Origin of the sequence: Pseudomonas congelans, assembly GCF_900103225.1 — a bacterium.
GTDB lineage: Bacteria > Pseudomonadota > Gammaproteobacteria > Pseudomonadales > Pseudomonadaceae > Aquipseudomonas > Aquipseudomonas congelans.
Map to the genome: position 1 here is coordinate 614,651 of NZ_FNJH01000001.1, position 230,686 is coordinate 845,336.

General features: G+C 59.0%; 201 protein-coding genes, 2 tRNA genes and 1 pseudogene (2 of these 204 cut by a window edge). 106 read left to right on the forward strand and 98 right to left on the reverse strand.

The window, feature by feature from the left end:
* The 5 genes in view from BLR20_RS02655 to BLR20_RS02675 are tightly spaced (at most 17 nt apart) and all read right to left on the reverse strand, a layout consistent with a single transcriptional unit that may run on beyond the window.
* Positions 1-291, reverse strand: the start of a protein-coding gene (locus BLR20_RS02655) for an FAD/NAD(P)-dependent oxidoreductase (RefSeq protein ID WP_054992897.1). It extends 1,101 nt beyond the left edge of the window; 291 of the gene's 1,392 nt are visible here — the first part of the coding sequence; its start codon is at positions 289-291; its stop codon lies off the left edge, out of view.
* Entirely contained in the window at positions 288-578 is a 291-nt protein-coding gene (locus BLR20_RS02660) for a (2Fe-2S)-binding protein (RefSeq protein ID WP_054992896.1), read from the reverse strand. Before BLR20_RS02660 ends, BLR20_RS02655 begins: the two co-directional genes overlap by 4 nt.
* A 17-nt stretch (positions 579-595) precedes the next feature.
* The gene (locus BLR20_RS02665) at positions 596-1,390 is read right to left on the reverse strand and encodes an ABC transporter permease (RefSeq protein WP_003348289.1); all 795 of its coding nucleotides are present in this window, start codon (positions 1,388-1,390) and stop codon (positions 596-598) included.
* A 3-nt stretch (positions 1,391-1,393) separates the two neighbouring features.
* Positions 1,394-2,266 (reverse strand): ABC transporter permease, encoded by an 873-nt coding sequence (locus tag BLR20_RS02670; RefSeq protein ID WP_003317898.1) that lies wholly within the window; start codon positions 2,264-2,266, stop codon positions 1,394-1,396.
* On the reverse strand, positions 2,263-3,291 hold the full coding sequence (locus BLR20_RS02675; protein WP_054992895.1) for an ABC transporter ATP-binding protein: 1,029 nt from the start codon (positions 3,289-3,291) through the stop codon (positions 2,263-2,265). The genes BLR20_RS02670 and BLR20_RS02675 overlap by 4 nt, the downstream gene beginning before the upstream one ends.
* 241 nt (positions 3,292-3,532) lie before the next feature.
* Here BLR20_RS02675 and BLR20_RS02680 point away from each other — a divergent pair, with 241 nt between their 5' ends.
* Positions 3,533-4,372 carry an IclR family transcriptional regulator gene (locus BLR20_RS02680; RefSeq protein ID WP_010432634.1) on the forward strand — a complete coding sequence of 280 codons (840 nt, stop codon included), beginning with the start codon at positions 3,533-3,535 and terminating at the stop codon, positions 4,370-4,372.
* 45 nt (positions 4,373-4,417) lie between these two features.
* Here BLR20_RS02680 and BLR20_RS02685 read toward each other — a convergent pair whose 3' ends face one another.
* The 5 genes from BLR20_RS02685 to BLR20_RS02705 all read right to left on the reverse strand — a co-directional run bounded on the left by BLR20_RS02685 (position 4,418) and on the right by BLR20_RS02705 (position 7,340).
* Entirely contained in the window at positions 4,418-5,380 is a 963-nt protein-coding gene (locus BLR20_RS02685) for a class I SAM-dependent methyltransferase (protein ID WP_054992894.1), read from the reverse strand.
* A gap of 65 nt (positions 5,381-5,445) precedes the next feature.
* The gene (locus BLR20_RS02690; RefSeq protein WP_010432628.1) at positions 5,446-6,150 is read right to left on the reverse strand and encodes a YoaK family protein; all 705 of its coding nucleotides are present in this window, start codon (positions 6,148-6,150) and stop codon (positions 5,446-5,448) included.
* 56 nt (positions 6,151-6,206) lie between these two features.
* Complete coding sequence (locus BLR20_RS02695) at positions 6,207-6,434, reverse strand: hypothetical protein (protein ID WP_003317903.1); 228 nt, start codon at positions 6,432-6,434, stop codon at positions 6,207-6,209.
* Between the two features lie 129 nt (positions 6,435-6,563).
* Positions 6,564-6,905, reverse strand: a complete 342-nt coding sequence (locus BLR20_RS02700) for an FKBP-type peptidyl-prolyl cis-trans isomerase (protein WP_010432624.1) — start codon at positions 6,903-6,905, stop codon at positions 6,564-6,566.
* A gap of 153 nt (positions 6,906-7,058) precedes the next feature.
* A complete protein-coding gene (locus tag BLR20_RS02705; protein ID WP_002553776.1) occupies positions 7,059-7,340 on the reverse strand; it encodes a hypothetical protein in 282 nt (93 codons plus the stop codon).
* A gap of 643 nt (positions 7,341-7,983) precedes the next feature.
* Here BLR20_RS02705 and BLR20_RS02710 point away from each other — a divergent pair.
* Positions 7,984-9,552: a TerC family protein gene (locus tag BLR20_RS02710; protein WP_003367323.1), complete on the forward strand. Its 1,569-nt coding sequence runs from the start codon at positions 7,984-7,986 to the stop codon at positions 9,550-9,552.
* A gap of 70 nt (positions 9,553-9,622) precedes the next feature.
* Here the strand turns inward: BLR20_RS02710 and BLR20_RS02715 are convergent, their stop codons facing one another.
* Positions 9,623-10,198, reverse strand: a complete 576-nt coding sequence (locus BLR20_RS02715; RefSeq protein ID WP_054992893.1) for a GNAT family N-acetyltransferase — start codon at positions 10,196-10,198, stop codon at positions 9,623-9,625.
* Between the two features lie 416 nt (positions 10,199-10,614).
* Here BLR20_RS02715 and BLR20_RS27950 point away from each other — a divergent pair, with 416 nt between their 5' ends.
* Entirely contained in the window at positions 10,615-11,952 is a 1,338-nt protein-coding gene (locus BLR20_RS27950; RefSeq protein ID WP_192871900.1) for an ATP-binding protein, read from the forward strand.
* The gene (locus tag BLR20_RS26785; protein ID WP_143009968.1) at positions 11,952-12,674 is read left to right on the forward strand and encodes an HNH endonuclease; all 723 of its coding nucleotides are present in this window, start codon (positions 11,952-11,954) and stop codon (positions 12,672-12,674) included. Before BLR20_RS27950 ends, BLR20_RS26785 begins: the two co-directional genes overlap by 1 nt.
* A 265-nt stretch (positions 12,675-12,939) precedes the next feature.
* On the opposite strand, the gene BLR20_RS02725 is transcribed toward BLR20_RS26785, so the two are convergent.
* Positions 12,940-13,953: a YiiX/YebB-like N1pC/P60 family cysteine hydrolase gene (locus tag BLR20_RS02725; RefSeq protein ID WP_054992892.1), complete on the reverse strand. Its 1,014-nt coding sequence runs from the start codon at positions 13,951-13,953 to the stop codon at positions 12,940-12,942.
* Between the two features lie 555 nt (positions 13,954-14,508).
* Here BLR20_RS02725 and BLR20_RS02730 point away from each other — a divergent pair.
* The 5 genes from BLR20_RS02730 (at position 14,509) to BLR20_RS02750 (ending at position 19,345) form a co-directional block, all read left to right on the forward strand.
* Positions 14,509-16,350 (forward strand): type VI secretion system Vgr family protein, encoded by a 1,842-nt coding sequence (locus BLR20_RS02730; protein WP_054992891.1) that lies wholly within the window; start codon positions 14,509-14,511, stop codon positions 16,348-16,350.
* 35 nt (positions 16,351-16,385) lie between these two features.
* Positions 16,386-16,973, forward strand: coding sequence for a DcrB-related protein (locus BLR20_RS02735; RefSeq protein WP_054992890.1), 588 nt, complete (start codon positions 16,386-16,388; stop codon positions 16,971-16,973).
* Positions 16,970-18,133, forward strand: a complete 1,164-nt coding sequence (locus tag BLR20_RS02740; RefSeq protein ID WP_235809992.1) for a PAAR domain-containing protein — start codon at positions 16,970-16,972, stop codon at positions 18,131-18,133. Before BLR20_RS02735 ends, BLR20_RS02740 begins: the two co-directional genes overlap by 4 nt.
* A gap of 64 nt (positions 18,134-18,197) precedes the next feature.
* Positions 18,198-18,779 carry an Imm5 family immunity protein gene (locus BLR20_RS02745; protein ID WP_054992889.1) on the forward strand — a complete coding sequence of 194 codons (582 nt, stop codon included), beginning with the start codon at positions 18,198-18,200 and terminating at the stop codon, positions 18,777-18,779.
* A 107-nt stretch (positions 18,780-18,886) separates the two neighbouring features.
* Positions 18,887-19,345, forward strand: coding sequence for a GNAT family N-acetyltransferase (locus BLR20_RS02750; RefSeq protein ID WP_054992888.1), 459 nt, complete (start codon positions 18,887-18,889; stop codon positions 19,343-19,345).
* A 171-nt stretch (positions 19,346-19,516) separates the two neighbouring features.
* Here BLR20_RS02750 and BLR20_RS02755 read toward each other — a convergent pair whose 3' ends face one another.
* The 4 genes from BLR20_RS02755 to BLR20_RS02770 form a co-directional block, all read right to left on the reverse strand.
* Entirely contained in the window at positions 19,517-19,975 is a 459-nt protein-coding gene (locus tag BLR20_RS02755; protein WP_010429846.1) for a metallophosphoesterase family protein, read from the reverse strand.
* 78 nt (positions 19,976-20,053) lie between these two features.
* Positions 20,054-20,635: an ATP phosphoribosyltransferase regulatory subunit gene (locus BLR20_RS02760; protein ID WP_054992887.1), complete on the reverse strand. Its 582-nt coding sequence runs from the start codon at positions 20,633-20,635 to the stop codon at positions 20,054-20,056.
* 289 nt (positions 20,636-20,924) lie between these two features.
* A complete protein-coding gene (locus BLR20_RS02765; RefSeq protein WP_054992920.1) occupies positions 20,925-21,428 on the reverse strand; it encodes a GNAT family N-acetyltransferase in 504 nt (167 codons plus the stop codon).
* Between the two features lie 82 nt (positions 21,429-21,510).
* The gene (locus BLR20_RS02770) at positions 21,511-21,960 is read right to left on the reverse strand and encodes a DUF7832 domain-containing protein (RefSeq protein ID WP_010429863.1); all 450 of its coding nucleotides are present in this window, start codon (positions 21,958-21,960) and stop codon (positions 21,511-21,513) included.
* 323 nt (positions 21,961-22,283) lie between these two features.
* On the opposite strand from BLR20_RS02770, the gene BLR20_RS02775 reads away from it, so the two are divergent.
* Entirely contained in the window at positions 22,284-23,123 is an 840-nt protein-coding gene (locus BLR20_RS02775; RefSeq protein ID WP_010429865.1) for a TauD/TfdA dioxygenase family protein, read from the forward strand.
* A gap of 92 nt (positions 23,124-23,215) precedes the next feature.
* The gene (locus BLR20_RS02780; RefSeq protein WP_010429868.1) at positions 23,216-23,467 is read left to right on the forward strand and encodes a hypothetical protein; all 252 of its coding nucleotides are present in this window, start codon (positions 23,216-23,218) and stop codon (positions 23,465-23,467) included.
* A gap of 7 nt (positions 23,468-23,474) precedes the next feature.
* Here BLR20_RS02780 and BLR20_RS02785 read toward each other — a convergent pair whose 3' ends face one another.
* Positions 23,475-23,981, reverse strand: a complete 507-nt coding sequence (locus BLR20_RS02785; protein ID WP_003318374.1) for a GAF domain-containing protein — start codon at positions 23,979-23,981, stop codon at positions 23,475-23,477.
* A gap of 299 nt (positions 23,982-24,280) precedes the next feature.
* On the opposite strand from BLR20_RS02785, the pseudogene BLR20_RS28335 reads away from it, so the two are divergent.
* Together BLR20_RS28335 and BLR20_RS28340 are read left to right on the forward strand one after the other, a co-directional pair.
* Positions 24,281-25,252, forward strand: a pseudogene (locus BLR20_RS28335) (methyl-accepting chemotaxis protein); the annotation flags it as partial.
* 141 nt (positions 25,253-25,393) lie between these two features.
* Positions 25,394-26,107 carry a methyl-accepting chemotaxis protein gene (locus BLR20_RS28340; protein WP_372436450.1) on the forward strand — a complete coding sequence of 238 codons (714 nt, stop codon included), beginning with the start codon at positions 25,394-25,396 and terminating at the stop codon, positions 26,105-26,107.
* A gap of 81 nt (positions 26,108-26,188) precedes the next feature.
* Here BLR20_RS28340 and BLR20_RS02795 read toward each other — a convergent pair whose 3' ends face one another.
* On the reverse strand, positions 26,189-27,094 hold the full coding sequence (locus BLR20_RS02795) for a LysR family transcriptional regulator (protein WP_010429879.1): 906 nt from the start codon (positions 27,092-27,094) through the stop codon (positions 26,189-26,191).
* Positions 27,095-27,197: 103 nt separating this feature from the next.
* On the opposite strand from BLR20_RS02795, the gene BLR20_RS02800 reads away from it, so the two are divergent.
* Both BLR20_RS02800 and BLR20_RS02805 read left to right on the forward strand, forming a co-directional pair.
* Entirely contained in the window at positions 27,198-28,400 is a 1,203-nt protein-coding gene (locus tag BLR20_RS02800; RefSeq protein ID WP_054992886.1) for an aspartate aminotransferase family protein, read from the forward strand.
* 124 nt (positions 28,401-28,524) lie between these two features.
* Positions 28,525-29,070, forward strand: coding sequence for a DUF4174 domain-containing protein (locus BLR20_RS02805; RefSeq protein WP_010429882.1), 546 nt, complete (start codon positions 28,525-28,527; stop codon positions 29,068-29,070).
* A gap of 53 nt (positions 29,071-29,123) precedes the next feature.
* Here BLR20_RS02805 and BLR20_RS02810 read toward each other — a convergent pair whose 3' ends face one another.
* Positions 29,124-29,564, reverse strand: a complete 441-nt coding sequence (locus BLR20_RS02810; protein ID WP_010429884.1) for a CBS domain-containing protein — start codon at positions 29,562-29,564, stop codon at positions 29,124-29,126.
* Positions 29,565-29,786: 222 nt separating this feature from the next.
* Between BLR20_RS02810 and BLR20_RS02815 the strand changes: the two genes are divergently transcribed.
* Complete coding sequence (locus tag BLR20_RS02815; RefSeq protein WP_054992885.1) at positions 29,787-32,150, forward strand: DNA polymerase II; 2,364 nt, start codon at positions 29,787-29,789, stop codon at positions 32,148-32,150.
* On the opposite strand, the gene BLR20_RS02820 is transcribed toward BLR20_RS02815, so the two are convergent.
* The gene (locus BLR20_RS02820) at positions 32,147-32,992 is read right to left on the reverse strand and encodes an NAD-dependent protein deacetylase (RefSeq protein ID WP_054992884.1); all 846 of its coding nucleotides are present in this window, start codon (positions 32,990-32,992) and stop codon (positions 32,147-32,149) included. The two genes, BLR20_RS02815 and BLR20_RS02820, sit on opposite strands and share 4 nt — an antisense overlap.
* A 175-nt stretch (positions 32,993-33,167) precedes the next feature.
* Between BLR20_RS02820 and BLR20_RS02825 the strand changes: the two genes are divergently transcribed.
* On the forward strand, positions 33,168-34,010 hold the full coding sequence (locus tag BLR20_RS02825) for a PhzF family phenazine biosynthesis protein (protein WP_054992883.1): 843 nt from the start codon (positions 33,168-33,170) through the stop codon (positions 34,008-34,010).
* Between the two features lie 53 nt (positions 34,011-34,063).
* On the opposite strand, the gene BLR20_RS02830 is transcribed toward BLR20_RS02825, so the two are convergent.
* A complete protein-coding gene (locus BLR20_RS02830; RefSeq protein WP_054992882.1) occupies positions 34,064-34,903 on the reverse strand; it encodes a TIGR03915 family putative DNA repair protein in 840 nt (279 codons plus the stop codon).
* The gene (locus BLR20_RS02835; protein ID WP_003405604.1) at positions 34,900-36,120 is read right to left on the reverse strand and encodes a putative DNA modification/repair radical SAM protein; all 1,221 of its coding nucleotides are present in this window, start codon (positions 36,118-36,120) and stop codon (positions 34,900-34,902) included. Before BLR20_RS02835 ends, BLR20_RS02830 begins: the two co-directional genes overlap by 4 nt.
* 213 nt (positions 36,121-36,333) lie before the next feature.
* Between BLR20_RS02835 and BLR20_RS27705 the strand changes: the two genes are divergently transcribed.
* From BLR20_RS27705 to BLR20_RS02850, 4 genes are read left to right on the forward strand one after another with little or no spacing between them, the layout of a single operon-like run.
* Positions 36,334-36,480, forward strand: a complete 147-nt coding sequence (locus BLR20_RS27705) for a hypothetical protein (protein ID WP_156357947.1) — start codon at positions 36,334-36,336, stop codon at positions 36,478-36,480.
* Complete coding sequence (aztA, locus tag BLR20_RS02840) at positions 36,477-37,226, forward strand: zinc ABC transporter ATP-binding protein AztA (protein ID WP_010429896.1); 750 nt, start codon at positions 36,477-36,479, stop codon at positions 37,224-37,226. Before BLR20_RS27705 ends, aztA begins: the two co-directional genes overlap by 4 nt.
* A complete protein-coding gene (locus tag BLR20_RS02845) occupies positions 37,223-38,092 on the forward strand; it encodes a metal ABC transporter permease (RefSeq protein ID WP_010429897.1) in 870 nt (289 codons plus the stop codon). Before aztA ends, BLR20_RS02845 begins: the two co-directional genes overlap by 4 nt.
* 11 nt (positions 38,093-38,103) lie before the next feature.
* Positions 38,104-39,000 (forward strand): metal ABC transporter substrate-binding protein, encoded by an 897-nt coding sequence (locus BLR20_RS02850; RefSeq protein WP_054992881.1) that lies wholly within the window; start codon positions 38,104-38,106, stop codon positions 38,998-39,000.
* Positions 39,001-39,050: 50 nt separating this feature from the next.
* Here BLR20_RS02850 and BLR20_RS02855 read toward each other — a convergent pair whose 3' ends face one another.
* Positions 39,051-40,199: an aldose epimerase family protein gene (locus tag BLR20_RS02855; protein WP_054992880.1), complete on the reverse strand. Its 1,149-nt coding sequence runs from the start codon at positions 40,197-40,199 to the stop codon at positions 39,051-39,053.
* A gap of 280 nt (positions 40,200-40,479) precedes the next feature.
* On the opposite strand from BLR20_RS02855, the gene BLR20_RS02860 reads away from it, so the two are divergent.
* From BLR20_RS02860 to araH, 4 genes are all read left to right on the forward strand, one after another.
* Positions 40,480-41,352: an SMP-30/gluconolactonase/LRE family protein gene (locus BLR20_RS02860; protein WP_054992879.1), complete on the forward strand. Its 873-nt coding sequence runs from the start codon at positions 40,480-40,482 to the stop codon at positions 41,350-41,352.
* A gap of 193 nt (positions 41,353-41,545) precedes the next feature.
* A complete protein-coding gene (locus tag BLR20_RS02865; RefSeq protein ID WP_032613931.1) occupies positions 41,546-42,559 on the forward strand; it encodes a substrate-binding domain-containing protein in 1,014 nt (337 codons plus the stop codon).
* Positions 42,560-42,613: 54 nt separating this feature from the next.
* On the forward strand, positions 42,614-44,137 hold the full coding sequence (araG, locus tag BLR20_RS02870) for an L-arabinose ABC transporter ATP-binding protein AraG (RefSeq protein WP_054992878.1): 1,524 nt from the start codon (positions 42,614-42,616) through the stop codon (positions 44,135-44,137).
* Between the two features lie 40 nt (positions 44,138-44,177).
* The gene (gene araH, locus BLR20_RS02875; protein WP_003405587.1) at positions 44,178-45,143 is read left to right on the forward strand and encodes an L-arabinose ABC transporter permease AraH; all 966 of its coding nucleotides are present in this window, start codon (positions 44,178-44,180) and stop codon (positions 45,141-45,143) included.
* A gap of 156 nt (positions 45,144-45,299) precedes the next feature.
* Here the strand turns inward: araH and BLR20_RS02880 are convergent, their stop codons facing one another.
* Positions 45,300-46,613, reverse strand: coding sequence for an APC family permease (locus BLR20_RS02880; RefSeq protein ID WP_054992877.1), 1,314 nt, complete (start codon positions 46,611-46,613; stop codon positions 45,300-45,302).
* A gap of 205 nt (positions 46,614-46,818) precedes the next feature.
* Between BLR20_RS02880 and BLR20_RS02885 the strand changes: the two genes are divergently transcribed.
* From BLR20_RS02885 to BLR20_RS02900, 4 genes are all read left to right on the forward strand, one after another.
* Complete coding sequence (locus tag BLR20_RS02885; RefSeq protein ID WP_054992876.1) at positions 46,819-47,061, forward strand: hypothetical protein; 243 nt, start codon at positions 46,819-46,821, stop codon at positions 47,059-47,061.
* Between the two features lie 110 nt (positions 47,062-47,171).
* On the forward strand, positions 47,172-48,032 hold the full coding sequence (locus BLR20_RS02890; protein WP_054992919.1) for a CAP domain-containing protein: 861 nt from the start codon (positions 47,172-47,174) through the stop codon (positions 48,030-48,032).
* A 174-nt stretch (positions 48,033-48,206) separates the two neighbouring features.
* Positions 48,207-48,638: a DNA methylase gene (locus tag BLR20_RS02895; RefSeq protein ID WP_010429916.1), complete on the forward strand. Its 432-nt coding sequence runs from the start codon at positions 48,207-48,209 to the stop codon at positions 48,636-48,638.
* A complete protein-coding gene (locus tag BLR20_RS02900) occupies positions 48,638-49,375 on the forward strand; it encodes a DUF72 domain-containing protein (protein WP_054992875.1) in 738 nt (245 codons plus the stop codon). The genes BLR20_RS02895 and BLR20_RS02900 overlap by 1 nt, the downstream gene beginning before the upstream one ends.
* Before the next feature lie 22 nt (positions 49,376-49,397).
* Here the strand turns inward: BLR20_RS02900 and BLR20_RS02905 are convergent, their stop codons facing one another.
* The 4 genes from BLR20_RS02905 to mqo form a co-directional block, all read right to left on the reverse strand.
* Positions 49,398-49,775, reverse strand: a complete 378-nt coding sequence (locus tag BLR20_RS02905; RefSeq protein WP_010429923.1) for a response regulator — start codon at positions 49,773-49,775, stop codon at positions 49,398-49,400.
* The gene (locus BLR20_RS02910) at positions 49,772-52,756 is read right to left on the reverse strand and encodes an ATP-binding protein (protein ID WP_054992918.1); all 2,985 of its coding nucleotides are present in this window, start codon (positions 52,754-52,756) and stop codon (positions 49,772-49,774) included. Before BLR20_RS02910 ends, BLR20_RS02905 begins: the two co-directional genes overlap by 4 nt.
* Positions 52,757-53,153: 397 nt before the next feature.
* Positions 53,154-53,390 carry a hypothetical protein gene (locus tag BLR20_RS02915; RefSeq protein WP_032613938.1) on the reverse strand — a complete coding sequence of 79 codons (237 nt, stop codon included), beginning with the start codon at positions 53,388-53,390 and terminating at the stop codon, positions 53,154-53,156.
* A gap of 156 nt (positions 53,391-53,546) precedes the next feature.
* Positions 53,547-55,190, reverse strand: coding sequence for a malate dehydrogenase (quinone) (mqo, locus tag BLR20_RS02920; protein ID WP_054992917.1), 1,644 nt, complete (start codon positions 55,188-55,190; stop codon positions 53,547-53,549).
* A gap of 890 nt (positions 55,191-56,080) precedes the next feature.
* Between mqo and BLR20_RS02925 the strand changes: the two genes are divergently transcribed.
* Genes BLR20_RS02925 through BLR20_RS02940 form a run of 4 tightly spaced genes read left to right on the forward strand, consistent with a single transcriptional unit; the run spans position 56,081 to position 60,941 of the window.
* Positions 56,081-56,761: a (2Fe-2S)-binding protein gene (locus BLR20_RS02925; protein ID WP_054992874.1), complete on the forward strand. Its 681-nt coding sequence runs from the start codon at positions 56,081-56,083 to the stop codon at positions 56,759-56,761.
* Complete coding sequence (locus tag BLR20_RS02930; RefSeq protein ID WP_032613940.1) at positions 56,761-57,744, forward strand: FAD binding domain-containing protein; 984 nt, start codon at positions 56,761-56,763, stop codon at positions 57,742-57,744. Before BLR20_RS02925 ends, BLR20_RS02930 begins: the two co-directional genes overlap by 1 nt.
* Positions 57,745-57,753: 9 nt before the next feature.
* Entirely contained in the window at positions 57,754-59,970 is a 2,217-nt protein-coding gene (locus BLR20_RS02935) for a xanthine dehydrogenase family protein molybdopterin-binding subunit (RefSeq protein WP_054992873.1), read from the forward strand.
* A gap of 2 nt (positions 59,971-59,972) precedes the next feature.
* Positions 59,973-60,941, forward strand: a complete 969-nt coding sequence (locus BLR20_RS02940; protein WP_010429938.1) for an XdhC family protein — start codon at positions 59,973-59,975, stop codon at positions 60,939-60,941.
* Here BLR20_RS02940 and BLR20_RS02945 read toward each other — a convergent pair.
* Complete coding sequence (locus BLR20_RS02945) at positions 60,922-61,545, reverse strand: nucleotidyltransferase family protein (protein WP_054992872.1); 624 nt, start codon at positions 61,543-61,545, stop codon at positions 60,922-60,924. The genes BLR20_RS02940 and BLR20_RS02945 overlap by 20 nt on opposite strands.
* A gap of 140 nt (positions 61,546-61,685) precedes the next feature.
* Here BLR20_RS02945 and BLR20_RS02950 point away from each other — a divergent pair, with 140 nt between their 5' ends.
* The gene (locus tag BLR20_RS02950) at positions 61,686-62,270 is read left to right on the forward strand and encodes a flavin reductase family protein (RefSeq protein WP_003410134.1); all 585 of its coding nucleotides are present in this window, start codon (positions 61,686-61,688) and stop codon (positions 62,268-62,270) included.
* A 471-nt stretch (positions 62,271-62,741) separates the two neighbouring features.
* On the opposite strand, the gene BLR20_RS02955 is transcribed toward BLR20_RS02950, so the two are convergent.
* Positions 62,742-64,133 carry an aldehyde dehydrogenase family protein gene (locus tag BLR20_RS02955; RefSeq protein ID WP_054992871.1) on the reverse strand — a complete coding sequence of 464 codons (1,392 nt, stop codon included), beginning with the start codon at positions 64,131-64,133 and terminating at the stop codon, positions 62,742-62,744.
* A 101-nt stretch (positions 64,134-64,234) separates the two neighbouring features.
* On the opposite strand from BLR20_RS02955, the gene ptrR reads away from it, so the two are divergent.
* Positions 64,235-65,113: a putrescine utilization regulator PtrR gene (ptrR, locus tag BLR20_RS02960; protein ID WP_032613950.1), complete on the forward strand. Its 879-nt coding sequence runs from the start codon at positions 64,235-64,237 to the stop codon at positions 65,111-65,113.
* A 5-nt stretch (positions 65,114-65,118) separates the two neighbouring features.
* Here ptrR and BLR20_RS02965 read toward each other — a convergent pair whose 3' ends face one another.
* Positions 65,119-66,213, reverse strand: a complete 1,095-nt coding sequence (locus BLR20_RS02965) for a tartrate dehydrogenase (RefSeq protein WP_054992870.1) — start codon at positions 66,211-66,213, stop codon at positions 65,119-65,121.
* A gap of 124 nt (positions 66,214-66,337) precedes the next feature.
* Between BLR20_RS02965 and BLR20_RS02970 the strand changes: the two genes are divergently transcribed.
* The gene (locus BLR20_RS02970) at positions 66,338-67,252 is read left to right on the forward strand and encodes a LysR substrate-binding domain-containing protein (RefSeq protein WP_054992869.1); all 915 of its coding nucleotides are present in this window, start codon (positions 66,338-66,340) and stop codon (positions 67,250-67,252) included.
* 16 nt (positions 67,253-67,268) lie between these two features.
* On the opposite strand, the gene BLR20_RS02975 is transcribed toward BLR20_RS02970, so the two are convergent.
* The 5 genes from BLR20_RS02975 to ribBA form a co-directional block, all read right to left on the reverse strand.
* Positions 67,269-68,423, reverse strand: coding sequence for an ABC transporter ATP-binding protein (locus BLR20_RS02975; RefSeq protein ID WP_054992868.1), 1,155 nt, complete (start codon positions 68,421-68,423; stop codon positions 67,269-67,271).
* Positions 68,420-69,235 (reverse strand): ABC transporter permease, encoded by an 816-nt coding sequence (locus tag BLR20_RS02980; RefSeq protein WP_003405538.1) that lies wholly within the window; start codon positions 69,233-69,235, stop codon positions 68,420-68,422. The genes BLR20_RS02975 and BLR20_RS02980 overlap by 4 nt, the downstream gene beginning before the upstream one ends.
* A 6-nt stretch (positions 69,236-69,241) precedes the next feature.
* Positions 69,242-70,198, reverse strand: coding sequence for an ABC transporter permease (locus tag BLR20_RS02985; protein WP_074594376.1), 957 nt, complete (start codon positions 70,196-70,198; stop codon positions 69,242-69,244).
* Entirely contained in the window at positions 70,183-71,208 is a 1,026-nt protein-coding gene (locus BLR20_RS02990; RefSeq protein WP_003317999.1) for an ABC transporter substrate-binding protein, read from the reverse strand. The genes BLR20_RS02985 and BLR20_RS02990 overlap by 16 nt, the downstream gene beginning before the upstream one ends.
* A gap of 290 nt (positions 71,209-71,498) precedes the next feature.
* Positions 71,499-72,608, reverse strand: coding sequence for a bifunctional 3,4-dihydroxy-2-butanone-4-phosphate synthase/GTP cyclohydrolase II (gene ribBA, locus BLR20_RS02995; protein WP_054992866.1), 1,110 nt, complete (start codon positions 72,606-72,608; stop codon positions 71,499-71,501).
* 93 nt (positions 72,609-72,701) lie between these two features.
* On the opposite strand from ribBA, the gene BLR20_RS03000 reads away from it, so the two are divergent.
* The gene (locus tag BLR20_RS03000) at positions 72,702-72,992 is read left to right on the forward strand and encodes a DUF1330 domain-containing protein (RefSeq protein WP_054992865.1); all 291 of its coding nucleotides are present in this window, start codon (positions 72,702-72,704) and stop codon (positions 72,990-72,992) included.
* 74 nt (positions 72,993-73,066) lie between these two features.
* On the opposite strand, the gene BLR20_RS03005 is transcribed toward BLR20_RS03000, so the two are convergent.
* From BLR20_RS03005 to BLR20_RS03030, 6 genes are all read right to left on the reverse strand, one after another.
* Positions 73,067-73,630 (reverse strand): NUDIX hydrolase, encoded by a 564-nt coding sequence (locus BLR20_RS03005; RefSeq protein WP_010429958.1) that lies wholly within the window; start codon positions 73,628-73,630, stop codon positions 73,067-73,069.
* A gap of 1 nt (position 73,631) precedes the next feature.
* Entirely contained in the window at positions 73,632-74,384 is a 753-nt protein-coding gene (locus tag BLR20_RS03010; RefSeq protein WP_003410157.1) for a GntR family transcriptional regulator, read from the reverse strand.
* Positions 74,385-74,559: 175 nt separating this feature from the next.
* Positions 74,560-75,045 carry a flavin reductase family protein gene (locus BLR20_RS03015; protein WP_010429960.1) on the reverse strand — a complete coding sequence of 162 codons (486 nt, stop codon included), beginning with the start codon at positions 75,043-75,045 and terminating at the stop codon, positions 74,560-74,562.
* Positions 75,046-75,058: 13 nt separating this feature from the next.
* Positions 75,059-76,540 (reverse strand): aldehyde dehydrogenase, encoded by a 1,482-nt coding sequence (locus BLR20_RS03020; RefSeq protein ID WP_054992864.1) that lies wholly within the window; start codon positions 76,538-76,540, stop codon positions 75,059-75,061.
* Positions 76,537-77,385 (reverse strand): alpha/beta fold hydrolase, encoded by an 849-nt coding sequence (locus BLR20_RS03025; protein WP_054992863.1) that lies wholly within the window; start codon positions 77,383-77,385, stop codon positions 76,537-76,539. Before BLR20_RS03025 ends, BLR20_RS03020 begins: the two co-directional genes overlap by 4 nt.
* A 53-nt stretch (positions 77,386-77,438) precedes the next feature.
* A complete protein-coding gene (locus BLR20_RS03030; RefSeq protein ID WP_032613966.1) occupies positions 77,439-78,029 on the reverse strand; it encodes an amino acid synthesis family protein in 591 nt (196 codons plus the stop codon).
* A gap of 270 nt (positions 78,030-78,299) precedes the next feature.
* On the opposite strand from BLR20_RS03030, the gene BLR20_RS03035 reads away from it, so the two are divergent.
* The 4 genes from BLR20_RS03035 (at position 78,300) to BLR20_RS03050 (ending at position 82,468) form a co-directional block, all read left to right on the forward strand.
* Complete coding sequence (locus BLR20_RS03035) at positions 78,300-79,439, forward strand: glutathione-independent formaldehyde dehydrogenase (RefSeq protein WP_003405501.1); 1,140 nt, start codon at positions 78,300-78,302, stop codon at positions 79,437-79,439.
* A gap of 114 nt (positions 79,440-79,553) precedes the next feature.
* On the forward strand, positions 79,554-80,414 hold the full coding sequence (locus BLR20_RS03040) for an SDR family oxidoreductase (protein ID WP_010429971.1): 861 nt from the start codon (positions 79,554-79,556) through the stop codon (positions 80,412-80,414).
* Positions 80,415-80,594: 180 nt separating this feature from the next.
* Positions 80,595-80,990, forward strand: a complete 396-nt coding sequence (locus BLR20_RS03045) for a low affinity iron permease family protein (RefSeq protein WP_010429972.1) — start codon at positions 80,595-80,597, stop codon at positions 80,988-80,990.
* 47 nt (positions 80,991-81,037) lie between these two features.
* Positions 81,038-82,468, forward strand: a complete 1,431-nt coding sequence (locus BLR20_RS03050; protein ID WP_032613968.1) for an NAD-dependent succinate-semialdehyde dehydrogenase — start codon at positions 81,038-81,040, stop codon at positions 82,466-82,468.
* Positions 82,469-82,538: 70 nt separating this feature from the next.
* On the opposite strand, the gene pbpG is transcribed toward BLR20_RS03050, so the two are convergent.
* Positions 82,539-83,474, reverse strand: coding sequence for a D-alanyl-D-alanine endopeptidase (pbpG, locus tag BLR20_RS03055; RefSeq protein WP_010429974.1), 936 nt, complete (start codon positions 83,472-83,474; stop codon positions 82,539-82,541).
* Positions 83,475-83,742: 268 nt separating this feature from the next.
* Between pbpG and BLR20_RS03060 the strand changes: the two genes are divergently transcribed.
* Complete coding sequence (locus tag BLR20_RS03060) at positions 83,743-84,303, forward strand: hypothetical protein (protein WP_010429975.1); 561 nt, start codon at positions 83,743-83,745, stop codon at positions 84,301-84,303.
* A 95-nt stretch (positions 84,304-84,398) separates the two neighbouring features.
* Here the strand turns inward: BLR20_RS03060 and BLR20_RS03065 are convergent, their stop codons facing one another.
* Together BLR20_RS03065 and BLR20_RS03070 are read right to left on the reverse strand one after the other, a co-directional pair.
* Positions 84,399-84,581, reverse strand: coding sequence for a hypothetical protein (locus BLR20_RS03065; RefSeq protein WP_016982074.1), 183 nt, complete (start codon positions 84,579-84,581; stop codon positions 84,399-84,401).
* Positions 84,582-84,753: 172 nt separating this feature from the next.
* A complete protein-coding gene (locus BLR20_RS03070; protein ID WP_003318019.1) occupies positions 84,754-85,113 on the reverse strand; it encodes a hypothetical protein in 360 nt (119 codons plus the stop codon).
* Positions 85,114-85,323: 210 nt separating this feature from the next.
* Here BLR20_RS03070 and BLR20_RS03075 point away from each other — a divergent pair, with 210 nt between their 5' ends.
* Positions 85,324-86,139 (forward strand): shikimate 5-dehydrogenase, encoded by an 816-nt coding sequence (locus BLR20_RS03075; RefSeq protein ID WP_010429978.1) that lies wholly within the window; start codon positions 85,324-85,326, stop codon positions 86,137-86,139.
* A 23-nt stretch (positions 86,140-86,162) separates the two neighbouring features.
* On the opposite strand, the gene BLR20_RS03080 is transcribed toward BLR20_RS03075, so the two are convergent.
* Entirely contained in the window at positions 86,163-86,837 is a 675-nt protein-coding gene (locus tag BLR20_RS03080) for a YceH family protein (protein ID WP_010429980.1), read from the reverse strand.
* A gap of 154 nt (positions 86,838-86,991) precedes the next feature.
* Here BLR20_RS03080 and BLR20_RS03085 point away from each other — a divergent pair, with 154 nt between their 5' ends.
* Together BLR20_RS03085 and BLR20_RS03090 are read left to right on the forward strand one after the other, a co-directional pair.
* Positions 86,992-87,501 (forward strand): DUF1993 domain-containing protein, encoded by a 510-nt coding sequence (locus tag BLR20_RS03085; RefSeq protein ID WP_003369297.1) that lies wholly within the window; start codon positions 86,992-86,994, stop codon positions 87,499-87,501.
* Between the two features lie 583 nt (positions 87,502-88,084).
* The gene (locus BLR20_RS03090) at positions 88,085-89,239 is read left to right on the forward strand and encodes an MFS transporter (RefSeq protein ID WP_054992862.1); all 1,155 of its coding nucleotides are present in this window, start codon (positions 88,085-88,087) and stop codon (positions 89,237-89,239) included.
* Here the strand turns inward: BLR20_RS03090 and nhaR are convergent.
* A complete protein-coding gene (nhaR, locus tag BLR20_RS03095) occupies positions 89,236-90,138 on the reverse strand; it encodes a transcriptional activator NhaR (protein WP_032613976.1) in 903 nt (300 codons plus the stop codon). The genes BLR20_RS03090 and nhaR overlap by 4 nt on opposite strands.
* Positions 90,139-90,269: 131 nt before the next feature.
* Here nhaR and BLR20_RS03100 point away from each other — a divergent pair, with 131 nt between their 5' ends.
* Entirely contained in the window at positions 90,270-90,512 is a 243-nt protein-coding gene (locus tag BLR20_RS03100; RefSeq protein ID WP_054992861.1) for a hypothetical protein, read from the forward strand.
* A gap of 34 nt (positions 90,513-90,546) precedes the next feature.
* On the forward strand, positions 90,547-91,305 hold the full coding sequence (locus tag BLR20_RS03105; protein WP_010429990.1) for a TerC family protein: 759 nt from the start codon (positions 90,547-90,549) through the stop codon (positions 91,303-91,305).
* 120 nt (positions 91,306-91,425) lie between these two features.
* Here the strand turns inward: BLR20_RS03105 and BLR20_RS03110 are convergent, their stop codons facing one another.
* Entirely contained in the window at positions 91,426-91,608 is a 183-nt protein-coding gene (locus tag BLR20_RS03110) for a hypothetical protein (RefSeq protein WP_010429991.1), read from the reverse strand.
* 217 nt (positions 91,609-91,825) lie between these two features.
* Between BLR20_RS03110 and BLR20_RS03115 the strand changes: the two genes are divergently transcribed.
* A complete protein-coding gene (locus BLR20_RS03115) occupies positions 91,826-92,521 on the forward strand; it encodes a hypothetical protein (RefSeq protein ID WP_054992860.1) in 696 nt (231 codons plus the stop codon).
* Between the two features lie 60 nt (positions 92,522-92,581).
* Here BLR20_RS03115 and BLR20_RS03120 read toward each other — a convergent pair whose 3' ends face one another.
* Complete coding sequence (locus BLR20_RS03120; RefSeq protein ID WP_054992859.1) at positions 92,582-93,865, reverse strand: NAD(P)/FAD-dependent oxidoreductase; 1,284 nt, start codon at positions 93,863-93,865, stop codon at positions 92,582-92,584.
* 182 nt (positions 93,866-94,047) lie between these two features.
* On the opposite strand from BLR20_RS03120, the gene BLR20_RS03125 reads away from it, so the two are divergent.
* Both BLR20_RS03125 and BLR20_RS03130 read left to right on the forward strand, forming a co-directional pair.
* Positions 94,048-94,124 (forward strand) — tRNA-Val (locus BLR20_RS03125).
* A gap of 164 nt (positions 94,125-94,288) precedes the next feature.
* Positions 94,289-94,365 (forward strand) — tRNA-Val (locus BLR20_RS03130).
* 135 nt (positions 94,366-94,500) lie between these two features.
* On the opposite strand, the gene BLR20_RS03135 is transcribed toward BLR20_RS03130, so the two are convergent.
* From BLR20_RS03135 to BLR20_RS03145, 3 genes are all read right to left on the reverse strand, one after another.
* Positions 94,501-95,562, reverse strand: coding sequence for an SDR family oxidoreductase (locus tag BLR20_RS03135; protein ID WP_010433763.1), 1,062 nt, complete (start codon positions 95,560-95,562; stop codon positions 94,501-94,503).
* A gap of 89 nt (positions 95,563-95,651) precedes the next feature.
* Positions 95,652-96,050: an NUDIX hydrolase gene (locus BLR20_RS03140; protein WP_010433765.1), complete on the reverse strand. Its 399-nt coding sequence runs from the start codon at positions 96,048-96,050 to the stop codon at positions 95,652-95,654.
* Positions 96,051-96,354: 304 nt separating this feature from the next.
* Positions 96,355-97,431 (reverse strand): NAD(P)-dependent alcohol dehydrogenase, encoded by a 1,077-nt coding sequence (locus BLR20_RS03145; protein WP_054992858.1) that lies wholly within the window; start codon positions 97,429-97,431, stop codon positions 96,355-96,357.
* A gap of 245 nt (positions 97,432-97,676) precedes the next feature.
* Here BLR20_RS03145 and BLR20_RS03150 point away from each other — a divergent pair, with 245 nt between their 5' ends.
* Both BLR20_RS03150 and BLR20_RS03155 read left to right on the forward strand, forming a co-directional pair.
* Positions 97,677-100,586, forward strand: coding sequence for a bifunctional diguanylate cyclase/phosphodiesterase (locus BLR20_RS03150; RefSeq protein ID WP_074594378.1), 2,910 nt, complete (start codon positions 97,677-97,679; stop codon positions 100,584-100,586).
* A 168-nt stretch (positions 100,587-100,754) separates the two neighbouring features.
* Positions 100,755-101,309 carry a hypothetical protein gene (locus BLR20_RS03155; protein WP_010433772.1) on the forward strand — a complete coding sequence of 185 codons (555 nt, stop codon included), beginning with the start codon at positions 100,755-100,757 and terminating at the stop codon, positions 101,307-101,309.
* 142 nt (positions 101,310-101,451) lie between these two features.
* On the opposite strand, the gene BLR20_RS03160 is transcribed toward BLR20_RS03155, so the two are convergent.
* From BLR20_RS03160 to BLR20_RS03195, 8 genes are all read right to left on the reverse strand, one after another.
* Entirely contained in the window at positions 101,452-102,399 is a 948-nt protein-coding gene (locus BLR20_RS03160; protein WP_010433774.1) for a carbohydrate kinase family protein, read from the reverse strand.
* A 22-nt stretch (positions 102,400-102,421) separates the two neighbouring features.
* On the reverse strand, positions 102,422-103,903 hold the full coding sequence (gene xylB, locus BLR20_RS03165; RefSeq protein ID WP_054992857.1) for a xylulokinase: 1,482 nt from the start codon (positions 103,901-103,903) through the stop codon (positions 102,422-102,424).
* A 10-nt stretch (positions 103,904-103,913) separates the two neighbouring features.
* On the reverse strand, positions 103,914-105,395 hold the full coding sequence (locus tag BLR20_RS03170; protein WP_054992856.1) for a mannitol dehydrogenase family protein: 1,482 nt from the start codon (positions 105,393-105,395) through the stop codon (positions 103,914-103,916).
* Positions 105,396-105,412: 17 nt separating this feature from the next.
* Positions 105,413-106,519, reverse strand: coding sequence for an ABC transporter ATP-binding protein (locus tag BLR20_RS03175; protein WP_010433781.1), 1,107 nt, complete (start codon positions 106,517-106,519; stop codon positions 105,413-105,415).
* Positions 106,520-106,549: 30 nt separating this feature from the next.
* Positions 106,550-107,383, reverse strand: coding sequence for a carbohydrate ABC transporter permease (locus tag BLR20_RS03180; protein ID WP_003369336.1), 834 nt, complete (start codon positions 107,381-107,383; stop codon positions 106,550-106,552).
* 10 nt (positions 107,384-107,393) lie between these two features.
* A complete protein-coding gene (locus BLR20_RS03185) occupies positions 107,394-108,326 on the reverse strand; it encodes a carbohydrate ABC transporter permease (protein WP_010433788.1) in 933 nt (310 codons plus the stop codon).
* A gap of 87 nt (positions 108,327-108,413) precedes the next feature.
* On the reverse strand, positions 108,414-109,736 hold the full coding sequence (locus tag BLR20_RS03190; RefSeq protein ID WP_010433791.1) for an ABC transporter substrate-binding protein: 1,323 nt from the start codon (positions 109,734-109,736) through the stop codon (positions 108,414-108,416).
* A gap of 240 nt (positions 109,737-109,976) precedes the next feature.
* On the reverse strand, positions 109,977-110,882 hold the full coding sequence (locus BLR20_RS03195) for an AraC family transcriptional regulator (protein WP_010433795.1): 906 nt from the start codon (positions 110,880-110,882) through the stop codon (positions 109,977-109,979).
* A 119-nt stretch (positions 110,883-111,001) separates the two neighbouring features.
* Here BLR20_RS03195 and cobF point away from each other — a divergent pair, with 119 nt between their 5' ends.
* Positions 111,002-111,760 (forward strand): precorrin-6A synthase (deacetylating), encoded by a 759-nt coding sequence (cobF, locus tag BLR20_RS03200; protein WP_010433798.1) that lies wholly within the window; start codon positions 111,002-111,004, stop codon positions 111,758-111,760.
* Here the strand turns inward: cobF and BLR20_RS03205 are convergent.
* Together BLR20_RS03205 and BLR20_RS03210 are read right to left on the reverse strand one after the other, a co-directional pair.
* The gene (locus BLR20_RS03205; protein WP_054992855.1) at positions 111,757-113,091 is read right to left on the reverse strand and encodes a glycosyltransferase; all 1,335 of its coding nucleotides are present in this window, start codon (positions 113,089-113,091) and stop codon (positions 111,757-111,759) included. The genes cobF and BLR20_RS03205 overlap by 4 nt on opposite strands.
* Positions 113,084-113,455 carry a response regulator gene (locus tag BLR20_RS03210; protein ID WP_010433803.1) on the reverse strand — a complete coding sequence of 124 codons (372 nt, stop codon included), beginning with the start codon at positions 113,453-113,455 and terminating at the stop codon, positions 113,084-113,086. Before BLR20_RS03210 ends, BLR20_RS03205 begins: the two co-directional genes overlap by 8 nt.
* A 331-nt stretch (positions 113,456-113,786) precedes the next feature.
* Between BLR20_RS03210 and BLR20_RS03215 the strand changes: the two genes are divergently transcribed.
* The 5 genes from BLR20_RS03215 (at position 113,787) to BLR20_RS03235 (ending at position 120,441) form a co-directional block, all read left to right on the forward strand.
* Positions 113,787-117,305, forward strand: a complete 3,519-nt coding sequence (locus BLR20_RS03215) for a response regulator (protein ID WP_054992854.1) — start codon at positions 113,787-113,789, stop codon at positions 117,303-117,305.
* 49 nt (positions 117,306-117,354) lie between these two features.
* Positions 117,355-118,176: a CheR family methyltransferase gene (locus tag BLR20_RS03220; RefSeq protein ID WP_025991008.1), complete on the forward strand. Its 822-nt coding sequence runs from the start codon at positions 117,355-117,357 to the stop codon at positions 118,174-118,176.
* The gene (locus tag BLR20_RS03225) at positions 118,173-118,787 is read left to right on the forward strand and encodes a chemotaxis protein CheB (protein WP_010433811.1); all 615 of its coding nucleotides are present in this window, start codon (positions 118,173-118,175) and stop codon (positions 118,785-118,787) included. The genes BLR20_RS03220 and BLR20_RS03225 overlap by 4 nt, the downstream gene beginning before the upstream one ends.
* Complete coding sequence (locus tag BLR20_RS03230) at positions 118,781-119,962, forward strand: hybrid sensor histidine kinase/response regulator (RefSeq protein WP_010433814.1); 1,182 nt, start codon at positions 118,781-118,783, stop codon at positions 119,960-119,962. Before BLR20_RS03225 ends, BLR20_RS03230 begins: the two co-directional genes overlap by 7 nt.
* A gap of 101 nt (positions 119,963-120,063) precedes the next feature.
* The gene (locus BLR20_RS03235; protein ID WP_003318062.1) at positions 120,064-120,441 is read left to right on the forward strand and encodes a response regulator; all 378 of its coding nucleotides are present in this window, start codon (positions 120,064-120,066) and stop codon (positions 120,439-120,441) included.
* A 69-nt stretch (positions 120,442-120,510) separates the two neighbouring features.
* Here BLR20_RS03235 and BLR20_RS03240 read toward each other — a convergent pair whose 3' ends face one another.
* Complete coding sequence (locus tag BLR20_RS03240) at positions 120,511-122,541, reverse strand: response regulator (RefSeq protein ID WP_054992853.1); 2,031 nt, start codon at positions 122,539-122,541, stop codon at positions 120,511-120,513.
* Complete coding sequence (locus tag BLR20_RS03245; RefSeq protein WP_054992852.1) at positions 122,538-124,022, reverse strand: ATPase domain-containing protein; 1,485 nt, start codon at positions 124,020-124,022, stop codon at positions 122,538-122,540. Before BLR20_RS03245 ends, BLR20_RS03240 begins: the two co-directional genes overlap by 4 nt.
* Positions 124,023-124,242: 220 nt before the next feature.
* Between BLR20_RS03245 and BLR20_RS03250 the strand changes: the two genes are divergently transcribed.
* Together BLR20_RS03250 and nudC are read left to right on the forward strand one after the other, a co-directional pair.
* Positions 124,243-125,055 carry a crotonase/enoyl-CoA hydratase family protein gene (locus BLR20_RS03250; RefSeq protein WP_054992851.1) on the forward strand — a complete coding sequence of 271 codons (813 nt, stop codon included), beginning with the start codon at positions 124,243-124,245 and terminating at the stop codon, positions 125,053-125,055.
* A 38-nt stretch (positions 125,056-125,093) separates the two neighbouring features.
* The gene (gene nudC / locus BLR20_RS03255; protein WP_054992850.1) at positions 125,094-125,930 is read left to right on the forward strand and encodes an NAD(+) diphosphatase; all 837 of its coding nucleotides are present in this window, start codon (positions 125,094-125,096) and stop codon (positions 125,928-125,930) included.
* Here the strand turns inward: nudC and BLR20_RS03260 are convergent.
* The 6 genes from BLR20_RS03260 to BLR20_RS03285 all read right to left on the reverse strand — a co-directional run bounded on the left by BLR20_RS03260 (position 125,898) and on the right by BLR20_RS03285 (position 131,175).
* On the reverse strand, positions 125,898-126,677 hold the full coding sequence (locus BLR20_RS03260; RefSeq protein WP_010433827.1) for a TSUP family transporter: 780 nt from the start codon (positions 126,675-126,677) through the stop codon (positions 125,898-125,900). The two genes, nudC and BLR20_RS03260, sit on opposite strands and share 33 nt — an antisense overlap.
* A gap of 91 nt (positions 126,678-126,768) precedes the next feature.
* Positions 126,769-127,917, reverse strand: a complete 1,149-nt coding sequence (locus BLR20_RS03265; protein WP_010433830.1) for a Gfo/Idh/MocA family protein — start codon at positions 127,915-127,917, stop codon at positions 126,769-126,771.
* Between the two features lie 99 nt (positions 127,918-128,016).
* Positions 128,017-128,784, reverse strand: coding sequence for an SDR family oxidoreductase (locus BLR20_RS03270; protein WP_054992849.1), 768 nt, complete (start codon positions 128,782-128,784; stop codon positions 128,017-128,019).
* A gap of 27 nt (positions 128,785-128,811) precedes the next feature.
* Positions 128,812-129,879 carry a phosphotransferase family protein gene (locus BLR20_RS03275; protein ID WP_054992848.1) on the reverse strand — a complete coding sequence of 356 codons (1,068 nt, stop codon included), beginning with the start codon at positions 129,877-129,879 and terminating at the stop codon, positions 128,812-128,814.
* Between the two features lie 213 nt (positions 129,880-130,092).
* Complete coding sequence (locus BLR20_RS03280; protein WP_010433839.1) at positions 130,093-130,410, reverse strand: SCP2 sterol-binding domain-containing protein; 318 nt, start codon at positions 130,408-130,410, stop codon at positions 130,093-130,095.
* 54 nt (positions 130,411-130,464) lie between these two features.
* Positions 130,465-131,175 (reverse strand): histidine phosphatase family protein, encoded by a 711-nt coding sequence (locus BLR20_RS03285; protein ID WP_054992847.1) that lies wholly within the window; start codon positions 131,173-131,175, stop codon positions 130,465-130,467.
* A 205-nt stretch (positions 131,176-131,380) separates the two neighbouring features.
* Here BLR20_RS03285 and sohB point away from each other — a divergent pair, with 205 nt between their 5' ends.
* Positions 131,381-132,403 (forward strand): protease SohB, encoded by a 1,023-nt coding sequence (gene sohB / locus BLR20_RS03290; RefSeq protein WP_054992846.1) that lies wholly within the window; start codon positions 131,381-131,383, stop codon positions 132,401-132,403.
* 539 nt (positions 132,404-132,942) lie between these two features.
* Here the strand turns inward: sohB and BLR20_RS03300 are convergent.
* Both BLR20_RS03300 and BLR20_RS03305 read right to left on the reverse strand, forming a co-directional pair.
* The gene (locus BLR20_RS03300) at positions 132,943-133,437 is read right to left on the reverse strand and encodes a DUF934 domain-containing protein (RefSeq protein WP_010429422.1); all 495 of its coding nucleotides are present in this window, start codon (positions 133,435-133,437) and stop codon (positions 132,943-132,945) included.
* Positions 133,421-135,079 carry a nitrite/sulfite reductase gene (locus tag BLR20_RS03305; RefSeq protein WP_010429423.1) on the reverse strand — a complete coding sequence of 553 codons (1,659 nt, stop codon included), beginning with the start codon at positions 135,077-135,079 and terminating at the stop codon, positions 133,421-133,423. The genes BLR20_RS03300 and BLR20_RS03305 overlap by 17 nt, the downstream gene beginning before the upstream one ends.
* Positions 135,080-135,632: 553 nt before the next feature.
* Here BLR20_RS03305 and BLR20_RS03310 point away from each other — a divergent pair.
* Positions 135,633-136,787, forward strand: a complete 1,155-nt coding sequence (locus BLR20_RS03310; RefSeq protein ID WP_054993680.1) for an ABC transporter substrate-binding protein — start codon at positions 135,633-135,635, stop codon at positions 136,785-136,787.
* Here BLR20_RS03310 and metH read toward each other — a convergent pair.
* Entirely contained in the window at positions 136,744-140,463 is a 3,720-nt protein-coding gene (gene metH / locus BLR20_RS03315; RefSeq protein WP_010429430.1) for a methionine synthase, read from the reverse strand. The two genes, BLR20_RS03310 and metH, sit on opposite strands and share 44 nt — an antisense overlap.
* 157 nt (positions 140,464-140,620) lie before the next feature.
* Here metH and BLR20_RS03320 point away from each other — a divergent pair, with 157 nt between their 5' ends.
* The 3 genes from BLR20_RS03320 (at position 140,621) to nfuA (ending at position 144,800) form a co-directional block, all read left to right on the forward strand.
* Positions 140,621-142,933: a fatty acid cis/trans isomerase gene (locus tag BLR20_RS03320; protein ID WP_054993679.1), complete on the forward strand. Its 2,313-nt coding sequence runs from the start codon at positions 140,621-140,623 to the stop codon at positions 142,931-142,933.
* A gap of 180 nt (positions 142,934-143,113) precedes the next feature.
* Positions 143,114-144,136: an acyltransferase family protein gene (locus tag BLR20_RS03325; protein WP_010429432.1), complete on the forward strand. Its 1,023-nt coding sequence runs from the start codon at positions 143,114-143,116 to the stop codon at positions 144,134-144,136.
* Positions 144,137-144,206: 70 nt separating this feature from the next.
* Positions 144,207-144,800 (forward strand): Fe-S biogenesis protein NfuA, encoded by a 594-nt coding sequence (gene nfuA, locus BLR20_RS03330; protein ID WP_002553665.1) that lies wholly within the window; start codon positions 144,207-144,209, stop codon positions 144,798-144,800.
* Positions 144,801-144,896: 96 nt separating this feature from the next.
* Here the strand turns inward: nfuA and BLR20_RS03335 are convergent, their stop codons facing one another.
* From BLR20_RS03335 to BLR20_RS03350, 4 genes are read right to left on the reverse strand one after another with little or no spacing between them, the layout of a single operon-like run.
* Positions 144,897-146,846 (reverse strand): acetyl/propionyl/methylcrotonyl-CoA carboxylase subunit alpha, encoded by a 1,950-nt coding sequence (locus BLR20_RS03335; RefSeq protein WP_054993678.1) that lies wholly within the window; start codon positions 146,844-146,846, stop codon positions 144,897-144,899.
* Entirely contained in the window at positions 146,843-147,718 is an 876-nt protein-coding gene (locus tag BLR20_RS03340) for a gamma-carboxygeranoyl-CoA hydratase (RefSeq protein ID WP_032614083.1), read from the reverse strand. The genes BLR20_RS03335 and BLR20_RS03340 overlap by 4 nt, the downstream gene beginning before the upstream one ends.
* Positions 147,719-147,732: 14 nt before the next feature.
* Complete coding sequence (locus BLR20_RS03345) at positions 147,733-149,340, reverse strand: carboxyl transferase domain-containing protein (protein WP_054993677.1); 1,608 nt, start codon at positions 149,338-149,340, stop codon at positions 147,733-147,735.
* A gap of 13 nt (positions 149,341-149,353) precedes the next feature.
* Positions 149,354-150,517 (reverse strand): isovaleryl-CoA dehydrogenase, encoded by a 1,164-nt coding sequence (locus BLR20_RS03350; RefSeq protein WP_054993676.1) that lies wholly within the window; start codon positions 150,515-150,517, stop codon positions 149,354-149,356.
* 236 nt (positions 150,518-150,753) lie between these two features.
* On the opposite strand from BLR20_RS03350, the gene BLR20_RS03355 reads away from it, so the two are divergent.
* Positions 150,754-151,011 (forward strand): hypothetical protein, encoded by a 258-nt coding sequence (locus BLR20_RS03355; protein ID WP_025990875.1) that lies wholly within the window; start codon positions 150,754-150,756, stop codon positions 151,009-151,011.
* Positions 151,012-151,293: 282 nt separating this feature from the next.
* Here BLR20_RS03355 and BLR20_RS03360 read toward each other — a convergent pair whose 3' ends face one another.
* From BLR20_RS03360 to BLR20_RS03370, 3 genes are all read right to left on the reverse strand, one after another.
* Positions 151,294-152,193, reverse strand: coding sequence for a hydroxymethylglutaryl-CoA lyase (locus tag BLR20_RS03360; protein WP_054993675.1), 900 nt, complete (start codon positions 152,191-152,193; stop codon positions 151,294-151,296).
* A 30-nt stretch (positions 152,194-152,223) separates the two neighbouring features.
* A complete protein-coding gene (locus BLR20_RS03365) occupies positions 152,224-152,616 on the reverse strand; it encodes a MerR family transcriptional regulator (RefSeq protein ID WP_054993674.1) in 393 nt (130 codons plus the stop codon).
* A gap of 165 nt (positions 152,617-152,781) precedes the next feature.
* The gene (locus tag BLR20_RS03370; protein ID WP_010429473.1) at positions 152,782-153,711 is read right to left on the reverse strand and encodes a LysR family transcriptional regulator; all 930 of its coding nucleotides are present in this window, start codon (positions 153,709-153,711) and stop codon (positions 152,782-152,784) included.
* A gap of 184 nt (positions 153,712-153,895) precedes the next feature.
* Between BLR20_RS03370 and BLR20_RS03375 the strand changes: the two genes are divergently transcribed.
* On the forward strand, positions 153,896-155,125 hold the full coding sequence (locus BLR20_RS03375) for an acyl-CoA dehydrogenase (RefSeq protein ID WP_054993673.1): 1,230 nt from the start codon (positions 153,896-153,898) through the stop codon (positions 155,123-155,125).
* Positions 155,126-155,136: 11 nt separating this feature from the next.
* On the opposite strand, the gene BLR20_RS03380 is transcribed toward BLR20_RS03375, so the two are convergent.
* Together BLR20_RS03380 and xthA are read right to left on the reverse strand one after the other, a co-directional pair.
* Positions 155,137-156,480, reverse strand: a complete 1,344-nt coding sequence (locus BLR20_RS03380) for a substrate-binding domain-containing protein (protein WP_054993672.1) — start codon at positions 156,478-156,480, stop codon at positions 155,137-155,139.
* A 147-nt stretch (positions 156,481-156,627) separates the two neighbouring features.
* The gene (gene xthA, locus BLR20_RS03385; protein WP_010429481.1) at positions 156,628-157,440 is read right to left on the reverse strand and encodes an exodeoxyribonuclease III; all 813 of its coding nucleotides are present in this window, start codon (positions 157,438-157,440) and stop codon (positions 156,628-156,630) included.
* Between the two features lie 192 nt (positions 157,441-157,632).
* Between xthA and BLR20_RS03390 the strand changes: the two genes are divergently transcribed.
* The 11 genes from BLR20_RS03390 (at position 157,633) to BLR20_RS03440 (ending at position 177,668) form a co-directional block, all read left to right on the forward strand.
* Complete coding sequence (locus tag BLR20_RS03390; protein WP_003345438.1) at positions 157,633-158,304, forward strand: GNAT family N-acetyltransferase; 672 nt, start codon at positions 157,633-157,635, stop codon at positions 158,302-158,304.
* A 59-nt stretch (positions 158,305-158,363) separates the two neighbouring features.
* Complete coding sequence (locus tag BLR20_RS03395; RefSeq protein ID WP_054993671.1) at positions 158,364-160,088, forward strand: autotransporter assembly complex protein TamA; 1,725 nt, start codon at positions 158,364-158,366, stop codon at positions 160,086-160,088.
* A gap of 65 nt (positions 160,089-160,153) precedes the next feature.
* Positions 160,154-163,774, forward strand: a complete 3,621-nt coding sequence (locus tag BLR20_RS03400; protein ID WP_054993685.1) for a translocation/assembly module TamB domain-containing protein — start codon at positions 160,154-160,156, stop codon at positions 163,772-163,774.
* Positions 163,775-163,893: 119 nt separating this feature from the next.
* Positions 163,894-164,811 carry a LysR family transcriptional regulator gene (locus BLR20_RS03405; protein WP_054993670.1) on the forward strand — a complete coding sequence of 306 codons (918 nt, stop codon included), beginning with the start codon at positions 163,894-163,896 and terminating at the stop codon, positions 164,809-164,811.
* Between the two features lie 90 nt (positions 164,812-164,901).
* Positions 164,902-165,402: a thiol peroxidase gene (tpx, locus tag BLR20_RS03410; protein ID WP_054993669.1), complete on the forward strand. Its 501-nt coding sequence runs from the start codon at positions 164,902-164,904 to the stop codon at positions 165,400-165,402.
* A gap of 153 nt (positions 165,403-165,555) precedes the next feature.
* A complete protein-coding gene (locus BLR20_RS03415; protein WP_032614013.1) occupies positions 165,556-166,860 on the forward strand; it encodes an MdtA/MuxA family multidrug efflux RND transporter periplasmic adaptor subunit in 1,305 nt (434 codons plus the stop codon).
* Positions 166,857-169,967, forward strand: a complete 3,111-nt coding sequence (locus tag BLR20_RS03420) for an MdtB/MuxB family multidrug efflux RND transporter permease subunit (RefSeq protein ID WP_054993668.1) — start codon at positions 166,857-166,859, stop codon at positions 169,965-169,967. The genes BLR20_RS03415 and BLR20_RS03420 overlap by 4 nt, the downstream gene beginning before the upstream one ends.
* On the forward strand, positions 169,964-173,071 hold the full coding sequence (locus BLR20_RS03425; protein WP_010429496.1) for an efflux RND transporter permease subunit: 3,108 nt from the start codon (positions 169,964-169,966) through the stop codon (positions 173,069-173,071). The genes BLR20_RS03420 and BLR20_RS03425 overlap by 4 nt, the downstream gene beginning before the upstream one ends.
* Complete coding sequence (locus tag BLR20_RS03430) at positions 173,068-174,531, forward strand: efflux transporter outer membrane subunit (protein ID WP_054993667.1); 1,464 nt, start codon at positions 173,068-173,070, stop codon at positions 174,529-174,531. Before BLR20_RS03425 ends, BLR20_RS03430 begins: the two co-directional genes overlap by 4 nt.
* A 168-nt stretch (positions 174,532-174,699) precedes the next feature.
* Positions 174,700-176,811 carry a putative bifunctional diguanylate cyclase/phosphodiesterase gene (locus tag BLR20_RS03435; RefSeq protein ID WP_054993666.1) on the forward strand — a complete coding sequence of 704 codons (2,112 nt, stop codon included), beginning with the start codon at positions 174,700-174,702 and terminating at the stop codon, positions 176,809-176,811.
* Between the two features lie 110 nt (positions 176,812-176,921).
* Positions 176,922-177,668: an SDR family oxidoreductase gene (locus tag BLR20_RS03440; protein ID WP_054993665.1), complete on the forward strand. Its 747-nt coding sequence runs from the start codon at positions 176,922-176,924 to the stop codon at positions 177,666-177,668.
* Positions 177,669-177,716: 48 nt separating this feature from the next.
* Here the strand turns inward: BLR20_RS03440 and BLR20_RS03445 are convergent, their stop codons facing one another.
* Positions 177,717-177,875, reverse strand: a complete 159-nt coding sequence (locus BLR20_RS03445) for a hypothetical protein (RefSeq protein ID WP_074594387.1) — start codon at positions 177,873-177,875, stop codon at positions 177,717-177,719.
* A 294-nt stretch (positions 177,876-178,169) separates the two neighbouring features.
* Here BLR20_RS03445 and BLR20_RS03450 point away from each other — a divergent pair, with 294 nt between their 5' ends.
* Genes BLR20_RS03450 through glgB form a run of 3 tightly spaced genes read left to right on the forward strand, consistent with a single transcriptional unit; the run spans position 178,170 to position 185,756 of the window.
* Complete coding sequence (locus tag BLR20_RS03450; RefSeq protein ID WP_032614017.1) at positions 178,170-180,188, forward strand: alpha-1,4-glucan--maltose-1-phosphate maltosyltransferase; 2,019 nt, start codon at positions 178,170-178,172, stop codon at positions 180,186-180,188.
* A gap of 19 nt (positions 180,189-180,207) precedes the next feature.
* The gene (gene treS, locus BLR20_RS03455; protein ID WP_054993664.1) at positions 180,208-183,534 is read left to right on the forward strand and encodes a maltose alpha-D-glucosyltransferase; all 3,327 of its coding nucleotides are present in this window, start codon (positions 180,208-180,210) and stop codon (positions 183,532-183,534) included.
* A complete protein-coding gene (gene glgB, locus BLR20_RS03460) occupies positions 183,531-185,756 on the forward strand; it encodes a 1,4-alpha-glucan branching protein GlgB (protein ID WP_054993663.1) in 2,226 nt (741 codons plus the stop codon). Before treS ends, glgB begins: the two co-directional genes overlap by 4 nt.
* Before the next feature lie 30 nt (positions 185,757-185,786).
* On the opposite strand, the gene BLR20_RS03465 is transcribed toward glgB, so the two are convergent.
* Positions 185,787-188,513, reverse strand: a complete 2,727-nt coding sequence (locus BLR20_RS03465; RefSeq protein WP_054993662.1) for an autotransporter family protein — start codon at positions 188,511-188,513, stop codon at positions 185,787-185,789.
* A gap of 257 nt (positions 188,514-188,770) precedes the next feature.
* The gene (locus BLR20_RS03470) at positions 188,771-189,955 is read right to left on the reverse strand and encodes an MFS transporter (protein WP_054993661.1); all 1,185 of its coding nucleotides are present in this window, start codon (positions 189,953-189,955) and stop codon (positions 188,771-188,773) included.
* A 164-nt stretch (positions 189,956-190,119) separates the two neighbouring features.
* Between BLR20_RS03470 and BLR20_RS03475 the strand changes: the two genes are divergently transcribed.
* Entirely contained in the window at positions 190,120-191,253 is a 1,134-nt protein-coding gene (locus BLR20_RS03475; RefSeq protein WP_054993660.1) for a lactonase family protein, read from the forward strand.
* Between the two features lie 63 nt (positions 191,254-191,316).
* Here the strand turns inward: BLR20_RS03475 and BLR20_RS03480 are convergent, their stop codons facing one another.
* Together BLR20_RS03480 and BLR20_RS03485 are read right to left on the reverse strand one after the other, a co-directional pair.
* A complete protein-coding gene (locus BLR20_RS03480; protein WP_025990880.1) occupies positions 191,317-192,906 on the reverse strand; it encodes an ABC-F family ATPase in 1,590 nt (529 codons plus the stop codon).
* Between the two features lie 335 nt (positions 192,907-193,241).
* Positions 193,242-194,078 (reverse strand): LPS biosynthesis protein, encoded by an 837-nt coding sequence (locus tag BLR20_RS03485; protein ID WP_025990881.1) that lies wholly within the window; start codon positions 194,076-194,078, stop codon positions 193,242-193,244.
* Between the two features lie 885 nt (positions 194,079-194,963).
* Between BLR20_RS03485 and BLR20_RS03500 the strand changes: the two genes are divergently transcribed.
* From BLR20_RS03500 to BLR20_RS03570, 15 genes are all read left to right on the forward strand, one after another.
* On the forward strand, positions 194,964-195,665 hold the full coding sequence (locus BLR20_RS03500; RefSeq protein ID WP_010429537.1) for a DUF3053 domain-containing protein: 702 nt from the start codon (positions 194,964-194,966) through the stop codon (positions 195,663-195,665).
* A gap of 108 nt (positions 195,666-195,773) precedes the next feature.
* Entirely contained in the window at positions 195,774-196,319 is a 546-nt protein-coding gene (locus BLR20_RS03505) for a GNAT family N-acetyltransferase (RefSeq protein WP_054993684.1), read from the forward strand.
* A 30-nt stretch (positions 196,320-196,349) separates the two neighbouring features.
* Complete coding sequence (locus BLR20_RS03510; RefSeq protein ID WP_010429543.1) at positions 196,350-196,973, forward strand: glutathione S-transferase family protein; 624 nt, start codon at positions 196,350-196,352, stop codon at positions 196,971-196,973.
* A 70-nt stretch (positions 196,974-197,043) separates the two neighbouring features.
* The gene (locus tag BLR20_RS03515; RefSeq protein ID WP_054993658.1) at positions 197,044-197,469 is read left to right on the forward strand and encodes a DUF3830 family protein; all 426 of its coding nucleotides are present in this window, start codon (positions 197,044-197,046) and stop codon (positions 197,467-197,469) included.
* 115 nt (positions 197,470-197,584) lie between these two features.
* The gene (locus BLR20_RS03520; RefSeq protein ID WP_003369485.1) at positions 197,585-198,028 is read left to right on the forward strand and encodes a hemerythrin domain-containing protein; all 444 of its coding nucleotides are present in this window, start codon (positions 197,585-197,587) and stop codon (positions 198,026-198,028) included.
* A gap of 48 nt (positions 198,029-198,076) precedes the next feature.
* A complete protein-coding gene (locus BLR20_RS28020; RefSeq protein ID WP_010429551.1) occupies positions 198,077-198,436 on the forward strand; it encodes a hypothetical protein in 360 nt (119 codons plus the stop codon).
* Positions 198,437-198,826: 390 nt separating this feature from the next.
* Positions 198,827-199,678, forward strand: a complete 852-nt coding sequence (locus tag BLR20_RS03530; protein WP_003416527.1) for a transporter substrate-binding domain-containing protein — start codon at positions 198,827-198,829, stop codon at positions 199,676-199,678.
* A gap of 63 nt (positions 199,679-199,741) precedes the next feature.
* Positions 199,742-200,404 (forward strand): amino acid ABC transporter permease, encoded by a 663-nt coding sequence (locus BLR20_RS03535; RefSeq protein WP_003345502.1) that lies wholly within the window; start codon positions 199,742-199,744, stop codon positions 200,402-200,404.
* Between the two features lie 9 nt (positions 200,405-200,413).
* Positions 200,414-201,076 (forward strand): amino acid ABC transporter permease, encoded by a 663-nt coding sequence (locus BLR20_RS03540; protein WP_003434088.1) that lies wholly within the window; start codon positions 200,414-200,416, stop codon positions 201,074-201,076.
* Positions 201,073-201,858, forward strand: coding sequence for an amino acid ABC transporter ATP-binding protein (locus BLR20_RS03545; protein WP_010429566.1), 786 nt, complete (start codon positions 201,073-201,075; stop codon positions 201,856-201,858). Before BLR20_RS03540 ends, BLR20_RS03545 begins: the two co-directional genes overlap by 4 nt.
* A gap of 40 nt (positions 201,859-201,898) precedes the next feature.
* Complete coding sequence (locus BLR20_RS03550; protein ID WP_003317642.1) at positions 201,899-202,285, forward strand: RidA family protein; 387 nt, start codon at positions 201,899-201,901, stop codon at positions 202,283-202,285.
* An 82-nt stretch (positions 202,286-202,367) separates the two neighbouring features.
* On the forward strand, positions 202,368-203,132 hold the full coding sequence (locus BLR20_RS03555) for an IclR family transcriptional regulator (RefSeq protein WP_003317643.1): 765 nt from the start codon (positions 202,368-202,370) through the stop codon (positions 203,130-203,132).
* Positions 203,133-203,148: 16 nt separating this feature from the next.
* Positions 203,149-204,354: an amino acid deaminase gene (locus BLR20_RS03560; RefSeq protein ID WP_054993657.1), complete on the forward strand. Its 1,206-nt coding sequence runs from the start codon at positions 203,149-203,151 to the stop codon at positions 204,352-204,354.
* A gap of 26 nt (positions 204,355-204,380) precedes the next feature.
* Positions 204,381-205,304: a 2-dehydro-3-deoxygluconokinase gene (gene kdgK, locus BLR20_RS03565; RefSeq protein ID WP_054993656.1), complete on the forward strand. Its 924-nt coding sequence runs from the start codon at positions 204,381-204,383 to the stop codon at positions 205,302-205,304.
* Between the two features lie 129 nt (positions 205,305-205,433).
* Positions 205,434-207,926, forward strand: a complete 2,493-nt coding sequence (locus BLR20_RS03570; protein WP_054993655.1) for a UvrD-helicase domain-containing protein — start codon at positions 205,434-205,436, stop codon at positions 207,924-207,926.
* Between the two features lie 10 nt (positions 207,927-207,936).
* Here the strand turns inward: BLR20_RS03570 and BLR20_RS03575 are convergent, their stop codons facing one another.
* Entirely contained in the window at positions 207,937-208,203 is a 267-nt protein-coding gene (locus BLR20_RS03575; protein ID WP_003319126.1) for a DUF1652 domain-containing protein, read from the reverse strand.
* Between the two features lie 388 nt (positions 208,204-208,591).
* On the opposite strand from BLR20_RS03575, the gene BLR20_RS03580 reads away from it, so the two are divergent.
* The gene (locus BLR20_RS03580; RefSeq protein ID WP_054993654.1) at positions 208,592-209,671 is read left to right on the forward strand and encodes a polyamine ABC transporter substrate-binding protein; all 1,080 of its coding nucleotides are present in this window, start codon (positions 208,592-208,594) and stop codon (positions 209,669-209,671) included.
* 6 nt (positions 209,672-209,677) lie between these two features.
* Here the strand turns inward: BLR20_RS03580 and BLR20_RS03585 are convergent, their stop codons facing one another.
* From BLR20_RS03585 to BLR20_RS03595, 3 genes are read right to left on the reverse strand one after another with little or no spacing between them, the layout of a single operon-like run.
* The gene (locus BLR20_RS03585; RefSeq protein WP_054993653.1) at positions 209,678-210,391 is read right to left on the reverse strand and encodes an ABC transporter ATP-binding protein; all 714 of its coding nucleotides are present in this window, start codon (positions 210,389-210,391) and stop codon (positions 209,678-209,680) included.
* Between the two features lie 3 nt (positions 210,392-210,394).
* Complete coding sequence (locus BLR20_RS03590; RefSeq protein WP_054993652.1) at positions 210,395-211,243, reverse strand: ABC transporter permease; 849 nt, start codon at positions 211,241-211,243, stop codon at positions 210,395-210,397.
* Positions 211,240-212,250 carry an aliphatic sulfonate ABC transporter substrate-binding protein gene (locus BLR20_RS03595; protein ID WP_054993651.1) on the reverse strand — a complete coding sequence of 337 codons (1,011 nt, stop codon included), beginning with the start codon at positions 212,248-212,250 and terminating at the stop codon, positions 211,240-211,242. The genes BLR20_RS03590 and BLR20_RS03595 overlap by 4 nt, the downstream gene beginning before the upstream one ends.
* Before the next feature lie 476 nt (positions 212,251-212,726).
* On the opposite strand from BLR20_RS03595, the gene BLR20_RS03600 reads away from it, so the two are divergent.
* On the forward strand, positions 212,727-213,413 hold the full coding sequence (locus BLR20_RS03600; protein WP_054993650.1) for a hypothetical protein: 687 nt from the start codon (positions 212,727-212,729) through the stop codon (positions 213,411-213,413).
* Positions 213,414-213,433: 20 nt separating this feature from the next.
* Here the strand turns inward: BLR20_RS03600 and BLR20_RS03605 are convergent, their stop codons facing one another.
* The 3 genes from BLR20_RS03605 to BLR20_RS03620 form a co-directional block, all read right to left on the reverse strand.
* A complete protein-coding gene (locus tag BLR20_RS03605; protein ID WP_054993649.1) occupies positions 213,434-214,429 on the reverse strand; it encodes an aldo/keto reductase in 996 nt (331 codons plus the stop codon).
* Between the two features lie 419 nt (positions 214,430-214,848).
* Complete coding sequence (locus tag BLR20_RS03615) at positions 214,849-215,259, reverse strand: hypothetical protein (protein ID WP_054993648.1); 411 nt, start codon at positions 215,257-215,259, stop codon at positions 214,849-214,851.
* Positions 215,240-216,403: a polymorphic toxin type 44 domain-containing protein gene (locus tag BLR20_RS03620; RefSeq protein ID WP_054993647.1), complete on the reverse strand. Its 1,164-nt coding sequence runs from the start codon at positions 216,401-216,403 to the stop codon at positions 215,240-215,242. The genes BLR20_RS03615 and BLR20_RS03620 overlap by 20 nt, the downstream gene beginning before the upstream one ends.
* Before the next feature lie 467 nt (positions 216,404-216,870).
* Between BLR20_RS03620 and lexA the strand changes: the two genes are divergently transcribed.
* The 5 genes from lexA to BLR20_RS03645 are packed head-to-tail and all read left to right on the forward strand — an operon-like array spanning position 216,871 to position 223,536.
* Positions 216,871-217,488 (forward strand): transcriptional repressor LexA, encoded by a 618-nt coding sequence (gene lexA, locus BLR20_RS03625; RefSeq protein ID WP_054993646.1) that lies wholly within the window; start codon positions 216,871-216,873, stop codon positions 217,486-217,488.
* Complete coding sequence (gene imuA / locus BLR20_RS03630; protein ID WP_054993683.1) at positions 217,488-218,108, forward strand: translesion DNA synthesis-associated protein ImuA; 621 nt, start codon at positions 217,488-217,490, stop codon at positions 218,106-218,108. The genes lexA and imuA overlap by 1 nt, the downstream gene beginning before the upstream one ends.
* A 7-nt stretch (positions 218,109-218,115) precedes the next feature.
* Positions 218,116-219,546 carry a Y-family DNA polymerase gene (locus BLR20_RS03635; protein ID WP_054993645.1) on the forward strand — a complete coding sequence of 477 codons (1,431 nt, stop codon included), beginning with the start codon at positions 218,116-218,118 and terminating at the stop codon, positions 219,544-219,546.
* The gene (locus BLR20_RS03640; protein ID WP_054993644.1) at positions 219,543-222,638 is read left to right on the forward strand and encodes an error-prone DNA polymerase; all 3,096 of its coding nucleotides are present in this window, start codon (positions 219,543-219,545) and stop codon (positions 222,636-222,638) included. The genes BLR20_RS03635 and BLR20_RS03640 overlap by 4 nt, the downstream gene beginning before the upstream one ends.
* Positions 222,639-222,693: 55 nt before the next feature.
* Entirely contained in the window at positions 222,694-223,536 is an 843-nt protein-coding gene (locus BLR20_RS03645) for an urea carboxylase-associated family protein (RefSeq protein ID WP_054993643.1), read from the forward strand.
* A gap of 13 nt (positions 223,537-223,549) precedes the next feature.
* Here the strand turns inward: BLR20_RS03645 and BLR20_RS03650 are convergent, their stop codons facing one another.
* Together BLR20_RS03650 and BLR20_RS03655 are read right to left on the reverse strand one after the other, a co-directional pair.
* Positions 223,550-224,479, reverse strand: coding sequence for a magnesium transporter CorA family protein (locus BLR20_RS03650; RefSeq protein WP_003317664.1), 930 nt, complete (start codon positions 224,477-224,479; stop codon positions 223,550-223,552).
* A gap of 4 nt (positions 224,480-224,483) precedes the next feature.
* Positions 224,484-226,070 carry a RimK family alpha-L-glutamate ligase gene (locus BLR20_RS03655; protein WP_010433988.1) on the reverse strand — a complete coding sequence of 529 codons (1,587 nt, stop codon included), beginning with the start codon at positions 226,068-226,070 and terminating at the stop codon, positions 224,484-224,486.
* A 93-nt stretch (positions 226,071-226,163) separates the two neighbouring features.
* On the opposite strand from BLR20_RS03655, the gene BLR20_RS03660 reads away from it, so the two are divergent.
* Together BLR20_RS03660 and BLR20_RS03665 are read left to right on the forward strand one after the other, a co-directional pair.
* Positions 226,164-227,312: a GNAT family N-acetyltransferase/peptidase C39 family protein gene (locus BLR20_RS03660; protein WP_010433986.1), complete on the forward strand. Its 1,149-nt coding sequence runs from the start codon at positions 226,164-226,166 to the stop codon at positions 227,310-227,312.
* Between the two features lie 29 nt (positions 227,313-227,341).
* Positions 227,342-228,211 carry a polysaccharide deacetylase family protein gene (locus tag BLR20_RS03665; RefSeq protein ID WP_054993682.1) on the forward strand — a complete coding sequence of 290 codons (870 nt, stop codon included), beginning with the start codon at positions 227,342-227,344 and terminating at the stop codon, positions 228,209-228,211.
* A 19-nt stretch (positions 228,212-228,230) separates the two neighbouring features.
* Here the strand turns inward: BLR20_RS03665 and BLR20_RS03670 are convergent, their stop codons facing one another.
* Together BLR20_RS03670 and BLR20_RS03675 are read right to left on the reverse strand one after the other, a co-directional pair.
* On the reverse strand, positions 228,231-229,490 hold the full coding sequence (locus tag BLR20_RS03670; protein ID WP_054993642.1) for a metal-dependent hydrolase family protein: 1,260 nt from the start codon (positions 229,488-229,490) through the stop codon (positions 228,231-228,233).
* Positions 229,487-230,686: the 3' portion of an MFS transporter gene (locus BLR20_RS03675; RefSeq protein WP_054993641.1), read on the reverse strand. It continues 111 nt past the right edge of the window; 1,200 of the gene's 1,311 nt are visible here — the last part of the coding sequence; its start codon lies off the right edge, out of view; its stop codon occupies positions 229,487-229,489. The genes BLR20_RS03670 and BLR20_RS03675 overlap by 4 nt, the downstream gene beginning before the upstream one ends.

The following is a 230,686-nucleotide window of genomic DNA, read 5'->3' on the forward strand; positions in this document are numbered from 1 at the left end:
GGTATCGAGTTGATGATCTTCGGCGTTCCAGACCAGCGTCTGCGGCCGGTAGTCGATCTGCGTTGCCAGCGTGTCGAGCGCCTCGTGCACCGCGACCGCCTTGGCGCTTTCAAAGCCGTAGAGCGCCTTGGCCGAACGCTGGAAGTTGTCCGGCTGGCGACGGTAGATCTGGCCGCCGCCGCGCAGCCCTTCATCGATCAGGCAGGCCTTGATGCCGTGGGCCAGTAGCGTCTGGGCGGCGCGAATGCCGGCCGGTCCTGCGCCGATAATGGCAATGGCCTGATCGCTCATACGCACCGCCCCGGCTCACGAATCACTGCCTGACCGGCCTCCAGCAGCGTCGAACAGGCACGCACGCGCTGACCGTCACCCAGCCTCACCCAGCAGTCCTGGCAGGCGCCCATCATGCAGAAACCGGCACGAGGTTCGGCACTGAAGTCACTGCCGCGCAAGTGGTCGCTGGCGGTCAGTACCGCGGTCAGCAAGGTATCGCCCAACAGACCGCTGGCCGGCTCGCCGTCAAGGGTGAAGGGCACAACCGGGCGATCATGTTCGGTCAGTCGTTTCAGCAATGCCATAACGTGAAAGCTCCGGGTTAGTGTTTGCCGACCAGCACGCGATCCAGCCCATAGACCCGGTCGAGCAGGATCATGGTGGCGGCGGTGAGGGCGATGACCAGTGCCGACACGGCGGCCATCATCGGGTCGATGGATTCGGTGGCGTAGACATACATGCGCACCGGCAGGGTCTGGGTCGCGGGCGAGGTAACGAAGATCGACAGCGTGACTTCATCGAAGCTGTTGATGAACGCCAGCAGCCAGCCGCCCGCCACGCCGGGCAGGATCATTGGCAGGGTGATCTGCCGAAACAGCGTGAAGCGGTCGGCCCCCAGTGACTCGGCGGCGTGTTCGGCGCTGCGGTCGATGCCGATCGCCGCTGCCAGTACCAGGCGCAGCACATAGGGCGTGATGACCAGCACATGGGCGAAGATCAGCCAGGTGAAGCTGCCGTTCACGCCCATCAGCGCAAACAGGCGCAGCATCGCCACCCCCAACACCAGGTGCGGAATGATGATCGGCGACAGAAACAGAGCATTGAAAAAATTGCGACCGGGAAATGTATGACGCGTGATTGCCAGTGCGGCGGGTACCGCGATCAGCGTGGCCAGCGTCGCCGATACGAACGCCAGGATCAGGCTGTTGTAGAACGAATCGATAAAGTCGGCGCGCTCGAAGACTGCCTTGAACCAGCGCAGCGAAAAATGGGTGGTGGGCAGGCTCAGGGTGTTTTCCGGGGTGAACGCCACCAGGCACACCACGACCAGCGGGGCCATCATGAAAATCACTACCAGCGCATGAAACGAGAGGGCCAACGGACCGTTCTTGGACATGGATCATTCCCCCAGAGTTTTTTTGTAGCGGCCTTCGATCATGCGGTTCCAGGACAGCATGACCAGCAGGTTGACCAGCAGCAGCGCCACGGCAAGGGTCGCGCCCATCGGCCAGTTCAGCTCCGAGAGGTACTGGTCGTAGATCACCGTGGCGACCATCTTCAGGCGGCGCCCGCCGAGCAGGCCTGGAATGGCGAACGAACTGGCGGCCAGACCGAACACGATCAGCGACCCGGACAGCACGCCCGGCATGACTTGCGGCAGCACGATCAGGCGCATGACTTTCGCCTGGCTGGCGCCCAGCGACAGCGCGGCCTGTTCGGCGGTGGGGTCAAGCTTCTGCAGCGAGGTCCAGACCGGAATAATCATGAACGGCAACATGACGTGGACCAGCGCGATGACTACGGCAAACGGGGTGTACAGCAGTTTCACCGGGCGACCGCCCATGAACTGGATGACCTGATTGATCAGGCCGTCCGCGCCCAGCAGCAGGCTCCAGCCGAATGCCCGGACCACCACCGAGATCAGCAGCGGCGTGAGAATCAGGATCAGGAAGATCGAGCGCCACGGTGTGCCCATGCGGCTGAGAATGTAGGCTTCCGGCACGCCGATCAGCACGCACAGCAGGGTGACCAGCGCACTGATCCAGAAGGTGCGCAGGAAGATTTCATAGAAATACGAGTCGGTGACCACGGCCATGTAGTTGGCCAGCGTGTAGCTGTCGCTTTTCACCCCGACCTGATAGTCGAACACGTTGAACGACAGCACCAGGGTCAGACCCAGCGGCAACACCAGCAAGCCGATATATAACGCCAGCGCCGGCGCTGACAGCCAATAGCCGCGGCCGCCCTGACGCATTTCGCTCAGCAGGCTCATGCGCGCACCTCGTCGGCATCCAGCACGCGCAGCAATTCGGTGGGCCAGTCCATGTCGACCGCCGCGCCTTGTTCCAGCGGCGCCTGGCCGTCGTTACGGCGTACTACCGTCACTTCGCCAATGCCGGTCTGGATGCGATACAGCCACTGGCTGCCGAGGAAATAGCGCGTGACGATGCGCCCGGACAGTCGCCCGCAGCCAGGCGCCACCAGATCGATCTTTTCGGGACGCAGGCTGAGGGTCAGGCTGCCATCGCCCGACTCCTGACGAATTTGCGGGATGCCGCTGCTGTCCAGATCACCCTGCAACATGTTGGCCTTACCGACGAAGCCCGAGATGAAGCGTGTGCGCGGGTGTTCGTAAAGCTTGTAAGGCTCGTCGATCTGGGTGATACGACCGGCCTGCATCACCACCACCCGATCGCTGATCGACAGGGCTTCGGCCTGATCATGGGTGACCATCAGCGTGGTAATGCCGACTTCGTTCTGAATGCGGCGGATCTCGAACTGCATCTCTTCGCGCAGGTTGGCGTCCAGGTTGGACAGCGGCTCGTCGAGCAGCAGCACTGGCGGCTCGATTACCAACGCGCGGGCCAGTGCGACCCGCTGGCGCTGACCCCCGGACAGCTCGCGCGGGTAGCGCTCGGCATGCTGACCGAGACGCACCAGCTCCAGCACCCGGCTGACACGCGGGTGCAACTCGGCGGCAGGCACCTTGCGCATACGCAGGCCAAACGCAACGTTGTCGGCCACGGTCATGTGCGGAAACAGCGCATAGCTTTGAAACACTACGCCGAGGCCTCGGCTGCTGGGTTTGGCGTGGGTGATGTCGCGCCCGTCGAGCACAATGCGTCCGTCACTGACTTCAACGAAACCGGCGATCATTTGCAGGGTGGTGGTTTTGCCGCAGCCGGAAGGGCCGAGCAGTGAAACGAATTCGCCCTTGTCGACGGCCAGGTTGGTGGCAACGACCGCGTCAATGGAGCCGTAGCGTTTGGAGAGACCTTCGAGCTGCAGAAATGCCATGCCTGCTTCCACCTTTGTGCATGCGCGCCGAAGCACGCGTTTGTCATGGGCAGATGCGAAATGAAGTCATGCAGTTCTGTGGACGTTGGCGCTCGCTCTGAGTCGGCTACCGATGATTGTTCAAATCGCCCCTGTGGACTGAGAGTAGGGCGAAGGCTAGGATGGGCTCAACAAGGAATTTCACTGAATAACATCTTTCTTTGAATTAATTCTTTTAGTGGAAATATAAAGAGATATCGTCATGGATAATTCCACTGATCGGAATAACGCGAAAGCTGAGGTCGGTGTGGGAGCCGTTTCCCGGCTGTTCGCGGTGCTGCGCTGCCTGGGCGATTGTGATGAAGGCGGCGAGCGGGTCACGCAACTCGCCCAGCGTGTCGGGCTGTCGCAACCCACCACGCATCGCTTGCTGCGCAGCCTGATGGATGAGGGCATGGTCGAGCAGGATCTGCTCAGCAAGCGTTATCGGTTGAGCATCGAGTTCTTTGCCCTGGCCGCCAAGGCGGGCAATACCGGCAACCTGCGTGACGTGGTGCGCCCCAGTCTGTTGCGCCTGTCCGCCTCGCTGGGTGATTCGCTGTTTCTGCTGGCACGCAGCGGTTTCGATGCGATCTGCCTGGACCGCAGCGAAGGTCCGTACCCGATCCGCACGTTCACCGGCGACATCGGCGGGCGTGTTGCCCTGGGCGTGGGGCAGGGCAGCCTGGCGATTCTTGCGTTTCTGCCCGAGGACGAGCGGGAAACGGTCATTGCCTACAACCTGCCACGGCTCAAGGACTTTCACCTGTACGACGAGGTGTTTCTGCGTTCGGAGGTGGAAAACGTGCGTCGCCAGGGTTACGCCGGGCGCAACACCGGCGCGTTACCGGGCATGGCCGGGCTGGCAGTGCCGATACTGGACCGCAGCGGTCGTGCAGTGGCTGCGCTCAGCGTGGCGACCATATCCGACCGGCTGGGACCGGATCGCCTGACGACCGTGGTCGAACTGCTCAAGCGCGAAGCCACGGCCATCAGTGCCCGAATCAACCCGTTCGACCCGTCGCTGCGACGGCCCAGTCAGGTGTTCGGGCAGGTTGATTAAGCAGCATGCTTCTTCAGCTTCGAGGCGGCTGTCAGTCCTGGCTCGTTACGCCCAGCCGCTGCTGCTCAAGCCTTCTGCCTTGAACACCAGCGCCTTCAAGCCACCCTCAGCGCGAGCGTCGGGGAACTCCGGCGGGTTTTCCAGACGTTGTTCGAAGCGCAGGCAAGGTGCTTCGATTGCGGTGTGCTGAATCAGAAAGTCCGGTCCCAGCGCGGGGTCGTTCATGCACGCCAGCACCGAACCGTCCTCATCCAGCAACTCCGGCAGGCGACGCAGGACGCGCTGGTAGTCCTTGTCGAGCATGAAACTGCCTTTCTGGAAGGATGGCGGGTCAATGATGATCAGGTCATAAGGGCCGCAACGGGTGACCTTGGCCCAGGATTTGAACAGGTCATGGCCCAGAAAGGTCACGCGGCTGAGGTCCTGATCATTGAGGCGATGATTCTCGCGGCCGCGATTCAACGCAGCACGGGCCATGTCCAGATTCACGACGTGGTCGGCTCCACCGGCAAGGGCGGCGACCGAGAAGCCGCAGGTGTAGGCGAAGAGATTGAGGATGCGCTTGCCCTTGGCCTGAGCCTGCACCCATTCACGGCCGTAGCGCATGTCCAGAAACAGCCCGCTGTTCTGCTTTTTGCCGAAATCGACTTTGTAGCGCAGGCCGTTTTCGGTGATCACCCATTCATCCACGACCTCGCCGGTCAGCCATTGCGTGGTGCTCTGTGGCAGATAGCGGTGTTGCAGCAGCAGCGTGTGAGCCTGGCTCTGCTGCCACTGGGGCGTGTCGGTCAACGCGTGCAACAGCTGAGTCAATGCTGCCAGCTCGGACTCGAGAGGCTCCTTGAACACCGAGACCAGCACCACGCCCTGCATCCAGTCGACGGTGATGTGCTCCAGCCCCGGCCATACACGACCACGGCCGTGAAACAGGCGGCGGGTTTCATTCGGGACGTTGTTCAACGCGTCGATCAGGTGCTGTTGCAGAATCGCGAGTGCTTCAGGGGTCATGGCGCAGGTCGGTCAGGAAAAGCGGCGTATGGTAAACGTATTTCAGCAGATGGGCATCGCAGGGTTCAGCGTGGCATGTATTGACGTTGCCAGCGGTGCGGGATTTTCAGCGAAACCAGCCCCAGCAATGCTGATAGGCTGCCGCTGATCAGCAGGGCGTTGAGACCCAGGCGGTGCTCGAGTACCGCGCCTATCACGGCCCCGATGAACATACCGACCCAAGGGACCAGCTGCACGCGCCAGCCGTCTCGTCGTTCCCCCAGCATCCAGCGACCCAGGCCACGACCGAAACGCGACAGCGCGCCGGTCACGTAAGTCAGGCCGACCGGCAGCCCGTTGACCTGCTCAACGGCGGCGTTGAGCATGCCCATTGCCAGAATGGCCCAGATCAGCGCGAGCATGTTGCTTTCCAGTGGCCATGCGGCAGCCGCACAGAGCAGCGTGGCGATGCCCAGCAGCAAGGGTAGGGCGCGCCGCCCGCCAAGGCGCGCAACCACTACGCCCAGCGCGTTGCCGGCAATGAAAGCCAGGATTGCGAGGGTCAGACGCACCGTCACGCTCAGGTCGCCATCACTGATGGCGACTGCGAGCCGGGTGGTGTTGCCACTCATGAACGAAACGAAATCGCCGGTTGCCATGAAGCCGATGGCGTCGGTCATGCCGGCCAGAACAGACAGGCTTGCAACCAGGCCCATGCCGACCCGGCCACGCCATTTCTGCATGTGCAGGTGCCTGGGGCTGACGCTGGAAGTGGCGGGCTGTGGCAGCATCGAAGGCGCCTCTGGCGCGAAGAACGCGCGACTGAACTCTACTCGGGTGCAGCGATTTACAGCGGCTTGGCGCGCACGATCCGCTTGGCCTTGACCTCATCAGCATAGGCTTTGAGCTGGTCGGCATCGCTATAAAGACGGTTGACCATCTGCAGCACTGCGGTGACATCCACATCGTTCATTTGTGAGGCGAGTTTGAGAATTTCTTCCGCCGTGTTTTCCAGGTTGGTTGCTGTCCCTTTCAGGTGTCGCTTCAGCTCCTGAGTCGACTTATTGAGCGCCATACGTGTTCCTGTGCCAAGACCTTGAATTCCATACCCGGAGCATGGCTTTTTCTGCGATAACAAGCAATCAGGCTTATACCTGTGCGTCAGGGTATCGGCCGATTCAGGCTGATCTGCAAGGCAAGGTGCTCAATCGTCGCGGGTCAGCACTTCCAGCAGTTCTATTTCGAATGTCAGGTCGGCACCGGGCTTGATGTGTGCGCCCATGCTTCTGTCGCCGTACGCCAGATGGGCGGGGACGAACAATTGACGCTTGCCGCCGACTTTCATGCCCATCAGGCCCTGATCCCAGCCCTTGATGACACGTCCTGTGCCGATCACGCACTGAAACGGCTTGCCGCGCTGGTGAGAGGAATCGAACACGGTGCCGTCTTCCAGGGTCCCGGTGTACTGCGTGGTGATCAGCGCACCCTTTACCACTGCCTTGCCCTCGCCGGGGTGCAGGTCGGTAATCTGTAATTCTTTGCTCATTGCGATGCTTCCGGTTGCTGAGCGCTCTGTCATTGGCGCGAGCGGGCTTTCTCGCAGAAAAGCCGCTTCATGACAAGCCGCCTCATGGCAAACCGGTGGAAACGAAAACGGAGGAAGCTTTCGCTTCCCCCGTTCAGTCGAACCCGGTGCCTGTCAGAGATTCTGCGAGCTGACCACCATGGCCTGCGCGATATTCTCTTTCTGCTCCTGAGTGAAGCCGTCCCAGATATTGGTCTTGGCGTAGTAGCCCAGGCCCGCCAGACAATAAAGGCTGAGGGTCAGAACGATGACGATCGAAACAAAGGTCCAGCGGCCTTCGTCATCGTTTTCACGGGTGAAGCTGCGCGAATAGTTGTCCTCTGCGCTACGGAAGAACAGCGCGGACGACAGACGCTTGAGCCACTGGAACAAATGAACAACAACGATGCGCAACATGGGTAAATCACCTCAAAGGTTAAGAAAACGGGTTGCCGGGATGCCCTCAGGGGCATCGGATGCAAAAGCTGAAAACGAAAAAAGCCCGTCTATGACGGGCTTTCTTTTTATGATTCTGTTCAGGCGAGCAGTGAAGGGCGACGTGAAACGGATCGCGAGAGGCACTGCGCATGCATGACGTTATGGAAACATTTTAAAACAAATGAATGGGCGCATCTACCCGCGCCATTCTGTTGTCAGACAACTGGTAGTGCCTGGAGGTGTGACAAAACGTCGCTCTGCGTTTATTTGCCGAGCAGTAAGGAGTCTGATCATTGGTCAAGTCTTGTAATACTTTGCCATCGTACGAAACATCTATGGGTATTGTAGGATCAACGCCCGTATTAATTTTCAGGACTGTATGAATACCCTTCAGGAGCCTCCGAGTTGTCCTCCCATCGCTGATGGCTGGCCGGCGATTTCACCGTTGCCTAGCAGACCGCTTCATTCGCACGTATCTCTACTTGACCTCTTGCACTGCATGGATTCCGGCAGACCCTCGCGTCCTGACGCTGCAACGCCATGCCTGACGTTCAGCCATGGCGTCTGGTCTACAGTGACCAATACCAACCCCTGCCATTTTTATCGTGAGGCTGCATAAACCATGGAATGGATCGCTGATCCCACGGCATGGCTTGGCCTGCTGACCCTTATCGTGCTGGAACTGGTGCTGGGCATCGACAACCTGGTGTTCATCGCCATCCTGGCGGACAAACTGCCTCCTGAACAACGTGACAAGGCGCGCGTCATCGGCCTGTCGCTGGCGTTGATCATGCGCCTTGGCCTGCTGGCGAGCATCTCGTGGATGGTGACCCTGACCGAGCCGTTGTTCGAGGTGTTCGGCAAGACGTTCTCCGGTCGCGACCTGATCATGCTGTTTGGTGGTGTGTTCCTGCTGTTCAAGGCCACCATGGAACTGCACGAGCGGCTGGAAGGCCATGTCGCCCAGCGCGCCGGTAATGCGGGCTACGCGCTGTTCTGGCCTATCGTTGCGCAGATTGTCGTACTGGACGCGGTGTTCTCGCTGGATGCGGTGATTACCGCCGTCGGTATGGTCGAGCACCTGTCGGTGATGATGATCGCGGTGATCTTCTCCATCGGCCTGATGATGATTGCCAGCAAGCCGCTGACCAAATTCGTCAACAGCCGCCCGACGGTGATCATGCTGTGTCTGGGCTTCCTGATGATGATCGGTTTCAGCCTGACTGCCGAAGGCCTGGGGTTCCATATTCCCAAGGGCTATCTGTATGCGGCCATCGGCTTCTCGATCCTCATTGAAGTGTTCAACCAGATCGCCCGCAAGCGCAGCAAGAAGTCGGCCCATGGTCACCTGCCGCGCCGCGAGCGAGCAGCACACGCGGTGATGCGCCTGTTGGGCGGTCGCAAGCTGGAGTCTGGTGACGTCGATGAGGAAATCACCGACATGCTGGATGGTGAAAGCAGCGAACCGGTGTTCGACCGTCGTGAGCGCGTGATGATCAGCGGCGTACTGCAGCTGGCAGAGCGGCCGATTCGCACGGTGATGACGCCGAGGGCGGAAGTCGACTGTATCGACCTGAACGACAGCGCCGAGAAGATCCGTCTGAAACTGATGCACTCGTCCTACTCGCGTCTGCCGCTGATTGGCGAGCGCGGTATCGATGAGCCGCTGGGCTTCGTGCACAAGAAAGAGTTGTTCAAGGAGTTGTTATCCGGCAACGAGCCCGACTTGAAGCTGATGTCGCGCAAGGCAATCAACCTGCTGGAAAGCTTCACCATCCTCAATGCCCTGGAACAGATGCGCAAGGAATCGACGCACATCGCCTTTGTGGTCAACGAGTTTGGTGACTTCATCGGCGTGTTGAGCATGACCGACATTCTCGAGTCCATCGCCGGCCAACTGCCTGACGCCAGCGAAGTGGAAGGCCCGGACATCGTCGAGCAGGGTGAGGACTTCGTGGTATCGGGTGCCTTGAACCTGAGCCTGATTCGCGAGCGCACCGGCTTCCAGGCCAAGGCGACCGAGGATTATCAGACCCTGGCCGGACTGGTCATGAGCCTGCTGGATCGCCTGCCGTCTACCGGCGACAGCCTCAGCTGGCAGGGCTGGAACCTGCACGTCGTCGGCGTGGAAGAGCGCCGCGTGACTCGGGTGTTGCTGCAGAAACAGCCCGACATGGGTTCTGGCAAATAAGCACCGAGCTGTAATGCAACACGGGGCCTGCTCATGGTGAGCAGGCCCCGTTTTCATGCGCGCGTCATGCTTATTTTCGACGCGGACGCGACACCACGGATTCGATATTCTTGCGGCCGATCAGTTTGGGCTGCGCAGGCTCTTTGGCCACCGGCTCATCAGCCAGCCACTTGAACATCACCAGACAATCCACCAAGCCCAATCGGGCGTGACGATAAGCCTTGGGCAACCGCCCGACCGTCTCGAAACCCAGCTTGCTCCACAACCCGACCGCCACCTCATTGCTGGCGACCACCGAATTGAACTGCATCGCCAGGAACCCGCTGTCGCGCGCCAGTTGCTGCGAGTGCTCACACATCAACCGCGCCACACCGCGCCCCCGCGCCGCGTCCGTCACCATATAGCCACAGTTGCAGACATGATTACCCGGGCCTGCCGCATTGGCCTTCAGGTAATAACTGCCCAACAGCTGGCCATCTTCCTCGGCAATCAACGTGTGCAATGGCGCCGTCATCCACAGATCGCGGCCATGCTCTTGAGTGAGGGCAGGGTCGTAGGCATAGGTTTCCTGAGCGATGACGACAGCCTGAAAGGTGGGCCAGAAGCGCTCGAAATCTTCCGGTGTCATGGGGCGGATCTGGATCATGGTGAGGCCTTGGTGAGTTCGAGACTAAATTATCGGTGATTTATAAAATGTGACGATTCTATCACCTCGCTCGCTTAGTCGGGCATGCAGCGCCGTTAAGCCTCCAATGAACGGCGATGAGTTGAAAGATGATGCTATGACCAACGCGCTCCCTCCCCTCAGGTAAACGCTCCATAGCTTTTATTTTTCCTGGACTGCTAAAAGTCTATGCGACTGAATGCTTTATTTGTACGCTCCATGTGGTTTTCTTCTAAGAGGAAATCTGGCATATTTGGTATCTGGTCGAAAGCTAAAGTAATATAATTATTAAAAGAGCTTGTATGTTAAGAATAGTTTTTGTGGGTGAGAGTGGCGGGTAACTAGTTTCATTTTATGAATATATAAATATATATTTATTACTACAAGGATAAGTAGAAATGCCTTTTGTACACAAATTGAGCTTTAGTGATTGGAGTGGCAGATTAAAAGAGGTGGTTTTTTCGTCGCCTCAAGATTCTTTAAAGGAGAAAGGATTTCACACAACTATAATTACCGGGCAAAATGGATCTCATAAGAGTACTATATTAAAAGAGCTTGTTTCAGCGATTGTATTAATTGATGGGGAAGCTAAAATTCAATATGGTGCGCACTCTAATTTCTCTCCCCATGTGATTTGTGTCTCGGGTTCTGTCGCGGACCGGTTTCCACTCAAGGAAAAGCCTGGTGGAGGGAGTACCGAGTTTGATGTGCCGGATTATGTGTATTTAGGGCAGCGAGTTGGTCCAAATCTACTCAGTAAAAAAAGACCTTTAGAAACTCTTCTGATTTCTGCACTTGATAATAGAAAAGGAGATAGATATAAATGGGGCTTTTTCAGGAAGGCTCATCAGTTTGCCGGAATAAAGATGTCAGTAAAGTTTGAGCTAGCTATAGAGCGCGCTTTTTCAGAAGATAGTTTTCACTTAAGGGATGCGATAGTTGAAAGAACTATTGGGAGAGGCAGTGAGCGTGGCGCGCCTATGCGTCGTTTATCTCCAAGCACAGCTAAGTGGCTGTTGAATGAATTTTCGGATAGGGATTTCGAGGATTTTGAAAGGTTTCTTGATAATGGGCGAAAAAGAGTAACGGTTTTACTCAGCGACAATGGTGCTATCTGTGAGTCGATTCCTATTGCAATGCTCCGATTAGGGCTGCTTGCTGATGTAGTTGGCCTCAAGGATGTGTTGGTTAGATCAAGTATAAATAATTCAGAGTTCTCTATATATGAATTGAGCTCTGGAGAATACCATATGTACTCCAGTATTCTTGGAGTGGGATTTGGCGTAGAGGACTCTTCTATAGTATTAATAGATGAGCCCGAAAATAGTTTGCATCCGCAATGGCAACAAGATTTTATGAGTGCTGTTTTTGATATAGGATCGCAGGGGTTGGCGCTGGGGCATATTATAATATGTACACATTCCCCATTAATAGTAGGTGCAGCGCCAGAAGGCGCTACAATAATTGATTTGAAAAATGAAGTTGCGCCTTCAGAGTCCTCCACTTTTGGCGGATCTTCAGATGAAATATTATTGTCGCAGTTTGGTTTAGCGTCTAGTCGTAACCGTGTCGTTGTTGACATCATACAGCGCGCTGTTTCCCTTGTTGAACGGGGGGATTTTGGTGGCGAGGAGTTTGATTTAATGAAGCCAGTATTAGCTTCGTTGAGAGAGAAAATGAGGCCTCATGATCCTATTATGCAAATATTAGATGCACTGTTAGAGGAAGCTGAATAATGAATATTGGTTACGATAGAATTGCGCCTTCACCTAGCTATCCCATAGGGACTACGAAGTTGGATTATCTAGGCTTTGAGTGGGGTGATCAGCATAATATTATTAAGGACTTTAAAAGTGAGCTGAAAAAAAGTTTGAGAGAGGCGCAGAGAGGTAGATGCGCTTATTGTCGAAGAACTCTGTATGATGATATTTCAACTCATATGGAGCATTTTGTAGAGAAAAGACAGTACGTTAGCTATACGTTTGAGATTCTAAATATTTCGCTCTCTTGCGGCACCTGCAATACTCAAAAAAATGCTTACCATAGCTCCTTCAATAGCATGCTTAAGAAAAGAGCTGAACGTCACAAAAAAGCTCCTATTACTCGTTGCCCTACTTTATCACGCGAAATTGCCAGTGGTAATCCTTTTCCAAATACCGCTGATCAGTATCGATGGGTACACCCCCATTTCGATCTCTATTCAGAAAATATTACAATCGACAAAGGATGGATATTTGTAGGCTCAAGTATCAAGGGGGCTCGTACTATTTCAGGTCTTAAGCTAAATGCGTTGGCGGCGATTGAAAAGAGAGCTCTTGACGAGCGTTTAAGTATGAGAGGAGGTTTGCTTTCAACACTGGTTTGCGCACTTTCGGAAATGAGTCATCATCGTGCTGACGAAATTGCCGGCGTGGTTGTTAAAGTATTACGTCGTCGACGTGCCTCTGTTTTACGTTAGCGATGTTAGAGTCAGGCTTGAATGGTATTTAATATCTCCTATCATATTTTCGAGTTTATGATGAGGTGGTAGGGGATAAATATACATTTTAAGCCCTTTTGGAAAAAGTAAATGTGAATTAATGGGTTTGCCTAAAATCATTTCAGGTTGCTACTTCGCGTCTTTTAGATGTCTCGCGCTCAAATACGTTATTGAAATACCTCTTTGTTGAGCTTTGGATTGTTGAAATAAACTTTAGATGCGTTGCGTCTTATGGCGTGAAGAGCTACTCATAATCTTTGTTGCTATAGAGATTAATTAGAGCTACAGCGCTATTTATTCGATTTTGATGCCCGTTGCTGAGATTTATATATAATGTCTTAAGTAGGGAAAATGTTTTTAAGTTAGTATTGATCTCTAACTCTTGATACGTGTGCATGTGTGTGCTCCAGTGTTTGAAATCGCCGTCTGCATCGTGTTGTAGAGTTTCGTTGCAGTAAGATAATATCCTGGGCTTGGTCTCCGTATTGGAATTTTTATAAAGCGCTATCATTTTTTCGGGGCTATATCTCCAAGGGAATCTAGTAGGATCGGTTTTCCAAAAATCAAGATATCCAGAGGTGTGTAGCGCACTAGAGAATCTTAAATCTAGTTCGGGACTTTTGATTAATGCATTATTTATGTCGTTCACGACCCTGATAGTTGGGTCAATTTTTCTTAATTCGACCATAAGTTTTGATGTGATTGCTCTGAATACTATAGTTGTGTCCCCTTGACGTTCGAGAGCCTTTATGTCCTCGGTAGTTACTGGCAGCGTCGCGTTTTCTATCAAATGAACTAATGATGATTTTTGAATTTGTGCCGGTGTGCAAGCATCTGCATTTTTAGTGAACATGATCCCTTCCATTGCATATGCTCTAGAAATAAGTCTAGAGCAATATTGTTTGCCGTTTCCTTTTGCGTTTGGAAGTATTACAGCGTTCAAGGCACCGCTCAACGTATAAGGCGCGCCATTTTCACCTCTGACGTAATTAATTATATTTTGCATTCGGTCTTGCGGTATCTCTTCTTTTAAACGATAAGCGTAAATAGCACAGCTGTCATCATAGAACATTTTATCAATATTTCTGGCTTGGACACCCTCTAATGTCGAGTCCATAACTGAGCTGTTGGCAACATAAATCATTGCGTGAGAAATATCACTTCTTGTAAAGTATTTAATTGCTTTGCTTTGAAGGTGGGTTGACGTAGATAAAATTATGTCGCCTTTTTTTAATTTGGTTTTGTCAATTTTTAACATTTTCTAATTCCATTATTTTGTTTCAGGTTTGCATAAATAATTGAGAAGATGCTTCTCGTGCTCGAGTCCCGTTTTTTTTGGTGAAGAATACCCAACTTAACCTCTTGTTCTCAGTCAACTGATTATAGGCTCACCTCAACCAGCGCCACCGGCAGTTTTACACGCCTCTTTCGATACTGCTCGGTCTAATACAGCGTGTCGCCGCGCCAATCGATGAGGAGGGCAGTGTTGGTATGCGATAACACCCCTTTGCACGTTAACATCAAAAAGGCTTGGAATGCCCGTAATGTCGGGCCACCCCCATTATAGTTCGCCATAGCTAATGGCACGTTTGTTTCTTTGTGGCTTTTGTGTAGAGGTCCTGACAATGTCGACCCTGTCTGTAGTTCGGATCCTACGATTTTTTCAGATTTCTCCCGCTAAGGTTGTCGGCCGCTGGCCTCCTATCAATGTTCAGAATGATTGACACTGTTGCATCAGACCGGATCTGTTCATCGGGTTGCGACTTTATCCGTTGATCGCGACACCGCCTCTCGCTTTTTCAAGGATATTCAAATGTTGATGGACCTCGCAGCAATGTTTTCGCCACAAAATCGGCGTCTGTTCAAATTTAGAAATCTTGCCAATCCTAAGCAGGACCTGTTGCTGGAGTCTTTCAGCGGGACGGAAGAGCTCTCCTACGCCTATAGCTTCGAGCTAGCGCTGCTATGCCAAGATTCTGGGATCAAGCTTAAGTCGATGATGGGGCAACACTCAGTTATTGAGATCGAGCTGGCCGATGGATCTGCACGTCATGTCGCCGGCTACATCACGCGCTTTGCCAGTATTGGCAGCGATGGCGGTATCGCTCGCTACACCGCAACGCTGAACCCTTGGTTTTCAATGCTTGAAAACCGTATCGATAGCAGAATATTTCAGGACAAGACCGTAGAAGAGGTCGTTGCCCAGGTTTTTGCGTCGTGCTCTGCCTATTCGCGCCATGAGTTTCGCCTCAGCAAACCGGCAAAGTGCTATGGCTACATCACTCAGTATCGAGAGTCAGACTTTAACTTTGTCCAGCGCTTACTCGAACAGGAAGGAATGTTCTATTACTTTGAACATACCTCAGAAGATCACACGATGATCATCTGCGATGACTCTACAAGGCTGGAGGCGTTGCTCAAGCAACCAAAGATTCGCTTCCATACCGCGTCAGTTACTGAGACCGCTGACTCAATAACTGACTGGCAGAGTAATCGTCAGCTACAGGCCTCCAGAATATCAGTCCAGACTTTTGACTATTCTCAGCCGCGCAATCGTCTTCCTGTGACAATTAATAGTATGAATATGCAGGGCGATGTAGAAAACTTTGAGATTTACGATTATCCAGGTCAATTTAGTCATAGTACCTATGACGAAGGTGGGGCTTTATTGCGCTTGAGAGTCGAGGCGCTTGAACTCAGAGGTAAAATCTTTCAAGGCTCAAGTAACTGCCGCGTTATGCAGCCTGGCTACACATTTGAACTGTTGCAACATTATAATCACGATTATGGTCCAGCAGAAGATAGGCAATTTCTGCTCATGAGCGTCCGCAGTGAAGGTCATAATAATTACTCAAATGGTCAGCCAGCGAGCTATTTCAATACATTTTCTTGCGTAAGAAGAAAAATTGTTTTTCGCCCTCAATCCGTCACGCCAAGGCCAACTATTTCCGGACCACAGACAGCCATAGTCGTGGGGGCACCGGGAGAAGAGATATTCACCGATCGTCTCGGCCGAATAAAAGTCCAGTTCCACTGGGATCGAGAGGGGAATCAAGACGATAAGAGCTCTTGCTGGGTCCGTGTGGCTCAGTCCGGTGCAAGCAGCGGTTTCGGCAGCATTCAGATTCCTCGGGTTGACGATGAGGTAGTTGTAGTCTTCCTTGATGGAAATCCGGATAGGCCTTTGGTCATGGGAAGCCTATATAACAACCGTAACATACCGCCTTGGTCTTTGCCGGAAAACAAGACGCAAAGCGGATTCCTTACACGTTCAATCAAAGGCCGGGCCTCTAACGCTAATTTTTTTCGCTTCGAGGATAAACCGGGGGCCGAGCAAGTTAGTCTGCATGCTGAGCGCAATTTGGATACTGATGTTGAAGTAGACGAAAGACACACTGTTGGAGGTGATCGGGTAATCACGGTTAGAGGAAAGCACTCAGAAACTATAAAGTTAGAGACAAGTATAGCCGTTGAGGAAGGATCGTACTTTGTTACTGTAGACAAAGGAGAAGTGAAAATAAAGTCTGCTGAGTCGATTACTCTTGAAGTGGGGACTAGTAAATTGGTAATGAACAAGGATGGGGCGATTACCCTCTCGGGCATCACGGTGAACGTGGAAGGCAAGACGAAAATCAATCTCAATAAAGACAATTGAATTTATAAATTAGCTGCCGGACAAGGGATGGCCTAATGCAAAGAAAAAGTATGTACGACCGTATCTCCGAAGCGCGTATTCGTGAGCAGCAGCGTTTGGAGGAGGAGCGTTTGGCGCAAGCGATTATTGATGCTATTCCTGTGCCTGAACGGTTTCATACAAATGAGCTAAGTTTTATTCGTCCTCAGGGTTTTAAAGACAAGACATTTCATGTGTTTACGCTTACAGACATTGGGGCCAGCCCGCTATCTGTGGTGATAGGGCGCACGCCTGTTGAAGGTGATAAAGAATTGGAATACTTATCTCAGCTGCTAATAGCTGATTTAAAAAAAGCGCTTTCGCATCTGGAGTGGATCGAACCTCTTGTTCCCGTGGAAATCGCGGGAGTAGAGGGAAGGCGTGCTGAGTTCAGGTGGAGGCAGCAAGGAACTCCTGTTCATCAGGTTCAATTTATTTTTCTGCATCACGATGAACAACAACATCCAGTTCTTATTCAGGTAACCGGGACTAGTAACGATCCAGGCGGTATGAATATTGAAGAAAAGACCGCCTTTTATCTGTTGGTAGACACTCTGAAGTTGCGTCTTTATCCTGGTTTGGATCAGGCGGTAGATCGGGCATGAGCGGCGCAGCTCGCGTTAATGATCCAATTGAGCATACGGGCTCACTGACAGGACTGCTTGCTGGGCTTGCGATTGGCGCAATTGGTGCGGCGCTGGTTGTGGGGACAGGTGGCTTGGCTGCTGTTGCTATAGTAGGTGCGTCTGCTGCGACCGGGGCTGGTGTAGGCCAGCTGATCGGAAGCCTATCGTTTTGCAATCACCAAACTGGCCAAATTGTAAGTGGCTCGAGTAATGTTTATATCAATGGTGAGCCTGCGGCCAGAGCTCACGCTGATCAGGCAAAATGCGATGAGCATAGTTCCAGGCCGCAAGTTATCGCTCAAGGTAGTAGCAATGTCTACATTAATGGCCATCCTGCTGCCCGAGTCGGAGATCGCACTGCATGTGATGCCAAGATTGTAGTTGGCTCGAGTAACGTATTTATTGGGGGAGGAACTGAGACTACTGATCCTATCAATCCCGAAGTTCCTGAGTTGTTAGAGAGAGGTATATTGCTCGTTGGTCTGGCTAGTGCTTTTGTCCTCGCAAGCCCTGTCATTGTGATCGCTGGTCTAGTCGGAGGTGTTGCTGGAGGCACTGTCGGAAGTTTGGGCGGTGCGCAGTTATTTGGTGAGGGGAGCGACGGACAAAAATTAATGGCATTCAGCGGTGCTTTATTAGGCGGCGGTCTGGGTGCAAAAGGAGGCAAATGGTTTGACACTCGCTATGACATAAAAGTACAAGGTGTGGGGTCGAATTTTGGCAATTTGAAGATCACTCCGAAAGGGGCTGTAAAGGTCTCAAATATTGCGGAGTCCGAAGCTGCACTTGGTCGTGCATCACAGGCCAGAACTGATCTTCCGCAAAGTAAAGAGTTGAAGGTAAAAACTGTCTCATCCAATGATAAGAAAACATTAAGCGGTTGGGGTAATAAAAAGCCCGAAGGTTATGAGAGGATTTCTGCGGAGCAGGTCAAGGCTAAGTCTGAAGAAATTGGGCATGAGGTGAAGTCACACCCATACGACAGAGATTACAAAGGACAGTACTTTTCATCTCATGCAGAGAAACAAATGTCAATCGCAAGTCCAAATCATCCTTTGGGTGTTTCGAAGCCTATGTGTACTGATTGTCAGGGCTACTTTTCTCAGTGGCTAAGTATAGTAAGGTTGAGCAGACAGTAGCAGATCCTAAAGCGATACGTATTTTTAAGACCGATGGTTCTGTTGAGATAATTATGAGGTCGGAATGAATAACAAAAGTAAAGTGTTGATTGAAAAGCTTCTTCTTGAGGTTGCGAAGTCGCCAGAAGGTGAATTGATACTTCCTCTCAGAAAACTTTTGTGGAATACCATTACTGAAGATGAGGCAGCGGCAAATAAGAAAATTATTCTGACTGCTTTAGATGTGATGTGTGTTAGACAGGGTGTAAATTTTTGGATAAAGAAATTCGGAGATAATGAGCCGGTAAATTACATTCTGAATGTCGCTCTTGAAACTGCTGAGGGAAAATTTGATGAGGCGAAAGCACTTGGTCTTAGGGATGAATTCTATGTTTCAATAGTTGAAGATCAAGAGTACGCGGCAGAAGAGTATCCAGCAATGTTTGTTGGGCATGCTGCTGCTAATACAATTGCAACAGCTGTTGATGATTTTCAATTTGAGCCATACGACCATCGTACGGATCGCGACTTGGATCCCGAAGGATTCGAATCTAGCTACCTTGTTGCGTCAGCCTTTGCAGGCGGATTATCTGAGGATGGTGATCCAAAATTACGTCGTACTTTTTGGGAATGGTATTTGTCTATTGCTGTGCCGCAAGTTGTGTGAGGTCATTAATTAATGCTCGGGCTCTGCACCCTCAACCTCTGCATGCTGCGTATGGATATGAAGGTTTGATGGCGCTGACCAACGATTGAAATCCTGAAGGACTGAACATGCTCAACCTGGATTGGCTCAGCAACCACATGCACCACAGCGATACAATGGCGCTGTGGCTTCATCAGCAGTTCGATTACGAGTTTGCATCGCAATCACTCGCTGACTGGCAACTGGACTTTTCTCAAGGACAGGCAAATGGTCATTGGAAGTGCCTGATTGCCATGAAGGATGGTGAGTTGCTGGGCGGTGCCGCGCTGGCCAGCGACGATCTGGCTGAACGTCCGGATCTGGGGCCTTGGCTGGCGTGTGTTCTGGTAAAACCGGAAGTGCGAGGCAGGGGCGTTGCAGGGCAGTTGATCGACGGCATTTGTAGTCATGCAAGGTCTGTCGGTATCACCACGTTGTATCTGCATACCCATGATCAGCACAGCTTCTACGCCAAGCGCGGTTGGCGGGTATTGGAGCGTCTTGAGGCGTGGGGCAAGGAGCATTATCTGATGGTGCAGGATCTTTAGAGGTCTTGTGTTGCATCGGCACTTGGGTCGCTTACCGGTACAGGGATGAGTCTTGCGTTCAGGGTAACGCGGAGCGTCACGAACTGCATTCCCACGCGGAGCGCGGGGACGATAATCATTGCTCGAAACTCTGTTTTCTTGCTGAAGAAATACTCAGCGTTAGTCCGGTTGTCAGTCGACCAACTGCACCAGACTCGGCTCAATGGCATCCGGACTCACCTCAAGCAGCGCTAGGGTCACCGGCAGTTTGAAACGCCGCCGCCCGGCGCTGCCCGGATTCAGATACAGCGTGTCGCCGCGCCAGTCGATGAGGGGTTTGTGTGAATGGCCGGTAACGACCAGTTTCACGCTGTCATCCAATAGCGCTGGAACGTCGGCGATGTCGTGCACCAGCAGGACTTGCCAGCCTTCGATGTCGAAGCGCAGATGATCGGCAATGTGTGTTGCCCAGTCTGCATCCATGTCGTTGTTGCCGCGCACGATGTGCAGCGGGGCGATGGCGGTCAGTTGCTCGACGATGTCCTGGCTGCCGATGTCACCGGCATGGATGATCTGTGCGCAGCCCTGTAGCGCAGCGATGGCTTCAGGACGGAGCAGTCCGTGGGTGTCGGAAATCACACCAACTTTCATACGGGGGCCTCGGGTCGGGGGCAGGATAGAAGCGCAGTGTAACGCGTTGCGCTTCTACGGCCAGTTACAGGATGGGCGTTATTGGCCGGACCCAAGCGCCAATACCAGCCGCTCCAGTCCGATGCCAAACCCGGCACCCTCTCGATAGGCGCCGCCGCCGACCACTTGTTGCTGCGCACCCAGGCGCGAACAACGTACCTCGAAGCCGTTGCCTTCCAAGTAGTAGCTCAGGCCCCGTTTCACGGCGGTATTGAGTTCATAGTCCAGGCCCAGCGAATCCAGAAAGCCCGTGCAGATGGCCTGGCTGCGCAGCAACGCTTGCTGCGGCGAAGGGCCGAGGATTTCAAGCCCAAGTTGGGTGAATTCGCGGTAGCGCCCGGCTTGCGGGCGCTCGTAGCGATAACAGCGTGCCACGTAGAAAAACAGCGCTTCACGTCGCCCCTCAAGCAGCGCTTCGCTGCGCTCCTGAAACAGCGCCGTGGCTTCGGGTATCAGGCAACAGGGGCGTCCGGCCTTGTCCTCGAAGGCCCACATCTGGCCGATGATTTCGCTGCCGCCGGCTTTTTCGATAAAGGTGTCCTGACCCCATAAGGCCGGCACTATCGCTTCCTCAGCTCCGGCTTCGATGAAGATAGCTCCGGAAACGGTTTTCTGTGTCACGCAGGGTTGCGGCTTCTGTTCCGGTCACGATGCGGGTTCCGCGTAGCATGGTCATGGGGGATGATCTCCAGTTTTTTCAGGCAATAAAAAAGGCGCCATGGGCGCCTTGGTCGGTTTCACTGATGGGTCAGAATGTGGATCTATATCTGGCCAATCGATGAGCACAAGCAACCGCAGCACCTTGAAGCGGGCTGTGGTGGTGATGTCGGTTGCTTTGGGGGAATTGATTCATGGCTGATCCTTGCATGCTTTGACGCATCGCTCAAGTAGCGGTGTTGACGGACACGGTTTATCTGAGCCGCGCCATGCTCAAGGCATCGACGAACAGGCCATCGCGCACCGCGTAGTTGCGCAGCCGGCCTTCTGTTTCGAACCCGAATTTTCGATACAGACCCTGAGCTGCTTCGTTGTCGACATACACGGTCAATTCCACTCGGTGCAGGTTCATCCAGTTGTCTGCGACGTCCAGTGCTGTTGCCAGCAACTTCGAGCCGACGCCTTTGCTCTGCCAGGCCGACGCCACGCCCATGCCGATAGCGCCGACATGGCTTTGCCGACTGCGCGAATACTGCTCCAGGCCAATGCTGCCAATCACCTCGTTACCGTTGAGCGCGACCAGTTTCACGTGTCGCTCGGTACTGGCAGCCAGGCGTTTGCGCCAGACTTCGATGGACTGATAAGGCATCTGCAGCACCTGACGGCACACCGCAGGCTCGTTATAGAGTGCAGTGACACCTTCGAGGTGAATGTCGGCCATACGCTGGATGAGGATTTGCGGGGCAGGGGCGTGCACGTTGATTCGTTCCTTGAATTGCATATTGGCGGTCGGGCTGAAGGGCCATGATTGTGGCGTAGCTGTCGCCACGTCATACGGATCAGACAATATATTCGGGTTTGCCCATCGCTTGCCATTCTGCAAAACGGGCATCTATGAACGGGGACAGTTTGTCGTAATTGGCCCAGGTGTCTTCAACGCTGTAGATCGCATCCTGGGTGACACCAAAGGCGAGCACGTAATCGTCCACATAGCGGCTGTCGTTGTTAAGTCCCTCGTAATAGGCTATTGCAAACGCATTGCCTACGGCGTTGAACTCCTGGTCGGTAAGCTTTTCGTCGAGCATTGATATAACGAAGGCACCGCCCGTAAGCTCGCGTTTTTCCAGCGCATTCAGCTCGCTTTCTGCATCATCGAGCAGCTCTTCACTGGCCAGTTCGTTCAGCAGCATCCAGGCCAGAAACATACCAATGTGCGTTGCTCCGGCGGCGTGTGGAAGGTCGCTGGGAAAGTTGCCGTTATAGTGCCATGAGGCGTCGTCGTATTTCATTTATGCTCCGGTTGAGGCACGCCCGTATCAATTTTCAGACGTTCGTTCTAGGCACTTTGGCAGCGGATTATCCTCGCCGCAAGCGGGCGGTATTGAGCAACTCATCGCTAAACCCTCGCCGGGAGTTGCAATTTCGTCGCCAGACTCCTGCCTGAGCACTCAGATGCTGCGATACCACCAGTGAACAACTGTTGCTTGCGTTCCTCCTGCACGATCACTTGGACAATTACCTGCAGTCCCGTTAAAGCGTCTTGCGCCCCACGCTATTGCTTCCATTTCTTCATAAGTGTACCGTTGTGTTCACTTATGAAGAGGGTCGCACCATGTTAGCCACTTCGCGCATTCAACTGTCACAGGAGCCCATCAAGCCAGGTATCGGCACGCGTATTTTCAACAGCAAGCAGGAATTGCTGTCGGGTCGATTCGCTGGAGAGATTCGGGAGCTGCTGGAGCAGCGAGGGGTGCTGGTGTTTCCGCAGATTCATTTTTCAGATGCAGAACAGATTGCCTTCACCCGCACGCTGGGTACGTTCTGCCCTGAGCCGGGCGATGGGCAAAACATCACCCGAATCAGCCTTGATGTGAAAGAGAATCCCGCAGGTGCGGAGTTTCTCAAGGGGTCGCTCTACTGGCATATCGACGGTACGAGCAGCGATTCTCCCATTCTGGCTTCGCTGTTGTCCTGCAAGGTGCCCGCCAGTTGGGGAGGCAACACGGGTTTCTGTAACACTTACGCGGCGTATGAGGAGTTATCGAGCGCTGACCGACAACATTACGACAGCCTGCGCGTCATTCATGCGCCATGGGCATCGTTACTCTATTACAATCCCGAGCCTGGCCTTGCGATGCTCGAGGCCATGCAGGCTATCGGCGAGAAGGAGTTGCCGCTGGTCTGGAAGCACCGAACCGGTCGCAAGTCGCTGATTCTGGGCTGTACTGCGCAGCAAGTCGTTGGCGTCAGCCTGGCGCAAAGTGCGCGGATTCTGGTCGGTCTTCGCGAGTGGGCCACGTCCGAGGCGTTCAGTTACAGCCATGCGTGGCAGGTCGGTGATCTGGTGATATGGGACAACACAGGCACCCTGCACCGGGCGGAAGCGTATGACCCCGAGTGCGGGCGGATGATGCACCGCACCAAGTTGCAGGGCGAAGAATCCTTCGCCTGATGCGCCAACCGCGAGAGCAGGGCGACGCTCTGGCTTTTATACTGAGTGGCTCATCGTGAGCCGAATCGTTTTGCCGGATTGGAGAAACGAGAATGTGCAGACCCAAAGAACCCATTGCGGGTATTTTTCTATTGTTGGTCCTGGCCGCTGGCGGTTGGGTGGCTCAGGAGCCATTTCCTCATTTCGGGATTGATCTGCCTGTCGAAGCCTTGCTGGACGGTGATCACCCGGCTACACCTGCGCTGCCCCGACATCGTATGCAACTCGACGAAGGCCAGTTCAGCAGCGCTTTGCTTGAGTCGATGCCCTTGTACGCGCTGGCAGAGCCGCCCGGCAGCCCGTGAGCTCGGGTCAGCTACCTTCGTTGATGTTGGCGAAGAAAATGCACCCGATCAATCGGGCGAACAGGGTCAGGGTTTCCGCCAGATCGGGGTCGTCAAACAGCGTCGTTCTGGAGTCCAGAGCGCACAACGCACCATATAGCTGGCCGTCGGGAAGGTAGATCGGCACGCCAGCATAGCTTTCGATGGCGTAGCGCTTCACAACTGGCAGGTTCGCATACCGGCCGTTCGTGCTGATCTGCGGCACGAACAGTGCCTGGGGATTGGTACAAAACTCGTTACAGAGCGTGGTCTCGAGTTCGAACACATCGCCGTCGTCCATACCAAGGTCAGTGGGGTCATAGACAGAACAGGCGATCCAGTCTGCGTCGGTAAATTTGGCGATACCAGCGAAGCGCATGCCTGTCAGGCGAGTGACAAGTCGCAGCACATTGGTCGTGGCCTCGATCTCGGCAATCGCAGCGCGCTCCTCGATGGTCAACAAGCTGCTTTTTGAGGCGATCAATTCCAGACTCATGCACTTCTCCAGAATACCCAGGTGTGGGTAACGGCCCATGCTAACTGACTGGAATGAAAATGCCATCGGGGTTGGTCGCGCCTGCGAGGATTTATTTTCAAGCGAAATATTGACGCCAGTTTTAAAGTTTGAAGCCTCGCTGCCGACATCTGTGGATTGTATAGCTAGCTGGCAAGGACAGGCCTCTTGTACTCCACTGATGACCAACGAAAGAGCGACTCCCTGTGATAAACACTCTGCGCAATATTTCTGTCAGGTCCAAGCTTGTGCTCGGGTTTGCTTTGGTCATCGTACTGACGGTGCTGATTGCGCTGACAGGCTGGACAGGCATCACCTCGCTGAGTGAACGAAGCGAGCGGATTTCCGACATCGGCAAGCTCAGCACCCTCACACGGGATGTCCGAATAGCGCGGCTGGCCTATTCGGTCAACTATGACGCCGAGCGCGCCAGCAACTGGCTGAAAGCATTCGAAAGTCTCGAAAGTCACGTGAAGTACGCGCAGAAGGTGTTCGACTCGCCGTTGAACGTACCGCTGGTGAATACTGCCGCAGATGCCTTGAAGGACTACCGCATCCACTACGACAACCTCATGCAGGCAACCGCTGCCCGTGAGGCGACCCGTTCGGTGTTTGGCCAGTACGCCGATGCAGGCGCTGACGATTTGCAAAAGCTGAACGCCGTTGCCCGATCCGATGACGGCACTGCTGCGCAGCGCGACGCCATCGTGCAGGCGATGACGCTGTTCCAGAAAATGCGCTTCGATTTGCGTGGCTACACCTATTCGCTGAAGCCGGAAAACCGTGCCCCAGCGGAAACATCGATGAACACGGTTATCGAGTTTGTCAGAAATCTGCAGGGTTTCGATGGCCAGTCGGCAATCATCAAGCACCTTGTGGACTCTATGCTCAGCTATCAGAACACGCTGAATCAGTTCACCGCGGCGCAGGCCAGGATTGACCAGGCTCAGGCAGGCATCACCAAAGACATCGGCATCCTGTTCGAATGTGCTGACAAGCTGTCCGAGAACCAGGTCAACCTGAGAGTGGAAGATGTGAGTCAGGCCAAGATGCTGCTCTCTGTCTGGCTGATTGCAGCATTGATCATGAGCGCCCTGGCGGCATGGGTCATTACCAACCTTATCGTAGGCCCGCTGCTTGAAACACTGAAGCTGGCCGAGCGTGTCGCTGATGGTGATCTGACGCACAATCAGGTGGTCACCCGCAAGGATGAACTGGGCCTGCTGCAGGGCAGCATGATGCGCATGACCAGCAACCTGCGCGAGCTGATTGGTGGCCTGCGCGATGGCGTGACACAAATCGCCAGCGCCGCCGAACAGTTGTCGGCCGTCACCGAGCAGACCAGCGCCGGCGTCAACAGCCAGAAGAACGAAACCGATCAGGTCGCCACTGCGATGCACGAAATGTCTGCGACTGTCCAGGAAGTCGCACGCAACGCAGAGCAGGCTTCACATGCCGCGGTCAACGCATCGAAAGAAGCTCGCGAAGGAGACGGTGTGGTTTCCAAGGCCGTTGCCCAGATCGAGAAGCTCGCGACTGAAGTCACCCACTCCAAGTCCGCGATGGACGAGCTCAAGAACGAAAGCAACAAGATTGGCGGCGTGCTCGATGTCATCAAAGCCGTTGCCGAGCAGACCAATCTGCTGGCGCTCAATGCTGCAATCGAAGCGGCGCGTGCGGGCGAAGCCGGTCGAGGCTTTGCGGTGGTGGCTGACGAAGTGAGAAGCCTGGCCCAGCGCACTCAGACATCGACCGAAGAGATCGCGGCGTTGATCAGCGGTCTGCATACCCGCACTGCGCAGGTGGCAACGATCCTCGATAACAGTCAGGCACTGACGGCTAACAGCGTCGAACTGACGCGCAATGCGGGTGTTTCCATCAATAACATGACTCAGGCGATCTCGACGATCGAGACGATGAACCACCAGATCGCCGCTGCCGCCGAAGAACAGAGCGCCGTTGCCGAAGAGATCAATCGCAGTGTCCTGAATGTGCGAGACATCTCCGAACAGACGGCTTCTGCCAGTGAAGAGACGGCAGCGTCGAGCGTAGAGCTCGCTCGTCTGGGCGTGCATCTGCAGAGCCTGGTCAGTCGATTCCGGGTCTGACGTTCATTCCCGGTAAACTCCGGCGCGCGCTGCAAAGACTGCGCGCCGGAGTCGAACCGGTGCCCCTCCGGCGTTAAGTTCTTACCGCCCCCAAAGCCCCGTCGCGTACTCCACAAAACTTCTCAGCTTGGGCAATCGATAACGGTCCTGCACGTACAGCAGGTGCGTCGGTCGTCTGGGCAAATGGTAGTCGGGGAACAGTGCAACCAGCCGGCCGTCCTGCAGGTCTCGCTGTACCAGCGCATCCGGAAGCATCACGATCCCCAGGCCAGCCCGGGCCGCCTGATAAAGACCGGCGGAAGTGTTGGCAACCATCGAACCGCTCACCTCCACCAGCACTTCGCCTTCGGCGCCGGTCATACGCCACTGCGTACCGGCAGTGCGCCATTCGTCTCCCGCCGGGTAGGCAAACGCCAGGCAGTTATGCGCGCGAAGATCATCTGGATGGGTCGGCGTACCGTGGCGGGCCAGATAGTCCGGCGCTGCGCAGATGGTCAAGGTGTAATCCTGCAGGGGGCGCGCAATCAGCGGCGAGGATTCTGGGATGTTGCCCAGGCGAATGGCGACGTCAAAACCATTGTCGATCATATCGAGACGCTGGTTAGTCAGTACCAGGTCGAGCCTGACCTCAGGAAAGCGCCGAGAGAATTCGACGAGCGCTGGCGCCAGCACTTCCGAACCGAAGGTCAGTGGCGCGGTGATGCGCAGCGTGCCTGTGGGATCGCCCTGAGCCTGCTCGGCCAGCTGTTCGGACTCGGCCACCAACCCCAGTACCTCGAGGCAACGCTCGTAATACGCGGTACCGAATTCCGTCAGTCGCTGGCGGCGTGTGGTGCGCTGCAACAGGCTGACGCCCAGGCGCTCTTCCAGTGCGCGCAAGTGATTGCTCACCATCGTGGTGGAAATCGAACACGCTTGCGCTGCTGCCGTGAGGCTGCCTGCTTCGACCACTTTCACGTACACCCGCATTGCCTGAAACAAATCCATTATCAATCCTGGCTTTAAAATGATTGAAGTATTTCGCTGTTTATCCATCTGGGCTTGTTAACGATACTGCAAAAACCGAAACATACCCAAGGAGCTTCACCTCATGACCGCCACCTGCCTGATGAGCACTTACCAACCTCTGGCCCTGAGTTTCACTCATGGCCTGGGCACACGTCTGTGGGACCAGAGCGGGCGCGAGTACCTCGACGCCGTGGCAGGCGTGGCAGTGACCAACGTGGGGCACTCGCACCCACTGCTGGTCGAGGCAATTCGTGATCAGGCGGGTCTGCTGTTGCACACCTCCAATCTGTACACCGTCGACTGGCAGCAGTGCCTGGCGCAGAAACTGACGGCCTTGTCGGGGCTAGACGCGGTGTTTTTCAACAATTCCGGTGCCGAGGCCAACGAGACTGCGCTCAAGCTGGCGCGCCTGCATGGCTGGCACAAGTACATCGAACGGCCTCTGGTCGTAGTCATGGAAAACGCCTTTCACGGTCGCACGCTGGGCACGCTGTCGGCCAGCGACGGGCCGGCCGTCCGCCTGGGTTTCAGTACCTTGCCGGGCGATTACATCAAGGTGCCATTTGGCGATCTGGCGGCGTTCGACCAGGTTTGCACGACCTATGGGCACCGGATCTGCGCAGTGCTGGTCGAGCCGATTCAGGGCGAGGGCGGCGCGCAGATGGCCCCGGCCGGGTACCTCAAGGCTTTGAGAGAGCGTTGCACGCGGCGCGACTGGCTGTTGATGCTCGACGAAATCCAGACCGGGATGGGCCGGACCGGCAAGTGGTTTGCCTTTCAGCATGAAGGCATCGTCCCGGACGTCATGACCCTGGCCAAAGGGCTGGGCAACGGTATACCGATTGGTGCCTGCCTGGCGCGGGGCAGGGCGGCGCACCTGTTTACGCCTGGTAGCCACGGCAGTACCTTCGGCGGTAATCCGCTGGCCTGCCGGGTCGGCTGCACGGTGATCGACATCATCGAACAGCAGGCACTGGTGGAAAACGCCGTGCTGCAAGGCCGGCAGCTGCTGGACGGGTTGCGCAATGCGCTGGGTACTCACCCGCACGTGCTGGAAGTGCGTGGCCAGGGGCTGATGATAGGGGTCGAATTGCGCCAGGCGATACCTGAACTGACACGGATTGCCGCCGAAGAACATGGCCTGTTGATCAATGTCACCCGCGGCAAAATCATCCGCCTGTTGCCACCCTTGGTGCTGGACACCGCTGACGTGGCGCAGATTGTCCAGGGCCTGACTGCAAGCATCGAGAGCGCTTGTTATCGGTCGTTTGCACGCTCCGCCTGACATAACGGATTACTGAAAAGGACTACATCGGGCTGTACCGGGATGACCCATATGCGGTAGAACAGACCGGCATCGCGTCGGTCTGTACGCGATGGCTACCCAATGGATTTGAAAGGAGCCCACCATGTTAATCCGGTCCCTGACCCTCGCCACCCTGCTTGTCGCTGCCGGTACAGCGCTTGCAGCTGACAGCGACGGCCCTCTGGCACAGGAGCGCGGCAAGTCGCGTCCCTTGATCATCATCGCCCCAAGCACCATCGATCCGGTACTGGTCAAGCTCAGGAAGTCACTGGACGAGCCTGCCAACCGTGAGGCCTTTGCGCAGCGCAATATGGTGCTGTTCACGGTGGTCAACACCATGGGGGAACGCGACGGCAAAAGCATGGACCCGCAGTCGACCATGGCATTGATCCGCGAGCTGAAGCTGGGGGCAGGCGTGGGGACCAAGGTCATTCTGGTGGGCAAGGACGGCGAGAAAAAGATTGATAAGACTGTCGAAAAGTCGGAATCGATAGATCCCAAGGAGATCTTCGCCACCATCGATCAGATGCCGATGCGCGAGCAGGAAGCCGCAGCGCCTGCTCCCGAGCCGCCGGCCAAACCCGCGCCTGCCGAGAAACCGGCCAAGCCGGTCAAGGGCGGAGCGCCCGGCAAGACGCTGGACGACTGAGTGAACGGCGTGGCGCGCGGCAATCGCGCGCTGCGTCTGATGCGCTGCTCAGTTCATTCGCCGCGAATGTATTGCTCGAGCTGTTGAATAAGACTCGCCTGTTCTGCAATGGCTTCCTTCACCAGGTCACCGATGGACAGCAGGCCCAGCAACTTTCCGCCTTCCACCACCGGCAGGTGGCGCAAATGGCTGTCGGTCATGATGCCCATGCACGCATCGACGCTGCGTTGCGAGTCGACCGTAATCACCTTGCTGCTCATGATGTCCCTCACCGGTGTGCCCACTGACGAGCGTCCCTTGAGGACCACCTTGCGCGCATAGTCGCGTTCGCTGATGACCCCGACCACCACGCTGCCCTCGACCACCGGCAGCGCACCGATGTTCTTTTCAGCCATTAACTTCAGTGCGTCGAGCACCATCTGATCAGGCCCGATGGTATGCACTTGCTGGTTCTGCAGGTCTTTCAATTTCAGTAACTGGGCGACGGTTTTCATGGGGCTCTCCGTGATCGGACCTGAATGGCTGTAGTGCACTGCCAGAACCACTACAGAATCATCCAGCGGGCAGAATCGAGCAAGCAGTAAATAAGGATCACGGGAATAGGAGGAATCAATTATCCGCGCCCTCAATGTGCCGCTAATTCGCCTGCCGGGCGCGCCTTTAGCCTCATAGCCAAGTAGAATCATCTGTTTCACCGGGCGGACGAGGTAACAGCGTTGGATGTTCAGCAGGGCTTCATCCTGAGTCGGCACTGGAAAGATACGCCCGCCGGGACCGAGGTCGACTTCTGGCTGGCCACCGATCAGGGCCCGCGCCATATCCGCCTGCCTTGCCAGCCCTCGGTCGCCTTTATTCCCGCCGAGCAGGGTGAGCGAGCCCGATCGTTGTTGCGCACCGAGCGTGGCGTCGAGCTGCGTCCGCTGGAACTCTGTGATTTCCGTCACCGCCCGGTGCTGGGTGTGTATTGCCAGCAGCACCGCCAGTTGATGAACATCGAAAAGCTGCTGCGCAGAGGCAATGTTGACGTCTACGAAGCGGACATTCGCCCGCCCGAACGCTACCTGATGGAGCGCTTCATCACCGCGCCGGTGCAGTTTGGCGGCACGCCGGATGCCGATGGCGTGCTCTGCGATGCGCAGATCAAGCCATCGCCCGATTACCGTCCCAACCTGAAACTGGTCTCGCTGGATATTGAAACCACCGCACGTGGCGAGCTGTATTCGATTGCTCTGGAGGGCTGTGGTCAGCGCCAGGTCTACATGCTGGGGCCGGCCAATGGTGGCGACGAGGCGCTGGATTTTCAACTCGACTATTGCGATACCCGCGCACAATTGCTCGAGCGTCTGAACGACTGGCTCTCCCTGCATGACCCTGACGCGATTATCGGCTGGAACGTTATCCAGTTCGATTTACGCGTTCTGCATGAGCATGCCCAGCGCCTGCAAGTGCCGCTAAAACTTGGGCGTGGCGGTGAAGCAATGGGCTGGCGTGAGCACGGCAGTCGCAACAACCACTTTTTTGCCGAAGTGAGCGGGCGGCTGATCATCGACGGGATCGAGGCATTGCGCTCGGCGACCTGGAGTTTTCCATCGTTCAGCCTCGAATACGTCGCGCAGACCCTGCTGGGCGAAGGCAAGGCCATCGACACACCTTATCAGCGCATGGACGAAATCAACCGCATGTTCGCTGAGGACAAGCCGGCGCTGGCGCGTTACAACATCAAGGACTGCGAATTGGTGACGCGCATCTTTGCCAAGACGCAACTGTTGACCTTTCTGCTCGAGCGCGCCACAGTCACCGGTCTGCCTGCCGATCGCAGCGGTGGTTCGGTTGCTGCGTTCTGCCATCTGTATATCCCGCTGATGCATCGCCAGGGTTTCGTTGCGCCCAACCTGGGCGAGCGCCTGCCGGAGGCCAGCCCCGGCGGTTTTGTCATGGATTCCCAGCCAGGGTTGTATGAGTCGGTGCTGGTGCTGGACTACAAGAGCCTATATCCGTCGATCATTCGCACCTTTCTGATTGATCCGGTGGGCTTGATCGAAGGCCTTCGGCACCCGGCGGACAGCGAGTCGGTGCCAGGCTTTCGCGGCGCGCGCTTTTCGCGCACCCGTCACAGCCTGCCAGCCATTGTCGAGCGTGTGTGGCAGGGGCGGGAAGCCGCCAAGCGCGAGCAGAACGCCCCGTTGTCCCAGGCGCTGAAAATCATCATGAATGCCTTTTACGGTGTGCTGGGTTCGAGCGGCTGCCGCTTTTTCGATCCGCGCCTGGCCTCATCGATCACCCTGCGCGGGCATGAAATCATGCTCAAGACCCGCGACCTCATTCAGGCGCAGGGCTACACCGTGATCTATGGCGATACCGACTCGACATTCGTCTGGCTGGGCCGTCCTCACGGGCAGGAAGAGGCGGCAGGCATCGGCAAGGCGCTGGTGCAGCAGGTCAACCAGTGGTGGCGCGAGCACCTGCACGCCGAGTACGGTTTGCACAGCGCTCTTGAGCTGCAATACGAAACGCATTTTCGACGCTTCCTGATGCCTACCGTGCGCGGTGCGGAGGAGGGCAGCAAGAAGCGTTATGCCGGTCTGGTGACCCGTGCTGACGGGTCCGAGGAGATGGTCTACAAGGGCCTTGAAACCGTGCGCACCGACTGGTCGCCACTGGCTCAGCAGTTTCAGCAGGAGCTGTACTTGCGGATATTCAAGCGCCAGCCGTATCAGGATTACGTGCGTGACTACGTGCAGCGCACCCTGTCAGGCGAGCTGGATGACCTGTTGATCTACCGCAAGCGCCTGCGTCGCAAGCTCGATGACTACCAGCGCAATGTGCCGCCCCATGTGCGCGCCGCGCGGCTGGCCGACGAATACAACGACCAGCAGGGGCGACCGCGTCAGTATCAGAGTGGCGGCTGGATCAGCTACGTGATGACTACCGCCGGGCCGGAGCCGCTGGAAATTCGTCACGCCCCGATCGACTACGATCACTACGTGACTCGTCAGTTGCAACCGCTGGCTGACGCGATCCTGCCGTTCGTGGACGACGATTTCAGCACCCTGATCGGCGGGCAATTGGGGCTGTTCTAACGCGAAACCAGCTGCTCGGCCAGCCACGGCAATACCTGCTCGCAGGACGCTTCGATCTTCATTGCAAGCAGTTCGTCCGCCCGGGTCTTGCCATGGTTGATGGCGATGACCGGCTTGCCCTGTTCGGCCATGGCCTTGCACAGGCGGAACGCCGACCAGGCCATCAGTGACGTGCCGACCACCAGCAGACCTTCGGCCTCCTCGACACTCTGTGTAGCCCTGGCAGCGGTCTGCGCGGCAACGTTTTCACCGAAGAACACCACGTCCGGCTTGAGCCTGTCGCCTTCACAGTGCAGGCAGCGGGGCACCTTGAAGCTGGCTTCGAAAGCCGGGTCGAGCAGGGTGTCGCCGTCCGGGGCCTGTGTCGCGTGGACGCCGATCAGATAAGGGTTGTGCTCCAGCAGCTGCTCTTGAATGGCTGCCCGGTCGCTGCGCTGCTGGCAATCCAGGCACAGCACCCGGTGCAGACTGCCGTGCAGTTCGATGACGTCCCGGCTTCCAGCCTGCGTGTGGAGCGTATCGACGTTCTGGGTGATCAGTCCGGTAATGGCGTTTTCTGCCTGCAGCGCAGCCAGGGCCTGATGCGCGGCATTGGCCCGTGCCGCGCGGATACGCGGCCAGCCGAGCATGGCGCGTGCCCAGTAGCGCTGGCGCGCTACCGGGTTGCCGAGGAATTCCTGATACATCATCGGCTGTTTGCCGCGCCGCACGCCGTCCTTGTCGCGGTAGTCCGGAATGCCGGATGCGGTGCTGATGCCCGCGCCGGTCACCACCAGAAACGGTTTGTCGGCCATCGCCTGGCATAGCGTGTCGAGCAGATCTCGGGTTGCGCTGTCGAGCATGTTTGAACCTCGGGTTGCCTGCCTCTTGTGACTGGACACATTATCATCTGGCGTGCAGGTAGCGTGGCGGCTGCTACAGCTGTGAGCCGCTTTGGCTGAGGTGGGTTCAATATCCCGTTGTTCAACCGGCGGCGGACGTGGCAATCTGATTTTTTTATACCGGAAAGGAAGCCTGATGCGCTCGTTCGATTTCAAACAACTGGATGTCTTCACTGATCAGCCTCTGCTCGGCAATCCACTGGCCGTGGTGCTGGGCGCTGACGGGCTCAGTGACGAGCAGATGGCCGCCTTTGCCCGCTGGACCAACCTGAGCGAAACCACGTTTCTGCTCGAACCGACAGACCCGCGTGCCGACTATCGCGTGCGCATTTTCACCACCCTTGAAGAGCTGCCGTTCGCCGGCCATCCCACTCTGGGCAGTTGCCACGCCTGGCTGGAAAGCGGTGGCGTACCTCGTGGTGAGGAAATCATTCAGGAATGCGGCATCGGCCTGGTGCGCATCCGCAAGGATGATGCCGGGCTGGCGTTTACCGCGCCGCCGCTGTTGCGCTCAGGTGCCGTGGATGCCGCGTTTGTCGAGCGGATTCGCCTCGGTCTGAAGCTGGCTTCCGAGAGCATTGTGGACGCCCGTTGGGTGGATAACGGCCCGGGTTGGGTCGCACTGCACCTGAAAGACCGTGCGACCGTTCTTGCTCTGCAGCCTGACTACGTTCAACTGGATGGCTTGAAAATCGGCGTTATCGGGGCGTGGGACGCTGATGTGGATGGCACTGAAGCTCAGTTCGAGGTGCGCGCATTTGTTCCCGGCGACGGTATGGCTGAAGACCCGGTGACCGGCAGTCTCAATGCCGGCATCGCTCGCTGGTTTCTGGAAGAAGGCCTGGCACCGGAACGCTACGTCGTCAGTCAGGGCACGGCGCTCGGACGCAAGGGGCGGGTGTCCGTTCAGCGTGCAGGTGAGGATATCTGGGTAGGCGGCTCGACCGTGACCTGCATTGACGGGCGGGTTACGCTTTAGAAGATCGGGCTGGAAGTCCCGTATGAACACCATCGGGCTTCCGTCCCTCGTTCTCAATCCTTCAGCGCAATCTTCTTGCCGCGTCTGGCGGCGATGTCGCTGGCCTGGCCGTCACGCTGCTTGCCGGTGCGGGCCTGGGTGATGAGGGCCGGGATCAGCGGGCCTTCTGGCAGGTTTTTCCAGAAGCGCGAAGGGAAGTGGCCTTCCATGACCTTCGGGTTCAAGCGTGCAGGATTGAAGATGTGGCTGTAGTAGGTCAGCCACAATTCGCCATGCGGGTCTTCCACCTGCTTCGCCATGGTTTGCCAGGCGTGCGGGCAGCGTCGCTCATGAATCAGTTGCTGGCCGTCGTAATACACACCGTCCTGAGGTGTGGCGATCATCCAGCGGTGCTGACCCATGCGGCCGATGAAGTGCTCGCTGGCACTGCGCAGAATATCGTGGACCGGTTCGTGCCACGCCACGTACTGCGGGCGCATCAGCGCTTCGTCGTCAGCCACAGACGGCAGCGCGACAAACCGCAGGAACGCATGCAGGTGGTGGGCCTCACGCCTCACCGATTTCAAGCGGCGATGCAATTCGCTGCCGAGCTTGTCGCCGGCCATCATGGCCGTGCGATCACCGTGGGTCACACGCCACAACACTTCGTACAGCAGGCTCCAGCGCTGATCGCCCCGGTAACGCGAGGCGCTTTCCAGCAACTGCACCAGCTCCAGCGGAACCCTTGCCTGAAATGGCCCGGCTTCCTTGGGGTACTCTTCTTCACTGCCAAACAGGTCGGCGGCATCCGGTGATTTCCAACTGACCTGGCTGGGGTCGATTTCATGGCTCAACAGCCAGCGAGCCTGTTGCCGCCAGGTGTCGAACAGGTCGTCGCAGTCTAGGCAGATCATCCCCACAGCCCCATCTGCTGAGGCTGAGGCCGGTCGCGCAACTGATGATGCAGGAACTCGCTGGTAGTTTCCGCATGCGGCGGGTGGTAATCACTGGTAATGATGAACGGCTTGGCCTTGGCCAGTATGCAGCGCATGCGGGTGAGGTCTTCGTAGCGGATGCGCCGCTGTCTGCGCAGCTCGACCAGCCGCTGTGTGGTGCGGATGCCAATGCCCGGCACTCTGGCGATCAGCGCCGGGTCGGCCTGGTTCAGGTCCAGCGGGAATACCTGCCGGTTGCCCAGCGCCCAGGCCAGCTTGGGGTCGATGTCCAGCGCCAGGTCACCGGGGCCGTCGAGCAGTTCACCCGCGGTGAAACCATAGCCGCGCAGCAGAAAGTCAGCCTGATACAGGCGATGCTCGCGCATCAGGGGCGGTGCCGCCAAGGGGACGCTGTTGGGGCTGTTGGGGATCGGGCTGAACGCAGAATAGTAAACTCGGCGCAGCTTGAAGTTGCTGTACAGCGACTGCGCGCTGTGCAGGATGGTGCTGTCGTCGGTGGCATCGGCACCGACAATCATTTGTGTGCTCTGCCCGGCAGGCGCAAAGCGCGGCGAGCGAGGCTCGTTGCGGACCGTCTGCTCGCCGGTGTAAATCGTCTGCATGGCCTGCTTGATCGACGCGACGTCTTTTTCCGGGGCGAGGGTCTGCAGGCTCAGGTCGGTCGGCAGTTCGATATTGACGCTGAGGCGGTCGGCGTAGCGGCCAGCCTTTTCGATCAGCGCAGGATCGGCGTCAGGGATGGTTTTGAGGTGGATGTAGCCACGAAACTCATGTACTTCGCGCAATAGGCGGGCGACTTCGACCAGTTGCTCCATGGTGTAGTCCGCAGAGCGGATGATCCCGGAACTCAAGAACAGCCCGCTCACGCAATTGCGGCGATAGAAGTCCAGGGTCAGGGTGACCACTTCTTCGGGCGTGAAGCGCGCACGGGGCACATCGCTGGAGCGACGGTTGACGCAGTACTGGCAGTCGTAAAGACAGAAGTTGGTCAGCAGGATTTTCAGCAACGACACGCAACGCCCATCCGGCGTGTAGCTGTGGCAGATGCCCATGCCATTGGTAGAGCCGAGCCCGGACTTGTCCTGCGAGCTGCGCTTGGGTGCTCCACTGCTGGCGCAGGACGCATCGTATTTGGCGGCGTCTGCCAGAATGCTGAGCTTGTCGATAAGCTGCATGAAGTGCCCCTTGACTGTTTGTATATACAGTATAGAGGCACGTGCACTGTCACAAGTACCGCACGGCGGAGTTCTGCGTAGCGATGCCGAACCGGATTCGCGCAGGTGTTTATCGGCATGACTGGAAAGCAAGGTGCCAGCATGAATGTTATTTAATAACACTTGCGAGATCGGTATGTAATACTGTAACAAATAGTTGCAGGTTACTTTTACTTGAAAAATTCTTCTGACGCTTCGACAGCAAGCGCTTCGATAGCGGGCTCTGTGCTGGCCCAGTCGGCCTGGAAGCGGGTCCTGTTTTCCCTGGCGATACTGATATTGCTCTGGCTGGCCATTGGCTGGTCGGTGGCAATTCCATGAGTGCAGCCATCGCTCTGGAAAACCTCACGGTGGCGTACGAGCGCCGTCCTGCAGTGCACCACATCAGCGGGCGCTTCGAGGCAGGTAGCCTGACCGCTATCGTCGGGCCCAACGGTGCGGGAAAATCGACGCTGATCAAGGCCATCGCCGGAACCATGAAGCCCGCTCAGGGGCGCGTTGACCGGGGGCGTCTGGCAACCCGCACGATTGGCTATCTGCCGCAGGCCGCAGAAATCGATCGCAGCTTTCCACTGAGTGTTGCCGATACGGTGTCGATGGGCGCCTGGCACAGCATCGGCCCGTTTCGCAGTCTCACTCGCAATCATGCGCGTCTGACCGGCGAGGCGCTGATGACCGTCGGCCTTGAGGGTTTTGAAGGGCGTAGCGTGGGCTCGCTGTCGTCGGGTCAGTTTCAGCGAGTATTGTTCGCCCGGCTGCTGTTGCAGGACGCCTCGGTGATCCTCCTGGATGAGCCGTTCACTGCCATCGACGCGCGCACCACGCGTGATCTGCTGCAACTGGTGCGTGCCTGGCACGGGCAGGGGCGCACGGTGATTGCGGTACTGCACGATATCGAACAGGTCCGTCAGCACTTTCCGCAAACCTTGCTGATGGCTCGCGAAGCCATCGCCTGGGGCGAGACTTCGCAGGTGCTCAGCGTTGCCAACCTGCGCAAGGCGCGCAACATGGCCGAGTACTGGAGCCCGGATGCCTTGTTGTGTGATGCCGAGGACGAGGACGCATGATGCTCTATAGCCTGGTGGTCGAGCCGTTTATCGAATTCGGTTTCATGCGTCGCGCGCTGGTGGCGTGTCTGGCGCTGGGCATCGGCTCGGGGCCGGTCGGCGTGCTGTTGATGTTGCGGCGCATGAGCCTGGTGGGCGATGCCATGAGCCATGCGGTGCTGCCGGGCGCGGCGGTGGGTTTCATGGTCGCCGGGCTGTCGTTGCCGGCAATGGGTTTCGGTGGCCTGATCGCCGGGCTGGCGGTGGCTTTGCTGTCCGGTCTGGTGAGTCGACTGACGTCGCTGCGTGAAGACGCCAGCTTTGCCAGCTTCTATCTGACCTCATTGGCCGCCGGGGTGCTGATCGTCTCGCTGCACGGTTCCAGCGTCGATCTGCTGCACGTGCTGTTCGGTACCATTCTGGCCATTGATGACACGGCGATCTACATGGTCGGCAGCATTGCCTCCTTCACCCTGATTCTGCTGGCGATCATTTATCGCCCGCTGGTGCTGGAGTGCTTTGATCCGGGCTTTCTGCGTGCAGTCGGCGGGCGTGGTTCGCTGTACCACGTTCTGTTTCTGCTGCTGGTGGTGCTCAACCTGGTCGCAGGCTTTCAGGCGCTAGGCACGCTGATGGCGGTGGGCATGATGATGCTCCCGGCAACCGCCGCTCGTTTCTGGACCAATTCGCTGAGCGGTCTGATGGTCATTTCAACGCTGCTGGCGACCTTGTCCGGGCTGATCGGGCTGATCGTTTCCTACCATCTTGGCGTCGCCTCGGGGCCGGCCATCGTGCTCACGGCCAGTGCGTTCTACGGCACCTCCCTGTTGTTCGGGCGCACGGGCATCGTGCGTCGGCTGTTTCCCAAACCTCACCTGGCTCACTGAAAAGGTACGTCATGAAACGATTGATGATGTTGAGTTCCCTGGCTGCACTGGCGCTGTCGGCATTCGCCAGCCTGGCCCAGGCCAAACCGCTGGAAGCCGTTGCCTCGTTTACGGTCATTGCCGACATGGTCAGTACGGTAGGCGGTGATCGTGTGCACGTTCGATCGCTGATCGGTCCGAATGGCGATCCACACGTCTACGAGCCGACACCCAGTGACGCCCAAGCGTTGAAAAACGCCGATCTTGCGTTTGTCAGCGGCCTGCATCTGGAGGGCTGGATGGATCGTCTCATCAAGGCTTCAGGCTACAAGGGGCAGCCGGTGGTGCTGTCCGAAGGCATCAAGACCCGCAGCATGGATGAGGACGGCAAGCGCATTGTCGACCCGCATGCCTGGAACAGCGCGGCCAATGGCGTGATTTATGTGCGCAACATTATCGCAGCGCTGAAGAAAGCCGATCCGGAAGGGGCCAGCGTGTATCAGGCCAATGGTGATCGCTACATGGCCGAGCTGCAGCAACTGGATACCTACGCTCGCGATCAGATCCGTTCGATTCCGGCTGCCAGACGCAAGATCCTTACCTCTCATGATGCGTTCGGCTACTTCGGCGATGCCTACGGGGTGACCTTCCTGTCGCCGCTGGGCTTGTCTACCGAATCGGAAGCGTCGGCCGCCGATGTGTCGAAACTGATTCGTCAGATCAAGACCGAACATGTCAGTGCCTACTTCTTTGAAAACTCCAGCGACCCGCGTCTGGTCAAGCAGATAGCCGAAGCCAGTGGCGCTCAACCAGGGGGTGAACTGTACGTGGAGTCCTTGTCGCCAGCCGACGGCCCGGCGCCAACCTACGCGAAGATGTTCCGTTACAACGTCGATACCCTGACTGCGGCAATGAAGCGCAATCAGTAAGCCTGAAGCTGCCCGGTGCCCTGATTGCGGGCGCCGGGCAGCTCAACGCTTTAGTCGTTGAGGAATTTAAACACAGTGGTCTGGGTGTAGGCCTTGCCAGGATCCAGTCGGGTGCTGGGGAATTTCGGTTGGTTGGGTGCATCGGGGTAGTGCTGCGTTTCCAGGGTAAAGGCACCCCAGTGCGGGTAGACCTTGCCTGCCTTGCCGTGAATGCTGCCATCCAGGAAGTTACCGGTGTACAGCTGCACGCCGGGCTCTGTGGTGAACAGTTGCAGTCTGCGGCCTGATTGCGGATCGCTGACCTCGGCGGCCAGTTTCTTCACGTCACCCCTGGTGTCGAGCACCCAGTTGAAATCAAACCCGCCTTGCTTGGGTTCGGCGTATTTCAGCTGTTGATGGTCATCCTTGATGTGTTTGCCAAACGCGGTGGGCTTGAGGAAGTCCATGGGCGTGCCAGCCACAGCAGGCAGTTCGCCGGTCGGGATCAGCTTGTCGTTGACCGGGGTATAGTGCGAGGCGTGCAGGGTGGCGACCTGTTTGAGCACATCACCACTGCCAGCGCCGGCCAGGTTGAAATAACTGTGGTTGGTCAGGTTCAGCACCGTCGGTTTGTCGGTGGTGGCGCGGTAGTCGATCTTCAGCTCGTTTTTTTCGTTCAGACTGTAGGTCACTTCGGTCAGCAGGGCTCCTGGAAAACCCATCTCGCCGTCCGGCGACAGATAGGTCAGTTTCACGCCGACCGAATCACCAGTCTTGGTTTCTTCTGCCTTCCACAGTCGCTTGTCAAAACCCTGCGTGCCGCCATGCAGCGCGTTGGTCTTGTCGTTGAGCGGGACCTGATAGGTTTTGCCATCCAGGCTGAATTTGCCGCCAGCCAGCCGGTTGCCGAAGCGGCCGATGGTCGCGCCGAAATACACCGTACCGTTGTTCTGATAGCCCTGAACATCGTCGAAACCGAGGACGATGTCTTCGACCTTTCCGGCCTTGTCAGGTACCAGCAGCGATTGCAGCGTCGCGCCATAGGTGATGATGCTGGCCTGCACGCCGTGACTGTTGCGCAGGGTGTATTTTTCGACGGCCGAGCCGTCGGACAGTTGGCCGAACGTGCTGTGTTCGCTAGAGAGTGCGGCGGCCTGTGCGGTCAGGGTGCTGATCATCAAGGACAGTCCAAGGGTGCTGAGGAGCGCATGTTTTTTCATCTGATCTGCCTGCTTTTATTGTTATTGGTAAGACTATTTGATCGGATTCAAGCCGATGCATGGATGTATAGCCTATAAAATGGAGCTTGAAAAATAAATTGTAATACTATTTAGTAGTGCCATCGTCGCTGAAGGCTTCTGAGCCACCTTAGCCGATCTGCCGGTTTTTTTGTCAGGCAGCCCGAACGCCATGCAACGGCTCGGCGCTGGCAGAGGTTGGACAAGAGCGCGACACAAATATCCAAAAGTGCCTTTACAACAATAACAAAGGACATTTTTCATGAACTGGCTGCCCGTTTCCGAGCACCGTTTCAAGCTGGCCGAAGGCGCCTTCTGGGATGCTGACGAGCAGGCTTTGTATTGGGTCGACATTTCCGGATTTCTGGTGTGTCGGCTGATCGCCGGTCAAGTCCGTCAATGGCGCATGCCCGAGCCGGTCTCTGCATTTATTCCGACCGAACAGGGCGATGCACTGGTGACACTGGCCAGCGGCGTCTATCGCCTGGACCTGGAATCCGACAAGACATCCTTGCTGCCGTTCTGCTTGGCAGACCCCACCCCCGGCAATCGCGCCAACGAAGCCCGGTGCGATGCGCGCGGCCATCTCTGGCTTGGCAGCATGCAGAACAACATCGATGCCGAGGGCGGCGACGTGCCTTTAGTGCGTCGTTCCGGCGGGTTGTTCCGCGTTGAACCTGATGCTCGCGTGACCCGTTTGCTGGACGGGCAGGGCATCGTCAACACCCTGCTATGGAATGAAGAGGGTAGCGTGCTGTACAGCGCCGATACCCTGGACGACGTCATTTATCACTATCCGGTGCTTGCAGACGGTGCTCTGGGGCCACGCAAGGTATGGGCGGCAAAACACGATCGAGGCTCACCCGACGGCTCGGCGATGGATGCCGAAGGGTATGTCTGGAATGCGCGCTGGGGAGGCAATTGCCTGATCCGCTTTGCCCCGGATGGCAGCGTTGACCGCGTTATCGAGCTGCCGGTCAGCCATCCCACCAGTTGCGTATTCGGTGGTCCTGACCTGCAGACGCTGTACGTCACCAGTGCCGCGCCTGCCGATGCAAACGGTCGCTTTGACGGCGCGCTGCTGATGGCGCAGGTTGGCGTCAAGGGCACGCCGTGTCGCCGTTTCGCCGGATGAGCTGTTGAGAAAAATGTCGCGCCGGCGTCTTTTTTGCGACGCCAGCATGATGCTTGAGGCAAGGGTGACATTAGGTTACATAGCGGTCACTCGTTATATGGTATGACTATTTGATCGGTTCTGGACGCTTCGGCGTTTGCAATCGCCACCTCGCTGGTCGCTGTAGCTATTCAATAAAAATAAGGAGTTAGCTATGTTGAGTCGTCACGGGATTCGTTCCCTGTGCTGTGCCGCCGTCACTACTGCCATTCTGGGCATGAGTGGCATCACATCCGCTGCTGAAGAAGTCAAAATCGGCTTTCTGGTCAAGCAGGCTGAAGAACCCTGGTTCCAGACCGAGTGGCAATTCGCCGAAAAAGCCGGGAAAGAGCTTGGCTTCACCGTCATCAAGATTGCCGTTCCCGACGGTGAGAAGACCCTGTCCGCGATCGACAACCTGGCTGCCAACGGCGTCAAAGGTTTCGTGATCTGCCCACCTGACGTTTCGCTGGGCCCTGCCATCGTCGCCAAGGCCAAGGCTAATGGCATGAAGGTCATGGCCGTGGACGACCGCTTCGTCGATGCGAAGGGGAAACCGATGGAGGATGTGCCGTATCTCGGCATGGCGGCTTTCGAGGTTGGCCAGAAACAGGGCGCCGCCATGGCCACTGAAGCGAAGAATCGCAAGTGGGATGAGGGCGACTGGAAAAACACCTACGCGATCATCAACACCTACAGCGAACTCGATACCGGCAAGAAACGCACTGACGGCTCGGTGGATGCGTTGAAAAAAGCAGGCTTGCCAGCCGACCACATTCTGTTTTCTCCGCAAAAGACACTTGATGTTCCTGGAGGCATGGACGCTACCAACTCGGCGCTGCCGAAGCTGCCACGCGAAGCCAAGAACCTCATCATCGGTGGCATGAACGACAACACCGTACTGGGCGGCGTACGTGCCACTTCGGGCGCCGGCTTCGCTGCCACAAACGTGATAGGGATCGGGATCAATGGCACCGATGCCATCGATGAATTGAAGAAAAAAGAAAGCGGCTTCTTTGGTTCGATGCTGCCTAGCCCTGACAAGGAAGGCTACCGCACGGCCGAATACGTGTTCAATTGGGTCACCAAGGGGGTCGAGCCGCCCAAGTACACCGCTATGGATGATGTGACATTGATCACTCGCGAAAACTTCCAGGAAGTGCTGACCAAAATCGGTCTGTGGAAGTGAGCTGAACGAGGGGCCTGATGTTCAGGCCCCTCACACGTGCGAGGAGATTGGTTCATGCAACAGGCTATCGAGCAACACGCCACAGGCGGTGCCTTGCGCTTCAACGGCATCGGCAAGGTCTTCCCCGGCGTCAAGGCGCTTTCGGATATCAGTTTCGAAGCGCGTCCTGGCAGCGTCCACGCATTGATGGGTGAAAACGGTGCCGGTAAATCCACGCTGCTGAAGGTTCTCGGCGGCTCTTATCAGCCCAGTAGCGGCACCTTGCAGATCGGCGAGCAGAGCTATCAGTTCAAGTCCACCGCCGAGAGCATTGCGGCGGGTGTGGCGGTGATTCACCAGGAATTGCATCTGGTGCCGGAAATGACCGTTGCCGAGAACCTGCTGCTCGGGCACATGCTTAATCGTTTCGGTCTGATCAATCGCGGTGCGATGTACCGTCGTGCCGGCGAACTGCTCAAGGGCCTCGCTGACGAGATTGACCCGCGTACACGCCTGGGCGACCTTTCGCTGGGCCAGCGGCAATTGGTCGAAATCGCCAAGGCCATGTCGCGCAATGCCCATGTCATTGCCTTCGACGAGCCCACCAGTAGCCTGTCGGCGCGTGAGATCGACCGACTGATGGCAATCATCGTACGCCTGCGCGACGAGGGCCGAGTGATTCTTTACGTGTCGCATCGCATGGAAGAAATCTTCCGTGTCTGCGATGCGGTGACGGTGTTCAAGGACGGGCGCTTTGTCAAAACGTTCGAGCAAATGGCCGATCTCGACCATGACCGACTGGTGACCTGCATGGTCGGTCGCGATATCCAGAACATCTACAACTACCGTCCGCGCCAGCATCAGGGGCCAAGCCTGCGCGTGACCGGCCTGCTGGGGCCCGGCTTGCATGAGCCGGTCACCTTTGCCGTGCAGAAGGGCGAAGTGCTGGGCTTCTTCGGCCTGGTCGGCGCCGGGCGTACCGAGCTGTTCCGGTTGCTCTCGGGGCTTACCCGCAGCTCTGCAGGCACCCTGCAACTGGACGGCAAACCGCTGACACTAAAGTCACCGCGTGATGCCATCGAAGCCGGAATTCTGCTTTGCCCCGAGGACCGCAAGAAGGAAGGCATCGTGCCGCTGTCCAGCGTTGCGGAGAACATCAACATCGGTGCGCGCCCCCGGCACGTGAACCTTGGCTGCCTGATTCAGGGCCGCTGGGAGCGTGACAACGCGCGCAGCCAGATCAAGTCGATGAACGTCAAGACGCCGTCGCCCGAGCAGCAGATCATGTACCTCTCCGGCGGCAATCAACAGAAGGCGATCCTCGGTCGCTGGTTGTCGATGCCCATGAAAGTCCTGCTGCTGGACGAGCCGACTCGCGGGATCGACGTCGGGGCCAAGTCCGAGATTTACGAGATCATTCACAACCTGGCCGCGGACGGTATTGCGGTGATCGTGGTCTCCAGCGATCTGATGGAAGTGATGGGCATTTCTGACCGTATTCTGGTGATGAGCGAAGGCGCCATCACCGGCGAACTCAATCGCGACGAGGCTGACGAGTCGCGACTCCTGCAATTGGCTCTGCCTCGCACGCGCGGCTGACAATCGGTCCCTGACCATGAACAATAAAAAAGAGGTGCGTATGTCTACCGAATCCAGCCTGCAGGCTCCCCGTCAGGGCATGAACCTGCGTCGTTTTGCCGATGACTGGGTGATGCTCCTGGCTGCCGTGGGGATCTTCCTGCTGTGTGCCGTGTTCATCGATAACTTCATGTCGCCTTTGAATATGCGCGGCCTGGGCCTGGCGATTTCCACTGTAGGTATCGCTGCCTGCACCATGCTCTTCTGCCTGGCGTCCGGGCACTTCGACCTTTCGGTCGGTTCGGTGCTGGCCTGTTCCGGGGTTATCGCCAGTATCGTCATCCGCGACACCGACAGTGTGTTTCTGGGTGTCTCGGCAGCCCTGGCACTCGGCCTGGTAGTAGGCCTGATCAACGGCATCGTGATCGCCAAGCTGCGCATCAACGCCCTGATCACCACCCTGGCAACGATGCAGATCGTGCGCGGCCTGGCGTACATTTTCTCCAACGGCAAGGCCGTCGGCGTTTCCAACGAGGATTTCTTCATCTTTGGCAACGGCCAGGTATACGGCGTGCCGGTACCGATTTTGATCACCATTGCCTGCTTCATATTTTTCGGCTGGTTGCTCAATTACACCACTTACGGGCGCAACACCATGGCCATCGGCGGCAATCAGGAAGCCGCGCTGCTGGCGGGTGTACACGTAGACCGCACCAAGATAATCATTTTCGCCGTCCACGGCCTGGTCGGTGCGCTGGCGGGTGTGGTGCTGGCCTCACGCATGACCTCGGGACAGCCGATGATCGGGCAGGGCTTCGAGCTGACGATCATTTCTGCCTGCGTGTTGGGTGGTGTTTCGCTGAGTGGCGGTATCGGCATGATCCGTCATGTGATCGCCGGTGTACTGATTCTGGCGATCATCGAGAATGCGATGAACCTCAAGAACATCGACACCTTCTACCAGTACGTGATTCGCGGCACGATCTTGCTGCTGGCGGTGATCATTGACCGGATGAAGCGTCGCTGACTTGAACAGGGCGCTGGTTCTAATGAATCAGCGCCGCGGTTTCATACCGGATTCAGTCCCTTGTTACGCTTCATCAACCGCCAAAAGTGTCACTACTGTGGTAGTTGAAATAGCAAACCTCTCCTGCATGCGCTCTTGATTCGTGCCTGTCGCGTTTCAGCGGGAATGCGAAGCGAGCGCCGAGCTGCCCAGCCGGGTCAGTCCGTAAAGCGCAGCACCGACCGCCAGCATGATGCCTGCCCGCAGCCAGGTTTCCGGACCTTGCTGGGTGAGCAGCAACAGGCACGAAAGAATGCCCAGCAGCGGAATGACCCAGTGGACCTGAAAGTGCCCGGCTTCGACCTTGTCGCGCTTGAGTACCAGCACGGCGACGTTCACGCTGAGAAACACAAAGAGCAGCAACAGCACGACGGTCTCGGCGAGGATGGTCAGGGTGCTGGTGAAGGACAGGGCAATGGCTACCAGCGTGGTCGCCAGAATCGCCAGCCCCGGCGTGCGGCGCTTGGGCAGAACCGACCCCATCACCGCAGGTAACAGGCCTTCGCGAGCCATGCCGAAGGTCAGGCGGCTGGCCATGATCATGGTCAGCAGCGCGCCGTTGGCGACAGCAATCAATGCAATGACCGCAAACCAGGGCGCAGGTATGCCGAGGCCCGAGGCACTGACCACGTCCATCAGTGGCGCTTGCGAATCCTTCAACTGCTCGACGGGCAAGACCATCGCTGCCCCCACGCCGACCAGCATGTAGACCGCGCCGGCAGCCAGCAGCGCGCCGAACAGGGCTCGTGGATAGACCCTGCGCACATCCTTGATCTCTTCGGCAAGATTGGCCGAAGTTTCAAAGCCCACGAACGAATAGAAGGCCAGCAGCGATGCGCCGAGGATCGCTGTAGCAGGTGAGGCGGTATCCAGTTCGAACACCCGTTGTGGCACGCCTTGCCCCTGGCTGACGAACCATACTGCCGCTGCGATCACCATCAGCAGGCCGCTCAGCTCGATGACCGTCATGACCAGATTGGCTGAAAGCGATTCCTTGATACCGCGTGCATTGAGCAGGCCGACGATGACCAGAAATGCCACACAGACCCACTGCGCAGGCCAGTCGAGCAGCGCCTGGAAGTAAACGCCGGCAAACGCCACGGCCAGCCCGGCGGCGCTGGTAACGCCTGCCGCAACCATGGAAAAGCCAACCAGAAACGATAGCAGCGGTTTGCCGAAGGCTTTTTCGGCGTACACCGCGGCACCGCCTGCACGCGGGTATTTGGTCACCAGTTCGGCGTAGGACGCCGCGGTCAGCAATGCAAAGCACAGGGCGATCAGCAAGGGCGCCCAGATGGCTCCGCCGACGCGTCCGGCGATCGTGCCTGCCAACGCGTAAACGCCGGCCCCCAGCACGTCGCCAAGGATGAACAGGGTCAGCATGGGCGCCGTGATGGCCCGGCGCAGCGATGAAGTCTCGGCAGTGGCCATGGTCAAGGATTCCTTTCTCTACAGGTGCAGGTATCAACAGCAGAGCGTCGCGCGGCAGGTAAATTCAAAACGATCGGGACTGGCCTGGACCAGCGGCGCTGTTAGCGGCTTGAAGCTGCAATAAACACTGTCCGCAAAAAAGATGGAGCATTGCGTGGCGGAGGGGTCTCAATGAGACATTTGATGAATCAGCCAAGAGGCGAACATGAGTAATAGCAGCCAGCAGCAGTTCAGGTCAGTCTGCGCAACCTTGCAATCGTTGCGCAAGCAAGTGGGTGATCTGCAGCTCAGTGAACTCGAGCGTGCCGACAGCCTGCGCGGCCATCAGACAGTGGACGACAGGGAGGCCATTCAACAATCGTTCGTGGCACTTGAACAGGCTATCGATGATATGGAAGTAACGCTTGCCAGCATTGGTGAGGCCACTGGAGAGATTGGCAAGCTGTAAGCGCATGGCGGTGCCGTCCTCAAGCGCGCAGCGTGAACCATAAGCGATTTTCCGGGTCTTATCTCGACCCTGAAATGCATGCCACGCCTTTCCTCTTCGAGTCCGTTCTCATGCCCGCATTGCCCCGTTGTTCCTGGCGCATCTGCTTGTACCTGGTCCCGTTGTTGCCCCTGTACGCGGGCTCTGTCAGCGCTGCCGAAGAGCGACAACTGGTCCAGGCGATCAACGATTTCCGGGGCCAACCGCAGCGTTGCGAAGCGCGGACCACAAACATCTCCAGAGCCTTGGCGCTCAATTCCAGCGTGGCATTGCCGATCGGCTTCAGCGGTAATTTACGTGATTCACTCAAGGCATCCGGCTATCAGGCGGTCACTGTGCGGACCTTGCGACTGGCCGGCGCGCAAAGCGCCGGTGCAGCCTTCGACATGCTCAGGAGCCGCTATTGCGGCGCGTTGCTCGATCCGCAATACGCTGACATCGGCATCACCCGGCAGGGTGGTGACTGGCGCGTGGTGCTGGCCAAGCCGTTGATCGACGAGAGCCTTGAAGATGCGCGCTCGGCTGCACAGGCGCTGCTGGCGCAGGTCAATGCCGCGCGTGCCGAGCCACGCCTGTGTGGCAAGCGGCCTTTTCCGTCGGCTCGGCCGTTGAGCTGGAATACCACACTGGAAACTGCCGCGCAGGGGCACAGCCAGTCGATGGCCAGCGAGAATTACTTTACCCACCGCGGTTTTGATAATGACTCGCCAGCGGATCGCGCGCGTGCTGCCGGTTACGGCGGACGGCAGATCGGTGAAAACATCGCCGCAGGGCAGAGCACGGCCAGCAAGGCCATGGCGAGCTGGCTGGCCAGCCCGGGGCATTGCGCCAACCTGATGAACCCGATGTTTACCGAAGTCGGCGCAGCTTATGCGACAGCTACCAACGCTGACTACGGCGTGTACTGGACGATGCTGTTCGGAGCGCCCTGACCGGCAGCCAGCACCGCAGCGACTTTGTTCACTTGGCAGTCAAGCCGAATACCGTCTGTCGCCCGTTCGACGTTATTTGAAAACCCCTGCTGATGAGGAGCGGTCGGTTGTACCACAAGGACCGTGCTCGAACGGCGCGTCCGGTGGCTGCAGCAGCGAGGTGTAACAGACGTCATGAAACGAACCATTGATGCTGCAGAGTTGAATATCTGTTTCAGCGAGGACCTCGAAAAGGCCTTGTTCAAGTGGTTTGTCGCCAGCTTCCTGATGGGCAAGCGCATTCAGGCCGACATAGCCTGCGAGGCCTACCGCGTTATCGTCGAAAAACACCAGCGCGACACCCCGCGCAAGCTTGCTCACTGCACTCACCGAGAGCTGGTCGCCATGCTCGGGCAGGCCCATTACGTGCGCTACGACGAGTCAACGGCGTATCGATTGTCTGCGCTGTGCGCCAAGCTCAATGACGATTACGCGGGCAAGATAGGCCGAATCCGCGAAGTGAGTGAGGACCGGGCGCACTTCGAGAAGCGACTCTGCGAGTTCGCCGGCGTCGGTCCCAAGACCGTTGAAATCTTCATGCGTGAGGCCGGCAAGGTGCTGTATTGATGATGCCGGGGCTTTATATCGGCTGTGCAGGCTGGAGCCTGGCGCGTGAGCACTGGCCCGACTTCCCTGACGAAGGCAGCCACTTGCAGCGCTATGCCTCGCGCTTCAACGCGGTCGAGATCAACAGCTCGTTCTATCGCCCTCACCGCGCTCAGACCTACGCACGCTGGGCGCAGTCGGTGCCCGCCGGGTTTCGCTTCTCGGTCAAGGTGCCGAAACTCATCACTCACGAACACCGCCTGCGAGGATGCGAGGTCGCGCTGACCACGTTTCTTTCTCAATGTACTGCGCTGGGTGACAAGTTGGGCTGTCTGTTGGTCCAGCTTCCGCCCTCACTGGAATACGCACCACCAATAGCTGACGAGTTTTTCAGAGCATTACGCAGTCAGTACGCCGGGAGGGTGGTATTGGAACCGCGCCATGAATCCTGGCGGCAGGCTCAGGCGCTGCTGATCGAGCATCGCATTGCGCAGGTGGCTGCCGATCCTGGCGTCATCAGTGAAGGACACCTGCCCGGTGGCTGGCAGGGGGCTCACTATTGGCGCCTGCACGGTGCGCCGAAAATTTATCACAGCGCCTATTCGGTCGAGCGTCTGGACGGTCTGGCTGGGCAGATGTCGACTGCTGTGGCGGCGGGAATCGACACCTGGTGCATCTTCGACAACACGGCCAGCGGAGCCGCTGTCCGGGATGCGCTAACGCTGCAGTCAATTGTCGCTCACCTTAGGGCCAGGTGACGGTCGCCAACGGCCGTGATGTTCAGACCTGAAGCAGCTCATGCAATGCTTCGTTCAGTTGCTCGGCGCTAAACGGCTTGGCGACGCAGCGCCGGTCAATCCACGTGTCGGGGATCCCCAGCCGCCCGTACCCGGAACAAAACATGAAGGGTATGCCGCGGTCGGCAATGGCGGCGGCTATCGGGAACGAGTTGCCGCCGATAATGTTGATATCCAGGATGGCCAGGTCGTACTCGCCGTGACGCGCATATTCAACGCCGTCGTTCAGCGTGCTTGCGTGGTAGGCGGTCGCGAAACCCAAGTCCTCGAGCATCATTTCCATCAACATCGCGAGCATGGTCTCGTCTTCCACCAACAGCACTTTGGGGAGCGAGGTCTGATCGTCTGATTCTGAACTCATAAGCTACTTTCCGTTTTGTCTGGCCAAGGGATCAGCATTGACCAGATGATCCCAGTACGGGCGAACTGCATGTCGGCCTGGCCTTTGAGTTCTCGCTCGATGCTGCGGCGTATCAAGCGCAAGCCAAAGCCTTTCACAGTGGTTGCGACGACTGGCGGGCCGCCTGTTTCTCTCCATTCGATCTTCAGCGTGGGGGGAGTGTGTTCGGCCGTCAGCGTAGAGGTCACCGTCACCTGGCCTGCCGCAGAAGAAAGTGCACCGTGTTGCACTGCATTGGCCATCAGCTCATGGAGCACCATGGAAAGTGTCAGTGAAAAACGCGGTTCCAGGGTCACCGGATCGCCTTCGAAACTGATCCTGTGTACCCCCGCGTCTACCTCCTGCAACTGCTCTATCAGGTCGACCAGTTCGGTGGAAATCCATTCTGCACGCGCCAGTGCATCGTGCGCCTGGCTCAGGGCAAACAGGCGCGCATCGAAGCTCTTGTGAAAGGAGCCCAGCGACGCAGAGCTATTTACGGTGAGAGAAGCTATGGCCTGGACGGTCGCCAGGGTGTTTTTCACCCGGTGGTTCAGTTCGTTCAGCAAACCGGCGCGGGTCAGACGATCTTCCAGTTGCTGGCGTTCGAGCTTGCTGGAGATCGATTGCGCCAGCCGATGAGTCGTACCGCTCTGCTTTAGAAATGTCGTTTCGCCAACGCCGTCCAGCCCCTGATGCACGGGCAGGGTGAAGGAAAATACACTTCCCGAATCTACTGAGCTGTCGGCCCACAGACGGCCGCCGTGGGCAGTGATGATGCCTTGGCATATATACAAGCCAAGGCCGTTGCCGCGTGGGTTGCCCTCTTTGACGGACCAGTAGCGCTGGAAAATGAAAGGCAGGTGTTCGACCGGGATGCCGATTCCGTCATCACTGACCCTGAACAGCACTTCGTTCTGATCGGCGACCGCGTCGATGTTGATTCGGCCACCTTTCGGGGTGAACTTGATGGCGTTACCGACCAGGTTGGAAAGCACCTGAAAGATTCGCTCCGGGTCCGCATTGATCACCAGGCCTTGCGCGGCGGTGCAGTTGAGCTCGATGTTCTTTTCGGTGGTCAGCATCACCAGCAGGCTGCAGGCTTCTTCCAACAGGCTGGTGACACTCAGCGGCAGGCGCGAGAGCTGATAACGGCCGGCTTCGATCTGAGCGGTATCGAGCAGGTCTTCCAGCAGGCTGTTCATGCGGGTCGTGGCTTTCTCGATGGTGCCCAGCGCACGCCGGATATTGCGATTTTCAAAGTGCGTGTCGCCCACCGCCCAGCGTTGCATCATGCCGCACTGCATGATGATGATCGACATCGGGTTGCGCAGGTCATGGGAGACCACGGCGACCAGCTCATCACGCAAACGAACCGCCTCCTGTTCGCGCTGCACCTGACGTTCCAGGTCGCTCTCCAGAGCTGAACGACGAATGTCTTCAGCGCCATACAGATCTGCGCGCGACCACGGGCTGGCAATGCCGGTAACCTCCTGCTCCCAGATATCGAAAGACTGCCTTGGGTGCAGGCGATGGCTCGCGGAACTCTCCAGGCTGGTGCTGACATGGTGGGTCGGGTTGCCGCTCCAGTTCATCGTCGAGGTGAGTTGGGCACGAAACCACATCACTGCGTTATCAATCGGCTTGGGCAGCGTGAACGCGATGACGCCGCTCGCGACGTCTCTGTAAGCGGCGCTGTTGGCAAGCTCCCTCTGCATGGAGTTGGTGTGGAAAACCCCCAACCCCTGCAAGCCCGTCGCCCGCTGTCTGGTCCGTTGATGCGCCAGGCCGGTGTCGCGTATCCAGGTGTACAGCTCACGCACTTGTTCGATTGAAGGGCAGGTGCCGAACAGGTGAACCTGTTCGTCAATCAGCACAGCCGCACCGTCTGCCAGGGTCAGCGACATGAGAAGTTCGGGCCGGCTCACCAGCCCGTCGAGCACTTCGTGATTGGCACGACTCATGGCGTCTGCCAGTTGCCCGAGCAGGACAACTTTCTCTTCCCGCTCGCGCTGGATATTAGTCGCGACAATGGCAGAAATTTTCACCGACAGTAACTGACCGATCATCGCGCAGGCATCGCGCAGCTCTCTGGAGACCAACAACGGTTCGGGGTGACCGCAGGCAACCAGGCCCCAGAGCTCGCCGCCATCCAGCAGCGATATGCTCATCGACGAGCGCACGCCCATGTTCTTGAGGTATTCGCAATGCACCGGAGACACACTGCGCAGCGTCGAGAAGCCCAGGTCGAGCGGTTCCCCTGTCGTCGGGCGCAGGGTCGGTATCAGGGGCACGGGGACGTAGGTAGCGTCCGGAATCACCCGGATCCAGTTCAGCCGATACAGCTCTCGCGCCTGGGCGGGAATGTCCGAACCGGGGAAGTTCAAGCCGCTGTAGCTGGGCAGTGGCCCGGTCAGCGCCTGGGCGACGACTTTGCCATGACCCTCGGGCTCGAACCGGTAAATCATCACCCGGTCATAGCCGGTAAGCGCCTGAATCTCGTGCACACTGATATCGAACAGCGTTTCCAGCGTGGTGGCGGCCTGCAGGTTGCGCAACACCCTGGTAATGATTCTGGACTGCCCATGACCGGTTTCCACGAAAGGCTCCAGCTCGATAATCAGCACGTCGTCGGTACGCTGCAGCGAGGCGCTGTAGTGGGCCGTTCCGATCGTCAGTTTTATCGGGTCCAGGTTTGGGGCAGCGGGGTGGCTGTACGCATGGTCGACGAGGGCCGACTGTTCGGACGCCAGCAGCCATGACAAAGGCTTGCCCAGCAACTCGTCAGCGGCCATTCCGAGTTCTGTCGCGCAATTGGCGCTGACCTGTTCAATGCAAAGGGGATCGCCTGCAACGCTGAGCAATACGCCATGCGGCTGAATCGCGCCAGGAACACGGATCGGCTCTCGGGCACATTCGGCAAGCGCAGCTTCAAGCGCTGCGTCAGGCGTTGCATCCAGCATGTCCTTGATCAATTGCGTGAACTCCACAGGGTGTTTCAGCCGGGAACAGCCAGCCGCTGCTTGGGACGAAGCGCAGTCGTTCGACGCTGAACGCGATTCAGATGATTTTTTGTCGGCCGCAACGGAAATTTGGGCGGCCAGCGGCCCGGATGGACAGCGCAAGAAAATGCGAGGTTGCCGCGAAAGTGCGGCGTGGAGACCTGGATGACGCGCTCTGCTGATACAAGCCAGAGATAGAAGGAAGTGGGTCACCATAACAGGTGCCCGTTGGACGCGTGGTTTTAACTGACTATGAGGGGAAATGCCTGCCAGTTGGCAGGTATGGGCTTTTAAGGCCCTGCCTGCCGTTTTCAGCGAATTATCGGCAAGGGTGGGTTGCTATGGACCCGCTGGGCAATCAGCCCTGGCCGTTCAACTTGCGCTCGAGCTCACGATTTTTAGCGCGAAGCGTTTCGGCATCCTGCTCTTTTTCCTTGATGGACGTCGGGGTGATGACCTTGTCCACGCCTTCGGTTTCTGGGGTTTCCTGCGCAATGTCCTTGCGCACCACATCAACCGGCTTGCCGGACTGGTCTGTCGTTGGCGCGGACTGTTCAGGCGTGTAGCTGGAAGGCTTGTCAGTATGCTTGCTCATTGCAGTTCCTCTCTGTGTGTCGTCCTGATTGGAGGAATGAACGCAGCGAAGAGTTCGACGTGTTTTCATGTCGGCAAGGTTTGCTTGTGCAACGGCTTGCAAAAAAAAGCCCCGCCAGACAGGGTCTGGCGGGGCTTTGCTCAAGCTGTGAAAGCCTTAGAGCGCCATGTCACTGGCTGGATTGCTTTTCGCTGGCTGGGCAGCAGGTGCAGGTGTTGGAGCATTACCTGTCTTGTTCACCGGCGGTGGCGGAGTCAGCTGCAGGACTTCGGATGTGTAAGCCCATTCCTCGGCAACACGGTCCGGATTGTTATTCAGCTTGGTGCCGTAGCTAGGCACGATCTGGTGCAGTTTTGCCTGCCATTCCGGAGTCGCTACCTTGTCCTTGAAGACTTTCTCAAGCACGCCCAGCATGATCGGCGCTGCAGTCGAAGCACCTGGCGAAGCACCCAGCAGACCGGCAATGCTGCCGTCCTTGGAAGCAACGATTTCGGTACCCAGCTTCAGAACGCCGCCTTTCTCTTCGTCGCGCTTGATGATCTGTACGCGCTGACCGGCTTGCATCAGGCGCCAGTCTTCTTTCTTGGCGTTCGGGAAGTATTCTTTCAGAGCAGCGAAGCGATCGTCGTCAGACATCATCACCTGACCGGCGAGGTATTCGATCAGCGGGTACTGTTCGATACCGACGCGAGTCATCGGCCACACGTTATGCGTGGTGGTGCTGGTCAGCAGGTCGAAGTAGGAACCGTTTTTCAGGAACTTGGTCGAGAAGGTCGCGAATGGGCCAAACAGGATCACGCGCTTGCCGTCCAGAACACGGGTGTCCAGGTGCGGAACCGACATGGGTGGCGCGCCAGTGGACGCGATACCGTAGGCCTTGCCCATGTGCTGCATGGCCAGGGTCTGGTTGTCAGTGACAAGCCACGAACCGCCGACCGGGAAGCCGCCGTATTCCTTGGCTTCGGGAATACCGGATTCCTGCAGCAGATGCAGAGCTGCACCGCCGGCACCGATGAACAGGAACTTGGTGTCTGTCTCGGTAACGGTACCGTCTTTCAGGTTCTTGTACTTGACGCGCCAGGTGCCGTCGTCGTTGTGATTGATGCCTTCGACTTCGCTCGACAACTGCAGATTGAAATTCTGCTTGGCTTTCAGGTTGGAGACGAACTGACGGGTGATCTCGCCGAAGTTGACGTCGGTGCCGATCGGGCTCCAGGTCACGGCCAGCTTCTGTGCCGGGTCACGACCTTCCATCATCAGCGGGACCCACTTCTTGATCTGCTCGTGGTCCTCGGAGTACTGCATGCCGCTGAACAGCGGGCTGGCTTGCAATGCTGCGTAACGCTTGCGCAGGAACTGGATGTTGTTGTCGCCCCACACGAAGCTCATGTGCGGCGTGGAGTTGATGAACGAACGCGGGTCTTTCAGAACGCCGGTCTTGACCTGCCAGGACCAGAACTGACGGGAGATCTGGAACGCTTCGTTGATCTCGATGGCCTTGGAGATGTCGACGTTGCCGTTCTTGTCTTCAGGGGTGTAGTTCAGTTCGGCGAGCGCCGAGTGACCTGTACCGGCGTTGTTCCAGCCGTTGGAGCTTTCTTCGGCGACGCCGTCGAGGCGCTCGACCATTTCCATCGACCAGCTCGGCTCCAGCTCGTTGAGCCAGACGGCGAGGGTGGCACTCATGATGCCGCCGCCGACGAGGAGTACGTCGACTTTCTTGGTTTCAGCCGCCTGCACGGGCATCAGGCCCATGGAAATGGCCAGACCCAGGAGGGCCGTGTTCACTTTCTTAAACATTCTGTCATCCATCTGATAAACGCCATCCGCCGACTACTCCTGGGGAAACGGCCTGTCACATGCAGCGAAGCCTGCGACAAACACTCGCACCCACGGGGACTAGAGGTGGACATACAAGGCCAATATAATACCGCTCGAGACCTCAATTTATGTCCTGCTGCGCTGACTTCTTATCATCATTGGATTCAGCGTCATGAGTGACATTTGCTCTGTTGGTGTGCTGCGATGCCCGAGAGTCTTCCTCCCTGAGCTACTTGCGAGACACACCTGGTCAGCCTGTTCACGGAGTCTGAGACGCCGCGTCGGAGCATGGAGGCACGCTTGACGCGCAATTTTATCAACGCGTACTGCGACACACCCTCGGTGGCATACCGGCAAAGACGCGGTATTTTCGCATAATGTGCACCCCCGTTGCGAGGTGCCATCATCAAATTGGCCACGAATGGCTTGATTTAGACACTTCACGGCCTTCCACTGCCTATCTGTATCGTCATTTTCCTCCGGGTCTTTAGCCGCCTGTCGTATATGGCTGCCGCTCGATCCGGACATCTCCCCGAATAGCACGCTCATCCGGCTCTTGTGCATTCATGAGCCATGCTCATAACGACGTGTGCATTTGCCTGACTAATCAGCGCGCCGACCTCCTGTTAGGGTCCGTATACGGCCGCCATGCCCGTGGTTGCAATGTTCGGATACAGGCGTCCGTCAAACAGTTGGAACTTTAGAAGCGCAGACCAGTTAAACACTTATAACGGGTGATAGCGTTTTGGCTTTGATCACCCCCCTGAAATACAGGCAGCACGTCAGTGAGCAGGAGTACGCCCACGCCGCTGACTACACCATAACGCCCGTCGCTTTACAGCAGCGACGGCTATTACCGAGTGATCCTGATGACCGAACCCAAGAAGCACAAGGAAACTGCTGTCGACAGCAGTGCCGTGCAGCCCTCACGCCGAAACTTTCTGAAGTTCGGTGCGTCCGGCATCGCAGCGGCCACGCTGTCTACCTGGATACCTTCCGACGGCATGCTGCAGGCGGCGCCTCTGGCACCTGCGGCCCCCGTGGTCGAAGACAGTGACGCACCTGCAGCGGGTGAGCAGCGCATTCAGTTGAAGGTCAATGGCCAGGTTCATACCCTGAACGTGCCGGCCAATGCGGTTCTGCTCGATGTGCTGCGTGACCGCCTGCAACTGACGGGCACCAAGAAGGGCTGCGATCATGGTCAGTGCGGCGCCTGCACGCTGTTGGTCAACGGCCTGGCGATCAACTCCTGTCTGTCGATCGCCGTTCAGCATCAGGGCGACAGCATTACCACCATCGAAGGGCTGGCCGAGGGCGGCAAGCTGCACCCGGTGCAGGAAGCGTTCTGGGAACACGACGCCTACCAGTGTGGTTATTGCACCTCAGGACAGATCATGAGCGCGGTCGCAATTCTCAAGGACCCGAACATTGCGTCCGACGACGCCAGCGTCAGGGAGGCCATGAGCGGCAATATCTGCCGTTGCGGTGCCTACAAGAACATTCTGTCTGCCGTGCAGTCTGCGCGCTCGAAAATGGGAGGCGCCGCCTGATGCGAACTTTCGATTACGCTCGCGCCGCTTCGCCCGCGCAGGCTTTCAGCACAGCCTCCGGTGACGGGCAACGCTTCTACCTCGCCGGTGGCACCACGCTGCTGGATCTGGTCAAGCTCGACGTGATGCAGCCGCAGCAGCTGGTGGACATCAATCATCTGGCGTTGAAACAGGTCGAGTCGCTGCCTGATGGGCGCCTGCGCATCGGTGCGCTGGTCAGCAATACCGACCTGGCCAGCCACTCGCTGGTGCAGCAGCGCTACCCGGTGCTGTCCGAAGCGATTCTTGCCGGTGCTTCGACCCAATTGCGCAACAAGGCGACCACCGCCGGCAATCTCATGCAGCGTGTGCGCTGCCCGTACTTCCGTGACGGTATTTCAGCCTGTAACAAGCGCCAACCGGGCTCCGGTTGTGCAGCCATCGGCGGGATGAACCGCAGTGTGCACGCGGTGCTGGGCACCAGCGATCACTGCATTGCCACGCATCCGTCAGACATGTGTGTGGGCATGGCGGCCATCGGCGGGCAGGTTACTGTCCAGGGCGCCAATGGCTCGCGTGATATCCCGTTCGCTGACTTTCATTTGCTGCCCGGCGATACGCCAGAGCGCGAACATGCCCTGGCGCCCCATGAGCTCATTACTCATGTGACCCTCGACGCGCCGCTATCAGGCAGCCGCTCGTCTTACCTGAAGCTGCGCGACCGTACTTCTTACCAGTTCGCTCTGGCGTCCAGTGCCGTGATTCTGGTGATGGACGGCAAACGCATTGCCGATGCGCGCATTGCGCTGGGCGGCGTGGGCACCAAGCCATGGCGTGCCTTGGAAGCCGAACGTGCGCTGATCGGTCAACGTGCCGACCTCGACACCTTCGCGCAGGTCGCAGCGCTGGCGATGAAGGGCTCGCGGGCTTATGAACACAACGCCTTCAAGATCCCGCTGGGTCAGCAGGTCATCGTCCGCAACCTTCGTGACCTTACGGCCTAGGAATATCTCATGAGCGAAAACATCATTGGTGTGCCGCAGCGTCGTATCGACGGCGGCAAGAAAGTCAGTGGTCAGGCGCGCTATGCCGCAGACCATCCGATGGGCAAGATGCTTTACGCCTATGGCGTCTACAGCACTATCGCCAACGGGCGTGTAGTGGCGATAAAGGATCAGCAGGCCAAGGCGATGCCTGGCGTGGTCGATATCTTTCATCATGACAACTTCCCCTCGTTGCACCGTACTCCGAACACCAAGCTGAGCTTTGCCAAGATGCTCTCGGCCAGCAAGGCAGACGAGCATCGCCTGCCGTTCGAGGATGACCGTGTCTACTACCCAGGCCAGTTCGTGGCCCTGGTGGTGGCCGAGAGCTTCGAGCAGGCGAGGGCGGCGGCCTATCGCGTGACGGTTGATTACGACGAGCGTCCGGCGGTCAAGGACCTTGACGAGGGTATGCGTGTCAATGGCGCCCGCGATGGCGGTGCAGGGCACAATCGAGGCAACCCGGACAGCGCCTTCGACGGCGCAAAAGTGAAAGTCGATCAGACCTACACCACACCGGTTGAAGTGCACAACCCGATGGAAATGCACGCCAGTACCGCGTGGTGGCAGGACGGCAAGCTGTTTGTCTATGAAAGCACCCAGGGCGTGGTCAACCACCGCAACCTGTTGGCCAACGTCTTTGACCTTTCCCCCGACCGTGTGGAAGTGCGCGCGCCCTTCATTGGCTCGGGCTTTGGCGGCAAGCTGTGGCCGTGGCCGCATTCGGTCGCAGCCTGCGCCGCTGCCAAAGTCACCGGGCGCCCGGTGCAACTGGTGCTGCCGCGTGCGCAGATGTTCACCACCGTGGGTCATCGTCCGGAAACTCGCCAGCGCCTGCGTCTGGCCACCGATGCGAGCGGCAAGCTGGTGTCGATTCGTCACGAGTCGTTCAACAACACGTCGATGCTCGATGACTACACCGAAAACTGCGGTGGCGTGACCAAGAGTCTGTATGCCTGCGATAACGTGCTGGTCAGCCACAAGATCAGCCCCATCAACCGCGGCACGCCGACCTCCATGCGTGCGCCGGGTGCGGCACCGGGCCTGTTTGCACTGGAGTCGGCCATTGATGAAATGGCCTTGGCCAGTGGCATGGACCCTTTGGCATTCCGCAAGTTGAACCTCTCTGACAAGGATCAGAGCGCAGGCTTGCCGTGGTCCAGCAATCACTTGCCCGAAGCCATCGACAAGGCAGCCGAGCGGTTTGGCTGGCACGCGCGCAAGGCCGACGTCGGTTCGATGCGCGAAGGCGATGAAATCATCGGCTACGGCATGGGCGCGTGCAACTGGGAAGCCTATCAGGTGCCCACCGATGCGCGGGTGATTCTGCGTTCCGACGGCACGGCGCTGGCTCAGTGCGGCTTGCAGGACATCGGCACCGGCACCTACACCATCGTCGCGCAGACCGTCAGCCAGTTGACCGGCATTCCCATGGAGCGCGTTGAAGTGGAACTGGGCAGCTCTTCCTTCCCGGCAGGCCCGGTGTCCGGTGGCTCCTGGGTCACCGCCAGCGTGATGCCGGCGATTGCCGGCGCCACCCGCGAAGCTTTGCAGAAGCTGCGCCAGTACGCCGTCAGCAAGGATGCAGTGTTCGCCGGACAGGACGCCGAAGCGATCAAGGTCGAGAACGGTCAACTGGTCATGGGCGAGCAGCGTGCGAGCTTCGTCGATGTGCTGAACGGTCAACGTCTGTCGCGTGCCGAGGGCACCTTCCAGAGCGGCATGCCTGAATCGGGCAAGTACTCATTCCGCTCGTTCGGTGTGCATTTTGTCGAGGTGCGCTGGGACCCGGGTATTTCCAGCCTGCGCGTCTCTCGGGTGGTCAGCGCCATTGACGTGGGCAAAGTGATCAACCCGCTGGCGGCACGCAATCAGGTGGAAGGCGCGATTGTGATGGGCATCGGCATGGCCTTGTTCGAGGCCGGTGAATACGATCCGCGCAACGGCATGCCGGTCAATAACAACTATGCCGAGTACGTGGTGCCGGTGCATGCCGATCAACCGGACATCGACGTCTTGCTGCTCGATTATCCGGACTACAACCTGGGTGAATTCGGCGCACGAGGCATCGGCGAGATAGGTGTGACCGGGCTGGCCGCTGCGGTGGCCAATGCGGTGTATCACGCGACGGGCAAACGCGTGCGCAGCCTGCCGATCAGCAAGGAAAAACTGATGGCAGGGTTGTAGTCATGAAACAGCTTGATTTGCAGGTTGTACAACAGGCACGTGACTGGCTGGCCAGCGGCAAGCCCGTCTGGCTGTGCACGGTTCTTTCCACATTCGGCTCGGCCCCGCGCGGGCCGGGAGCGATGCTGGTGGCGCTGGGCAGCGGTGAGCATCGCGGCTCTCTGTCGGGTGGTTGCGTGGAAGAGGACTTTCTTGAGCGCGTTGCTGCGGGGCAGTTCGAGCCAGTCAATCAGGTGGTTCGCTACGGCGACGGCGGCTTCGCGCCAACGCGGGCCTTGCCGTGCGGCGGTGTGCTGGATGTGTTGATTGAGTTCATCGCGCCGGGGCCTGAAGCCGATGCGCATCTGGCGGCCATCGAGCAGGCGCTGGCCGGTCGCGAGCTGGTCAGCAGGCAGGTGCACCTGGGTGGTGTGCAGAGAGAGATCGGGACTGCGACGATGGGCGAGTCGCGTGTGCAGATCGATGGCGAACGCATCAGTATCCGCATGGGCGCGGTGTATCGCGTACTGCTTGCCGGACTGTCGCCGGTGGCGGAGTTTTGTGCCAGTTTTGCCGTTGCGATGGGCTATGAGGTCATCGTCTGTGACCCTCGTGTCGAGGTCACTTCAGGGTTTTCAATGCCGGGTGTCGAGGTGCGTGGCGTGCTGCCTGCGGTGTTCATTGCCGAGGGCGGCTGCCACAGCTCGACGGCCGTGCTGGCACTGACGCACGATCCGAAGCTTGACGATCTGAGCATGCTCGAGGCGGTACGTACCGAGGCATTCTACATAGGCGCGATGGGCTCGATGCGCACCAGCAGCAAACGCCTGGAGCGTCTGGGGCGGATTGGCGGGCTGGACGCTCAGGTACTGGATCGGATCCACGCGCCTATCGGCCTGAATCTGGGCAGCAAGACACCTTCCGAGATCGCCATTGCGGTGATGGCTGACATCCTGCGGGTGGCCAATGGTGTCAGTCGCGCCGAGGTGTGAGGTGTTGCCGGCAGGCTTCTGCCAGCGCTGACGGGGTGTCTGCGTCGCGCAGGATGCCAGGGTCATCGCAATGCAGTACGTCACACACCTCGGGATTGTCGATGATCAGGGCCTTCGCGCCCTGATCGCCTTCCAGCTTCAGCAGCGCTGGCCAGAAGTGTCGGCCGATGATCACCGGGTGGCCGCGCTGGCCCTCGTGCATGGGCAGGGCGATGCGCTGAGGATCGGCCATTCCGGCCAGGTCATGCAGGGTCTGCGGCTGTATCCAGGGCATGTCCGCGAGGACAATGGCGACCGCATCGGCAGAGGAGTCCATCACTGCCGCAACCGCGCTGGCCAGGCTATGGCCCATGCCCAGTTCGGCGTGTTCGCTGCGGATGATCGTGACGTTCGAGGCAATCCCCAGCGCATCCGCCTGGTCATCAGGACGTAATACCACCGCCGTTTTGCCGAATGCGCTTTGCGCGTTTTCCAGGCTTGCCGTCAGCAGGGTCCGCCCGCAGGGCAGAAGCGCCTGCCGTTTGTCACCGGCAAAGCGCCTGCTGCGGCCCGCTGCGAGGACCAGGGCGAACACTTCGGGTATCTGGCTGTCTATCCTGCTCAATCCGAAACCTTATGAGTGGGTGAAAGGAGAGGACGCGCGCGGCTTGCTTGGCGCACCCTGCAGTTCTGCTGATGTACGCACAATGCCTTATTTCGCTGCCTTGCCGGTAGCGGCACGAATCATGTTTTCGAGGGTTTCAAGTGGACAATCATATTCGTCCTGTCGAGCTGGAAAAAGCCTACCGTTTGCTCAACCACGGGCCGACTGTGCTGGTCTCATCCAGCCACGAGGGCACGCATAACGTCATGGCTGCGGCCTGGGCCTGCGCGCTGGATTTCTCGCCACCGAAGGTGACGCTGGTGATCGACAAGATGACCAAGACCCGTGGGCTGGTGGAGAAAAGCGGCTACTTTGCCTTGCAGGTGCCCAATCTGGATCAATTACAGATGACCTTCGACGTCGGCACCCAGAGCAAGGTCTTCACCCCGGACAAGCTGGACAAGGCCAACGTGGACCTGTTCCGCATCGACGGTCACGACTCGCCGCTGGTCGCAGGCTGCTCGGCGTGGCTGATCTGCAAAGTCATTCCCGAGCCGCACAATCAGCAGACCTACGACCTGTTCATCGGCGAGGTCGTCGGCGCCTGGGCCGATACCCGTGTGTTCAAAGACGGGCACTGGGAATTTGAAAAAGCCGATCCGAAATGGCGCAGCCTGCATTACGTCGCAGGCGGGCATTTCTACACGATTGGTGAGCCTGCGGTGGTGGAAACGGGGGACGAATAATCGCGATGTCTGGCTCTGACGATCTTCGCCGACCGTACGGGCCTCTTCGTGAGCAAGCTCACTCCCACTCCCCGATACACACCGGCTCCCGTGGATGCCAGCTCACTCACTCCCACACACCGCTCACGTGGGAGCGAGCTTGCTCGCGAAGGCAGACTGACTGACCAGCAAATACCCAGCGGCTGCACCAATCTCTTCTGAGCAAGCTCACTCACTCCCATACACATGGCTCTTGTGGGAGCGAGCTTGCTCGCGAAGGCGGACTGACTGATCAGCAGATACCCAGAGGCTGCACCAATCTCTTCTGAGCAAGCTCACTCACTGCATACACATGGCTCCCGCGGGAGCGAGCGTGCTCGCGAAGGCAGGTTGACTGATCAGCAGATATCCAGCGGCTGCACCAGCCTCTTCGTGAGCAATGCGGATCGCAGCGCTGGTCAGTCCTGCAACGGCTGTTTACCTGCTGGACCCTCAGTGACGATCCCGCCACACGGTCTGCGCATTGCAGAACTCGCGTACACCGAAGTGCGACAACTCACGGCCAAAGCCGCTTTTCTTTACGCCGCCGAACGTCACGCGCGGGTCTGAAGCGCTGTAGCCGTTGATGAACACACCGCCGGTTTCCAGTTCCTCGGTCATGCGCTCGGCCAGTTGCAGGTCGCGGGTATAAATCGTCGCGGTCAGGCCGAAGTCACTGTCATTCGCCAGCTCCAGGGCGTGCTGCGCGTCGCGTGCGGTGATGATCGACGCAACCGGCCCGAACAGCTCCTGCCTGAACGAGGTCATCCGGTCGGTAACGTCACCGAGCACGGTCGGTTGATAATAATTGCCCTGGCCTTCCGCCTTTTTGCCGCCCAACAGCAGTGTGGCGCCTTCGGCGAGCGTGTCCTGCACTTGAGTATCCAGCTCGTCGCGCAGATCGAAGCGCGCCATGGGGCCAATGTAGGTTTCGCTGGAGAGGGGATCGCCCGTCACCAGTTGACGCGTTTGCTCGACGAACCGGCGGGTGAATTCCTCGACCACACCTTGCTCGATGATCAGCCGCTTGGCCGCTGCACAGACCTGCCCGGTGTTCTGGAAGCGGCCAATCACCGCTGCCTTCACAGCCTGATCCAGATCTGCGTCATTGAGCACGATGAACGGGTCGGAGCCGCCCAGTTCCAGCACGCACTTCTTCAGTGCCGCGCCGGCCTGAGCGCCGATGGCCTCGCCGGCACGCACGCTGCCGGTCAGTGTGACCGCTGCGATGCGCGGGTCGGCAATGGCGTTTGAAACGCCTTCCGGGGTCACGTTGATGACTTCGAACACACCCTCCGGGAAGCCGGCACGCTTGAACGCGTCGAGCATCAGGTAAGCGCAACCCATTACGTTGGGCGCGTGCTTGAGCACGTAGGTATTGCCAGCCAGCAGGGTCGGAATCGCGCCGCGCAGCACTTGCCAGATCGGGAAATTCCACGGCATTACCGCGAGAACGGGGCCCAGCGGACGGTACTCGATACGCGCCTTGTCATTCTCGACCTGCGTCGCTTCGGCCACCAGCATCGCCGGGCCTTGCGCCGCGTACCAGTCGCACAACTGCGCGCATTTCTCGACTTCGCCTTTGGCCTGGGCAATGGGCTTGCCCATTTCCTGGCTGATCATGCGGGCGATGTTTTCGACGTCATCGCGCAGGGCCTGACCCATGGCGACGATCAGTTGCGCACGTTGCTGAACCGGTGTGCGCTTCCAGCCTGCAAAACCGGCAGCCGCTCGCGACAGGCTGTGATCCAGCGCAGCGGCAGATTCGAAAGCGTAGTGGCCGATCTGCTCGCCGGTGGCAGGGTTGATCGAGATTGCATGGGTGTTGCTGGTGACAGTAGTCATTGCGCCATCCTGTTGAGGTGGAAGTGGCACCAGAATATAGGCGTGCAATGCTTTCTAAAACTGAATAATAATGATCGTAACGTTCATTTTTGGAGAATGATATGGATCTGGTTCAGCTGGAGATCTTCAAGGCGGTGGCTGAACACGGCAGCATCAGCGTCGCCGCTCAGCACATCCATCGAGTGCCCTCGAACCTGACCACGCGCATCAAGCAACTGGAGCAGGACCTGGGCGTCGACCTGTTCATTCGCGAGAAGCACCGCTTGCGCCTGTCTCCCGCCGGCTGGAATTTTCTCGACTACACGCGACGTATCCTGGATCTGGTGCAGGAAGCGCGCTCGGCCGTTTCCGGCGAGGAGCCACAGGGACCTTTTGCCTTGGGATCGCTGGAAAGCACGGCTGCGGTCAGAATTCCTGCGCTGCTGGCCGCCTACAACCAGCAGAACGCCAAGGTCGAGCTGGACCTTTCCACCGGCCCGTCCGGAACCATGATCGACGGCGTGCTGGCCGGTCGACTGGTCGCTGCCTTCGTCGACGGCCCGGTGCAGCATCCATCGCTCGAGGGCGTGCCGGTCTTCGAAGAAGAAATGGTCATCATCGCGCCGCTCAATCATGCACCGGTCAAGCGCGGGCGCGATGTCAGCGGAGAGAGTATCTATGCGTTTCGTGCCAACTGCTCGTACCGCCATCACTTTGAACGCTGGTTCACCGAAGACGCGGCAGTGCCGGGCAAGATCCACGAAATGGAGTCCTACCACGGCATGCTCGCCTGCGTCAGCGCCGGTGCCGGGCTGGCGCTGATGCCGCGCAGCATGCTGGAAAGCATGCCCGGTTGCGCCACGGTCAGTATCTGGCCTCTGTCCGAGAAGTTTCGCTATCTGCACACCTGGCTGATCTGGCGACGCGGCACGGTGTCGCGCAGCCTGACTCGCTTTGTCGAGTTGCTGGAGCAGCGCAGCGAGCCAGCGAACGTTGAGTAAAACACTTAACGGACCGCAGAAACCCGCTCGGCAATCGCCGCACCGACTTGCTGAGTCGAAAGCGTGCCGCCTAGATCCGGCGTGACATCGCCGCTGGCGATCACTTGCTCGATAGCGGTGATGATCTCGTCGTGGGCCGCGGTGAAACGTTGATCGCCCTGGCCGAGGAATTCGAGCATGAGCGCACCTGACCAGATCATGGCGATCGGGTTGGCGATATTCTTGCCGAAAATGTCCGGGGCCGAGCCGTGAACCGGTTCGAACAGCGACGGGAAGTGGCGCTCGGGATTGAGGTTGGCTGACGGCGCAATGCCGATGGTGCCTGCGCAGGCCGGGCCGAGGTCGCTGAGGATGTCGCCGAACAGATTGGACGCCACTACCACGTCGAAGCGTTCGGGTTGCAGCACGAAACGGGCGCAGAGAATGTCGATGTGTTGCTTGTCCCAGCTGATGCCGGGGTACTGGCTGGCCATCGCTTCGGTGCGCTTGTCCCAGTACGGCATGCTGATGGCCATGCCATTGGATTTGGTCGCCGAGGTCACGTGCTTGCGCTCGCGTTTGCTGGCCATCTCGAAGGCGAACTTGAGAATGCGGTCGACACCACGACGGGTGAACACCGATTCCTGCAACACGAATTCGTTTTCGGTGTTTTCGAACATGATCCCGCCCAGCGACGAGTATTCACCTTCGGTGTTTTCCCGGACCACGACAAAGTCGATGTCGCCCGGTTCGCGATTGGCCAGCGGGCAGGGGACGCCGGGAAACAGCCGCACCGGACGGATATTCGCGTACTGGTCGAATTCGCGGCGAAACTTGAGCAGCGAGCCCCACAGCGAGATGTGATCCGGGACCTTTTCCGGCCAGCCGACGGCGCCGAAGAAGATCGAGTCAAAGCCTTTGAGCTGTTCGAACCAGTCGTCCGGCATCATCTTGCCGTGTTTCAGGTAGTAATCGCAGCTGGCCCATTCGAAGTATTCGAACTCCAGTTCCAGCCCGTGCCGTGCGGCGGCGGCCTGCACCACGCGTACACCTTCAGGTAGCACTTCCAGGCCGATGCCGTCACCAGCGATGGCAGCAATATGCAGTTTCTTGTTGTTCATGGCGGCGCTCTCTATGAATCCATCCATTACGGATGGGCGATGAATGAGTTGCACAGGCCATCCATGCTATAAGCGCACGATATAAAGATAATCAGCTGATTAATGGACTGAGAAAACACGAATCGTGAATAAATACCCCAGCCTCGATGATTTGAATGTGTTCGTTCATGTGGCCCGGCGTTCAAGTTTCGTCGGGGCTGCGGACGAGCTGGGCATGTCCGCTGCCTATGTCAGCAAGCGCATCCGTTTGCTGGAGCAGGGCATGGGTGTGGTGTTGCTGCACCGCTCGACCCGGCAGGTGTCGATTACCGAAGATGGCGAGCGCGTCTACGAGTGGGCCAGAGGCATGCTTGATTCAGTGCAGCAGATGGGCGACGAAGTGGCTGCCCTGCATGGCGAGCCGAGTGGCTTGTTGCGGGTCGTCAGCAGCCAGGGCTTTGGCCGGCGTTTCGTCGCGCCTGCGTTGTCGGAGCTGGCCGCGCGTTATCCGAAGCTGGATATCCGTCTGGACATTCAGGACCGGCTGGTCGATCTGGTCGAGGAGGGCGTCGATCTGGATATCCGCGTCGGCAACGAAATCGCCCCGCAGCTGCGCGCCAGGCATCTGGCCAGCAACTGGCGTGTTCTGTGCGCGAGCCCCGTCTACCTCAACCGTCATGGCACGCCGCTTAATCTTGGCGAGCTGGCCAATCATGATTGCCTGGTGATCAAGGAGCGCGACCGGCCGTTCGGCATCTGGCACCTCAACGGGCCGCAGGGTGCCGAAACCGTCAAGGTGACCGGCAGCCTGTCCACCAACCACGGCGAAATCGCCCGCCAGTGGTGCCTGGACGGGCGCGGGGTGTTACTGCGTTCGCTGTGGGATGTGCGCACTGACCTGGCCGAGGGCCGGCTGGTTCAGGTGTTGCCGGATTACCGTCAGGATGCAGACATCTGGGCGGTGCATACATCACCGCTGATGAGTTCGGCCAAGGTCCGCGTCACGGTGGAGTTTCTGCGCGACTACCTTGCCCTGCATCCTTCGCCCGTCAACCACTGAGGCACGCAATGCGCCGTCAGTGGGTGCCAGCTGCCTTGTTCAGGTCGCTGTCGGTCCACTCGGTGTAGATGCAGGCGTCGGCAGCGGCCCAGCGCACGCGCACCGGGTCGCCCGCCTTGAGCGACATGCCGTTCGCGGAAAGCGCTTTGACGGTCATGGCAGTGCCTCCTGCAGTCACCACCGAGCACGTCTGGCTCTCGCCGAGGAAAAGCACTTCATGGACCGTGGCGTTGACCTCGTTCCAGCCTGCTTCGAGCGGCATGGCCGCTGCCTGGGACACGCTCAGTGCCTGGGCTTTCTCCGGGCGCACCATCAGCAGCACGTCCTGATCGGTCTTCAGCCCTGCGGTCAGGCGAATCGCCAGTGTGCTGCCTTCGAACGTCGCCACGGCATTGCCCTGGGCCTTGAGCCTGAGGAAGTTCGAGTTGCCGAGAAACGAGGCGACGAAGGCATTCGGCGGGTCCTGATACAGGTCATAGCCCGAGCCCAGACCGACGATCTTGCCATGGCTGAAGATGGCGATGCGCTGTGACAGGCGCATGGCTTCTTCCTGGTCGTGGGTCACGTAGACGATGGTGATGCCCAGTCGGCGATGCAACTGGCGCAGTTCGTCCTGCAGGTCTTCGCGCAGTTTCTTGTCCAGTGCGCCCAGCGGCTCGTCCATCAGCAGGATGCGCGGCTCGTAAACCAGTGCCCTGGCGATGGCAACCCGCTGCTGCTGGCCGCCTGACAGTTGCGACGGGCGACGATGAGCGAAGGCTTCCAGCTGAACCAGCTTGAGCATCGCATCGACTTTCTTCTCGCGCTCGGCCGCAGGCAATTTGCGGATCGCCAGCGGGAAGGCAATGTTGTCGCGTACCGACAGGTGCGGGAACAGCGAGTAGCGCTGGAACACCATGCCGATGTCACGTTTGTGCGGCGGCACATTCACCAGCGATTTGCCGCCCACCAGAATCTCGCCCGAGCTGGGTGTTTCGAAGCCGGCGAGCATCGACAGCGTAGTGCTTTTTCCCGAGCCGCTGGAGCCCAGGAAGGTCAGGAATTCACCGTCCTTGATGTCCAGGGAAATGTCGTCGACGGCGGCGAAATTTCCGTAGTGCTTGTTCAGATTACACAGGCTGACCAGTGTGTTCTGTTGCTGATGGGCGGGGTCTTTGATCACGGCACTCATGAAGTACTCCTGGCTTCGTTGCGGCGACGCAGGGTCGCGGCGATGAACATGATCAGCACCGACAGGGCGATCAGCAGCGTTGAGGCGACGGCGATGACCGGCGTCAGGTCCTGACGCAGGGTGGTCCACATTTTCACGGGAAGGGTTTGCAGGGTCGGGCTGGCCATCATCACGCTCAACACCACTTCGTCCCACGACACCAGGAACGCGAACAGCGCACCGGCCATCATGCCCGGGCGGATGCCGGGAAAGGTCACCTTGTAGATGGCCTGCAAGCGAGAAGCACCGCAGATGACCGCGGCATCCTCGATGGACTGATCGAACAGCTTCAGCGAATTGATGATCGAGATGATGGTGAACGGCAAGGCGACAATCACATGGCTGACGACGAAGGAAAACAGCGTGCCGGTGTAACCGAGCTTGAGAAACAGCGCGTAGACCGCGACTGCGATGATCACCAGCGGCACGATCATCGGCAGTGTGAATACGCCATACAGAAAGTCACGCCCCGGGAACCGGCCGCGCACCAGTGCGAACGCAGTGGGCAGGCCCAGCGCCACCGAGGCGAGGGTGGTCAGGATCGCGACCTTGAAGCTGGACATGGCCGCAGCCATCCAGTCCGGGTTGGAAAAAAACTGCTGATACCACTTCAGCGTCCAGCCCGGCGGCGGAAACACCAGCCACTGCGACGAACCGAACGACAGCAGGACGATGAACAGGATCGGCAGCAACAGGAACAGCGCGATCAGGGCGGTGGTCAGGTACAGGCCCGTACGCAAGCCGGGGCTCATGGCATTGGGTGTCAGGAGCATGGCGGTTTACCTCGCGTTACTGGCGCCGACCGGTGATTCCGGCTGGAGCTTCAGGTAGAAGTAGAACAGCACCAGCGTGATCAGCACCAGCAACGCAGCGGCGGCACTGGCCAGCCCCCAGTTGAGGAACGACTGCACCTGCTGGACGATGAATTCGGGCAGCATCATGTTCTGCGCGCCACCGAGCAGGGCCGGGGTGACGTAGTAACCGAGCGACATGACAAACACCATCAGGCCTCCGGAAAACAGTCCCGGGCGGCACAGTGGCAGAAACACTCTGAAGAAATTGCTCCAAGGGCTGGCCCCGCAGATCGAACCCGCCTGCAGCACCATGGGATCGATGGCCTGCATGGTCGCCTGCAACGGCAGGACGATGAACGGAATCATGATGTAGCTCATGCCGATCACCACACCGGTCAGGTTGTGCACCATTTCCAGCGGTTGATCGATGATGCCCATGGCCATCAAGGCCTTGTTGACGACTCCGGAGGCCTGCAACAGCACCAGCCAGGAATAGGTTCTGGCCAGCAGGCTGGTCCACATCGACAACAGCACGATATTGAGAATCCAGCGTCCCCAGCCGCGTGGCACCAGGGTGATCACCCAGGCAAGCGGGAAGCCCAGCAGCAGGCTGAACAGCGTCACCAGACCGGCTACGGAAAAGGTATTGAGCAGCACCCGCGAGTAGGCCGAGTTGGCAAACAGTTGCTCATAGTTGCCAAGGCCCGGCACCGGTTCGAGCACGCCGCGTAGCAGCAGGGCGATCAGCGGGGCGAAGAAGAACAGTCCGAGGAAGATCAGGGCCGGAAGCAGATTGCGGCTGCCGCGCCAGCGCTGTGCGAGGGAAGGGGATGGCTGCATGCCCGGCGCCTTCTGGCTGGCCACGCCAGCGGTGCTGGAAGCACCCCCGGCTGGCATGGATTGACGAGGAGCAACCGCTGTCATTTTTACTTGACCAGCCATTCGTTCCACCGTGTCGCGATATCAGCGCCGTTCTTGGCCCAGTATGCGAAGTCGAGAGTGATTTGATCGGCAACGTGCGCGGTCGGCAGATTAGGTGCCAGCGTAGAGTCCAGGCGCGCAACGCTCTGGGTATTGACCGGGGCATAGGCACTGAGGTTGGAGAAGTCTGCCTGGCCTTTGGCGCTGGTCGCGTTGGCGATGAATTTCATCGCGGCGTCCTTGTTCTTTGCGCCCTTGGGTACGACCAGAAAATCAGCCATGACCAGGTTCTGCTTCCAGCTCACCCCCACTGGGGCGCCATCCTGTTGCAGGGCGTAGACCCGCCCGTTCCACATCTGCCCCATCGATACTTCGCCGGAAGCCAGCAGTTGCTGGGACTGCGCACCGCCGCCCCACCAGACAATGTCCTTCTTGATGGTGTCGAGTTTCTTGAAGGCGCGGTCGAGGTCCAGCGGGTAAAGCTTGTCGGGCGCTACACCATCGGCCAGCAGGGCCAGCTCCAGCACGCCTGGGCTTGGCCACTTGTAAAGCGCGCGTTTGCCCGGGTAGGTCTTGGTGTCGAACATCGCGGCCCAGTCACCCGGCGCCTTGCCGCCGACTTTGCTTTCGTTGTAGCCGAGCACGAAGGAGAAGAAGAACGAACCGGCGCCGTGGTCAGTCACGAAGCGTTTGTCGATCTCGTCGCGTTTGATGGTGGTGAAGTCCAGAGGCTCCAGCAGGCCTTCGCTGGCGGCGCGCAGGGCGAAGTCGGCTTCGACATCGACAACGTCCCACTGCACGTTACCGCTTTCGACCATGGCCTTGAGTTTGCCGTAGTCGGTAGGACCGTCCTGCACGACGGTGATACCGCTGGCCTTGCTGAATGGAGCCGCCCAGGCCTCCTTTTGGAAGTCTTGCGTGGAGCCGCCCCAACTGACGAAATTGACGCTTTCGGCGGCAATGGCGGCGACACTCGAAAAAGCCAGCACGCCGGCCGCCAGGACTGCTGTTGCACGTTTGTTCAACACCATTTTTACGCCCTCATTTGTTGTGTTTTGAGCGGGCTTTTCTTGCCCGCGTAATCGGGAGCAGTAGGTCCAATGGGCCTTGAAACCTTGTACGGGTCAGGTGCTGTTATTGGTGCTTTCCCTTGCCGGGCGCGCCTGACCAGATCTTGTATTTATGGAATGTCATATTATGGTATTCCAAACTTTCTGCAAGCGTTTTGCCCTGTCAAAACGCCTTCACGGTGGGTTTTCTGATCAGCGCCTGTGGCTGCAGGCAACGGATTATCAGGCTCGCGCGCCAAGCGTTTGTCTGGTCAGCCGGGAAACGGAATACTTTCAATCACTTCCAGATCGTAGCCGGTCAGCCCTGCGTATTTCAGTGGCGGGCCGAGGTGGCGTAGCTTGCCGACGCCCAGGTCCTGCAAGATCTGTGCGCCCGTACCGACCTCCGAATAAATGCGTGATTGCGAGCGGGTGTATTGGCGGGGCGGCTGGGTGAGCTGCGGAATGCGCTCCAGCAGCGCCTGGGACGATTCGTGATTGGCCAGCACCACCACCACACCGTGACCTTCCTGCGCGACACGTTGCAGGGCGGCCCAAAGCGTCCAGTTGGCAGGGCCGTTGTATTCGGCACCCACCAGGTCACGCAGCGGGTCGACAACATGCACGCGCACCAGTGTGGGGGCGTCGCGACGGATGTCGCCCATCACCATAGCCATGTGCACGCCACCTTCGATGCGGTCTTCGTAGCTGAACAGACGGAAGGTGCCGTGCACGGTCGGCAGTTCGCGCTCGCCAATCCTGACGATGGTGTGTTCGGTGCTCAGGCGGTAATGGATCAGGTCGGCGATGGTGCCGATACGAATGCCGTGCTTTTTGGCGAACACTTCCAGGTCGGGTCTTCTGGCCATGCTGCCGTCATCATTCATGACTTCAACGATGACCGACGCTGGCGTGAAGCCGGCCAGCCGGGCCAGGTCGCAGCCCGCTTCGGTATGCCCGGCGCGGGTCAGCACGCCGCCGTCACGGGCGCGCAGTGGAAAGATATGGCCCGGCTGCACCAGATCTTCCGGTACTGCCTGCGGGTTGACGGCGGCCTGAACGGTACGCGCACGATCTGCCGCGCTGATGCCCGTCGTCACCCCCGTGGTCGCTTCGATGGACACCGTGAACGCGGTGGCGAATACACTGCCGTTACTGGGCACCATCTGTTCCAGGCCCAGACGCTGACAGTGTTCGTCGGTCAACGTCAGGCAGATCAGACCGCGCGCCTCGCGGGCCATGAAGCTGATTGCCTGTGACGAACAGCAGTCGGCGGCCAGCAGCAAGTCCCCTTCGTTTTCCCGGTCTTCATCGTCGACCAGCAACACCATCTTGCCCTGGCGGTAGTCTTCAATGATGTCTTCGATGCGATCGAACGCCATAGTCAGTTCCCGGTTTTATGGGTGGATGAATCGTGGTATACCATAAGACAGAATATTTCACAGATTGCCTATCAATGAAACAGTGAGATCGCGATGAAAGCCTATTGGATTGCACACGTTGATGTGACCGACCCCCAGCAGTACAGCGAATACACCCAGCGCGCCCCTGCGGCTTTCGAGCTGTTCGGTGGCAGGTTCCTCTCGCGCGGAGGGCGTTCCGAGGCGCTGGAAGGGCGTGACACGCCGCAACGCACGGTGATTATCGAATTTGAATCCTACGAAAAGGCGGTGGCCTGTTATCGGTCGACCGAGTATCAGCATGCGATGAGCCACAGGCAGGGCGCTTCGGAAGCCGAGATCGTGATCGTCGAGGGGCAGTTTTAAGCGTTCGGTTGCTCGAGTCAGAAGCAGAATCCGCCACGCCTGGGACTGCTTGGTTTGCGGCTCGCTAACTGCTTTCAGCGGATAAAGTGCACCTTGCCGGTGTCGTCGTTACCGATATAAATGCCGTAGACACCCGCCTGACGCTCTTCGATATAGCGTTCCAGTATCTGGCGGATGGCGGGGTAATAGATGCTGTCCCACGGGATGTCTTCGGGAGCGAAGAATCTGTAGTCCAGGGTTTCCGGGCCGAACTGGCCGGTGACCTCCAGCGCGATGGCGCGGAACACGATGTAGACTTCGCTGATACGCGGCACGCTGAAAATGGAGTAGGGCGAAAGGATCTCGGCGCGCACACCGGTTTCTTCCCAGACTTCACGCAGCGCCGCCTGCTCGGTGGTTTCGCCGCTTTCCATGAAACCGGCGGGCAGTGTCCAGGTGCCTGGGCGCGGCGGGATGGCGCGCTGGCAGAGCAGGTACCTGCCTTCCTGTTCGATGATGCAACCCGCGATGATCTTCGGGTTGACGTAGTGAATGTACTGACAGCCGCCACAGACCAGCCGCATGTGCGTATCGCCCGACGGGACACGCTGAGCCAGATCAGCGCTACCGCATTGTGGGCAGAAGCGCGGCGTGGTCATTTCAGCGACCTATGCGAGGTTCTTTAAGGGCGACGGGGGCGACGATGTCGCGGACTTTGCTGTCTTCGTCCTGTTTGGATTTGAGGTATTCCAGCGCCACGCGTGCGGCGTTGCGTACGTGATCGACCGATGCCTGGTGTGCGGCCAGCGGGTCGCCGCTCTTGATGGCTTCGACCATAAGCTCCATTTCCTTGTTGCTGGCACCGCGGCGGTTTTCCTGGGATACCGAGGTGGCGCGCAGGTAGCTGATGCGCGCCTGCAACTGGCGTAGCTGGGTCGCGGCCACATGGTTGCCCGAGCCTTCCAGCAATACATCGTAAAAACCCTGTACCGAGTCGATCACCTGCTGCAGCTCGCCTTCCTTGAGCGCCTGACGATTTTCCTCCAGGGCTTTTTCCAGTGCGCGAATGTCCTTGGGTTTGGCCCGCAGGGTGAACAGCTGAACGATCAGGCCTTCCAGCACGCAACGCAGTTCGTAGATGTCACACGCGTCAGCCAGCGTGATGATTGCAACGCGCGGGCCCTTGGCATCGGCGAACTCGACCAGACCTTCGGATTCCAGATGGCGCAGGGCTTCGCGCACCGAGGTACGGCTCACGCCGAGGCGGTCACACAGATCACGCTCGACCAGACGATCCCCCGGCAGCAGCTGAAAGTTCATGATTGCGCTGCGCAGCTTGTCCAGCACGATCTCGCGCAGCGTGACGGGGTTGCGGTTGACCTTGAAGGTGTCGTCGAGAGGCAGGCGTTTCATCGGGTGTGCTCGGAATGGGGCTGTCAAAGTAAAAACGTGACTGGAAATAAAGTCTCGCTCATGTCGGCAGCCCGCAAACTGTGCGGGCTGCTGCATGGCCCGGACGGATGAACCCGGGTCGCGGCCGAGTTTATCACGCCGATGCCTGCAACCACCAAAACCGCCCTGTGCAGCCTCAGACGATGGCCGGCAGCGCGCCCATCTTGCCGCGGTGATAGACCATTGGTGTGACCGGTGTCGCGGGCAGGATCAGGTTTTTCACCTCGCCGACAATGATCGCGTGATCGCCGCCGTCGTATTCGCGCCACAGCTCACACTCGATGATCGCCGTAGCGTTGCTCAGCAGCGGGTTGCCCAGCTCGCTCAACTGCCACTCGATGCCCTTGGTCTTGTCCTTGCCCTTGCTGGCGAAGGCATAGGCTTCTGTCTGCTGATCGGCAGACAGCAGGTGAATCGCGAACTTTTTGCTGTCACGCAACACCGGATAAGTGTCCGATGCATAGTTGGGGCAGAACAGCACCAGTGCCGGATCGATGGACAGCGCACTGAATGCGCTGGCGGTGATTCCGACCAGATTGCCCTCTGGGTCCAGGGTGGTGACGATCGTCACGCCCGAAGGGAATGACGCCATGACTTCTTTGTAAATACCGGGTTCTATCATCGCAGCGGCCTCTTTAACGCATGACAAATGGATCAGGCATGGGCGCCTGCGAAAGGTTGATCCACACCGTTTTCAGCTCGGTGTAGGCCAGCACGGAGTCTATCCCGCTCTCGCGACCGTAGCCGCTATTTTTGAAACCGCCGATAGGCGCCATGGCCGACACGGCTCGATACGTATTGACCCAGATGATACCTGAGCGAATATCCCGCGCCAGCCGGTGCGCGCGGCCAAGGTCGCGGGTCCAGATTCCGGCGGCGAGACCGAACTGGGAGTCGTTGGCGATGGCCAGCGCCTCGGCTTCGTCCTTGAAACGAATCACCGATGCGACCGGGCCGAACACTTCTTCCTGCATGATCTTCATCGAATTGTGGTCGCACTCGAACAACGTAGGTTCATAGAACCAGCCTTTGCTGTCCAGTACCGGACGCTTGCCGCCCAGACGCAGGCGTGCACCTTCGGCCAGCGCGTCGGCCACCAGGCCTTCTACCACGGCCAGTTGCTGGGCGGTGGCCATCGGGCCCATTTCGGTGTCTTCATCCTGCGGATTGCCTATGCGGATCCGGCTGGCGCGCTCGGCCAGGCGTTCGACGAACTGGTCATAGATTTCATCCTGCACCAGCAGTCGCGAGCCGGAAACACAGCTTTGCCCGGACGCCGCATAGATGCCGGCGACGGCGCCATTGATGGCGCTGTCCAGATCGGCGTCGGCGAAGATGATATTCGGTGATTTGCCGCCCAGTTCCAGCGACAGTTTGGCAAAGTTCTCCGCACTGCTGCGCACCACATGCCGCGCAGTGGCCGCGCCACCGGTGAAGGCTATCTTGCGCACCAGCGGGTGCCGGGTGAGGGCCGCGCCAGTGGTCGGGCCGTAACCGGTGATGACGTTGACCACTCCAGGCGGAATACCGGCTTCAAGTGCCAGACGCGCCAGCTCGAGCACTGTGGCCGAGGCGTGTTCCGAGGGTTTGAGGACGATGGTGTTACCAGCCGCCAGTGCCGGGGCCAGCTTGATGGCGGTCAGGTACAGCGGGCTGTTCCAGGGAATGATCCCGGCCACCACGCCCATCGGTTCGTGCACGGTGTAGGCGAACAGGTCCGGCTTGTCGAGGGGCAGGGTGCCGCCTTCGAGTTTGTCAGCGAGCCCTGCGGTGTAATGAAAGAACTCCGGCAGATAGCCGACCTGGCCGCGAGTCTCGCGAATCAGTTTGCCGTTGTCGCGGCTTTCCAGCTGCGCCAGTTGCTCTTTGTTTTCGGCAATCAGGTCGCCCAGCTTGCGCAGCAGCTTGCCGCGTGCCGTGGCAGTAAGGCCACGCCAGGCCTGACCCTCGAACGCTTTCTGGGCGGCCTGAACCGCCCGTTCGACATCGGCTTCGTCTGAATCCGGCAGTTGCGCCCAGGGTTCGGCCAGCGCCGGGTCGAGGCTGTCGAAAGTCTTGCCGGACAGCGCATCGACCCACTGGCCGTCGATGCACATCTGAAAGCGGGTAAGGCTCATGCAACAATCCCCTTGATCGAATGGTGACCGGACGCCGGTTTGTCGAGGCCGATCTTTTCGAAGAAACCGAGCAACATCTGGTTGACCAGACGTGGCGATTCAACCGGCATCATATGGCGTTGATCGAGCAATATCGCGACATCGGCACCGGGGATGCGCGCAGCCAGTTCCCTGGCCATTCCGGGCGTCGATCCTGGATCGAGTTCGCCCGTGGCGATCAACGTCGGTGCGCGAATATCGCCCAGATCGTCGGCGCGGTACATATCCTGAGTGGCGAACAGCTTGTACGTGGTCAGGTAACCCTGCGGATCATTGCTGGCCAGGTTGTGTCGAATGGCCGCAATCTGCGCCGGATTGGCTGCCTGATACTCACGGCTGAACCAGCGTGACAGCGCTTCGCCAGCGTTGGCGTCCGGGCCATGCTCGGCAGCCTGACTGGTACGCGCAATCACGCTTGCACGCTGTTCCGCGCTGCGATTGAAGACACTGTTAAGCACTACCAGCCCCGATAGCTGCTGGGGGAACTCCAGCGCGAATGCACGCGCCACCAGGCCGCCCATCGAGAAACCGACGACCGCCGCCTGTGGCAGTTGCAGATGCGTCAGTAACTCGTGCAACTGTTCGGCATAGCCCGGCAGTCCCGTGTCCGGGTCGGGGCGGGGGCTGGCACCGTGGCCGAGCATGTCGTAGGCGATGACCTGGTAATGCGCAGCCAGCCCGACGATCTGGCCGCCCCACATTTCCTTGTTCAGGCCCACCCCGTGAATCAACACCACGGGGTGACCTTGGCCGGTAGCCAGATAGCTGGTACCCGCCGGGGTGTGTTCAGCGGTGAGCTGAATCATGGATCGCTCCTGCGCAGATGACAAAGGTGGTCGGGCAACGGGCCCTTCACAAGTTACTGAGCCTGTTCGGCAGCCAGCTCTTCCAGGTCGATGTAACGATTGCCGATTCGCGGGTGCAGGCGTCCACCATTGGCGGCACCAAGGACTACGATGATTTCGTCGGCACGGGGCGAATCTTCGATGTGCATTTCCAAGGTGATGTAGTGCGAGCGCAACCCTTCATCGTCCTTGTGCATCATCGGAATCTGGATCGACGTACCCGGGCCGCCGCGTTTGTTGGTGAAGCTCAGGTAGCTCTTGGCCTTGACTGCCTCACGGTAGTGATTGCCAAAGCGCAGGGTATGGATGACTGCCGAAGCGTGTTCGATTTCGCCTTCCGCCCCGACCACGGCAGCCTTGCCGTAGGCCTCGATTTTATCCGCGCCGCCAATCGCGTCGGTAAGGCGTTTGACCATCAGCTCGCCCAGTGCGGAGCAGCTGGCACGAATCTCCGGTTTCAGATCCTCGACGAAACCACGGCCCAGCCAGGGGTTCTTGATCACTGCGGCCAGCCCGATCATGGTGACCGGCTTGTCGGTAGCCTTGCCGCCCTCGATAAAGGTTTCTTCGGTGTACGTGACGATCTTGCGAATTTCAAAGCTCATGAACGACTCCCGGAGCAAGTGCTTTTGTATTTCGTCTGATGGTATACCATAAGATCGTGCATGCAAATCCTTTATTTGCGGCGAATATCGCGCCCTGGGTTCACCTTATTTCCCTGGATCGATGCGCACGCACAGCTCTGGCTCGCGCTCATTGATGACCATTCGTCAGGTGCGAAGGCAATCGCTTTGAACAGGCGTCCTCTGGTTGTGACAGATATTCGGTGAGCCCTGAAAGGCCCTATCGAATTTTTTACTGAGGAGACTCCGAACATGAAAGCCATCGTCTATAGCGGTCCGCGTGACGTCAGTGTCAAAAACGTACCGGATGCGAAGATTCAGAAGCCGACAGATGCGCTTGTCCGAGTGACCTCCACCAATATCTGTGGCTCGGACCTGCACATGTACGAAGGCCGCACGTCCTTCGAGACCGGGCGCATTTTCGGTCATGAGAATCTCGGCCAGGTGATTGAAGTCGGTGCAGGCGTCGACCGCATCAAAGTGGGTGACTGGGTGTGCCTGCCGTTCAACATTGGCTGCGGTTTCTGCGAAAACTGTGAGAAGGGCCTGACCGGTTATTGCCTGACCGCCAACCCTGGCAGCGCGGGCGCGGCCTACGGTTTTGCCGACATGGGCGATCATGAAGGCGGCCAGGCTGAACTGTTGCGCGTGCCGTATGCCGACTTCAACTGCCTGTTGTTGCCTGAAGATGCCGCCGAGCGTGAAGAAGATTACGTCATGCTCTCGGACATCTTTCCTACCGGTTGGCATGCCACCGAGCTGGCCGGTCTGCTGCCTGGCGAAAGCGTTGCCATCTATGGCGCCGGCCCGGTCGGCCTGATGGCTGCCCACTCGGCGATGATCAAGGGCGCCTCGCAAGTGTTCGTGGTCGACAATCATCCTGATCGTCTGGCACTCGCTGCGAAGATGGGCGCGACGCCGATCAACTCGCTCGAGCAGGGCGCAGTGGATCAGATCCTCAACCTGACCGATGGCAAAGGCACCGACCGAGGCTGCGAGTGCGTCGGTTATCAGTGCTGCGACCGTCATGGTCACGAGGCCAACCACGTCACCATGAACAACCTGGTTGCTTCGACCAAGGCGACTGGCGGCATCGGTGTCGTGGGCGTTTTCGTGCCACAGGATCCGGGTGCCAAAAGCGACCTCGCGAAGGAAGGCAAGATGGCCTTCGACTTCGGTTCGTTCTGGTTCAAGGGCCAGCAGATCCGCACTGGCCAGGCCAACGTCAAGGCTTACAACCGTCGCCTCGCCGAACTGATCCACCACGGGCGCGCCAAGCCGTCGCAGATCATTTCCCATCGTCTGAAGCTTGAAGAAGGCCCTGACGCCTACAAGCATTTCGACGCGCGTGATGAAGGCTGGACCAAGGTCGTGCTCAAGCCAGGTGCGTGATCAGCGCAATTGACCAGGCCCCTTGCCTGACAGCCCTTGTCGTATTTGCCACAGGCGATCGATAAGGGCGTAAGCGCTTCAGGCAGAACATTTTATTCAGCGAGATTTATTCAAATGAACGAAGAATACCCAAAGCCGCCATTTGCCAGTCAGCCGCAGGACGTTCCAGGCATGCAGGGCAAGATGGATCCCTATCCCGATTGCGGTGAAAAAAGCTACAAGGGCTCTGGACGTCTGCAGGGCAAGATTGCTCTGATCACCGGCGCTGACAGCGGCATCGGCCGCGCCGTCGCGATCGCCTTCGCACGTGAAGGCGCGCAGGTCGCGATCTCATACTTGAACGAGCATGAGGACGCGCAAGAAACCAAGCGCTGGGTCGAGGAGGCGGGTCGCAAATGCCTGCTGTTGCCGGGCGACCTGGCGCAGAAGCAGCAATGCGAAGACATCGTGAGCAAGACCGTTGCAGAATTTGGTCGCATCGATGTGCTGGTCAACAACGCTGCATTCCAGATGACCCATGAAACGCTGGACGACATCTCCGACGAAGAGTGGGTCAAGACTTTCGATATCAACATCACGGCGATGTTTCGTATCTGCAAGGCTGCGGTTCCACATATGCCGCGGGGCGGCTCGATCATCAATACCAGTTCGGTCAATTCGGACATGCCCAAGCCGACGCTGCTGGCGTATGCGACCACCAAGGGTGCGATTGCCAACTTCACCGGCGGTCTGGCGCAGTTGTTGGGCGACAAGGGCATCCGCGTCAACAGCGTTGCTCCCGGTCCGATCTGGACGCCGCTGATCCCGGCGACCATGACCGACGAAGACGTGAAAAGCTTCGGCAGCGAGACACCGCTGGGGCGCCCAGGGCAGCCTGTGGAAGTTTCGCCGATCTATGTGCTGCTGGCCTCGGACGAAGCCAGTTACATCTCCGGCTCGCGCTATGCCGTGACCGGCGGCAAGCCGATTCTGTAAACGCAGTCTTGTGCAGCCGAAACGGCGCCCTCACAGGCGCCGTTTGTGTTTTGCACGCTCTTTCCGGTGCACCGCTATGGCCTTGAAACTGTCGTCGGGCTGGACAGACCAAACTGTTGCAAGAAATTTCAAGGCGCTGCCGGTGTCCATGTAACACACCCCGTGTTCAGGCAGTCATTAATGAAGTTCTCCAGGTTTTCACAGTCTCTTTCAAAATGGGCAGGCAGCCCGTCCACCTTTGCATCAGCCGTCGTACTGATCTGCCTCTGGGCTTTCACAGGCCCATGGTTTCACTATAACGATACCTGGCAGTTGATCATCAATACCTCGACGACCATCATTACCTTCCTGATGGTCTTTCTGATCCAGAATACGCAGAACCGCGACAACGATGTTTTGCACCTGAAAATCGACGAGCTATTGCGCGTCACCAAGGATGCGCAGAACTCGTTGCTGAACCTCGACGACTTCACTCAAAAAGACCTCAGGGCCTTGCGCAAGAAGTACGAGGCCATGGGCGGCAATCACGATCTCGACGCACCTTTGCCGATGGCTGGCGCTGATCAGCGAGTCTGATGCATCGGCCACAGCGTTCCTTTCAGCGACTTATGGAGAAAACTTTCATGTATCCAGACGTACAGCTTTATATCGATGGCCAGTGGCGCTCGAGCCGCGACAATCGCACCCTGTCGGTCATCAACCCGGCGACGGGCGAGGCGCTGGGCACTGTGGCGCATGCCGGTATTGCCGACCTTGACGAAGCGCTGGCGGCGGCCGAGCGTGGCTTTGCCACCTGGCGCGCGACCTCGGCTTATGATCGCTACAAGCTGATGCAGAAAGCGGCGAACCTGATTCGTGAGCGCGCGGACAGCATCGCTCGAATCATGACGCAGGAGCAGGGCAAGCCACTCGCCGAAGCGCGCATGGAAACCCTGTCGGCGGCTGACATCATCGACTGGCTGGCTGAGGAAGGGCGTCGCAGCTATGGCCGTATCGTGCCATCGCGTGGCGTGTCCATCGAGCAGAAAGTCATCAAGGAGCCGGTCGGCCCGGTCGCCGCATTCACACCGTGGAATTTCCCGATCAACCAGGTGGTGCGCAAGTTGTCCTCGGCGCTGGCCGCGGGCTGCTCGATCATCGTCAAGGCTCCGGAAGAAACGCCAGCGTCGCCTGCCGAATTGATTCGCGCCTTCGCCGATGCCGGTGTTCCAGCCGGCGTCATTGGTCTGGTCTACGGTGATCCGGCAGAAATTTCCGGTTACCTGATCCCGCATCCGGTCATTCGCAAGGTCACGTTCACCGGCTCCACCCCGGTCGGCAAGCAACTGGCCGCACTGGCTGGCAAGCACATGAAGCGGGCGACCATGGAGCTGGGTGGTCATGCACCGGCGCTGGTGTTCGACGATGCGGATATCGACCTCGCCGCTCGCGTACTGGCCACCGCCAAGTTCCGTAACGCCGGGCAGGTCTGCGTGTCGCCCACGCGGATTCTGGTGCAGCGCAAGGTACTGGATGCGTTCACCGAGAAATTCGTCGGTCTGACCCGCGAGATCAAGGTCGGCAACGGTCTGGAGGCGGGCACCACCATGGGCCCGGTGGCCAATGACCGACGTATTCCGGCGCTGGTCGATCTGATCGATGATGCGGTGCGTGGCGGCGCGACACTGGCTGCCGGCGGCAAGTCTGTCGAAGGGCCGGGCTATTTCTTCGAACCGACCGTGTTGAGCGGTCTGAAACCGCAAATGCGCATCATGAATGAGGAGCCTTTCGGCCCTGTCGCGCTGCTGGTGCCGTTCGACACGGTAGAGGAGGCGATTGCCGAATCCAACCGAGTGCCGTTCGGGCTGGCATCCTACGCATTCACCACGTCGATGAAGACCGCTCAGGCACTGAGCACCTATATCGAAGCGGGCATGCTGTCGATCAACCATCAGGGCATCGGCTTGCCGGAAGTGCCGTTCGGCGGTATCAAGGATTCCGGTTACGGCTCCGAAGGCGGCACCGAGGCCATTGAGGCCTACCTGAATACCAAACTGGTCACTCAATACAACTGAGTGTCGCGCGGGTAAATAAAAACGGTCGCGATGTGCAAGCATCGCGACCGTTTCTCGTTGCCTGCGTCAATCAGTCTTTGGCTTGAATACCGGTCTGTCTCATGACCAGATTCTTTTCCTTCTTGTACTGCAGAGCCACTTCCGGGGCCGGGCCACTCTGGCCGGTTTCCATCCACTTGCGTATGCGGCTGGCATCGGCGAAGTGTGTGTATTTGCCGAAAGCATCGAGAATCACCACTGAAACCGGGCGGTTGGCCATACTGGTCAGCAGCACCAGGCAGTGACCGGCCTGATTGGTAAAGCCGGTCTTGGTCAGCTTGATGTCCCAATTGTCCTTGCGCACCAGATGATCGGTGTTGCTGAAACCGAGGGTGTAGGTCGGTTTGCGGAAGGTCACGGTCTTCTGCTCGGTGGTGCTCAGTTCACTGAGCAGCGGGTATTTGCGCGCTGCCATCACCAGCTTGGTGAGGTCACGCGCAGTCGACACGTTGTACACCGACAGACCGGTAGGTTCGACGTAAGCCGTGTGCTTCATGCCCAGCGCCTTGGCCTTGGCGTTCATCGCCAGAATGAACGCCGGATAGCCGCCGGGATAGCTGTGCGCCAGGCTTGCCGCCGCGCGGTTTTCCGACGACATCAGGGTGATCAGCAACATGTCGCGGCGGTTCATTTCACTGCCGAGTTTGACTCGGGAGAACACGCCTTTCATTTCCGGTGTCTGGGAAATGTTCACCGGAATGACTTCGTCCATCGGCTGCTTGGCATCCAGCACGACCATCGCGGTCATCAGCTTGGTGACCGAGGCAATCGGCACAATCACATCCGGGTTGCTGGAATACAGCACCTTGTCGGTCTGCAGGTCGATGACCATTGCGCTGCCCGAGGCGAGGTGCAGGTTGGAAGGATCACGGTTCAGAACCGAAGGTTCGTTTGCCAGCGTAGGGGTAGAAAGCACCGGGCCGGTAAGTACAAATAATAGGCCCAAAAGAGACAGACGGATTTTCAAGAGCAAGGCTCACTCGATAAAAGGTGGTAAATGGAAGGGATCGCGTCAAAACGCTGCATTTTATGAGCAGACTTTGCTGTATGTCGATGGGCTGGGCTGGGCGTTTGAGCAATAAATCATGCAATCGATGGTTCATTAAGTTGCTGTTAAGTCGCTTTCTGCTCTTGAACCTGCCAAAAACCGCATGCCAATTGAATATTCGTGGTGCACAAGGCCCGCACCGATTAGCATTCCATGCCATTCAGGTCACTGATTCAGGAGTCATGCAATGCTCAAGGGGTTTGTCAGCAAGGATTACGCAGTACTGGTGATCATCGCGTCATTGATTGTCATTCTGCTGCTGGGTGTCGGCTTTACCTCACGCCCGAGTGACTGGGCAGGCTGGATGCAGGCGATTGGTCTGATTGTCGGGCTGATGGCCGCCGTGGCAGTACCGGCCATCCAGCGCAAGCAGGAAGCGGAACTGGCGCACAAGCAGATACGTGACCGGGAAGTGGGCTACGCGCGGCGCATGCAGTACCTGTGCGGCGAGCTGAGCGAACTGCAGGGCCGCATCAGCCTCAACCTGACCCATCTGCGGGCCAGTGACCGGCATAGTCTGAAATACACCTTGCAGGATTACCTGCATCGCCTGTTCGAGTCGCATAAACAGGACCTGAACGATGACCGCGTGGTACTGGCTTACGAGTTGCGTCAGGTCGCCAATGACCTGATCGATGAACTCGACAGTGGCCGTACCGATCGAGTGGTGTTCATGGCGCTGGAGAAACGTCTGCAGAAACTGACCCATCGCTGTCAGGTCAATGCAGCCATGGCCGAGCGCGGCTGAGTCTCGTCACCGGCGTCTTCCGCGCCAAAAAAAGCCCGCCTACAATGAGGCGGGCAAGGGATGTGCGGAGCAACGCACGAGGTTTGCAGAAGAAGTCAGCTGTTGAGGGGCTGGCACTGCATTTGCCGCGACAGGGCCTCTGCAACAGGCAGTGACGCGAGCGGGCCGCTGACGGGTTCGCCATCCTGAATCAGGTACCAGCAGGCCAACAGGCCGCGCTCTCTGAGCGGGGCTGGAACTGCGCTGCCGACGACGGACATGATGTGTACCTTGGTCATAAGTGCCTCCTCAATCCATGGCGCTACTGTAGAGGGCAAGCAGGCAAGGCAGAAATCGACGCTCTCAATAGTGGTCATTGATAACAACGAGGGTCTGGCGCATTGCATTGGCAGCCCATAGTGTGAGCACACCAACAAAAAACCCGCCTGAAAAGGCGGGTTTTTTGTTCTGTTACCAGCGGCCGCGTGGCGGACCGTAGTAATAGCCAGGGCCTGGTGGTGGCCCGTAATAATGATGGTAGTAGCCAGGCGGTGGAGGCGGTGGATAGCGCTCGACGACCTGATAGACCGGGGCCGGCTGGTAATAGACCGGTGGCGGCGCGTAGTAGACCGGGCGCTGCTGCACATACACCGGCTCGCGCTCGACGTACACCGTTCTGTCGCGACCTGAAGACACCGCCGCCCCGACAACGGCAGCGCCAACGATAGCACCTACCACGGCAGGGCCACCCCAGCCACGGTCAGCATTCGCCTGGCCAGCAAGGGCCAGGGCACCTACAAACAAGGCGATCTTGGGGATTTGACGAATCATGACTGTTCCTCGCTCTCAACCCGTTGTCGCGCGCCTGCATCATTCTCAAGCACTGCCACGGGATAACACTATGACATCGAAATTGTAAGAATCTGCGAAAGTGCTGAGTAAATTTTATGTAAGGTGTGCGGCGTATGTCCTCGCGTTCACTGGTGCGTAGCATACGCTTTTGTCGAAGATTCAAGCCATTACAGTCTGGAGGAAACACCGATGCCCGTCACTGCTAACAGGGAGACATTATTGTGCATGTCCATGGCCGCCCGTCCCGGCAACTTTGGTGTGCGCTTCCATAATCATCTTTACCAGCAGTTGGGCTTGAACTTCTATTACAAGACTTTTGCGCCCAATGACCTTGCCGGCGCAGTGGCCGGCATACGCTCGCTGGGGATTCGTGGTAGCGCGGTTTCGATGCCTTTCAAGGAGGCCTGCATCGAACTGGTCGACGAGCTGGACGCCTCGGCTGCCGCTATCCAGTCGATCAATACCATCGTCAATACCGACGGGCATCTGAAGGCGTTCAACACCGATTACATCGCCGTCGCTCAACTGATGGAGAACCACGCGGTACCGCGCAGCGCGTTTGCCCTGCGTGGAAGCGGGGGGATGGCCAAGGCCGTTGCGTTCGCGCTGCGTGATGCGGGTTTCACCGAGGGTCTGATCGTGGCCCGCAACGAGCAGGCCGGTCGGCGTCTGGCAGAGGCGTGCGGCTTTCGCTGGCAGGCGGAGCTGGGCGAAGCGCGGCCACCCTTGCTGGTCAACGTCACGCCGTTGGGCATGCAGGGTGCACAAGCTGACGAGCTGTCGTTTGATCTGCAAGCCATCGACGCCGCTGAAACAATTTTCGACGTGGTGGCTACCCCCGCCGACACGCCGCTGATCCAGGCTGCACGTCGCCTGGGCAAGCGCGTGGTGAGTGGTGATGAAGTGGCGGCGATCCAGGCATTGGAGCAGTTTGTGCTCTATACCGGGGTGCGCCCGACCGACGAGCAGTATCAGCAGGCGGCAGCCTTTGCCAGAGCCGGCTAGCCCGGCAGGTCGGACGGGGCACGTTACTCCTCGGTGTGCTCCAGCCTGGCCAGACGTTCTTCAAGGGCCGCGACACGTGCCTCCAGCTCATCGATACGCTGGCTGGCCGCCGGGCTTGCCGAATGTCGCTCCGGTGCCTGCTGGCGAGCGGCAAGCAACTCATGCAGGGATTCCGGGTCGCCCAGCAGGTGCATGTAACGGTCTTCGCGCTGACCCGGCTGACGCGGCACGAGCATCGCCAGGCCTCTGGCGATCAGACGTTCCAGCTGGTGGACGACCTGCTCGCTGTCCTCGAAATCGTGCATGCGGTTACTGCGGGTCAGCAGTTCGTTGACGGTCTGCGGCCCGCGCAGCAGCAACAGGCCAGTGAGTATCACCTGCGCCGGGACCAGCTCGAGTCCCTTGTCGACCCTGTGCTCCCAGCGATCGGCGCGACTGCCCATGACCAGCCGTGTCAGACCGCGGCCTTCCAGGGCTCGCAGGCTCTGACCGACCTGGCCCTGGGTGAGGTTCATGACCGGGTCGCGACTGGTCTTCTGGTTGCAGGCGGTCACCAGTGCATTGAGGGTAAGCGGGTAGGTTTCCGGGTTGGTTGCCTGTTTCTCGATCAGGCAGCCCAGAATGCGCACTTCGGTGCCGTTGAGTTGTAACGCCTCGGCATTCGGGGAAGATTCGGTGGAGGACGATTCGATGGACATGACGCTTCCCTGAGTGATGGCGGTGGATCAGCGTAGGGCGTGGCGGAAATTATTGCCAGTGTCTGCTGCACGGATCTGCAGAGACGCTGAAAAGTGTCACGGCGTTTGGCGTCATGTGGGTCTATAATTGCGCCTTTCTCAATCAGGATATGTCATGTCTATTTCCCTGTACGCCGCTTCCATTCCTGTCTTTCAGCAGATGCTCAACGCGCTGAGCGACGTTCTGACCAAAGCCGAAGCCTACGCGACCGAGAAGAAAATTCAGCCGCCAGCCTTGCTGCAGGCGCGTCTGTTCCCGGACATGTTGCCGTTTACCCGTCAGGTGCAGATCGCTGTCGACTTTGCCAAGGGTGCCTCGGCGCGGCTGGCAGGCGTCGAGATCCCGCAATACGATGACACCGAAACCACCTTTGCCGAGTTGCAGGCACTGCTTGCCAAGACACTCGCGTTCATCGGCAGCATCACCCCTGATCAGGTCGACGGCAAGGAAGGCATCGAAATCGTCCTGCGTCCCGGCACTGAGAAGGAGAAACGCCTGAACGGTCAGGCCTATCTGCTCAGCTACGCCCTGCCGCAGTTCTTCTTTCACGTCACGACCGCCTACGATCTGCTGCGCCATAACGGCGTTGAAATCGGCAAGCGTGATTTCATGGGCAAGTTCTAAAGCACGTGTGGGGCTGAAGCCTCGCTGATAGTCTCGCCCCATGCTGCGTGCTCATCGTTACACACGTCAGCTTTTGATTCTGCCTGGAGGCCGTGGGAGCGAGCCGGGCGACGCTTCGCTTGTTCGCGAAGGGTCGGTATGGTCGTGGAAAATGCATCGACTGACGCGCCGTCTTCGCGAGCAGGCTCGCTCCCACAAGACTCATGTATAGCGATGAGTGCTCAGCGCGCCTATCGCGCCAATGCTCCGCGTTTGCACGCATTGGGTGACGCTACGCGTCACAAATCTGCAGCCTTGCGCGGTATCCAGCGCATAGGAGTCTCAGGTTTTGCTGCTGCCTGTATCTCGGGCCGGATTGAATGATGCAACATGGCTGCAAGGTGACGCAGAGCGTCACGAAATGCATTACCACCCGGAGCGTGGGAACGAGAATTGTCGGAGTGTCAGCCCTGGTTTCGGGTTTTACCTCACGAAATGCATGCCAATGCGCAGCATTGGCATGACAGTCATCTTCAAGCCGCTTTAATTTCCCTCCCGCAGGCCGCGCTGTTGCAGCGGGCTGTATTGTTGTTCTGGAGTATTCATGTTGTTGCCCATACTTCTGCTGTCAGCCGCCGGGTTTACCGTGCTGACCACAGAATTCGTTATCGTCGGTCTTTTGCCAGCCGTTGCCCGCGACCTGAATGTCACGGTCTCCCAGGCAGGGCTGCTGGTGACGCTGTTTGCGTTCACCGTCGCCGCCTTTGGTCCTTTTCTGACCGCCTATTTTTCGCGCTTCGAGCGCAAGCGCCTGTTTGTCAGCATCCTGGTGCTGTTCGGCTTTTCGAATGTTCTGGCGGCGCTGGCGCCCAATATCGCCGTGATGGGTATCGCCCGGCTGATTCCCGCGTTGGGGTTGCCGGTATTCTGGGCGCTGGCCAGCGAGACCGCCGTGGACATTGTCGGTCCGCAGTTTGCGGGCCGGGCGATTGCCAGGATCGGATTCGGCATCGTTTGCGCTACGGTGTTCGGCATTCCCATCGGTACCCTGATCTCCGACGCATTCGGCTGGCGCACGGCCTTTCTGGTGCTGGCGGTTCTGGCGTTCGCCAAGGCGCTGTTGCTGACGGTCTATCTGCCGAAGACGGCTGCCAAGAAGAACCCGGTATCGATTCTCAAACAGTTCGGCATCTTGCGCAGCCGGATGATGCAGGGGCACGTGCTGCTCTCGGTGCTGGTGTTCAGCGGCATGTTCACGGCATATACCTACCTGGCGGACATGCTCGAACGTCTTGCCGGTTTCGACGGCACACTAGTGGGCTGGTGCCTGATGGGCTTTGGCGCTGTCGGCTTGCTGGGCAACTCCCTGGGTGGGCGCATGGTCGATCGCCATCCGTTGATTGCCAGCCTGGTGTTCTGCGCATTCATGGTGGTCGGCATGGTCGCGGTGGTGCCGAGCATCAACTCGGTGGTGGCCTTGCCTCTCGCGCTGGCGGTCTGGGGGATCACCCAGGCGGCCTTGTTCCTGGTCAGTCATGTACGGTTGATCAAGGCCGCGCCGCAAGCGCCAGCGTTCGCGGCGTCACTGAACATAGCCGGTGCCAACCTCGGCATCGGCATCGGCGCGGTGATCGGCGGCAGGGTCATCGATCACCTGGGGCTGGGCAACGTCGGTTTTGCCGCCGCGGGCATCATCGTGCTTGCGATTGTGCTGGCACTGCTGTTGATCAAGCGTGATCCGGGTCCGCTCCCGGCTTAGCCCGCATCGGTAAACAGTTGGTTCCGGGCACTTTCGGCAATGGCGACAACGCCGGGGTGCCTGACCTTGCGCTCGACGGTAATGGCGTAGAACGATTCGGTCACCGCGTCCGTATGACCAATCACTTGTACGCCATACTGGTCCTCCACTTCATCGGCGATCACGCTGGGCGCCACGAACACGCCGCTGCCGGATTTGCCAAACGCCTTCATCAGCGCGCTGTCATCGAATTCGCCAATGATGCGCGGCTGAATGCTCTGTTCGGCAAACCAGCGCATCAGTCTGCCGCGAACCACGGTTTCCTGACCCGGAATCAGCAAGGGTGCGCCGTGCATGCACTGCGGAAAATCCGTGCCGATACGCTCCGCCATTTCACGCGTGGCGAAAAAACTGACCCCGCATTCTCCCAGCTTCTGGCTATAGCCCTTGATGTCCAGGTGTGGCGGCATGGGGCTGTCGGAAATCACCAGATCCAGACGCTGGATTGCCAGGTCTGCCAGGAGTCGCTCCAGTTTGTCCTCGCGACAGGTGATGCGAATGGACTCATCCAGCGTCATGGTCGGAGCGATCAAGCGGTAGACGATGGATTTGGGCACTACGTCGGCCACGCCGATGCGCAACAGCAATTGCTGTTCATCCGGCTGTGAGCGCAGCAGGTTTTCCAGGTCATTGCCGAGCTGGAACATTTGTTCGGCGTAGGGCAGGGCGAGGCGACCTGCTTCGGTCATTTCCAGTTGCCGACCGACGCGCTGGAACAGATCGACCCCCAGTGACGCCTCAAGCAGGCTGATCTGCCCGCTGACGGTCTGCGCGGTCAGATTCAGCTGTTCGCAGGCGCGCACGATGCTGCCGGTCTTGGCCACGACCCAGAAGTAGTGAAGCTGGCGGTAATTGAGCATATTTTCTGCCGATTCGGTAAAACCGAAGTATATGCCTTATAAAATCGAATTTTCCTTATGTTTCAAGCTGTCTAGAATCCGCTCCAACGCCGGGCTGAACATGCCGCCCGGTTTCACTGATTGAGGAGCCCATGAACAAAGTCCTTTACGCTGTATTACTGAGCGGTTCGCTGCTGGTGGTCACGGGATGCGATCAGCTAGAGTCTTCCACCAAGCATGTGGTGAACGCCGCCGCTGACAGTTCAAAACAGGTGGTCGATGACACTCATAAAGCCGCGACCCAGGCACTGGACGAGGCCAGGCAGGAACTTTCGTTGCAGGAACCACCACCAAACTCGGCTGAAACCGAAAACACGTCTGATAAAGAAATCTGACTTACAACTATTGGCGCAGGCAGGGCAGTGATCTATGGAATACCTATTGGAACTCGCGACAAGTCCGGCAGCCTGGATCGCGCTGGCGACACTGGTGGTGATGGAAGTCGTACTGGGCATCGATAACCTGATTTTCATCTCGATTCTCACCAACAAGCTGCCTGAGCATCAGCGCGAGAAGGCTCGCAAGCTGGGTATCGGCATGGCGCTGGTGATGCGCCTGGGTCTGCTCAGTACCGTTGCGTACATCGTGCAACTGACAGAGCCGGTTTTCGAGGTGTTCGGTCAGGCGTTCTCATGGAAAGACATGATCCTGATTGCCGGTGGCCTGTTCCTGGTCTGGAAGGCAACCACGGAAATTCACCACAGCATGGACATCAAGACCGAGGAAGAGAAAGCCCTGGGTTCGGTGGTGATGTTGAGCATGAGTGCGGCGATCGTACAGATCCTGATGCTGGACCTGGTGTTCTCCATCGACAGTATCATCACTGCCGTGGGTATGACCGAACACCTGCCGATCATGGTTATCGCGGTAATCTCTGCTGTCGTGGTGATGCTTGTCGCAGCCAACCCGTTGGCAAAGTTCATCAACGACAACCCGACGGTGGTCATGCTGGCACTGGGCTTCCTGATCATGATCGGTATGACGCTGATCGCCGAAGGTTTTGGCGCCCATGTGCCCAAGGGCTACATCTACGCGGCGATGGCCTTCTCGGCAGCCGTTGAAGCCTTGAACATGCTGGTACGCAGGGCAAGACGCAAGAAAGCCGTTACCCAGGTGTCCACGCACTGATAACTGGCGAAGTTGTAAAAAAGGTCGACCCTGGCAACAGGGTCGACCTTTTGCATTCACGGTGCTGGCAAATGTGCTGAGGAGGGCAGATCAGCTACACGCTGCTCATACCCCTATAAATCAGCTGGCTGCTACAGCGGGGGGCTTGATGTGCTTTGCAAGTACAGCCTGTTGTGCCGCACGCGGCTCGACGCTGCGCGGCTGATGATGGCGACGGGATACGCGCATCACCCCCCACAGCATCGCGCTGGCGACGGCGAGCCACGAAGCGATCAGCATCACTATTGTCAATTCCAGGCTCATAAGTGCCTCCACATCCTGCTTTTTGTTGCGGTCTTGATAACTGACAGTTTAGTACGGGGCATGTTTCGGTTAATTGACCAGTGGCATCGGGCTATGAATTATTTTCGCCATCCCGCTGGTCGAGGCGCCGCGCTGCTATACCCGAAACCCTGTCGGCTCTATCATCGCTGTCCAGGTCGGGTCGCGGGTTGCCCGACAACAGTTGAAGTGGGTGCACATGCTGTCGGTTTCTTTCTTTACCGGTATTCCCGGTACGCTGCGTTCAGGGCTGATTGTGGCCTTGCTGATGAGCCTTGCCGGTTGTTCGTCGATGGTTACGCCGGAGATCAAACGCCTTCCGGACCGGGTCGAGCTGACGTCGGTGCCGTTCTTCCGGGGTAATGCCTATCAAAGCGGGCCGATGGTTCTGGCAAGCATGCTGGCTAACCAGCAGGTGCAGACGACGCCCGGTTTGCTCGACAAGCCGTTGCAACTGCCGGGTGCCGAGGAGCGGCTCGAGCAGAACATGCAGAAGGTCGCGCGTGAATACGGTTTCATGGTGTACCCGCTTGATGGCCAGCTACAGGACCTGCTGACCCAGGTCTCGGCGGGCTATCCGGTGATGCTGCGTTTTGCCCAGGGCTCTGCACTGTGGAAAGGGCCTCGTTATGCGGTGTTGATCGGCTATAACCGGATCAAAGAGACCGTGCTGCTCAGCGCAGGCATGGATCGTCGCTACTCAATGAGTTTCAGCAGCTTCGCGTCGGCCTGGAAAGACGCGGGCAGTTGGGCGGTACTGATTCAGTCGCCCCGGCAGTTGCCGGCCAACGTCGATGCGCAGCGCTGGTTGCAGGCGGCCGAAGCGTTATCGACATCAGGGCAGGAGCAGGCGGCGGGTGAGGCGAAAAGAACGCTGGCACGCGGCGTTAAATGAAATCAACGCGGCAGGAACAAAAACGGCACCGATTATGGTGCCGTTTTACGTTCAGCCGACTTAGAAACCGAGTCGGTCACGCAGGCTGTAATACCACGCGCCCAGCGCAGTCAGCGGTGTGCGCAGCATCTGTCCGCCGGGGAACGGGTAGTGGGGCAGGTCGGCAAACGCATCGAAACGTTCTGCCTGACCGCGCAGCGCCTCAGCCAGCACCTTGCCGGCCAGGTGGGTGTAGGTCACACCGTGTCCGCTGCAGCCCTGCGAGTAATAGATGTTGTCGCCCAGTCGTCCAACCTGGGGCAGACGAGACAGGGTCAGCAGGAAGTTGCCGGTCCACGCATAGTCGATTTTCACGTCCTTGAGCTGCGGAAACGCCTTGAGCATTTTCGGCCGGATGATGGCTTCGATATTCGCGGGATCTCTGGCGCCGTACACCACACCGCCGCCGAAGATCAGGCGCTTGTCGGCGCTGAGACGGTAGTAATCCAGCAGGTAATTACAGTCTTCGACACAGTAATCCTGCGGCAGAAGTGTCTTGGCCAGTTCGTCGCTCAACGGCTCGGTGGTGATGACCTGAGTGCCGCACGGCATCGACTTGGCCGCCAGCTCCGGGACCAGATTGCCCAGATAGGCATTGCCGGCCACGATAATGAACTTGGCCCGAACCCTGCCTTGCGCCGTATGCACCACAGGATTTGCCCCGCGTTCGATGCGAATCGCCGCCGACTGCTCGTAAATGGTTCCGCCCAGCGTTTCAACGGCCGCGGCTTCACCCAGTGCGAGGTTAAGTGGATGAATATGCCCGCCGGTCATGTCCAGCAAGCCGCCGATGTACTGATCACAGGCCACGACTTCATTGATCCGGCGCTTGTCCATCAGCTCGAGGCCGGTATGCCCGTAGCGCTCCCAGAGCCGCTGCTGGGCCTCGAGATGCGCCAGTTGCTTGCTGGTCAGCGCAGCAAATACACCGCCGTCTTTCAGATCGCACTGAATGCCGTAACGGGAAACCCGATCGCGAATGATGGAGGCGCCTTCGAAGGCCATCTGCCCGAGCAATTGCGCCTGGCGTGGTCCCACGGTTCTCTCGATGACATCAATGTCGCGGCTGTAGCTGTTGACGATCTGCCCGCCATTACGGCCCGATGCGCCGAAGCCGACCTTGGCCGCCTCCAGCACCGTGACCCGAAATCCGTTTTCCAGCAGGAACAGAGCGCTGGACAAGCCTGTGTAACCGGCTCCGATGACACACACGTCAGTTTCGACTTCACCCTGCAACGCCGGACGGTCCGGGGCAGCATTGGCTGAAGCCGCATAATAGGACTGCGGGTAGGGCGTGTTTGCCATCCTGAGACTCCGTTTAATATTCTTGACGATGGCGGCAATCGTACCCGAGATATAAAGGCTCTGCCAGCAGCAGGCGCAAAGAGTCATTGCCCGTCGATTGGCAAAAAACGCTGTATTTCATAGGGTTAGCAAAAAAACAGATTGACAGGTATTCGCATATCCGTAGAATGCCGACCCACAGCAGGCACGTAGCTCAGTTGGTTAGAGCACCACCTTGACATGGTGGGGGTCGTTGGTTCGAGTCCAATCGCGCCTACCAGACAAAATCCGCTCTGCTGGGCGGTAAGAAAAGGGTCAGCCGAGAGGGTGGCCCTTTTTTGTTTGCGCGTCGAACCTTCGGGTAAAAAATTCGCGTATTCATAGAGTTACTGCAAAAAAGAATTTGACAGGCATTCGAATATCCGTAGAATGCCGACCCACAGCAGGCACGTAGCTCAGTTGGTTAGAGCACCACCTTGACATGGTGGGGGTCGTTGGTTCGAGTCCAATCGCGCCTACCAAACAAAATCCGCTCTGCTGGGCGGTAAAAAAAGGGTCAACCGAGAGGTTGACCCTTTTTTGTTGCGCTCGCTTTACCGGTAGCCTGTGCCAGCTCTCGTGCCAACGCAAGCATTGGCACGAGAGGGCAAGTTGCCTCAGGGAATCAGGCGGTCACGACGCAGCTTTTCAAACACGTCGAAGAACGCATCGTCACTGGCCTGAAACGCGGTAAAGCCCAGTTTGCGACTTTTCGACATGTCAGTGACCACCTCGATCGGACGGCCAAGGTCGGCATCGCTGTGCCATGGCGAAATCAAACGGTTGATGTCACTTTCCTTGAGCTGATGCTCGCGAACGATATCAGTCCAGATTGCCTGATCGTTGGCCATCTGCGTTTCCAGCGGTGCTGGCTCGCTCGGGAAGTCGGCTGGCTGCAAGCCGAAGTATTCAGCGATCTGTCCCCACATCCAGCTCCAGCGAAAAACATCGCCGTTGGTGATGTTGAACGCCTGATTGGCGGCGGCAGGTGTGGTCGCGGCCCACAGTTGCTGGCGGGCCAACTGACGCGCATCGGTCATGTCGGTCAGGCTGTCCCACTGCACGCGTGAGCCCGGGAATACGAAAGGTCGGCCGGTGGCTTTACAGATCGAAGCGTAGACCGCCAGGGTCGTCGCCATGTTCATCGCGTTACCGACGGCGACACCGGTCACGGTATGCGGGCGATGGACGCTCCAGGTAAAGCCGTCCTTCTCGGCGGCAGCGAAGACTTCGTCTTCCTGGGCGTAGTAGAAGTTCTCGATATCCAGGCGCGCCTGCGATTCCCTGAACGGCGTTTGCGGCAGGGTGCCTTTGCCATACGCTTCAAACGGGCCAAGGTAATGTTTGAGGCCAGTCACCAGCGCGACATGCTGAACGCTGCCGGCAGGACGCACAGCGTCCAGCACATTGCGCACCATCGCAGCATTGACGCGGATATTTTCTGCTTCGGTGGCCTGACGCGACCATGTAGTGATGAAAACGTGGGTGGGCTTCAAATCAGCCAGAGCCGCACGCACGGACTCCGGGTTCTGCAAGTCTGCAGCTACCGGGATCACACCGGGCCGCGCTGACGGGCTACGGGAGAGGGCGGCAACCTGCCAATCGTTTTCCAGCAACAACTGCGTGATTGCGCTGCCGACAATGCCACTTGCGCCAACAACCAGGGCGGTCTGAGTCATAAGGGTCTCCTGAGACGGGGAAGAAAGTAATGAACCGTCTGATGTCTCAGAACAGAATCAGGCCATACCGTTCAACCCGATTGTCCCGTTTACCCTGTGACGTTGCTCTGGACGCCGGGAGCGTTCTGGGGCTCGCTGGCATAGGACTTGACGATGGTCTTGGTCGCGCTGCTGGCTTTCAGGTCGTCAAGTTTCTGCGGCGCAAGCCACTTGCAGGCGGCAATTTCGTTCTGCGGCGATGGCTCGCTGGAGGCTGGAACCTGAGCGGTGAAAACATAATGGGTAACCTGATCCTTCTCGTACACGGCAAGGTACAGAAGATCAAGGTCAGTAAGCCCTGTCTCCTCGCACAGTTCACGCACTGCGGCCTGGAAGGGCGTTTCGCCTGCTTCTATCTTGCCGCCGGGCAGCGCCCAGCGGGATTTCGGTTTGCGCACGTAGAGGACCTGGCCGTCACGTTTGCAGATGACTGTCGCTCGTTGTTTCATAATCCGTTCACCTGTTAAACGTCCGTTGACATGAGTATCTGCAAGGACTGCGTGAACTTGAGACTCAAGGACAGTCAGTAGTAGTCACCAAAATGTAATAAATAGTTCATATTTAAGGGCGCGATGCTCAGACCGCAGAGTGAAACGGACTGAGCGAGTTGCACAGCAGGTGGCAGTGCCGATGTCTGCAGCCAGCGTCCTGCTACTGAAGTATGGACATCAGTGAGGGATTGATGGCGATCGGTTCACCGGGGGCGACGTACGGCATATCCGGGCGTCGCAGCCATCCTTGGCCGGGTGCGCATCAGGCAGCGTTCGAGTCGGCAGCCGCTTCTTGCTTGAGGCTGTCCATGTCGATGACGAAGCGATACTTGACGTCGCCCTTGAGCATCCGCTCGTAAGCCTCGTTGATGTCCTGCATGTTGATCATTTCGATGTCGGAAACGATGCCGTGCTCGGCGCAGAAATCCAGCATTTCCTGGGTTTCCTGGATGCCTCCGATCAACGAGCCAGCCAGGCTGCGGCGTTTGAAGATCAGGTTGAACACCGCCGGTGACGGGTGTGGCTCTGCCGGCGCGCCGACCAGCGTCATGGTGCCGTCGCGCTTGAGGAGAGACAGAAAGGCGTCCAGATCATGCGGCGCTGCCACTGTATTGAGGATAAAGTCCAGGCTGTTGGCCTGAGCGGCCATTTGTGCCGCGTCCCTGGATACGACCACTTCATCGGCGCCCAGACGCAAGCCGTCTTCGCGCTTGTTGGGGGAGGTGGTGAACAGCACCACATGGGCACCCATGGCGTGGGCGATCTTGACGCCCATGTGGCCGAGACCGCCAAGCCCGACAATGCCCACTTTCTTGCCGGGGCCGACCTTCCAGTGGCGCAAGGGGGAATAGGTGGTGATGCCTGCACACAACAGCGGCGCCACGGCGGCCAGGTTGGCATTATGAGAGATGCGCAAGACGAACTTTTCCTTGACCACGATCTTGTCGGAGTAGCCGCCGAATGTGTTCTCGCCGCCGAATACCGGGCCATTGTAGGTTCCGGTGAAGCCGCTCTCGCAATATTGCTCGTCGCCCTCGGCGCATGAGGTACATTGCTGGCAGCTGTCGACCATGCAGCCGACGCCAGCCAGGTCGCCGACCTTGAACTGCTTGACGTCGGAGCCTACCGCCGTCACCCGACCGACGATTTCGTGACCCGGGACAGAAGGATAGAGAGTGTTGTGCCATTCATTGCGCGCAGTATGCAGATCCGAGTGGCACACACCGCAGTAAAGGATATCGATCTGGACGTCGTCAGCCCCGGGCGAGCGGCGTTCGAATTCATGCGGCTTGAGAATGTCCTGAGCCGATTGCGCTGCGTAGCTGTATGTCTTGACCATTACTGTCACCTGTTCAATGGGGATAAGTGTAACGCCGTACGACAGCATAGCCGAGCCTCGCTCATTGGCCTTGCTGTCTGGCAGTGCACCTGAATCTGACACATGTGGCCGCCGTGTAGTGCCCTGCGTCACACAAGCGTCATCGGGAAGTCGAAGGGTCTGCCAAAAAGGTATGAACTTTGCAACAATGCCCGGTCACGCTTGTAATCTTTGGTCATGGTTGTAAGGATGACCGCCGTTGGCTCATGCATCTGGGTGTTTCCATGACAGTCTCACTTCTGGCCAAGGGCCTTTGCCCAAGCGTAGCCTGCACCTCGCGTACCCCCGGCAGCGCGTTGCCAGCCAATCGCGACCGATTCTCCTGTCACGTCTCCATAGAAGCACTCATCAACGCCGTAAAAGAGCAGACAGGAGCCATTGCCTGGGCCGCATACGCCGCTGGGGAGCAGAAATGCCTGCTCGGGCAAGGCGACGACAGCGTTGTCTGGCCGGTACATATCGCGGCTGAGGATTTCGAGGCTTATTGCGCTCAACTGCAGCTGCATTGCCGGGTCGCGGGGCAGGGCGAGGGCGTGCTGGGTTGGGTGTTGGCACCGATGACGGAAAAAGACCACCCCTTGCTGGTGGATCTGGCCGTCAGGCTGGGCTCGCTGTTGCAGACTGCGGCGTTGATCCGGGCGCAGAACACTCAACGGGTGCTCTATGAAATCAGCCTGCTGGCCAGCTCTACGCTGGACCGCGGTCCTTTTCTGCAAGGCATTCATGAGCAACTCGGGACCCTGATCGATGCCGAAAACTTCTACGTTGCGCTGTATGACCGGCAAAGCGGCAAGATCACCTACCCTTATTACATCGACCGTTTCGATGACGAAGCAATGGCGCAGGAAGCGTTCGAGTTTATCGACGCTGATCGAATGTCGCTCACCGGATATGTCTTGAGCAGCGGTCAGCCTTTGTTTCTCGATGCCGGCTGTATCGAACTGGCCAAAGCCGAAAACCGGTTTTACTGCGTCGGACGTCGGCCCGAGTTCTGGATGGGCGCGCCCTTGAAAAATGCATCGGACCAAGTGTTCGGCATGGTCGCGATGCAGGTCTACGACGTGTCTCGTGTCTACAGTGCCCAGGATCGTGCATTGTTCGCCGTCGTGTCGCGCCATGTGGCGATGGCGCTGGACCGGCAGCTGCGCCGAACTGACCTGGAGCAGGTGGTGGCCCTGCGCACGCAACAGCTTTCTGCAGCCAACGACGCGTTGCGTCAGGAGGTCAGGGATCGCGAGCGCGCCGAGCATTTGCAGAATGCCCTGTTCCAGATTGCCGAGCTTTCCAGTCGGCCCGGTGACATGAACGAACTTTTCCGCAGCCTGCACATGATCGTCGGCGAGCTGCTGGTGGCGCTCAATTTCTACATCGCGCTTTACGACAGTGCGACGGGCGAAGTGACCTTTCCGTACTACATTGACGAGTTCAAGCCGGCGCCGCCGCGCTCACGACGCGGGCAGCGGGGATTTACCGAGTATGTGATAGGCCAGCGGCGACCGTGCCTGATCGATTACGAGGAAGCCCGCAGGCTGGAAGGCCTTGGCGAGATCGAGGTGCAGCGACAATCCGGTCGTTGCTCTTCATGGCTGGGCATTCCGCTGTTCGACGGCGGACAGGTTCGCGGCGTGCTGGTGGTGCAGAGTTATTCCAGGGACGTCAGCTATACCTTGCGCGATCAAGAGCTGCTGACCTTCGTTTCTCGCCACATCGATACGGCACTGTCCCGGCGCAGCGCGGCGGAGGCAATCCACACCGCCAATGTTCTGCTTGAAGCCAGGGTTCGAGACCGGACCCGGGAGCTGGACCAGGCCAATGCCAGGCTGCAGCACGAAAACTCCCATGACTCACTGACCGGGCTGCCCAATCGCAGCCATCTGCAACATCGTCTGCGGCAGGCATGGCAGGACTTCTGCAGCAATGGCCAGCAAGTGATCGTCATGTTCATCGATCTGGATCGCTTCAAGATGATCAATGACAGCCTTGGCCATCACTGCGGTGACATCCTTCTGGTACAGGCCGCCGAGCGCCTGCGCAGTTGCATGCGCGAGCGGGACCTTCTGGCGCGGCTTGGCGGTGACGAGTTCGCAGTGTTGAGCATCGACACGCCGCTGCAGACGGGTACGGAGATCGCCCAACGCATACTGACTGCATTCGAGCAGCCGTTCGTGATCGATGATCACACCGTTTTCTCTTCCTGCAGTATCGGTGTGGTGGGCGCCGACAGCCGCTTCCATCAGGAGCCGGCTGACCTGCTGCGTGATGCCGACACCGCCATGTACCGGGTCAAGAACGGTGGGCGGGACAGCTTCGCGGTGTTCAATCAGGCGTTGCGTCGCGAGGTGTCGGATCAGGTCGAGCAGGAGGGTGCGTTGCGCACTGCGCTAAAACGTACGGATCAGCTGATTCCCTATTTTCAGCCGGTGATCTGCGTCAATAGCGGAAAGCTGCTGGCGTTCGAGGCGCTGATCCGCTGGTGTATGCCGGATGGACGGATCGTCGGGCCAGAGAGCTTTCTGCCTGCGCTCGAGGGACTGCGCCTGATTGGCCGCCTGGATTTCTACATGCTCAAGCGTGTGGTTGCCATTCTAGCGCAACCCGAGAACGGTCATTGGCCACCCGTGCATGTGAACTGTTCGAGCTACAGCATCACCCGTCCGGCATTTGCTGCGGAAGTGCTGGCGCTGCTTGCCGAACACAATGTTGCGCCTGAACGTCTGTGTCTGGAGCTCACCGAAGGTGCAATGGTGGCCGACCCCGAACAGGCACGTCTGTCAATGAAACTCCTGGCCGAGCACGGCATGTCAGTCATGCTGGACGATTTCGGCGCGGGCTTCTCTTCGCTCAGCTACGTGCACCAGTACCATTTCAGCGGATTGAAAATCGACAAGTCGTTTATTTTCGGCCTGGCCTCCAGTGTGCGCAGCCGCGCTATTGTGCGTGCCATCGTGCGCATGGCCGAATCCCTCGATCTGACCGTGGTTGCCGAAGGGGTCGAGGACCGTGAAACGCTTGAGCTGCTGCGCGAGATCGGCGCCACACAGGCGCAGGGCTACTACTTTTCCGAGCCGCTACCGATTGAACTGCTGGATATCAACACCGGTCGTGCGGCAGGCTGACACTCGGCCAGCGCTTGCCGCAGACGGCAGGATGTATCCGTTCTTTGACGCGGTCGATTTGTCTGTATTTAACTTAATCCTTAAAAATCAAAAGGTTGTTGATTTATACGACAGTTGGCATCGGACTTGCTGTTGAACCTGCGCAACAGGTTCATCAGGAGGTGAAAGATGATTATTGGCACGAGTGCGCTTGAGCAGCTTGTTTCCCGGGCAGTTGTCGGGCGCAAGACCGTGGATGAGGTGTCCCAGGACGCCTTCAGCTCGGTCGCTGCCGCTGGCCTGACATCAGGTTCGGCACCGGTTACCGCGCAGACCAGCAGTTCGACATCGCAGGACAGCAAGCAGGACAACAGCGGCTACAACGAATCCTTTGCACGGATGATGATCAATCTGAAGTCCGCCGGTGATTCGTCACTGTCGGAAAAGACGGCTGACCGTGACAACGGTGTCATCGGTTCAGTGGCTGGCACCACCAGCACCACTGGCACGGCATCGACGGATTCGGTAGAACAGAAATTCATGGACTCTCTGAAGCAGACAGCCGAAGAGAAAGTGCGCGAAAAGCTGACTGGCATCACCCAGAAAGACTACGACGCCATGGCACCTCAGGACCAACTGGCGATTGACCAGAAGGTTCAGGACGCGCTCAAGGACAAGCAGAACGACGTTGCGGATGACATCAACACCCGCATCAGAGGCATCAAGGCCGGTATGGTGGCCTGATGTTTGCTCGACGACTTTGATGGCCTTTTCGTGAGCAAGCGAAGCGTCGCCCGGCTCACTCCCACTAATAGGTGGGAGTGAGCCTGCTCACGAAGACTATCGTCCATACACCGCAGTTCATGCGGGTGTATGGAGGTAGTGTTTAAGCCTCTCGCCCCAACTGATGCCGATACGGCAGATCCGGGCCGACCTTTGTGCAGGTCAGCGCGGCTGCGCCGACGGCAAAATTCAGCATTTCGTCCAGTGTTTCCCGTGACAGCGTCGACAGGCCTTGTGGCGTATCGAGCTGGCGTTCGCTGAGGAAAGTCAGCAGCGCCGCCTGAAAAGTATCCCCGGCTCCGACGGTATCGGCGGTGACCACGGTTTTTGCGGGCACCGACCAGGTGCCGTGCTGGCGGGTGAAGACGCTGGCGCCTTGCGTGCCGCGGGTGACGATGACCAGTTGGGTACGTTTGCCGAGCCAGCCTTCGGCGATCTTTTGTGGGTCGCTGTCCGGGTACAACAGGTGCAGGTCTTCGTCGCTGACCTTGATCAGGTGCGCATGCTCGGCGAACGCTGCGACCTGGCTGCGCCAGCGCTGAATGTCCGGTGCCGGGTTGAGGCGCACGTTGGGGTCCAGCGAGATCAGGCGTGCGCTGCTTTCACGGGCGACCAGCGCCAACAGTGTGTCGGCAATCGGCTGCACCACCAGTGAAAACGAGCCGACGTGAATGCCGCGTACCTTTCCGCCGAGTTCCGGCAGGTGCTCCAGGCGCAACTGACGGTCCGCGCAGCCTTCGCCCCGGAAGCTGTAAGTCGGCGAACCATCGCTGCCCACGGCGACCATGGCCAGTGTGGTGGGCGCGTCGAATTCGATCAGGTGATCGGTATTGACCGTTTCCTTTTCCAGCACAGCACGCAGACGGCGGCCCAGGTAATCGGTGGACAGCCCGGCAAGGAAGCCTGCTTCCACACCCAGACGGCGCAAACCGATCGCAACGTTGAACGGAGAGCCGCCGGCAATCGCATCAAACCCCAACCTGTTCAGGGAACCGCTGTCATCCGCGCGGGTGAAAATATCGAACAGTGCTTCGCCACAAACCAGAAACATAAGTGCTCCATGAAAAAACGCTTCAAACCTTGCGCAATTGCGCCTGATAGCGCTGATAGACCTGCTGATAGGCGGCCACATTATGCACCACAGAGTGGGTCTCACTGCTTTGATCGAGACTCACGCAGCGTTCGCAGAGTTGCTGCAGGTCCTCAGTCTTGCCGTTGGCGCGCGACCAGCACCAGGCCGCCTGAATGGCAGCGCCCAGTGCAGCGGCTTCAGAGTGGTCGGTGCAGATCACCGGTGTGTTCATGATGTCGGCCACGATCTGCCGCCACACGGCACTTTTGGAGCCACCGCCGATCAGACGGATCTTTTCGCTTTTGATACCGCTATCGCGCAGCAGGTCCAGCCCGTAGCGAAGGCCGAAGGTCGTGCCTTCGACTACGGCACGGGCGAGGTTGGCCTGGGTCAGATTGGTGCTGTCCAGCCCGACGATGCTGCCTGTAGCGTCGGGCAGGGCGGGTACGCGTTCGCCGTTCAGAAAGGGCAGCATCAGTACGCCTTCGGCGCCAATCGGAGCCTGGGCGACTGCCTGGTTGAAGCCGGCGATGTCGAGGGCAAACAACTCGCGAATGGCAGTCGTCGCGTTGGTCAGGTTCATGGTGCAGATCAGCGGCAGCCAGCCGCCGGAGGATGAGCAGAAGGTCGCGACCGACTCATGCTCGCTGACCCGCGCCTCATCGGCGTAGGCATACACCGTGCCCGAAGAGCCCAGGCTCATGGTAATCAGCCCTGGCTGGATATTGCCTGTGCCGATCGCGCCCATCATGTTGTCGCCGCCGCCACTGGAGACCAGCGCGTCAGGGTTCAGGCCCAGCAGTCCAGCGACCTCGGGACGCAGTGCGCCCACCGATTCGTGCGCTTGCAACAGCTGTGGAAGTGCCTTGCCCAGACGACCGGCCGGGTCAATGTGCGCGAGCAATGGCAGGTCCCATTCGCGAGTGCGCACGTTGAAGTAACCGGTGCCCGATGCGTCGCCAAACTCGGTGCAACAGCGACCGGTCAGCCAGTAGTTGAGGTAGTCGTGGGGTAGCAGCACCTTATCGATCCGCTCGAACAGCTGCGGGTATTGCTCCTTGGTCCACAACAGTTTCGACACGGTATAGCCAGGGGCGATGACCAGGCCAAGGCGTTGCAGCGAACCCTGCGCGCCACCCAGGTAGTCCAGCAGGCGCTGGTTTTCCGGTGCCGACTCGGTGTCACACCACAGCTTGGCCGGGCGCAGTACCTCGCCCTGAGCATCAAGCAGCACCAGGCCATGTTGCTGGCCCGAGACTCCGATGCCCTGAATCTGCTGGCCGGAAACGCCCGACGCTGCCAATGCCTCGCGCGTCGCTTGTTGCAGCGCGTCCAGCCATTGCTGCACGTCCTGTTCACGGCGGCCGTTATGGTCGCTGATCAGGCTGTGCGGCGCCGAGCCTTCGCCCAGCACGTTGCCGCTTTCGGTATCGAGCACCAGCACCTTGGTGCCCTGGGTCCCGCAATCGATTCCAAGAAACATGGGAATTCCCTCAGGCCCTGGCGGCCAAAAGCTTTTCCAGTGTGCCACTCACACCCAGTGTGCGGAGATCATCGAGGTTCTGCTTGAAGGCCGCCACGAAGGCTGCGGATTGCGGAATGGCCGAGCCGAAGATTTCTTCTACCGCCAACAAACGGTCTGTAATAAGAGCGTCATCAGCCACCAGCGCCTGGCAGAATTCGGCTCGCGGGTCAGGAATTGTGTAAGTCGTGCCGTTTTCGTCGACACCTTTCAGATACAACGCCCACGCGGCGACCACCAGTGAGGCGCGTGCGAGATTACCCTGATCGACGATCAGGCGATTGATCGTCGGAATGGTGAACTTGGGAAATTTCGACGATCCGTCCGAGCAGACCCGTTCCAGCTGATCGGCAATCGCCTGATTGGAGAAGCGCTCGATCAGGGTGTCCTTGTAACCTTCCAGGTCGATGCCTGGCACCGACGCCAGTTGCGGGGTGACGTCCAGGTCCATGTAGGCGCGGATATAGCTCACAAATTGCGGGTCATTCATGGTCTCGTGCACAAAACGATAACCCTTGAGGAAGCCCAGGTAGGTCAGCGCAAGATGACTGCCGTTGAGCAGTTTGATCTTCATCTCTTCATAAGGGGTCACGTCGTCGGTGAACTGCACACCGACTTTTTCCCACGCCGGGCGACCATTGACGAACTTGTCTTCCAGCACCCACTGCACGAACGGTTCGCAGACCACCGGCCAGGCGTCGTCGATGTGCTTGTCGTCCGCCAGTTGCAGTCGGTGAGCTGCGCTGGTCATCGGCGTGATGCGATCCACCATCGCATTGGGGAAGCTGACGTTTTCCTTGATCCAGTCGTGCAGGTCGGCATCGCGCAACGTGGCAAATGCCAGCAGTGCCTTGCGAGTGACTGCGCCGTTGTGTGGCAGGTTATCGCAGGACATCAGGGTAAAGGCCGGTGTGCCTTGCGCACGGCGCCGGGCCAGCGCGGCGCAGAGGAAGCCGAATACCGTCTTTGGCTGATCCGGGTTTGCCAGGTCGTGCTGGATCTGCGGCAGATGGGCCATGAACTGACCGTTGCTGTCGTCGATGCAGTAACCGCCTTCGGTAATGGTCAGCGAGACGATGCGGATGTCCGGGCTGGCCAGTTTGTCGATCAGCGCTTGCGGGCTGTCTTCGGCCAGGAGCATGCCGCTTATCGACGCAATGATGCGGGTTTGGGTGTCGGGTGTGTCACCGAGTTCATAGAGCGTGTACAGGTAGTCCTGTTGTGCCAGTGCATCGCGCACGGCCTTGTCTTCGGGGCGCAGGCCCACGCCGCAGATACTCCATTCAAAGCCTTCGCCGCTGTTCATCAGCGCATCGGTGTAAAACGCCTGATGCGCCCGGTGGAATCCGCCGACGCCAATGTGGGCAATGCCCTGGCGAGTGCTGTCGACGGTGTAGGCGGGCAGGGCGATGTCGGCGCCCAGTCGGGACAGATTGTTTTTGTTCAGTTTCATGAAGGGCTCTCCGGAACTCAGGCTGCGGCAGTCTGCAAGGCTTTGGCAATCACCAGACCTTGAGCGTCGAACAGGTGGCATTGGGCACTGTCGAGATGCAGGTTCAGCGTCTCGCCGTACTGGCTGGCCAGGTCACCTCGAATACGCATGGTCAGCGCCTCGCCCGAATGAGTGCGCACGTGACAGTATGTGTCACTGCCAAGACGTTCGCTGACGTCGGCAATCACCTGCAGCTGGCAATCGTCCCCTTGGGCAAGGTTCAGGTGCTCCGGGCGGATGCCCAGCGTCACTGCGGCACCGACGCTCTGTCCTGCACCATTGACCGGCAGGCTGATGCGCGTTCCGGCATCCAGCTCGACTTCGCAGCTGGTGCTGTCCACCCGGCTGATCCTGCCCTTGAGGAAGCCCATTTTCGGCGTGCCGAGAAAGCCGGCAACGAACAGGTTGGCCGGGTGGTGATAAAGCTCGAGCGGCGAGCCGACCTGCTCGACCTTGCCGCCATTGAGGACGACAACCTTGTCGGCCAGGGTCATGGCTTCCACCTGATCGTGGGTCACGTAGATCATGGTGGCCTGCAGTTCCTTGTGCAGGCGCGACAATTCCAGGCGGGTCTGCACGCGCAGCGCAGCGTCGAGGTTGGATAGCGGCTCGTCGAACAGGAAAATCTTCGGGTTGCGCACGATGGCCCGGCCAATGGCGACACGCTGGCGTTGCCCGCCGGACAGCTGTTTGGGCTTGCGCTCCAGCAGCGGTCCGAGCTCCAGAATGCGTGCGGCTTCATCGACCTTCTTCTTGATCTCGGCCTTGTCACCGCCCGCCAGGTCCAGCGCAAACGACAGGTTCTTGCCAACGGTCATGTGCGGATACAGCGCATAGGTCTGGAACACCATGGCCAGGTCGCGCTTGGCCGGAGTGACCTGAGTGATGTCCCGGCCATCGAGCTCGATAGTGCCCGACGTCACTTCCTCAAGCCCGGCGATCAGCCGCAGCAGGGTGGATTTGCCGCAGCCCGAAGGCCCCACGAAGACCACGAACTCGCGGTCTTTCACATCCAGGTCGATACCCTTGATGATCTGGTGACCGTCAAAGCCTTTTTGCAGATTGCGGATGCTCAGGTTAGCCATGTTGGATTCCTTCTTGTTCTTTGGGCCGGGCTATTTGACAGCGCCGAACGACAGGCCGCGAACCAGTTGTTTCTGACTGATCCAGCCGAAAATCAGAATGGGCGCACAGGCCAGAGTCGATACCGCCGACAGCTTGGCCCAGAACAACCCTTCGGGGCTGGAATAGGACGCGATCAAGGCAGTCAACGGCGCAGCGGCGGACGAGGTGAGGTTCAGCGACCAGAATGCTTCGTTCCAGCAGAGGATCAGCGACAGCAGTGCGGTGGAAGCCAGGCCGCCCTTGCAGATCGGCATCAGCACGCGAAAGATCTCCTGGCGGGTGCTGGCCCCGTCCAGCCGGGAGGCCTCGAGGATCTCGCCGGGGATATCCTTGAAGTAGGTGTAAATCATCCAGACCACGATCGGCAGGTTGATCAGCGTATAGATGATGATCAGCGCCAGTCGCGAATCGAGCAGGCCAAAGGTCTTGGCCAGCAGATAGATCGGCATCAGCACGCCCACCGGCGGCAGCATCTTGGTCGAGAGCATCCACAACAGGGTGCCTTTGGTGCGCTTGGTCTCGAAAAACGCCATGGAATATGCCGCAGGGATCGCAATCAGCATCGCCAGCACCGTGGCGCTGAAGGAAATCAGTACCGAGTTCCAGGCAAAGTGGAAGTAATCGCTGCGCTCCTGAATGTGCAGGTAGTTTTCCAGCGTCGGGGTGAAGAACAGCTGTGGCGGTGTCGCGAACGCATCGATCTCGGTCTTGAAGCTGGTCAGGACCATCCAGAAGATCGGAAAGAACACCAGCGCAGCGATGATCCAGGACAGGGCCCCGAGCAGCAGGCTTTGCAGACGGCGTGATTGTTTGAGGGTCATCATGGCAAGGTCCTCATGACTTGTCGGTGAGGTTTTTGCCGATCATCCGGATCAGGATGATCGCCGCGATGTTGGCTATGACCACGGCAATCAGCCCGCCCGCCGAGGCCATGCCGACGTCGAACTGCAGCAGCGCCTGTATGTAGATCAGGTACGCCAGGTTGGTCGAGGCAAAGCCCGGTCCGCCGTTGGTCGTGGTGAAGATTTCAGCGAATACCGAAAGCAGGAAGATCGTTTCGATCATCACCACCACGGCAATCGGACGCGCCAGATGCGGCAGGGTCAGGTGCCAGAAGATCGCCAGTGGACCTGCGCCGTCCAGCCGCGCCGCTTCTTTCTGCTCCTGGTCGAGCGACTGCATGGCGGTCATCAGGATCAGAATCGCGAAGGGCAGCCACTGCCACGACACAATGATGATGATCGACAGCATCGGGTAATGGGCGAACCAGTCAATCGGTTCGGCGCCGAAGAACTTCCACACCGCTGCGAGTACGCCGGACACCGGATGAAAGATCAGGTTTTTCCAGATCAGCGCGCTGACCGTGGGCATGATGAAGAACGGCGAGATAAGCAGTACGCGAACGATGCCGCGACCGAAAAACTCGCTGGCTTCCAGCAGCGCCGAAATCAGCACGCCGAAGATCACACTGATCGCCAGCACACTGCCGACCAGCAGTAAGGTATTGCCGGCACCCGGCAAAAAGCCGCTGTCGGTCACGAAATACTGGAAGTTTTCCAGGCCGACGAATTCGTTTTCGCCAGGGGACAGCAGGTTGTAGCGGATCAGCGAGAAGTAAATGGTCATGCCCAGCGGCACGATCATCCACACCAGCAGAAGCGCCACCGAAGGACTGACCAGAAACCAGCCCGGTTTGAATCGACGGCTTTTGAGCGGTTGCTGTTCGCCGGACAAGTCCGTGCGTTCAGGGGAGGCTGAGGTATTCATGGGGAGCTCCGAACCGGATTGCACCAGAGTTGTTGCGCAGTTGAGCGGCAGGGCGAAAGCATCGGCTTTCGCCCTGGTGCGTGACGGTTACTTTTTCGGGTAACCCGCTCGTTTCATGTCGCGCGTGGTAGCGGTTTGCGCATTCTGCAAGGCCTGATCCACAGTGGCCTGACCTATGAGAGCTGCGGAGAACTGCTGACCGACGCTGGTGCCGATGGCCTGGAACTCGGGAATGGTGACCAGTTGAATGCCGACGTAAGGCACGGGTTTGAGCGTTGGCAACTTGGGATCGGCCTTCTTCAGCGACTCAAGCGTGACATTGGCAAACGGTGCTGCCTTTTTGTACTCGTCGGTGTAGGTCGAGGCGCGAGTGCCAGGCGGTACGTTGGACACACCGTCGGTATCGGCAACCAGTTTGGCGTACTCTTTCGAGGTGGCCCACTGGGTGAACTCGGCAGCGTCCTTGGTGTTCTTGGCGCTGGTCGGGATCGCCAGCGACCACGAGTACAGCCACGATGAGCCCTTGTCGGTCACTTCGTGCGGGGCGTAGGTGAAGCCGACGCTGTCGGCCACTTTGCTCTGCTTCTTGTCGGTCACGAACGAACCGGCAACGCTGGCGTCGACCCAGATGGCGCACTTGCCGCTGTTGAACAGCGCAAGGTTCTCGTTGAAGCCGTTGCTGGAGGCGCCCGGCGGGCCGGACTGCTTCATTGTGTTGACGTAGTAATTCAGCGCATTCTTCCACTCTGGCTGATCGAACTGTGGCGTCCACTTCTCATCGAACCAGCGTCCGCCATAGGCGTTGGCCAGCGTAGTGATCAGCGCCATGTTCTCGCCCCAGCCAGCCTTGCCGCGCAGGCAGAGGCCGTACTGCTCCTTGGACTTGTCGGTCAGTTTGCCGGCGAACTCGGCGATCTGGGTCCAGGTAGGGCGCTCGGGCATAGTCAGGCCGGCGGCCTTGAACAGGTCGGTGCGATAGTAAGTGATCGATGCTTCAGCGTAGAACGGCAGGGCGAACAGTTTGCCGTCCACCGACAGGCCGTCACGCACGGAAGGGAATACATCGTCCAGCGCGTAACTGGCAGGCAGGTCTTTCATTTCCTGCAACCAGCCTTTCTGACCCCAGAGTGAGGCTTCGTACATGCCGATGGTCAGCACGTCGAACTGGCCACCCTTGGTGGCGATGTCGGTGGTCAGGCGTTGACGCAGGACGTTCTCTTCCAGCACGACCCAGTTGAGCTTGATGTCGGGGTGCTTTTCTTCGAAGGTCTTGGAGAGGCGTTGCATGCGAATCATGTCACTGTTGTTGACCGTGGCGATGGTCACGGTCCCCGCTGTGGCACTGCCACTGAACACGAAACAGGTGCTGAGGACGGAACTGGCGAGCAGAAGTTTTGCTGAGTTCTTCATTGATCACTCCTCTTCCACGCCCAGAGGACTGTAGAAGGATGGTTATTGTTTTTTTCTCTTCCGGAGGTGAGGAAGATGTGCATTGATTACACCGGCGTTCGGTCTGAAAGACAAATCCTGCGCCGCACTCTGACTGATACTTTTTTGCACTCGGGTAGCAAAAGGCAACAGCGCCGAATCGCCCATAGGGCGGCTTCGGCGCAACTCCAGCGTAGACGATGAGGGTGAGAGCAGGGCGAATCAGTACAGGTTTTGTTCGGTCAGACGCTGAACGGCGAGGCGGCGGTAGTGCGACGGGGTCATGCCCTTGAGTTGCTGAAAGCGCCGATTGAAGTTGGAAATATTGTTGAATCCGGACTCGAAGCACACATCGGTGACCGGCTTTTTGCCGTCGGCGAGCAGTTCGCACGATTTGCTGATACGCAGCCGATTGACGAACTCCACGAAGCTGCGCCCCGTAGCCTGTTTGAACACCCGGGAAAAATAGGTCGGCTTCATGCCCAGATACTCGGCGACTTCCTCCAGCGGCAGCTCGCGGCCATAGTGGGCGAAGATATAATCCACCGCCCGGTTGGTGCGATCCACGCTGTGCTCGTCCGCCGTGTGCGCAACCGCCGTGCCTGACAGCAACTGGTAGTCGTCGCTGGCGGCCAGCAGCTCGAGCAGGATGAAAAAGTGGCCCAGACGAGTAATGCCTCGCGAGTCGGCGATCTTCTGCATCTGCTTCATGGCCTGACGAATCGTGCGTTTGCAGCGAAACTCGATGCCGTAGCGGGCGCGCTCCAATAACGGCGTCAGGGTCTTGAGTTCGGCAAACACCTGATTGCCGCTTTCCAGCAGCTCATCGGTAAAGTTGACCAGCATGTCGCGCTTGGGCACCTCTTCGCCGTCGTCGATCTGGCTGATCCAGTTATGCGGCAGGTTGGGGCCGGTGAGGAACAGGCTGGCAGGATTGAAATTGCCGATGTAGTCGCCGACAAATACCTTGCCTGAGCTGGCGACAATAAGGTGCAGTTCATATTCCTTGTGGAAGTGCCAGCGTACCAGCGGGCAGGGGAAACCATGTTCGCGATAGATGATCGACAGACCGTTGTGGTCGTCCATCAATTCGTAGGAAGGGTCTGCGATTCTTGTTGTTTTATTCATTGGCGATGTCATGTTCATCTGTTGCCAAAAGAGTAATGTGCCTGATTTTTCAGTTCAATGCCCGGTCGTTGGCAAAAATCGCTTACGATCAGGCCTCTGCACAGTGGAGGCGTTGACCGATGAAACAGATCCTGCTGATCGGTATGGGGGCCGGTGATCCCGAGCAGATCACCCTGCAGGCCGTTGCGGCACTGAACCGTGTAGCGGTGATCTTTATCCTCGACAAGGGCTACGTCGACGATCAGTTGCTGAGGCTGCGCAAAGAGCTCTGTCAGCGCTATATCACTCATGAACGCTACCGTCTGGTGCAAGTCCAGGATCCTCGGCGTGAAGATGATCCGCATGCCTACGAGCGCGGCATCGAAGGGTGGCACGAACAGCGCGCGGTACTGTTCGAGCGGTTATTGACCGATGAACTTGGCGTGGATCAGGTCGGCGCGTTTCTGGTCTGGGGCGATCCGTCGCTCTACGACAGCACGATGCGCATCCTCGACCAGGTCCTGGCGCGGGGCAAGGAAGCCTTCGAGTATCAGGTGATTCCCGGCATCACCAGCGTCCAGAGCCTGGTCGCGCGGCACCGTATTCCGCTCAATCGTATCGGCGAGTCAATTCATATCACCACCGGCCGACGTATGGCGACAGCTCCACTGGAGCCGCCCGGCAATGTCGTGGTGATGCTCGACGCACACTGCACATTCGAGCGCTATGTCGGGCAGGGGCTGGATATCTATTGGGGCGCGTACCTGGGCACGCCGGACGAGATACTGGTGGCGGGCAGGCTTGATGATGTCTGCGAGCAGATCAAGCGGCTGCGCAGCGAGGCACGCGAGCGCAAGGGGTGGATCATGGATACCTATTTGCTGCGCAAACCTGCTTAAGCCGGTTTTTCATCCTTGTCGCGGTTCTTCGCTTCGATCCACTGCGCCATGTATTTGGTGCTCTTGTGGTGATGATGCCGCAGCATGGCGCCGGTGAAGTTCGCCAGGCGATGCTCCGCCAGTCCATTGCGAAGGGTCTCGATGCGCTCGATCAGGCTCGCACAGTGCTGGCGATGCTGAAAGCGCGTCTGCAGTAACGCCTGGCCCGCTTGTTGCGCTTCAAGCCAGAGGTTCTGGTCTTGATAAAGCCTGACCGCAGCGTCAGCGATGTCGGTGGGGTTATCGGCAATGATGCCGGGCCACGGCAGCCCGCCGCTCATGGCTTCCGCACCCATCGGGGTGGTGACTGACGGCGTTCCGCAGAGCATCGCGTCCATCAGCTTGCCTTTGATGCCAGCCCCGAAACGCAATGGCGCCAGGCACACCCGTGCATTGGACATGACCTCCAGGGCATCCTCGGCCCAGTGCTTCACATGAAAACCCTGCGAGGCATTGTGCAGCGCCGCAGCCTTGGGTGGCGTATAGGCGCCGTAGATGTGCAACTGAGCGTCAGGCAGTTGCTGGCGGATCAGCGGCCAGATAGCTGTTTTCATCCACAGCACCGCGTCCCAGTTGGGCGCATGGCGAAAGTTGCCGATGCTGAGGAAGTGCGCGCGCTGCGCAAAAGGCCGGAAGCTGTCGGGAACGCCGTCGATCATCAACGGGCACCAGTGCAGCAGCGCGGCGGGCAGACCGAAAGGGCCGCTCAACAGCGAAATTTCGACATCGGATGTCATCAGGCTGAGGTCGCAGCGATACAACGAAGCGATTTCGCGCTGCGCCAGGTCACTGGAGGCGATCTGCCGGAAAAGGTGCGGCGTTGAAACGTCGCAACTGCCCGCCGCAACCTCGGCGCAATCGCTGTTCAGCGAGTCCTTCAACAACTGATGACGGGCATGGCGCAGGCTCTGGAAATCCGAGGTCTCCAGAATCCGCAGCGCGTCAGGGCATTGCTGCTCGACGCGCCAGCCGAACTGTTCCTCGATCATGAACTGATCGAAGAGCACGACGTCGGGCTGCAATTCGCTGACGAACGCGTCAAAACTGCTGTCGTTGAGCGCGATGTGCACTTCGCGGATGCCCAGGCTGAGCAGATCGGCGCGGTGTTCGCCTTCGGTGGCAGGGCTGGCAAACGTGATCTGCCAGTTCTGCTCCAGAAAGCATTGAATCAGTTGCATCATGTGCCCGCTGGCGGCCGAAGAGCGTGGTTCGGGCCACACGTAGCCGATGATCAGTAGGCGGGTGCTGAGAGGCTTTTCAGTGCCGTTGAAGGCAGCGTCGATGTCAGTCAAGGCTGTTTCCAAGAATGCTTTTTACCTTGTCACGCAACTGGTCGATGGAGAAAGGCTTGCCGATCGAGTGCATGCCTGGCGGCACGTCGATATTTTCGGAATAACCGCTGGCGAACAACACCGGCAATTGCGGGCGATATTCGATGACCTTTTTGGCCAGTGCGGTGCCTTTCATATCAGGCAACCCCTGGTCAGTCATCAACAGGTCGATGTGATTGGAATCGTCTGCAACAAAGGTCAGTGCCGACGTAGCGTCCTCGGCTTCCAGTACTTTGTATTCCAGCTCTTCGAGCACGTCGACAATCAGCATGCGCACAATGGCGTCGTCTTCGACCACGAGAATGGTGCGGGCTGTGTCGGGCATGGTTGACTCCTTAAACCTGAAAATGGCAATGGCGCAGACAATGTGGAATGTCGAGAATCCTTTCCCTTCAACTCAGGGTAACCGAGCGAGGGCCTGTCCGCTGTTGATACAGTCCCAGTATCAGTAAATAAAAACCGGGTGGAAGTTCAATCGAGGCACAAATACCGTAAATCGAGAGGAGGGTTCACGGGTTTGCGTCATTAATGAATACAGGCGTGAGCTTATCGCCCATTTATGTGTGAAATTTCAATCCTCTATGTCGGAAATAAGAGTGTTTTTCGTAGGTTTGCGGCAAACTCTACGGTTTTGATCCACTCGTCAGGGATATTTCATGAATCGGACGTCTGTTGTCGATGAACAACGCTTTCGAAAATTGCTGGGGCGTAACGTTGGCTTGCCATTGGGTGTCGGTGTACTGAGCGCAGTTTTCTTCATTCTGCTGATCAGTTATCTGCTCACTGCAATACAGTGGGTCGAGCACACTGATCGGGTGATCAATAACACCAACCGCTCAATGAAATTGTCGATAGACATGGAAACCGGCATGCGCGGTTATCTGTTGACGGGTGATCAGCATTTTCTCGACCCCTATGAGGTCGCCAAGCCGCTCTTGCTTGCCGAGCTGCAGGGCCTGGAGAAGCTGGTAGACGACAATCCCACGCAACTGGACCGGTTCAGACGTCTGTCCACGCTGCAGCAGGAGTGGAATGCGTTCGCCCAGGAGATGATCACGTTACGGCGCAACAACGGCGATTATCAGACGCCGGTGCTGGCCGGACGTGGCAAGCGCATCACCGACCAGATCCGCACCGAATATGATCAGGCCGTGGAAATGGAGCAGCAACTGCGCCTGAACCGTAATGCGGAAGTCACCCGCAGTACCATTCTTTCCGTCACTCTTTATCTGATATTCGTAGTGATCGTCAGCGGAATTCTGGCCTATATCGGCCGCAGGGATCTGCTGTCGCTGTCCAATACTTACAGCGAAAACCTCAGGCTCCAGGAAATCAATGCAGAGCGCCTGCAGAAGGTTGCCTGGCTGCGCAATGGCCAGAGCGATCTGGCCGAGCAGGTTCTGGGGCAACTGACGCTGAACATGCTGGGCCGCAATATCCTCAAGTTTTTGACCCAGTACCTGGGCGCGTCGGTGGCGGCTGTCTACATTCGCCAGGACCACGGCGGCCTGACACGGGTCGCCTCGTATGGCTTCTCTCGCGAACAGGAGCAGCAGGATCAGACCATTCACAGTGATGAAGGCATTGTCGGGCAGGCCGCCCAGCAGGACCGCATCATTACGCTGGATGAACTGCCGGAAAATTACTTCAAGGTTGCTTCCGGCCTTGGCGACGGCTCGCCACGCAGCGTAGTGGTGGTGCCGACCAGCAATGACGATCAGGTCAATGGCGTGATCGAACTGGGCTTTCTGCGCGCCCTGACCGAGCGGGATACCGAGTTTCTTGAGCTGGTGGCGGACAACATCGGCACGTCCATCGAAGCCGCCCGCTATCGCCAGCGTCTACAGGAGGTGCTGGCCGAGACCCAGCAGCTCAATGAAGAGCTGCAGGTGCAGCAGGAAGAACTGCGCACCGCCAATGAAGAGCTGGAGGAGCAGTCGCGTATCCTCAAGGAATCCCAGGCCCATCTGGAGACCCAGCAGGCGGAGCTGGAACAGACCAACGAGCAGTTGGCCGACCAGAGTCAGGCGTTGGCCGATCAGCGCGATGCGCTGGATCGCAACAACGAAGAACTGAATATTGCCCAGGCCGAGTTGCAGGCGCGGGCAGACGAGCTGCAGCGCGCCAGCAAATACAAGTCCGAGTTCCTCGCCAACATGTCCCATGAGCTGCGCACGCCGCTCAACAGCTCGCTGATCCTCGCCAAACTGCTGGCCGAGAACCCGGGTGAAAACCTCACTGCCGAACAGGTCAAGTTCGCCGAGTCGATCTATTCGGCGGGTAATGACCTGCTGAATCTGATCAACGACATTCTGGATATTTCCAAGGTCGAGGCCGGCAAACTGGAAGTGCGCCCGGAAAACAGCAGTGTTCCCCGACTGGTCGAAGGCCTGCGCACGCTCTTCCAGCCGCTGGCTGCCGAGAAGAAACTCGCGTTTACCGTCGATATCCAGGCCGGTGCACCTACCATGCTGTTCACGGATCGTCAGCGTCTTGAGCAGATCCTCAAAAACTTGCTGTCCAACGCGATCAAGTTCACAGAGGCCGGCTCGGTAAGCATGGTCGTCTCGCGTCAGCCGGGCGCGGGTATCGCGTTCATCGTGCGTGACTCGGGCATCGGTATTGCCGAGGAGCATCAGCAGGGTATTTTCGAAGCGTTCCGTCAGGCAGATGGCACCACCAACCGGCGTTATGGCGGCACCGGGCTGGGGCTGTCGATTTCGCGTGATCTGGCGGCATTGCTGGGTGGATCGATCAGCGTGACCAGCGCACCGGGGCAGGGCAGTATTTTCAGCCTGGTGCTGCCGGAGCATTACGTCGAGCAAGACGGTCGCGAGCCGGGCAGCGATTTGCCGATAGTGTCGGCGCCTGCTGCGCTACAGCCGCCTGTTCCGACGCTTGCGGTCATGCCGCAGCCGATCCCGGTACCCGCGCCGATGGATACGCCGGTGCCGGTATTTGCCGACGACCGTGACAAGGCGCCTTTCCAGCGGCGCTGCATTCTGGTGATCGAAGATGAAGTTCGATTCGCCCAGATTCTCTACGATCTGGCCCACGAACTGGGCTACGACTGTCTGGTAGCGCATGCTGCCGACGATGGCTTCAATCTGGCGTCGCGCTATACGCCGGATGCGATCCTGCTGGACATGCGCCTGCCGGACCACTCGGGCCTGACCGTGCTGCAGCGTCTCAAGGAGCTGGCACCCACCCGGCACATTCCCGTGCACGTGATTTCAGTCGAGGATCGCCAGGAAGCCGCCTTGCATATGGGCGCCATTGGCTACGCGGTCAAGCCGACCACGCGCGAAGAGCTCAAGGACGTGTTCGCCAAGCTGGAAGCCAAGCTGACGCAGAAGGTCAAACGTATCCTGCTGGTCGAGGACGACGCGCTGCAGCGTGACAGCATCGCGCGCCTGATCGGTGACGATGATATTGAAATCACGGCGGTAGGCTTCGCCCAGGAGGCGCTGGACCTGCTGCGCGATCACGTCTACGACTGCATGATCATCGACCTGAAACTGCCGGACATGCTCGGCAACGAGTTGCTCAAGCGCATGTCGATGGAAGACATTTGTGCCTTCCCGCCAGTGATCGTTTACACCGGCCGCAACATGACCCGCGATGAAGAAGCCGAGCTGATGAAGTATTCGCGTTCGATCATCATCAAGGGCGCGCGCTCGCCTGAGCGGCTGCTCGATGAGGTGACGCTGTTCCTGCACAAGGTCGAATCGCAGCTGTCCAACGAGCGGCAGAAGATGCTCAAGACCGCGCGTAGCCGTGACAAGGTCTTCGAGGCGCGCAAGATCCTCGTGGTCGACGACGATGTGCGTAACATCTTCGCCCTGACCAGCGCCCTCGAACATAAAGGCGCGGTGGTGGAAATCGCCCGCAATGGCCTGGAGGCGATTGCGAAGCTCAATGAGGTGGAAGACATCGATCTGGTCCTGATGGACGTGATGATGCCTGAAATGGATGGTTTTGAAGCGACCACCGAGATCCGCAAGGATCCGCGCTGGCGCAAGCTGCCGATCATTGCCGTCACGGCCAAGGCCATGAAGGACGATCAGGAGCGCTGCCTGCAGGCGGGTTCCAACGATTACCTGGCCAAACCCATCGATCTGGATCGCCTGTTTTCGCTGATCCGCGTCTGGCTGCCAAAGATGGAGCGTATCTGAATGAGGCTTCAATGGAGGGGCGTCTGCAATGGCAAGCCCGGGCGGTACCATGCCCATTGATCGAAGCATGGATATCGAACTGCGGCTGCTGATCGAGGCGATTTACCTTCAGTACAGCTACGACTTTCGTGACTACTCCGGTGCGTCGGTCAAGCGGCGCGTGATCCATGCGCTGCGTCAGTTCGATTGTGCGACCATCTCCGCCTTGCAGGAGCGTGTGCTTCACGATCCTGCAGCGTTCATGCAACTGCTGCAGATTCTCACGATTCCGGTCAGTGAGATGTTTCGTGATCCCTCGCACTTTCTGGCAATCCGCAACGAAGTGGTGCCGGTACTGCGCACCTATCCGTCACTCAAGGTATGGATTGCCGGTTGCAGCACGGGCGAAGAGGTCTACTCCACGGCTATTCTGTTGCGCGAGGAGGGGCTGTTGGAGCGGACCATCATCTATGCGACCGATATCAACCCCAGCTCGCTGGAAAAGGCCAAGCAGGGCATCTTCTCCATGGACAATGTGCGGACCTACGCCGAGAACTATCGGAAAGCCGGAGGGCAGCGCGATTTTGCCGAGTACTACACGTCTGCCTATGACTACGCGATCTTCGACAAGACGCTGTGCGAGAACGTCACGTTTGCCGATCACAGTCTGGCCACAGATAGTGTATTCTCCGAAACGCAATTTATTTCTTGCCGTAACGTACTGATTTACTTCAACAAAAAGCTTCAGGATCGAGCGTTCGGGCTGTTCCATGATTCGTTGTGTCATCGTGGCTTTCTGGCGCTGGGCAGCAAGGAAACGCTGGAGTTCTCCGCCTATGGTGGCGCTTTCGAAGCGCTGGTGAAACCCGAGCGGATTTACCGCAAATCATGAAAACCACGTTTGGCGCTGACGCGCCCAGCCACTCTCTGCCTGTAGTGGATGCCATTGTGGTCGGTGCATCGGCGGGCGGCGTGGAAGCCCTGCTGAAAATATTCAGCGGCCTGCGCAAGGGTTTTTCATTGCCTATCCTGATGGTTCTGCATCTGCCTGATGATCGGCATAGCCAGTTGGCCAATGTGTTTCAGAACCGTCTGGCAATTCCGGTCAAGGAAGCCGACGACAAGGAGAGCATAGTGCCCGGCACGTTGTACGTTGCGCCAGCGGGCTATCACGTCTCTGTGGAGTCCGACTTTTCCTTGTCATTAAGTCAGGAGGACAAGGTGTTTTATTCAAGGCCCAGTATCGACATCCTGTTCGGTTCCGCTGCTGATGCCTATGGGCCGCGACTGGCTGGCGTGCTGTTGACCGGTGCCAATAACGATGGCGCGAACGGGTTGCTGCAGATCAAGAAGTACGGTGGTTTCACGGTGATTCAGGACCCCGCGCAGGCCCAGGCTTCGACCATGCCTGAAGCCGGCCTGGCGCTGCACTCGCCCGATTACCTCCTTTCCCTGAACGATATTGGCCGCTTGCTGGTCGAGCTGGAACGAACCGCATGTTAAGTGAAATTCAGGCAAAACTGCTCATCGTCGATGATTTGCCGGAAAACCTGCTGGCGCTGGAAGCGCTGATCAAGCGCGGTGATCGGATCGTCTACAAGGCGCTGTCTGCGGACGAGGCGCTGTCACTGCTGCTGCAGCACGAATTCGCCATGGCCATCCTCGACGTTCAGATGCCCGGGATGAACGGCTTCGAGCTGGCCGAGATGATGCGCAGCACGGAAAAGACCAAAAGTATTCCCATCGTCTTCGTCAGTGCTGCCGGGCGCGAGCTGAATTACGCCTTCAAGGGCTATGAAAGCGGCGCCGTGGACTTCCTGCACAAGCCGCTGGATATTCACGCGGTGAAGAGCAAGGTCAACGTGTTCGTCGATCTCTACCGACAGCGCAAGGCCATGAAAATACAGGTCGAGGAGCTTGAGCGCAGTCGCCAGGAGCAGGAAGCCTTGCTCCAGCGCCTGCAGTCGACCCAGGGTGAACTGGAACACGCGATTCGCATGCGTGATGACTTCATGTCCATCGTGTCCCACGAGGTACGCACGCCGCTCAACGGGCTGATTCTGGAAACCCAGCTGCGCAAGCTGCACCTGGCCAAGGACAACGCCGCCGCGTTTACCATGGAGAAGCTGCGCGCGATGGTCGATCGCGATGAGCGACAGATTCAGAGCCTTATCCGCCTGATCGAAGACATGCTCGACGTATCAAGGATCCGCACCGGCAAGCTGTCGATCAGACCGAGCCCGTTCGACCTGAGCGAACTGGTCACGCAACTGCTGGAAAGCTTTGCCGCACAGATCGCTGCCGCCGGCTCCAGCATCACCCAGTTTGCCGAACAGCCGGTAATCGGCGTCTGGGATGAGTTCCGCATTGAGCAGGTGATTGCCAATCTGCTGACCAACGCGCTGCGCTACGGTGCGCGAAAGCCGATTGAAGTGCATGTTTACAGCAAGGACAGCGAGGCTTTCATCGAAGTCAGGGATCAAGGTATTGGCATTACGGCCGAAAACCAGAAGCGCATCTTTCAGCAGTTCGAGCGGGTGTCGAGTAATCACGCTGTTGCCGGACTGGGGCTTGGGCTGTTCATTTCCGATCAGATCGTCATGGCTCACGGCGGTCGCATCGAGGTGGAAAGCGAAGAGGGCAAGGGTTCGGTGTTTCGCATCTGTCTGCCTCTGTAAGGTCGCCGCCACCGGCAGTCAGGTTTAATCGCAGGCAGGCGCAACCTCCCACGCGTGCCGTGGTCGTAATGGCAGCTATTTATAAGATCAAAGGCAGTTCAATGAGCGCTGATGCAGAAAACGTCGTACTAATCGTCGAAGACGAGCCCCTGATCCTGATGCTTCTGGCCGATTATCTGTCGGGTGAGGGTTATCGTGTCCTGAAAGCCGAGAACGGCGAGCAGGCTTTCGAGATTCTGGCGACCAAACCCCATCTCGACCTGATGATCACTGATTATCGGCTGCCGGGCGGTGTCTCTGGCGTCCAGATTGCCGAACCTGCGATCATGCTGCGGCCTGAGTTGAAGGTGATTTTCATCAGCGGTTACCCGGCGGAGATACTCGATTCGGGCAGCCCCATCGCGCTGAAGGCACCGATTCTCGCCAAGCCCTTTACCATGGACACCTTGCACACCCAGATTCAGAAGCTGCTGGCCTGAGCCGCCGGCCCCTCTGACCCGAGAGCGGTCGATTGGATGAAACTGCGCTGCCTGAAGCCTGAGCATTGCTCAGGCTTCTATCATTTCCCGTACTTTCGAGGTCAGGTGATCGAACGCAAAGGGTTTGGTGATCAACTGCATCCCGGTGTCCAGAAAACCTCCGCGCACCGCTGCATGTTCTGCATACCCGGTGATGAACAGTACCTTGAGTTCCGGTCGCAGCTGCCTGGCAATTTCCGCCAGTTGCCTGCCGTTCATGCCTGGCAGCCCGACATCGCTTATCAACAGATCGATACGCTGCCCTGATTCCAGTATCGGCACCGCATCCAACGCTTCTCCGGCCTCTATGAAGGTGTAGCCCAGCTCACCGAGCACCTCACTGACCAGCGCCCGTACGGCAGGATCATCTTCGACGATCAACACGGTCTCGCCATTCTCGGCATAAATCGCATTGCTCTGGAAACTCTGCTCGGTCTCATCCGCAAGCCCCTTAAAGCGCGGCAAAAACAGCTGTACGGTGGTGCCGACGCCGACCTCGCTCTTGATCATGACGTGGCCATGCGATTGCTTGCTGAAGCCGTAGATCATCGAGAGACCGAGGCCGGTGCCCTGGCCGATGGGTTTGGTGGTGAAGAACGGATCGAACGCTCGACTGATCACGGTTTCAGGCATGCCGCAGCCGTTGTCGCTGACACTCAGTACGACATAGTCGCCTGGCAGGAGGTTCTCGTAGGCGTTGGTGAAGGATCTGTCCAGTTGCTGATTGGAGGTCTCGACCACCAGCGTACCGCCATCAGGCATGGCATCGCGGGCGTTGAGTACCAGGTTGAGCAGAGCGCTCTCCAGCTGATTGGGATCGGCTTCTGCGGTCCACAGATCGTGTGCCAGACGCAATTGCAGGTGAATGCTTTCGTTGACACTGCGTTGCAGCAGTTCGTCCATCGCATTGACCAGATGATTCATTTCGACTGGTTTGGAGTCCAGCGACTGACGCCTCGAGAATGCCAGCAGGCGATGGGTCAGAGCGGCTGCGCGGTTTGCCGACGTCACCCCCAGATCGATCAGGCCGTTCAGGTCCTCGATGCGACCACGCGCCAGACGGCGTCTTATCAACTCCAGGCTGCCGATGATCCCGGTCAGCATGTTGTTGAAGTCATGGGCGATCCCGCCAGTCAATTGGCCGACCGCTTCCATTTTCTGCGACTGACGGAGAATCTCTTCTTTGTGACGCAGCTGCGAGGTTCGCTCTTCAACCTGTTGTTCGAGCGTTTCGTTGAGGCGGCGCAATTGCGACTCGGCCTGTTTGCGCTCGGTGATGTCGGAAGTCACGCCGGCCAGTGAGCCGACCAGGCCGTTCTTGCTGAGAGTGGCGCGGGCGCGTACATCCACCCAGTTCAATGAGCCGTCCGGCCAGACGTTACGGTATTCGATGATCAAATCGACACCGGTGTCCAGACTGCGCTGCAACGCCGATTGCATTCTGGGCTGGTCTTCGAAATACACGGCGGCGAGCCAGTCGTCGTAATCGAAAGTGTTCTGCTCGTCGCGACCATAGTGACTTTTGGTGATGTCCGAACAGGTCAGTTTCAGGTATTCCGCGTCCAGCACCCATGAGCCCAGCCTGCCGGCCTTCAAGGCATTCTGCAGGCGGCCTTCACTTTCGTGCAGGTCCTCCATGCGCGCCCTGGCTTCGTACTGACGTCTTCGACCGCGCACCGCCGTCATTACCAGACTGACCAGGGTCGCGGGATGGAAAGGGCGTTCGAGGAAGGTCACGTTGCCCAGCAGATTGCCCATGCGCGCGGACGGATTGTGATCCGGTCCGCCGTGATGGGTCAGCAAGACGATGGGCAGGTCCGACCAGGCTGGCTGGCGGCTGAGGAGTTCCAGTAGCGGGGTCATGTCTGCATTACGCAGTGCCTCGTCGGCGATTATCGCCAGGCCGGCACCTGCGCTCAGCTCTCCGACCAGCTCGGGCACGTCACGGGCCACCGTTGCCGGGTAGCCCGCTTCATCGAGAATACGCGTGGCGATCTGGCTGTCCCGCCCGCGTGGGGCGAGAATGATCGCGCGCTCTGACAACAGACCTGGAATACTCACAGGTCGTCATCCTCCAGCAGCGGTGTCTTGTCGCCCATGTACGACGGCACACCGCGCAGTACGCCCTGGAATGCCGCCAGCGGTTCGCCGATTCTCAAACCGCTGGAGCTTATGCGGTACTCACGGATAGTGGACTCGTGAGTGCCGGTACGTTTCTTGATGATCGATATCGCACGGCGTACCTGACCCAGCGCTTCGAAATAGCGCAACAGAATCACGCTGTCGGCCAGGTAGGTAATGTCCACCGGCGAGCGCATGTCACCCACCAGCCCGTGCTGCGCAACGGTCATGAAGGTCGAGGCGCCCTGGCGGTTGAGGTAGAGCAGCAGCTCGTGCATGTGCAGAACCAGCGCGCTTTCTTCCGGCATTGCAGCCTGGTAGCCGTTGATACTGTCGATGACGACGGTCTTTATCTGCTTCTTATCGACTGCGCGCCGTACCCGGTGTGCGAATTCGCCTGGGGACAGCTCTGCCGCGTCGATCTGTTCGACCACCAGATTGCCGGTTTCCTGCAGCGCACGCAGGTCGATCCCCAGTTTGAGCATGCGCTCGAACAGCAGGCCCATTTCCTCATCGAATATGAACAGGCCCACACGCTCGCCGCGCGCGACCGCCTGCGCTGCGAACACCAGCGAGATGAGCGATTTCCCGGTCCCGGCCGGGCCGAGAATCAGAGTGCTGGAGCCGCCTTCGATGCCGCCGCCCAGCAGATCGTCCAGTTCTTTAATGCCGCTGCTCAATTGAGTGCGCGCGTAGTTGGAACGATGCTCGGCAGCCACCAGACGCGGAAATACTTGGATGCCGTCCTGGGCAATGTTGAAGTCATGAAAACCACCACGGTATTTCTGGCCACGGTACTTGACGATTTTCAGGCGTCTGCGCTCGGCACCGTAAGTAGGTGTCAGTGACTCCAGACGAATCACGCCGTGGGCAACGCTGTGCACGGTCTTGTCCAGTGCCTCGGTGGTCAGGTCATCGAGCAGCAGGACCGTTGCGTTGTAGCGAGTGAAATAATGCTTGATGGCCAGAATCTGGCGCCTGTAGCGCAACGAGCTCTGCGCCAGAAGACGGATTTCCGAGAGGCTGTCGATCACCACAAGGGTGGGTTTGACGCGCTCGACCACCTCGAATATCTGCCGGGTTGCCTCACCCAGCTCCAGGTCCGAGGAGTAGAGCAGGCTCTGGTGGTGATCGGCGTCGAGCAGGCTTTCAGGCGGCGTCAGTTCGAAGATATTGATATGTTCGTCGAGCTCCCAACCGTGCGAGGCTGCACCCGAGCGAAGCTCGCTTTCAGTCTCGGACAAGGTGATGTACAGGGATATTTCGCCCGCTGCCGCTCCGGCCTGCAGGAATTGCAGGGCCACAGTTGTCTTGCCGGTTCCGGGTTCCCCCTCGAGAAGAAACACATGACTGCGTGAAAGACCCCCTGCAAGGATGTCATCCAGGCCTTCAATGCCGGTTGCCGCTTTTGACGTATTCAAGTATCGCCCTCTGATAACCGTACAGGTTTTGTCATTACTTATTACTGGACCTTCAGGTAATGCGACCGTTCCCCCTATTTGAGGGGGGCAGAGATATCCAATATAGCCGGGCGGGTGGTTTGCGGGTCCGGCAAATGTCACTTCAGTCCGGTTACGATGTATCTGTTGCTGTTGTTATAGTCCTGCGCCTGAACACCCCAACCTGTCTGAGGATCACGCCGTGACTGATTATCAAAGTTTCCGGGTCGAGCTGGCCGACAACATTGCTCACGTACAAATCAACCGGCCCGAGAAACTGAACGCAATGAACGAGTCGTTCTGGACGGAGATAATCGGCATTTTTGACTGGATAGAGCGTAATGACGAGATACGCGTCGTGGTGCTCAGCGGGGCGGGCAAACACTTTTCGTCAGGCATCGATCTGGCATTGCTGGCCTCGGTCGCCAGTCAGATGAGCAAGGATGCAGGGCGTAATGCCCGTCTGTTGCGGCGCAAGATCCGCGACATGCAGGCCTCGTTCACTGCCGTGGACAATTGCCGCAAACCGGTTCTTGCCGCGATTCAGGGCTACTGTCTGGGCGGCGCCATCGACCTGATTTCCGCGTGTGACATGCGTTATGCAGCGGCCGACGCGCAGTTCGCCATTCGCGAGATCGACATGGGCATGGCGGCTGATGTCGGCACATTGCAACGCCTGCCCAGGATCATCGGTGACGGTGTGCTGCGCGAACTGGCCTACACCGGGCGTACCGTCGGTGCGGAAGAGGCGCAACGGATCGGGCTGGTCAATCGCACCTTCGATGACGCGGAAGGTCTGTTGCAGGGTGTCCTGGCGGTGGCTCGGGAAATAGCAGGCAAGTCGCCCATTGCCATTGAAGGCACCAAGCAAATGATCAGCTACATGCGTGATCACAGAGTGGAAGACGGTCTCGAACACGTTGCCATCTGGAACGCAGCCATGCTGCAATCACCTGACCTGAAGCTGGCGATGGCTGCGCAGATGAGCAAGCAGAAGCCGGTTTTCGATAATTGATAAATGACAAGGCTCGAGTTTGAGCGAAGGAGTTTCCCATGTCGCGCCCGGAGCGTTGGACAACTGCAGTTCTGGATGTCGAGGCCCCTGGCGGTTTGGCTGTGGTCCAGTGTGATCAGGGTTTTCTGCTGGATGCCAACGGGGTGATGTTTCCCAGAGGCTGGTTGGCCGGGCTGGACTTGCCGGTGCAGAGCGAGCACGGCATCGGCCATTTTGACGGGGAGCCGGTCTACCTGCTGGTGCTTGAGCGCTCGGTTGCCGTCGAGGGCTGCGCCTGGCAAGGCCTGCGTCAGTTCATGCTGGAAGGCGATTTTGCTGTTTTTCAGATGCTCGGCTACGCCGCACAAGTCAGCACATGGGCCAGGGAGCATCGTTTCTGCGGCGCCTGTGGTCGTCCGACGGTGCAGATTCGCGGCGAGCGGGCGATGTTCTGCGAGCACGACAACCTGCGGCTTTACCCGCGCATTTCGCCAAGCATGATCGTGCTGGTTACCCGGGGTGATGAAATCCTGCTGGCCCGTTCACCGCGTTTTGTCACCGGTATGTACAGCGCACTGGCCGGGTTCGTAGAGCCGGGTGAGTCTGCCGAAGACTGTGTACATCGCGAGGTGATGGAGGAAGTGCAGGTACGCATCAAGAACCTGAAGTACCGGGGCAGCCAGTGCTGGCCGTTCCCGCACTCGATGATGCTCGGGTTTCATGCCGAATATGAAAGCGGCGAAATCGTGCCCCAGGCAGAAGAAATCGAAGACGCACGCTGGTTTCATGTCGATGACCTGCCGCCGTTACCGGCCAATCGGTCGATTGCCCGTTACCTTATCGAGGCGTATCTGGCCGAGCGCTCAGGCGCCCCCGAACCAGTGCTGCCAGGCTAGGCGCACGGTCAGGCCCAGAACCACAGTGATGAACACCGGGCGGATGAATTTGGCACCGCCCTTGATCGCGGTGCCCGCACCGAAGTAGGCACCGAGCATCACCGCAAGGCCCATGCTCAGGCCGATGATGTAGTCCACCTGGCCGGAAAAGATGAATACCGACAATGCCACGGCATTACTGACGAAGTTCATGCTGCGTGCCACGCCGCTGGCCTTGACCAGGTCCACCGGGTAGAGCAGCAGGGTGCTGACTGTCCAGAAAGCACCGGTACCCGGTCCGGCAACACCGTCGTAGAAACCCAGGCCCAGTCCTTGCGGCAACTGCCATTTCCTTTTGATCGGTGCGTTGCTGTCCAGCGGCGCCTTGGGCGTGCCGCCAAATAACAAGTACAGCCCGCAGCCGAACACGATCACCGGCAACATCTGGTTCAGCCATTCGGCTGGCAGGTAATGGGCGATCACCGCGCCAAGCGCAGCACCGACTGCAGTGCCGGCCACTGCATGCAGCCATTGGCGCGGATCAAACAGCTTGCGACGGTAGAACGTGAAGCTGGCAGTCGCTGAACCAAAGGTCGAACTGAGCTTGTTGGTGCCCAGCACCAGGTGCGGCGGCAGGCCGGCGGTCATCAGCGCAGGGGTGGTGAGCAGTCCGCCGCCACCGGCGATGGCGTCTATGAATCCCGCTATGAAAGCAACCACGGCAAGAATGGCGAGGGTGGTCAGGTCAACGCTGAGTTCAAAGGGCATGGGGCAGAGGGCTTATGGCGAGGACGGCAGGGGGGCAGAATGGCTGCCCGAACGTGGCGCATTCTACCCCTTGTGCAACGCTTGCAGGAAGTCAGATGTCGGTGAGCGCGACCCAGCGCTGTTCGGCTGCAGCCACACGTATCGCTGTTGCCAGGCGCTCGATCTGCCACGCTTCTTCGAAGTCCGGGCCACGGCTGCGCTGACCGCATACGGCCTGGATGAGCGCCTGTACTTCGAGCGCCTTGAGCTCGTTGTAGCCCAGTTGGTGGCCGGGAGCCGGGCAGAATGCGGCGTAACCCGGTTGTGCAGGGCCGGCCAGCAGACGTTGAAAACCGTCGCGTCCCGCCGCGCCTGTACGGTACAGGCGCAGTTCGTTGAGCCGCTCCTGATCGAACGAAAGCGTGCCCTTGGTGCCGCTGATCTCGAAACTCAGGTGGTTTTTGTAGCCGTGTTTGAGCCAGCTGCTGCTGAAGGTTCCGCGTGCTCCGTTGGCAAAGCGCAGTAGCGCGTGGGTCTGGTCGTCCACTGCAATGGCGCGCATCTGGTCGCTGCCGATGCTCGCCGGGCGTTCACGGTGTACGGTGCTGGCGTCGGCGCAGACTGCTTCGATGTCGCCCAGCAAATGACGAGCCATTGCCAGCAAATGGCTGCCCAGGTCGGCCAGCGCACCGCCCGCATGCGCTGCTTCACAACGCCACGACCAGGGTGACGCCGGATCGCCCATGAAATCCTCGCTGAACTCGCCCTGAAAGCTGACGATCTCGCCCAGTTCGCCGGCTTCGAGCATTTCCCTGGCGAGCCCGATCATTGGGTTGTGCTGGTAGTTGTAGCCGACCTGGGTGACTACACCCGCAGCCTTGGCACTGCGGCGCATCTCATCGGCCTGGGTGAGGTTCACGGCCAGCGGTTTTTCGCAATATACCGCCTTGCCTGCGGCGATAGCGGCCATTGCCATCGGGAAGTGCAGATGATTAGGGGTGGTAATTGCCACGATCTGTACGTGCGGATCATCGATCAACTGCTGCCAGTCAGCGTGGCTGCGGTCGAACCCCCAGGCACTTGCGCACTGCTCGGCGCGAGCACTGTCGGCATCCGCCAGCGCGCTGAGCCGTATGCGCGCAGGCAGGTCGAGCGCAGCGTTGGCATTGCCGAACGCTAGCGCATGAGCGCGGCCCATGAAGCCTGTGCCGATCAGTCCGATACCCAGTTGCGCAGGCGATGTGGAAAGGGATTCCCGCATGACATTCTCCAGAAAGGATTGTTGTTATGCGGAAAATATATTCCATATATTCTAACCATGGAAAATTAATTCACTTTCTTTGTGCCAGTCAGGCGGTTCTCAGGATAGAAAGCCTCCATCGACGTTCAACGCCACGCCGGTGGTATAGCTGGAGGCCTCGCTTGCTAGGTAAAGCACTGCTCCGGCCATCTCGCTGGGGGCGGCAACGCGTTTCAGCGGGATCTGCGACAGCGCCATGTTGAGGATCGCGTCGTTCTTGACCAGTGCCGATGCGAATTTGGTATCTGTCAGGCCGGGAAGCAGGGCGTTGCAACGGATGCCGAATTCAGCGCACTCCTTGGCAAACACCTTGGTCATGTTGACCACGGCTGCCTTGGTCATCGAATAGACACCTTGATAGGCGCCCGGCGATACCGCGTTGATGGACGCCACGTTGATGATGCTGCCGCCGCCGTTTTCGCGCATCAGCTTGCCCGCTTCCACGGACATGAAAAAGTAGCCGCGAATGTTGACGTCGACCGTCTTCTGGAATGCTCCTGGATCGGTGTCCAGCACATTGCAGAACTGCGGGTTGGTGGCGGCGTTATTGACCAGAACGTCCAGACGCCCGAACTGCTGACGGATCTGCGCGAATGCATGGGTTATCTGTTCCAGCTCACCAATGTGGCAGGCAATGGCTGTTGCCTTGCCACCCTCGCTGACGATGGCGTCCGCCACTGCCTGGCAACCCTCGATCCGGCGGCTCGAGGCGATAACTTGCGCGCCTTGCTGGGCAAGCAGCCTGGCGATGGCTTCACCGATTCCTCGGCTGGCGCCTGAAACGAAGGCAACCTTGCCATCAAGGTCGAAAAGCTGGGTTCTGGACATGTCATTTCCTTGTCTTGGCGCTGGCTGTCAGAGGCTGGATTTTTCGATCACACTCAGGCTCATCTGCTCCAGCAGCCTGTTCATGTGAATGAATTGGGCAAAGCGTTTGTCCTGGGTCTGGCCATGAAAAAAGCGGTAGTAGATCTGTTGCACGATACCGGCCAGACGGAACAGGCCATAGGTGTAATAGAAATCGAAATTGTCTATGCGCACGCCGGCGCGCTCGGCGTAATAGTCGACAAATGCCTGGCGGGTCAGCATCCCCGGAGCATTGCTCGGCTGGCGACGCATCAATTGAACAGGGGCCGGGTCGTCAGCCTGTATCCAGTAGGCGAGGGTGTTGCCCAGGTCCATGAGGGGGTCGCCCAGCGTGGTCAGCTCCCAGTCCAGCACGCCGATGATGTGCATCGGGTTGGCGGGGTCGAGGATCACATTGTCGAAACGGTAGTCGTTGTGCACGATGCTCGAGGTGGGTGAGTCGGCAGGCATTTTGGCTACCAGCCACTGCCGGACCTGCTCCCAGGCCGGAGCGTCCGGGGTCATTGCCTTCTCGTAGCGCTCGCACCAGCCGGAAATCTGCCGCTGTACATAGCCCTGCGGCTTGCCGAGGTCACCCAGGCCACAGGCCTGGTAATCGACGCGATGCAGGTCCACCAGTTTGTCGATGAAGTTTTTGCACAGCTGTTCGGTCTGTCGTGCATCCAGCGCCAGTTCCGGCGGCAGGTCAGAGCGCAGGATGATCCCCTTGACGCGCTGCATCACGTAGAACTCCGAGCCGATCAGCGACTCGTCCGTGCAGTGCATATACGCCTCGGGACAGTAGGGAAAGGCTTCCTTGAGCTGATTGAGAATGCGGTACTCGCGACCCATGTCATGCGCCGAACGCGCCTTGTGTCCGAAGGGTGGACGACGCAGCACCAGTTCCCGCTCAGGGTACTGAAGCAGGTAGGTCAGGTTCGATGCGCCGCCCGGAAACTGACTGATCGTCGGCATGCCGTGAAGATCCGGCATGTGCGCCTTCAGGTACGCGTCGATCAGGGAGGCGTCCAGTTCTTCGCCTGTGCGAATCTCGGTGGACTGGTCAGTCAGTGCCATACGTATCCCTTGTGTTTATTATGGTCAGCGCAAACTATTGACTAATCTAATGATCGTCCGTTTCACGATCAAGCGCATGAGCGCTTTATAGGCTAGCGTGTTGCCGAGCAATCAGTGGCTCTGATTGCTGTTTTATAGAAAGATGCACGCACAAAAAAACCGAAGCCGCCAGGGCTTCGGTTTTCAGGTAGTACGGCCTGCAGCGCGGCAGGTTTATACCGGGAACAGCTCGCTGAGCTTCATGGCCAGCATCATGTCGCCCTCGGCACGCAGCTTGCCGCCCATGAAGGCCTGCATGCCATCGGTCTCGCCGCTGACGATGCCCTTGAGGGTCTCGCTGTCCATGACCAGAGTCACGTTGGCATCCGGGTTTTCGCCTTCCTGCAGGTCGCAGGTGCCGTCCTTGACGATCAGAGCGTATTGCTTGTCTTCGTCGGTGATATTGAAACCGAAGACCAGGTCCAGACCGGCAGCAGCAGCTGGGTTGAACTTGTTTTTCATGGTCTGTACGGCGTCTGCTACTGAGGTCATGTGGTGATCCTTTTGAGTGAGTGCCAGCGTCCAACAAGACGCGATTGGCCGGGCTCAGCGATAGGTGATGAGCTCCGGCGCCTTCAGCAGTTGCAAATGTGTGTAACCGTTGAAGGAAGCCAGGGTAACGTCGTCGCCTTTGAATTTAAGCTGGTGCAACGACGTATTGACGATGTGCCAGTGAAGCTCCAGTGCCTTTGATGCAGGCATTCCGGTAATGAGATGCAGCAGGGCGGTAATGGTGCCGCCGGACGTGAATACCGCGATACGCTCGTGCGGGCCGGCAGCCTGGAGAATCCGCTTCAGGCCTGCTTCGACGCGCGCAACGAACGCCTGCCAGCTTTGCAGCCCTGGCGTGTCGTGATTGCCACTCAGCCAGCGCCCGGTAATCAGGTTGAACAGGCGCTGGAATCCAGCAGGATTTGCGGCGGCGTCGCGCAGAATCTCCAGCGCTTGCGGTTCGTCTTCGAGCATCGCCGGTATCAACGCCCTGATCACGCCTTCGGCATCGAATTCATCGAACGCGCTGTCCAGCTGCACATCAGGCGTATCAAGGCCCGCTTCGGCGTACTGGCCCAGCATATGCCGGGCGGTATCTTTCTGGCGCATTAGCTCACCGGACACACAGCGATTAAAGCTCAGGCCCTGCTCGGCAAGGTAGGCACCCAGCACCTGTGACTGACGAATACCCACGGGCGACAGCACGTCGTAATTGTCTGCACCAAATGAGGCCTGGCCATGTCGTATCAGGTAGATGCTGCCCACGTCCGTTTCTTCTCGGTACGCCGAAGGTGCACCGAGGTTATGAGGGATGCCGGGGGACTGTCAATGAAAAAACATACGCTCGTTTGAAATCATCGTTTTAATGGTTTGTAACGGGTCATTGGCTGGTGCGCCGCACAGGGCGTCGGTATGCTGCATTCATCACAGCCCTTGATTGGTAAGGGCCTGACACTAATGAGGGATATTCGTGGATTTCGTTGTCGATTACGCAAGTTTTCTGGCCAAGACCGTGACGCTGGTGATCGCCATCGTTGTGGTGCTGGCTGCCATTGCGTCCATGCGTGGCAAGGGCCGTCGCAAGTCGTCCGGACAATTGCAGGTCACCCGGCTCAATGATTTCTACAAATGCCTGCGCGAACGGCTTGAGCAGTCATTGCTCGACAAGGAGCGCCTCAAGACGTTGCGCAAGGAGCAGGGCAAGGCGCTGAAGAAAGAGAAAAAGCAGGCCGAGCCCAAGGCCCGTGTCTATGTGCTGGATTTCGACGGGGATATCAAGGCCTCGGCCACTGAAAGCATGCGTCATGAAATCACCGCACTGCTGACCCTGGCCACTGACAAGGATGAAGTGGTACTGCGTCTGGAAAGCGGCGGCGGCATGGTCCACAGCTATGGCCTGGCGTCGTCGCAACTGGCGCGCATTCGTCAGGCGGGCATCCCGTTGACGGTGTGCATCGACAAGGTCGCGGCCAGTGGCGGCTACATGATGGCGTGCATCGGCAACAAGATCATCAGCGCGCCGTTCGCCATCCTCGGGTCCATTGGCGTTGTGGCACAGCTGCCCAACGTCAATCGCCTGTTGAAGAAGCACGACATCGATTTCGAAGTGCTGACCGCAGGTGAGTACAAGCGCACCCTGACCGTGTTTGGCGAAAACACCGAAAAGGGCCGCGAGAAATTCCAGCAGGATCTGGACATCACCCACGACCTGTTCAAGAACTTCGTTGCCAGCTATCGCCCGCAATTGTCCATCGACGAAGTGGCAACGGGTGAGGTATGGCTGGGCATGGCAGCGGTCGACAAGCTGCTGGTCGATGAGCTCAAGACCAGTGACGAGTACCTGGCTGAGCGAGCCAAGGACGCAGACGTGTTCCACCTGCACTACGTGCAACGCAAGAGCCTGCAGGAGCGCATGGGCATGGCGGCTGCCACCTCTGCGGATCAATTGGCCACCAAATGGTGGGGACGTTTGACTCAGCAGCGGTTCTGGTAGGAGTGCGTGAAAAGGTGACCTGAGTCGAATCCAAGTCACCTGATGGCGCAGAACCGCTTTGCGACGCGGAGCGTCACGAACTGCATTCCCACGCGGAGCATGGGAACGATAGTCGTCAGATCCCGAGTCGTGCTCTTAACCAAACTGTTTTAAAGTGCTTTTCAACCGCGATGGCACTGACGACGCAGAGTACGACGTAAGTGACGGCTGAGTCCTGGCGCTGATCCAGGGCTAGCCTGGCTGGACGCCATGCTAGCCGCACCGGGCCATGGATGGCCCGTTGCGGCGACCCCCGGATCAGTGACAGGGCGAAGGAACCCGACGAAGTCGGGCCGGAAACGGAGCTTGGGACTTTGCTCACTTTGGTCCCTCAAAGTGAGTCGCCGAGGGCGAAAAGGTGACTTGAGCCGAACGCCAATCCACCTGACATCGCAGAATCGCCGTGTGACGCAGAGCGTCACGAACTGCGTGCCTACGCGAAGCGTAGGCACGATAGTTATCTTAATTGAGCACCGGGACGAGACGCCGAGACGCCTGAATCAGCGGCGCCGGAACAGCGGCAGCGGCTCGTCGGTCGCAGCCTGATAGGTGACCGAGAAGTCCTTCAAGCCTTCCAGCGCCTCATACGGATCCTTGTCGGCACGCACCGCAAACGCATCGAAGCCACAGCGGCGCATGTAGAACAACTGATCGCGCAGCACGTCGCCGATGGCGCGCAACTCACCCTTGTAGCCATAACGATCGCGCAACAGGCGCGCATTCGAGAAGCTGCGACCATCAGTGAAGGCCGGGAAATTCAGGGCGATGACCTGAAACTGGTCAACGTCCTCGCCGATTTCCTCGGCTTCCTCATCGCTGTCCAGCCACACACCCAGACCACCATCGCGTGCCTTGAGGGCGTGCGCGTGTTCGCGCCATAGCGCCAGCGGCACGATCAGGTCGTCGCAGTTCGACAGGCTGTCAAACGTAGTGTCCTTGGGCAGCAGGTGCCAGGTTTCATCGATGACTTCGTTGTTCTTAATGATTCGCTGCATAGACGCGCTCCTTGAAAGGGTCAATGCCAATACGTTGGTAGGTGTCGATGAAACGCTCGTCTTCGGTACGTTTTTCAACGTAGACGTCGATCAGCTTCTCGATCACGTCCGGCATCGCCTCCTGGGCAAAGGAAGGGCCGAGAATCTTGCCCAGGCTTGCGTCACGGCTGGCACTGCCGCCGAGCGAAACCTGATAGAACTCTTCACCTTTCTTGTCCACGCCCAGCACGCCGATATGGCCGACATGGTGGTGGCCGCAGGCGTTCATGCAGCCGGAGATGTTCAGGTCCAGCTCGCCGATATCGAACAGGTAGTCCAGATCGTCGAAACGACGCTGGATGGATTCGGCAATCGGGATCGACTTGGCATTGGCCAGTGAGCAGAAATCACCGCCCGGGCAGCAGATGATGTCGGTCAGAAGGCCAATGTTCGGCGTCGCGAAACCATTGTCGCGCAGCTCGTTCCACAGGCTGAACAGCTCACTCTGCTCAACATCGGCGAGGATGATGTTCTGCTCGTGAGAGGTGCGCAGTTGACCGAAGCTATAGCGATCGGCCAGGTCGGCAATGGCGTCCAGTTGCTTGTCGGTCACATCGCCAGGGGCGACGCCGGTTGGCTTGAGCGACAGGGTCACGGCAATGTAGCCAGGCTTCTTGTGCGCCAGCACATTGCGTTGACGCCAGCGAGCGAAACCTGGGTGTTGGGCGTCCAGCGCTGCCAGTTCGGCGTGCTGATCGCTGAGAGCCTTGTATTGCGGGTCAACGAAGTGCCGGGAAACGCGCTGCACTTCGGCTTCGGTCAGGGTGGTCTGACCGCCACGCAGGTGAGCCATTTCAGCCTCGACCTTGGCGGCGAACACTTCAGGGGTCAGCGCCTTGACCAGAATCTTGATTCGCGCCTTGTACTTGTTGTCGCGACGGCCATAGCGGTTGTAAACCCGCAGGATGGCGTCGAGATAGCTCAGCAGGTCCTGCCACGGCAGGAACTCATTGATGAAGGCACCGACGACAGGCGTACGGCCAAGGCCGCCACCGACCAGAACGCGGAAGCCCAGTTCGCCAGCTTCGTTACGCAATGGCTCGAGGCCGATGTCATGCACTTCGATGGCTGCGCGGTCGCTGGTCGAGCCGTTGATCGCGATCTTGAACTTGCGCGGCAGGTAAGCGAATTCAGGGTGGAACGTGGTCCACTGACGGACGATCTCGCACCATGGACGCGGGTCTACCAGTTCGTCTGCCGCCACACCGGCAAACTGGTCGGTGGTGACGTTGCGCAGGCAGTTGCCACTGGTCTGGATAGCGTGCATCTGCACGGTCGCCAGTTCAGCGAGAATATCGGGAACATCTTCAAGCGCAGGCCAGTTGAACTGTACATTCTGGCGGGTGCTGATGTGCGCGTAGCCTTTATCGTAGTCACGCGCGATTTTCGCCATCATGCGCGCCTGGCGAGAGGTCAGCTGACCGTAGGGAACGGCGACGCGCAACATTGGCGCGAAGCGCTGAACATAAAGACCGTTTTGCAGGCGCAACGGTCGAAACTCTTCTTCGCTCAGTTCCCCGGCCAGGTAGCGTCGGGTCTGATCCCGGAACTGCTTGACGCGGTCCTCGATGATCTTCTGATCGTAATCGTCGTATACGTACATATAGGTCCTGTTCTCAGGCTTCGTCATGAAGCAGGGCAGTGGCGTCAGTCTGGAAAAAGCCCGCTGCTCGTTGTTTCCTGCTTCATCTGGTCAATTCTGCGCGCACGGCCGCGCACTCCCCGGGGAGCGAAGGCGACGATAGCAGTTTGCAGTTATCGATAAAAGTGATGTTTATATATATGCAAATCACTAAAAGCGATAAACAAAAGGGCGACTGTTCATATCCCTGCTTGCCGTGTGGGCAAGACTCGACTTAACTGAACTCTGACCGATGCCGAACAGGTGTCGAGACACTCCTATTCATGTGCAATCACCCACAAGACCGACAAGAGGCGATGCGATGAGCAAGCACCCAAAAATAGCCAAGCCAGCCAGATCCGTGGATACCTGGGCCATTTTATTCATTGTCATTCTGGCGGTAGGCGCCGCGATGTTCTGGGCCAGCAGCCAGTGACAGGCTGATAAAGAATCTGCCGAGGTCTCCAGAACCTTGCTGCCGCAGCCGATAACTCGCTCGTAGCGATAAATCCCTGCTGCTTCAAGGTTCGTTGATATGAAGGCGTTATATGCTGGCTGGCTGATGCTGTGCAGTTGTCTGTGGGCTGGGACGACACACGCCGCCTCGGTAGTATTTCTGAGCCCCGGTGCAGCATCCGATAATTATTGGCAAAGTTATTCCCGGGTCATGCAGACGGCTGCCGACACCACCGGCATGTCGCTGAAAATACTTTTTACCGAGCGCGACACCCGCAAGTTGCTCGATCTGGCGCGAGCGACGCTGCAGGGGGACGAGCGCCCGGATTACCTGTTGTTTTCCAATGAGCTGAATATCGCCCCTGAAGTCCTGCGTATGTCCGTGGGCAGCGGGGTCAAGCTGTTTGCCGTCAACAATACGCTGACCCCTGACCAGATCCGGATTCTCGGTGACCTGCCATCGCGCTATCCGAGTTTCATCGGCAGCCTGGTGGGTAACGATGAAGAGGGCGGTTATCTGACAGCAAAACGGCTTATCAGTCTCGCGGCTCCTATCACGGATGGTCAGGTCATCGACATGCTGGCATTTTCCGGGACCAACACCACGCCCGTTTCCCTGTTGCGTGAAAAAGGCATGCTGCGCGCCCTGGCCGAGCATCCGGAGGTGCATCTACGGCAGATTGTGCTGGGTGGCTGGCGCCGTGATCGCGCGCTCGAGCAGGCTCGCGTGCTATTCAAGCGTTACCCACAGACACGCCTGGTATGGGCTGCCAACGAGCAAATGGCGTTCGGTGCGATGGATGCATTGCGCGAGAGAGGCGGCAAGCCGGGGCAGGACGTATTGTTCAGTGCTATCAACGGCACGTCACTTTCGCTGCAGGCTCAGCTCAATGGCAGTCTGAGCGTTGTGGCTTCAGGGCATTTCACCCTGGGCGGGTGGGCGATCATTCTCTTGCACCGCTATGACACTGCCCAAAGGCAGGCGCGGCAACAGATCGGCGCACGCATCATTGATGTGGTTCACGTCGTCGAGCCGCAGGATGCGCAACGCTTTCTGAATGCAGCCAGGGGCGAGCATTACCGGCTCGATATTCAGGCATTCAATGTGCAAGCTTCTGGCGAAGCGTCGCCATTTTCCCTGAAAGGGATGTTGCCGCCTGATCACTCAAGCGGCGATAACCGGTCAGGCGTTACTCGTCGTAGCCCAGGTTCGGGGCCAGCCAGCGCTCGGTGACACTGAGGTCCTGGCCCTTGCGGGCGGTGTAGCTTTCGACCTGATCCTTGTCGACCTTGCCCACGGCGAAGTATTGCGCCTGAGGATGGGCGAAGTACCAGCCGCTGACCGCTGCAGCCGGGAACATCGCGTAGTGCTCGGTCAGGAACACACCGCTCTTGCCTGCGGTGTGTTCGGCGCTGCCTTCCGGCAGTGGATCGAGCAGGGCGAACAGGGTGCCCTTTTCCGTGTGATCGGGGCACGCTGGGTAACCGGGCGCCGGGCGTATGCCCATGTATTGCTCCTTGATCAGCGCCTCGTTATCCAGTGCTTCGTCTTTTGCATAGCCCCAGTATTCCTTGCGCACCTGCTGGTGCAGCCATTCGGCGCAGGCTTCGGCGAGACGGTCGGCAAGCGCCTTGACCATGATCGAGTTGTAATCGTCGCCCTTGTCCTGATACGCCTTGGCAACTTCCTCGGCGCCAATGCCGGCAGTGGTGATGAACCCGCCGATGTAGTCGGTCAGGCCACTGTCCTTTGGCGCAACGAAGTCGGCCAGCGAGAAATTCGGCTTGCCGTCAGGCTTGATGGTCTGCTGGCGCAGGTGATGCAACCTGGCCAGCGGCTTGCCGTCGTCGCCATAGACTTCCAGATCATCGTCGTTGACCTGATTGGCCGGCCAGAAGCCGAAGACCGCGCGGGCGCTGATCAGCTTCTCGTCGATCAGCTTGCGCAGCATCTGTGTGGCGTCGGCGTACAGCGCGGTGGCTGCTTCACCGACCACTTCGTCGTTGAGGATGCGCGGGTACTTGCCAGCCAGGTCCCAGGAAATGAAGAACGGCGTCCAGTCGATGTACTCGGCCAGCACGTTCAGGTCGATATCCTCCAGCACCCGGGTACCGGTGAACGTCGGCTGAGCAGGGGTGTAGTTTTCCCAGTCGAACTGTGGCTTTTTAGCCACTGCAGCACCGTAGCTCAGGCGTTCAGTGCGCGCGCTGCGTGCCGAGGTGCGCTCACGCACTTCGATGTATTCGAGTCGGGTCTTTTCAATGAAGGCCGGCTTCAGCTCTTTCGACAGCAGCTGGGTCGCGACGCCGACTGCTCGGGAAGCATCGGTGACGTAGATCACTGCGTCATTGCTGTATTTGGGCTCGATCTTTACCGCCGTGTGCGCCTTGGACGTGGTAGCGCCGCCGATCATCAGCGGCAGGTGAAAGTCCTGGCGCTGCATTTCCCGGGCGACATGCACCATTTCGTCCAGTGACGGGGTGATCAGGCCGGATAGGCCGATAATGTCGCATTTCTCGTCGCGGGCCACTTGCAGGATTTTTTCGGCAGGCACCATCACGCCCAGGTCGACGATGTCGTAGCCGTTACAGCCCAGCACAACGCCGACGATGTTCTTGCCGATGTCGTGCACGTCGCCCTTGACCGTCGCCATCAGGATCTTACCCTTGGCTTCCGGCTTGTCGCCCTTTTCCAGCTCGATGAACGGAATCAGGTGCGCCACCGCCTGCTTCATCACGCGTGCGGACTTGACCACCTGGGGCAGGAACATCTTGCCTGCGCCAAACAGGTCGCCGACCACGTTCATGCCCGCCATCAGCGGGCCCTCGATCACTTCGATGGGCCGCGCGAACCCCAGGCGCGACTCTTCGGTGTCCTGGACGATGTGGGTGGTGATGCCCTTGACCAGCGCGTGTTCCAGACGCTGATTGACCGGCCAGCTGCGCCATTCTTCGGTTTCGGCTTCCTTGACGCTGCCATCACCCTTGAACTTGTCGGCAATCGCCAGCAACGCGTCGGTACCCTCCGGATTGCGGTTGAGCACCACGTCTTCGACGCAGTCGCGCAGTTCAGCGGGGATCTGGTCGTAGATTTCCAGCTGACCGGCGTTGACGATGCCCATGCTCAGGCCATTGCGGATCGCATGCAGCAGGAACACCGAGTGGATCGCTTCACGCACCGGGTTGTTGCCGCGGAACGAGAACGACACGTTGGACACGCCGCCCGACGTCAGCGCATATGGCAGCTCGTCACGGATGTAGGCGCACGCGTTGATGAAGTCCACGGCATAGTTGTTGTGTTCTTCGATACCGGTGGCGATGGCGAAGATGTTCGGGTCGAAAATGATGTCTTCCGGCGGGAAGCCCACTTCGTTGACCAGAATGTCGTAGGAACGCTTGCAGATTTCCTTCTTGCGCGCCTCGGTATCGGCCTGACCCTGTTCGTCGAAGGCCATGACCACCACGGCCGCGCCGTATCGCTTGCACAGCCGTGCGTGATGAATGAACTGCTCGACGCCTTCTTTCATGCTGATGGAGTTGACGATGCCCTTGCCCTGAATGCACTTGAGGCCGGCCTCGATCACTTCCCACTTCGAGGAGTCGATCATGATCGGTACGCGGGAGATGTCCGGCTCGCCTGCGATCAGGTTGAGGAAGGTCACCATGGCCTTCTTCGAGTCAAGCATCCCTTCGTCCATGTTGATATCGATCACCTGAGCGCCGGCTTCGACCTGCTGCAGGGCGACTTCCAGCGCTTCGGTGTAATTGTCTTCACGGATCAGGCGGGCAAAGCGCGCGGAGCCGGTAATGTTGGTACGCTCGCCAACGTTGACGAACAGCGACTGGCGATCAATGGTGAACGGTTCGAGGCCCGACAGGCGGCAGGCCTTGGGAATGTCCGGAATTTCCCTGGGCGCGTAACCCGAAACAGCCTCGGCAATCGCCTTGATGTGGGCCGGGGTAGTACCGCAGCAGCCGCCGACGATGTTCAGGAAACCGCTTTGGGCGAATTCTTCGATGATCTTCGCCGTCTGGCTCGGCAGTTCGTCGTATTCGCCAAATGCATTCGGCAAGCCGGCATTGGGGTGCGCGGAGACATGGGTGTTGGCTTTATTGGCCAGCTCTTGCAGGTAAGGGCGCAGTTCGCTGGCGCCCAGTGCGCAGTTCAAACCGACCGAGATCGGTTTGGCATGGCTGATCGAGTTCCAGAACGCTTCGGTGGTCTGGCCGGACAGGGTGCGCCCCGAGGCATCGGTGATGGTCCCGGAAATCATGATCGGCAGCTCGAAGCCCACTTCTTCGAACACACCCTGTACAGCAAAGATCGCCGCCTTGGCATTGAGCGTGTCGAAAATGGTCTCGATGAGGATCAGGTCGGCACCGCCTTCGATCAACCCCTTGGTCGCTTCGGTGTAGTTCTCGACCAGTTCGTCGAACGTCACGTTGCGATAGCCGGGGTTGTTGACGTCCGGGGACAGCGAGCAGGTGCGGCTGGTAGGGCCCAGAACGCCCGCAACGAAGCGCGGCTTGTCCGGGGTTTCCAGCGTCTTGGCGTCTGCGACCTTGCGTGCCAGGCGTGCACCTTCGACGTTCAGTTCGTAGACGATCGATTCCATGCCGTAGTCGGCCTGGGACACCTGCGTGGCGTTGAATGTGTTGGTCTCGAGAATGTCGGCGCCAGCATCCAGATAAGCCTTCTCAATGGCGCCGATCACGTCAGGACGGGTCAGGATCAACAGGTCGTTGTTGCCTTTGACATCGCTGGGCCAGTCGGCAAAGCGCTTGCCGCGATAATCCTGTTCTTCGAGCCTGTAGCTCTGGATCATGGTGCCCATGCCGCCATCGAGGATCAGGATCCTCTGTTTCAGAGCAGTGAGAAAGGCTTGATGGCGGGCGCTGCGGTCAGACATGGGGGCTACCTTGAGAAGGTCGATTCTTTAAAGAACGGGATGATAGCAAACCGGAACGGTTTTAGTGTTGTTGTGCCTTTTGCATGAAAATCATTCATGTTTGAGTCGAGGGTGCCCTTGTAGAATTGTGTCATTTTAATATCAGAGCCCTCGGGATATGCCGCACCGTTTGTTGGCAAGCGTCGCCTTGCTTTTTATCTGCTGTGCTGCCCAGGCCCAGACTTCCACACCCCGCGCCACACCGGCATCCCCGGCGATTTCCTATGTGAAGGATATCCAGCCGATCCTCACCGAGAAGTGCGTTGCCTGCCACGCCTGCAATGACGCTCCCTGCCAGTTGAACCTGGGCAGCGGGGAAGGCGTGAGCCGTGGCGCGAGCAAAGTCCCGGTCTATCAGGGCGAACGTAGCGAGGCGGTGGCGCCGACGCGTCTGTTTTATGATGCGCGTGACACCGACGCGTGGCGCGGCAAGGGTTTCTATTCAGTGTTGGAGGCCCAGGGCAGTCAGGCGGCGTTGATGACGCGCATGCTTGACCTGGGGCGCAGTGCACCCTTGGCAGCCAACAGCAAGATTCCGGATGACATCGCGCTGGGCATCAATCGCGAAAACGTCTGCCCGCTGCCTGGCGAATTCAATGCCTATGCGGCTGCCCACGCGCAACAGGGCATGCCGCTCGCGGTGGCCGGTCTGACCGATGCCGAATACCAGACCCTGCAGCGTTGGCTGGCCACCGGTGCGCCGGTCGAGCAGCAGGCCATTACCCAGAGTGTCACCGAGGCGGCGCAGATCAATGCCTGGGAGGCGCAGCTAAACGAACCTGGCGCGAATCAGGCGCTGGTCGGTCGCTGGCTGTTCGAGCATCTGTTTCTGGCGCACATCTATTTTGAAGGCGGTGAAGCAGGGCACTTCTTCCAGTGGGTGCGCTCGCGAACCCCGCGCGGCAAACCTGTAGACCTAATCGCCACGCGTCGTCCCGACGACGATCCGGGCAGCGACTTTTATTACCGGCTGATTCCCGTGCAAGGCGTGATCGTGCACAAGACCCACATCACCTACGCCATGAGCCCGCAGAAGTTGGCGCGGGTCAGGCAGTTGTTCTACGGGGCCGACTGGAAAGTCAGCGCGTTGCCGGGTTACGGCCCTGGCCATCGTGCCAATCCGTTTCTGACCTTCGAAGCCATCCCGGCGGCGGCGCGCTATCAGTTCATGCTCGACAACGCCGAGTATTTCGTCCGAACCTTCATTCGCGGGCCGGTCTGTCGCGGGCAGATCGCCACAGACGTGATTCGCGATCAGTTCTGGGTGCTGTTCCAGGATCCGTCCCACGATCGTTACATCACCGATGCGACGTATCGCGGGGAGGCCACCCCATTGCTGGCCATGCCGGGGCAGAACGATGACGTGGGCAGCGTGCTGAGCTTGTGGCTGTCCTACCGCGACCGGCGCAATGAGTACGAAGACCTGCGCCGCGACAGTTACACGAAAATGCCTGCGCCGGGCTGGAGCACGCTGTGGGCAGGCAATGACAATGCCTTGCTGACCGTTTTCCGCCATTTCGACAGTGCATCGGTCAATAAAGGACTGATTGGCGACGTGCCGCATTCCATGTGGCTGTTCGACTACCCGTTGCTGGAGCGCACCTATTACCAGTTGGCGGTGAACTTCGATGTCTATGGCAATGTTGCACATCAGGCCCACACGCGGCTGTATTTCGACTTGATCCGCAACGGCGCCGAGATCAACTTCCTGCGCCTGATGCCTGCCGATCTGCGTGAAGACATGCTCAGTGATCTTTATCAGGAGGGCGGCAAAATCAAGATGTGGCTGGATTACCAGAAGATCGACGACGATACGCCGACAGGCATCAAGCTCGATGAAAAGGCCGCGCAGCGTGACTTTGCCTCCAGACTGATCGAGCGCTTCGGTACCCTGAATGCCGCGCCTGATCCGATCAACCGCTGCACCGGGGCGTATTGCTCGCGGCCTGGTCTCGACAGCAGCTTCGCTCAGGCAGAACAGGCGCTGAGCCGATTGACGTCGCGTCCTGCGGCGGGTCTGAAGGTTATCGATCAGTTGCCGGAAGCGAGCATGCTGCGCATCGAGGGCAGCAACGGCAAGCGCGTTATCTACAGCATGCTGCGCAATCGCGCGCACAGTAATGTCGCGTTTCTGCTGGGCGAGTCATACCGCTATATTCCGGGCCTGGACACCTTGACCGTCTACCCGGGCGTGCTCAGCAGTTACCCGAATTTCATCTTCAATATTCCGGTCGCACAAGTGCCGGCCTTTGTCGAGGCCATGCAGCAGAGCAAGGATCAGGTGAGCTTCGAGCAGATCGTCCAGCGCTGGGGCATCCGACGTACTCATACGCTGTTCTGGAGCTACTTCCACGATCTGAATCGCTACGTTCAGGAAACTGAACCACGCGAAGCGGGTGTGCTGGACATGAATCGCTACGAGAACCTCTGAAAAACGGGGGCTTCACGCCGCAGGCCCTTGTGCAACATGGCCTGCGGCCATCTTTACTTCCTGAACGAAATGTATCTTGCGCGATCTTTTTTTCAAAAAGGTGGTCCGAAATGGTGCGCGTCATAGGCCGGTTCATTCAGCGGCCCATGATTGAAAGTCAGGTAGTAGAGGTTTTTCGTGATGTTGATTTCAGTTCAGGCCCTACGGGCGTTCGCAGCGTGGGTCGTGGTGTGTCATCACTTCATGCAGATTTTTTTCGATTTCAAGGCCAGCGGGCCGGTAGGGCAGTTCTTTGTGTCAAAGGGCGCGGTCGGCGTCGATATCTTCTTCGTCATCAGCGGTCTGGTGATCTTTTTGTCTACGCAGAACAGCGACATGCCGGCACGGCGCTTCATTCTGCATCGCCTGATTCGCATCGTTCCGGCCTACTGGCTATACACCGCCGCCATGGCGTTGTTGCTGCTGATTGCAGCGCCGATGCTTCCGCACCAGGTCATCGGCTGGCAGAATTTCCTCTTGTCACTGGTGTTCATTCCTTCCGAAAACCCTGGTGGTTATGGTCTTTATCCGACGCTCAACGTTGGCTGGACGCTGAACTATGAGATGTTCTTCTACCTGCTGTTTTCGATGGTATTCCTCTTCAAACAGCGCCACCGGCCGCTGATCATTGCCGCAGCGCTGTTTGCGGTCAGTGAGGTTCTGGCCCGTGCCGGGCTGATCAGCCGCTTCTACGGCAACGACATCATTTACGAATTCCTGCTGGGGATCGGTATCGGCATCATCTATCGCCGGGGCTGGATCAGACAGGCGCTATGGCTGCCGTTGGCAGGCATTGCGGTCGGCCTGTATGCAATCAACAACTTGAGCAACGAGCAGCGCCTGCTCAACTGGGGCCTGCCGAGTGCCTTGATTGTGCTGTCGTGCATCTCGCTGGAACCGTATTTTCAGGGCAATCGACTGCTCAAGGTGCTGGGTGACTGTTCGTATTCGGTGTACTTGCTGCACGTTCTGGTGCTGTACGGCGGCTTGCTGATGGCCCAGCGCTTCGGCCTCAGTCCCTATGTGGTCTTTGCATTCTGCGTACCGATCATCGCCATCGGTGCCTGGGTCAGTTATGAGTGGATCGAGAAGGGCCTCTATCGCCGGATGAAAGGCTGGCTGGATGGACGCCGGGCGCTCAGTCAGGCACAAGCATTAACCTGACAAAAATACTGGGACTTTGTGTGACGCGGCCGATTGGCGTAAACTGCCAGCACGTCTGCGAGGAATTTTCATGACCGCTATCACTATTACCGATGCCGCCCACGATTATCTGGCCGATCTGCTGGAAAAGCAGAATACCCCGGGCATTGGCATCCGCGTATTTATCACCCAGCCCGGCACCCAGTACGCCGAAACCTGCATTGCCTACTGCAAGCCGGGCGAAGAAAAACCGGAAGACAAGGCCATCGGCCTGAAGAGCTTCACGGCCTGGATCGACGGCTTCAGCGAGGCCTTTCTGGACGATGCAGTGGTCGACTACGCCACCGACCGGATGGGCGGCCAGCTGACCATCAAGGCACCGAACGCCAAAGTGCCGATGGTCAATGCCGACAGTCCGATCAACGAGCGCATCAATTACTACCTGCAAACCGAGATCAACCCGGGCCTGGCCAGCCATGGCGGTCAGGTCACGCTGATCGATGTGGTTGAGGAAGAGGCGAAGAACATCGCCGTGCTGCAATTCGGTGGCGGTTGCCAGGGCTGTGGTCAGGCCGATGTCACGCTGAAGGAAGGTATCGAGCGCACACTGCTTGAGCGTATTCCCGAGCTGTCGGGCGTTCGTGATGTTACCGACCATACGCAGAAAGAAAACGCCTACTACTAAGCGTCTATTTTCTGCACGGAATTTGCTACACGAAAGTTGCTGCACGAAAACGCCCTGACTGTTCAGGGCGTTTTCATGTGCGGAGATTGGCGAGCGTCAGTCCAGCTCCACCAGTACCGCGCCTTCGTTGACCATCTCTCCCTCGTTGCAGTAGAGCGCTGTAATCACTCCGGCGCTGGCGGCACGGATGCTGTGCTCCATCTTCATGGCTTCCAGCACCACCAGTTGCGCGCCAGACTCGACAGCCTGACCCACTTCAACCAGTACCCTTACGATGCTGCCATTCATCGGTGCTGTCAGGCCTCCGTGCTGACCCTCTCCGACGCCGGCCTGAGCGATGGCGTCCAGCCGGGTGACGGTGTGCAGCTCGCCTTGCCATTCCAGATAGAGCGTGTTGCCGCGTCGTATCGCCATGTGCCGTTGACGGACACCGTTGTGCTCGACCTGTAGATGCTCGCCACTCAGTGTGAATAACGAGGGGCTGCTGTGGCGCAGGCTGGCATTTCGCGTCTGACCGTTGCAGCTCAGTTGCAGATCCGTCTCGGCGGGCAGGCCGGCGCGAAAGCCGCTGCTGACGGCCCAGGGCGAATACGGATCGGCTTGATCGATGCGGGCCGGTTCGCTCTGACTGAAGGCTTCGGCAGCAGCCTGCCAGAATCTCTCGTCCGGTTCGTCGGTTTGCGGCAGCAGTTGCGCCTGATAGCGGGGAATGAAGCCGGTATCAAGCTGCGCGGCGGCGAACGCTGGATGCGCGATGATCCGGCGCAGAAAGGCCAAGTTGGTCCTGACTCCGCCCACGGCAAATTCGTCGAGCATGGACAGCAGGCGCAGACGGGCTTGCTCGCGGTCTTCGCCCCAGGCAATCAGCTTGCCAAGCATCGGGTCGTAGAAGGGCGAGATGCTGTCGCCCTCGGCAACGCCGCTGTCCACCCGCCTGCCGGGGCCGGGCGCAGGCTCTCTGTAGAGTTCCAGCGTGCCGGTGGCCGGAAGAAAGTCGTTGGCCGGGTCTTCGGCATACAAACGGACTTCAATGGCATGGCCGGTCAGGGGCACCTGCTCCTGGGTGATGGGCAGCGATTCGCCTCTGGCGACACGGATCTGCCATTCCACCAGGTCCAGCCCGGTGATGTATTCGGTGACCGGGTGTTCTACCTGCAGGCGGGTATTCATTTCCATGAAGAAAAACTCGCCACGTGCGTCCAGCAGGAACTCGACCGTACCTGCACCCACGTAGCCGATAGCTTGTGCGGCTTTCACCGCTGCTTCGCCCATGGCTTTGCGCAATGGGCCTGTCAGGCCGGGGGCTGGCGCTTCCTCGACGACCTTCTGGTGTCGGCGCTGAATAGAGCAATCGCGCTCATTGAGATACAGGCAGTGGCCACGCCGGTCGGCAAACACCTGGATTTCGACGTGGCGTGGGGCGAGCACATATTTCTCTACCAGCATCCTCGCGTCACCGAAAGAGGACAGCGCCTCGCGTTGCGCGGAAGCCAGCGCTTCGGCCAGTTCGCCAGTGTGCTCGACCACTTTCATGCCTTTGCCGCCGCCGCCAGCGGTGGCTTTCAACAGCACCGGATAGCCGATGCGCTCGGCTGCGGTGCGGAACGTCTCGATGTCCTGTGCTTCGCCGTGATAGCCAGGCACCAAGGGCACGCCTGCCTGCTCCATCAGGGCCTTGGCGGCGGATTTGCTGCCCATTGCATCGATAGCCGAGGCAGGTGGACCGAGGAAAATCAGGCCGGCGTCTTCGATGGCACGCGCAAAGTCGGCATTCTCAGACAGGAAACCGTAGCCGGGGTGGATCGCGTGCGCGCCACTGGTTTTGGCTGCTTCGATAAGTTTTTCGATTGCCAGATAACTCTCTGCGGCCTTGCTGCCACCAAGGTCTACGCAGATATCGGCCTCGCGGCTGTGCCGGGCATCACGGTCGATGGCACTGTGCACGGCGACCGTAGTGAGGCCCATGTTTTTCGCAGTGCGCATGATGCGGCAGGCAATCTCGCCGCGGTTGGCAATCAACAGCGTGGTCAGCTCGGGCATGCTCATGATTGCGAGTCCTTCTGAGGTTCGTGCCGGGCTGCCGAGGTTGCAGCAACGGGATCGCCAGGCGGCTTATCACTGACCGGCTGCCAGCCGGGCGTGCGTTTTTGCAGGAAAGCGCGCAGGCCTTCCTGTCCTTCGGCGCTGGTGCGGATGCGCGCGATGGCGCTTTCGCAGTAGCGGCGTAGCGCAGGGGTCAGCTCACCGCAGCCGACTTCGCGCAGCAGTTCCTTGCTGACGCGCATGGCCTGCGGGCTGTTGAGCAACAGGTTGTCGACCCAGTGTTGCGTTCGGTCTTGCAACTCTGCAGCCGGGTAGCACTCGGCAACCAGACCAATCTGCTGCGCCCGCTGGCCATCGAAGCGCTCGGCCGTCAGGGTGTAGCGTCGCGTGGCGCGTTCGCCGATGGCCTGTACCACGAATGGGCTGATGACGGCCGGCGCCAGGCCAATGCGCACTTCGGACAGGCAGAACTGCGCATCCGCCGCTGCGATGGCCATGTCACAGCAACTGATCAGGCCCAGCGCACCGCCGAATGCTGCACCCTGTACCACGGCGAGCGTCGGGATTTTCAGCCTGGCGAGGTTGTACATCAATTCCGCCAGTTCGCGGGCGTCGTCCAGATTGGTGTTGTAATCCAGATCTGCTGCCTGCTGCATCCATGCCAGGTCGGCACCAGCACTGAAATGCCGGCCACGGCCACGCAACAGCAGAAAGCGCAGGCTGGCATCGCCTTGTACCTGGTCCAGCGCGATAATCAGCTCGCGGATCATCTGCGCGTTGAAGGCGTTGTTCTTGTCCGGTCGATTCAGCCACAGCGTGGCAAAGCCACGTGGGTCGTTGATCAGCTCTATGGTTGCGAAGGAGGTCGAAGTCATGATCATTTCCCGGCTCACATTCGGAACAGGCCGAAGGTGGTAGGTTCGATGGGCGCGTTGAGCGAGGCGGAGAGGGCAAGCGCGAGAATGTCGCGGGTTTGCGCCGGGTCGATGACCCCGTCGTCCCACAGGCGAGCGCTGGAATAGTAAGGATGGCCCTGGTGCTCGTACTGATCGAGAATCGGCTGTTTAAGCTCGACCTGCTGTTCGGCGCTGAACGCCTGGCCGGCTCGCTCGGCCTGCTCGCACTTGACCTGTACCAGTACGCCGGCAGCCTGTTCGCCACCCATGACACCGATCCGCGCGTTGGGCCACATCCATAGAAAGCGCGGATCGTAAGCGCGGCCACACATGCCGTAATTCCCCGCGCCAAAACTGCCGCCGATGATCACCGTGAATTTCGGCACCCTGGCACAGGCCACGGCGTTCACCAGCTTGGCACCATGCTTGGCAATGCCGCCCGCTTCATACTTCTGCCCGACCATGAAGCCGGTGATATTTTGCAGGAACAGCAGCGGGATCCCTCTCTGGCAGGCCAGCTCAATGAAGTGCGCACCTTTCTGTGCCGCTTCTGCGAAGAGGATGCCGTTATTGGCGAGGATCGCGATCGGGTAGCCATGCAGACGTGCAAAGCCACACACCAGCGTAGTGCCGAACAGAGCCTTGAATTCGTCGAGTACCGAGCCATCCACCAGCCGTGCGATGACTTCTCTCACATCGAATGGCTGTTTGGTGTCGGCGGGGATGATGCCGTAGAGGTCGTCGCTGGCGTACAGCGGTGCAATGGGCGCGACTGTGTTCAGTTGACCCTGCTTGCGCCAGTTCAGATTGGCGATGCTGCGTCGTGCCAGTGCGAGCGCGTGATCGTCGTTGTCGGCATAGTGGTCGGCCACACCGGAAGTGCGGCAGTGCACATCGGCACCGCCCAGCTCTTCGGCGCTGACTACTTCGCCGGTTGCCGCCTTGACCAGTGGCGGGCCGGCCAGGAAGATCGTCGCCTGCTGGCGAACCATGATCGCTTCGTCGGCCATGGCCGGTACATACGCGCCACCTGCGGTACAGGAGCCCATGACCACCGCGATCTGGGCGATCCCCTGAGCGCTCATGTTGGCCTGGTTGAAGAAGATCCGCCCGAAATGTTCGCGATCCGGAAACACCTCATCCTGACGCGGCAGGTTGGCGCCGCCGGAATCCACCAGATAGATGCACGGCAGGCGGTTCTGCTGGGCGATCGTCTGTGCGCGCAAATGCTTTTTGACGGTCAGCGGGTAATAGGAGCCGCCTTTGACCGTGGCATCGTTGGCGATGATCATGCATTCGACGCCCTCGACCCGGCCGATTCCGGCGATCACCCCAGCGGCCGGGACGTCTTCGCCGTACACCTCATGTGCAGCCAGTTGGCCGATTTCCAGAAACGGCGAACCGGTGTCCAGCAAACGATTGATACGCTCGCGCGGCAGCAACTTGCCGCGTGATGTGTGTCGCTCCTGGGCCTTGGGGCCGCCACCTTGCTGGACGTTGCTCAACAGCAAGCGCAGCGCTTCGACCTGCTTGAGCAGGGCATCGCGGTTGAGGATGAATTCAGGCGAGCGGGTGTTGATTCGGGTCTGCAGGATGGTCATGGTGGCTCCGCAATCAACGGGTTTCGTTGAACAGTTCGCGACCGATGAGCATGCGCCGGATTTCACTGGTGCCTGCGCCGATCTCGTAGAGTTTGGCGTCGCGCAACAGTCGGCCCGCCGGAAACTCGTTGATGTAGCCATTGCCGCCCAGAATCTGGATGGCCTCCAGCGCCATCTGCGTGGCCCGCTCGGCGCTGTACAGGATCACCCCTGCAGCGTCCTTGCGAGTGGTCTCGCCGCGGTCACAGGCCTGGGCGACCGCATACAGATAGGCCCGGCTGGCATTGAGCTGGGTGTACATGTCTGCGACCTTGCCCTGAATCAGCTGAAACTCGCCGATGCTCTGGCCGAACTGTTTGCGGTCGTGAATGTACGGCACCACCACGTCCATGCACGCCTGCATGATCCCGGTCGGTCCGCCGGAGAGCACGACGCGTTCGTAATCGAGGCCGCTCATCAGCACCCTGACTCCGCCATCAAGCATGCCCAGCAGGTTCTCCTCGGGCACCTCGACATCATCGAAAAACAGTTCGCAGGTGTTGGAGCCGCGCATGCCCAGCTTGTCGAACTTGCTGCCGCGCGAGAAGCCTTTCCAGTCGCGTTCGACGATAAACGCACTGATGCCGTGGGCTGCCTTTTCCAGATCGGTCTTGGCGTAGATCACATAGGTGTTGGCATCCGGGCCATTGGTGATCCAGGTCTTGCTGCCGTTGAGCACATAGCGATCACCGCGCTTGTCGGCGCGCAGTTTCATCGACACCACGTCCGAGCCTGCATTGGGTTCGCTCATGGCCAGCGCGCCAACGTGTTCGCCGCTGATCAGCTTCGGCAGGTATCGGGCCTTTTGCGCCGGGCTGCCATTGCGGTTGATCTGGTTAACGCACAGATTGGAATGGGCGCCATAGGACAGCGCAACGGATGCCGAACCACGGCTGATTTCTTCCATCGCCACGACGTGCGCCAGATAACCCAGGCCCGCGCCACCGTATTCTTCGCTGACAGTGATCCCCAATACGCCCATTTCACCGAACTTGCGCCACATATCGGCGGGGAACAGGTTGTCCTTGTCGATCTGCGCTGCGCGCGGGGCAAGCTCTGCGGCGACAAAGGATTGCAGCTGATCGCGCAGCATGTCGATGGTTTCGCCCAGGGCGAAGTTCAGGCTGGGGTAACTCATGGGGCGTTCCTTTTTTTGTTCTTGAGTGGCGCCTTGTGCGGGATGGCGCGTCTTTCTGGATGCGGCCATAGCGTCTACCAGCCATGACCTTTACGTTAACGTAAACCTGTAGGGTTTTGCTGTCAACGTCGTTGCCGATGCCGACGAAGAGTGATCAGCCTGTATTTTTCAGTCATGAGGGAGGAGGGGCGGAACGCCGGAAAGCACGAAGGGGAGCCTGGGCTCCCCTTCAAGGTATGTTGCTATGCTCTTTTTTGTTTTTCGGGAGGCCTGTTGTTGTTTTTGGCGACCTTACCCTTCACATCTTTTTTGAGCGGTCCACATGCGGGACCAAGAGCAAACGTATTTTTTTGAGCGCTGATGACACTTTCATCGTAGTGATCCAACCAGTTCGTCAGCTGCCTAGAGGCAGTTTTATTGTTCTTTGTCTGGCTGCGAACGACTTGCGAGGCAAGCGGTTCAGAAAAGCTATCCACTCCAAAAAAATCTGTTAGCTACGTCTCTGTCCGTGTTGTTCTTGTTATGTCAGAGCCGGTACGTATTGTTTTTATTGGGTTGCTGCGTGTTTTTATTTTTGTTGTACAAAGGATATAGCAGGACCCGTGCCAGGTTTTCAAAACCCCCGTAATACCGGGGGCTGACCTTGTTTTTCCGGCATCGGGCCGTTTGATTCTGCAACCGAGTGTTTCCGTGTTACCCGTTTGTCTCGGCTTGGCGCGGGGCAGAGTAACACTCTGTGGCAAGTTGTCGCACCCTGTTACCGACAAGCGACCGCGCTATGCAGACAGCCTGGCTTTTGCCACGCGAGAGCCATTGCCGCGTTGCAGTACATCGCAGATGCGCTGGCCCGCCGCGATGACCTGATCCAGATCGACGCCGGTTTCGATACCCAGCCCCTGCAACATGTACAGCACGTCCTCGGTGGCCACGTTGCCGCTGGCACCCTTGGCATATGGGCAGCCACCGAGGCCGGCCACGGAGCTGTCGAAGACCTGGATGCCTTCCTCCAGGCTTGCATAGATATTTACCAGCGCCTGGCCATAAGTGTCATGAAAGTGACCGGCCAGCTTGCCGCGCGGTATCTGCGCAGCCACGGCGTTCAACAATGCCCGTGTGGCGCCCGGCGTGCCGGTTCCGATGGTGTCGCCCAGGGAAATTTCATAGCAGCCCATCGCGTGCAGTTCGTTGGCGACCGTCGCGACCTGTTCGGGCGAAACGGTGCCCTCGTAAGGGCAGCCCAACACGCACGACACATACCCTCGAACCCGCACGCCATGCATCCGTGCGGCTTCCATGACAGGCGCGAAGCGCTCCAGGCTTTCGCTGATCGAGCAGTTGAGGTTGCGCTGCGAGAACCCTTCGGTCGCCGCCGCGAACACCGCGACTTCTCTGACCCCGGCAGCCAATGCGTCTTCGAAACCACGCAGGTTCGGTGCTAGAGCCGAGTAGATGACACCTCCACGGCGCTGGATTCGCTCGAACACCTGCGCGGAGCCGGCCATCTGCGGGACCCATTTGGCCGAAACAAAGCTGCCGACCTCGATATGGCCCAGCCCGGCTGCCGTCAGGTCATCCACCAGTCGCACCTTGTCGTCGACACTGATGGGTTGTGCTTCATTCTGCAGGCCGTCACGCGGGCCGACTTCAACGAGATTCACCTTTTGCGGGAGGGACATGGCAGCGCCTTTGTAGTCAGTGCGAAGGGGTCAGAGTGGGGCGGCAACGGTTTTATCGAGTGCGGCTCGGCAGCGCTCCTCGGCGGTGTCCAGCTCCAGTTGCATCTGGTGGATGTCCAGCAACTGCTGCTCCAACTGATCACGGCGTTCGGCGATCTTGCCCAACATGGTTTGCAGCTGCTTCTGATTGCCGCCGGCAGGGTCGTACAACGAGATCAGTTCCTTGCACTCAGCCAGGGAAAAACCGATGCGTTTGCCACGCAGAATGAGTTTCAGGGTGACCTTGTCACGAGCCGTATAAATGCGTTCCAGGCCCTTGCGTTCAGGGCTGAGCATGCCTTGCTCTTCATAAAAGCGTATGGCGCGGGTGGTGATGTCCAGCTCGCGAGCGAGCTCGGAAATGCTGTAGGTGTGACTGCTCATGGCGTGGCTCGACGAGATATACAACCGCAAAACTAAGGGCTGCTTTACGTAAACGTCAAGCAGCAGAGGCGATGCCAGAGTTTGAAAAGTCGCGCCCCGGCACTTAGAAACTACATTAACTAAGTGGTTTAAATTATTTTAAATCAATAATTTAAACTTAATATTTCATGCTTTTTCTAGGCTTTGTTCCTGGGCCACCACACGCTGTGAAAGTTCGATGATCTGTTCACGCATCCAGCGGTTGGCCGGATCCTGGTCGGTGCTTTCATGCCAGTACAGGTGGGTCTCGACCGAGGGTACGTCGCTGACTGGCAAGTAGACATAGTGCAAGTCGTTACGACGGGCAAAGCGCTCGGGTACGGTCATGACCATGTCGGTCTGCTGCAGCACCTGGGTTGCCATCATGTAGTGCTGCGAGCGCAACGCGATTCTGCGCTGGATGCCCATCTTGCCGAGCGCCAGATCCACATGACCCAGCCCACTGCGGCGGCTGGAGATATGGATATGCGCCTGGCTCAGGTAATCGTCGAGGGTCAGCGCAGCCTTGTTCGCCAATGGATGCCCCTTGCGCATGCCACACACATAACGGTCCTCCATGAGCTTCACATGCCGCACCTGCGGGTCAGTGTTGAGCGGCGCGTCCACGGCGAAGTCGAGGCGTCCGGCGGCCAGTTCCTTGGTGGTTTCCCGGCGTTTGGACAGAAAGCTTTCGATGGTCACCGCAGGTGCCAGGCGTCGCAGTCGCTGGAACAGCGCTGGCAGGATGACTGCCTCGGTCAGGTCAGTCATGCTGATGCGGTAGTTCTTGTTGGCCTGCAACGGATTGAAGATGCGGCTCTCCTGCACCGATACCCTGAGCAATGAAAGCGCGTTGCGCACCGGGCCGATGATGTTCTGCGCCATCGGTGTCGGCACCATGCCTTGTGCCGTGCGCACGAACAGCGGGTCGTTGAAGGTCTCGCGCAACCGCGCCAGTGCGTTGGAGACCGCAGGCTGGGTAATGCCGACAATCTGTCCGGCGCGGGTCAGATTGGCTTCGGTGTAGATGGCGTCGAAGACAATGAAAAGGTTGAGATCGACCTTGTTCAGGTTCATTGATGGGGCGCCTCGTGCTGTTATTGTGATGGGCTGTTTAGAGGGTGGTAGTGCCGCAATGGTGAGGGATCATATATCGGTTATGAATGTTTATACACGCTGAGAATAGATTAGATAAATGTACAGCGTTTCTCTAGCATCGCGTTCATGACTTCGACAACCTGATCGACACGGTGGCGACCCCATGGATTTTGCGTATTCCCCGAAGGTGCAGGCCCTGCGTGAACGCGTCACGGCGTTCATGGATGCATACGTTTATCCGGCCGAGCCGGTTTTCGAGCGGCAAGTGGCCGAAGGGGATCGCTGGCAGCCCACGGCAATCATGGAAGAGCTCAAGGCCTGTGCCAGGTCTGAAGGGTTGTGGAATCTGTTCCTGCCGGATTCCGGACTGGGCGCCGGCCTGAGCAATCTGGAGTACGCACCGCTGGCGGAAATCATGGGCCGCTCACTGCTCGGCCCCGAGCCCTTCAATTGCTCGGCGCCCGACACCGGCAACATGGAGGTACTGGTCCGCTATGCCAGCGAGGAACAGAAAGCCCGCTGGCTCGAGCCGCTGCTGCGCGGTGAGATTCGCTCTGCCTTTGCGATGACCGAGCCGGACGTGGCTTCCTCGGACGCCACCAATATGGCCGCACGCGCCGAACGTGACGGTGACCAGTGGGTCATCAACGGTCGCAAGTGGTGGACCTCCGGTGCCTGCGACCCGCGCTGCAAAATCCTGATATTCATGGGGCTGACCAATCCTGAAGGGCCGCGCCACCAGCAGCACTCGATGATTCTGGTACCGGTCGATACGCCCGGCGTAAAGATCGTGCGGCCACTGCCGGTGTTCGGCTATGACGATGCGCCCCATGGCCATGCCGAAGTGCTGTTCGAGAACGTCAGGGTCCCTTTCGAGAACGTTCTGCTCGGCGAGGGGCGAGGGTTTGAAATCGCTCAGGGAAGGCTCGGGCCAGGGCGTATTCATCACTGCATGCGCTCGATCGGCATGGCGGAACGGGCGCTGGAACTGATGTGCAGGCGTTCCATCGACCGGGTCGCGTTCGGCAAGCCGTTGGCCAGGCTGGGCGGCAATATCGACCTGATCGCCGACTCCCGCATGGAGATCGACATGGCCCGCCTGCTGACCCTGAAAGCGGCCTACATGATGGACACCGCCGGTAACAAGGTCGCCAGGAGCGAAATCGCGCAGATCAAGGTGGTAGCGCCCAATGTGGCGCTGAAGGTCATCGACCGGGCGATCCAGATGCACGGTGGCGCCGGGGTTTCCAGTGATTTCCCGCTGGCCTATATGTACGCCATGCAGCGTACGCTGCGTCTGGCTGACGGCCCGGATGAAGTGCATCGCGCTGCCATCGGCAAGTATGAACTGGGCAAATATATGCCCGAAAATCCGACGCGCAGCAGGTCCTAGCTAGCGGTCGATCACTGCACCCAGACCTCGACGCGGCGGTTCTTGATCCGTCCGTCGTCGATATCATTGGTGGCCACCGGCATTTCGTCACCCATGCCAACGATATCGCGGAACGTCACGCCACTTTTCAGCAGTTCCCGGCGCACGGCCATGGCACGCAATCTGGAGAGCAGGGCGGCACGCTCTGGGTCGCTCTTGGCGTCGCCGAAGCCGACCAGCGTCACATGCCGATCCAGTTTGTCGCTGGATTTCAGGTAGTCCGCGACCCGCTTGAGGTCCTGCTGCGCCTTGTTGTCCAGACGCGCGCTGCCCTGGGCAAAGCGGAAGTTGACGGACAGGCGTTCGGCCTTGCGTGCCAGCGCCTGATAGTCGGCGGGCATCTGCGCTGTAGGCTGCACCTTGAGCACCTGCACGGTCTGTGCGACAAAACCGCTTTGCGCGACAATCTCCTGGCCTTCGGCACTCTGCGCGAAACGGATCAGCGCCTGCGCCCAGCGCTGATGGGCTGACGTAGGCACATAAAAGTACAGGCGGCGCGACAACGGGTAGTCTTCGGTGGCAACCAGGCTGACGGTCGGCAGCATGGGGCTGGAATCGCCGTCGGCTATCGCCACGGCCTTGGCACGCCGTATGGAGGGCAGGCCGATGAAGCCGATGCCATTGATGTCCTTGCTGACTTCGTCGGAGAGCTGTTCGCTGGACTCAAAGCGCGCAGCGGTGCCAAGCAGGCTCTTGCCGTACTTGGTTAGTACAAGGTCCTTGAATGTCTCGTAGGTGCCGGACTTTTCATCGCGCACATAGAGATGGATGGCGCCTGGATTGCCGCCAACTTCACTCCAGTTTTTGACTTCACCACTGAAAATACGCGCCAGTTGAAGGGTATCCAGCTGTCTCACCGGATTGCCGGGATGCAGGATCACTGCAACGCCGTCGATGGCAATGGTCTGCTCGCTGGCTGCGCTTTTCAGGTCACCCAGGCTGGCCAGATCTTTGGCCTCCTGATCCTTGATCGGTCGAGAGGAGGCAGCGATATCCGTGTTACCTGCTTTCAGTGCGGTAAAACCGGTGCCTGAGCCATGCGCGGCGATTTCGACACTGACGGGTTGTCCTGCAGCTGTGGTTCCGACGACGCGCTGTTCATTGAGGGTGTTGCCGGGAAGGGTCTGTACCGATTGCAGACCTTGCTGGCGCATCAAACCTTCGACCAGCGCAGGTCCCAGTTGGGCATTGATGGTATTGGAGCCTTGAATGCGCAAGGCCGGTATATCGCCAGCAGGCAACGGCAGTGCGGCCTGCGCGAAAGCGGGCAGGGTGGCGCTCGAAAGGATGAGCGCCGTAAGCAAAGCGCGCAGCATCGGCGTCACCATGAATCACGGGAGGGTGCCGGGAGAATAAGTCAGAGAGATTGCCGGAATATGACAGCTTCAGTATGTGTACATATTTCCGCGCGGCCCGACCTTATTAAGGAAGGACCGCGCAGGAAGGGCGCAGGAGCCGCTCAGTCAGCTCAGTTCCAGCCAGATCGGCGCGTGGTCCGACGGTTTTTCCATTCCGCGCAAATCGTAATCCACGCCGGCTTCCTTGATGCGTGGCTGCAAGCCGGTAGAGGTCATGATCAGGTCAATGCGCAGGCCGCGTTTGGGCTCGTCTTCAAAGCCACGGCTGCGATAGTCGAACCAGCTGAAGCGGTCGACGACTTCCGGGTACAGGTGTCGAAAGGTGTCCACCAGGCCCCAGCTTTTCAGGCGCTCCATCCACTCTCGCTCTTCAGGTAGAAAGCTGCACTTGCCGGTTTTCAGCCAGCGCTTGGCGTTGTCGGCGCCGATGCCGATATCGCAGTCCTGCGGAGAAATATTCACATCGCCCATGACGATCAGCGGCTGATCGTTGCGGAATTGGCTCTCGAGCAGCGTTTGCAGATTTTCGTAAAAGCGCTGTTTGGCCGGGAATTTGGTCGGGTGATCACGGCTCTCGCCCTGTGGAAAGTAGCCATTCATGATGGTTACCGGCTGGCCGTTGCTGTCGGCGTAAGTACCCCAGATGAAACGCTTCTGGGAGTCCTCGTCGTCCCCTTCGAAACCCTTGTGCAGGGCCAGCGGCGCATTGCGCGACAGCAGGGCCACACCGTAATGGCCTTTCTGGCCGTGGAAATGCACGTGATAACCCAGCGCTTCGACTTCAGCCTGGGGGAATTGCTCGTCCGAAACCTTGGTTTCCTGAAGACCGATCACGTCAGGTTGATGTTTGTCGATCAGCGCCGCCAGCTGATGCGGTCGAGCGCGCAGACCATTGATGTTGAACGAGACGATTTTCATAAAACAGCGGTCCTGAGCAAAAACAAACGGCGATGCTAGCCGACCTGCGGTTTCAGGACCAGTGCCGTGTCGGAAGCGCAGGCCGAGGCGTGTCTGGATAATTCATTGGAACTGTTATCAATGGCCATCACTCGAAAGCCTGCTTGCAAAAACCGCTGCGCCAGACGCAGTTCCGTTAACACGAGGCCCTTTATGTCCCTACCTGCTGCCATCACGGGTGAAATTCGCCAACTCGACAGTGGTTATTCCCGCGAAACCCGTTCCTTGCTGTTCAGGGCCTACCGGCACGATCCGACATTTGCCTATCTGTTCAACGCCGAGCGTGAGGGATATGAGCAACGCGTGTTGGCGACCATTCGCCAACTGGTCAAACAACACTTTCTGCAAAACCAGCCTGCGCTGGGCCTGTTTCTGCAGGACCGCCTGGTCGGTGTAGCGCTGATCGCGCCGCCACAGCGCCGCCTGGGTGTCACCGAAAGCTGGGCCTGGCGCCTGCGCATGGTGATGGACACGGGCCTGGGCTGCACCCAGCGCTATCTGGCGTATTACAACGCGGTACTTGCCTGCGTGCCGTCGGAAACCGTGCATGTGCTGCCATTGATTGGCCTTGATCCGGAGTTCCAGGGGCAGAAGCTGGGTCAGGACCTGAGCGAGCAACTGCTGGCGGCGCTGCACGACTGGTGCGCAGTGGATGAACACTCTCAGGGTATCGTGGTCGATACGGGCAATCCGCGTTATCTGGAGTTCTACAAGCGACAAGGCTATGAGGAAATCGGAGAAATTGCTGTAGGCCCTGTCCGAGAGCATGTATTTTTCCATCCAAACCCTCAGGTATCACTGCCGGTCCCTGACGTAATGGCCTGAATATCCGACAATTCGTGGGCTTCCAGTGCAGCCTGTCGATCGTGGTAGCATCTACGCCCATGAAGCTTTTCAGACTATTCAGCAGCGTGTTCCTGATGACCATGAGTGCGGCGGCGCTTGCCCAGGCCCGCCTCGATGTCAGGGTCAAGCCTGCCAATCCGCAACTCAAGGCGAACGTCGAAGGGTATATCGGAGACCTGGGCGAGCGTGATGCCCAGGCATTGCGCAGCTTCAGTCTGGGGGCCGAGCAACAGGCGGAAAAGGCCGCTCAGGCGTTGGGCTATTACCAGGCGCAGATCGACAGTGAGATCAAGGACGGAGAGCAGCCCAGCCTGGTGATCAATATCCAGCCGGGCGAACCCATTCATCTGCGCAACGTGGTGATCCGGGTCGAAGGGCCGGCGGCGGCAATGAAGGCCTTTCGCGTGCCGAGTAGCGACGCGCTGAAAAGCGGCGCAGTGTTGAATCACGGCAATTATGAAGACGCCAAGCGTCTGATCCAGAATCAGGCGTCGCGTTACGGGTTTTTCAGCGGTCACTTCACCCGTCAGCGCCTGGCCATCGATCCGCGCGCCGGTGTGGCTGATATTGAAATGGTCTATGAAAGCGGGCCGCGCTACACGCTTGGCAAGGTCATGTTCAGCGGCGACGCGCCATTCGATGACGATCTGCTCAAACGTATGGTGCCGTTCAAGGAAAACACGCCTTATGACTCCCAACTGATTGCCGAATTGACCCAGGCCATGCAGGGCAGCGGCTATTTCGAGGGCGTCCGGGTCGATGCGGCGCCCACTGCGGCGGAAAATCAGGTTATCCCCGTGACTGTCCAGCTCGAAACCCGCAAACCTCGCACCATGGGGCTGGGCCTGGGCTATTCGACCGACGTAGGCCCGCGTGGCAAAGCCAACTGGACCCGGCACTGGGCCAACCCGCAGGGCCACAGCTATGGGTTCGAATCCGAAATCTCCGCGCCACGGCAGAATATCGGCCTGTGGTACGACGTACCGCTCGACCCGCCGCTGACCGACAAATTGCGTTACGCCGGCGGGTATCAGTACGAAGAGATCGCCGGAACCGACAGCCTCAGCAAGTTGCTGACTGCCGGACCTGAATGGCACAGCAAGCTGCCCAGCGGTTGGGAGCGGGTCATATCCCTGAAATGGCAGCGCGAAGAATATCGCCTGGGCGATGACGCCGGCCTCAGCACGCTGCTGATGCCCGGTATCAGCTACTCGTACCTGCGCAGTGACAACCGCATCGATCCGCACCAGGGTTACCGCCTGCAATTCGACACGCAGGTGGCCAAGGAGGGCCTGTTGTCTGACGCCAACCTGGTGCATGCCAATGTGCTGCTCAAAGGGTTGACGACAGTTGCGCAAAATCACCGTTTTCTCGGTCGTGTGCAGTTTGGCGGCAACCTCACGGACGGTTACACCTCGATACCTCCATCGCTGCGCTTTTTTGCCGGCGGTGATCAGAGCGTGCGCGGCTATGACTATCAGAAGCTGTCACCGACCAATTCCGACGGCGACCGCATCGGCGGGCGATACATGTTTGCCGGTAGCGTCGAATACCAATATTCCATTGCTGACAAATGGCGCCTGGCGACCTTCGTCGATCAGGGCAACTCGTTCAACAGCCTGGACAAGCCAGACCTGAAAACCGGTGTTGGTTTCGGCGTGCGCTGGGTGTCTCCAGTAGGCCCGTTGCGTCTCGATCTGGCCCATGCGCTGGACGATGAAGGCGGAATCCGTCTGCACTTTTCGATGGGGCCGGAGCTTTGAACAAGGTAAATGTGGCCCGCGGCGCCAGGGTCGTCGGGCTGGGAGTTTTCGCATTACTGCTGCTGATGATCATCAGTGTCGCGCTGCTGCTGGGTACCCATACCGGCAGCCAGTGGGCCCTGGCTCGGGTGCCTGGTGTACAGCTGGAAAACTTTCAGGGAAGACTGGGCGGCCAGTGGAGCGCCGAGCGTCTGGTGTGGCAGCAGGGCGCAGACCGCGTCGAGGTCCAATCCGTCGATTTTGCCTGGACGCCTGCCTGCCTGTTGAAGATGACGCTGTGCATCGACCGTCTGCATGCGCAGCAGGTGCTGATGCATTTCCCCCCTGGAGATACACCCAGCAGCGATGGCCCGATCCAGCTACCGACGCTCAAGTTGCCGCTCGCACTGCAACTGGGCGATATACAGGTAGGCGGTCTGCAGCTGGATGGCGTCGAACAGTTGCGCGATCTCAAGCTGGCAGCGCACTGGACCGCTGAAGGCTTGAAGATCGACAGCGCGCACCTGCAACGTGATGCGCTGGTTCTGGACCTTAATGGGCTGCTGAAACCCGAGGGCGACTGGCCCCTCAACGTGCAAGGTCAACTGCAACTTCCGCCGCAGGACGGTCAGCCGTGGATGCTGGCGCTGGATATCCAGGGCGACCTGTTGAAGACGCTGCAACTCAAGGCGGACAGCAGCGGTTATCTGCCGGGATTGCTGACCGGCGAGTTGCAACCCCTGACCGAGCACCTTCCTGCACGGATCAAGCTGACTGCCGAACACTTCAAACCCAGCGCTGCATTGCCTGACACTTTACAGCTCGACCAGTTGCTGCTGACTGCCGAGGGCAATCTTGACTCGGGCTACCTGATAGACGGCAGCGCCAGTCTTCCTGCCGAGAAAGGCCCTGTTGCGTTGTCATTGAAAGGACGTGTGGATGCCAACGGGGCAAACATTGCCGGGCTCGATCTGGCCGCAGATGATCAGCAGCGTCTGGCCATCACCGGCAAGATGAACTGGCAGAGCGGTTTTGCTGCTGAGGCGAGCGTCGACTGGCTGGATTTCCCCTGGCAGCGCCTGTATCCACTGGCGTCAGAGCCTCAGGTGGCATTGCATGCCTTCAAGGGTGATATTTCCTATACCGATGGCAATTACCTCGGCAATTTCAACGCCAGCCTCAAAGGACCTGCCGGTGCGTTCACGCTGGTCAGCCCGTTCAGCGGCAATCTTCAAGAGATCCATCTGCCGCAACTGGAACTGGTCGCGGGGCAGGGCAAGGCCAGCGGTTTTCTGAACCTGCAATTTGCTGACGGCATCGGCTGGGATACAGCCCTGGACCTGAGTGCGCTGGACCCTTCATTCTGGGTTGCCGAACTGCCCGGCACACTGGCTGGCCCGTTGCGCAGCAAAGGCCAGTTGCGCAACGAAAAGCTCGAACTCAGCGCCGACCTCGATTTGAAAGGACGCCTGCGGGGTCAGCCTGCGCTGCTGCAAGCCAAGGCCGACGGCCGTGATCAGCAATGGAATGTCAGTAGCCTGAGCATCCGCCTTGGCGATAACCGTATTCAAGGGACAGGCAGCCTGCAGGAGCGCCTCAAGGGGCAGTTGGACCTGGATCTGCCGCGTCTGGCTCAGCTTTGGCCACGTTTGCAGGGGCAAGTCAAAGGCCGGCTGGACCTGGCCGGAACGCTGCAGGCGCCCCAGGGGCAATTGGCCTTGCAGGGTAGCCAGCTCGCCTTGCAGGACAATCGTCTGCAAACCCTGACGCTCAACGCCAGACTGGATCAGGTGCAGCGCGCAGTCATCAATCTCAAAGGTGCTGGTATTCAGGCTGGCGATACCCAGCTGGGCACCTTGCTGTTGGACGGTCAGGGTACCCTCAAGAACCAGCAACTGAAGCTGGACCTGCAAGGACCTCTGCTCAAGCTTGCCATTGGCCTTGACGGTGGTCTGGACAAGGGTGACTGGCGAGGCCGGCTGGCCAGCGGTACTGTGCAAAGCGGCGGGCAGAACTGGCGTTTGCAGCAGCCGGCGAAGATCGAGCGTCTGGCCGATGGCCGCCTCAACTTCGGCGCGCATTGCTGGCTGTCCGGGGCCGCCAGCCTGTGTGGCGGTGATCAGCGGCTGATGCCGGAGCCACGTCTGCGTTATCAACTCAAGAATTTCCCGCTGGACAGCCTGGCGCAATGGATGCCCAAGGATTTTGCCTGGAAGGGCGCGCTGAATGCAGACGTGCAGCTCGACATTCCTGCAGCCGGCCCAAGTGGCAAGGTCACGATTGATGCCGGAGGCGGAACGCTGCGGGTGCGCAACAACAATCAGTGGCTGGACTTCCCTTATCAGACGCTGAAACTGGCCACCACGCTGGCGCCCAAACGCATCGACACGCGTCTGGACTTCGACGGCGGCAAGCTGGGCAGGCTGCTGCTCAACGCGCAGATCGACCCGCTGGCCAAGGACAAGACTCTGGCAGGCGATTTCACCCTCTCGGGGCTGGACATCTCGGTGGCACGTCCTTTCGCGCCGATGGTGCAGAAACTCAATGGGCGTCTGAATGGCAATGGCCGGTTGTCAGGCACGTTGCTGGCACCACTGGTCAACGGCAATGTGACGCTTGAAGGCGGAGAAGTGGCGGGTGCAGAACTGCCCATGGAACTGCACGACCTCAAGGTCCAGGCGTTGATTGCCGGAGAAAGCGTCCAGCTCAACGGCGGCTGGAAAAGTGGTAGCAGCGGACAGGGCAGCATAGGCGGTCAGGTGGCATGGGGGCAGAGCCTGAACGTCGATGTGAGCCTCAAGGGCTCGCGCCTGCCGATCAATGTCGAACCCTATGCGGCGGTAGAGGCCGCGCCTGACCTGAAAATCTCCATGCAGGGTGAGCGACTGGCCATCTCCGGCAAGGTGCTGGTGCCCAAGGGCGCGATTACCGTACGCGAGTTGCCGCCTTCCACTGTGAAGCTCTCCGGCGACACGGTGATCGTCGGACAGCAGACCGAGGAGGGCGCTCCGCCGCTTGCCGTGGCGATGGATGTCGATGTGGAAGTCGGCCAGGAAAAGCTCAGCTTCAGCGGCTTTGGGCTCACCGCTAATCTGGTCGGGCATGTGCACATTGGTGACAATCTGGACACCCGTGGCGAACTGAACCTGAACGATGGTCGTTATCGTGCCTACGGGCAGCGGCTGACCATCCGCAAGGCACGCCTGCTGTTTGCCGGCCCGGTCGACCAGCCCTATCTGGACATCGAGGCGATTCGGCAGACCGACGACGTGATTGCCGGTATCCGCCTGACCGGCAGTGCCGAGCAGCCCACTACCGAAGTGTTCTCCGAGCCTGCGATGAGCCAGGAGCAGGCGCTGTCCTATCTGGTCATGGGCAGACCGCTCAGCACTTCCGGCGAAGACAACAACATGGTCGCTCAGGCTGCGCTGGCGCTGGGGGTGGCAGGCAGCTCATCGACCACCGGCAAGCTCGCGGACAATCTGGGTATCAAGGACTTCGAACTGGACACCTCGGGAACCGGCGACAAGACCAATGTGGTTGCCAGCGGCAAGATCACCGACAAGCTCAGTCTGCGCTATGGCGTAGGCGTGTTTGAACCGGCCAATACCATTGCGTTGCGCTATCTGCTCAGCAAGCGGGTCTACCTCGAGGCCGCGAGCGGTGTTGCCAGCTCGCTGGATATTTTCTATAAAAGGGACTTCTGAGCGATGGCCAATGGCGGTAATGGCCCGGCCCCGGGTTCAGCCGCCTGGCTTTTCCAGGATCTCCCGCTTGCAACTGCAAGTCCCTTCACTCGTCATCTACCTTCAGGTTGCCGGTCATCATGGATCGATTCAACGCCATGCGCGTGTTCACCCGCATTGTCGAGCTGGGCGGTTTCGCCAGGGCGGCCGAGAGTCTGCACATGCCCCGTGCCTCGGTGACGATCCTGATCAAGCAACTGGAAGCGCACCTGGGCGTACAGCTTTTGCAGCGTACGACGCGTCAGGTCAGCGCCACCCCGGACGGCAAGGCCTATTACCAGCGTTGCGTCAGCCTGCTGGCCGATCTGGAGGATGCCGAAGCATCGTTCTCTGCGACGGGGGCCGAGCCCAAGGGGCTGTTGCGCGTCGATCTGCCGGTCAGTCTGGGCCGTATGATCATCATCCCGGCGTTGCCTGAATTCAGCCGGCGCTACCCGCAGATTCGTCTGGAGATCGGCATGAGTGACAGGCCGGTCGATCTGATTCGCGAAGGCGTGGACTGCGTATTGCGTGCCGGAGCGGCACTCGATGAAACGCTGGTTGCCAGGCCCCTTGGCAGTCTGACCCAGATTACCTGCGCCAGTCGCGAGTACCTGCAGCAACACGGCACGCCATTGACCCTGCAGGAGCTCGCGCAACATCAGGTAATCGAATATTTTTCGACCAGTACCGGCAAGCGTTATGGCCTGGAGTTCATGGCCGATGGCATGGACGTTGAACACGCCTCGGCCTGCTCGATCGCGGTCAACAGTGCCGATGGCTATGTCGCGGCGTGCGAAGCGGGTTTCGGCCTGATTCAGGTGCCTCGCTACCATGTGGCCACGCAATTGCGCAGCGGTGTGCTGGTAGAGGTACTGCGATTGCATCGTCCGCCACCACTGCCACTGACGGCGCTTTACCCTCCGCATCGACAGTTGTCACGACGGGTCAGAGTATTCGTTGATTGGCTGGTGGAATTGTGTGCCCACACAGATATCAGGGACAGACTGGTTTCCTGAAAAAAATTCAGAATTATCCCATATAGGCCGCGGCACACTTTCGTGTTTAACTTCCGGCTCTTTCATCCATTTTGAAAAGGAACGTGTTTCATGGCTCAAGTGACCCTCAAAGGCAGCCCCGTCCAGGTCAGTGGCAACCTGCCTGAAGTCGGTAGCAAGGCACACGATTTCACGCTGGTCGGCGCAGGTCTTGCCGATAAAACCCTGGCTTCCTTCGCTGGCAAGCGCAAGGTATTGAACATCTTCCCGAGTGTCGATACGCCGACCTGTGCCACCTCGGTACGTAAATTCAACACCCAGGCCAATGACCTGAACAACGCCGTGGTTCTGTGCATCTCGGCTGACCTGCCGTTTGCCCAGGCCCGGTTCTGCGGCTCCGAAGGTCTGGAGAATGTTCAGAACCTGTCCTCGTTCCGCAGCGCCGACTTTGCTCAGAACTATGGTGTTGCCGTTGCAGACGGCCCGCTCGCGGGTCTGACTGCGCGCGCCGTGGTGGTTCTGGACGAGAACGACAAGGTGCTGCACAGCGAACTGGTTGCCGAGATCGGTAGCGAGCCCAACTACGACGCTGCACTGGCTGTGCTGAAGTAACTTTCCGCAAGCTATAGACGGCCTGAATCCGCTCAGGCCGTTTTTTTTGTTTGTGCTTCATACGTTTATCCAAAGTAAGCGCTTGGTAAAGGCGCTTTGCTTGTAACGTAACTGTGCTTATTGTTCAGCCTTCTGAACAAACCCCCACCTGTAATGGTTGATTTATTCATGCAATCGTCTGGCTCCCGTAAATCCCGTCGCTGGTTGATCAGTTTGTTGGTCCTGCTGGTCATTGTTGCCTTGTGCTGGTGGTTCTGGCCTGCGTCCACTTCCGGCAAGGGGGCCGAGAGCAACAAGAAGCCTGCTGCAAGCGGCATGGCACGGCCCGGCTTCGGCGGCTCGGCTGTGGCTGTCCCGGTGCGTGTGGCCCCGGCCACCGAAGGGGATTTTCCGATTTACTACAAGGCGCTTGGCACCGTGACGGCGATGAACACCATCAATGTGCGCAGCCGAGTGGCGGGGGAGCTGGTCAAGCTTTATTTCCAGGAAGGGCAGATGGTCAAGGCTGGCGATCTGCTGGCAGAAATCGATCCGCGCAGCTATCAAGTGGCGTTGCAGCAGGCCGAAGGTACGCTGGCCACCAATCAGGCGCTGCTCAAAAATGCCCAGCTCGACGTGCAGCGTTACCGCGGGTTGTTTGCCGAGGACAGCATCGCCAAGCAGACCCTCGACACTGCCGAGTCGCTGGTCAATCAATACAAGGGCACGATCAAGACCAATCAGGCTGCCGTGGCTGACGCAAAACTGAGCCTGGACTTCAGCCGCATCCGGGCCCCGATTGCCGGGCGTGTCGGCCTTAAACAGCTGGATGTGGGCAATCTGGTTGCCGCCAATGACACCACCGCACTGGTGGTGATAACCCAGACCCAGCCTATTTCCGTGGCGTTCACGCTGCCTGAAAAAGACCTGTCGAAAGTCATTTCCCGCTATCGCACTGGCGAGAAGCTGCCCGTTGAAGCCTGGGACCGTGGCGATACGAAGATGCAGGCCTCCGGCGTACTGGCCAGCCTCGACAACCAGATCGACGTGGCCACCGGCACACTGAAGTTCAAGGCGCGTTTCGATAACAGCGACGAGGTCCTGTTTCCCAATCAGTTCGTCAACGTGCGGCTGCGGGCCGACACGCTGAAAAACGTCACGCTCGTACCGACCGCGGCCGTGCAGTTCGGCACCGACGGGACCTTTGTCTATGTGCTGGACGGTGACAAGAAGGTCAAACTCAAGCTGCTGAAGACCGGGCCGAGCGACGAGACATCCACGGTGATTACCGAAGGTCTGGCAGCTGGCGAGCGGGTGGTGCTAGAAGGCACCGACCGCCTGCGCGACGGTGCCGAAGTCGAGGTCGTCAACGACAGCAAGGAAGTACCGGCTGGCCCGGCTCAGAAGCTGCAAGGCAAGCCTGACAGCAAGACCGACAAGTCGGCGGCGCTCGGCAAGGTGGAAAAACCAAACGTATGAACATGTCGCGCCTGTTCATCCTGCGCCCGGTTGCCACCACACTGAGTATGTTGGCAATCGTCCTGGCCGGTCTGATCGCCTATACCTTGCTGCCGGTTTCGGCGTTGCCCCAGGTCGACTACCCGACCATTCGGGTGATGACCCTGTACCCGGGCGCCAGCCCGCAGGTGATGACCAGCTCTGTGACCGCGCCTCTGGAACGTCAATTCGGACAGATGCCCGGCCTGACCCAGATGGCCTCGACCAGCTCGGGCGGTGCGTCGGTCATTACGTTGCGCTTCAGCCTCGACATCAATATGGATGTCGCCGAGCAGCAGGTGCAGGCGGCGATCAACGCGGCCACCAACCTGCTGCCGACCGATCTGCCGGCGCCTCCGGTCTACAACAAGGTCAACCCGGCCGACACGCCGGTCCTGACCCTGGCGATCACCTCGAAAACCATGTTGCTGCCCAAGCTCAATGATCTGGTCGATACGCGCATGGCGCAGAAGATCTCGCAGATCAGCGGCGTGGGTATGGTCAGCATTGCCGGCGGGCAGCGTCAGGCGGTACGGATCAAGGTCAACCCGGAGGCGCTGGCCGCCAACAGCCTCAACCTGTCCGATGTGCGTACCCTGATCAGCGCCTCCAACGTCAACCAGCCGAAGGGCAACTTCGACGGGCCGACCCGGGTTTCGATGCTGGATGCCAACGATCAGCTGAAGTCTCCCGAGGAGTACGCCAACCTGATTCTGGCCTACAAGGATGGCGCACCCTTGCGCCTGAAGGATGTGGCCGAAATTGTCGATGGTGCCGAAAACGAGCGGCTCGCGGCCTGGGCCAATCGGAGCCAGGCAGTGCTGTTGAACATTCAGCGCCAGCCGGGCGCCAACGTGATCGAGGTGGTCGACCGGATCAAGGCGTTGCTGCCGTCGATCACCGAAAACCTTCCGGCCGGCCTTGATGTCGTGGTCCTGACGGACCGCACGCAGACGATTCGCGCTTCGGTGACCGATGTTCAGCACGAGCTGCTGATCGCGATCATCCTGGTGGTGCTGGTAACGTTCCTGTTTCTGCGTCGTTTCAGCGCGACGATCATCCCCTCGATTGCCGTTCCTCTCTCGCTGGTAGGTACGTTCGGCGTGATGTACCTGGCGGGTTTCTCGGTCAACAACCTGACGCTGATGGCCATGACCATTGCGACCGGTTTCGTCGTCGATGACGCCATCGTCATGCTGGAAAACATCTCCCGGCATATCGAAGAGGGCGAGACGCCCTTGCAAGCGGCACTCAAGGGCGCGAAGCAGATCGGTTTCACCCTGATTTCCCTGACCCTGTCACTGATTGCGGTATTGATCCCGCTGTTGTTCATGGCCGATGTGGTAGGGCGGCTGTTCCGCGAGTTCGCGATTACCCTCGCGGTCGCGATATTGATATCGCTGGTGGTATCGCTGACCCTGACACCGATGATGTGCGCGCGCTTGCTCAAGCGCGAGCCGAAGGAAGAAGAGCAGAGCCGTTTTTACCGGGCCAGCGGAGCCTGGATCGACTGGCTGATCGACATCTACGCGGGCAGGCTGCGCTGGGTGCTCAAGCATCAGCCACTGACCCTGCTGGTTGCCCTGGCCACCCTGGCATTGACGGTGCTGCTGTACATCGTGGTGCCCAAGGGCTTCTTCCCGGTGCAGGACACCGGGGTGATCCAGGGTATTTCGGAAGCGCCACAGTCGGTCTCGTTCGCGGCGATGAGCCAGCGTCAGCAAGCACTCGCCGACATCATTCTCAAGGACCCGGCAGTGGTCAGCCTGTCGTCCTACATCGGCGTCGACGGTGACAATGCCACGCTCAACAGCGGGCGTCTGCTGATCAACCTCAAGCCCCACGGAGCGCGGGACCTGACCGCGTCCGAGGTGATCCAGCGCTTGCAGCCCGAGGTCGACAAGCTGTCTGATATCCGCCTGTTCATGCAGCCGGTGCAGGACCTGACCATCGAAGATCGGGTCAGTCGCACCCAGTATCAATTCAGCATGTCGTCGCCCGACGCCGAACTGCTGACGCTGTGGAGCGAAAAGCTGGTGGACGCGCTTGGCAAGCGGCCCGAACTGAGGGATGTGGCCAGCGACCTGCAAGACAAAGGTTTGCAGGTGTACCTGAACATCGATCGTGATGCGGCCAGCCGGGTCGGGGTCACCGTTGCGAACATTACCGATGCACTGTACGACGCATTCGGTCAGCGCCAGATATCCACCATCTATACGCAGGCCAGCCAGTACCGCGTGGTGCTGCAGGCTGCGTCGGGCAGTGAGCTCGGCCCGGCGGCGCTCGAGCAGATCCACGTCAAGACCACCGATGGCGCACAGGTGAAGCTGTCGAGCCTGGCACGTGTCGAGCAGCGCCAGGCACAGTTGGCCATTGCGCACCTTGGGCAGTTCCCGGCCGTGATGATGTCGTTCAACCTGGCGCCCGATATTGCCCTCGGCAATGCGGTGAAGGTAATCGAACAGGTGGAACAGGAGATCGGCATGCCGATTGGCGTGCAGACCCAGTTTCAGGGCGCTGCCGAAGCGTTTCAGGCTTCGCTGTCCAGCACGTTGCTGCTGATTCTGGCGGCGGTGGTCACCATGTACATCGTGCTGGGTGTCCTCTACGAGAGCTACATTCACCCGATCACCATCCTTTCGACCCTGCCGTCGGCAGCGGTGGGGGCTTTGCTGGCCCTGCTGATCAGCGGCAACGATCTGGGGATGATCGCGATCATCGGCATCATTCTGCTGATCGGCATCGTCAAGAAGAACGCGATCATGATGATCGACTTCGCGCTCGACGCGGAACGCAATCGCGGTGTTGCGCCTGAAAAGGCGATCTACGACGCGGCGCTGTTGCGCTTCCGGCCGATTCTCATGACCACCCTGGCAGCGTTGTTCGGTGCCATCCCGCTGATGCTCGCCAGCGGTTCCGGCGCCGAATTGCGGCAACCACTGGGTTTGGTGATGGTCGGCGGGCTGTTGCTCAGTCAGGTCCTGACACTGTTCACCACCCCGGTCATCTACCTGTATTTCGACCGCCTTGGCCGTCGCTGGAGTCGCAAACCTGCCGATCCGGACCGTCTGGAACGGGCTGACGCATGAACCTCTCAGCGCCGTTCATCCGCCGCCCCGTGGCGACCGTTCTTCTGAGCCTGGCAATCATGCTGCTCGGCGCAGTGAGCTTTCGCCTGTTGCCGGTGGCGCCGTTGCCGAACATGGATTTTCCGGTGATTGTGGTCTCGGCCAGTCTCGCCGGTGCCAGTCCGGAGGTGATGGCGTCCACGGTGGCAACGCCGCTGGAGCGTTCGCTGGGCAGTATTGCCGGCATCAACACCATGACCAGCAATTCAAGCCAGGGCACGACACGGATCATTCTGCAGTTCGATCTGAATCGCGACATCAATGGCGCTGCCCGGGAAGTGCAAGCGGCTATCAATGCCTCACGCAACCTGCTGCCCAGCGGGATGCGCAGCATGCCGACCTACAAGAAGGTCAACCCGTCCCAGGCGCCGATCATGGTGTTGTCGATGACTTCGACGGTTCTGGAAAAGGGCCAGCTGTACGACCTGGCCTCCACCATCCTGTCGCAGAGCCTGTCACAGGTTTCCGGGGTCGGCGAAGTGCAGATCGGCGGCAGCTCGCTGCCTGCCGTGCGTATCGAGCTGGAGCCGCAGATGCTCTCCCAGTACGGTGTATCGCTCGACGACGTGCGCACTGCGATCACCAGCACCAACGTAAGACGGCCGAAGGGCTTTGTGGAGGACGACCAGCACAACTGGCAGGTGCAGGCCAACGACCAGCTGGAAACCGCCGAGGATTATGCGCCGCTGATCATTCGCTACAAGGACGGAGCGACCTTGCGCCTGAAGGACGTGGCCAAAGTCAGCGACGCCGTGGAGGACCGTTACAACAGCGGGTTCTATAACAATGACCGTGCCGTGCTGCTGGTCGTCAACCGTCAGGCGGGCGCCAACATCATTGAAACCGTGGCACAGATCAAGGCGCAGTTGCCGGCGCTGCGCGCGGTGCTGCCGGCCAGTGTAAGTCTCAATATCGCGATGGATCGCTCACCGGTGATCAAGGCGACGCTGCACGAGGCCGAAATGACCCTGCTGATTGCCGTGGTGCTGGTGGTGATGGTGGTGTTCCTGTTTCTTGGCAGTTTTCGCGCCTCGCTGATCCCCACCCTGGCGGTTCCGGTGTCGCTGGTCGGCACCTTTGCGATCATGCACCTGTTCGGTTTCTCCCTGAACAACCTGTCACTGATGGCGTTGATCCTCGCTACGGGTCTGGTGGTGGACGATGCCATCGTAGTGCTGGAAAACATATCCCGGCATATTCACAACGGCCTCGACCCCATGAAAGCGGCTTTTCTGGGCGCCAAGGAGGTGGGGTTCACCTTGCTGTCGATGAACGTCTCGCTGGTTGCGGTGTTCATTTCCATCCTGTTCATGGGCGGCCTGGTCGAAAGTCTGTTTCGCGAGTTTTCCATCACCTTGTCGGTGTCGATCATCGTCTCGCTGATCGTATCCCTGACCCTGACGCCGATGTTGTGCGCGCGCTGGTTGAAGCCACGCGAAGCCCATGGGGAAAACGCCTTTCAGCGCTGGAGCGAGCGAGTCAACGATCGAATGGTTGCAGGTTACGACCGCTCGCTGGGCTGGGTGATGCGGCATCGACGGCTGACGCTGCTCAGTCTGCTGGTCACGGTGGTGGTCAATATCGCGCTGTACGTGGTGGTGCCCAAGACCTTTCTGCCGCAACAGGACACCGGGCAACTGATGGGCTTCGTGCGCGGTGACGACGGCCTTTCGTTTTCCGTCATGCAGCCGAAAATGGAGACCTTCCGCCTGTCGATTCTCGCTGACCCTGCGGTGGAAAGCGTGGCCGGTTTTATCGGTGGCAGCGGTGGCACCAATAACGCCTTCATGATCGTGCGCCTCAAGCCGATTGCCGAGCGCAAGCTGTCTGCCGAGAAAGTGGTCGAGCGCCTGCGCAAGAACATGCCGCATGTGCCGGGCGGCAGGCTGTTCCTGGCTCCGGATCAGGACCTGCAACTGGGCGGCGGTCGCGAGCAGACCAGTTCGCAGTATCAATACATCGTGCAGAGCGCTGATCTGGGCAGCCTGCGTCTGTGGTATCCGAAGATCGTCGCTGCGCTCAAGTCGATCCCCGAGCTGACCGCCATCGACGCACGGGAAGGGCGCGGCGCACAGCAGGTGACCCTGGTGGTCAACCGTGACACAGCCAAGCGGCTGGGTATCGATATGAACATGGTTACGGCGGTGCTCAACAACGCCTACAGCCAGCGCCAGGTATCGACCATCTATGACAGCCTCAACCAGTACAAGGTGGTGATGGAGGTCAATCCCAAATACGCGCAGGACCCGGTGACGCTGGAGCAGGTCCAGGTCATTACTGCAGACGGGCAGCGCGTACCGCTGTCGAGCATCGCCCATTACGAGCGCAGTCTGGCCAATGACCGGGTATCGCATGACGGTCAGTTCGCTGCCGAAAACATCTCCTTCGATCTGGCCGAAGGGGCCAGCCTCGACAAGGCCACCGTGGCGATAGAGCGGGCGATTGCCGCCATCGGGCTGCCTTCCGACATCATTTCCAAAATGGCCGGGACTGCCAATGCCTTCGCCTCTACGCAGAAAAGTCAGCCGTGGATGATCCTCGGTGCCTTGCTGGCGGTGTACCTGGTGCTGGGGATCCTCTATGAAAGCTACATTCATCCGCTGACCATCCTCTCGACGCTTCCTTCCGCAGGGGTTGGCGCATTGCTGACGATCTATGTGCTGGGCAGCGAATTCAGTCTGATTTCATTGTTGGGGCTGTTCCTGCTGATTGGTGTGGTCAAGAAAAACGCGATTATGATGATCGACCTTGCCCTGCATCTGGAGCGCGAGCAGGGAATGACACCGCAAGAGTCGATCCGCAGCGCCTGCCTGCAGCGCCTGCGGCCCATTCTGATGACCACGATGGCCGCCATCCTGGGCGCCTTGCCGCTGCTGCTGAGCACCGCCGAAGGCGCTGAAATGCGCAAGCCGCTGGGCTTGACCATCATTGGTGGCCTGATCTTCAGCCAGGTCCTGACCCTCTATACCACCCCGGTGGTTTACCTTTATCTCGACCGTCTGCGCCATCGTTACAACAAATGGCGTGGCGTGCGCACCGATGCTGCTCTGGAAACTCCGCTATGACCGAACGCCTGGCATTCACCTCCCGCCCGACAGGGTTGATTCGTCCATTCGCGCTGGGGCTTTGCGTCGTGCTGCTCAGCGCCTGCGCTGTGGGCCCGGATTACCAGAAACCGTCCATGGCCGCACCCGCTCAGTTCAAGGCTGCGCAGGGCTGGCGTGCGGCCACGCCAAGTGACGGGATGGCCAAAGGTGCATGGTGGGAGGTGTACAAGGACCCGCAACTGAACGCCTTGGTCGAGCGCCTCAACACCTCCAACCAGACCGTCGCCCAATACGACGCGCAGTATCGACAGGCACAAACACTGGTGCGCAGCTCCCGGGGTGCATTTCTGCCGACCCTCGACCTGACGACCGGCAAGACCCGCTCGGGGCAGGGCACTGGCACCTCGAATAGCGGCACGAGTGTCTCGGGAATTCGCAACAGCTATAACGCGCAACTGGGCGTAAGTTGGGAGGCCGACGTCTGGGGCAAGCTGCGTCGCGGGCTGGAGGCCGACACCGCCAATGCTCAGGCGAGTCTTGCCGACCTGGCCGCGATGCGTCTGAGCCTGCAATCGGAGCTGGTGCAGAATTACCTGCAACTGCGCGTGATCGATGAACAAAAACGCCTGCTGGAATCCACGGTGGATGCCTATCAGCGCTCCCTGACCCTGACGCAGAACCAGTACCGCGCCGGTATTTCCGGAAGTGACGCTGTCGCGCAGGCGCAGACGCAGTTGAAAAGTACCCAGGCCGACCTGATCGATCTGGCTTGGCAGCGTGCGCAGTATGAGAATGCCATCGCCGTACTGATCGGGATGGCGCCGGCAGACTTCAGTCTGCCCGCCACCACCTCGATTCCGCAGTTGCCGCAGATTCCGCCAGGCCTGCCTTCGCAGTTACTCGAACGCCGCCCTGACATTGCCGCCGCCGAGCGCTCGGTCATGGGTGCCAATGCCAACATCGGCGTGGCCAAGGCCGCTTACTATCCGGACTTCACGCTGAGCATGAGCGGCGGTTACAGCAGCAGTACCTTTGCCAACTGGATCAGCCTGCCCAATCGCTTCTGGTCGGTGGGCCCGCAGCTGGCGCTGACCCTGTTCGACGGCGGCAGGCGTTCGGCCGAGGTTGATCGTACCGAGGCCGTGTATGACCAGACTGTCGCCCAGTACCGGCAGACCGTGCTGAACGGTTTTCAGGAGGTCGAGAACTATCTGGTTCAGCTCAAGGTGTACGAGCAGGAAGCTGCGGTGCGCCAGGAGGCGCTGGTCTCGGCTCGTGATTCGCTGCGCCTGACCAACAATCAATACAAGGCCGGGCTGATTGGTTACCTGGACGTCGTCAATGTTCAGGCCACCGCATTGAGTAACGAGCGCAGTGTGCTCAGCGTGCTGCAAAGCAGGTTGATTGCCAGCGTTCAATTGATCGCCGCACTGGGCGGAGGCTGGAATGCCGAGACAGGTTTGACGCTCCAGGAATGAGTATTTCGGGTTTAAAAAGCAGTTTTCCAGTGAAATGTTCGCATTAATCGAAAAAATAATAGCTACTCGCCATCTTTTCGACCGGCTGCCGCGACATTTGGCCGCTAATGCGTACAATCACCCGCACAAGATCGGCATGGACGCGCTCATTGGTTTCCAGGTGCGTTTATGTTGATTGGCAGCTACATCCCTTCACTCGTCGTCATGTCGATCCTCGTCGCTATTCTTGCCGCGTATACGGCCCTCGATCTGGTTGGCCGCATCGTTTCGGCCAGGGGCCGTGCTGTCCACTTATGGACTGCGGGCGGCGCTATCGCGATGGGCGTTGGCACCTGGTCGACACATTTCATCGGTATGCTGGCGTTCGTATTACCCATCGACCTGGGCTACGACGTGCCACTGGTGCTGCTTTCGCTGTTGATCTCCATCGGCTTTTCAGGGTTCGCCCTGTGGCTCACCACCCAGCCACGATTGCCCGCGCTGCAACTTAGCCTGGGTGCGGTGTTGCTGGGGCTTGGCATCAGCGCCATGCACTACACCGGTATGGCTGCAATGCGCATGCAGCCTGGCATTCAATATACGCCGTGGCTGTTCGTGCTTTCTGTGGTCATTGCTATCGCTGCGTCTGCGGCAGCATTGCGCATAGCCTTCCATCTTCGCCAGCAGCGCCCCAGGGTCTACCTGCTACGCGCCTCGGCGGCGCTGTTGCTGGGGCTGGCTGTCATCGGCATGCATTACACCGGCATGGCCGCTGCGAATTTTGCCGATGGCAGCTTTTGCGGTGCGCTGCCCCAGGGGCTGAGCAGTAACGGGCTGGACAGGATGGTGCTGGTCACCAGCCTGTCGATTCTGGGGATTGCGCTGTTCAGCTGTATTCTCGATTCCCACCTGGAAACACGTACCGCCGTGTTGGCCGATTCCCTGACTGAAGCCAATCTGGAACTGACCCACCTGGCCCTGCATGACAACCTGACCGGCTTGCCAAACCGGGCGTTGTTGACGGAGCGCATCGATCAGGCGATGAAGAGGACCACTGAGTCAGGTGGTTGCTTTGCGCTGATGTTCATGGACCTCGATGGTTTCAAGCCAGTCAATGATGCGTTCGGCCATCACACTGGCGACCTGCTGTTACGACAGGTCGCCTTGCGTCTGCGCAACAGCCTGCATCGACGCGACACCCTGGCAAGAGTCGGCGGCGATGAGTTCGTTCTGCTGGTGGAGCTTCAAAACCCCGAGGATGCATTGACCGTTGCCAGACGACAGGTCAGCGAAGTCGGCAACCCGTTCAACATTGGCGAACATCAGTTGCAGATTTCCCTGAGCATCGGCATCTGCATGTACCCGGGCAATGGCAGCACCCAGCATGAGCTTCTGATCAATGCCGACGCGGCCATGTACCACACCAAGGCTGCCGGCAAGAACGGCTACAGCTTTTTCGATGCATCGATGAACAGTAACGCCCGCAATCAGCTGCAGATGTCGCAGGATTTGCACAAGGCGATCAAGCACCGGCAGTTCTGTATCTATTACCAGCCCAAGTTCGACGCCATGACCGGGCTGCCGGTGGGCGCAGAAGCGTTGTTGCGCTGGAATCATCCGGAGCAGGGAATCCTGGGGCCCGACCTGTTCATTTCCATGGCGGAGAAAACCGGCCTGATCATTCAGATCGGCGAGTGGGTACTGGACGAAGCCTGTCGACAAATGCGTGAGTGGTACACGCAGGGGTACTCGCACTGGCGCATTGCAGTCAATCTGTCGGCCTTGCAGTTCTGTCATTCCGGGTTGGTCACGGCAGTAGCCGACACACTGGCCCGGCACCAGTTGCCGGCCAACTGCCTGACCCTGGAAATCACCGAAACCACTGCCATGCATGATGCGGATGCCAGCCTGGCGGTGTTGAGAAGGCTTTCGGAAATGGGCGTGGACCTGTCGATCGATGATTTTGGCACCGGTTACTCCAGCCTGATGTACCTGAAGCGACTGCCTGCCAATGAAATCAAGATTGATCGGGGCTTCGTCCGCGACCTTGAGCATGACACCGACGACGCCGCCATCGTCTCGGCCATCGTCGCGGTAGGGCAGGCGTTGAATCTGCGGATAGTCGCCGAAGGCGTCGAAACCGCCGTTCAGCAGCGCTTCCTGACTCACTTGGGATGCCACTCGCTGCAAGGCTTTCTGCTGGGTTATCCGTTGCCAGCCCAGCAGTTTCTCGAAGAAATCCGCGCCGCCGAAACGAAAGCTGCAGTGGATGCGTCCGATACCGGGCAAGCGGCTTTCTGAAGCGTGCAGATGGCGCTGGACGGTAAAGGCTGTCACGATCCGAACCGGCTGGTTAACCTGCGAGGGTTGGCTGGATCCTGATGTCGGCCTTTGAAAAAACGAGACACTCCATGGAAAAAGTCCTCATTATCACCGGTGGTTCGCGCGGTATCGGCGCTGCCACAGCGCGTCTGGCCGCCTCACAGGGTTATCGGATCTGCATCAACTACCTGTCGGATCATGCCGCGGCCGAAAAGACGGCAGGCCAGGTGAGGGCGATGGGCGCCAAGGCGATCACCGTGCAGGCCGACGTCAGCAACGAAGACGAGATCATGCGGCTGTTTGCCAGGGTCGACTCCGAACTCGGTCGTGTCACCCATCTGGTAAATAATGCGGGCACCCTGGCGCAGGCTTCCAGAGTCGAGGACATGTCGGAATTCCGCATGTTGAAGATGATGATGAACAACGTCGTCGGCCCGATGCTGTGCAGCAAACACGCCTTGTTGCGCATGTTGCCAGCTCACGGAGGGCACGGCGGCAGCATCGTCAACGTATCGTCACTCGCGGCACGCCTGGGCTCGGCAGGTGAGTACGTCGACTATGCGGCATCGAAAGGTGCGCTGGACACCTTCACCATCGGCCTGTCCAAAGAGGTCGCAGCGGAAAACGTTCGCGTCAACGCGGTACGTCCGGGCTTCATCTTCACCGACTTTCACGCCTTGAGCGGCGATCCGTTTCGCGTCAGCAAGCTTGAGGGGGCATTGCCAATGGGCCGTGGCGGTACCGCCGAAGAAGTGGCCGAGGCCATTCTCTGGTTGCTGTCGGACAATGCGTCTTACGCCACAGGAACGTTCATCGATGTGGCGGGAGGGCGTTGAAGGCGTCCATGGTCGGGCAGGCGCCTTCAGACCCCGCTTACTGACTCGTCACACCGTGACCGGTGGCGCATTGGCGGGCGGGTCGCCGACTGGCGTTTCATTGGGTGGTGGCGTGGATGGCGGCGGATCCTGTTCGGGCACTGGCTCGGGCAGGGCAGGGTCATCAATGTTTGGATCGGGTACTTCTACCGGATTGGGTAGGGTCATGGTTGCAGCCTCCTTGTCGACACTGTTTACGACCGCCCTGCATGGGTGATGATTCAATTGATTTGCCTCCCGCGATAGTTGCCCCGTTGACCCGCTCCTTCGTTGCTCCATCTCTCGGCACGACCCGTAAACATCCTCAAAACCTTTGAACTTTACCCTCGTTGACCGCTCGGAACCTAGGCAGCGGAAATAGACGAGTCGCCAGCACAGTGCGATCGTACGCTGCCATACCGTCAATTTTTCCATTGCATGGAATGCACAGGAGCGTCCCTGGGGCGTGAGGAGTGATGCTCGATGAATGAACAGCCATACGGTCCGGATTCCCTGGCCACCGATGTCCCGCAAGCAACCCTTCCGCTGTCACTGACCCAGGCGCTGCAATTACCCCGCATCGTGATTGAAGACACGTTGCCGGTGATTGACGGTGGCTTGTTTGCGGCCAAGGCGATCATTGGGCAACCGGTTACCGTGACCAGCAAGGTCTATGCCGATGGGCACGACAAGATGGCGGTCAATATCCGCTGGCGTGCTGCCGACGAAGAACACTGGCACAGCGCGCCAATGCGCGAGCTGGGCAATGACAGCTGGGTCGGTGAATTCACCCCGACCTCTGTCAGCCGTCATGTGTTTCGCCTCGAAGCCTGGATCGATCAGTTCGGCAGCTATCGTTATGAGCTGGAGAAGAAGTTCGGCGCGGGCGTTCCTGTCGATCTGGAACTGGAAGAGGGCCGCATTCATCTGGTGCACGCCGCCGAGCGCAGCCAGAACGAGCAACGTCAGCAGATCGAAAGTCTGCTGGGCCAGCTTGAGCAGGGCGATAAAGACGAGAAGGTCGCGCTGCTGTTGCACAGCGAAACCGCCAGCCTGATGAAGCTGGCCGACAATCAGGCCTTCCTCAGCCGCAGCGTCGAGTTCCCTCTGGATGTCGAGCGTGAGCTGGCGCAGTTCGCCAGTTGGTACGAGCTGTTTCCCCGTTCGATGACCGACGATCCGGCACGCCACGGTACGTTCAACGATGTCCACTCGCGTCTGCCGATTATTCGCGACATGGGCTTCGACGTGCTGTATTTCCCGCCGATTCATCCTATCGGCCGTGCCCACCGCAAGGGGCCGAACAACTCTCTGACCGCAGGCCCTGATGATCCGGGCAGCCCGTATGCAATCGGCAGCGAGGATGGGGGTCATGAAGCCATCCATCCGCAGCTGGGCAGTCGTGAAGATTTCCGTAATCTGGTAAAAGCTGCCGCCGATCATGGTCTGGAAATCGCGTTGGATTTCGCCATCCAGTGTTCCCAGGATCACCCGTGGCTCAAGCAGCATCCGGGCTGGTTCTCGTGGCGTCCGGACGGCACGATCCGTTATGCGGAAAACCCTCCGAAGAAGTATCAGGACATTGTTAACGTCGACTTCTACGCGCCAGACGCCATCCCCGGCCTGTGGACGGAGTTGCGCGACATCGTGCTGGGCTGGGTCAACGAGGGCGTGAAAATCTTCCGCGTCGACAACCCGCACACCAAGCCGCTTCCGTTCTGGCAGTGGATGATCGGCGAGGTGCGCAGTCAGCACCCTGAGGTGATGTTCCTGGCCGAAGCCTTCACCAAGCCGGCAATGATGGCGCGACTGGGCAAAGTCGGGTACAGCCAGAGCTACACCTATTTCACCTGGCGCAACACCAAGGCGGAGCTGTCCGAGTATTTCACCCAGCTCAATGAAGTCCCTTGGCGCGACTGTTATCGTCCGAATTTCTTCGTCAACACGCCTGACATCAATCCGCGCTTCCTGCACGAGTCCGGTCGCCCCGGCTTTCTGATCCGGGCGGCACTGGCCACTATGGGGTCCGGGCTGTGGGGTATGTATTCGGGGTTCGAGCTCTGCGAAGCGGCACCGATTCCCGGCAAGGAAGAGTATCTGGACTCTGAGAAGTACGAGATTCGGGTTCGCGATTACGCGGCGCCGGGCAACATCATCGCCGAGATTGCTCAACTCAACCGCATTCGTCGGCAGAACCCTGCGCTGCAAACGCACCTGGGTCTGAAGCTGTACAACGCGTGGAACGACAACATCCTGTATTTCGGCAAGCGCTCGGCGGATGGCAGCAACTTCATTCTGGTTGCCGTCAACCTCGACCCGTACAACGCACAGGAAGCGGATTTCGAGTTGCCGCTGTGGGAAATGGGCCTGCCGGATGACGCCGCTACGTCGGGTGAAGACCTGATGACCGGGCACCGCTGGACATGGTACGGCAAGTACCAGCACACGCGTCTCGATCCAGCTCAACCGTTTGGAATCTGGCGTATCCAGGCCGCGCAATAACACTCCCGAGGAGTCAATAATGGCCAAAAAGCCCGGTCACGCGACATTTATCAAAGACCCGCTCTGGTACAAGGATGCGGTGATTTATCAGGTTCACGTGAAATCGTTCTTTGATTCCAATAACGACGGAATCGGCGATTTTGCGGGCTTGATCGAAAAGCTCGACTACATTGCCGCGCTGGGCGTCAACACCATCTGGTTGTTGCCGTTTTATCCGTCGCCGCGCCGGGACGATGGCTACGATATTTCCGAATACCGCGATGTGCACAGCGACTACGGCACCATGGCCGATGCCAAGCGTTTCATCGCCCAGGCTCACAAGCGTGGCCTGCGAGTGATCAGCGAACTGGTCATCAATCATACTTCCGACCAGCACCCGTGGTTCCAGAAAGCCCGCAATGCCAAGCCCGGTTCCAAGGCGCGGGATTTCTATGTGTGGTCGGACACTGATCAGAAGTACGACGGTACACGGATCATCTTTCTCGATACCGAGACGTCCAACTGGACCTGGGACCCGGTTGCCGGCCAGTACTTCTGGCACCGTTTCTACTCTCACCAGCCGGACCTGAATTTCGACAACCCGCACGTGCTGGATGCGGTCCTCGAAGTCATGCGCTTCTGGCTGGATCTGGGCATCGACGGTCTGCGTCTGGATGCCATTCCGTACCTCATCGAGCGGGACGGCACCAACAACGAGAACCTGCCGGAAACCCATCAGGTGCTCAAGCGCATTCGTGCCGAGATCGACGCGAACTATCCGGACCGCATGCTGCTGGCCGAGGCCAATCAATGGCCGGAAGACACCCAGCTGTATTTTGGTGACAGCAAAGGCCCGGATGGCGATGAATGCCACATGGCTTTTCACTTTCCGTTGATGCCACGCATGTACATGGCACTGGCCCAGGAAGATCGTTTTCCGATCACCGATATTTTGCGGCAGACGCCGGAAATTCCGGAGAACTGCCAATGGGCGATTTTCCTGCGCAACCACGATGAACTGACCCTGGAAATGGTCACCGATCGTGAGCGTGACTATCTGTGGAATTACTACGCAGCCGACCGCCGCGCACGTATCAACCTGGGCATCCGTCGGCGCCTGGCGCCCTTGGTGGATCGCGATCGTCGCAGGGTCGAGCTGCTGAACAGCATGCTGCTGTCGATGCCCGGCACACCGACGCTGTATTACGGCGACGAGATCGGCATGGGCGATAACATCTACCTGGGCGACCGGGACGGTGTGCGCACGCCCATGCAATGGTCGATTGACCGCAACGGCGGCTTTTCTCGCGCCGACCCGGCCAGTCTGGTGTTGCCACCGATCATGGACCCGATGTATGGCTTTCAGTCGGTCAACGTCGAAATCCAGGAACGCGACCCGCATTCGCTGCTGAACTGGAACCGGCGCATGCTCGCCGTGCGCAAACAGCAGAAGGCATTCGGGCGTGGCACGCTGAAAATGCTTTCGCCATCGAACCGCCGCATTCTTGCCTATACCCGCGAATACACAGCACCTGACGGACACAGTGAAGTGGTGTTGTGTGTCGCCAACGTTTCCAGCGCCGCCCAAGCTGCAGAGCTTGAGTTGTCTGCCTATGCAGGCACGGTGCCGGTGGAAATGCTCGGCGGCAGCGCTTTCCCGCCCATCGGCCAGTTAAGCTACCTGCTGACACTGCCGCCGTACGGTTTTTACTGGTTTTTACTGGCTTCGGAGAATCAAATGCCCAGTTGGCACGTTGAACCCGCGCAGAGCATGCCGGACTTCCCGACTCTGGTGCTCAAGAAGCGTCTGGAAGAGTTGCTCGAAGAGCCACTGCGCAGCACCATGGAAAACACCTCGCTGGCGGTCTACCTGCCCAAGCGGCGCTGGTTCGCGGGCAAGGACAAGGCGATCGAGAAGGTCAGCATTGCCTACGCCGTGCGCTTCGGCGATGAAGCGCACCCGGTATTGCTCAGCGAAATCGAAGTCACCGCAGGCGGCCAGACCGATCGCTATCAATTGCCGTTCGGCTTGCTGGCCGAAGACGACATCAGCAGTGCATTGCCGCAGCAGCTGGCACTGGCCCGAGTGCGTCGCAGCCGCGATGTCGGGTTGATCACTGACGCATTCACCCTGGAAACCTTCATCCGTGCAGTGATTCAGGGCATGCAGTCGGACACGGTCATCCCCTGTGCCGACGGCGAGTTGCGCTTCGAGCAAAGCTCGCAGCTGGCCCCCCTTGGCCTGACCGCCGAGTCGGAAGTGCGCTACCTGTCTGCCGAGCAATCGAACAGTTCGGTGGTGGTCGGCAGCAGTCTGGTGCTCAAGCTGATTCGCAAAGTCAGCGCCGGGACGCACCCAGAGCTGGAAATGGGGGCATTCCTGACCCATGCCGGCTTCAAGAACATTTCTCCGCTGCTGGGCTCACTGGTACGTGTCGGCAAGGACGGCCAGTCCAGTCTGCTGATGATCGCCCAGGGGTATCTGAGCAATCAGGGTGATGCGTGGGAGTGGACCCAGAACAATCTCGAGCGTGCAGTACGTGACGAGCTGGCCCATGGTGTTTCCGGTCAGGAACAGCATTACAACGCGTTGCTCGAACTCGCGGACTTTTCGCGCAGTCTTGGCCAGCGCCTGGGTGAGATGCATCAGATCCTCGCGTCGCCCACCGACAATGCGGATTTTGCCGTTGAAGTCACCAGCAGCCAGGACAGCAAGGCCTCCGGAGCCAGCGTCAACGCTCAGCTCGAGCGCGCCTTGCAGCTGCTGGAACAGCGCATGGGCGAGCTGGAGCAGGACGATCAGCAACTGGTCAAAGACTTGCTCGCGCAGCGCAAGCAGATCCGTCAGCGCATCGAGGGCCTGGCCAAGCGCTCGGCCGGTGGCCTGCGCATTCGTGTGCACGGCGATCTGCATCTGGGGCAAGTACTGGTGGTCAAGGGCGATGCCTACCTGATCGATTTCGAGGGTGAGCCGGCCCGCGCACTTGAAGAGCGCCGTGCCAAGCACAGCCCGTTCAAGGATGTCAGCGGTGTTCTGCGCTCCTTCGATTACGCTGCGGCCATGGCTGTACGCAGTGCGCAGAGCGTCGACACGTCTCCCGAGGCAGCCGGCGCGCGCAAACGTGTGGCTGATACCTATCTGGCGCAAGCGCGAGAAACCTTCATCGAGGGTTATCGCTCGGCGACCACCGGCATGGCCCATGCCTGGAAAGATGCAAAAGGGGAGGACGCTGCACTCGAGCTATTCACCCTTGAAAAAGCTGCTTATGAAGTGATCTACGAAGCCGAGAACCGTCCAGCCTGGCTGGCCGTTCCCTTGCAAGGCTTGCGTGGGCTGCTGCAACCGTCTGATGGAGAGTCAATATGAATGCGCCTGACAAAACCGGCACGCGCCGCCGCGCGATTCCCGCTGCTGTGGACCTCGACGCGCTGATCCGTGCTGAACACCGTGACCCGTTCTCTATCCTCGGCCCGCATGGCGATGGCGGCAGCGGGCAGTACGTCCGCGCCTATCTGCCCGCTGCCTTGAGTGTCCGCCTGCTGGCCAGGGATGATGGTCGCGAACTGGGCGAGATGGAAATGAGCGAAGTGCCGGGGTTTTTCGTCGGTCACCTCGAGCACCCGCAGCCTTACCTGCTGAAAATCAACTGGGCCGGCGGTGAACAGATCACCGAAGACCCCTACAGCTTTGGCCCGCTGCTGGGCGAGATGGACCTCTACCTGTTTGCCGAGGGTAATCATCGCGACCTGAGCAGCTGTCTGGGCGCGCAAGTCACCAGCGTCGATGGCGTGGACGGTGTCCGTTTTGCGGTCTGGGCGCCCAATGCGCGTCGTGTTTCTGTGGTTGGCAGCTTCAACAGTTGGGATGGCCGTCGCCATCCGATGCGCATGCGCCACCCGACCGGCGTCTGGGAAATTTTTGTCCCGCGCCTGCAGCCCGGGGAGGTCTACAAGTACGAAATTCTCGGTGCTCACGGGATTCTGCCCCTGAAAAGCGATCCGATGGCCTTGTCCACCACATTGCCGCCCGATACCGCGTCGAAGATCGCTGCGCCATTGCAATTCGAGTGGAATGACCAGGAGTGGCTGCAATCAAGGGCAGGCCGTCACGAGGTCAACGCGCCCTTGTCGATCTACGAGTTGCACGCAGGCTCCTGGCAAATGGAGCAGGTCGACGACAATCAATGGCGGCAGTACAACTGGCGTGAACTGGCTGACCGCCTGATTCCCTACGTCAAGGAACTTGGCTTCACGCACATCGAGTTGATGCCGATCATGGAGCACCCGTTCGGTGGTTCATGGGGCTATCAGTTGCTGGCCCAGTTCGCGCCAACTGCCCGTTACGGTTCGCCGGAAGATTTCGCGTTCTTCGTCGATGCCTGCCACCGGGCTGAAATCGGCGTCATTCTTGACTGGGTTCCGGCGCATTTTCCAACCGATACCCATGGTCTGGCGCAATTCGACGGTACTTGTCTGTATGAGTACGCTGACCCCAAGGAAGGCTTCCATCAGGACTGGAACACCCTGATCTACAACCTGGGACGCACCGAGGTTCATGGCTTCATGCTGGCCTCGGCACTGCACTGGCTCAAGCATTTCCACATCGACGGTCTGCGCGTGGATGCGGTGGCGTCGATGCTGTACCGCGACTATTCGCGTAATGCCGGCGAATGGGTGACGAATCGCTATGGCGGCCGCGAAAACCTTGAGGCTATCGACTTTCTGCGTCACTTGAACGACGTGGTTGCGCTGGAAGCCCCCGGGACCATGGTGATTGCCGAAGAGTCGACCGCGTGGCCGGGTGTCAGCGAGCCGACCCAGCAGGGCGGGCTTGGCTTCAACTACAAGTGGAACATGGGCTGGATGCATGACTCGCTGCAGTACATGGAAGAGGACCCGATCAACCGCGGGCATCACCATGGCAAGCTGAGCTTCAGTCTGGTGTATGCGTGGTCCGAGCGTTTTGTACTGCCTATTTCCCACGACGAAGTGGTGCACGGCAAACATTCGCTGATCGACAAGATGCCGGGTGACCGCTGGCAGAAATTCGCTAACCTGCGTGCCTATCTGTCATTCATGTGGACGCACCCAGGCAAGAAGCTGCTGTTCATGGGCTGCGAATTCGGCCAATGGCGCGAGTGGAATCACGACAGGGAACTGGACTGGTACTTGATGCAATACGCCGAGCACGTGGGCGTGAAGAACCTGGTCGGCGACCTGAACCGCCTCTATCGAGAGGAAAAGGCGCTGCACGAGCGCGATGCAGACCCTGCCGGCTTCCAGTGGCTGGTTGGCGATGACAGTGCCAACAGCGTGTTTGCGTACCTGCGCTGGAGCAAAGACGGCGAACCGTTGCTGGTGGTCGCCAACATGACTCCGGTGCCGCGCCTGGACTACCGTCTCGGCGCGCCGATGCGAGGTGCCTGGACGGAGCTGTTGAACAGTGACGCAGAAACCTACGCAGGCTCCAACTTTGGCAACGGTGGCGAGGTCCTGACTGAAGCCGCGCCGGCGCATGGGATGGAGGATTCGCTGGTGCTGAATCTGCCACCACTCGCGGTGCTGATCTTCAAGCCGAAGAAAGACTGATCAAGGCGCGTCCCCGCGCCAACGGTCGCATTACCACACCAGCCTGAACCCCAGGCTGGTGTTCACTCCCTCCGTTCCATGCTCGTCCAGATCACTGAGGTAATCAGCGCTCCAGTACAGACTGGCGTTGCTGCTCAATGTCGCTATCATCCCTGCGCCAATACTGCCCGTCGTTGATCGATGCGCGGTTCTTATCTGCTCTGCGTGATCGAAGGTCAGCGTGTCATGGCCGTCTTTGGTGTGCCAGAGATTGGCGCGCAGATAAGGTTCTATCGGTACGCTGCTCAATTGATAGCGTCCCTTGAAGCGCATGCCGATGCGCCCTGTGGTGTAAGCCTGACTGTCGAATCCGAGACGGGCAATGCCGTCATCCTGATCCTGCAGGTCTACGCGTTGATAGATGATCTGTACCTGAGGCTCTGCAACCCAGCGCTGTGAGAGCGGCAGCGCGTACCCTGCCTCGACAGACAGGCTCATCACATGGCCTTCAGTGTCGACACCGATGCCCCTGACAGAGCGACTGCGGCCATCCAGGCGTGTGCCCATCGCTACTGCGTCGACGTATCCGCCACTCGGTGTAGTCAGCGTCCAGTAGGCGCCCAGGCTCTCGCCCTCCAGTTTCAGACGCCCTGTCTGGTAGTCGCTGAAGCCCTCTGCAAACCCCTTCAACTTGCCGTCCAGACGGTTATGCGCCACGAACAGGCCGACACGCTGAGTCTGCCCGTTGTCCTGTTGCCAGGCATACACGTCATGGCCTATCTGATAACCCTTGAATGAAGCGTCCAGGCCCGGGCTCACATCTCCGGACCAGCGTTGCCTGAAGTCACTGCCGAACACGCGTGCCCAACCTGCCGGCGTCGTGCCGTTTTGCGTCAACAAGGCTTGATCACCCTGGCGCTCATGAAAGGCGCCCAGTGAACTCAGGGCCAGGACCGCAGCAGTCGGTGCCACGACGGAGTAATTGGCGACCTCGGGTCGGTACAGCGCGATGGGCGCGGCTCCGCGAACGGGTTCCGGCAGCGGCGGGGTTCCGATTGCGGGCACTGGCAGTGTGGCTGCTGGCAGGACAGGGGCGGGGTTGGTCGGCTCGGGCTCAGGGTTTTGGGGCGGGACAGGGACAGGCTGCGGCGTTGGCTCAGGTTCGGGATCAGGCGCAGGCTGTGGTGTAGGTGTAGGTGTAGGTGTAGGTGTAGGTGTAGGTGTAGGTGTAGGTTCGGGGACAGGAACAGGTGTGGGCAGTGGAGTTGGCTGTGCAGGTTCGGGGGCGGGCTCGACAGGGGGCGGCGCTGGTGTTGGCGGAGCGATCACCGCAGAGCGCAGAAACCAGCTGTTCTCAGAGCCGGCAGTGGCACCGCCCTTGAACAGGTAGTACTGATAAGCACCTGCCGACAGCGGATTTTGTAACGAAAAGGCCGTGTTGTCGCTGGTTGCGCCGTTGATGGCTTGCACCACTTCGATGCCATTGCCACGGGTCAGGGCGCCGAGGCCACCCGCGTTGCTGACCAACATGCGCGTAGACCCACTAATACGTCCTTGTGTCACCACCAGTCGGTTGCTGGCAGATGCATCGTCGCCCAGCGCCGAGAGCAACAGCAGTCGCCCGTTCTGGCCGGTGTAATTGCCGGCCACCGTCAATGTGCCAGTGAGTGAACGGCCTGCATCGCTCAGGTCCAGCGTTCCGGCATTCTCCAGTGAGGCAAGGGATCCGGCGCTGAAGGGCACAATACTGCCCGAGGTCGAGAGCAGCGTGCTGGTGGAATCGATGTTCAGAACGCCGGTGTCACTCACGTTGTCGCCGAGCACCAGCGTGCCGGCCAGATTCAGCTGCGAGCCATTGCTCACGTTGACTGTTTCCCAGTTGGCATAGCGACCCGGCTGCGACGATGCGGTGTTGTCGAAGGTCAACACGTCGTTGCCCGGGCCGCCGTCGAGCAGCGGGTTGGCGCTCAGGTAGTATTCGCTCAGGTTGTACAGAACTGCCGTATCGTTGCCGTCCGCCATCAACACGTTGCTGCGTGCATAACCGCCGTTCAGCCAGTTGAAGCTGTCACTGCCAACGCTGGTACGAACTTCGCCACTAATCTCACCGCCACTTAGGGTGATCCGGTCGTCGCCGCCACTGACACTGACATTGCCGCCAACAAGGCCGCCCGACAGGGTGATCGTGTCCCTGCCAAAGCCGGTGACCAGGTTGTTGATGATTGTGCCACCGGACATCTCGAATACATTGTTGTCCAGCTTCATGTCCACGCGACCGATGCTGCCAGCGGTCATCACCGCCACGTCGCCATCCTCGAACGCGCGAGTGATGGTGCCACCCGTCATCAGAAAGGTATCCCGCCCATCGCCCTGGGCCAGGGAGCCCAGCGTGCCACCACTCATGACAAAATCGTCGGGATCATCGCCCTGGTTCAGATCGCCGCTGACCTGACCCGCAAAAAGTGTGAAGCGGTCGATCCCGGCTCCTTGGGTCACGCTGCCCAGAATGCGCCCCGACTGCATGTCCACGCTGTCCATTCCCGGACCAAAAAGGATATTGCCGGATACGGTGCCCGTCCCGCCCACCGGAAATATCAGCACGTGGTCGCCACTCAGGGCGCTAAAAGGCCCGCTGCTGCCGCTATCACAGACCTGAACACCCGCCGCTGCCAGGGAGGAAAGTGTGCAGGCACCTTCGGCCCAGGAAGGGATTATTGCCAGTATCACCACGGGCAGCACGTTGCAGGTCTGGTACTGATGAACACGACGGATTTTCATCACAGCTCTCCCGGCCAGGCAGCAGGGGGGCAATCGAGAGGGACCGAGGCGCCAGACTGCTACGCAAAGCGACGTCACGCCAAGATGGGTGTCGATCACTTCGCAAGCCTGTTTCGAGGCTCGCAGTATCAAGTCAAGAAGTCGTTGCCGGTTGCGTCAAGAAGTTGACCGACCGATGGCGTAATTTCAGCTTTATCTACTAACTATTGGAACTACAAGCGAAAAGCTTATGCAGGAAAGTCACTGTCGAGGCCGATTCATTCTGCTGCAGCGGCACGCCGAGACAGCCAGATTGTCAGGGCCAGCGCGCAAACCGACAGCAGGGCAGCGTAGAAAAATATCCAGTCATAGCCCTGGCCCAGGGCAATTGCGCCCATCACAGGACCTGCGATTGCCAGTGCCAGATCGAAGAACACCGCGTAGGCGCTCAGACCCGCGCCGCGGCTGGGGGTAGGCACGCGCTTTATGGCCTCCACGCCGAGTGCAGGGTAGACCAGCGACAGCCCAACGCCGGTCAGTCCGGCCCCTGCAAGGGCAACGGCGCTGCTCGGCGAGAGCCAGAGCATCAGTAGCCCGCAGATTTCTACCGCCATGCACACAATGGCTGCGTTGTAGCCGCCCAGCCGATTGATGGCGCCGATGAACAGCAGACGGGCGAGGATAAAGCACACACCAAACATGCTCAGGCAATAGGCTGCGCCTTCCCAGCCACGATTCAGATAGAACAGGGTGATGAAGGTGGTCAGCGTCCCATAGCCGATCGACGATAGCGTCAGTCCCAGACCATAGGGTGCGATCCGGCCGAATACCGACCAGTAGGGCAGGCGCTCACCGACAATGATGGGTACCGACGGCTTGTTGCGAATCAGCCTCAGTGCCAGACCCGCCATTACCATCAGGGCGACACCCAGGCTGTTGAAGCCAATGCTGTCGATGACCACCACGCCCAGCGGTGCACCGATGGCAATCGCACCATAGGACGCAATACCGTTCCACGAGATTGAGCGGGCAGTGTGTTCCGGGCCGACCTTGCCGATGCACCAACTGATGGTGCCGACCCCGATAAGCCCCTGAGAGACGCCAAGGAACAGCCGTGCGACGATGAGAATCGACAGGCTCAGCGTGGCAAACTCGTGCAGCAGTGTTGCCAGCAAGGTCATGCTGCCGCTGATGACGATGCCCCACAGTCCGAACACAATAGAGCGCTTGCTGCCCAGTGTATCTGTCGCACGGCCGGCGAAAGGTCGGCTGAGCAGGGTGGCGAGGTACTGCGAGGCGATGGTCAGGCCGGCAATCAACGGGCTGAAACCCAGCTGGTCATGAACATAGCCGGGCAATACCGCAATAGGCAGGCCGATGCACAGGAAGGCAATGAACGTGTAAAAGACGATGGAGACGATCTGCAGAGTAATCGTCATGGAACCGGGACGTGCGGCAGGCATTGGGCTCTTCGCTGGCAGGCGGTGGGAGTGCCTCATCATGGCGTGCGTCGTGGATAAATGAAAGCAGGCTAACGGTATTATGCGGGCTGCTTATCAGACAGTTGCCGTTGTGAGGATATGGTCATAGGATGACTGATCACATCACAATAATAAAAAGGTTCGTCATGAAAAATATCCTGTTGCTGGCCGCCGCAGTCAGTTGTTCATTCGGCCTGAGTGCCCAGGCAGCCACCTTCGCCTACATTTCCAGCCCCACCGACGGGCTCATCTCCCAATACCGTCTGGATGAAAAAAGCGGAGCGCTCAGCCTGGTCGAGCAAACCAAAGCGGGCGATCAGGTCAATCCGATGGCCATCACGCCGGATGGCAAGGCGCTATTCGCGGCGTTGCGTGCCAAGCCGTATCAAGTGCTGAGTTTCAGCATCGAGCCTGGAACAGGACACCTCAAACCGCTGAGCCAAGCACCGCTGGCCGAGAGTCTGGCTTACCTGTCTACTGATCGCAGCGGACGCTTCCTGTTCGGCGCGTCCTATGGTGCCGACTTGCTCAGCGTCCAGCCCATCGATGCGCAGCACCGCCCCAGCGACAGCATTCAGACTTACAAGACCGGCATGCACGCGCATTCGGTACGCACCGATCCGAGCAACCGGTTTGTGTACGCCGGCAACCTGGGAGTCGATCGTGTGCTGCAATACCGCCTGGAGCCCAAGGACGGCAAGCTTGTCCCCATCGGCGAGGGCTATGTCGCCGTTCCCGGCAATACCGGTCCGCGTCACCTGGCATTCTCGTCCGACGGCAAGTTTCTGTATGTCGTCGGTGAAATGAGTGGCACCGTCACGGCCTTCGCGATCAATCAGAAAACCGGTGCGTTGAAGCAGATCAGTCAGGCAGACGGTATTCCCAAGCGCTTGAAGCTGGCACCGGGACAGGCCCGCGATGCGCGCAACAACGATCTCAAGGATGATCCGACGCCGCGTATCTGGGCCGCGGATATTCGCATCGCGCCGAACGGCAAATGGCTGTTCATCAGCGAGCGCACCACCAGCAGCGTGTCGGTGTTCAAGGTTGACCCCGCCAGTGGCAAGGTGACGTTCGTTGAAAATTACCCCGTTCAGGAAAAGCAGCCGCGCAACATCGCGGTGTCGCCCAACGGGCGCTGGTTGCTGGTAAGTGGCGAGAAAAGCGACAAGGTCGGCAGTTACGCCATCGGCGAGAAGGGAGCCTTGCAACGGGTCAGCGAAGCGCCCTCGGGCAAGGGTGCGTTGTGGATTGAAGTGCTCAGCCAGCCGAGCGAATAAGCGTTCTGAAAATAAAAAGCCCTGTCACAAGACAGGGCTTTTTGCTATCGCTGGCTGAAAGGCTTAGAACGAAACGCCCTGGCTGCGCAGGTAATCGTCATAAGTGCCGCTGAAGTCGATCACACCGCTTGGGCTGAGTTCGATGATGCGGGTCGCCAGCGATGACACGAACTCGCGGTCGTGACTGACGAAGATCAGTGTGCCTGGATAGTTTTCCAGCGCCAGGTTCAGCGATTCGATGGATTCCATGTCCAGGTGGTTGGTCGGTTCGTCCATCACCAGCACGTTGGGCTTTTGCAGGATCAGCTTGCCGAACAGCATACGGCCCTGTTCACCACCGGAAATCACCTTCACCGACTTGAGGATCTCGTCGTTGGAGAACAGCATGCGGCCCAGGGTGCCACGCACGATTTGCTCGCCGCCCTGGGTCCACTGACCCATCCAGTCGAACAGGGTGGAGTCATCCTCGAAATCGTGGGCGTGGTCCTGAGCGTAGTAGCCGATTTCCGCTGCATCGGTCCACTTGACCGTGCCTGCATCCGGTTGCAACTCGTTGACCAGGGTGCGCAGCAGGGTGGTCTTGCCGATGCCGTTCGGGCCGATGATGGCCACACGTTCGCCGGCTTCGACCTGGAAGCTGAAGTCCTTGAACAGGGTCTTGCCGTCGAAGCCTTTGGCCATGCGATCGACGATGACCGCCTGACGGTGCAGCTTCTTGGTCTGCTCGAAACGAATGAACGGGCTGACACGGCTGGATGGCTTGACCTCGGCCAGCTGGATCTTGTCGATCGCCTTGGCTCGGGAAGTGGCCTGCTTGGCTTTCGAGGCGTTGGCCGAGAAGCGGCTGACGAACGATTGCAGTTCGGAAATCTGAGCTTTCTTCTTGGCGTTGTCGGACAGCAACTGCTCGCGCGACTGGGTCGCCACGGTCATGTACTCGTCATAGTTGCCCGGGAACAGACGCAACTCGCCGTAATCCAGGTCGGCCATGTGCGTGCACACGCTGTTCAGGAAGTGACGGTCGTGGGAGATGATGATCATCAGGCTGTTACGCTGTGTCAGGATGTTTTCCAGCCAGCGAATGGTGTTGATGTCCAGGTGGTTGGTCGGTTCGTCGAGCAGCAGCACTTCCGGATCGGAGAACAGTGCCTGCGCCAGCAGAACGCGCAGCTTCCAGCCCGGCGATACTTCGCTCATCGGACCGTTGTGCTGTTCGATGCCGATGCCCAGACCCAGCAGCAATTCACCCGCGCGGGATTCGGCGGTATAGCCGTCCATTTCCGCAAACTCGGTTTCCAGTTCGGCAACGGCCATGCCGTCATCTTCACTCATTTCCGGCAGCGAATAGATGCGATCGCGCTCGGCCTTGACCTTCCACAGCTCTTCGTGACCCATGATGACGGTGTCGAGCACCGTGAACTCTTCATAGGCGAATTGATCCTGGCGCAGCTTACCCAGACGCACGTTCGGTTCCAGCATCACCTGCCCACCCGAGGGCTCGAGGTCGCCACCGAGGATTTTCATGAACGTGGACTTGCCGCAGCCGTTCGCGCCAATCAGGCCGTAACGGTTACCAGCGCCAAACTTGACCGAGACATTCTCGAACAAGGGTTTGGGGCCGAACTGCATCGTGATGTTAGCTGTGGAGATCAATTACTTTACCTATCAATAACTTGGGCAATAACCGGGGGGGCGCTGGCGTCAGCGGGTGTGGTGTTCAGAACCCCACCGAAGCTGTTCAGTCCGCTCCGTCCGAGCATGAGCTGAACCAACGGGCATACGTCTACAGCAACTGCAGCCTGCCACGACTGCGTTGCCGGGATATGAATGTGGGGGTTCACGCCAGACATTGGCGCGCATTGTCGCATAGGTCGGGCGGCAGTGACATGGTGGACGGCAGAGGATTGCCGAGTTTAACGGGGCGGGGCAGGGCTGGCACTTGTTTTTCAGCGCCCTTCGCAGCGTGTAGCTGCGCAATCCTTTGAATACTATCGCTGAAGCGCGTCGCTGACTTTATGTCGAACTTCATCAAGGCTCAACTTGGGAATGACCTCGTGCGGCACTCGCGAGCTGTCGGACACATTGAATACCTGGAAGTCACTCCCGACGACCTGTTTCGACATCAGCTCCAGCGAGGGCAGAATTCTCGATTCGTAATGCTGGTCCAGACCACAGGGTGAGCACTTGTCGCTAGATGATTCATAGAATCGGCCCACGGACTGATTCATATCGAAGCCGACCAGAAATACCTGGCTGAAACCAAGGTGATAGGACAATTGCAGAGCCAGGTACATGACAGTTCTGGCGTCGAAAAAACCAAGTTCCAGATTCTTGCTGAAGCCGATATCCCTGCTTCGGCTACTCCATAACGAGAGTTTCCTGACCAGTGCATCTTCTCGCGAGCAGAGTGCGGCAACTGTCGACAGTCTCGCCGATTTCTTCAATGCATAAGCGCTTCCTGAGGGTCTGGGAATGTCGCCGTGAAACTGATCTTCCCAGAGGCCTACATTTTCGCTGGAGCGCATGGCAGCGGCGAATAGCTCAGGCTGCTGGTTGGGGAAATCCCTGTCGGAGCACACGTAGAACAACGGTTTTATGTTCGTGTCTGCGAACATCGAGAACGCGCCGTTCATGGTGATCATGGGGATGTGCGAGAACTCTTTGATCGGGAAATCCCTGGCTGATTTTCCCGAGCCGATCAGGAAGACCGGTCCTTTTCGGGTGCCCCTGCATTTTCCGAAATCAAGCACGTGCGTCGGTGCGGGGGTGTGCTCGTCAACAGAGTTACGTAGATGGCGTGTCGAATTAATTGATTGACCAGTCATGACTACCCTGTAAGCACTAGTGGCGAATTAGTTGGGGAATTGTGCGCGCAATATTATTGGCTAGTTGCCATTAATTCAATATCAAAGGGTTTAAAAAGAGTATCACACTGGACACAAATAGCTACAGAGTGAGGCGCCTGCTTCCCGGAGTGTGCTTCTCGCTAGATGGTTTTCGGATGTAAGCTCAGATAGGTGATATTGATATAATATTGATTGGCCACTGTTTGCTGGCAGCCGGATTTGATCCTGTTCACGGCAAAAGCTCCGGTAAATCAGATGCGCAGCAGCAAGCTCGGAAACAGGTATCAGGGCGATACATTTGCTTGGGGCGAGGTGGGCGAAGGCAGTCACTGGAGGCTTGTTCTGCAAGGCCCGGTGATTACCGGGCCTGCCATTTCTGGTGCGTGTTGACGGTTAGTCGGATTTCCTTTCCTGCTTTTTCCTCCTGAACCAGCTTCCCAATGCATGGAAAGGGTGGATGAACATCGCAATCGCTCCAAGCAGAAAGACGATGGAGACAAGGATCAGACCCAGGCCTTCGTGTGCAAACATAGTGATTGACTCCTGTTGTCACTGTGTCGGTCCGTTGAAGACTAGCCGCTGAAACGTTTCACCTCATGAAGAAATGTTAAGGAACTTTCTCGAAGCGGCTTTCAGAGCGAGCGGTGTGCCGGGCAGATCCCGTCACGGTTTCGCGCAGACCCCCGGTTTTGCTCCGCAGAACCATTCGGATCGAGCGCTGACGTTGCCAGGTTACGGCAGGCCGAAAAGTATCTTCAGCGCCGTCGCGGAACTAGATGACGCCATGACGAGACTATAAGCACGCTCGCGTTCAGCAGGCGTGGCCTGTGAATGTGCATTCTCATGATCCCGGAGGTTACTGACATGAAGTCCCTTTTCCGTCCAGCTTTGTTGCTGGCTGTCGCTTTACCCCTGTTCCTGGCTGGCTGCGGAGACAAGGAGCCCGAGCAGCGCACTGCGTTCACTCAGTTTCTGCAAACCCGAATTGTCGACAAGCCAGGCGTGCATGTTCCCAAGCTGACAGATGATGAGAAGAAAGCCTTTGGTGATTACACCTCGCACTATGCGGTCATCTCCGACTTCGGCGCGGGTATGGACTCGGCGGTACAGCCGCTCGCCGGCTTGATGCAGAAAGGTTCTTTTCATTCGGTAAGCGATGTCATTCAACGCCGCGCCGACCTGGCTGCCGTGCAGACGGGCCTTGATGAAGTGGGCGAGAAGCTGACCATCGAGCAGGGCAAGGCGGACGCCGCACGCGCGAAACTCAAGCAGCCGGAAGACTTGAAGGTGGTTTACGACAAGGCCTACGACCGGACTGTCAGCGTACCCGCCAACACCTTCCGCGAAGTGCTGCCGCAGATAAAGGGCACCTTTTCCAGTGGCCTGAAGGTTGCCGATTATGTGGACGCGCACAAATCGCAGATCGATATCTCCGGTTCGACGATCACCGTCAAGGATCCTGTGGTCCAGACCGAGCTCAACAAACTGCTGCAAGAGCTGAACGAGCAGGGCAAGAATGCTCAACAAGCCCAGTCCAAACTGCAATCGCTGATGACCGGCCGCTGATATCGAGCAGCTGCACCTGAAGTGCCGGCCCGGCCCTGTGCCGGGCCGGTCCTTGTCTCAGGTATGATTCGGCCATCTGTCTGCCTGATGCCGAGAATCAACCGCCTGATGATCACCCCTCCTTCAATGACCATTACCCTGCGTGATGCTTCCTCTGCTGATGCGTTATGCCTCGCGGCGCTCGGCACGCAGGTTTTTCTCGACACCTACGCAACGCAGGGCATTCGACAATCCATCGCCCGCGAGGCGCTGGAGGCCTTTTCGCCTGTGAACTTTACGCAATTGCTCATCGAACCGACAACGTTCATCGTCGTGGCGGAGTCGCAAGGGCATTTGATTGGTTTTGCTCAGGTTGCATTGCGCACAGACCACGCAATGCTCGGTGTATCGACCGCTGCCGAGTTGCAACGCCTTTATGTGCAGGAGCGTTTCACAGGGCGTGGAGCGGGGCGGCTGTTACTTGAAGCCGCCGAACAGCGTGCAACAATTGCTCACGCCTCGCTATTATGGGCGACGGTCTGGGTTGGCAACACGCGCGCGCTGGCGTTTTACCCTCGTCAAGGCTATGAGCTGAAAGGTACGCCGCACTATTTGTTTCAGGGCGAGACACATGAGAACCACCTGTTTGCCAAACCGCTGATGACTACTGACTGACACGACGTTGCTGTGCAACAAGGACGCTGAATGCTGCGCATACTGGGCAAGACCTCATCGATCAACGTACGAAAAGTACTCTGGACGTGTGAGGAACTGAAGATACCCTTTACTCAGGAAGACTGGGGGTCAGGCTTCAAACCTGCGGACACGGATGAGTTTGTCGCGCTCAACCCGAATGCCATGGTGCCGGTTATCGTCGATGATGACTTCGTACTTTGGGAGTCCAACAGCATCGTTCGCTATCTGGCCAACCGTTATGCTGGCGACTCCGTTTATCCGCTGGATCCACGTGGCAGGGCGCAGACCGATCAGTGGATCGACTGGCAAGGCTCGGATCTGAACCGATCATGGAGTTATGCCTTCATGTCACTGGTGCGGCGCTCGACCGAACATCAGGACCCTGCCGCCATAGCCGCGTCCTGTGCTCAGTGGGCCAGGCATATGCAGATACTCGACAGGCAGCTGGAAAAGACCGGCGCCTATGTATGCGGCGAGCGTTTTACCCTGGCTGATATCCCCATCGGTCTTTCAGTCAATCGCTGGTTTGAGACGCCTCTCGAGCATCCTGATCTGCCCGCCGTCAATGCGTATTACGAACGCCTGAGCCACCGTTCCGGCTACCTCCTGTACGGGCGCAACGGAACTCCGTGACGGCTTGTCGGGCTCGCGTTTATCCTTGGGCACCATTGTGAGTCCTGTTGCCTGTTAAGGAGTCGTCGAAGTGACCAGCATCAAAATTACCGCGGGCGGATACGAGTTTCTCGCCGAAACCCATTCGGATGCACCGCAAACGGTGGAGGCGTTTCTCAAGCTGCTGCCCTATCGGCAGAAATTCATCCATGTGCGCTGGAGCGGAGAGGGCTGCTGGGTGCCGCTGGATGATTATCAGCTGAAGCTGGATGACACATTGATCGGCTTCGAGAACGCAACCAGCCATCCTTCGGTGGGCGACATTCTTTTCTATCCGGGCGGTTACAGCGAAACCGAGATTATCCTTGCCTACGGCTCGTGCTGTTTCGCCAGCAAGATGGGGCAGTTGGCGGGCAACCATTTTCTGACCATTACCCAGGGTAAGGAAAACCTGCGCAAACTGGGCGTGAAGACGCTCTGGGAAGGCGCTCAGGACGTGGTTTTCGAGCTGGCTTGAGCCTGTGGCCATTGCACGATAGGCATTTGCCCGTATTTGTTGGAACTGCTGATCTTCGCCAGGGGTCTAGTCCACGATGCTTCCAGCTCCCGGAAGCCGACCTGGAGACATGACCTTGAATATTTTCGAAGCCCTGCGCGAAAGCCATGACCGTCAACGCAGCTACGCTGATGCCCTGATCCAGACCAGTGGCGACAGCGCTGAACGCGAGAAGGCCTACAAACAGCTCAAGGAAGAACTGCAGGCCCACGAAACGGCCGAGGAACGGTTTTTCTACATCCCTCTGATGGCCCACGACAACGGCGTGGACCTGAGCCGTCACGCCATTTCCGAGCATCACGAGATGGACGAGATGATGGAAGAGCTCGATGAAACCGAGATGTCGAGCCCGGCCTGGCTGGCTACCGCGAAAAAGCTGTCGGAAAAAGTGCACCACCACCTGAAGGAAGAAGAGCAGAAGTTCTTCCAGATGGCGGGCAAATTGCTCGACGAAAAGCAGAAACAGAGCCTTGCTGGCGAATACGTAAAGGAATACGAAGAGCAATTGGCTGAAGGTTGATAGCGCGGTGCAGTGTTAGAATCGACTTTTTATCAGCGAAGACATGACATGAAGTTTCTGTTTCTGACGAGCGCGACGGTGATTGCTGCAACGGTATTGACCGGGTGTGCAGCGCCTTCCAGTTCCGCACGTGCCGCAGGACCCTACAAGGTCCTGTCGAGCGCCAAGCAGGATGCGGCTGTGGCCCAGTGCATTCAGGTGACCTGGCAGAACGAAGCCATGTTCGGCACGTCTTCTGACGTATTTCTGCATGACCTGTCAGGCGGCGGCTTCACTGTGTTTACCACCGAATCGACCTATTTCGCCGACGTGCGCGGCAAAGGTCCGACCACTGCCGTTGAGTTCTATGCCCCGCAAGGCGATGCCCAGGCCGCTTTGCGCTCTGCGGCCATCGCGACCTGTCTTTAAGTCTGTTCCCCGCCGCGCACGCTCCCGGACGCTTCTCGTTGCCACGCTCCGGCGTGGGAACGCCGTTCCGGACGCTCTGCGTCCAAGTGCCTGCTGGTTTTTTGCGCCCATCCATCCGCTTTGTCCAAGTCAATACGGCACGCCCAATAACTGCGCGCGCGCACAAGAGTGGGGCCTGACCACTCGAGTGTGACGATCAGTAGCATTATCCCCGTAATTTTTCTTCACTTCTGTTCTTCAAGCCTGAATTCCAGTCTGTTGATTTGCCTCGGTTTTTTCATGTGCTGTTCTCCGCATGTCCTCTGTGGCACACTTTCTGCTAACTATTCCGTTGTTACATACCTGTATCCGCTATAGCGGAATAACGAATACTTCGGCGGAGTTTAAGTCATGCATCGCGGACCTTCCTTTGTGAAAGCTTGTGCCTTTGTTCTTTCAGCCTCATTCATGCTGGCCAATACGGTGCAGGCAGCCGAAGGCAGTAAGCTGGATGCAGTATTGAAACGTGGAAATCTGGTGGTAGGGACGGGCAGTACCAATGCCCCGTGGCACTTCCAGGGCGCGGACGGCAAGTTGCAGGGCTTCGATATCGACATTGGCAGAATCATCGCCAAGGGCCTGTTCAATGACCCGAGCAAGGTGGAATTTGTCGTGCAGTCCTCGGATGCGCGTATTCCCAACCTGCTGACCGACAAGGTCGATATCAGCTGCCAGTTCATCACCGTTACCGCCAGCCGCGCACAGCAGGTGGCATTTACCCTGCCGTATTACCGCGAGGGTGTGGCCCTGCTGTTACCTGCCAATAGCAAGTACAAGGAAATCGACGACCTGAAGGCGGCGGGTGACGATGTGACCGTTGCCGTACTGCAAAACGTGTACGCCGAGGAACTGGTGCATCAGGCACTGCCAAAAGCCAAGGTCGACCAGTACGACAGCGTCGACCTGATGTACCAGGCGATCAACTCCGGGCGTGCCGATACAGCGGCCACCGATCAGTCCTCGGTCAAGTACCTGATGGTGCAGAACCCTGGCCGCTACCGTTCGCCTGCCTTTGCCTGGAGCCCGCAAACCTATGCCTGCGCGGTCAAGCGTGGCGATCAGGACTGGCTGAACTTCGTCAACACCGCGTTGCATGAAGCCATGACCGGTGTCGAGTTCCCGGCTTACGCGGCGTCTTTCAAGCAATGGTTCGGTGTCGATCTGCCGGTGCCTGCGATCGGTTTTCCGATGGAATACAAATAAGTCCACTCTGACCTTCAGCGGCAGGGCAGGCCTTCGGGCTGTCCCTGCCAGGTATGGGCAAGCATGAATTACCAATTGAATTTTGATGCCGTGTGGCGCGACTTCCCCAGTCTTCTGGCGGGGTTGGGCCTTGGTCTGGAACTGGCCCTGATCTCGATCGCGATTGGCTGTGTGATCGGACTGGCGAATGCATTTGCACTGCTGTCACGTTACAAGGCGTTGCGCATCGTCGCGTCGATCTACGTAACGGTGGTGCGCAACACGCCGATTCTGGTGTTGATCCTGCTGATCTACTTCGCGTTGCCCGGGCTCGGCATTCGACTCGACAAGCTGGCGTCATTCATCGTCACGTTGTCGCTGTACGCCGGTGCCTATCTGACCGAAGTGTTCCGTGCCGGACTGCTGAGCATCCACAAGGGGCAGCGCGAAGCGGGGCTGGCGATCGGTCTGGGCGAGTGGCAGGTACGGGCTTACATCATCGTGCCGGTCATGTTGCGCAATGTATTGCCAGCACTCTCCAACAACTTCATTTCGCTGTTCAAGGACACCTCCCTGGCGGCCGCCATTGCCGTGCCGGAGCTGACCTATTACGCGCGCAAGATCAACGTCGAAAGCTACCGGGTGATCGAAACCTGGCTGGTGACCACGGCACTCTATGTGGTGGCCTGCTACGTGATCGCTCTGCTTTTGCGTACCCTCGAACAACGTCTGGCGATTCGCCGCTAGGAGGCTGTCATGTATCAACCCCCTGGCTGGTTGCAGGAATTGTGGAATGCGCGTGAAGTGCTCTGGTCCGGCTTTCTGACCAGTATCCAGTGCTCGGCGCTGGCGATTGCCGCAGGTACGCTGATCGGCATGCTGGCCGGTCTGGTGCTGACCTACGGCGGCTTTTTCGCCCGTTTGCCGATCAGGCTCTACGTAGATCTGATTCGCGGCACCCCGGTGTTTGTGCTGGTGCTGGCGGTCTTTTACATGGTGCCGGCACTGGGTTGGCAGATAAGCGCGTTTCAGGCCGGTGCAATAGGCCTGACGCTGTTCTGCGGCTCTCACGTTTCGGAAATCGTACGCGGCGCCCTGCAGGCCATTCCCCGCGGCCAACTGGAAGCCGGCAAGGCCATCGGTCTGCGCTTCGGTCAATCGCTGCGCTACGTGTTGCTGCCTCAGGCCATGCGCCAGATCCTGCCGACCTGGGTCAACTCCTCGACCGAGATCGTCAAGGCGTCGACGCTGCTTTCGGTGATCGGCGTGGCTGAACTGCTGCTCAGCACCCAACAGGTGATTGCGCGCACGTTCATGACCCTGGAGTTCTATCTGTTTGCAGGTTTCCTGTTCTTTCTCATCAACTACGCCATCGAGCTTCTTGGGCGGCAAATCGAAAAACGGGTGGCATTGCCATGACACAGACTCATAACCCCGGCCCGGCGCTGCTCAGCATCGAAGGCCTGCATAAATCCTACGGCCCGGTGGAAGTGCTCAAGGGTGTCGATCTGCGCATGCAGAAAGGCAATGTAGTGACCCTGATCGGTTCCAGCGGTTCGGGCAAGACCACCTTGCTGCGCTGCGTCAACCTGCTGGAAGAGTTTCAGGGCGGGCATATCCGTCTTGAGGGGCAGGACATCGGTTACAGCAACGTAGACGGCAAGCGCACCCGCCATCCGGAGCGTCTGATCGCGCAACACCGGGCAATGACCGGCATGGCCTTTCAGCAATTCAACCTGTTTCCGCACCTCAGCGCCTTGCAGAACGTCACCCTGGGCTTGCTCAAGGTCAAGAAGATGCCCAAGGATCAGGCCGTTGCGCTGGCCGAAAAGTGGCTGGACCGGGTTGGCCTGCTGGAGCGGCGCAATCACTTCCCCGGCCAGTTGTCCGGTGGTCAGCAACAGCGTGTGGCGATTGCCCGCGCCATTGCCATGAACCCCAGTCTGATGTTGTTTGACGAAGTCACTTCGGCACTCGATCCGGAACTGGTGGGCGAAGTGCTGAGCGTCATCAAGGACCTGGCCGAGGAGGGCATGACCATGCTGCTGGTGACGCATGAAATGCGTTTTGCCTACGAAGTGTCGGACCAGATCGTGTTCATGAATCAAGGGCGCATCGAAGAGCAGGGGCCTCCCAAGGCGTTGTTCGAGCAGCCGAAGTCGGCGCGCTTGAGCGAATTTCTCAAGAACATTCGTTTTTAAACCTTCACCACGTCCAATGCTTCAAGACAAGGAACAACTCATGACTATTACCCGTTATGGCGCAGGCAGCACAGCAGGGGGCGGCCAGCCACGGCCATTCGCCCGCGCAGTCGAGGCCGACGGCTGGCTACACGTTTCCGGCCAGGTACCTGCGCAGGATGGCGAGATCATCGTCGGCGGCATCGTCGAGCAGACGCACCAGACCATGCGTAACCTGATCGCGATTCTTGAAGAGGCCGGTTACGCGCTCAAGGATGTGATCCGGGTCGGCGTGTGGCTGGAGGACCCGCGCGACTTCTGGAGTTTCAACAAGGTGTTCGGTGAGTACTTCACCCCCGAGCATGCACCGGCACGCGCTTGCGTTCAGGCCAGCATGATGGTCGACTGCAAGGTCGAAATCGATTGCATCGCCTACAAGCGCAAGTAGCAGGCGTGCAGCTACACGTTGCAAGCCGGAGGTCCGATCACATGAGGCTTTTGGCTTGCTGCTTTCCCAAGGACCGACTCTCATGACCGAAGACACTATCAAGCGCCGGGCACGCGGACTGGACCGGGCGTTCGATATCCTGGATTTTCTCAAGGAAAAGGCCAGGCCCATGCGCCCCAATGAGATTGCCAGCGGGATCGGCAGCCCCAAATCAACGGTGTACGAGCTGGTGGCATCGCTGCTGGAGCGGCGGATTCTGGAGACAGTGGGCAAGGACGGGCATGTCTACCTTGGCCGTCAGTTGTATTTCCTGGGGCAGGCGCACTTGCGGCACTTCGATTTCACTCGCGAAGCCGAAGCCTGCCTGTGCGAGATCGTCAGCCAGACGCGGGAAACGGCGCAGATGTGCCTGCTCAATGGTCGCAAATACACCGTGGCGCTGATGAAGGAGGGTGAGCGTCATTTCAGGATTTCTTCGGACATCGGCGAAAACGCGCCCATTCCATGGACGGCGTCCGGGCGTCTGTTGCTCAGTCACCTGAGCGATCAGCAGATCATCGACCTGATCGACCCCGACGACTTCATTCTGCCGGGTGGCGAACGTCTGCCGCTGGAGACCTTTCTTCGGGAAATCCGCAAAGCCGGCGAGGAGGGCTTCTTTTCCTTCAATAGCGTGGCTGACACCTTCACCCATTGCTTCGCCGCCCCCGTAAACAACGAACACGGTCAGTGCATCGCCACGCTGTGCATCGTCGCGCCGCGTGCCGACGCCAAGACCCACTACGACGACTATCGGCGGGTGCTGATCGACAGCGCCAATGGCCTGGCTCGCCGTATCAATGAATAACAGCAGGAGATTACCGATGAGCACCGCCGTCATGGACAAGGGTATTGCGCAGCCGGGTGACAGCCTGGTCAGTGACGTCAGCCTGCCCGCACTGGTGATTCACAATCAGGCGCTGCAACACAATATTCGCTGGATGCAGCAGTTTGTCAGCGACAGCGGTGCAGAGCTGGCACCGCACGGCAAGACCAGCATGGTGCCCGCTCTGTTTCGCCGGCAACTGGACGCGGGTGCATGGGGCATGACCCTGGCCACGGCAGTCCAGACGCAGGCCGCGTATGCGCATGGCGTGCGCCGGGTGCTGATGGCCAACCAGTTGGTCGGTGCGCCGAACATGGCTATCGTCGCCGACATGCTGGCCGACCCCATGTTCGAGTTTCACTGCATGGTCGACCATCCGGACAATGTCGCTGCGCTGGGCGAGTTTTTCGCCGCGCGTGGCCTGCGTTTGAACGTGATGATCGAATACGGCGTACCCGGAGGCCGTTGCGGCTGCCGTAGCGAAGAGCAGGTGTTGGCGCTGGCCGACGCTGTTCTGGCACAACCGGCGCTGGCATTGACCGGCATCGAAGGGTACGAGGGCGTCATCCACGGTGACCACGCCATCCAGGGCATCAAGGCCTTTGCCGCGTCGCTGGTGCGCCTGGCTGTCGACTTGCAGGACAAGGGCGCCTTCGCTCTGGATCGCCCGATCGTCACTGCATCCGGCTCGGCCTGGTATGACCTGATCGCCGAAGCATTCGACGCCCAGGCTGTCCGCGAGCGCTTCCTCAGCGTGCTGCGGCCCGGCAGCTATGTGGTGCATGACCACGGCATCTACAAGGACGCGCAGTGCTGCGTGCTGGACCGGCGTGCCGAATTGAGCGAAGCGCTACGCCCGGCCCTGGAAGTCTGGGCGCATGTGCAATCCATGCCGGAACCGGGCTTTGCAGTGATTGCCATGGGCAAGCGCGATGTTGCCTACGATGCCGGGTTGCCCAACCCGCTGCTGCGTTACAAGGCAGGCGTGCAATCGGCTGCCGGCGACGACGTGAGCGCCTGCAAGGTGACGGCCGTCATGGATCAGCACGCATTCATGAGCGTCGCGCCCGGATGCGAGCTGAAGGTCGGCGATATCATTTCCTTCGGCACCTCGCACCCGTGTCTGACGTTCGACAAGTGGCGTTCAGGTTGCCTGGTGGATAATGACCTACGGGTGATAGAACCTTTCAATACATATTTCTAGATAAGTATTTGCAGGAGTATCGTCACATGAGCCTTCCACGGGTCGCCCTTATCGGCGAATGCATGATCGAACTGCAACAGCATGCCGATGGCAGTCTGCGCCAGAGCTTTGGCGGCGACACGCTCAATACGGCGGTCTACCTCTCCCGATTGCTGGGTGAGCGTGCCAAGGTCGACTACGTCACGGCACTGGGTGATGACAGCTTCAGCGATGCGATGTGCCGGATCTGGGCGGACGAGGGCATCGGTCTGGGCAAGGTGCAGCGCCTGCCAGGACGCTTGCCGGGGCTCTATTGCATCCAGACCGACGCCAATGGTGAGCGGCGTTTTCTCTACTGGCGCAACGAAGCTGCCGTGCGGGACTGCTTCATGACCCCGGCGGCCGAGCCGATCCTGGCAGCGCTGGCCAGCTATGACGTGCTGTATTTCAGTGGCATCACCCTGGCAGTGCTTGGCGAGCAGGGGCGTGTCAAACTGATGGAGGCACTGGCGTGCGCGCGTCAGCGCGGTGTCAGGGTCGCCTTCGACAACAACTATCGTCCGCGGCTGTGGGCCAGTGTCGAGCAGGCCCGCGAAGCCTACCGAGCGTGTCTGCAGCATGTGGACCTGGCCTTGCTGACCGAAGACGACGAGCAGGCACTTTATGGCTATGCCGACAGCGAACAGCTGCTCGCCGCCTATCGCGGGCGCGGCATCGGTGAAATCGTCGTCAAGCGTGGCGCGCAGAGTTGTCTCGTCGAAGCCGGCGGCGAACGTTTCGAAATCGCAGCGCAGAAGGTCGAGCGTGTGGTCGACACCACGGCTGCGGGTGATTCCTTCAGTGCCGGCTATCTCGCGGCCCGGCTCATGGGTGAACACCCGTTGCAGGCGGCGGAAGCAGGGCATCGTCTGGCCAGTATCGTGATCCAGCACCCAGGCGCGCTGGTACCCAAGTCGGTCATGCCAGTCTGATAGCACTTGCCAAGGAACATGCAGTTGATCGGCTAACACACTGACAGGCAAGCATTTCGCTGGAACCTGCGCGAAAATCCGGCCACCATAGGCGACCTTTTCGCCTGCGAGCCCACCACCGGAGTCTGCGTGCCTGACGACCTGCCTTCTGCGCTTCCTCATGACCTGGATGTCGACCTTTTACCGCCCCGGCAATTGCCGTTGTTTCGACGCCTGTTGGCGCGGCTGTTGGGGCGTGGTCTTACCGGACTGCGCTCGCAGCACGCGCCTTCATGGTCGCAGGGGCATGCCGACGGTTATCTGAATGGCCACATCGAAGGCGTGCGTGAAGGCTATGAAGAGGGTTATCTGGATGGTCAGGAGTCAGGCCGTCAGGTGCTGGTCATCAGCGATACCCGGCCAGCCCGGCATCGTGGCCCCAAGGTCGACGATCATCTGTTCGATGACTGGCGGCTGGCGCTTACGCCTGAGCTGAAAAAGCGCATCAAGGCCGATGTCGCTGAAAAACTCCCCGCACATGCCCAGCCCAGTGCGGCACAGTGGAAGATGATCTTCAGCGATACACCGTCTACCTACGTGATTGCCGGGGCGGGCGCGGGTAAATCCACGTCGCTGGTCCTGCGGATTCTGCTGCTGCATCACTACCTGGGCTTCGAACTGAACGCCATGACGGTGGTGACCTTCACCCGAGAGTCACGCAAGGACTTCATCAGCAAACTGATCGATGTCATGGCCCTGTGGGGGCATGCGCTGGAACAAAAGCAGGCGCGTGAGCTGGTGCGCACTTTCCATTCGCGCATTCTGCCGCTGGTGCGCAGCCTGCCCGGTTTTGAGCAGCTGCGCGCGTTCGAGAACCTTAGCAGCCAGTCTTCCGGTCTGGAAGAGGCGGACAGCAACCCCTTCGACTTGCGGATCAACGACGCGCAGCGCCAGCAACTCAATCTCTGCTACCGCGATCTGTACGCCGGCAATGAGCGTTTTCGCGAAGTCATGGCGCCGCTGTATCGCCATGCCCTGCAGCTCAAGGAACTGGACCGCGATCACCCGGATGTGCAGAAACGAGTCGCAGTGACCGAGCTGTCGTCGAAACGCGATGAAGAGTGGTGTGACACCGTTGAAGACTTGTGGATCCGCGCCGGAGCCTGGCCTATAAAAGGCATTGAGCCTATGCGCCAAGCTGTTGAAATAAATGGTTTTCCGTTTTCTTTCCACGGCTATATCGCCGAGCTGGATGCCTGGGTCGTGCTGGGCCTGGACGCCAGTGAGGACCAGCAACTCAAGCGGCCGGGCGCCAAACTGCCGGTCTGGGCGGAAGGCGTCATAAAGCGCACCCTGTTTCAAGCTTTCTGCAGTAAGCCATTGATATGGATGGACAACTACCAGTCTGCCAACGAGGTTTTGCAATCATTGGCAGGCGATGCCGTCGCGGGGCCCGGGTTCGATTACCGGGTCAAGGGCGAACTCGGTGCGGCACCCTTGCTGGACTGTTTTGTCACGGCTGCCAGCTTCATCGAGAACCTCGGGCTGGATGTGCCGAGCGCCGTGTCCGAGATGAGTTTTGCCAGCGATGACCCGGACCGCTTCTTCTTCGAAGCACTCAGCCTGTTCTGGAAAGCCTTCGAAACGCACCTGCTGGCTCAATCGCCACCGATCATGACCTACAACCGCATGTTTGCCTTGTTCGGCGAAACGTCACCGGAGAACCTCAAGCACGTCAGTGATCCAATGCTCAGACCCTTGGCGCATTTGATGATCGACGAGTTCCAGGACGTCTCGCCGCAGATCGTTTCATGGCTACGCGCCAGCCTGCGCGAAATCAGGCGTCGTGGTCCGGCATTGCACACCGGCCGCATCGCTCAGCATTCATCGCTGCTGTGTGTCGGTGACGATTGGCAGTCGATCTACGGCTGGCGAGGCAGTTCGCCGAAGTACTTCATGGAATTCGCCAAGGAGTTCTCCTCCCCGGCGACCACCAGGGTCATGCTCAGTGACAACTTCCGCAGTCATCAGCACATCATCGACGCCGCCGAGCATATCGTGCGGGCGGCCCCGGCCATTCCGGGCAAGAAGGCACGCGCCAGTGGCCTGCTTCAGGAGCTGCTGCCGGTCAAGGTACTGGATCGCGACGAGGACGAACTTGCCGAGCGGGTCGCCGAGCACTATCACGATGGCGACTCGATCCTGCTGCTGTACCGCAAGGGCAGTGAGAAGGCGCGCTTCTCGGCGCGTCTGCAGGCATTGATCGACGCCGATTCGGCAAGTGGCGTGCAGAATCGCCGCATCAGAACGCTGACTTATCACAGTTCCAAGGGCTTGCAGGCGGATGCCGTATTTTTGCTGGGCGATTGTCAGCATCTGACCGTCTCGCCCTACAAGAATCAGGTTTACCGGTTGGCAGGGCTGGGTGATGCGAGTGATCTTCAGCCATTCGATACGGCACAGAAGGATGAGGTCTTGCGTCTGGCCTACGTCGCTATCACTCGTTCGGCGCGGCACTGTTATTGGTATATCGATGAAAGCGCCAGTTCAGCAGACGCTGTTCAGATGCCTAAAGCGTCAGACAGGATTGCCCGGGACAAGCCTTTCTTCGAAGACCTGCGCAATAGCGTTCGTGTCGGCTGAGGCGTTCATGTCAGATAAAACCGGCGATCTGTCGTTGCGTGTGAGTGCCGAATAATTCCAGCTCATCCTCGATGGCTTCGATGATGCGCTCCACATCTGCGGCATTCATCACGGTAGAACAGGGCAGGCCGGCAATGGCGACCACTGTTTCACCGCTGGCACGGTCGAAAAGTCGCGCAATCATGCTCCCTGGTGCATCCATCGAGGCTTCAAAGCCTACGGGGTGGAAGTGCCAGCGCATCAGTTGGCATGCATTGGGGAATGTGACTTTAGTCATGACGATGGCCCACCTGAATCAATCGAGCACTTCCTTGCTCCAATGGGTAGGCAGACAGCCAGAATGCGTCCGGTAAAGCCATGATGACGGGACGATGACCAGCGGAAAGATCATCGGTCGGTCAAGCTGCTTTCCAGCAGGATCGCTGAGCGGTCTGACGAAGACTGAAAATAGCACTTGCCAGCGCCGTTCTGGAAAAATTTTTTATGACGCAGCACAAAAAAATCAATTATATGAGCGTTGTCATTAGAAGGTATTAATGGGCACGCTCCAGGCATTTGCAGAGCCGCTACCGCAAGTCCTTTCAATGGAATGAATTTGCTGTGACGAAGATGGTTTTCGTGCCGGGTCTGGGGCAAGCTGTCGCTATTGACCCGAGGAACCGCACATGCTGAGAAACTCCCTTGCCGCACTGATGTTGCTGGCCTCGACCAGTCACGCGGCGGAGACGGTCAATATCTACAACTGGACGGACTATATAGCGCCGGACACCCTGAAGAATTTCGAAGTCGCCACCGGCTTCAAGACCACTTACGAAACCTTTGAAACCAATGAGGCGCTGAACGCAAAGCTGCTGGCGGGCCACTCCGGCTACGACGTGGTTTTTCCGTCCATTCACTTCATGGGGCGACAAATCCAGAGCGGACTGCTTAAAACCCTCGACAAGCGACAGTTGCCCAACTGGAAAAACCTCAATCCGGTCCTGCTCAAGGCCCTTGAGAGCAGTGATCCCGGTAATCAGCATGGTTTTCCTTATCTGTGGGGCAGCACCGGCATCGGCTATGACTCAGTCAAGGTCAAGGCCATCCTCGGCAAGGATGCACCGCTCGATTCCTGGGATCTGGTGCTCAAGCCGGAAAACATGAAAAAGCTCGCCCAATGCGGTGTCGTATTTCTCGACAGCGCACCGGCTCTGCTGCCGATCACCCTCAATTACCTTGGCTTGCCGCCACACAGTGAGGTGCCTGACGACTACCGCCAGGCAAAGGCGGTACTGGACAGCGTACGGCCGTACATACGCAATTTCAGTTCTGCCGATTACATCGCCGACCTCGCCAAGGGCAGGATTTGTGTCGCTGTGGGCTATTCCGGGGATATTTCCCAGGCTCAGGAGCAGGCGCAGAAAGAAGGCAATGGCTTCACCATCGATTACGTCGTTCCGAAGGAGGACGCGCCCATGTGGTTCGATATGGCCGCCATCCCGGCTGACGTCACCGATACCAAGGGTGCCTACGCGTTCCTGAATTACCTGCTGCGCCCCGAAGTGATCGCCAATATCACCAATACCGTGCATTACGCCAATGGCAATGAAAAGGCAGACGCGCTTATCGGCCCAGGCCTGTGGACCGATACCACGGTGTACCCGGACGCCGATATGTTGAGCCGCCTGTTCGTGATGTCTCAGGTCCCCGAAACTATCGATACGTTGCGCGAGAAGCTCTGGGACACATTCAGGGCCGACAAGTAACGCTGTTCAGATGACATGGGCCTGCTGCAGTTCGGTCAGCGCCTGAGCTTTCAAACGGGCCAGCAGCGGATCGCGACGATCCCTTGGCGTCTGCAGCCCGACCGGCAATTGGTGGGTGATTGTGCCGGGACGGCTGCCCATCACCAGCACGCGGTCGCTCAGGTACAACGCCTCGTCGACATCATGAGTTACCAGCAACAGGGTGATGGCATGGCGCGCGGCCAGTTGCAGCAACAGGTCCTGAAGCTTCATCCGGGTAAACGCATCGACTGCGCTGAAAGGCTCATCCAGCAGCAACACCGCCGGGTGCGAGTACAGGCCGCGCGCGATAGCCACGCGCTGCGCCATGCCCCCTGACAGCGCTTTGGGCAAGGCGTCGGCAAAACCGGACAGGCCCACTTCTTCGATCAATTGACCGACCCAGCCGCGGTCGTAGCGGTCATCGTCACTGAAACCGATATTCTGTGCGACGGTCAGCCAAGGCATCAGGCGCGGCTCTTGAAACACGAATGCCACTTCGCCCTGAATACGCTGCACCGAACCACGAAAGTCCTGCTCCAGGCCGGCGACAATCCTCAGCAGCGTGCTTTTGCCACAGCCGCTGGGGCCCAGCAGGCTGACGATTTCACCTGATTGCAGCGACAAATCGATGCCGTGCAGCACGGTATTGCCCGCGAACTCCTTGTGCTCGACGCGTATGTCCATCAGTGATTGCGACATGTATCAACCCTCGCGGCTTTGCCCGTTGAATGTATCCCGCCAGGCCAGGAAGCGCTTTTCCAGGCGTGCCAACAGGCCGTCGCTGAGTTTGCCCAGTGTCGCCAGGACGATGATGGCCGCCAGTACGATGTCCGGGCGCGAGGTTTCGCGTCCGTCACTGAGCAGGTAGCCCAGGCCTTTGGTGGCCGCGATCAGTTCGGCGGCCACCAGAAACATCCACGACAGGCTCATGCCGCTACGCAAACCGGTAAACAGGCCGGGCAGGGCGGCGGGCAGAAGAATGCGCCGGGTCAGACGATAGCGGCTCAAGCCATACATCTGGCCGACTTCTACCAGCTTTCGGTCAATGCCTCTAATTGCGGCTACGCCGTTGAGGTAGACCGGAAAGAACGCACCAATGGCAATCAGCACGATTTTCGATGTTTCGCCAATGCCCAGCCACAACAGCAGAAGCGGCACCCACGCCAGACTCGGAATGGAGCGAAGCCCGGCGAATGTCGGCTCCAGATACGCCTCTGCCTCCCGACTGAGCCCCACCCACGCAGCAAACACCAGGGCCAGGCTCGCGCCGATCACAAAGCCGCTGAGCACACGCAACAGACTGGCACTGATGTGTTTCCACAACGCACCGTCCGCCAGGTCGCGCAGGGTCAGCACGATCTCGCTGGGCGCTGGCATCTGGTAGGCAGGCAGCCAGCCGATGCGTACGATAATTTCCAGCAGGACGATGATCACCGCCGGCACCACCAGCCCCTTGAGGGGCGTTCTGTAGCGCAGCCAAAGCGTAGGTTGCCCCTTGTCCGGCAATGTTGTCTGCGCTGAGGCAGGCAACGCTTTGTCCCGGCTGGTCATGGAGTGGCGATCACGGCTTTGGAGAATTCAGGTGTGATCAGTTGATCGATGACCTGTTCGACATTGACGCCTTTGCGCACCAGATCCTCCGCGACCAGAATCGGTGCTGCGGCCTTGGACGCCTCGACGTCTTTCGCGCTCAGTTGCGGGCTGCTCAGGTCTGTGCGGGTCAATTGCAGCCTGGCGACTTCCAGCGGCAGGCCCGACTCGGTCGCCAGCAGTCTGGCCAGCTCATCAGGGTTATTCACTGCCCATTCCCGAGCCTGTTCATAAGCGCTCAATACTGTCCTGATCGCCTGTGGATGTTCTCTGGCGTAGGTTTCCGTGACGCTCAGTACGCCATAGCTGTTGAAGTCCTTGTTGCGGTAAAGCAGGCGCGAGCCGGACTGGATTTCACTGGCCGCCATGTGCGGGTCAAGGCCTGCCCAGGCATCTACGTCACCTTTTTCGAGGGCTGTTCGCCCATCGGGATGCTGCAGGTGCAGCAACTCGACATCATCCTTGTTCAGCCCGGCCTTCTGCAGCGCGCGCAAAGTGAACAGATAAGGGTCGGTGCCTTTGGTGGCGGCTATTTTCTTGCCTTTGAGCTCGGTAACCGATTGCAGCGGCGAATCCTTGCCCACGACCAGTGCCGTCCATTCTGCCCGGCTGTAGACATATACCGACTTGATCGGGCTGCCGTTGGCCCGGGCCAGCACCGCAGACAGGCTGGCCGACGAAGCGAAGTCGACGCTGCCGCTGTTCAGGTACTCCAGCGAGCGGTTGCTGCCCTGACTTAACACCCAGGTGACTTTCGCCTCCGGCAGGGCTTTCTCCAGCCAGCCAAAATGCTTGAGTGCCAGGCTGACCGGCGAATAGTAGGCGTAGTCCAGGCGGATTTCGGCAGGCGCGGTCTCGGCGGCCTGCACCGCGCCGTTCAGGCTTAACGCCAATACGCAGGTGCTCGCCATCCAGCGAATCAGCGCGCGGGGAGACAACAACCGAAAAGAAACGGGGGGTTGTGGCATAGTGGCATCCAGGTCAGGAAAACAGAGCCGCAGCGACCGGTTGGTATATTCCAAAACAGGCAGTTCGCAGGGCGTGAAATTCAGAAAAGGAATATTGCACGCTCTATGCCAAAGACCAGAGTGCTGGAATCCCGGGGCTTTACGTGGTTTTCCAGCGTTCTTGATGTTGATCTGACAGCAGCCTGTTGAATGGCTGTTGCCAGGCAGACAGTCGGGTTTTGTAACTCATCTCTTGACGATTTTTTGACATTTTCCCTGTCTGTCAGACGCTTTTTTTCGCCGGTACTGCAACAGAATCGTTTTTTGACACTCTTAATCGTCCACATTCTTAATTTCGAAACATGTGCGCACTAAGATTCGCGCGTGACCCTGTTTGACTGATCCGCCGAAATTTCCAGGGCGAGCTGCACAAGCCTGCGTATTCGCACCAGCCAGACGGCTGTCCCCTTTCAAATGCGCACCGGACTCAGAAAATAATGAATATGCCGAAAATGCCTTCCATCACCCGTCTTCAGCGCCGTCTCGCGTGGTGCTTCTTCCCCTCCGTGCTGGTGGCTTCTGCCCTGGTCCTGTTCACCATGGGCAAAGGCGTCCATGCAGAACCCAAGAATGGTACCCAGACACTGGTGTTCCTCCGGCATGCCGAAAAACCGGCCATGGGGTTGGGGCAACTGAACTGCCAGGGGCTCAACCGGGCGATAGAACTGTCGGAAGTCCTGCCTAGGGAGTTCGGCAAGGCTGATTTCATTTTCGCTGCCAACCCGAGTCGACACGTGGAAGAGGGTGAGGGCGACCTGTCCTACAGCTACGTTCGTCCGCTGATGACGGTAGGGCCCAGCGCAATCAAACTGGGGCTGCCCGTCAACCTCGACTTCGGTGCCAACGACACCGCAGACCTGGCCGATGAACTGATGCAGGACAAGTACCACAACGCAGTCATCTACACCGCGTGGTCGCATGGCTATCTGCCGGAGCTGATCAACAAGGTTGCTGAAGAAGCGTCCGGCAAGAGCACCAATCTGCTGGATGACTGGACAAACGACGATTTCGACTCGGTGATTGTCGTCACCTTGAAATGGGTCGATGGCAAAGCCACGCTCGATTACAAGAATCAAAAGCAGGGCCTCAACAACGGTACCCAAACCTGCCCTGAAGCGACCTGATGTCGAACCTCAACGGCCTTTCAGCCGTTGAGCGACTTCATCGACGCCGCGTTATAACGTTCGCCGGATGCCGACCCCTGAGCCGGAAAAATCGTCTCCAGCTGGGCAAGGTCATCGCTACTGAGCGTCAATGAAGCCGCTGCCACGTTGCTTTCCAGGTACTTGCGCTGTTTGGTGCCAGGGATCGGAATGATGTCATCTCCCTGGGCAAGCACCCAGGCCAGCGCCAGTTGCGATGCGCTGATGCCCCTGGCCGTAGCCAGTGCCTTGACCTTCTCGACCAAGTGCAGATTGCGATTGAAGTTTTCGCCCTGAAACCGTGGGGTGAAGCGACGGTAGTCATCGGCCGCGAAATCGTCCGGGGTGCGCAATTCACCGGTCAGAAACCCCCGGCCCAGCGGGCTGTACGCCACGAAGGCAATACCCAGGCGACGGCAGGTGGCAAGCACGCCATCCTGTTCCGGATCGCGTGACCAGAGTGAGTACTCGCTCTGCACGGCCGCCAGCGGGTGCACCGCGTGGGCCTTTTCGATGGTCGCTGCACTGGCTTCGCAGATACCTATGTGGCGCACCTTGCCTGCCTTGACCAGTTCGGCCATGGCGCCAATGGTCTCCTCGATGGGCACCTTGGGGTCGACGCGATGCTGATAATAGAGATCAAGGTAATCGGTGTTCAGCCGCTTCAGACTGGCGTCGATGGACTGGCGAATGTACGCCGGGCTGCCATTGACGCCACGTGCATGCGGGTCGTCGCCACGCACGATGCCGAACTTGCTGGCCAGGTAGATACCTTCACGCTTGCCCTCGAGGGCACGGCCAAGCAAGGCTTCGTTGGTGTACGGGCCGTACATGTCCGCCGTATCGAAAAAGGTGACACCCAGCTCCAGCGCGCGGTGCAAGGTGGCGATGGATTCCTTTTCGTCGATACCGGTGGTGTAGAAGTCCGACATTCCCATGCAGCCCAGCCCGAGGGCTGATACGTGCGGACCGTGGTTACCCAGTTGGCGCGTCATCACAATGAGTTCTCCTGACGTTTTAAAGAGCGGTCAAGTCTCTGCTCTTTGGTTGGCGCAATAAACCGGGTGATTGTGATTTCACTGTTGGGAAATTCCGAATAATAGTATTCGCGGCGAGGGACCCCATAAATGCTTTAGATATGCTTTTTGATCGCGAAGGAACCCGACGAAGTCGGGCCGGAAACGGAGAGGGGACTAATGAAGTGCCGGTTAAGGTCTGAAGGGGGCCGATCGCCCCGGACACTGTTTTAGACGAGCAATAACGTCAGGCACCGTTTTGGTTGTGTCGATCCTGCCGATATCATCAAGATAGATGTCTATCGTACTTCCCCATTCAGGCGTGATGTCGATGCTTGATTTTCTTTGCATTTGTGCTCAATGACACCTGCTCCCCATTCCTGGGTGGCTGATTGGGCACCTTAAGGCCGGAAAGGATCAGCGTCACCCTCACATCGCTTTAAGCGAGCAATAACGCCAGGGCCAGTTTTAGCAGTTTCGATGCGGCCTCTGCCATCGAGGTAGATGTCTATCGCGCCGCCCCATTTTGGCGTAATTTCGATACACCTGCGCAGACTCTTTTCATTCCACCAATCGAAGCTCATAAAGAATTTCTCATTGGGAAAAATATGCCCGGTATCGTATGTGCCCTGACCCGGAAGCATTCCTTCTTTATGAATGTTGTGCTGGGTGTTCCAGATTACACGAAGCTCGTCTGTAGCTTCTTTAGAATAATGGACACGAACGACAGGAGTCGCCACGTACCAGAACAGCGCTGGAAGAATTATGCATGCCCCAATAAAATACCGAGCCTTAATATGTTTCACAGACATGGACACTGGCGCCATCTCCCCATTCTGACGGTGTGACCGCGAGTACTTCGTCCATGATCATCCTTGCCGTGACGCCTCCGGTTGGATTCTCATGGAAGAGTTTCACGCCAATGCTAATAGAAATCCGATCCGGGACGTCATCCCATGCGCGCAGCCCTTCTACACCCTCAGTGGCATGAGGCCCTTTGAGCCTCTGATCTTCTTTGGCTTCGAATATCTGCTCTCCCCACCGGCGTAATTGATCTGAAGCAATCTGCTCGACACCAGCGCCGTCTAAAAGGGCGCTCTCACTGAGTCCTCCGGCCATACCCACATAACCGTAATGAATGTTGGACCAGATATCGTAGTAGTAGTCGTACTTGCCTTGCCTGTGGCGATACATGCCAAACTTCGCGTGGATCTTCGATTTGTGGTCCCAGTCACGACCTTGGCCTACTCGCTCAGTCCAAAGGGCCATGGCTGCCACCACATTTGAAGCGCCGATAGCTTGAGGGTTGGTGTTCCCTATTTGGGCGTACCAGGGCAGGTCCATTCTTTTACGAGTCTCTTCCGCAACGTCATAGCTGAGCAGTTCTTTTATCTTCAAGACGGAGGAGTGGTGGATATTATTATTCATCTCGTCTGCGATGTAGGCCGCCAGCTTCTCCATCATGTTCGGATGCGTGCAGCCTTCAGGTCCATCATTTGGTACAGCTTCCTCTTCAGGCTGTTCACGGGCCGCATTTGGAGCTACCAAAGCGTTCGCCGCCAAGGCTTTCTCTGTGAGCTTCGGGTCAGACAACAAGATCGCCATCTTCTCGTCGTCCACGGAACCGTCTGGCCGGAAGGCCCCCAGCGCCATGAAGTTAATAATGGTCGCGCCACCAGCATCACCCATGACGAAGCCGCCACCAACATTGCCTGAGCCCGTGATGATTGTCCCGCCGTGACTGGTTGGGCTTCCTAAATGGGCCATAGGACGGCCATTCACTTGAATAGAGGGGAAACCTGAAGTGATGACCGCCCCGCACCCGCAGGAATCACCCACACGTGCCGCGCCCATGCCGTTGATGTTGGCATCACCGGATGCAGAAGCGATAGGCGTTGTACCGTGACCCGGCAATGGGCAGGCGTGCCTGTCGCCCAATCGAGCTGAAGAAATCATTGCAGGCCGTCCTTGCGTCTTTGATCCGTAGACAATAACCAGCGTTTAGTTGACGCATGGGAGGCTATCGAGAACGTGAAAGACGGTCTGTAGGAGGAGTCTTAATTTTCGCGAAGTGCCCTGAGAATCAGGTAGAAAAGTCGGAATGACCCCACTGTGAGCGAACTCTCATCAGCTCTGTGTTCACCAATATTCCTTGTCAAGCCTGCGTGGGTATCTGTCGTGCGCCTCTGGATGAGGAGTTTTGATGCGCCCTCGGGTGTGACAAGTCCTGTATCGAGCGGTGTTGCAAGCTGTTGGTCAACGCTTGCTTACCCCTTTACGATCCAGCTACCTCGCAGAACCACTGTGTGACGCAATGGTTGTATTTGAACGTTATGCCCTCTGTGCGTCTGCCCCTGAGCTCATAATCCCTACGCTCCAATCCGACAAAGCGCGCTAGCCACACAATACCGAATGGAGTACAAATGTACTCCATGAACATATTATCTCCTCGACGCAGCGCCATCCTTACCTTCATCCGCGATCGCATCGCGCAGCAGGGGCAATCACCGAGCCTGGCGGAAATTTCCGAGGCCTTCGGTTTTGCTTCACGTAGCGTGGCGCGCAAACACATTGTGGCCCTCACTGAAGCCGGGCTGATCGAAGTGGTACCGCATCAGGCCCGGGGGATTCGCCTGCTGAGCAGTGAGCCGCGGCCCGAATTGCTGGAAATTCCGGTACTGGGGCGCGTGGCGGCGGGCGCACCGATCGGGCCTGATCTCGATATACACACCACGCTGCACCTGGACCGCAGCACCTTTACCCGTGTGCCGGACTACCTGCTGCGCGTGCAGGGTGACTCGATGATCGAGGACGGTATTCTCGATGGTGATCTGGTTGGCGTGCACCGTAACCCGCAGGCCAGTGACGGGCAGATCGTGGTTGCCCGTCTGGACGGCGAGGTGACCATCAAACGCCTGCAACGCCGCGCCGACCAGGTGCGCCTGTTGCCGCGCAACCCGGCCTACGAACCGATCATCGTCACGCCCGATCAGGACTTCGCCATCGAAGGTGTGTTCTGCGGGCTGGTGCGCCGCGAATGATGGGCGCGGTGGTCAGCCTGGACGCCTTGCTGGATGAGCGCAGGGTCTGGAAAGGGCGTCAGCAGAGCGCGCCACAGATCAGCCAGCAGCCCAGTGGCCATGCGCTGCTGGACGCTGCCTTGCCCTCCGGCGGCTGGCCTGCTGCGGCCCTGACTGAAATCCTCATCCCGGCCAATGGCAGTGGCGAACTGCGCCTGCTGTGGCCGAGTCTGGCCCGGCTTTCCGCGCTCGGTGAGCGCATTGTGCTGGTCGCACCGCCCTATATTCCGTACCCACAGGCCTGGCTGGCCGCCGGCGTCGATCTGCGCCAGTTGGTGGTGATCGAGGCGACTACCCGCGATGCCTTGTGGGCCGCCGAGCAATGCCTGCGCTCCGGCAGTTGTGGCGCGGTGGTGTGCTGGCCCGGCATGGTCGATGACCGTGCGCTGCGCCGCTTGCAGGTGGCTGCCGAAACCGGGCAGACCCTTGCCTTTGCCTGTCGTCCGCAGCAGGCCGCCGCCAACCCTTCACCTGCGGCCCTGCGCATAGCGATCGATACCCGTCCCGCACAGTTGCGGGTGCTCAAATGCCGGGGCGGACTTGCGCCGCCTTTTCCCATTCCGTTCCCGACCGACGCTTGAGGTTCTTATGCTCTGGGCCTGTGTCTTGCTGCCGCAACTGGCGCTGGACGGCGTCATGCGTCGTCACGTCGACCCCGATGAACCGCTGGCGCTGATCAGCGGCAGTGCTCAACGTCGCGTGTTGCAGAGCGTCAATCCGGCTGCGCGTGCGTTGGGTCTGAAAGCCGGGCAGTCACTGACCGCAGCACAGGCACTGGTGCCGAATTTCACCACGATCGAGCATGACCCGGCCGATATCGAGCGCTTGCAGCAACTGCTCGCGGCCTGGGCCTACGGTTTCAGTTCCAATGTCAGCCTCAAGTACCCGCGGGTGCTGCTGATGGAAATCGAATCCAGCCTCAAGCTGTTCGGCCCCTGGCCGGTGTTCGAGGCGCGTTTGCGTGAAGAGCTGACCACGCAGGGTTTCCGCCATCGCATCGTGGTCGCGCCCAACCCGATAGCCGCACGGATGCTGGCCAACATGCATGACGGACTGAGCATCGACTGTCCGCATGAATTGCGCCGCTGTCTGGAGCAGATGCCGCTGGAACGCATCGGCCTGAGCCGCGAAACCGCTACCGCCCTGACACGCATGGGGCTGCGCAGCGTGCGGCAGGTGCTGGCGCTGCCACGCGATACGCTGGCCCGGCGGTTTCCGGCCAGCGTGCTGCAGCACCTCGATACCTTGCTTGGCGAGCGCCCCGTGGCGCTGGAGTGCTACACGCCGCCGGACTTCTTCGATGTACGCATCGAGCTGAATTTCGATGTCGAGTCCCATCAGGCCCTGCTGTTTCCGCTCAAGCGGCTGATCGCCGATCTGGCCTTGTTCCTGGCCGGACGCGACAGCGGCGTGCAGCGATTTTCCCTGCACCTCGAGCATGTGCCAGGGCTGGAGACCGTCGTGCCGGAGACTGTCGTGCCAGTCGGGCTGCTGAGCGCTGAGCGCGATGCGTCGATGCTCTTCGAACTGGCCCGCGGCAGGCTGGAACAGGTGCTGGTAGCGTCGCCGGTACGTGCTGTGCGTCTGCTGGCGCGAGACTTGCCGGATTTCGTCCCGGCGCACCGTCAGTTGTTCGATGAGCGCGTGCAGCAGACCTTGCCCTGGGAGCAACTGCGCGAGCGCCTGCGGGCGCGTCTGGGCGACGAGTCGGTCAATGGCTTGCGCGCCCAGGCCGATTATCGTCCCGAATGTGCCTGGCAAGCGCATAGCAGCAGTAAACCGGTCCTGCCGGCCAGAGGCTTTACGCGTCCGGGCTGGCTGCTGCGCGAGCCTCAGCCGCTGCCGGTGCAGGCGACCCGCATCGTGGCCGGGCCCGAGCGAATCGAATCCGGGTGGTGGGACGGCAGCGATGTGCGCCGCGACTATTACCTGGTCGAAACCGCCAGTGGTCAACGCGCCTGGGCGTATCGCGCGGTTGGCGAGCAGGGTGAACTGCTGCTGCATGGCTGGTTCGCATGACCAGCGAATACGCCGAGCTGCATTGCCTGTCCAACTTCAGCTTTCAGCGGGGTGCCTCGAGCGCAAGCGAGTTGTTCGAACGGGCGTTGCGTCATGGCTACAAGGCGCTGGCAATCACTGACGAATGCACCCTGGCCGGCATCGTACGCGCCTGGCAGGCGTCCACAAGCACCGGTCTGCCCTTGATCGTCGGCAGTGAAATGCACATCGAAAACGGTCCGAAAGTCGTCTTGCTGGTGGAAAACCAGACAGGCTATGAGGCGCTGTGCAAATTGATCACGGTCGCGCGCCGCAGGGCCCAAAAAGGCGAATACCGCTTGTTGCGCGAAGACTTCGAGCCTGCGCCGGACGGGTTGCTGGCACTCTGGCTGCCGGACCTCGACGGTGATGCTCAAGCCTGTCTGGCAGGCGGACGCTGGTTGCGTGAGCGATTTGCCGAGCGCCTGTGGCTGGGTGTCGGGCTGCACCGTGGCCCGGATGACGAGCAGCGGCTGGCCGACCTGCTGGCGCTGGCGCAATCGCTGGGTATCCCGGCAGTGGCCAGCGGTGATGTGCACATGCACGCGCGTGGCCGGCGCGCTCTGCAGGACACCATGACTGCTATCCGCCACCACACCACAGTGGCCGAGGCAGGCCACCTGTTGTTTGCCAATGGCGAGCGCCACCTGCGGCCTCTGGATGTGCTCAGCGAGCATTATCCAGACTGGTTGCTGGCAGAGTCGGTGCTTATTGCCCGGCGCTGCACGTTCGACCTGGGCGATTTGAAATATGAATACCCGCATGAACTGGTCCCCAAGGGCCAGACCCCCACGTCCTGGCTACGTGAACTGACCGAGCGCGGTGTTCGCCGGCGCTGGCCGGACGGCCTGACACCGGCCACCCGTGCGCAGGTCGAGAAGGAACTGGCGCTGATCGCGGAAAAGAAGTTCGACAGCTACTTTCTGACCGTGCATGACATCGTCGAGTTTGCCCGCAGCCAGCACATCCTTTGCCAGGGACGCGGCTCGGCGGCCAACTCGGCAGTATGTTATGCGCTGGGGATCACCGAACTGAACCCGGAAAAGAGCAACCTGCTGTTTGAGCGCTTCATTTCCAGAGAGCGCAACGAGCCGCCGGACATCGACGTGGATTTCGAGCATGACCGCCGCGAAGAAGTCATTCAGTACATCTTCCGGCGCTATGGCCGGGGCAGGGCAGCGCTGACTGCCGTAGCCAGCACTTATCACGGCTCCGGCGCGATGCGTGACGTGGCCAAGGTGCTGGGCTTGCCGCCAGATCAGATCAATGCCCTGGCAGAAGCCTTCAGCCGCTGGAGCGATTCACTGCCGTCGCCTGAACGTTTGCGCGAATACGGCTTCGATGCCGACACACCGATCCTCAAGCGCGTGCTGGCGCTGACCGGCGAATTGATCGGTTTTCCCCGGCACCTGTCGCAACACCCGGGGGGATTCGTGATTTCCGAACACCCGCTGGACACACTGGTGCCGGTCGAGAACGCCGCAATGGCCGACCGCACCATCATCCAGTGGGACAAGGGCGACCTGGACCTGGTCGGCCTGCTGAAAGTCGATATTCTTGCACTGGGCATGCTCAGTGCCTTGCGCCGCACGTTCGATCTGGTGCATCTGCACCGTGGCCAACGATGGACCCTGGCGACTCTTCCGGGCGACGACCGGAAAACCTACGAAATGATCAGCCGTGCCGACACCATCGGCGTGTTTCAGATCGAGTCCCGTGCGCAGATGGCCATGCTGCCGCGCCTCAGGCCGGAAAAATTCTACGACCTGGTCATCGAGGTCGCCATTGTCCGTCCAGGGCCTATCCAGGGCGATATGGTTCATCCGTACCTGCGGCGGCGCAATCGCGAAGAGGCAGTCACCTATCCGCCCAAGCTTGAATCGGTGTTCAAGCGGACCCTGGGGGTGCCGCTGTTTCAGGAGCAGGTAATGGAAGTGGCCATTCTGGCTGCCGACTACACGCCGGGCGAAGCGGACGAGTTGCGTCGCGCAATGGCCGCGTGGAAACGTCACGGCGGGCTGGAGCCGCATCGCGAACGGCTGCGCACGGGCATGCTGAAAAACGGTTACGAAGCGGACTTTGCCGACCGGATCTTCGAACAGATCAAGGGCTTTGGCAGTTATGGGTTTCCCGAGTCGCATGCTGCCAGTTTCGCCTTGCTGACCTACGCCAGTTGCTGGCTCAAATGCCACGAACCGGCAGCGTTCACCTGCGCGCTGATCAACAGCTGGCCGATGGGGTTCTATAGCCCGGATCAGTTGTTGCAGGACGCGCGCCGTCATCACATCGAAATCCGCCCGGTGGATGTGCGCTACAGCGACTGGGATTGTTCGCTGGAGCCGCTCGATCATCCTGACAGCACGCGCAATCTGGCGATTCGTCTCGGGCTGCGCATGGTCCGCAGCTTTCGTGAAGAAGATGCCTTGCGCATCGAAGCCGCGCGCGCGAAACGGCCGTTTGTCGATGCCACGGACCTGACGGTGCGCGCCGAGCTGGACTCGCGCGCCGCCGAAGCACTGGCGGATTCCGGTGCCTTGCGCGGCCTGATCGGCCATCGGCATCGGGCGCGCTGGGAAGTGGCCGGGGTTGAGGCCCAGCGACCGCTGTTCGACGACCTGCCCAGCGAAGAACCCCAGGTGATCTTGCCGCTGCCGACCGTGGCCGAAGACCTGGTGGCCGACTACACAACGCTGGGTACTACCTTGGGTCCACACCCGCTGGCCTTGCTGCGCAGGCAACTGGCTGCCAAGCGCTTTCGCAGCTCACAGGACTTGTTACACCTGGAAAACGACCGGACCCTCAGCGTGGCGGGGCTGGTCATTGGCCGTCAACGACCGGGCACTGCGAGTGGCGTGACCTTCGTCACCCTTGAAGATGAGTTCGGCATGGTCAATGTGGTGGTCTGGCGCGACCTGGCCGAGCGTCAGCGCAAGGTGCTGGTGGGTTCGCAATTGCTGCAGGTGTTCGGGCGACTGGAATCGAAAAGCGGGGTGCGGCACCTGATTGCCCAGCGCCTGTACGACCTGACGCCGTTGCTCACCGGACTGGATGTGCGCAGCCGGGACTTCCAATAATCGGGCCTGCAATTTGCAGTATCAATCGGCACATCCTGCCATCGAGAAGCCCAGTATGTACAAAGACTATCCAGCCGCTTACCAGGTCAGCAAAGGCGCGGCGCTGCAAGTGGACACTGCCTTTTATGAGCGCATCCGCACGAATGCGCAGCAACGCACCCTCGTCGAACAGTTCGAAGTGCCGATTCGTGCCGGGCGGGCCTGGAAGGTCAAGGCCGGCCAGGTGTTTCGGGTCACCACACCGGTTGGCCCGCAAGTCGGCGATTTCAATGTCTGGAACGCCAACGATCCCCGCGAGCGGCTGTGGGCTGCGCGCACGCGGCAGTTGCAGGGCGCGCATGTCAGCACCCATGACCGGTTGTGGTCGAACCTGCCGTTTTTGCGGCCAATGGTAACCATCACCGATGACAGTCTGGCCAGTTACGGAACCGACGAGCATGGCGGCCGCCTGCATGACCTGCTCGGCACGCGCTGCGATCCCTACGTCAACAAGATGCTGACCGGCGAAGACTTTCACCATCACTGCCACTCCAACCTGACCCGCGCAGTGTTGCCGCACGGGCTGACCGAGTTCGATGTGCACGATGTACTGAACATCTTCCAGTGCACCGGCCTGAACCATGACGACCTGTATTTCATGAAAGCCTGTCCGGCACAGAAGGGCGACTATCTGGAGTTCTTCGCAGAAATCGACCTGCTATGTGCCTTGTCGACCTGTCCCGGTGGCGACCTGTCACTGCCGATGTGGGGGCCAGATGCGCAGGACCCGTTGAGCGTCTGCCGACCACTGGGCGTGGAAATCTACAGTCTTGACGCGTCGCTGCTTGACGGCTGGCAGTCCCCTGAGCGCGCGGCTTACAACGGCCTGCATGGTCTGCAGATTGCCAAAGCCGATTGAGAGCAATGACCGCTCAGGCTGCGCGAGCCATCCTGCGCAGCCCCCATACCATCACCGCCCCCATCCCGAGCATGGCCAGCAGCAGTGCCGGGTAAGACACCCACCAGTGCAGCGGGGCGGTCATCATGCTGAATTCCGACATGCCGCCGATCCCGGCAATCAGGTTCAACGGCAGAAACACCACATTGATCAACGTCAGTTTGCGCAGCAGGGTGTTGGTGCTGTTATTGACCAGATTGCCGCGCGCATCCATCAGACCGGCGAATACCGTGGAATAGATCTCCGCCTGTTTATAGCACTGATCGTTCTCGATGATCATGTCGTCGATCAGCGCCAGGCTGTCGGCTGCGTATTGCCTGCCTTGCGCATGATTGCGCAGACGCGTCAGCACCGCACCGTTGCTGTGGATGGCGTTGATGTAATACACCAGACTTTCGCTGAGGTTGAACATCTGCAGCAAATGGCGATTTTCCAGTGAGGAGTTGAATTTTTGCTGCAATTCCCGGGCGACCATCTTGATGACTTTCAAATGGCCCAGATAGTGATGAATGTTGTTGAACAGCAGCTCCAGAAGGATATCGAGCGGCTGGTTCAACGGGCGGTGAGCCCCCAGCGCGCTCAAAGGTTGCTCGTCATCACAGATCAGCACCAGCTGGTCCCGGCTCAGCAGCACGCCAAAGGATGAAACGTCGAACGAGAAGCTGTCCTTGCCCGAATAGTTCTCGGGACGTTTCCAGATGACGAACAACGCATCAGGGTGAAACTCGATGCGCGAAATTTCGTCCGGGTCTAGTGCCGATGCAACGGCGTGCTCATCAAGGTGGAATCGCTCAAGCAATAATCTGCGTTCTCCGGCATCAGGTTTGCTGAACCACAGCACCTGAGCCTTTTGCGGATCACATGCCAGCAACTGGTTGTTGTCGAGTTTCAGGCCCTGAATCATCGTTTCACCATGCCTGACCGAGGCGCTTGAGCTCCAGACGGCGGACGAACTCTTCCAGCACCAGGCTGTACAGATCATCCTGCAGATAAGCGTCTTCGATGCCGGCATCCAGGTTCGGGTTGTCGTTGACCTCGATCACCACCACTTGATCGCCTGACTGTTTCAAATCCACGCCATACAAGCCGTCACCAATCAGGTTGGCGGTCTTGAGCGCCAGTTCGACCACGGCGCGCGGCGCTTCGTGTACCGCCAGCGTGCGGCATTCGCCAATCACCTCGGCACCGATCGCCTTGTGGTTGTAGATCTGCCAATGCCCCTTGGACATGAAGTACTGGCAGGCGAATATCGGCTTGCGATTGAGAATGCCGATGCGCCAGTCGTACTCGGTGTAGAAAAACTCCTGAGCCAGCAGCAATACCGAGTGCTCGAACAGCTGGGTCGTCGCCGTGTGCATTTCCTCGGGCGTGCTGACCTTTATTACACCTCTGGAAAAGCAGCCGTCGGGAATCTTCAATACCAGCGGGAAGCCCAGGCGTGTAGCCACGTGCTGCAGTTCTTCGGGGCGGTCCTTGTAGAGAATTTCCGTTCGCGGCATGCCCAGGTCATGGCTTTTGAGCAGGTCGGTCAGGTACACCTTGTTGGTGCAGCGCAGAATCGAGGTGGAGTCATCCATGACCACCAGCCCCTCGCTTTCGGCTTTCTTGGCAAACCGGTAGGTGTGGTTGTCGACGCTGGTGGTTTCGCGAATCAGCAGCGCGTCGTATTCGGCCAGGCGGGCGTAGTCTTTCTTTTCGATCAGCTCGACATCAATGCCCAGGCGCTGACCGACGCGGATGAAATTGGCCAGCGCCTGAGGGTTGGAAGGCGGCAGCTGTTCCTGCGGGTCATGCAGAATCGCCAGGTCGTAGCGGGCCATGCGCCGCGAACTGGGCTGGCGCCAGACGTTGCGGCTGAAGCCTTCCAGCGCCGTGGCGAACTCATCCTGCTGATCCTCACGCAAGCGCGGTAGAGCACCGGCCTTGATACCTGCAATGTGCCAGTTGTCGCGCTTGCGAAACTCCACCATCAGAATCGGACAGGGGAAAACTTCAAACAACTGACGGGCAAGATCCTTCAACGGTTCAAGTGTGGTCTGGCCGAAATACAGCGTCAGGGTAAACCCTTCGGTGTCGTCATAAGGGTGATCCTCAAGTGCGGTCTCCAGCAACTTGTCCAGGTCATCGAGGGCCAGGCCGTAGAGTGACTTGCGGGTCAACTCGCTGATGGTCTTTACCGAGGGAATGACATTGTGTTGGCGCGCTTCGGCCAGCAGGGAACAGTAATAACCGTGGCCCAGGTATTTGTAGCTGCGGCACAGGTTGATGACTTGCACACGCCTGCCTGCCGTGGCTTTCAGCGGTTTTTCCAGATAGTCCTGGGCGCTGATCAAGTCTTCGCTGGGGAAGTAAGATGCCCAGTCTTCGAGCCGTTCGACAATAATCACCAGTTGCCTCTGCGCTGCAAAGAGTGTTGTGGGGTCTGCACGTCTGGTTGTTGCTGAAAGCGCAAGTTGCGCAGATACTTCGTTCATCTTCACCTGTGCCGCTGACATGTGTAATCGATCCGATGGGAAACAAGTCCTTTCTATTAAGCATGTGCTTTTTGAAATGTCCCGTTTCGTTACACAACTTTTACGGCGGTGGAGATGGACTTTATATTTCGAGATGCAGTTGAAACCGATGTCGACGACTTGCTGCTTCTGGAGAACCAGTGTTTTGACGGCGACCGTCTGACCGCGCGCAGCTTTCACTGGATGATCCGTCGCGCCAATGCCAGCCTGATCGTCGCCGAGCAGGCCGGACAGCTCACCGGCTACGCGCTGGTGCTGTTTCATCGGGGCACCTCGCTGGGTCGCTTGTATTCGCTGGCGATTGCCGATGCAGCGCGGGGCAAGGGGCTGGGCAGGCAGTTGTTGCAACGTGCCGAGCAGCAGGCCGTGGGTCGCGACTGCGCTTACCTGCGCCTCGAGGTGCGCCCCGATAACGGCGCGGCCATCGGGCTTTACGAGCGCAGCGGTTATCGGCGTTTCGCTCAGGTCGACGACTATTACCAGGACCATGCCCCGGCATTGCGTTACCAGAAGCGCATCGTTGAACACGCCCGGCTGGACAGCCGCTCAGTGCCTTACTACCAGCAGACTCTGGAGTTCACGTGTGGCCCTGCCTGTCTGTTGATGGCCATGAAAGCCCTGCAACCTGCGCGCTCGATGGGGCGTGCCGAAGAATTGCAGATCTGGCGCGAGGCGACCACGGTGTTCATGACCTCCGGCCACGGCGGCTGCAGTCCTCAGGGGCTTGCGCTGGCGGTTCTTCGACGGGGCTTTGCGGTGAAGCTGCTGGTGTCGGTCTCAGGCCCGTTGTTTCTCGGCGGCGTACGCAGTGACAACAAGAAACAGGTGATTCGCCTGGTTCACGAGCAGTTCTGTGATGCGCTGCAAACCGCCGGTGTGCAGACACTGCCCAATCGCTCGCTGAACCTGCCAGGCCTGCTGGCAGACGGCGGCAAGCCGCTGGTGCTGATCAGCAGTTACCGCCTGACACGCTCCAAGGCACCGCACTGGGTGATGGTCACCGACTGCGACAGCGATTTTGTCTACCTGCACGATCCTGATATCGATCACAGCCTGCATCGGCAGGCCATCGACTGCCAGCATATGCCGGTAAGCCATGCCGACTTCAACCGCATGAGTTGTTTCGGTGCCGATAAACTTCGTGCGGCAGTGATTGTGTTTGCCGCGCCTGTGGATGATCATGCGTGCGCTTCAGCAGACCGGCCACAGGATTCCCTACCGTGATCAAGTTCGTGCTCAAGGCTTTTTGCGTAATGGCCATCGCTGCGAGCCTGTCGGCCTGCATCAGTGCGCCGATCCCCCTGACCGCGAAAACCACCGCGCAGTTGCAGCAACAGCCGCCGGTGCGCTTTCTGCTGACCTTCGACGATGGGCCGAGCGCCTCGACGTTCTACAACCCCAGCATTACCGTGCTCGACAGCCTGGCCGACAATCCGCTGCAGCCGGGCATCAAGGCGGTGTTCTTCGTGCAGACTGGCGCAACCGGTGCGGGTAACAGCGATCAGGGCCGGGCGATCATGCGCCGTCAGCATGAAGAAGGCCACCTGCTGGGCTTTCACACCGCCACGCCGCATCACACCAACCACCGTTCGCTGAGTGATGAGGCGCTGGAGCAATCCCTGACCCAGGGCTGCGCGATCATTGCCTCGATCACGGGCGTGCCGACCACCTTGCTGCGTCCGCCGTTCTGGAACTATGACAAGCGCACGTTCAGCGCCTATCAGCGCCACCATCTGCAGGTACTGCTCACTGACCTGAGTGCCAATGACGGCAAGATCTGGGGCTATAACTTCAGCCTGCGTCGCCGCTCCAACATGGTCAGCCAGCTCTCGCAGGTGCGCGAGCGCATTGCCGCTGGAGAACTGCCTGCGGTGGATGGCGTGATTCCGGTGGTGGTGACCTTCCATGACCTGAACCGCTACACCGCGCGGCATGCGCGGGAGTACCTGCAGATTCTGGTCGACAGTGCCGCGCAGACCGGCGTGCGGCTCGCCGACAAGCCGTTCTATGACGACAGCGCGCAGTTGCAGCGCGCGGCACTGGCCCGAACGGTCAAGGGAGCGGGCGAGCCTGTCAGCTTGCCCGGTGTGTGGAACTGGATCTGGGACCGCAACGCTCACTGACCACGACTACGACCACGCGTCAGGCCAGGGTGTTCTTGCGCACCTGACCGCCCTGGATAATCATCGCCAGGCGCTCGCCCTGACCGACCAGGCAACTGATGTCGCTCAGCGGGTCGCCATCCACCACCAGCAGATCGGCCATCGCGCCGACGGCTATACAGCCCAGTTCGCCTTCACGCTGAAGGATCTGCGCCGCGACACTTGTGGCACTGCGCAACGCTGCCAGATTACCCAGCAGTTCGGCGCGAATCTTCAACTCATGAGTCTGGTACTCGTGCATTTCCCCCAGCAAATCCGAGCCATAGCCCATTGGTACGCCCGCTTCGGCGAACAGCAGCAGGGCATTGCGCCCGGCCTGACGCACATCCTCGATCTTGGCGACCGAGTCTGCAGGCAGACCGAAGCGTTCGCCATATTCGGCGAGCATTTCGTAAGTGACCTGGGTGGGCACCGCGAATGCGCCTTTCTCGGCCATCAGCCGCGCGGTGTCGGCATCGACCAGGTTGCCATGTTCGATGGTTCTGACGCCGCATTCGATGGCGCGGCGAATCGCCCGGGCGGTGTAGGCATGGGCCATGACGTACGTGTTCGCGGCGGCGGCCTCGTCGACGATGGCGCGAATTTCAGCTTCGCTGTATTGGGTATTGGCAATCGGGTCGGTTGGCGAGGAAACACCGCCCGAGGCCATGATCTTGATCTGGTTGGCGCCTTGCTGCAGCTCTTCGCGCACCGCCAGGCGCACGTTGTCGACGCCATCCACCACGCGGGCAATGGCCCCGGCACGGAAGCAGCAGGAGCAGGGCTCGTTGAGCAGCAGTTCGCCGCGCGCACGCATGTCGCCATGGCCGCCGGTCTGCGACAGCGCCTTGCCCGACGCGAAGATCCGCGGGCCGGGAATCAGGCCCATCTGAATCGAACGGGCCAGCGCCCAGTCAGCGCCGCCGGCATCGCGCACGGTGGTAAAACCACGGTCGAGCATCGCAGCCAGAATCGGCAAGGCGCGGTACATGATGATTGCGTTGGGTTGCAGGGCGTTCATGCCCAGGTTGGCGTTGGAAGCCAGCACGTGCACATGGCAGTCGATCAGGCCGGGCATCAGTGTTCTGCCACCCAGATCGATGACCTGAGCGCCAGCCGGGGCCGGTTCACCCTCGGCACGTACTTCGATAATGCGCTCACCCTCGATCACGATTTCCTGGCCCGAAATCAATTGTCCTTGTTGCACGTCCAGCAGGCGGCCGTTGCGCAGGATCAGGTGTGTGGCTTCAGTGGTACTCATTGGTAAGCTCCAGACAAAGGTTGATGGGCCGCAGGCGCACGGTCGTGATAAAGCAGTGCGCCAATACCGCTGACGATGGCGGCGAACATGATGTAGAAGGCCGGCGCCAGGTTGCTGCCGGTCGAGGCAATCAGCCAGGTGATGGTGAAGGTGGCGAAACCGCCGAAGATCGTGACGGCGAAGTTGTAGGCCACCGAAAGTCCGGTGGACAGCACGTGGGTTGGCAGCAATTCACCGAAGGCTGCGAGGATCGAGCCGATGTAAGCGGAAATCAGCAGGCCGAGCACCAGCTCAAAGACCAGCAGTGAAAACAGCCCCGGCATCTGATTGATGAACAGAAACATCGGGTAGGCGCTGAGGAAGATGGCAATGGCCGAGCCCAGCAGCCAGGGGCGATGCCCGCTGCGGTCGGCCAGGGCGCCGACAATCGGCGTGGCGACGATCAGCACCGCGCCGCCCATCATGCCCGCGCTGAAGCCCATCCATGACGGCAAGCCGAGCACGCGCTGGGCGTAGGACGGGATGTAAAACAGGATGGCATAGGTGCAGACGGTCCAGAGCACGACCAGCGAAAAGCTGATCAGGGTCTGTCGCGGGTAGGTCTTGATCACTTCACGCAGCGGCGACTCGACCGGTTTTGCAGCCTTGTAGGCAGGTGTCTCGTCAACCCGGCTGCGAATATAGAAGCCGACCGGCCCGATCAGCGTGCCGATCAGAAACGGCACCCTCCAGCCCCAGCTTTCGAGCTGAGCCTGGGTCAGGTAACTGGACAGCACCGCGCCCAGCGCGGAACCCAGCAGCACCGCGACGCCGATGCTGGCCTGAATCCAGCTGGAGTAGAAGGCTTTTTTGCCCTCAGGCGCATGCTCGGTGAGAAACGCCGTGGCGCTGCCCATCTCGCCACCGGCAGAGAACCCTTGCAGCAGGCGCGCCAGGACAATCAGCAGCGGTGCCAGATAACCGATCTGCGCAAAGCTGGGCGTCAGCCCGATGATCAGCGTACCCAGCGCCATCAGCAGGATGGTCAGCGACAGTGCCGCCTTGCGCCCGCGCTTGTCGCTGTAGATGCCCAGCACAATGCCGCCCACCGGGCGCATGAAGAAGCCCACCCCGAAGGTTGCCAGCGCCAGCAGGTAAGAAGTCAGTTCGCTGCCAGTGGGGAAGAACACCTTGGCGATGATCACCGAGAAGAAGCT

Bases quoted from the DNA above. Each gene is read 5' to 3' on its own strand.
- BLR20_RS02745 (WP_054992889.1), top strand. From the start codon at position 18,198: ATGAATAACAAAAGTAAAGTGTTGATTGAAAAGCTTCTTCTTGAGGTT.
- BLR20_RS03335 (WP_054993678.1), bottom strand. From the start codon at position 146,846: ATGAGCATGCCCGAGCTGACCACGCTGTTGATTGCCAACCGCGGCGAG.
- BLR20_RS03275 (WP_054992848.1), bottom strand. From the start codon at position 129,879: ATGGCACTGACTGACCAGTCCACCGAGATTCGCACAGGCGAAGAACTG.
- BLR20_RS03355 (WP_025990875.1), top strand. From the start codon at position 150,754: ATGTTGCTATGCTCTTTTTTGTTTTTCGGGAGGCCTGTTGTTGTTTTT.
- BLR20_RS02940 (WP_010429938.1), top strand. From the start codon at position 59,973: ATGAAACAGCTTGATTTGCAGGTTGTACAACAGGCACGTGACTGGCTG.
- BLR20_RS02850 (WP_054992881.1), top strand. From the start codon at position 38,104: ATGAAACGATTGATGATGTTGAGTTCCCTGGCTGCACTGGCGCTGTCG.
- BLR20_RS03185 (WP_010433788.1), bottom strand. From the start codon at position 108,326: ATGAATACCTCAGCCTCCCCTGAACGCACGGACTTGTCCGGCGAACAG.
- BLR20_RS03070 (WP_003318019.1), bottom strand. From the start codon at position 85,113: ATGATTCGTCAAATCCCCAAGATCGCCTTGTTTGTAGGTGCCCTGGCC.
- BLR20_RS03375 (WP_054993673.1), top strand. From the start codon at position 153,896: ATGGATTTTGCGTATTCCCCGAAGGTGCAGGCCCTGCGTGAACGCGTC.
- BLR20_RS02905 (WP_010429923.1), bottom strand. From the start codon at position 49,775: ATGAGTTCAGAATCAGACGATCAGACCTCGCTCCCCAAAGTGCTGTTG.
- BLR20_RS03270 (WP_054992849.1), bottom strand. From the start codon at position 128,784: ATGTCCAGAACCCAGCTTTTCGACCTTGATGGCAAGGTTGCCTTCGTT.
- tpx (WP_054993669.1), top strand. From the start codon at position 164,902: ATGGCTCAAGTGACCCTCAAAGGCAGCCCCGTCCAGGTCAGTGGCAAC.
- BLR20_RS02825 (WP_054992883.1), top strand. From the start codon at position 33,168: ATGCGCTCGTTCGATTTCAAACAACTGGATGTCTTCACTGATCAGCCT.
- BLR20_RS02725 (WP_054992892.1), bottom strand. From the start codon at position 13,953: ATGTTAAAAATTGACAAAACCAAATTAAAAAAAGGCGACATAATTTTA.
- BLR20_RS03470 (WP_054993661.1), bottom strand. From the start codon at position 189,955: ATGCCTGCCGCACGTCCCGGTTCCATGACGATTACTCTGCAGATCGTC.
- BLR20_RS02830 (WP_054992882.1), bottom strand. From the start codon at position 34,903: ATGATCTGCCTAGACTGCGACGACCTGTTCGACACCTGGCGGCAACAG.
- BLR20_RS03595 (WP_054993651.1), bottom strand. From the start codon at position 212,250: ATGCCACAACCCCCCGTTTCTTTTCGGTTGTTGTCTCCCCGCGCGCTG.
- BLR20_RS03435 (WP_054993666.1), top strand. From the start codon at position 174,700: ATGTTGATTGGCAGCTACATCCCTTCACTCGTCGTCATGTCGATCCTC.
- BLR20_RS03535 (WP_003345502.1), top strand. From the start codon at position 199,742: ATGAATTACCAATTGAATTTTGATGCCGTGTGGCGCGACTTCCCCAGT.
- BLR20_RS03305 (WP_010429423.1), bottom strand. From the start codon at position 135,079: ATGTACGTATACGACGATTACGATCAGAAGATCATCGAGGACCGCGTC.
- BLR20_RS03555 (WP_003317643.1), top strand. From the start codon at position 202,368: ATGACCGAAGACACTATCAAGCGCCGGGCACGCGGACTGGACCGGGCG.
- BLR20_RS03660 (WP_010433986.1), top strand. From the start codon at position 226,164: ATGGACTTTATATTTCGAGATGCAGTTGAAACCGATGTCGACGACTTG.
- BLR20_RS03485 (WP_025990881.1), bottom strand. From the start codon at position 194,078: ATGACTGGTCAATCAATTAATTCGACACGCCATCTACGTAACTCTGTT.
- BLR20_RS03150 (WP_074594378.1), top strand. From the start codon at position 97,677: ATGCATCTGGGTGTTTCCATGACAGTCTCACTTCTGGCCAAGGGCCTT.
- BLR20_RS02880 (WP_054992877.1), bottom strand. From the start codon at position 46,613: ATGGCCACTGCCGAGACTTCATCGCTGCGCCGGGCCATCACGGCGCCC.
- glgB (WP_054993663.1), top strand. From the start codon at position 183,531: ATGAATGCGCCTGACAAAACCGGCACGCGCCGCCGCGCGATTCCCGCT.
- BLR20_RS02785 (WP_003318374.1), bottom strand. From the start codon at position 23,981: ATGAGTCTGGAATTGATCGCCTCAAAAAGCAGCTTGTTGACCATCGAG.
- BLR20_RS03120 (WP_054992859.1), bottom strand. From the start codon at position 93,865: ATGGCAAACACGCCCTACCCGCAGTCCTATTATGCGGCTTCAGCCAAT.
- BLR20_RS03060 (WP_010429975.1), top strand. From the start codon at position 83,743: ATGCTCAAGGGGTTTGTCAGCAAGGATTACGCAGTACTGGTGATCATC.
- BLR20_RS03380 (WP_054993672.1), bottom strand. From the start codon at position 156,480: ATGCTGCGCGCTTTGCTTACGGCGCTCATCCTTTCGAGCGCCACCCTG.
- nhaR (WP_032613976.1), bottom strand. From the start codon at position 90,138: ATGCTCAATTACCGCCAGCTTCACTACTTCTGGGTCGTGGCCAAGACC.
- BLR20_RS02975 (WP_054992868.1), bottom strand. From the start codon at position 68,423: ATGAGTGCCGTGATCAAAGACCCCGCCCATCAGCAACAGAACACACTG.
- BLR20_RS02755 (WP_010429846.1), bottom strand. From the start codon at position 19,975: ATGAAAGTTGGTGTGATTTCCGACACCCACGGACTGCTCCGTCCTGAA.
- BLR20_RS03195 (WP_010433795.1), bottom strand. From the start codon at position 110,882: ATGAATAAAACAACAAGAATCGCAGACCCTTCCTACGAATTGATGGAC.
- BLR20_RS02750 (WP_054992888.1), top strand. From the start codon at position 18,887: ATGCTCAACCTGGATTGGCTCAGCAACCACATGCACCACAGCGATACA.
- BLR20_RS02820 (WP_054992884.1), bottom strand. From the start codon at position 32,992: ATGCTCGACAGCGCAACCCGAGATCTGCTCGACACGCTATGCCAGGCG.
- BLR20_RS02730 (WP_054992891.1), top strand. From the start codon at position 14,509: ATGTTGATGGACCTCGCAGCAATGTTTTCGCCACAAAATCGGCGTCTG.
- BLR20_RS03395 (WP_054993671.1), top strand. From the start codon at position 158,364: ATGAAGCTTTTCAGACTATTCAGCAGCGTGTTCCTGATGACCATGAGT.
- araH (WP_003405587.1), top strand. From the start codon at position 44,178: ATGTCTACCGAATCCAGCCTGCAGGCTCCCCGTCAGGGCATGAACCTG.
- BLR20_RS03030 (WP_032613966.1), bottom strand. From the start codon at position 78,029: ATGAGCTTTGAAATTCGCAAGATCGTCACGTACACCGAAGAAACCTTT.
- BLR20_RS02690 (WP_010432628.1), bottom strand. From the start codon at position 6,150: ATGCTGCCACAGCCCGCCACTTCCAGCGTCAGCCCCAGGCACCTGCAC.
- nudC (WP_054992850.1), top strand. From the start codon at position 125,094: ATGTCGCGCCCGGAGCGTTGGACAACTGCAGTTCTGGATGTCGAGGCC.
- BLR20_RS03420 (WP_054993668.1), top strand. From the start codon at position 166,857: ATGAACATGTCGCGCCTGTTCATCCTGCGCCCGGTTGCCACCACACTG.
- BLR20_RS02860 (WP_054992879.1), top strand. From the start codon at position 40,480: ATGAACTGGCTGCCCGTTTCCGAGCACCGTTTCAAGCTGGCCGAAGGC.
- BLR20_RS02930 (WP_032613940.1), top strand. From the start codon at position 56,761: ATGCGAACTTTCGATTACGCTCGCGCCGCTTCGCCCGCGCAGGCTTTC.
- BLR20_RS03310 (WP_054993680.1), top strand. From the start codon at position 135,633: ATGAAGGCGTTATATGCTGGCTGGCTGATGCTGTGCAGTTGTCTGTGG.
- BLR20_RS26785 (WP_143009968.1), top strand. From the start codon at position 11,952: ATGAATATTGGTTACGATAGAATTGCGCCTTCACCTAGCTATCCCATA.
- cobF (WP_010433798.1), top strand. From the start codon at position 111,002: ATGAAACAGATCCTGCTGATCGGTATGGGGGCCGGTGATCCCGAGCAG.
- BLR20_RS03050 (WP_032613968.1), top strand. From the start codon at position 81,038: ATGTATCCAGACGTACAGCTTTATATCGATGGCCAGTGGCGCTCGAGC.
- BLR20_RS03550 (WP_003317642.1), top strand. From the start codon at position 201,899: ATGACTATTACCCGTTATGGCGCAGGCAGCACAGCAGGGGGCGGCCAG.
- BLR20_RS03010 (WP_003410157.1), bottom strand. From the start codon at position 74,384: ATGAAACGCCTGCCTCTCGACGACACCTTCAAGGTCAACCGCAACCCC.
- BLR20_RS03350 (WP_054993676.1), bottom strand. From the start codon at position 150,517: ATGAGTTACCCCAGCCTGAACTTCGCCCTGGGCGAAACCATCGACATG.
- BLR20_RS03005 (WP_010429958.1), bottom strand. From the start codon at position 73,630: ATGACCACGCCGCGCTTCTGCCCACAATGCGGTAGCGCTGATCTGGCT.
- BLR20_RS03405 (WP_054993670.1), top strand. From the start codon at position 163,894: ATGGATCGATTCAACGCCATGCGCGTGTTCACCCGCATTGTCGAGCTG.
- BLR20_RS28020 (WP_010429551.1), top strand. From the start codon at position 198,077: ATGAAGTTTCTGTTTCTGACGAGCGCGACGGTGATTGCTGCAACGGTA.
- BLR20_RS02845 (WP_010429897.1), top strand. From the start codon at position 37,223: ATGATGCTCTATAGCCTGGTGGTCGAGCCGTTTATCGAATTCGGTTTC.
- mqo (WP_054992917.1), bottom strand. From the start codon at position 55,190: ATGTTTAAGAAAGTGAACACGGCCCTCCTGGGTCTGGCCATTTCCATG.
- BLR20_RS03115 (WP_054992860.1), top strand. From the start codon at position 91,826: ATGCTGTCGGTTTCTTTCTTTACCGGTATTCCCGGTACGCTGCGTTCA.
- BLR20_RS03075 (WP_010429978.1), top strand. From the start codon at position 85,324: ATGCCCGTCACTGCTAACAGGGAGACATTATTGTGCATGTCCATGGCC.
- araG (WP_054992878.1), top strand. From the start codon at position 42,614: ATGCAACAGGCTATCGAGCAACACGCCACAGGCGGTGCCTTGCGCTTC.
- ptrR (WP_032613950.1), top strand. From the start codon at position 64,235: ATGGATCTGGTTCAGCTGGAGATCTTCAAGGCGGTGGCTGAACACGGC.
- BLR20_RS03345 (WP_054993677.1), bottom strand. From the start codon at position 149,340: ATGACCATCCTGCAGACCCGAATCAACACCCGCTCGCCTGAATTCATC.
- BLR20_RS02695 (WP_003317903.1), bottom strand. From the start codon at position 6,434: ATGGCGCTCAATAAGTCGACTCAGGAGCTGAAGCGACACCTGAAAGGG.
- BLR20_RS02700 (WP_010432624.1), bottom strand. From the start codon at position 6,905: ATGAGCAAAGAATTACAGATTACCGACCTGCACCCCGGCGAGGGCAAG.
- BLR20_RS02855 (WP_054992880.1), bottom strand. From the start codon at position 40,199: ATGAAAAAACATGCGCTCCTCAGCACCCTTGGACTGTCCTTGATGATC.
- BLR20_RS03505 (WP_054993684.1), top strand. From the start codon at position 195,774: ATGATCACCCCTCCTTCAATGACCATTACCCTGCGTGATGCTTCCTCT.
- BLR20_RS28340 (WP_372436450.1), top strand. From the start codon at position 25,394: ATGCACGAAATGTCTGCGACTGTCCAGGAAGTCGCACGCAACGCAGAG.
- BLR20_RS02925 (WP_054992874.1), top strand. From the start codon at position 56,081: ATGACCGAACCCAAGAAGCACAAGGAAACTGCTGTCGACAGCAGTGCC.
- BLR20_RS03035 (WP_003405501.1), top strand. From the start codon at position 78,300: ATGAAAGCCATCGTCTATAGCGGTCCGCGTGACGTCAGTGTCAAAAAC.
- BLR20_RS03650 (WP_003317664.1), bottom strand. From the start codon at position 224,479: ATGATTCAGGGCCTGAAACTCGACAACAACCAGTTGCTGGCATGTGAT.
- BLR20_RS03045 (WP_010429972.1), top strand. From the start codon at position 80,595: ATGAAGTTCTCCAGGTTTTCACAGTCTCTTTCAAAATGGGCAGGCAGC.
- BLR20_RS03575 (WP_003319126.1), bottom strand. From the start codon at position 208,203: ATGACTAAAGTCACATTCCCCAATGCATGCCAACTGATGCGCTGGCAC.
- BLR20_RS02775 (WP_010429865.1), top strand. From the start codon at position 22,284: ATGTTAGCCACTTCGCGCATTCAACTGTCACAGGAGCCCATCAAGCCA.
- BLR20_RS03545 (WP_010429566.1), top strand. From the start codon at position 201,073: ATGACACAGACTCATAACCCCGGCCCGGCGCTGCTCAGCATCGAAGGC.
- BLR20_RS02885 (WP_054992876.1), top strand. From the start codon at position 46,819: ATGAGTAATAGCAGCCAGCAGCAGTTCAGGTCAGTCTGCGCAACCTTG.
- BLR20_RS03580 (WP_054993654.1), top strand. From the start codon at position 208,592: ATGCTGAGAAACTCCCTTGCCGCACTGATGTTGCTGGCCTCGACCAGT.
- BLR20_RS02705 (WP_002553776.1), bottom strand. From the start codon at position 7,340: ATGTTGCGCATCGTTGTTGTTCATTTGTTCCAGTGGCTCAAGCGTCTG.
- BLR20_RS03370 (WP_010429473.1), bottom strand. From the start codon at position 153,711: ATGAACCTGAACAAGGTCGATCTCAACCTTTTCATTGTCTTCGACGCC.
- BLR20_RS03325 (WP_010429432.1), top strand. From the start codon at position 143,114: ATGTTGATTTCAGTTCAGGCCCTACGGGCGTTCGCAGCGTGGGTCGTG.
- BLR20_RS03065 (WP_016982074.1), bottom strand. From the start codon at position 84,581: ATGACCAAGGTACACATCATGTCCGTCGTCGGCAGCGCAGTTCCAGCC.
- BLR20_RS02990 (WP_003317999.1), bottom strand. From the start codon at position 71,208: ATGGTGTTGAACAAACGTGCAACAGCAGTCCTGGCGGCCGGCGTGCTG.
- BLR20_RS03025 (WP_054992863.1), bottom strand. From the start codon at position 77,385: ATGATTCAGCTCACCGCTGAACACACCCCGGCGGGTACCAGCTATCTG.
- BLR20_RS03135 (WP_010433763.1), bottom strand. From the start codon at position 95,562: ATGACTCAGACCGCCCTGGTTGTTGGCGCAAGTGGCATTGTCGGCAGC.
- BLR20_RS03300 (WP_010429422.1), bottom strand. From the start codon at position 133,437: ATGCAGCGAATCATTAAGAACAACGAAGTCATCGATGAAACCTGGCAC.
- BLR20_RS03600 (WP_054993650.1), top strand. From the start codon at position 212,727: ATGAATATGCCGAAAATGCCTTCCATCACCCGTCTTCAGCGCCGTCTC.
- BLR20_RS03155 (WP_010433772.1), top strand. From the start codon at position 100,755: ATGATTATTGGCACGAGTGCGCTTGAGCAGCTTGTTTCCCGGGCAGTT.
- BLR20_RS02910 (WP_054992918.1), bottom strand. From the start codon at position 52,756: ATGCTGGATGCAACGCCTGACGCAGCGCTTGAAGCTGCGCTTGCCGAA.
- BLR20_RS03190 (WP_010433791.1), bottom strand. From the start codon at position 109,736: ATGAAGAACTCAGCAAAACTTCTGCTCGCCAGTTCCGTCCTCAGCACC.
- BLR20_RS03415 (WP_032614013.1), top strand. From the start codon at position 165,556: ATGGTTGATTTATTCATGCAATCGTCTGGCTCCCGTAAATCCCGTCGC.
- BLR20_RS02800 (WP_054992886.1), top strand. From the start codon at position 27,198: ATGACCGCCACCTGCCTGATGAGCACTTACCAACCTCTGGCCCTGAGT.
- BLR20_RS02935 (WP_054992873.1), top strand. From the start codon at position 57,754: ATGAGCGAAAACATCATTGGTGTGCCGCAGCGTCGTATCGACGGCGGC.
- BLR20_RS02660 (WP_054992896.1), bottom strand. From the start codon at position 578: ATGGCATTGCTGAAACGACTGACCGAACATGATCGCCCGGTTGTGCCC.
- BLR20_RS03450 (WP_032614017.1), top strand. From the start codon at position 178,170: ATGAATGAACAGCCATACGGTCCGGATTCCCTGGCCACCGATGTCCCG.
- BLR20_RS03020 (WP_054992864.1), bottom strand. From the start codon at position 76,540: ATGAGCCTTACCCGCTTTCAGATGTGCATCGACGGCCAGTGGGTCGAT.
- BLR20_RS03585 (WP_054993653.1), bottom strand. From the start codon at position 210,391: ATGTCGCAATCACTGATGGACATACGCGTCGAGCACAAGGAGTTCGCG.
- ribBA (WP_054992866.1), bottom strand. From the start codon at position 72,608: ATGGCGTTCGATCGCATCGAAGACATCATTGAAGACTACCGCCAGGGC.
- BLR20_RS02810 (WP_010429884.1), bottom strand. From the start codon at position 29,564: ATGAAAACCGTCGCCCAGTTACTGAAATTGAAAGACCTGCAGAACCAG.
- BLR20_RS03615 (WP_054993648.1), bottom strand. From the start codon at position 215,259: ATGTCTGTGAAACATATTAAGGCTCGGTATTTTATTGGGGCATGCATA.
- BLR20_RS02680 (WP_010432634.1), top strand. From the start codon at position 3,533: ATGGATAATTCCACTGATCGGAATAACGCGAAAGCTGAGGTCGGTGTG.
- BLR20_RS03360 (WP_054993675.1), bottom strand. From the start codon at position 152,193: ATGTCCCTCCCGCAAAAGGTGAATCTCGTTGAAGTCGGCCCGCGTGAC.
- BLR20_RS03440 (WP_054993665.1), top strand. From the start codon at position 176,922: ATGGAAAAAGTCCTCATTATCACCGGTGGTTCGCGCGGTATCGGCGCT.
- BLR20_RS02865 (WP_032613931.1), top strand. From the start codon at position 41,546: ATGTTGAGTCGTCACGGGATTCGTTCCCTGTGCTGTGCCGCCGTCACT.
- BLR20_RS03085 (WP_003369297.1), top strand. From the start codon at position 86,992: ATGTCTATTTCCCTGTACGCCGCTTCCATTCCTGTCTTTCAGCAGATG.
- BLR20_RS03670 (WP_054993642.1), bottom strand. From the start codon at position 229,490: ATGAGTACCACTGAAGCCACACACCTGATCCTGCGCAACGGCCGCCTG.
- BLR20_RS03390 (WP_003345438.1), top strand. From the start codon at position 157,633: ATGTCCCTACCTGCTGCCATCACGGGTGAAATTCGCCAACTCGACAGT.
- BLR20_RS02795 (WP_010429879.1), bottom strand. From the start codon at position 27,094: ATGGATTTGTTTCAGGCAATGCGGGTGTACGTGAAAGTGGTCGAAGCA.
- BLR20_RS03080 (WP_010429980.1), bottom strand. From the start codon at position 86,837: ATGTCCATCGAATCGTCCTCCACCGAATCTTCCCCGAATGCCGAGGCG.
- BLR20_RS02670 (WP_003317898.1), bottom strand. From the start codon at position 2,266: ATGAGCCTGCTGAGCGAAATGCGTCAGGGCGGCCGCGGCTATTGGCTG.
- BLR20_RS03160 (WP_010433774.1), bottom strand. From the start codon at position 102,399: ATGTTTCTGGTTTGTGGCGAAGCACTGTTCGATATTTTCACCCGCGCG.
- BLR20_RS03500 (WP_010429537.1), top strand. From the start codon at position 194,964: ATGAAGTCCCTTTTCCGTCCAGCTTTGTTGCTGGCTGTCGCTTTACCC.
- BLR20_RS03015 (WP_010429960.1), bottom strand. From the start codon at position 75,045: ATGATAGAACCCGGTATTTACAAAGAAGTCATGGCGTCATTCCCTTCG.
- BLR20_RS03110 (WP_010429991.1), bottom strand. From the start codon at position 91,608: ATGAGCCTGGAATTGACAATAGTGATGCTGATCGCTTCGTGGCTCGCC.
- BLR20_RS02835 (WP_003405604.1), bottom strand. From the start codon at position 36,120: ATGCAGCTTATCGACAAGCTCAGCATTCTGGCAGACGCCGCCAAATAC.
- nfuA (WP_002553665.1), top strand. From the start codon at position 144,207: ATGACCGCTATCACTATTACCGATGCCGCCCACGATTATCTGGCCGAT.
- BLR20_RS03425 (WP_010429496.1), top strand. From the start codon at position 169,964: ATGAACCTCTCAGCGCCGTTCATCCGCCGCCCCGTGGCGACCGTTCTT.
- BLR20_RS02715 (WP_054992893.1), bottom strand. From the start codon at position 10,198: ATGATCCAGATCCGCCCCATGACACCGGAAGATTTCGAGCGCTTCTGG.
- BLR20_RS02915 (WP_032613938.1), bottom strand. From the start codon at position 53,390: ATGAGCAAGCATACTGACAAGCCTTCCAGCTACACGCCTGAACAGTCC.
- lexA (WP_054993646.1), top strand. From the start codon at position 216,871: ATGTACTCCATGAACATATTATCTCCTCGACGCAGCGCCATCCTTACC.
- BLR20_RS03145 (WP_054992858.1), bottom strand. From the start codon at position 97,431: ATGGTCAAGACATACAGCTACGCAGCGCAATCGGCTCAGGACATTCTC.
- BLR20_RS02710 (WP_003367323.1), top strand. From the start codon at position 7,984: ATGGAATGGATCGCTGATCCCACGGCATGGCTTGGCCTGCTGACCCTT.
- BLR20_RS03475 (WP_054993660.1), top strand. From the start codon at position 190,120: ATGAAAAATATCCTGTTGCTGGCCGCCGCAGTCAGTTGTTCATTCGGC.
- metH (WP_010429430.1), bottom strand. From the start codon at position 140,463: ATGTCTGACCGCAGCGCCCGCCATCAAGCCTTTCTCACTGCTCTGAAA.
- BLR20_RS03225 (WP_010433811.1), top strand. From the start codon at position 118,173: ATGAAAACCACGTTTGGCGCTGACGCGCCCAGCCACTCTCTGCCTGTA.
- BLR20_RS03590 (WP_054993652.1), bottom strand. From the start codon at position 211,243: ATGACCAGCCGGGACAAAGCGTTGCCTGCCTCAGCGCAGACAACATTG.
- BLR20_RS03220 (WP_025991008.1), top strand. From the start codon at position 117,355: ATGCCCATTGATCGAAGCATGGATATCGAACTGCGGCTGCTGATCGAG.
- BLR20_RS03340 (WP_032614083.1), bottom strand. From the start codon at position 147,718: ATGACTTCGACCTCCTTCGCAACCATAGAGCTGATCAACGACCCACGT.
- BLR20_RS02665 (WP_003348289.1), bottom strand. From the start codon at position 1,390: ATGTCCAAGAACGGTCCGTTGGCCCTCTCGTTTCATGCGCTGGTAGTG.
- BLR20_RS03210 (WP_010433803.1), bottom strand. From the start codon at position 113,455: ATGCCCGACACAGCCCGCACCATTCTCGTGGTCGAAGACGACGCCATT.
- BLR20_RS02985 (WP_074594376.1), bottom strand. From the start codon at position 70,198: ATGGCTGGTCAAGTAAAAATGACAGCGGTTGCTCCTCGTCAATCCATG.
- BLR20_RS02965 (WP_054992870.1), bottom strand. From the start codon at position 66,213: ATGAACAACAAGAAACTGCATATTGCTGCCATCGCTGGTGACGGCATC.
- BLR20_RS02780 (WP_010429868.1), top strand. From the start codon at position 23,216: ATGTGCAGACCCAAAGAACCCATTGCGGGTATTTTTCTATTGTTGGTC.
- BLR20_RS02900 (WP_054992875.1), top strand. From the start codon at position 48,638: ATGATGCCGGGGCTTTATATCGGCTGTGCAGGCTGGAGCCTGGCGCGT.
- BLR20_RS03445 (WP_074594387.1), bottom strand. From the start codon at position 177,875: ATGACCCTACCCAATCCGGTAGAAGTACCCGATCCAAACATTGATGAC.
- xthA (WP_010429481.1), bottom strand. From the start codon at position 157,440: ATGAAAATCGTCTCGTTCAACATCAATGGTCTGCGCGCTCGACCGCAT.
- BLR20_RS02895 (WP_010429916.1), top strand. From the start codon at position 48,207: ATGAAACGAACCATTGATGCTGCAGAGTTGAATATCTGTTTCAGCGAG.
- BLR20_RS03400 (WP_054993685.1), top strand. From the start codon at position 160,154: ATGATCATCAGTGTCGCGCTGCTGCTGGGTACCCATACCGGCAGCCAG.
- BLR20_RS27950 (WP_192871900.1), top strand. From the start codon at position 10,615: ATGCCTTTTGTACACAAATTGAGCTTTAGTGATTGGAGTGGCAGATTA.
- BLR20_RS03260 (WP_010433827.1), bottom strand. From the start codon at position 126,677: ATGCCCTTTGAACTCAGCGTTGACCTGACCACCCTCGCCATTCTTGCC.
- BLR20_RS02805 (WP_010429882.1), top strand. From the start codon at position 28,525: ATGTTAATCCGGTCCCTGACCCTCGCCACCCTGCTTGTCGCTGCCGGT.
- BLR20_RS02955 (WP_054992871.1), bottom strand. From the start codon at position 64,133: ATGACTACTGTCACCAGCAACACCCATGCAATCTCGATCAACCCTGCC.
- xylB (WP_054992857.1), bottom strand. From the start codon at position 103,903: ATGTTTCTTGGAATCGATTGCGGGACCCAGGGCACCAAGGTGCTGGTG.
- BLR20_RS03090 (WP_054992862.1), top strand. From the start codon at position 88,085: ATGTTGTTGCCCATACTTCTGCTGTCAGCCGCCGGGTTTACCGTGCTG.
- BLR20_RS03540 (WP_003434088.1), top strand. From the start codon at position 200,414: ATGTATCAACCCCCTGGCTGGTTGCAGGAATTGTGGAATGCGCGTGAA.
- BLR20_RS03655 (WP_010433988.1), bottom strand. From the start codon at position 226,070: ATGTCAGCGGCACAGGTGAAGATGAACGAAGTATCTGCGCAACTTGCG.
- BLR20_RS03640 (WP_054993644.1), top strand. From the start codon at position 219,543: ATGACCAGCGAATACGCCGAGCTGCATTGCCTGTCCAACTTCAGCTTT.
- BLR20_RS02735 (WP_054992890.1), top strand. From the start codon at position 16,386: ATGCAAAGAAAAAGTATGTACGACCGTATCTCCGAAGCGCGTATTCGT.
- BLR20_RS03620 (WP_054993647.1), bottom strand. From the start codon at position 216,403: ATGATTTCTTCAGCTCGATTGGGCGACAGGCACGCCTGCCCATTGCCG.
- treS (WP_054993664.1), top strand. From the start codon at position 180,208: ATGGCCAAAAAGCCCGGTCACGCGACATTTATCAAAGACCCGCTCTGG.
- aztA (WP_010429896.1), top strand. From the start codon at position 36,477: ATGAGTGCAGCCATCGCTCTGGAAAACCTCACGGTGGCGTACGAGCGC.
- BLR20_RS03365 (WP_054993674.1), bottom strand. From the start codon at position 152,616: ATGAGCAGTCACACCTACAGCATTTCCGAGCTCGCTCGCGAGCTGGAC.
- BLR20_RS03235 (WP_003318062.1), top strand. From the start codon at position 120,064: ATGAGCGCTGATGCAGAAAACGTCGTACTAATCGTCGAAGACGAGCCC.
- BLR20_RS03430 (WP_054993667.1), top strand. From the start codon at position 173,068: ATGACCGAACGCCTGGCATTCACCTCCCGCCCGACAGGGTTGATTCGT.
- BLR20_RS02675 (WP_054992895.1), bottom strand. From the start codon at position 3,291: ATGGCATTTCTGCAGCTCGAAGGTCTCTCCAAACGCTACGGCTCCATT.
- imuA (WP_054993683.1), top strand. From the start codon at position 217,488: ATGGGCGCGGTGGTCAGCCTGGACGCCTTGCTGGATGAGCGCAGGGTC.
- BLR20_RS02980 (WP_003405538.1), bottom strand. From the start codon at position 69,235: ATGCTCCTGACACCCAATGCCATGAGCCCCGGCTTGCGTACGGGCCTG.
- BLR20_RS03175 (WP_010433781.1), bottom strand. From the start codon at position 106,519: ATGGCTAACCTGAGCATCCGCAATCTGCAAAAAGGCTTTGACGGTCAC.
- BLR20_RS02685 (WP_054992894.1), bottom strand. From the start codon at position 5,380: ATGACCCCTGAAGCACTCGCGATTCTGCAACAGCACCTGATCGACGCG.
- BLR20_RS03040 (WP_010429971.1), top strand. From the start codon at position 79,554: ATGAACGAAGAATACCCAAAGCCGCCATTTGCCAGTCAGCCGCAGGAC.
- BLR20_RS03230 (WP_010433814.1), top strand. From the start codon at position 118,781: ATGTTAAGTGAAATTCAGGCAAAACTGCTCATCGTCGATGATTTGCCG.
- BLR20_RS03170 (WP_054992856.1), bottom strand. From the start codon at position 105,395: ATGAAACTGAACAAAAACAATCTGTCCCGACTGGGCGCCGACATCGCC.
- kdgK (WP_054993656.1), top strand. From the start codon at position 204,381: ATGAGCCTTCCACGGGTCGCCCTTATCGGCGAATGCATGATCGAACTG.
- BLR20_RS03635 (WP_054993645.1), top strand. From the start codon at position 218,116: ATGCTCTGGGCCTGTGTCTTGCTGCCGCAACTGGCGCTGGACGGCGTC.
- BLR20_RS03215 (WP_054992854.1), top strand. From the start codon at position 113,787: ATGAATCGGACGTCTGTTGTCGATGAACAACGCTTTCGAAAATTGCTG.
- BLR20_RS03100 (WP_054992861.1), top strand. From the start codon at position 90,270: ATGAACAAAGTCCTTTACGCTGTATTACTGAGCGGTTCGCTGCTGGTG.
- BLR20_RS03000 (WP_054992865.1), top strand. From the start codon at position 72,702: ATGAAAGCCTATTGGATTGCACACGTTGATGTGACCGACCCCCAGCAG.
- BLR20_RS03140 (WP_010433765.1), bottom strand. From the start codon at position 96,050: ATGAAACAACGAGCGACAGTCATCTGCAAACGTGACGGCCAGGTCCTC.
- BLR20_RS03320 (WP_054993679.1), top strand. From the start codon at position 140,621: ATGCCGCACCGTTTGTTGGCAAGCGTCGCCTTGCTTTTTATCTGCTGT.
- BLR20_RS02770 (WP_010429863.1), bottom strand. From the start codon at position 21,960: ATGAAATACGACGACGCCTCATGGCACTATAACGGCAACTTTCCCAGC.
- BLR20_RS03645 (WP_054993643.1), top strand. From the start codon at position 222,694: ATGTACAAAGACTATCCAGCCGCTTACCAGGTCAGCAAAGGCGCGGCG.
- BLR20_RS03465 (WP_054993662.1), bottom strand. From the start codon at position 188,513: ATGAAAATCCGTCGTGTTCATCAGTACCAGACCTGCAACGTGCTGCCC.
- BLR20_RS03530 (WP_003416527.1), top strand. From the start codon at position 198,827: ATGCATCGCGGACCTTCCTTTGTGAAAGCTTGTGCCTTTGTTCTTTCA.
- BLR20_RS03665 (WP_054993682.1), top strand. From the start codon at position 227,342: ATGGCCATCGCTGCGAGCCTGTCGGCCTGCATCAGTGCGCCGATCCCC.
- BLR20_RS03560 (WP_054993657.1), top strand. From the start codon at position 203,149: ATGAGCACCGCCGTCATGGACAAGGGTATTGCGCAGCCGGGTGACAGC.
- BLR20_RS02890 (WP_054992919.1), top strand. From the start codon at position 47,172: ATGCCCGCATTGCCCCGTTGTTCCTGGCGCATCTGCTTGTACCTGGTC.
- BLR20_RS03180 (WP_003369336.1), bottom strand. From the start codon at position 107,383: ATGATGACCCTCAAACAATCACGCCGTCTGCAAAGCCTGCTGCTCGGG.
- BLR20_RS03280 (WP_010433839.1), bottom strand. From the start codon at position 130,410: ATGACCTCAGTAGCAGACGCCGTACAGACCATGAAAAACAAGTTCAAC.
- BLR20_RS02740 (WP_235809992.1), top strand. From the start codon at position 16,970: ATGAGCGGCGCAGCTCGCGTTAATGATCCAATTGAGCATACGGGCTCA.
- BLR20_RS03265 (WP_010433830.1), bottom strand. From the start codon at position 127,917: ATGCGGGAATCCCTTTCCACATCGCCTGCGCAACTGGGTATCGGACTG.
- BLR20_RS03510 (WP_010429543.1), top strand. From the start codon at position 196,350: ATGCTGCGCATACTGGGCAAGACCTCATCGATCAACGTACGAAAAGTA.
- BLR20_RS03105 (WP_010429990.1), top strand. From the start codon at position 90,547: ATGGAATACCTATTGGAACTCGCGACAAGTCCGGCAGCCTGGATCGCG.